We start from the raw sequence: 230686 nt of genomic DNA, 5'->3' as shown, positions 1-230686 counted from the left end.
GTCTGGCGGTCTTTATCAGGTAGATAATGGTCCGTTCATCACGGTGTTTAATCCGGCTGCTTACAGTTCAGGAAGCCACGTGGTTACCTACCTGTATCAGGATGAGTTTGGTTGTGGTGGTTCGGCAACCGGCAGCATTTACATTAATTTGCCTTCTATTCCAACTTCATTCAGTGTAACAGAATGTGATAGCTATATCTTGCCTTGGGGTGGTACAGTTACTTCGTCCGGTGCATATGTACATACTTACACGAATGCGACAGGTTGTGACAGCGTAGTAACTGCGAATGTTACCATCAACAGTTGTTCAGTTGCCTTTGATGTGCACGTGTTCATACAAGGTTACATGGATGAGTTTAATCCAGGATTTATGAAGTCGGTGTTACAGACTGAACTTGGAAGTTCAGATCCGTCTGAAGTTGACACCGTGTCCATCATACTGAATGATGCCTCGACCTATGAACCGGTTGATACCTTCAGAGGACTTCTGCATACTGATGGACTGATCAGTTGTACATTCGATGATGCTTCAGGAAGTGCCTCTTATTACATCTCAGTAATTTATAAGAATACACTTGAAACCTGGAGTGCAGCGGCTGTACCGATGTCTGATGGTGATTACGACTTCAGTTCTGATCTTACTCAGGCCTACCCTGATCTGTTCAACCCGAATCCTCAGATGGTATTTGTTGACGGAGTATGGACAATTTATAGTGGCGATGTCGATCAGAGTGGTTCAATAAACGGTGACGATTTCAACGTTATGGAACCGGATGTTACCTTCCCGAACTTCGGATACAATGTAACTGATCTTACAGGTGATGGCATACCTTCAGGGCTTGATTACAATTTGCTGGAACCGAATGTGAGCTATGGATTATTCTTAGCCCGGCCGTTTTAAATGATGATTTAAAGATAATATGCGGGGTTCTTTGCAAACCCCGCATATCATAAAAAATAAATACATTCACACCCATTATATGAAAAAACTTTTAACCTCAAATCCGACAAACATGAATGCTACCAGGACCCAGTATTTCAAAGTTTTACTGCTTGTAATGATGATATTCATTGCAGGCCGCAGCTATTCCCAGTTGCCAAACTACAATGTGTACATCACCAATGATTCAGCGATTGGTTGTAATCAATACAAATTTGATATCTGGCTGCAACGCACAGGGGCAACTCCTTTGCAAATTGCCAACATCGCATTTGGGATTAATTTCAACCCTACATCAAAGGGTACCGGATATGTGGTTATAGATTATGTTCCTGGAAGTTCAGGATTCCTTCCTTCAGAGGTACCCGTTCTCAGCAATACGCAATTTAATAACACTTCCAATTGCATAAACTTTACCGCGAGGACGCCACCGGGTTGCGGTGCGGGAACATTTATAGGAAACAATACAGATCCTTGTGGTAAGGGAGGAACTCGTTTTGGATCGTTTATAATGACCAATGTGAATAAGGGTACGGGTAATATAGTGGTTAGTAGTGGATTGAACACGGTAACTGGCACAGGTACTGCTTTTTCAACTCAATTGTCAGCAGGCAATAATCTTTACAGTTCTTCCGGACAATTGATTGGAACAATATTAAGTATTGAGAGTGCAACGGGTCTTACGCTTGCTGCACCTGCTGCAGTTGGACAGACATCAGGCATTTTTGGTTATTCGGGATCTTCGGCTGTTTGCTTCACATCCGGGCAGGCACCACTTGTGGATTATAACTTTGTAAATTCATCAGGAAAAACAGCTACTTTAATTTCTTATTATCCTTCAATCAGTTGCTCTGGTGGTGTAAGTGGCAATGCTGGCGGAAGTTTTTTTGACATTACCAGTACTGTTAACATTACAGGTAATACAGCTTTATCTACAACTATTAGCGGCATTGCCAGCACGGTGGGTCTTTCCCCTGGTATGACTATTACTGGGTCTGGAATACAGCCAGGAACTACCATTACAAGCATTATTTCTGCAACTCAAATTCAAATAAGTCAGGCTGCTACAATAGTTGCAACAGGCGTTGCCTTGGTTTGCGGCAGTAATAACGGTTGTACTAATAATCCAACCCTTGGTACTCCAATTGTATGTTCGGGTACTGCTGTATCTACGCCTGTAACCTGCTTTAATGGCAACGATGGTAAGGCAACGGTGACGATGAATTTTGCAGGTGGAGCTGGATTTCCATTTTCAACTTTTACCGTTGATGGTATTCCACAAACAGCGCCTGTAGCTTCACCATTTAACGTTACAGGATTATCAGTTGGCTCGCATCTGATTGCCTGGACAACTTCAAGCGGATGTTCGAATAGTGTTAGCACAAATGTCGGAAATGCGCTGCCACTTTCATCATCCTTCAGCACTTCAGCCTGTGACGTTTACGCATTGCCATGGGGCGGATCAGCTACTACTTCTGGCGCTTATACACATACTTATACGTCTTCGAAAGGATGTGACAGTGTGGTAACCGCAAATATTACAATCAACAATTCAAGCTTGCCTACTTCTTATTCGGCATCGGCTTGTGATAGTTATACCTTGCCTTGGGGCGGATCAGTAAATACATCAGGCAACTATGTACATACTTACCAGAATGCAGCAGGCTGCGACAGTGTTGTAACAGCTATGGTAACTATCAATCAAGCTTCTACACCAACATTTTATAATGCTACCTCCTGCGATAGTTACACCCTGCCATGGGGCGCATCAGTTACTGTAAGTGGTGTATATGGTCATACTTACACGAATGCAGCAGGTTGCGATAGTCTGATTACAGCCAACGTGACTATCAATCACAGTAGCGCACCATCATCTTACACAGCAACAGCTTGTGAAAGTTACGCATTGCCATGGGGCGGATCAGCCACAACATCTGGTGCTTACACACATACTTACTTGAATGCAGCAGGTTGCGACAGTGTAGTAACCGCAAATGTTACGATCAACCATGCAAGTGCACCTTCCTCTTACAGTGCAACAGCTTGCGACAGTTATGAACTGCCATGGGGCGGATCAGCCACTACATCTGGTGCTTACACGCATACCTACACGAATGCAGCAGGATGTGACAGTGTAGTAACAGCAAATGTTACGATCAATAATGCAAGTTCACCTTCCTCTTACAATGCAACAGCTTGCGATAGTTATGCATTGCCATGGGGCGGATCAGCAACTACGTCTGGTGCTTACACGCATACTTACACGAATGCAGCAGGATGTGACAGTGTTGTAACCGCAAATGTTACGATCAACCATTCAAGTGCACCTTCCTCTTACAGTGCAACAGCTTGTGAAAGCTATGCATTGCCATGGGGCGGATCAGCCACTACTTCTGGTGCTTACACGCATACTTACACGAATGCAGCAGGATGTGACAGCGTAGTAACCGCAAATGTTACGATCAATAATGCAAGTTCACCTTCATCTTACAGTGCAACAGCTTGCGACAGTTATGAACTGCCATGGGGCGGATCAGCAACTACTTCTGGTGCTTACACGCACACTTACACGAATGCAGCAGGATGTGACAGCGTAGTAACGGCAAATGTTACGATCAACCATTCAAGTGCACCTTCTTCCTACAATGCAACAGCTTGCGATAGTTATGCATTGCCATGGGGCGGATCAGCAACTACCAGTGGTGCTTACACGCATACTTACACAAATGCAGCAGGATGTGACAGTGTTGTAACAGCAAATGTTACCATCAACCATTCAAGCGCTCCTTCTTCTTACAATGCATCAGCTTGTGAAAGTTATGCATTGCCATGGGGCGGATCAGCAACTACCAGTGGTGCTTACACACATACTTACACGAATGCTGCGGGTTGCGACAGCATTGTAACTGCAAATGTTACCATCAATCATGCAAGCACACCTACTTCATTTAGCGCAGCGGCTTGCAGCAGTTATACATTACCATGGGGAGGTTCAGTTACTACAAGCGGAGCGTACGTTCACACTTACGCTAACGCAGCAGGCTGTGATAGCGTGGTAACAGCAAATGTTACGATCAATAGCAGCAGCATTTCTACTTCCTATAATGCATCAGCTTGTGAAAGCTATGAATTGCCATGGGGCGGATCAGCAACAACGAGTGGTGCTTACACGCATACTTATGCCAATGGTACAGGTTGCGACAGTGTGGTAACAGCAAATGTCACCATCAATCATGCAAGTGCTCCTTCTTCTTACAGTGCAACAGCTTGTGAAAGCTATGCATTGCCATGGGGCGGATCAGCAACAACATCTGGTGCTTACACGCATACTTACTTGAATGCAGCAGGTTGCGACAGTATAGTAACAGCAAATGTTACGATCAACCATGCAAGTGCACCTTCCTCTTACAGTGCAACAGCTTGCGACAGTTATGAACTGCCATGGGGCGGATCAGCAACAACGTCTGGTGCGTACACGCATACTTACACGAATGCAGCAGGATGTGACAGCGTGGTAACAGCAAATGTTACGATCAATCATTCAAGTGCACCTTCCTCTTACAGTGCAACAGCTTGCGACAGTTATGAACTGCCATGGGGCGGATCAGCAACAACGTCTGGTGCTTACACGCATACTTACACGAATGCAGCAGGATGTGACAGTGTTGTAACAGCAAATGTTACGATCAATCATTCAAGTGCACCTTCTTCCTACAATGCAACAGCTTGTGAAAGTTACGCATTGCCATGGGGCGGATCAGCAACAACGTCTGGTGCTTACACGCATACTTACACGAATGCAGCAGGTTGCGACAGTGTTGTAACAGCAAATGTTACGATCAATCATGCAAGTGCTCCTTCTTCTTACAGTGCAACAGCTTGTGAAAGCTATGAATTGCCATGGGGCGGATCAGCCACTACATCTGGTGCTTACACGCATACTTACACGAATGCAGCAGGTTGCGACAGTGTTGTAACAGCAAATGTTACGATCAACCATGCAAGTGCACCTTCTTCCTACAATGCAACAGCTTGCGATAGTTATGCATTGCCATGGGGCGGATCAGCAACTACGTCTGGTGCTTACACGCATACTTACACGAATGCAGCAGGATGTGACAGTGTAGTAACAGCAAATGTTACGATCAATCATTCGAATGCTTCTTCATACAATGTAGCTGCTTGCGGAACCTACACATTGCCATGGGGCGGTGATGTAACAAGTAGTGGAGCATACAATCATACTTACACGAATGCATCAGGTTGTGACAGTGTGGTAACAGCTAATGTGACCATTAATTCATTCCCTGTTGCAACTGCAAGTCCTGCTAACCCAGCACCTGTATGTAAAGATGTTACGGTACTGCTTTCCGCTAATGTAGGTGCAGGCCTTACTTACCAGTGGTACTCCTTTGGAAATATCCTGGCCGGAGAGACCAATTCCACTTACACGGTTGGTGCTTACGTGAACAAGAAGTTTAAAGTAGTAGTTACGAATGGCGCTGGTTGTTCCACTACGTCTAACGTAGTAGATATAAATCGCCTTGCTACTCCAAATGCAAATATCCTGATTGTGAGTCCAAGCGACAATCCTGACTTGTGTATCAATGGAAAGGTAAAACTTCGTGGTAACGGTTCTGATGATGTATCACTTGGTTACCAGTGGTATTACAATGGCAACCTGATTCCGGGTGAAACCAATAGAAACTACAATGCCTTTGCAGCAGGATCTTACCAGGTGAAGGTTACCAATCTTACTACCGGTTGTATGACCCTCTCTGCAGCGGTTGCGGTGATCAATACCTGTAAAGAATCCGGCATCGATTTGCAGGATGCAACATTTGAAATGTATCCTAACCCATCTAACGGACTCTTCATTGTGCACTTGAACCTGACCAGTCAGGCAGATGGTGATGCAGTAGTTCAGGTTTACAATGCACTCGGTCAGTCAGTGCTTGGCGAAACGGTTCCTGTAGCGAATGGTGAGTTGTTGAAAGAAGTGCGGTTACAGGAAGGTGATGCAGCAGGCATGTACATGGTTCGCGTGATCTTCGAAGGCGTGGTGTACAGCGGACAGATTGTATATCAGCATTAATTCTGAATAGATTTTAATTCAAAAGCTCCTCCGGAAACGGGGGAGCTTTTTTTTGGGAAGTAAGCCAATGTTTAACATTTCAATGGCTGAATGAAAGGTTTGAGCAGGTAATGCCCTTCGATGAACAATTCATTTGCGTAGGAAAATTGTTAAAAAAGATCAGGAGGGAAGAGGGCAGTTTGAACGGATATTCATTGGTAGTGAATTGTGCAGGAATTTTTCCGTTCCACAGGACCGATCATGCTATGGTCATCATATATTTTCTATTTCCATGAGTACATGATCACTTTATGATCACTCAAAGAGGTGCAATAATGTTGCGTTACATTCAATCGTATTATTCCTGTAGTTAAGTATCGCCGTGGTGGTATTTTTCATTCCTGATAATGGTGAAAGCGCGGTACAATTGTTCGGCAAGCAAAACTTTTGCAAGCTGATGTGGCAGGGTGAGTTTTGAAAGAGAGATCATTGTATTGCTTCGTTCATATAACGAGTTGTCAAATCCATAGGCACCGCCAATTACAAAGACCAGTGATTTGATGGACGCGTTCATTTTTGATGCAATAAATTCCGAAAGTTGAACGGAGTTTAATTCTTTTCCTTTTTCATCCAACAGGATTACAGCGTCTCCTTCATTTATTTTTTTCAGAAGCAATGCGGCGTCTTTCTTTTTTTGTTCCACAGCTGATGTTGCTTTATCAGGTTTGATGTTTACATATTCAAATGAAGTGTAGTGTACAATTCGCTTCGCATACATCTGAAAAAGCGCATTCACATTTTTGTCATCTTCCTTAGCAATGGTGATTAACTTGATTTTCATTGCGGTGAAGATAAAAAAGAGCGGATGCTTTTTTTACCACCTGTTAAAACCGGAGGCGATGGATAAACAAGGTGCAATTCCGTTGTGCCTGCATTTATTCCGCATTATATTTCATAACTTAATTTCTCTTTGATGCTTCCTTTCAACAATCGGCAATTGAAAGCGGAATTGATATTCGGTAATAGTCCACATTCCGTGTTATATTTGACCTGATTAAAAATAATAGCAATGAGTTGGTGGTTGGTGATTTTGATTTTGTTTGTAGGATGGCTGCTGGTGTTCCTGGAGGTTTTTTTTATTCCCGGAATCACACTTTTTGCAGCAATCGGGACGATGACGATGATTGCCGGCGTAGTGTTTTCGTATTCTAATTTCGGAGTGGTAGCCGGAACACTTACCTTGGTGGGTACTGCCATTTTTACTTTTCTTTCCATTGTGGTTGGATATAAAACAGGCGTGTTCAATGGTCTTACGCTGAAGGATACTGTAAAAGGAAAGATGAATGAGATTGACACCTCATCCATAAAAGTAGGAGATACCGGTATCGCGTTATCCAAAATAAGTTTTATCGGCAAAGGATTGTTTAATGATGCCACTTATGAAGTGCAATCCATGGGTGAATATATTGACGAAGGAAAAGCGATAGAAGTGATTAAGATTTCAATGAATAAAATTTTCATCAAACTAAAAACATAAACAATGGATCCGGTCTTTTTAGGAATAGTAGCGGTATTGGTCATCATCCTGATTTTTTTATTTCTGTACATCGTGCCGCTTAATTTATGGATCAGGGCATTGGTGGCAGGCGCTCCGATTGGCATCGGACAACTGGTCGCAATGCGCATCAGGAAAGTGCCGGCAGCATTGGTGGTTGACGCGTTGATCAATTCAACCAAGGCGGGCTTGCATGTTTCGTCCAATGAAATTGAAACGCATTTCCTTGCAGGTGGAAATGTTAACCAGGTGATCCGCGCAATCATCTCTGCCGATAAGGCCAATATTCCCCTGGATTGGAAAATGGCAACTGCTATCAATCTCGCAGGTCGTGATGTTTTTGAAGCGGTACAAATGAGCGTGCAACCAAAAGTGATTGACACACCGCCGGTGACTGCAGTTGCAAAAAATGGTATTCAATTGATATCGAAAGCGCGGGTTACTGTGCGAACCAACATAAATAAACTGGTAGGTGGTGCCGGAGAAGAAACCGTGTTGGCAAGAGTAGGTGAGGGCATTGTGAGTTGTATCGGTTCAGCTTCTTCTCACAAGGATGTGTTGGAAAATCCTGACTCTATTTCAAAAGTGGTGTTGGCAAAAGGATTGGATGCAGGCACAGCCTTTGAAATTCTGTCTATTGATATTGCGGACATTGATGTGGGAAAAAATATTGGCGCGCAATTGCAAATGGACCAGGCCAATGCCGATAAAAATATTGCACAGGCGAAAGCAGAGGAACGTCGGGCGATGGCTGTTGCAACAGAACAGGAAATGAAAGCGCGTGGTGCAGAGATGCGGGCCAAAGTGATAGAAGCAGAAGCATTGATTCCACAGGCCATGGCGGATGCTTTCCGAAGTGGCAATATGGGAATTATGGATTACTATAAGATGAAGAATATTCAGGCGGATACCACGATGAGAGAATCATTGGGTGGACCGCAGGAGGTGAAGAAGGAGTGAGGGGAGTAGTGAGTAGTGAGTAGTGAGTCATTAGTCATTGGTCATTGCGTCTCATGGTCAACTTTTTTCACTATTCACCATTCACTAATAAAGCTTAATCAACGCCTCTTATCCTTCGGATCAACGAATTAAAGGCTTCACCCGTCGACGCTTCAAACCTGCCCTGGTTGATGTTCACATAATTCCCAGGTTCTTTGGTGATGTAATAAGAAAATACGAAGTCAGCATTCGGATTATCCCATCCTCCGATCTGTCCGAAGCGCATGTCGTGGAAATTGATCCCTGAAGAATCATGCTTTGTGATGCAATAATAATCCTGTGAAAAGCGAATGAGTTTTTGAACACCCTTGTCTGATCGCAGATCACCGAGCATAGAATCATTTTGCGGAACAAAGGTCAGCTGCATGGCAGGTTGCTTGTCAAATATTGACCTGTACCCGATGTAGAATCCGTCTTTCGTTTTTGCAAGGTCGTACCATAATAAATTATTTAAAGGCGTTGGAGTGGTAATGAAGGAAGTGACGATCACTTTTTTTTCCGCCAACGACTTTTTGAAAATGCGGTCGATGGAAAGCTTATTGACAAATGTGAAAAGCAAGTAACAGCTACTGATGATCAGTCCGCCGTATAAAAAATATTTCCTGGATGGAGCATTGTATCTCATGATTAACAAAACAAAGAATGCAATCAGCAATGAGATAGTAAAGAAAGGATCTAATACAAAAATGGTATTGAAGGAGACGCGATAATGACTGAAAGGCTCAAACCAACCTGTTCCATAGTTGGTAAACGAATCGAGTGTGATGTGCGCGAAAAAGCCTGTTGCAAAAATGATATACCATGTTCGGAAGCTGTAATCTTTTTTCCGAAAGAGCCGCTGAAAGAGCCATGCAAGAAGCGGAGGCACCAGCAATGCGAACAGAATGGAGTGCGTAAACCCACGATGTGAGAGGAGTGAATCAGGAACCGTTTGAAAAATTCCGGGAAAGACATCAAGGTCAGGTGCGTTGTTGGCAAGCGCTCCCCAAAGCATTGCCTGCTTTCCCATTTTCTTTCCTGCAAGCGCTTCGCCTAAAGCAGCCCCAAAAACAACATGTGTGATGGTATCCAAGATGTTTCCGTTTTGGATAAAGATAAACTACTTGGGGAATTCATAAATTGCTAATTGCTTAAATTGTTGCGTCGAAGCCGGAGTACAGCTACCCATCGTATTGACTTTTAGCATCCCCATACAATGCCAGAAAGAAAAGTTCAATAATGAAAATGAATTATCTGGCATTGTCGGGGGAAAAGCAAATGGATAAATTACCACGCGGCTAAATGTTTAGTGAAGGCCTGGATTACTTAGGGATCTTTATTTCGTGAAAGAATTGCATCTGAGGAGTGAATTGGTTTCTATACAGAATTTATCCCGATTAATATTCAGCGCATTTCTTCAGCATAGATTGTCTTTATTGTTGATTTTCAACTAGTTAGTTGACTAAAGGTTCATTTTTTATTTAATTAGCTGATTCATAACCGCTTGATTTTTTGGCAGATTTCTTTTACACAGCTTTTTGCGGTTTGTTGTTTAAAACTATTTTTTTCCCCCGCTCATCTTTTTGAGGCTTTTCCCATTACTTTTGTCGCGGGCAAGGCTTATACGACCAGCTCCTATTGAACTCCCCCAGGGTCGGAAGGCAGCAAGGGTAGATGGTTGTAGCGGTGCGATGTAAGTATCTTGCCCACTTTTTCTCCACTTAAAAGAAGACTATATCCAGCATGAAGTTTTTTATCGACACGGCCAATATTAGTCAGATAGAGGAAGCGCATGACCTTGGCATTCTGGATGGCGTAACCACCAATCCATCGCTTATGGCGAAGGAAGGAATTAAAGGAGAACAGAATATACTCAATCACTACATTAAGATTTGTGAGCTGGTAGGTAAGAATGTAAGCGCTGAAGTTATTTCGACTGATTTCAAGGGCATGTTGGAGGAAGGTAAACGCCTGGCAGCACTTCATCCGGCTATAGTAGTGAAAGTGCCTATGATAAAAGATGGGATAAAGGCGCTTAAATGGTTTTCAGATAATGGTATTAAGACAAACTGCACGCTGGTATTTTCAGCAGGTCAGGCTTTGTTAGCAGCCAAGGCAGGGGCAAACTTTGTATCACCTTTTATAGGAAGAATTGATGATGCCAGTTGGGATGGTGTTCAACTTATTGAACAAATTGTGCATATTTATGGGAACTATGGATATAAGACAGAAGTTTTAGCAGCGTCCATCAGGAATCCATTGCACATTGTAAGATGCGCAGAAGCCGGAGCCGATGTTTGTACTTGTCCATTGGAGTCCATACTTGGTTTGCTTAAACATCCACTTACAGATATAGGCCTGGAAAAGTTTCTGGCCGATTACAAGAAAGGCCAACAATAAAAAGCCGAAACTAGTAGCCATAGTTAGGACTTTTTCTCCCCTTCGATTCTTCGGAGGGGAGTTTTTTTTTGGCGCACGGTGGTTGTTGAAAATGTTTATATTGTATTGCCACTGACTCACGGATGAGCACCGGGTATATTTTGAAAACTTAAGTGTTGGGAGTTCCTTTTGAAGCAACCAATACTGCATGGTCAGGCATTCAAAATTGATTTTTAATCAATGTCTCAATTTTGCAAGTATCTTGACGGCAATTCTATTTCATTGACTAACCCATCAAAGGATCAATCACTCGTTCGTGGTCTTGGTTTGATGCAGGCTACTGCCATCAACATGATTGATATGGTAGGTATTGGTCCGTTTGTAACCATTCCGTTTATTATCGGTGCGATGAACGGTCCACAGTGCATTCTTGCCTGGATACTTGGGGCATTTCTTGCGCTGATGGATGGATTTGTATGGAGTGAATTAGGGGCAGCATTACCCATGGCAGGAGGGAGTTACCAGTTTCTCCGGAAAATTTATGGTGAAAAAAAATGGGGATCGCTCATGTCTTTTCTATATATCTGGCAAACCGTGATACAGGCACCGTTGGTGATTGCTTCAGGTGCCATAGGTTTCTCCATGTATTTACAATATGTGGTTCCCCTTTCAGCTATAGAACAGAAACTTGCATCAGGCGCTGTCATCATTTTTATTTTCGTATTGCTTAACAGGAATATTATTTCCATTGGAAAGTTGTCTGTGTTTTTATGGGTAGGTGTAATAGTCACCATTGGCTGGCTGATTGTCGGAGGACTCACGCATTTTGATACATCATTGGCTTTCTCGTATCCGGAAAACGCGTTTGATTTCAGTTCCTTATTTTTTCTTGGATTGGGAAATGCTTCCATCAAAACTGTTTATTCCTATCTCGGCTATTACAATGTTTGCCATTTGGGTGGAGAAATAAAAAATCCGGAAATGAATATTCCGCGCAGCATTTTTATATCCATTGCCGGAATTGCACTGCTTTACCTCCTGATGCAAATTTGCATACTTGGTGTAATACCCTGGCAGCAGGCAAAAGATTCTGAGTTTATTGTGTCCACATTTTTCGAAGCTATTTATGGAAAAGCCGCAGCTACCATTGCAACCATCATGATTCTCTGGATTGCAATTTCTTCTTTATTTGCTGTGATGTTGGGTTACTCAAGAGTGCCTTATGCCGCGGCAGTGGATGGAAATTTCTTTAACATTTTTGCAAGAGTGCATCCTGTTAAAAAGATACCTCATGTTTCGTTGATGATTCTGGCTGCCACAGCTTTTGTATTCAGTCTGTTGTTTAAGCTGAAGGAGGTGATTACTGCCATCATTGTAATGCGGATTCTTATTCAGTTTGTTGGACAGTCTGTCGGCGTAATCTATTTGCGAAACAAAAAAGACAGTTTCTTTTTGCCATACAAAATGTGGTTGTATCCGTTGCCTGCCGTGTTTGGAATCATGATCTGGTTATTCATCTTCTTTTCTTCAGGCTGGGAATATATTATAGGGGCATTGAGCATTATCCTGGCAGGAGTTTTTGTTTTCCTGATAAGAGCTAAAACTTTGCAGCAATGGCCTTTCCAATCATCGGATTCTTTACTGGAAACAGGTATAATGTCTGATAATGACAAAGAATCAAAGTAGGGTGGAAGGCTGGTTACTCAAAAATAAAAGCCTGTTTTATTTTCTGAAAATAAACTCATAACAAGCAGCTATTATTAATACACCAGTGCCGAAGACAATCATTGTCCATGCTATGCTATGACTGTTATCGTAACAAGTTACGCCTACGAGCAGAATCATGCTTCCCAATACCAGCAGCTCGTCAGCTTTTCTATTCCGGCGTTTGAAATTAAGCTGATGTACAGAAGCCATATCGTCAGTAATGAGTGATAGCAAGCGTGGATAATCGTCGATCAACAGCACAATGTTTTGGATTAAAAAGAAACACACCACATAAGGAGTGCCTCTCCACTGCAACGATATCGTGATGGCAAGTATGTTGAGCAACATGGGAAACAACACGAGGGCGCCTAACAATTGAAACCTCCCCGTAAGCAACAATATGCCGGTTATGAGCTGAATATACGCTATGAAACGGGCAAACAATTCCAATCCATATTTAGCAAGTTCACTTTCCAGCCAAACAGGGCCCATCAGATTTGGGAAGGGAATCAGTTTCGATAATCCGCCGGTAAAAAACAGTAGTCCAAGGAAAATCCTGGAACTCACGACTATTAATTTCCAATACCTGTTTGACAAAATTTTTTGCATAACACAAAATAGTACTTCAGGATATGATGCATTAATCTTTTATGTATGCAGTTTCCTTTTTTCAGGTACATCGTCCGTAACTTTCCTCTCGTGGCAGCTGATGTTTAGGTGCAATAGCTATTTGCTTATCTCGCATTTCGTTCGTTCCTTTGTGAGCCTTCGAAATAAGGTAATAAACCCTTCCGGTGATGATACTTTTGCAGGCTACTACGCAAACAGCAAATTCAACTTCTATCAGTTATTTTCCGATAGTGATTCAATTTATTTTTGCTGCAGGGTTTGTCGGAACCACGATGATTGTAACTCACCTGTTAGGACCAAAACTTCGAACCAGGAAAAAGCTGCAGGCATTTGAAAGCGGCATAAAATCAGTAGGAAATGCAAGGCAGCCTTTTGCCATTAAGTATTTCCTGACTGCCATTCTCTTTGTTTTGTTTGATGTGGAAATTGTGTTCCTCTATCCCTGGGCGGTGAACTTTAGCGAATTGGGTTGGAATGGTTTATTGACCATGGGATTGTTCATTGGATTGCTCTTGGCAGGATTTATTTACATCGTAAGATCAGGTGCACTCGATTGGGAATAACCGTGATATAGATAGAAAATAAAAACGCAAAGTTTAATACAGAACCAGAATGGGAATGAAGTTGTTTGATGTAAGTTTTAAGAGGAAATTCATTTTAAGCTGGAAATTAACCTTTGAAATCAACTCATGTATAAAGCACTGATAAGAACGGACTATGGATACGGTGATTGATGCAAATAGAAAGATATCAGTAGCGGAAGCTCCTGAAGGAATAACCGGTGCCGGTTTTTTTGCCACCAGCCTGGAAAAAGTGGTGGGGCTTGCAAGAAAGAATTCCATCTGGCCATTGCCATTTGCCACTTCTTGTTGCGGTATTGAGTTTATGTCCACCATGGCTTCACATTACGACTTTGCAAGATTTGGTGCAGAGCGGGTAAGCTTTTCTCCGCGACAGGCAGATTTGCTGATGGTGATGGGAACCATCGCAAAAAAAATGGGACCTATTTTGAAACAGGTGTATGAACAAATGGCTGAACCGCGATGGGTGATTTCAGTAGGTGCCTGTGCATGCAGTGGCGGCATTTTCGATACTTATTCTGTACTACAGGGCATTGATCAGATTATCCCTGTTGATGTGTATGTACCAGGTTGTCCTCCACGACCTGAACAGATCATCGATGGGTTGATGAGAATTCAGGACCTCGTTCAAAATGAATCATTAGGAAGAAGAAATTCTCCGGAGTACCAGGCGCTGTTGAAGTCGTATGGGATTGAAGTGGTGGGGAAGTGAGTAGTGAGTAGTGAGTAGTTAGTCGTTAGTCTTTAGTCGTTAGTAAATGAAAGGCGATTAATTCCTAATTCTTAAGTCTTAATTTTTAATTCCCATGTCGAATATTGATGCTGGTTTGATCATTCAAAAGTTAACAACGCAGTTTGGTGATGCTGTTACAGCGCCGGATGAACCCTATGGTTTGTTGACCATGAATTGTTCCTGTGATAAAATTATTCCTGTATTGGAATTTTTGCACAATGATGAAACACTGGCTTTCACTTTTCTTACGGATCTCTGTGGTGTGCATTATCCGCATCGTTCGGCAAAGTTTGAAGTAGTGTATCACCTGCACAGTTTTACTAATAATATCCGGTTGAGAATTAAAGTGGCGATTACCGGCGATCCTCCGCACATTCCTTCCGCAACTGCTGTATTTGAATCAGCCAACTGGATGGAGCGGGAGACGTATGATTTTTATGGGATTTTGTTTGACGGGCATCCGAATCTGAAAAGGATACTGAACGTAGATGAAATGACGATTTTCCCTATGAGAAAAGAATATCCATTGGAAGACAATACAAGAAGGGATAAGAATGATGAAATGTTTGGAAGGGATCCGAAATTAATTTTAAATGACAACTAAGTGATCACATTTTTTACTTCAGATGGAAGTGATCAGTAATTAAAACATGCGTTCCTTATTTTTTCAACATAAAAGATAAATGCTCACCAACAACCAACATATAAAACTTGCTGATCAGGAATTGGAGAAGGAGACGATGACGCTCAATCTCGGCCCGACCCATCCTGCTACGCATGGCGTTTTTCAAAATATTGTAGAGATCGACGGAGAGCGGATTGTTAGCGGAGTATCAACCATCGGTTACATCCACCGTGCATTTGAAAAAATTGCGGAGCACCGTCCGTTTTACCAGATCACACCGCTTACAGACCGTTTGAATTATTGTTCATCACCGATCAACAACATGGGTTGGCATCTTACGGTGGAAAAATTGCTGGGTGTCAAAATTCCAAAACGCGTTGATTACCTGCGCGTGATCATTATGGAGCTGGCGCGCATTGCCGACCACCTTATTTGCAATTCCATCCTGGTGGTTGATACAGGAGCTTATACCGGTTTTCTGTATTGCATGCAGCAGCGGGAAAAAATTTATGAGATATGGGAGGAAGTTTGCGGCAGCAGGTTAACCACTAACATCGGGCGGGTAGGTGGCCTCGAACGCGACTTCAATGATATCGCATTTCGCAAGCTGGAAAAATTTGTTGCAGAGTTTCCAAAGGTGTTGAAGGAATTCGAAAACATGGTGATGCGCAACAGAATTTTTATTGAGCGCACTGTTGGCGCCGGACCTATTACCGCCGAACGTGCGATGAACTATGGATTTACAGGTCCGAATCTGCGGGCAGCAGGAGTTGATTATGATGTGCGTGCTTTGGATCCTTATTCTTCTTATGAAGATTTCGATTTTATCATTCCTGTAGGAACAAAAGGTGATACGCATGATCGTTTCCTGGTAAGAGAAGAAGAAATGTGGCAATCATTGAGCATTGTAAAACAAGCGATGCAAAAGCTGGATCAACTGGCAGACAAAACATCTTTTCATGCCGATGTACCTGCGTACTATCTTCCTCCGAAAGATGAAGTGTACAACAATATGGAAGCGTTGATTTATCATTTCAAAATTGTGATGGGAGAGATTGATGCGCCCAAAGGAGAAGTGTACCAGGCAGTGGAAGGAGGAAATGGTGAATTGGGATTTTACCTGATCAGTGACGGAGGACGGGCGCCTTACCGTTTGCACTTTCGCAGGCCGTGTTTCATTTACTATCAGGCGTATACTGAAATGGTGAAAGGTTCTTTGATTTCAGACGCTATCGTTACTTTGAGCAGTCTGAATGTGATTGCCGGTGAACTGGATGCCTGATACTTGATGCATTTCAAATTTTTTTGAAAATAATTTTTCAGGAACGATACAATTTATGCTTGCTATTCGAACAGGACAAAAGGTTGAATTTTCTGAGGCCACTTTGCAAAAGGTAACTGAAATCATTAACCGTTATCCCGAAGGAAAACAAAAGTCCGCATTGCTTCCATTACTTCACCTTGCGCAGGATGAGTTTGGCGGCTGGCTGAGTGTGGAAGCAATGGATTATGTGGGACGGCTTCTTCATATACAACCGATTGAAGTTTATGAGGTGGCCACATTTTATTCGATGTATAACATGAAGCCGGTTGGAAGATTTCTGCTTGAAGTTTGCCAGACCGGACCTTGCATGATTCGCGGTGCTGAAAAATTAGTGAGCCAATTGGAACAAAAGCTGAATATCAAAAAAGGAGAAACAACTTCTGACGGATTGTTTACACTGAAGACGGTGGAATGTTTAGCTGCATGCGGTTACGCACCCATGCTGCAATGTGGCGAACACTATCATGAGTTTTTGGACACAGAGGAAAAGGTTGATCAGTTGTTGGGTGAGTTGAGGAAGCGGGCGCAGGTGAATAATTAGTAGTGAGTAGTGAGTAGTGAGAAAAAAGTAAATGAAGGTTCGGATGAATTTGAAGAGATAATTTGGGAAACAGGAATAAAAATTAGAAAAAAGTAAGCGCAGGAAATGAGTCGGAAATTATTATTAGACAAATTAGAAATCGCCGGTATCGAAACATTTGCGGTGTATCGTGCCAATGGTGGTTATGCTTCCGTAGAAAAGGCGCTGAAAATGGCACCGAATGATGTGGTGGAAGAAGTAAAGAAATCAGGATTGCGTGGAAGAGGTGGAGCAGGATTTCCAACAGGATTGAAGTGGAGTTTCATTGATAAGAAATCTGGTCGCCCGCGATACCTTGTTGTAAATGCTGATGAAAGTGAACCGGGAACTTTCAAGGACAGGTTCCTGATGGAAAAGCTTCCGCACTTGCTAATTGAAGGGATCGTGACTTCCAGTTTTGCGCTTGAAGCAAATCTTTCCTTCATCTATATTCGTGGTGAGTTCAGATGGATCATTAAAATTTTAGAAAAAGCGATTGCTGAAGCAAAAGCAGCCGGACTGGTCGGCAGGAATATTTTAGGAACCGGTTACAATTTAGAAATCGTGGTGCAAACCGGGGCAGGCGCCTATATCTGCGGTGAAGAGACCGCATTGATTGAATCGTTGGAAGGCAAGCGCGGTAACCCCAGGATCAAACCACCCTTTCCGGCTGTAAGTGGTTTGTATAATAATCCAACAGTTGTTAATAATGTAGAAAGCATTGCAACTGTTCCATGGATCATTAATAACAGTGGTGATGAATATGCTAAAATAGGAACACCAAAAAGTGCAGGAACAAAACTAATTTCTGCCTGTGGCAATATTAATAATCCGGGTGTTTTTGAAATTGAACTCGGCTTGCCGGTGGAAGAATTTATTTTTTCTCCAACTTTTTGCGGAGGTATAAAAGACGGCAAGAGAATGAAAGCTGTGGTGGCCGGTGGTTCATCGGTTCCGATTCTTCCTTCCGGATTAATATTAAAAACTACCAATGGAGAACCACGGCTCATGAGTTATGAGTCGTTGTCTGATGGTGGTTTTCTCACGGGTACGATGTTAGGTTCCGGTGGTTTTATTGTGTATGATGAAGATCAGTGCATCGTTCGCAACACCTGGAACTTCACGCGATTTTATCATCATGAGAGTTGCGGACAATGTTCACCTTGCAGAGAAGGAACAGGTTGGATGGAACGCATTCTTCACAACATAGAAAACGGCCATGGTAAGATGACGGATATTGATTTGCTGTGGGATGTACAGAGAAAGATTGAAGGCAATACAATTTGCCCTTTAGGTGATGCGGCAGCGTGGCCGGTAGCTGCTGCCATTCGTCATTTCAGGGATGAGTTTGAATGGCATGTGAGGGAACCGAAAGAGTGTTTGGTGAGAAATTATGGGCTGGCAGAATCAGCTGTTGCTTCCAGTTCGTTGCAGGATTAGAATGGAGCTGATCGCAGGAGCGGTTGGAAAAAAATTGAACCATTAAAGTAATCAGTTATGATACATCAAGTGGTGAGAATTATTGAGGTTGATCCATTCAAAGTAACTCTTGAATTCAATACTGGTGAAGTAAGGATTTTTAATTTTGAAGTGTTTTTCAAAAAGCATGAAAAAAATCCAAATTCTGTTGTGCATCAACTAAAGGATAAGGATATTTTCAGGAAGGTGAAATTGAGTGAGGAATACGGAACGATTTATTGGGAGGGCGCTGGAGGATCTGTTCCTTCTTTGCAAGAAAGAATCATTGATTGAGAAAAAAATATAATGATCAAAGTAACGATAGACAACATAGAAATCGAAGTAGAAGAAGGAACCACCATCATGAATGCGGCGCGCAAGATTGGTGGTGAGGTGGTTCCTCCTGCAATGTGTTATTATACTTCGCTTAAAGGCAGCGGTGGAAAATGCCGTGCTTGTTTGGTGAAAGTGGCGCAAGGTTCAACCAAAGATCCACGACCGATGCCGAAACTGGTAGCTTCCTGCTGTACAGCCGTGCAGGATGGAATGGTGGTATTGAATTCAACTTCACCGGAAGTGCTGGAAACAAGACGTGGCATTGTAGAATTTCTGTTGGTGAATCATCCGCTTGATTGTCCGATTTGTGACCAGGCAGGTGAATGTGAACTGCAGAACTTTGCCTTTGAACATGGCTTGCAAAAAACACGCAGTGAATTTCATCGCAGGGAATTTGATCCGATTGATATCGGTCCGCATATCAAATTGCACATGACGCGTTGCATCCTGTGTTACCGTTGCACGCAGGTAGCTGATCAGTTGACTGAACAAAGAGTGCATGGTGTCTTATGGCGTGGCGAAGCTTCTGAAATTTCAACTTACATTCAGAAGGCTGTTGAAAATGATTTTTCAGGAAATATGATTGATGTTTGTCCGGTGGGTGCATTAACTGACCGTCATTTCCGTTTCCGGAACCGTGTTTGGTTTTTAAATCCAATGGATGCTCACCGTGATTGCCCGAAATGTTCCGGTAAAGTAGTATTGTGGATGCGTGGCGAAGAAGTATATCGCGTAACTGCAAGAAAGGATCAATACGATGAAGTGAAAGAATTCATTTGCAATGAATGCAGATGGGATCATTTTGAGGTGAAGGATTGGGTAGTGGAAGGTCCGCGGGCAGTGGAGAAATGGTCTGTGATAACAGCGAATAAATATTCAAAAGAAACAGTGGAGCTGCCGGAGCAGTTGTACTCCAAATTAGATAATGCTAAATGGGATTCGTTTGAGGGAGTGACTTAGATCAGATGAGTATAACTCATATGTTATGAACTGCAGGTGAAGAATTGGATATTAAAAATAATGGATTGAATGGCACAGGTGAATTTGATAAGTTAAATTTTACGGATGACGTTACTTGGTTTACTTCCTACATTGATTTTGATTCTTGCATTGTTTGCGGTTACGATGTTGGTTGCATTGTATTCCACTTTTGCGGAACGCAAGGTGGCGGCATTTATGCAGGATCGTATTGGTCCGAACAGGGCAGGGCCAGGCGGAATTTTTCAACCGCTTGCTGATGGATTGAAATTTTTCATGAAGGAAGAGGTGATTCCTGTTGCTTCCAACAAATTCCTTTTTGTTCTCGGTCCTTGTATTGCGATCATGTGTGCATTGATGACAGGAATTGTTGTTCCCTGGGGAGCTACACTCACCGTTTTTGGAACAGACGTTCAGTTGCAGATCGTTGACCTGGACATTGGAATTTTATATGTGTTTGCAGTTGTATCAGTTGGCGTGTATGGAATCATGATTGGTGGCTGGGCTTCCAATAATAAATTTTCATTGATGGGAGCCATTCGGGCTTCTTCACAAATTATCAGCTATGAATTAAGCATGGGACTTTCCATTGTCGCGCTGCTGCTTGTTTCCGGTACCATGAGTCTGCGTGATATTGTAACACAGCAGCATGGAATGCATTGGAATATTATTTATCAGCCGTTGGGATTTTTAATTTTCCTGATCTGTGCTTTTGCCGAAACTAATCGTACACCATTTGATTTACCGGAATGCGAAACAGAATTGGTAGGAGGATATCATACGGAATACAGTTCCATGAAACTGGGGTTCTACTTATTTTCTGAATACATCAACATGTTCATTTCCGGTGCTATCATGGCTACGTTGTATTTCGGAGGTTACAATTTTCCTTTTATGGATAATTTGCTGCAGGCAACGGGTTCCCAGAATTTGGTCACTATTATCGGGCTTGCTTTCTTCTTCGCGAAAATATTTTTCTTCATTTTCTTTTTCATGTGGGTTCGCTGGACCATTCCGCGGTTCCGTTATGATCAGTTGATGAATCTTGGCTGGAAGGGATTGATTCCCCTGGCAATTTTTAATGTGCTGGCAACAGCAGTCGGACTACTGCTTTTCAGGAATTAATTTTGAAATATACTTCAGGTCCAAAATGAGCACAGGAATTCTAATTGAAAAAATGAACCATGCAAGCAGTTAGTAATAGAAGAAAAATTCTGGAACAGAAGAAAATGACGATGGTGGAAAGGATGTACCTGCCTGCTATTTTCCAGGGCATGGGCATTACACTGCGACATTTTTTCAAGCGAAAGGCAACTATACAATATCCTGAGACCAAACGTGCAGTGCCCGCAGTATTCCGCGGACTGCATGTATTGCGGCGTGATGAAAATGGTGCTGAGCGATGCACTGCCTGTGGTTTATGCGCAGTGGCTTGCCCCGCGGAAGCGATTACTATGGAGGCGGGCGAGCGGAAAGCCGGTGAGGAGCGTTTGTACCGGGAAGAAAAGTATGCAGTGAAATATGAGATCAACATGCTGCGCTGTATCTTCTGCGGATTTTGTGAAGATGCTTGTCCTAAAGAAGCCATTTTTTTAGAAACCACTTTTGCGCCTGCAAGCTTTAACCGCAATGATTTCATTTATGCAAAAGACAGGTTGGTAGAAGGCTTTAAAAGAAATGAAATTGTGCCACCGATAACCACTTTAAAGGACGCATAGCCTGAATTGAAAATCCGGTAAGCGGTAATTCTTCAAACAGTAACAATAGTTTGCAATGCTCACTTCAGCTTTTTATTTCATAGCATTTGTCACCATCTTTTTTGCCATCATGGTGGTGGTTTCAAAGAATCCGATACACAGTGTGTTGTACCTGGTGCTCACTTTTTTTTGCATTTCGGCCAATTACATTTTCATGCTGGATGCCACTTTCGTGGGAATGGTAAATGTGATTGTGTACGCAGGTGCCATTATGGTATTGTTTCTCTATGTGTTGATGATGATGAATCTCGATAGCATCGCAGAGCAGAAGCGCTCGGCTATGTTTAAGATCAGTGCAGGTGTTACCGGTGGCCTCTTATTACTGTTGCTTGTTGCAGCATTAAAAGATGCCAGTCTGCAGGTGCAACAGGAAGCAGCTATTGCAGATCAACGCATTGGTTCCATAAAAGTGCTTGGCTTCATCCTGTATTCCAAGTATCAAATGCCATTTGAAGTTGCTTCTATTTTGTTTTTAGTGGCAATGACCGGCGCAGTGGTGCTGGGGAAAAAGGATGCCAGTGACCGTTCGATAGGACTGGAAGCGATAAAGTGAGATAAGAATAGCAGCTAATGACGATTAACCTACACATTGCATAATCAGAACAACATGATGCCGCAGATTTTTCAGACAGTTCCTATTGAGCACTTCGTTTACCTGAGTGCTGTTTTGTTTGTGATTGGAGTAGTTGGTGTACTCACACGCAGCAATGCAATCATCATCTTTATGAGTGTGGAGTTGATGCTGAATTCAGTCAATCTTTTACTGGTTGCCTTTTCGGCTTATCACCAGGATCCTGCCGGACAGATTTTTGTTTTCTTTATTATGGCGGTGGCTGCGGCTGAAGTGGCTGTTGGTCTTGCTATCATTACCATGATTTATCGAAATACGCATTCGGTGAATATTAATGATATGAGCAGGATGAAGAATTAGGAATTAGGACATACAAGATAGGATTTTCTAACAGGACTAAAGACTAAAGACTAAGGACTAAGGACTAAGGACTCATTTTAAACCCTTCATGCAAAACAGAACTGTCATCATCACCGGTGCGAATGGTAATTTAGGAATGGCTGTGGTGGAAAAATTTCTGCAAAGCGGACACAAAGTGATAGGAACCGCGCGACAGCAAAGTATGCTTGATGCTTTCCCAAAAAATGAAAATCTGGAAGTACGTATTGTAGATCTTGCGAATGAAAATGATACTTCAGCTTTTGTCGCATCCATCATTTCAAAATATAAAAAAGTGGATGCTGCGCTTATGCTTGCCGGCGGATTTGCTTCAGGTGATATCGCGAAAGCAAATGATGAGGAGCTTTTAAAAATGTATAACCTGAATTTTATGACTGCTTACCATATTGCACGTCCACTATTTGCACATATGAAAGAAAACGCATTTGGCAGGTTGATTTTTGTTGGAGCACGACCGGCGCTCGATGCTGCTGCAGGTAAAAGCAATATGGCTTATGCGCTATCCAAATCATTGGTGATTAAGCTTGCCGAATTATTAAACACCGATGCAAAAGGAACAAATGTAACGGCGACCGTTTTTGTGCCAAGCACCATTGATACGCCTCCCAACAGAAAGAGCATGCCCAATGCAAATTTTGATGATTGGGTAAAAGCAGAACAAATTGCCGATCTGATGGAAATGGCTTGTTCTGAAACAGGAAATCCGCTGAGGGAAACTGTTTTGAAAGTGTATGCTAATGCTTGAGGAGGAATTTAAGAAAGCAATGTTTTATAATAGCCCAATTTGGTAAGCACCACCTAAAACCTTTGCACGATAAAATATCTAAAAGTTATTGATGTAGCATTTAGTGCGCTACCGGGAAAAATTGTCGTTCAGTTCTGCTGCCATCATTTAATTCAATGCTATAAAGTCCGTTGGAATAATTGCTGAGCGGAATTTTTGCAGCGCCTGGTTGTAAAATTCCCGTATTCATTAATTGCCCAAACGAATTGCAGATGCTGAATCGAAACTCCCGGTTCAGTTTAGTTTGAACGTTGAGTTCATACGAGGCAGGATTTGGAAAGATGAAAAGTCCGAACTGATTTTTGTTTTCATTTATACCGTTGGTAAGAAGATAGTCGCATGGATAGGTGTTGAAATTGAATGAGATTTCACTGTCATTATAGCATCTCATCGGTCCATCCCATTCGGGGAAAATGGCATGCGGCTGATGCAACATTAAAAAAGGACAACCAAGTTTCTCAATATAACCTCCCTGGAATGAATATGCATCCAGATTGGGTTCAGTTGTCCAAATCCATTCAAGGGTATCATTGTCTACAACAAAATTTGTAACTGAGTCAATAATGGATTGCCACAACGTGTCGGCAGGATTGGAAGGAATGATGGGTGAATGAAAAACCAACGTGTCACCTTGCGAAACGTTGAAAATATAAAGCGGAAAATATTTTGAGTAAAGGATATTGTAATAGAAAACTGTATCGTTTTCCTGGTAAGTAAAGATGGATGGAGGATGAGTTACCGCGCCGGAATATTGATAATAAGTAACGGAGATTTTTTTACACGCATGACCGCCAACCATTGTATCAAGTTGCGATTCGTAGAGATAATATTCTGAATGGCCAGGTGCAGCACCGTTCGCACTAGCTGAGTAATGCCAGGTTGCACCTATAGGAGCAAAGGATTGCCCATCACAGATTGCAGTGCAGAGAAGAATGATGGGTATAAAGAACAGTTGCTTGATCGTATTAATTTTTTATGTGAGTGATCATAATCAGGGTAGCAAAAAATCTTCCTTAATTATTGCAGAATCGTTATTGTTTCTGATGTCACAGTGTTACTCCAATGTCCCGCCCTGTCCTTTAATTGAACCGTAAACGTAGCTGTTTCAGAAACGGATGATTGATCCTTCAGCATGATATGTTCAAGCAGCACTTTTAATTCTCCGGTAATGACAAGGGAAGTTCCCTGCGGAGCCAGCGGAATGATGTGAAATTTTTCGGTGAGTGGAAAACGGTTATCAGTTATCCAAAGCGATAATGAATCTGCTTCATAATCTCCAAGATCTCCATCACCATCAACGTAACCCACGATAAATAAAAGGGAATCCGAAAGGTTGTGTACAGCAGTTGGTGAAACGGAAAGCAATGTAATTTCAGGAATTTTGCTGATAGTAGGATTTGCCGGGGAGTCATCTTTCTTACAAGAGAAAAGAAACAACAGCATCAACAATATGCATCCATTTTTCAAATTGCTGTTAGTCAGATATTTCATTGAACGACAAAGGAACAATAAGTTTGGATGTAAAGCTGCGAACCGTTTTCGGGTAATTCGGTTGGCGAAGTATGATCTTCATCTTCTACATAGGCGCGCAAGTAAACAATATCATTTAATTCAAATGCGGAAGTATTGATGGTGCAGTACAGATAGAAAGGCAGCGTTGCACCAAACAGCGTTTCCATGTGCGGAAATAATTGTGATTGCAATGGTACTTCTATCGCATCGTCCCAGTTAAACGCGTCAGTTGAAAATTTTACCTTGTTAAAAGTGAATTGAAAGGGCGGAGTGATATCGTCATAGATTCCGATCCAGATTTTCACATTTGTATTTTGCGTTACCATAAACGGATTGGTAAGTATTTCTCCGCGTAAAGTATCCACTCTAAAATTATTCTGATCAGGCAGATAAGCAACTAATCCATAGAAAGCAGGCTGATAAGTAGGATTTGCCGGTGAGTTGCCGAAAAGATCTGGAGCACCCGCCATAATCCATTGACTGATTTTTCCACGTTGCGCAGGATATAACGTATCATACAACGGCATTCTGCCCAATGTTACATCATTGGTAGTTAACCGATACCACAACCATGAAAGCGCAGTGTCGCCCGGAACAACACGATAAGTATAAAAAGAATCTGCAGTATTCTTGAGAACATGCGCAAGCACCAATGTATTGTAAGCGCTTTGAACAGTGCGGTAGTCAGGCTCGAATGATCCGTCATGACAACCTTTCACTCCACATTTCACTGAAAGAATATATTGATGGATGCCGGCAAACGTTGCGGAGTCAGGAGGAACTGCCGGAACAATACTTTGATTATAACTGATGGTATCAAACGGATTGAATGGAAGCTCAGGCGTTTCAGTGCTGATATTTTTTTCGCAGGAAAAAAATAATAACGCAAGCACGACGTACAATAAAAAGTAATACCGTTTTGCGGTTAGTTGATGAACATTCCATTTTCTATTTTTAAGCGTATGCATGATTTTGCTGTTCAATTGAATTTGGATGTTATACAAATGCTTCTTCTAAAATTCTGCCCGGTAATAATCCTCCGGGAATGTATTCATGAAATCCGAGGATGTGCGCAACGGTGGGAACAAGATCAATTGTTTCACCGACAGGATTAATTAAATCACCAACCACCTGATCCTGTTTTACCCTGGCTGCCGGTCCAACAATCAATGCAAACAATCTTCTTGAATTTTCATCACTGGTATGATCGAATGCGCGCAAGCCATTTGCATCATAAACGCTGTTGGGCAATTCATTACGTCCATGATCCGGCATGCAAATCAGTATGGTGTCATTGGCGAGTACAGGATCGTGTTGAATTTTGTCCCACAACCAGCCCACCCCATAATCTGCTTTGTGCATATAGCTTAAGTAATCAGTGAAATTGAAATGACAGGCGTCTAAATCAAAACTATTGATCACCAGTAACTCCGGCGCAAAGTTCTGCAGCACCTGCCATGCATAAGCCATATTCACTAAATCGCCGGTGAGTTCCGCAGTGCTGATACCCGGAGGCAATGGCCATTCAATCTGGTTGGTTGAAGTTTTATTTAGTGTTTGATAGATGAAGCTTTTTATTTTTTCACGATCTTCAGGTGTATTGATGATGCCTGGATAATCAGCCGCTGTTTTATCAAAATTTTTATCCAGGAAACTTTTCATGGAATTAATTTTAACAACATCGTCCGGCTGAAAAGTGATTGCATCAGACAAATAATCGAGTCCATAGCTTCCGAAGGTGGTTGCAGGCCGGAGGTAATTCGCGCCATACATCGGACCATACATTCCGTTTCTGCTGTAATTCAAAGCAGGATAAGGACCGAGACCTTCACTCATCCACCAGGAGTTGATGGCGCTTCTGGCAGGATCAGTATGCTTGCGGTAGTATTCAAAAACGGTTGGAAAATCAGGATTTAAATTCAGGTTAAGCGAGACGTCTGTATAGTTACCGGTGATGGCAGCAGTATGCCCGTTAAAGTGTCCGGTGGGACCTGTTGCATAGCGCATTTCTTTAAACAAGGTGCCTTGTTTAACAAGCGGACTGGAAAGAATCGGTTGCCAGGGTGAATAAACCAGATTGGTGGAAGGTGCATTTCCAACCAGCATATTTTGCAATAAATTTCCGGTAGTGGCAAATCCCTGTGCAGACAAATAAGATTGATCAATGGATTCCTGATGCCGAACCCCTCCTGCAAACAGCACCACCACCACATGATTTGCAAGCCGGTCGCCAGTACCTGCAAATAATCTTCCGGATGGAAGCAGATACGGAGCCGCTAACATGCCTGCGGTTGCTATTCCTGCTTTTTTTATAAATGTTCTTCTCTTCATGAATTTGTTTTCATTGATTAATAGAAGAGGTACTCATTGGATTGTGCAAACGCAACATACACCATTTCACTGGTGAGGGATGCGTCTTTATTGATCAGGTCTTTAAAGAAATATTTTTCGTAGGGCGTAGGATTGCGAAGAAAGAACCTGAGATAGGTCTCGTTTACAAATGCTTCAATGTTGCTTCGCATTTCTTCATTGGTGGGAATTTTGATGTCAGGTTCTCCCAGCATATTTTCGAGCAGCACACGGTTCATCAATTCTTTATCGCCAAATGAAAGCGCGAGTTCTGCAAGGTTGTTCAGATCATCTCCGGGAATAGATTTATTGGTAAGATTGGAATAGAGGACGGAAATAAATTGTTCGGAACTTTTCTGTTTTACCTTCTCTGCATTGTTTGCATACACGCTCACAGGATTCACTTCATAAATTACATTGTCATAAAGAACCTGTTGAGAAATATCTTTTTTACAGCCTGAAAAAAGAATGCTTAAAAGGAGTAAAGCTGACAGTGATTTAAAATATTTCATTTTTCTAAGAACGTGTTTTGAAACAGATTGAAGTTTATGCTATTCATGCACCCTTCGGCTCCGCTCAGGGTGCGCTCCTTCGTAGCGGGAACTCTGAGTACTAATTGTTTCATCAATTCATAATTGAAAAAGTAAACTAACATTTGAAAACAGAAACTTAAATTAGAAACTGATTAAAATCCAGCGTATTCTGCCGTCTTCATTAACTCTTTTTGAAAAGCAGGATAATCTTTACTCACCTGCATGGCAATGGTTCCTGCGGTGAGTTCCTGTGAGGTGGCATCACGCAACAGCAATTGATTGTATGCTTTGATCACAAGTCCTTCATAGAATTCATCATTCGTGGTAACAATGGTAACAAAGTCTCCTTTACTGTCACCGTCGGTCTGAAACAAAAAGGCAGGATTATTATCAACCATGGTAACTCCATTGAATAATTCTGATTGAGTAGGACTGCGTAGTAACAAATCGCCGAAGGCAGCTTTAACAAAATTTTCTGTACCCATATTTAACTGATCATAAAAGTAATTGTCGAGGAATGCGGCGAAATATTCATTAACTGAAATGCTTCCATTCATAAAAGCATCGGTAACATCCTGCAGCTTTTGCAATCTGTAGAGTTCATATTGGTAGAAAATTAAAATCGCAGTGTTGCCGGCCAGTGAATCGTAGTGATAAATGAGTTTGATTACAGCTATCTGGTAAGCAATCAGCGCACTGTCGCTTCCATTGATGAAGTCTGCGCTGGTAAGACTGAACAATACATTGAAATAGCTTCTTGTACTTATTAATTGTTGTATAAGCGTATCCTTTGCCGCTGCGCTTAAATCATGACTTATCAGGTAATCGTGTGCAGTTAAGATTTCATCCTGAGAGGGAGCTCTTCCAATCAAATCAATATACATTCTGTTGATATAATTATTGATCTGGACTTCTGATACTCCAAAGTAGGGTGGAGGATCATTATTTGTGATGGTGGTATCCATGTGAATTGTTTCCACAGCATCCTTCGTGCAGCCCAGCCAACATGCAGAGAGCAACAGTAGCGTGAAAAACAACAGCAGTGAAAATCGCATGGGAACAAATTACAATTAATCTGAGAAAACGGATGGACTGGTTCGATAGTGCTTAATCTTTATTCTTTAATCACTCAGTCTTAAGCCTTAAGCCTTTTCGTCTTAAGTCAGTAGTCATTAGTCATTAGTCATTGGACTTTGCACATTGTTTCATCGTCACATCAATTCTTAGTCGGTAAACATTCCCTCAATGTTACAGCATTCACAATCTTTCTTTCATTATAAAAATCCATCGGTTGAGCGGCTTCGTAATTACCCTGATTTACTTCACCTAAAAAACTCTTTATGAAACAAAAGCTTAACACCCTATTCAAGGTTGCTTTGTTGTCACTGGTAGTAGGAGGCCTCCTCTACGTTGGTAGCAATCGCGACTTGTTGGTAGCTTCCAGTCATCGCGAAGCACCACTGATTTCAGATGATCCGTTAGCAGACAACACGGATCTCTATTGCTTCCGCTCGCCGGAAGATCCTGATCGTATCATCATCATGGCCAACTACATTCCCCTGGAGTTGCCTATGGGTGGTCCGAATTACAGCACTTTTGGTCAGGATATCAATTATGAAATCCATATCAAAAATGATGCGTCCACAGCAGGTGATGATATCACCTACCGTTTCAAATTTTCTGCGACAAATGAAGATCCTACTACATTCTTCAACATTCGTCTCGGATTACAAAACATTAAGACTACCTACAAATGCCTGAAGAGTGTTGATGGCAGTCCATTTGAAAAGATTGCCGAAGGTCCGGTACCACCCAACAACATTGGACCTCGTTCCATTGAAGATCCTGTTGTGGGTTTGGGCACCAACTACGATCAACTGATCAGTGATGCGATCACTACGGCGGATGATGGTTCAACTATTTATTGCGGACCTGCTGACGATCCATTCTTCGTTGACCTCGGAGGCATTTTTGATCTCGGCCAGACACGCAATGGCGGAACCGGAGCTGATGCTCCCCGTGATGGTATTGCAGGCCGTAATGTGCATGTGATTGCCATGAGCATTCCAATTAACAAACTACAGAAAGATGGCAAAAGCGTTCAACAAGCTGCCAACATTCTTGACGGTGATTTCGTGATTGGTGTATGGGCTTCAGCGAGCCGCAAAAAAGTGAAAACACTTGATGGTACCGGCGGTGCAGTAAGTACAGGAAAATATGTACAGGTTTCCAGATTGGGCATGCCATTGACCAATGAAGCCATTATCCCGATAGGTAAAAAAGATTTGTGGAACTGGACGACACCTTACAATGATGCACAGTTTGAACAATACTTTACCAATCCTGAATTGGCTCTTTACATGGATGATGCTTTGTTCGGAACAGCCGTGCCTGCATTGTCACAACTCCGGATTCAAAAAGCTTCACAAACTGTGTTAGGCAATGTGAACTTTGGAAACGGCAATGATGGATTGTTTGTGCTTTATGGAAATGCCGCTACTACCGGAACCGCTTTGGATCCTGCCATTTTCGGCGGCTATTTATTGCGCGATAATGAACCACGTTCAGTAGATATTCTCCCGATCTTTTATACAGGTGTTCCGAATCTTGCACCTTATCAATTAGCAGTTGGCAAACCTGATGGCAATCCTTTAGCCGCTGGTAAACCATTCGTAAATAATTTTCTTCCAACATTCGGCGACATGCTTCGGTTGAATATGGCAGTGCCTGTTACCCCACGGGATGATCCGAAGTTCAGTTCTGAAGGGTTGATTCAGGCAGCAGTGCTTGGCTTGACTGACCCTGCTTACAATGGAACAACGGATCTGCAATTCATTCCTAACATGGATGGATTCCCGAATGGAAGACGTTTGGAAGATGATGTTACACGTATTGAATTACAAGCTGTGGGTGGTGTTGCACTTGCTGCTATCGGACTCTGGTACGATGACCACACAATTGGTATCGGTCAGAGCCCTGTAACGCAGGATTTATTGGATGTGCTCACTTACTCTACAGGTGTTGAATCCAATGATGCGCCTTTCAAAACATCCTTCCCGTTCGCTGCCAGTCCCTGGAGCGGATACGACTACCATTATAACTACACCTACTAATCACTTTTGTCAACCACAACTAAATAATAACACATGAAATCAATTATAAAAATTTCAGCGAAAGTGGTGCTTGTGGCAGGTGTCATTGGGGCTTTACTGTATTTCTCTTCGAAGCATACAGACCTTGAAGCATCCAGCCACCGCGAAGCACCCATGATTGCCAATGATCCATTGGCAGATAATACTGACCTGTATGCATTCAGAAGTCCTGATGATCCGAATTACATCACGATCATCGCAGGATATGTTCCTCTTGAATTACCACAGGGCGGTCCTAATTACTATTCATTCGGAACAGATGTTTCGTATGAAATTCACATCAAGAATGATGCAGCTACTGCAGGTGATGATATCAAGTACCAATTCCGTTTCAGGAAGGAGAATGAAGATCCTTCAACGTTCTTTAACATCCGTTTGGGTGCACAAAACCTGAAGACCACGTATTCATGCTGGAAAACGGAGAATGGTATTTCCAAAGGAATAGTATCCAACGGCGTTGTACCACCTCCGAATATTGGCCCGCGTTCTATTGAAGATCCTACTCTTGGTTTAGGAAGCACCTATGAAGCATTGTATACTTCTGCTGTTACACAAGCTTCAGGTCCGGGTGGTGAAATTGTTTACTGCGGTCCTGCCGATGATCCTTTCTTTGTTGATCTTGGTGGTGTGTTTGATCTTGGTCAGACACGCGCTGGTGGAACAGGAGTTAATGCTCCTGTGGATGCAGTAGCTTGTCACAATGTGCATGTGATCGCGATGAAAATTCCGATTGCAACTTTGCAAAAAGATGGTAAGAATGTTCAGCAGGCAGCGAATATCCTGGATGGAGATTATGTAATTGGTGTGTGGGCGTCAGCCAGTCGTAAAAAAGTGACTACGCTGAAATCAAATGGCACCACAGTGGTGGTATCAGGTCAATCACCGTTGGTGCAGGTGTCCCGTTTGGGAATGCCGCTTACCAATGAAGCAGTGATTCCGATTGGTGATAAGGATTATTGGAATTCAACTACACCATACAATGATGCATCATTCGAACCCTATTTCTGTAATCCTGAATTAGGTCTTTACATGGATGATGACCTTTTTGGTGGCGCGGTTCCGGGATTAGCTCCATTGCGCATACAAAAGGCATCACAAACAGTATTGGGTAATGTTGACTTTACCAATGGTGCTGATGGTCTGTTTGCGATTTATGGAAATCCAGCGACCATTGGAACAGCGCTTGACCCGAATATTTTTGGCGGTTACCTGCTTCGCAAAAGCCAGCCAAGATCAGTTGATCTGTTGCCGATATTTTACACAGGTGTTCCGAATCTTGCACCTTATCAGCTTGCGGTTGGAAAACCGGATGGTAATCCACTTGCTCCCGGAAAACCTTTCGTGAATAATTTTCTGCCAACGTTTGGTGATATGCTTCGTCTGAACATGGCCGTTCCGCCAACACCTCGCAATGATCCTAAATTCAGCTCAGAAGGTTTGATTCAGGCAGCAGTGCTTGGCTTAACTGATCCGGCTTACAATACAACTACTGCATTGCAGTTTATTCCAAACATGGATGGATTTCCGAATGGAAGAAGACTGGAAGATGATGTAACACGCATTGAATTACAAGCGGTGGGTGGTGTTGCACTTGCAGCGATCGGGTTGTGGTACGATGATCATACCATTGGCATCGGACAAAGTCCGGTTACAACTGATCTGTTGGATGTGCTTGGTTATACCACCGGTATTGAAGCAAATGATACTGCTTTCCGTGCAGCATTTCCTTATGTGCAAGTGCCCTGGAGTGGTTATGGCAAATGCAGCGGACCGGCAGGCATTTACATGTCGGGCATGAGAGCAGGAGGTTTGGATATCGGAGCACCTGAAATAGTAGCGGTGCAGAATTATCCGAATCCGTTTACAGATGTAACCAACTTCAAATATCATCTGACTGCAGATTCAAGAGTTACGATCCGCGTCGTTGATCTTACCGGTAAATTCATTGCAACCGTAGAGGATCAACCGAAGAAAGTTGGTAGTTATGTAGTGAGTTGGAATGCTCCTGCAAATCTTGCAACAGGTGTTTACATTGCAACAGTAGCTTACAATGGAATAGTAACAGCGACCATGAAAATCAATCATGTAAAATAATTAAACGTGGCGTTTAATAGAGAGCCGGATGTGCTGATCACTCAGCCATCCGGTTTTTTTTATTTTTCTATATCAGCAATCGTTAATCTGTATTCGTGAGGCAAGCGAAATCCCGCAAAATGTTCTTCGCCACCGATGAGGGCAATGAGGGATTAAAAATCCCTAAACTCAGTAGACACGGATTACAAATCAGAGCCAACGGGGGAGTGTTCCTTTTTCTATAAATGTGAAATGCCTCCGGCATTGAAAGTTCCTTAGCTTAATGACATTATTTGCGCGAGCATGATTAAAAGGGTTTTTCTTCTCCATATGGTTTATCCGAACAAATACAAGAAGCTTAACGAATTGAAATAATTTCGAACCGTTCTGTAATAGTCACTGACGCTTGCGCTAAATGAGAACTTTATGTGGCATTCATTCCAAATAACACCACAGCAGAAAAATTAATCAGCGACCATTTTGAATTTGCTGATGATCTTCGAATCTTTTTTAAGAATGGCCAGGTACATTCCCGGTGAAGTAATGCCGGTATTTATCATTGCCTGCCTGCCGGATATCTCTTTATGCAATACCATTTCACCAAGCGCATTGTAGAGTTCCAGGGTTAAATATTCTTCATTGCCCTGTAATTCAAGCTGGAATGTTTGATGAAAAGGATTGGGAAATACACTTGTATAGGATGGAGGATTTTCAATACCTGTGACCACTGCACCCTTTTCGTATTTGAAAACATCGACCTTAAAGAAATCCAGACTGGCATCGTCCTCGGTGTAACCTGTAACAATCACATTTCCATAACTGTCAAAACCTGCCAACTGTAGTTTGTCTTCCGAATTGGTATCATAGGAGTTATCATAATCTGCATACCACTGCAACACACCGGAAGGAGAATATTTGACGGTTGTATAGTTGTAATTTTCCCAATAATCTCCTGTTTCAGAAGCGCCCAGCATTAGGATATTATCAAATTGATCAATAGCCATACTGAGGGGCCATACATCTATGCCGCTCAATGCAGTGAAGTCGGTGCTCCAAAGTTCGATGCCTGAATTATCATATTTGGTAACGAACATGGTAAGATCCCTTTCTCCAAATACGATAACGTTGTTGCCTGCATCAAGTGCTATATCATATGGAAGCATATAATCTGCGCTATCGATCCTGGTCCACTGTACAACACCTGCAGAAGAAAATTTAATGGTTACGGATTTGTCTTTGTTAGAGCCACGAGCATAACCTGTAATATAAGTGTTGTTAAAATCGTCTGCAGCAATGGCCATCGCTATAGATATATAACTATCATAACCCGCTTCCATGAGTCCAGCCAATGCTTCCATCGCTGTTTATTTTTAAGGTATAGAAAATGTTATTCTGACCGTCATGCTGTATATCGCCTGTGATATAAAGACCACCCTGGTTGTCCGGAAGCATAGCATGGCATTCTTCCTCGCTGATATTGCCCGGGACCGGATACGCTGTCCATAATAAATTGCCTGATGAATCTATTTTCATAGCGGCAATGTGCTTGTGGGACCCATCATTAAAATAGGAAGCAACAACATAGGAGCTTCCTGCATCGTCTACCACCATGTTATAGCTGCTGAAGGGGAGCGTCACATGCCACCTTTCACTGCCGTTCGCATCGAAGGAATAGATTTTATTCACCAAAGGGGACAGGAAATAGCTGTTTAATTTTTTTATCAAGGTAAATGGAAGTTAATGGATTACCGGCTATAGTTTCATCCCCAACCAGGTTACCTGAGCTATCTATTGCCAGCAAGTGCGCAGATGCATTGCCAAATACCTTCTGTACCAACACATGATAAACATCATTCGAATCCACAAAGCCTCCATGTGGACTCGCGGCATACGAATATTCATACTGCCATTCGGCAGATACTGCCTGAGAGAAAGATGGAGTAGTAAGGAAAGAACAGGAAATAAAAACCAGGGAGTAAGCAAATAACGGGAACAAATTCTTTTTAAAGAGCGGAGAGCATCTCATAGGTATACGTTTTTCCAAATTTATAACAAAAAAATTATAGGAATAATTGAGCAAAAGGGATTAAACAAAAACTTAACGGAGACTAACATTCATTTTTTTCTTTGGAGCATCTGTGAATGTTGCATAACATTAAATCAGAAGTCATCGGATGACTTCAAACAAACTAATTAAAGACACTAGCGTTGTTGTAGTCATTCGAAACTAATTTGGAAATGAAGACAGTACCTTGCGCCAAACAGGGGAACAATCTCCGGATAGGAGATCAATGATTGCTTCGTGACTTTGTGTCTTCGTATCATTTTTCAATGCTTGCCTGCAAACGGGCGAGTGAGGGTACTTATTAAACGTTGCGGAAAAATTCTATTCCATCGTATTATTCGATTACCACTTTTCCTGCAATGCGTTGTCCAGCTGAATAAATATGTAAGAGATAAAATCCTGGTGGAATATTATGCAGTAGGAGCTCCAGGTTTTGATTGGTAGTGCTTCTGTTTTCTGACAACACCTTTTTCCATACGTATCTATTAATTCAATTCGAACATTTTTAAATGAGTATATCTTGCTCAATTTTACATAGAGATACTCATGGGCAGGATTGGGAAAAATCTGAATATCTGGTAAGGCATCGTTTTCTTTAGTTCCGGTAGGCAGTATACAATTGGTGCTGAACATCCAGGGCTCGTTGTTCGCATCATCCGGTTCATCACTTAATCCAATCAATACGAGACTGTCATCCTGGAACTCTAAATACGGGCGAAAAAGTTTATTTGGGATGAGATCAATTCCTGTCATCGTAATTCCGTCTGTATACCACATATCAGCACTGTTGGCACTTTCCTTTTGTGTAAAATAGATGGCATCGCAAGTGACCATATGGTCATAAAATCTTTCACAGTCGTTGCACCAATCATAGGAGATCAGGGTATCGGTGCCTGCTGCCGTGCCATCGGTTTTCCATAAGCTGTGTCTTAGCGGTCCGTAGGCGGTTTCGTCTTCTTCGATTTCATAGACTGAATGATTATTGACACTTCCCCAGAAAATGCAGTCTACATTTCCGGGCGATGATGGATCTGCATATTTTTGGAGTAGTGTTCCCCCTGATAATGTACCGTCTGATGCCCAAACTTCGATGGTATCTAAAGTTCCTGTTTTCCTGACGAGGAAATAGTTTTCAGCAACACCTAGCATCGCTGTGAACATGGCAGTATTGGGATTCCAGATCGGTATTTCCATGGTACCTGAAGCAGAACCATCCGTTGAGTACCATTTGTTATTAGCAGCGAATAGCAGTTTGTCGTTGAATTTTGTAAAGCCTGAACCAAATAAGCTATTTGTCACACCGGGCGAAATATCCTTTATCATGTAAGTTCCAGCAACGGTTCCATCTGATCTCCATAATTCAGACCCATGATCAGGATCGGTTGCGACGAAAAACAACAGGTCATTGAAAAGAGTAAGATTATAACCCCCTGAAGCAGGTGAAGGGATCAGGGAATACGTTCCAGCCACAGTTCCATCACTTCTCACCACGTTATTGACACCATTCATTTCCATATAGCCATAAAAAATACCATTCCAGATGCTGTAATAGGATAAATAGGTATTTGCATGCTGCACCAGCGGTATGGTTCCACTGAAGGTGCCATCAGTCACCCAAAAATCCATGTAAATGTTGTTGATATCACTCTTGCCAAGAAAAAAAGCTTTTCCATTGATGCCAGGAGTAAGTAGTTGAATTAAAGGTGAAGCATACCCGGGTATGATGTCCTTTATTAAAGTTGTACCTGCTTCAGTTCCATCCGTTACATTTAATTCATATCCATTTATGGGATCCTGTAAAACAAGCACCCATTTATTATTGGCAACGGCCACTACACTGTACTCTCCACCTGTCCATCCATTTCCACTTCCCGGATCAACATCTTTCAAGAGATAAGTACCGGCTTCCGTTAAGTCGCTGATCCAGGGTTCACGGCCATGAGTACCGTCATCAGCTCCAAAAATATACAGGTGGTCATTGAGCTTACTTACGGAAGAAAAATAGGATGCTCCATTGGGGTTAATGTCTGCAACCTGTGTAACCGATTGTGCGGAGGTGAAATTGCAAAGCAGTATTGCACCCAGTAAATTCAAAATCGTATTGCTGAAAATAGATTCGGGGATAAAGTTTTTCATGTTTGATATTAGTATTAATCTACCGGTTGCAAATTTCCTTCTCCGAAAGTTACTGATTTAAATTTTACACCGCCGCCGTGTCAAATCAAAAATCGTTAATCGATATTCGGGAGGCAAGCGAAATCCCGCAAAATGTTATTCGCCACCGATGAGGGCAATGAGGGATTAAAAATCCCTAAACTCAGCAGACATGGATTACAAATCCGCGCCAACGGGGGCAGAACCTCACTCATAAATTAACTTTGAAACACTCCGCAGTTCCTGGTTGCTGATAGTAAGAACATAAAGTCCTTTCGAAAATCCAGAGATATCAATTGCACCGCTTCCATTCCCGATTTTCTCTTCATAAACTTTTCTGCCTGAGATGTCACTCAACTCCAATAGCGCAGGATTCTTTAACTCCGGGACATTGAATTGAAAAACTCCCGATGAAGACGGGTTTGGAAAAACGTTAAGCAAAGAGGAATTGGATACATGATTTTGGATTCCCGTGTTGCCTGCAGCTTCGTATTTCCAAAGCTCAGTGCCTGTAGCTTCATCATTCAAGCCCAGAAACATAAGGTTTCCATCCGTTAAGAGAATCTGACCGGACACCTCTGTTGACAATTCGCTTACAACAGCAGGAAAGAAGTCAAGCTGATATGTTCCGGAAGTTGTTCCATTGCTTTGCCAAAGATGACCAACAGGAAAAAAATTATCTGTATTCATCACTGTAAAATACAGCTCATTGTTTACCTCGTGGAGGTTACTGATTTCTCCCGCCATCTCGTAGACACTCTCCGTTTTTGTTTCTGCGTCATTGAGCGTAGCGAGCATACTGTGACCAATGACAAAATAAAGACGGCCATTATATTCGGTAAATTCTGAAAGACTATAACCATCATATCCATCAATCCCATCCAGGATTATCGTGGTATTGGTGCCATCCGTTTTCCATAGCTGTTTTGTGTATAAAACATCGGCTGCAGAGAAATAAACGAAATCACCGATGGCAGTAAATTTACCGGGATCTGAATCATTGATTCCAGCCAGTGCATCTTTCAGGAGCACAGTTCCGTCCGGAGTGCCGTCAGAGATCCATGGTTCAAGGCCCACATCGTTTGTCTCCGCAGCGAAGTAGAGCTTCCCATTGGCGGAAGCAATATTATCAGGATACGCACTACCAGTTCCCTCCTTAATGTCTTTAAACATCATTGTTCCCGCCGCAGTACCATCGCTGGTCCAAAGCTCAAAGCCATAGCTATCTGTTCCGGCAGAAAAGAACAGGTGATTGTAATAAAGAACAAGGTTATCTGCTGCGGAATAATCAAGCTCACTTACGGGATAGGTTCCTGCTTCAGTACCATCTGTACGCCATAGTTGGTGATATTGTGAGGTTAAATCATTTCCAATAAAGTACAATAGATTATTAAGGATCACTGTTCCACCGTCGAAATAAGGTTCCATATTTTTCACCTTTACAGTACCCTGTACGGTTCCGTCAGTTTTCCATAGTTCAGGAAAATAGGCACTATCCAGGCTCACAAAAAATGCAGTTCCGTTTAATGCTTCCGGTGCGATTAAAATCTCATCCTTCTTGGCATTTGTAAAAATCTTTTCACTGCCAGCCGTAGTGCCATCTGTGAACCACATTTGACTTAATGAATCATCATCCCAAATGGAAAAAATATATTTCGAAGGGCCAAGGCTTACCATTGCAGCAGGCATCGAAGACGCATTTTGTGCAATGGGAATTTCAAACTGCTGCGTGCCTGTAACGGTACCATCAGTAACCCACAATTCAGCGCGCTGATAAACGAGATCATTGATGTAGTATATCTTCCCACCAAAAGATGCGATAAAATAGAGTGTGCTTGGAAATGGTGTTTCAGAAAGAAAAGAAGTGCCTGCTGCCGTTCCATCTGTAATAAATAAATCATTATCTAATCCTCCCATACGCGCAGAGAACAAAATTTTGTCACCCAAAGCAACAAAGCTGAATGGATCAGAACTGCCGCCGTTTGGTTTCAGGTCTGTAATCCGCTGCGTGCCTGCAGCGGTTCCATCGCTGCACCAGGGTTCATTTCCTTTCATTCCATCGTTCGCTCCGAAATAAACTTTGTCGTTAATGGGATATAAGCCATAGGAACCATCCCAGAGTCCATCTTCAGTTCCGGGCCGGATGTCTGCAACCATTTTAGTTCCCTCCGATGTACCATCGCTTACCCAAAGTTCCTTACCAAAATCTTCTGTTTCTGCCATAAAAAATAATTGGTTACCGGCAACTACCAGGTCCGCTACATCTCCATAAAAAGTGAGTGAGGTTTCAATGCCCTTTACCAATACGGTTCCTGAAACCGTTCCATCCGTTTTCCAAAGGCTCGCATTACTTAAATCATCGCGAATAATAAAATAGACAGCACCCTGAAAATTCACCATACAGTCGTAAAAAAGATATCCTTCCTGATCCGAATTCTGTTGCAGGGGGAATGTGCCTGCCGTTGTTCCATCTGTCACGTATAATAGACCGTAATCAGCGTTAAAAATAATTTTATTGCCAAGAATAGCTGCGGGGGATAACGGATCAGAACTGTTTGCACCTGCAACGATATCTTTAAAGAGGTAGGTTCCTGCTGGTGTACCATCGGTCCTCCATATTTCATTTCCATGTGCTGCATCGGTGGCTGAAAAATAGATAATACCGGAGAGGTCAATCAGGTTATTACAATTTAATCCACCGAGCAACTGACTGCCACCGGGTGTTCCGTCTGTTTTCCATAGTTGATTGGCACCCACATCGGTTGCCCCTGCGCAGTAGTAAAGAAAACCATCCGAGACTGTACACCTGGAATTAAGCGGGCCGTCTGCTGAATAATTGATTCCCGGTTTCAGGTCTCTCGTTGTTCCGGCCATAGTTCCGTCAGTGCTACATAGATAAGGCCCTGCATTGTCGACTGCTGAAAAATAGAGGCGATCGTTATAGACAAGCAATCCTGATTCATAGATGATCAGCGACAGCGGATCTGTATTGATATCTACCACCAGGGAAGGATTTTGTGCGGATAGGTACTCCCAAAACGGAACCTGTAATAAGAGGAGGAATAAGAACTTTGTCTTCATAGCTGTGTAATTAGTCAGTCATTATATTAAGAAGCAACTCATTCTTTTTATTATGGTTGTTAAAGCGCATTTATACATTGGAAAGATACCATTTTTTCCTATCTGCCTTCTTACCGGTATGCACTCCTGCACTCCTTTTGGCGCAAGCGTCCTTGTGATTGTTTGCGCAATAGTAAATCAGCAGTCATCGGATGACTTCAAACAAACTAATTAAATACACTAGCTTAGTTGTAGTCATCTAATGCCTCCATGCAATTGATCACACAATATACTGCGGAAACAAAAATGATGATCGTTGCGAAATGAGCTGAACTATAAATTACTACAAACAGACTTGCTAATTTCTTTTAAGCAATTTGGTTATAATTTCACTTGAATCCTTCACTAAAACTATGAATCACCTGAAAAATAATTTCAATTTTATAAATCGAAGCGGCACTTGATTTCGTAAGTGGAGCTGTTAAACCAGAATAACAAGATTTCCCACCTTCAAAAAAACGCCACATGAAGTTTATCAAAAAGAACTTTTACCTCCTTTCCATCCTCATTCTCATTGTATTTGTCGGATTAATCGTTGCTTTTCGGCAAGAAGAGCCCGATGTGCTTCCACTTAAGAACAGGATAGGAGGTACTTCCATGGGCAAAGAATGGGTGAACACCAAAGCAGCCATTGAAGGATTGCTTGAAAAAGTGCGCAAGAACCCGGAAGATGCGAAATCTAAAATACAACTGGCGCAGGCCTACATACAGGAAGCGCGTGTTACCGGCGATTATAACTATTATGATGCTGCCTGCATCAAGCTGTTGAATAGCGTGATTAAAAAAGAGGCCAATAACTATGAAGCATTGGCAACATTAGCCACTGTTTATCTTTCTCAGCATCATTTTCAGCAAGGGCTTGATATTGGGAAAGAAGCGCAGCGGATCAACCCGCATGCTGCATTTGTCTACGGCGTGCTGACGGATGGATATGTTGAGCTTGGAAAATACGACAGCGCCGTTTACATGGCCGACTCCATGTGTGGCATTCGTCCCGATCTGCGGTCTTATTCACGCGTATCTTATCTGCGCGAAATCTATGGCGATATTCCCGGCGCCATTGAAGTGATGAAAATGGCTGTGGATGCAGGTTTGCCCGGCATGGAACAAACTGAATGGGTGCGGTTGTATTTAGGCAGGCTTTACGAGATTACCGGAAAGATTGATACCGCTGAAATGTATTACAAAGCCGCAAACAGTTTACGGCCTAATTATGCCTATGGTCTTGCAGCCCTTGGAAGAATTGAACAGGCAAAGAAAAATTACCCGCAGGCCATTACCTATTTTGAACAGGCAGCATCACTTGTAAAAGATTATTCTTTTGGCGATGAACTCATGGATCTTTATCGCTTAACCGGACAGACTGCGAAGGCCGATTCAATGGGAGAGGAAGTGATCAAGCTGCTAAGCCTCCATGCGAATTCAAATGATGAAGAAGGCGATGCCGGACATTACGCGGATAAAGAACTTGCGTATGTTTATTTAAAAACCGGTGATAATGATGCTGCGCTAAAACATGCGCAGGCAGAATATAAACGCAGACCCGATAATATTGAAGTGAATGAGATGATGGCCTGGGTATATTATCAACGCGGCGAGTTTAAAGAGTGTGTTCCTTTCATTGAAAAAGCGATGCGTACCGGCTCAAAGAATCCTGTGTTGCTTTGCAGGGCCGGATTGATCTATTGTAAAAACAATCAGGCGGAAAAAGGAACGGCATTGATTCAACTGGCATTAGCCACTAATCCATATCTCACGGAAGACCTCGCACAGCAGGCAAAAATGATTATCGATTCACAACCTGCGAAGCTCGCAATTTCAAAATCATAATTAATTTCATCTTCTTTTTGAAGCCATTTCAAAAAGCGACAATCACCTCATAAAGCCAGATGAAAGAATCACGATTCATGCTTTTGAAAAGAGTATCAGTGCTCACGATCCTGGTTTTGATTGCAGGCACGGTTGTATCATTTGCGCATACATTGAATTATGATTTCAGCAAGATGTCGCGCGGCGACATCGGGCTTGCCTATCTGAAGCTTGGTTTCCGGCACATCATTCCTTATGGTACAGATCACATGCTGTTCATACTCAGTATTTTTTTACTGAGCTCCAATCTTAAAAATGTGATCTGGCAGGCGACGGCATTCACCATTGCACATTCCATCACACTCGGACTTGCCATGTATGGTGTGATCACTCCTCCTTCAGAAATTATTGAACCGGTGATTGCGCTTTCGATTGTGCTGGTGGCGCTTGAAAATATTATCACTTCAGAATTGCATCCGTGGCGCATCCTCATTATTTTTCTGTTCGGATTGGTTCATGGAATGGGATTCGCCAGCGTATTGATCGGACTGGGACTTCCTCAAAAAGAATTTCTCACAGGCCTCATCACTTTTAATGTCGGAGTTGAATTGGGACAAATTACTATTATCCTTCTTGCATATTTCTTATTCGGAAAATGGTTTGGTCAACGTTCCTGGTACAGGAAGAGAATTGTTATTCCTCTTTCACTTTGTATTGCCATCATCGCCATGTATTGGACGGTGGAAAGATTTGCAGGTACTTTGGGTTGGATGTGATCCATATTAAATGAACGCGCTTCGGCTACGCCAAACGTCCGGTTTTTTTGCTCCCTGAGCGCAGCCGAAGGGCGCAAAAAAACGTGTCCGGCATCTATGCAGACTTTTCCGCAGCCGAATGGTGAAAACAAATGATACGGCATCACTGTAAGCTTTTCCCGCAGCCGACTGGTGAAAACAAATGATACGGCATCTATGCCGACTTTTCCCGCAGCCGAATGGTGAAAACAAATGATACGGCATTATCTGCGTTTCCAATTGCTTTCCTCAGTTCCAAATGCGCCATCTTGAAATGTGCAAGCAATAACATCATGAATAATTCGTATGAAATTTATTTGGTAATTTTCCCAGATACGTTTTATGCTATGAAACACCTGCTGTTCACGGTTTTTACTTTCTTTCTTTTCATCCAGGCTTTATCAGCGCAGTTTGTGTACGTTGCTCCTGTGCCCGGTTCAAAATATCATCATCCTGACCGCACGATTATTCTTAGAGCAGCCAGTAAGCTGAAGCCCGATTCATATGGCGGAGACAATTGGTACGTTGTAACCGGATCTCTGAGTGGACAGCATCTTATGAATGTAAGTATTGCAGATGATCAGAAAACATTACTGTTAAAACCCATCAAATTATTTTCACAAGGAGAAAGTGTTAACGTTACCATAAATAATTCGCTGATAACTATGGAAGGAACACACTTGGAAGGTTACCAGTTTTCATTCGTTATACAACCGCATTATTCAATAAAGGAAAGCATGCAACTGGAAGCTGCGGCAAAAAAAGTAATGAGTGATGACTTTGGCACCACGCGAAATAATCCTGCCATTGTGCGGGATTCAGAAACCTTTCCAAAATTTACTATTGATGTGAATAAAGAACCTTCACCAGGTGATATTTTCTACTACACTTTCAATTTCCAGGGTTCCCCTAATAAATTTATTTCTATCATGACGAGTGACGGCGATTCCGTATTTGCGCAACAAACAATTGCTAAAGGCAGCACTTTTGATATTAATAAGAACGGTTATCTGACTGTCTTCAATTATGATTCAGCTTATTTCGAAGTTTGGGATTCCTCCTATAATGTTATTAATACATACACTGCCGCGAATGGTTATGCAACAGATCCGCATGATTTTATTCTGCTTCCCAATGGACATTCATTTATAATTGCTGATGATCCGCAGATTGTTGATATGACGGTGTACAGTCCCAACTATCATTCCGATGCCAGCGTTATTGGTGCCATTTTACAGGAGTTGGATTCAAATAAGAATCTTGTTTTTGAGTGGAGAAGCTGGGATCACATTGATATTATGGATGCAAAACACATCTATTTTTCAACACAAATTATTGACTACGTGCATCCAAACTCCATTGAAGTGGATGATGATGGAAACATTCTTATGTCATGTCGCATGCTTGACCAAATATTGAAAATTAATTCTTCAACCGGTGACCTGATCTGGAGAATGGGAGGTGGTAAGAATGAATTCGCTTTTACAAATGATCCTGTGCAATTTAATTTTCAGCATGATTGCCGTCGCTTGAAGAATGGTCACCTTACTGTTTTTGATAACGGTTGTTATCATTCTCCGCCTGTCGCAACGTTTAAAGAATATGAAGTGGATGAAATCAATAAAACGGCGAAACTGGTATTTTCCTATCAACATCCGCTTATAAATGGCAAGAACCTGCAGAGTTGGGCAATGGGTAATGCGCAACGGCTTTCAAACGGAAATACCTTTATTAACTGGGGTTATATTATTCCCGGCACAGGTTCACCGAACATGACGGAAATAGACAGCATCGGCAACATTGTATGGGAAATGCATTTTAACGATACTATAGATTTTGTAACCTATCGCGCACATCGCTATGAATGGACTCCCTGCATTCTGATAGCTCCTGATTCACTTACGGTTTCACAGGTTTCAGAAACCGCTGCTGATATTCATTGGAAGGAAGTGAAAAATGCAGGATCTTATCTGTTACTGTTTCATGAATCAGGATACACTCAATGGGATACCGTGAAGATGCCATCAGGTACTTCTTCTTATTCATTTGAAAACTTAAAGTCAGGTGCTTCCTATGATTGGCGAATTCAAACAGTTTGCACTGGAAATAGCAAAGCATCTTCACTTTCTGATTTGCAAACATTCATTACGCTGAATGAAATTACCGGTTTGGGTGTAGTAATTTCTGTATTTCCTAATCCTGCCCATGAGCATCTTAATGTTTCTCTCAAGCAAACAGGATCAGTGAGTGTTCAACTACTGTTATCTGATCTTCTGGGAAAAGAGATATATTCAACACCGTTCCATGTTGTGCAAGGCAATACAACCTTTTTAATACCATTGCATTCGTTTGCAAACGGTATTTATTTTCTCAGGATGCGTGTAAACGATGTTTCTGTGATTCAAAAAGTGATGATAGAATAGTACTGGCGGATTGTTTTGAAAGTATCAATTGTATACTTTTAACTCAAATCCCGGATATGAAGAAAGTAATTCTCCTGCATCTTTTATTGATTGTATTTTTTTATACTGCCATCGCGCAATTTAGTTATGTGTCTCCCAAACCCGGATCAATACTTCAGCAAACGAGCAGGAATATTATCCTGAGAGACGGAAGATTGATTGATCCTGCTTCTATACAGCAACAAAATATTTTCAGGATATACGGATCAAAAAGCGGTGAACACATAGTAAGCAGTCTGTTGTCAGACGATGGCAAAACTATATTGCTTACTCCTTTAGTGGCATTCGAATTTGATGAAGAAGTATCCGTAGCTGTGCGTAAAGGAATCTTAACGATTACCGGCGAAATACTGCAAGGATTTAATTTCCATTTTCATACACGACCGGCTCCATCGAATGAATCAGCCAAACAATTTGAAATGTTCAGGAAACAAATGTTGCGTGAAGATTTTGGTGTAGTTGAAGAAGAAGGTTTTGACAACACCTCATTGACACCGCCGCCATTCAAAATTAATGTGAATACAGATCCCGCGCAGGGCGATATATTTTATCATACGATAAGCCTGTTGGGAGCGCCAATTGAACAAGTCGCAATTATGACAAGCGATGGTCAATTTCCATACAGAAAGAAATCGCAGGTGAAAGGACTTAATTTCGACATCAACAGAAATGGGTATATCACATTTTACGATGAAACCACGCAGAGTTACCAGATGCAGGACTCTTCATTCAACATGATCAATAGTTATAAAGTTGGAAACGGCTATATAACAGATGTGCATGATTTCATTGCCTGTCCTGATGGTCATTCATTTATGATTGGTCTCGATTATCAAACCATTGACATGACTGTCTACGATCCTGATTACAGCGATCAGGCAACAGTGATAGGAGCTATTGTACAAGAGCTTGATACAGCAAAGAATGTAATATTTGAATGGAGAAGCTGGGACTACATTGACATTCCGGAAGCCTTGCACGAAGCCTTATTTTTCAGTATTATAGATTATGTGCATGCTAATTCTATTGATCTGGATACTGATGGTAATATTTTACTGTCCTGCCGTAAACTTGACCAGGCGATAAAAATTAACAGGGAAACCGGTGAGATGATGTGGCGGTTAGGAGGCGTTAAGAATGAATTTGTTTTTCTGAATGATACACTTGGTTTCAACTATCAGCACGATGTGCGGCGGATTGCCAATGGCAATATAACGATGTATGATAATGGAAACTATCATCCTGTCAAGATATCTTTTGCAAAAGAATACAAACTTGATGAAGTGAATAAAACTGCTTCGTTGATCTGGTCTTACGCGCATCCCTACATCGATGGAGAATCCGTGCAAGGATATGCGATGGGAAATGTACAACGACTTTTTGACGGTCATACACTTATTAACTGGGGATCTATTTATGCAGGCAGTGAATTGGGCGAGGGATCTCCGAATATTACAGAAGTGGATAGCCTGGGTAATATTGTGTGGGAAATGACTTTGAATGAAAGTAAGAAAGGAGTGATCTATCGTGCTCACCGTTACGAATGGACGCCCTGTGCCAGACCAACAGAAAAAACATTAAAGACAAAAAATATTACTCAAACGAGTGCAAAGTTAACCTGGGGAAATGCTACCAATGCAACAGGATATAAAGTTTTTTATAAGTCCGCTTACGATTCAAGCTGGAGTTCAGTAAATGCATCCGGCAACAGCAAGGTGTTGAATGATCTTTCAATAAACACTCCTTATCAATGGTACATTCAATCCAAGTGCGATACCAACGTAATACTGATATCTGCCAACAGTGAAATCAAAAAATTCACCACACTTCCTTTAAAAATTTTTCTTGTTGATTTTTCTGAAAGAGCACTGAAAGTATTTCCGAATCCAACCGCGGACGTTTTGAACCTGGAGGGCTTACCTGCGGGAATTATTCATGCCGAGCTGATTGATTTAACAGGCCTTCTGCTTCCTGTTAAGATTCAATATGAAAACGATAAGGCCACTGCTGATCTTTCTAATGTGGCCCCTGGTAGTTACCTGTTAAAAGTTGAATGCGAAAATTGGCAGCAAACAATGAAAATAGTTGTCTGCAAAGATTGACACGTTTGGTTTGCTGTAGCTGCAGGTGAATGAAATGAAAATTGATCTGCATACGGTGGCCGTTTAGTTGTACATAAAAAAGTGCCGGGTAAACAATTTACCTGATTCTTTGTTTATCCCATCATTTATAAGAGTCTGTTGCACTGCAATCACCACTGTTTTGGCGCTGGCTAATTTATAAATCATCATCTTTCGAAAAGTTTTTCAAGTGAATGGATATTGCATAGAGGCCTCTGTTGAATGTTAAGTGAAAAGAAAATTGTTTAAATAAAAGCGTGAATGGCAAACTATCACATCAAACAATTTGAAGCGCTGTCCGGTGTTAAAGCACATACGATCCGTATCTGGGAACAACGGTATGGACTGCTGAAGCCAACACGTTCTGACACAAACATCAGGCAGTACAATGATGATGAGCTCACATTGCTGCTGAATATATCGTTGTTAAACAGGAACGGATTTAAAATTTCGCAGGTTGCGAAAATGAAGCAGGCTGAAATTGAAGATAAAGTGCGTTCCATTACCTCCACTAATTTTGAATTTCCTAACCAGGTGGATGCGCTCACCCTTGCAATGGTAGAACTTGACGAATCTGAATTTGAGAGAGTGATCAGCATCAACATCGCCCATTTAGGTTTTGAAGCTGCGATGGAGCAAATTGTATTTCCTTTTTTGCGGAACATTGGCATCCTGTGGCAAACCGGTTCAGTTAATCCTGCGCAGGAGCATTTTATATCCAACCTCATCCGTCAAAAGTTGATTGTCGCAATTGACCGCTTGGAAGTGGTCAGGAGCAGTGCAGTAAGCAAAACATTGCTCTATTTACCGGAAGGAGAGTTACATGAGTTGGGGTTGCTGTATCTCAATTATTTGCTCAGGAAAAAGCAGCACCATATCATGTACCTCGGACAAAATGTTCCGCTGCGCGATGTTGAAAAGGTGAGTAGTGTATTTAAACCAAATCAGGTGTACAGTATTTTCACCAGTTTTCCGGCACCTGTTGAACTTTCAGGGTATGTTTCAAAGCTTGCTAAATTATTTCCGAAATGCAAGATCTTTTTATCCGGCTATATTATTTGCACAAATACAATTAAAGCTCCTCGTAATGTGCAATTGATTAATGCAATCAGTGACTTAAAGGGAATTATTGATAATCAGTAGGCAGGAGTGGTGGGTTGCAGGCACATCGCCGGTTTCATTATTGAACCTATAATGTTCTGCCGCTCTTTCATTTCGACTTTCACCCATAAGCATCAGTTTAAGAATTGAAATTTTGAAGCCTCATTTGCCTCCGCAGGCATGTAATACCAATAGCTTATTATTTGGGCAGGTGTATCATCCTGAAATGGGCGAATCATCGTTACACATCTAAATACCAGCGTTCCTTCCATATATTATTGCTTTCCAATATCATCCGGATTGTTTCGTAATGCTATTTAAGCAACCCTTTAAAACCATTTGCGGTGCCAGTTTGAGGACTCATTTGCTGTATAATTAAAGCATCAGAATGTTAAACAAATGCTTTAACGTCGTTTTAACGGGATTTCTCGTTTTTTTAGGAAGGTTGTAAAAACGTCGTTTTTTTAGTGATTCGCATAGTATGAAAATGTACCAGCCTCTTCGGCTATTTGTGTAATTGGAAGCGTCAAAATATAATGTTTAACGAAAAAGCATAAAAGTTAAACAAAATGTTTTATCTTTGCTTCTCATTAGTGATTAAAACATACAACTCTTCAACATGTCAACTTTAGAATTTGATACACAGGTGGAACAAGCAGCCGAGTCGCTTTATTCGTTCGCTTATAACCTGACAAAGGATATTGAAGATGCAAAGGACCTTATTCAGGAAACTTTGTATCGCGCTCTTCTCAATAGAGATAAGTTCAGGATGGATACCAATCTGAAAGCATGGTTGTACACGATCATGAAGAATAGCTTCATCAACAACTATCGTCGCCAGGCCAAACGCCAGACTGTAACGGATGAAACTGAAAATCAGTTTTACATCAACACACTCGCTAAAACAACTGTTAATGACGGTGAGGTGAAGCTTGGAATGACAGAGATTGAACGTGCTTTAGCTGATATTGATGAAAGCATTCGTGTTCCCTTCCTAATGTACTTCGAAGGCTACAGATACCACGAAATTGCCTTTCACCTTTCCATTCCATTGGGAACTGTTAAAAGCAGAATATTCTTTGCACGCAAAGAGCTGCAACGTCGCTTGAGACGCTTTTGATAAATTGACATCCTCTGAAGTTGAACAAATAAAGGAATGCCGGAAATATTTCCGGCATTTTTTACTGGCGGAATTAGCGTCAAATCCATCTGGTTGATTTTTATTATCCCTTTATTCTGTTTAAATTTTCACAAATTAATTTATGATCCCGTACCTGACACTGGGAATGGCAATCGCGCCGGGACTTGCCATTGCAATATTTGTTTATTGGAAAGATAAATTTGACAGTGAGCCGAGAAGATTGCTGATATTCTCATTTATCCTTGGCATGATTGCCATTTTACCCGCCATTTTATTAGAAGATATCGGTAGCTCTAAGTTGCCGGTAATGAATGCAACACTCAGAACTTTCTTATTCACCTTTGTGGTGGTAGGTGGGAGCGAGGAATTTTCAAAGTTCTTTATGCTCCGGATCTATGCTTTCAGGAAAAGAGATTTTAACGAACCATTTGACGGCATTACTTATTCCGTAATGGTGGCAATGGGCTTCGCCACACTCGAAAATATTTTCTATGTGAGTCAGTATGGAATGGGAAACGCAGTGCTCCGGATGTTTACGGCTGTTCCTGCTCACGCCACCTTCGGAGTGATAATGGGTTATTATGTCGGACTTGCAAAGTTTAAAAACAATGCTATTTTTCTTCAGCTGCAGGGTTTATTGTTTGCTGTGATACTCCATGGTGCCTATGATTTCTGCATCATGGCGGAGAACATTCCGCTGATAGCAGGCGGCGCTTTTATTTCATTGTTGTTAGGCATCCGTTATTCGTTGAAAGCCATTCGCATTCATCAGCAGATGTCCCCATTTAGAACGGCCCCCTGAAATTTTCTGAATTCTGATAGCGATAATCGCTGACAAAGAATTAAAAACATACGCAAAAAGCAAGACCTGTTATCTTAGCAACGATCAAAGTATGAGCATGAAAGGCGAGATTTCCATAGCCAGGGCAGCAAACACAGCAATTGAAAGCCAGTGGTTGACCGGACAGCAACTGCGCACAAAAAGTGATCTGCTCAAAACCATTGAGCACCTTGGCTATGTACAGATTGATACTTTATCAGTTGTTGAAAGAGCGCACCACCATGTGCTTTGGTCGCGCATACCGGAATTTAAAAGTAGCTGGCTGAGTGAATTGCTCAGTGAAAAGAAACTTTTTGAATACTGGGGACATGCGGCTTCTTTTCTGCCAATGAAAGACTATCGTTTTTCATTGATCAGGAAGCGGGCATATGCGAAGGGAAAATCGCATTGGTTTGAGCAGGACAAAAAGGTAAAGCGGCACGTATTGAGCAGAATAAAACGGGAAGGACCTTTGCAGTCGAAGGATTTTGAAACTACGGAAGCAAGCCGGCAAAGCTGGTATTACTGGAAGCCGGCGAAACGCGCGCTCGAACAATTGTTTATGGAAGGAAAACTGATGGTCAGTCACAGGCAAGGTTTTCAGAAAGTATATGACCTTGCTGAAAACATTCTGCCTTCCGATGTCAATACTCGTTTCCCAACCAAAATGGAATATGCAATGCATCTGGTGGAAACATCCGTGCGTGCACATGGCATTCTTACGGAAAAAGAAATGCACTACCAGCGTGGTGGCTGGAGTGATTACATAAACAAAGCAGTGCGTAAAATGCTGAAGGAAGGACAAGTGATCGAATGGAAACTGGAAGGTCATGAGCAAACGAAATTTTATGGACCGGCAAAAACAGCTATTAAATCTCTCGAAGCAACAAATGAAAAAGAAGTGCATATTCTTTCTCCCTTTGACAATCTTTTGATACAACGTTTACGCATGAAGCGGCTATTCAATTTTGATTATACTATTGAATGTTATCTGCCGGAACATAAAAGAAAATTCGGCTACTTCACGCTTCCCGTGTTGTTCGGCGACCATTTTATCGCACGTATGGATCCCAAAGCGGACAGGGCAGAAAAGATTTTTTATGTAAGAAACCTCGTGTTTGAAACTGGCATTCACCAGGACGATGAAATGCTGACTGCTTTTGCCGCAAAGCTGAAATCATTTGCAACTTTCAACGGATGCAGAGAAATAATTTTTGAAAAAACCAATCAGAAAAAATTGCAACAACAATTGGAAAAATTAATAACGTAATACAGCATATGAGGTAATGTCACTGCAATTATATTTTCTTCTCGAAAATAATCTCCGGCTTTGCCGCAACAATTAAACAATTAAACAATTAAACAATTAAACAATTAAACAATTAAACAATTAAACAATTAAACAATTGCCCCATCACCACTTAAATTTCTCCTTCTTCAAAAAAGCACCAACGCCTTTCCTGCAATCATCACTGCTCCGTGTTTTGGCATTCATTTCAGCGGCATAGTTCAATGCATCATCAAGTTCCATCGTCGTTACCTTTTGCATCATTTCTTTTGTCGCTGCCAATGATTGGGAAGATGCTTCTTCAGAAAGTTTAATAGCGAAAGATTTTACAGTGATCCCGATATCCTCTTTGGGAATTATTTCATTGATCAGGCCATAGGACAGTGCTTCAGCAGCAGTAACCAACTTCCCGGTAAACAATAACTCCCTTGCTTTTGCGCCATTGATTTTTCTTAACAGAAATACCATTACCAATGCAGGTATAAATCCAATCTTTACCTCTGTATAACCAAATTTAGCATCAGGCACTGAGAAACAAAAATCACAGACAGCCGCAAGTCCGCAACCACCGGCGATAGCATGACCTTCCACCTGCGCAATCACGATTTTGGGATGCGTATAGATTTTGAGCAGCAGTGTTTTCAGTAAGGTGGAATCTGCCAGGTTTTCTTCGTAAGAAAAATTTTGCAGGCGTTGCAGGTATTCAAGATCTGCTCCTGCACTGAATACATCACCTTCCGCTTTCAGAATAATAATTTTTACCTCATCATCGTCTGTGGCAAGTTGTAATGCGTGGGTCAATTCTTTGACAACGGTATCATTCAATGCATTCTTTTTCTCAGGCCTTGCAAGAATAATATAAAACAGTCTGTCCTGTTTTTCGGTTTTTACGAATAAAAAGTTCATGGGGTGGCTTGTTTCGCAAATGTAATACTTCGGTTAGAACCTCGTCGATTTCGTAAGGTTCATGTTTTATTAAAGCATTGTTAAATTGTTTAATGGTCAGGATGACTTTCCGAATCTGCAAACACTTTAAAATGTAGGATTGTAGCAATTTAACAATGTAACAGTTCGCCCGGTGAGTCAAAGATTTTTGAAGTAGGTGATCAGTCAAATATGCTGCACAAATGCACCTTCTGTTGCAACATCATGTATTGCAAATCCAAGTTGGCTGGCTTCTTCCTTCCATTTGTTTACGTGATATGGACTGTTGCTCGTATCAAAAATAATGTGGGCAGTTTCAAAATACGGTAACACGTCTTTAAGATGTAGCGAAGGATTCCCTGAAATCAGCAAAGCGTTTACTTTTATTTTTTTTGTTTTTGGCTGAACCTGAAACGGACTGTTTACAATGGCTAACCTGTAATTGTAAAATTGAACGAATGAACAACAGTTTGAGAATTGTGGATGGAGTTTCTTTTTGAAATCCTTTTTTTGGTCAGCATTGACTATCGGAACAATATTGCTTAACCGCCAATGCTGTTCCAGGTAAGCTGAGTCCTGAGTAGAAATAATTCCTGCGCATTTATACAATTCAGCCGAATTGCCCGACCTGAACTCGAGGACTCCGGCTTTCCTGAAATCATATACGGTGAATGTTTTTTGTTGCAGGAGCTCGCAAACATTTACGCAATGAAAGGTGATAAATAGCAATGTGCAGATCATGCCTGCGAAGAATAATTTTTTTGCACCCGTAATGAAGAACCTGCTGATAAGTATGATAACAGCACCGAACAGCAGTAACTGTAAGAGACTTATTTCAGGAAGGTGGATAGAGGCTGCGGGCAACTTTTGAATATGTTCAATAAATTCATTCATAAGGTACGTTATCAAGTTGATGGCTTTGCCAAGAAGGGTTGCCAATGGACTTATAAATTGAAGAGCAATCAATGTAATGCCGAGATAGAGTAAGATGCCGGCAATGGGAATTACAACAATGTTTGCAAACAGAAAGTAAGCGGGAAACTGGTGAAAGTAATAGGTGGTGAGAGGAAGTGTTGCAATCTGCGCGGCAAGCGACATTGCCACCATCTTCCACAGATAATCCACTATTTTATTTTCCCTTGGCAGCCACCGATCTATATAATTATTGAGTGTGCCAATGCCAAGCACAGCGAGATAGGAGAGTTGGAAACCGACATCCATTACGAGCAACGGATCAATCAATAAAATCACCATAGCAGAGCATGCAAGAATATTGAACAGGTTCACAGGTCGTTTCATGTTTTTTCCGATCGTGATAAATGAAAACATAGTGGAAGCCCGAACCACCGATCCCGACAGGCCTGTTACCATGGTAAATATCCAGATAGCAGCCAGGATGATGATTGCTTGAATAAGCTTGCCGTGTTTTTTCCTGTTAAGGAAAAATAATAACTGATGAAGAAGTGCAAAAACAATGGCCACATGCAGTCCTGAGACTGCCAGCACATGCACCACGCCGGCAGCGGTGTATGATTGTGTTGTTTCCATTGACATGTGATCGCGGAATCCGATGACCAATGCTTCGGCCACTGCTGCTTCCCGTTCTGAGGGAATATAATTTTGAAGCGCTTTGATGGAAAAATCGCGTAACAAAAATGTAAATTGAAATAACGGATTTACAGACTTGCCGGTTAATAAATGCCAATCTTCCCGGTTCAAAAAAGCGGTTGCATAAATTTCCCTGTACCATAAATATTTTTTGTAATCAAACTGATCAGGGTTTGATGGCTGCGCTACGGATTGAAAGTTGTTTCTCACCATTAACAGATCGCCATAATGAAGATGCGCCGAGGCACTGTCTTTTTTCAGATATAAGATTGACCTGCCAAATGTTGGTGTTGCAGATACTGAGTCCACAGCTTGTGAAACGGAAACCAATATCTTATAAGTTTTTTCTTTTTCGATGGGTGGCTCTGTGATCTTTACCACGAAGAATCCTGCTTTAGGACTTTTATAAACAAATTGATCTGAATCATGTTGGTCAATCTTGTGATGGGTAAGCACATTGCCAAATACAAATGCAGTCAACTGGAAAATGCATCCAATAAAGGCTGCATATTTATACAGTCGTATGGTCTTGCTTCGCGAAGAAATATGAATGAACAGAACCAGTAAAACCATCACAGGTAAAAGCCAGTCGGGGAAGTGAACTGGTGAAAAGATGCAGGTAAGCAGTCCGGCAAGAAATGCAAATAGAATACGGACAAACGGATATTCGCTCCAGTGATTCATAGATAGGATATAAAATGATACAGGCGAAATAGCTTCGCGGGAACTAAAGTAAAAATTATTGCTGATAATTGAAAGTGGTTACGTTGAAAAGTGAAATGGTTAGATGGTTAAATGGCTACATGGCTAAATGGTTAAATTGTTAAATGGTTAAATGGTTGCGGCGAAGCCGGAGTGAAGCTGGCTCTTTATTTAGTTTGTATTCAGTTTGAATAAATTGTTTTATGTCCCGTAAGGACATTCTTTTGGTAGAAATTTTATGCGTGCGCATTTTGTCCCGATAGGGACATTCATATGATTTTAGATGGAGGAAATTTCCATTATACAATCATTTAATTTTAAAATCTAATCAAATCTTTTCAAGAATAATTTAATGATGGAGCGAATTACTCAAAACATATCGAACCCATTTTCGGCCTTGTGAGAAGCTTTCAGGAAATTCAGCTTTGATCCTTCTCAAACTATCTTGCTTATGTCTTAATCGAAGTGCTATATTTGCCAAAACTTATCACAGCTTGCAGCCGCGGATTATCCTTGATAGCAAACGATTCCTTCTAACGCTTAACCGGCTTTGTTTTCAGCTCATAGAAACTCAGAAAGATTTCTCCAATACTGCTATCATTGGGGTGCAGCCACGTGGCATCTATCTTTCCGATCGCATTCACAGACGGCTCACAGAGATTACCGGCAATGAAATTCTCTATGGCATTATTGACCCTACTTTTTATCGCGATGATTATCGTACCGCGGAGAAGCAACTGATTCCCAAAGCTACCAGCATTAAATTTTCTACCGAAAATAAAAACGTGGTACTCATTGATGATGTATTGTTTTCAGGAAGAACCATCCGGTCTGCAATGGATGCTTTACTTGATTTCGGAAGACCTGCAAAAGTGGAATTGCTTGTGCTGGTGGACAGGAGATTTACACGGCAGCTTCCCATTCAACCTGATTACATTGGCATCACGATAGATTCGCTCACTTCTGAAAGAGTAAAAGTGGATTGGGAAAAAAGTGAAGGCGCTGACCGTATCTGGATTGTACCGGCAAAACCCAACGAATCATGAATGCACTGAGTGTAAAACATTTGCTGGGCATCAAATACCTCACGCGTGAGGACATTGAAACTATTTTCGAATCGGCAGATGAATTCAAAGAAGTGCTCAACCGTCCGATCAAGAAAGTGCCTTCTTTACGTGATACAACTATCGTCAATCTTTTCTACGAAAATTCAACACGAACCCGAATTTCTTTTGAACTGGCGGAAAAAAGATTATCAGCAGACACTATTAATTTTTCTTCTTCAGGTTCTTCAGTAAAAAAAGGAGAAACACTTATTGATACCGTCAATAATATTCTCGCCATGAAAGTGGATATGGTGGTGATGAGGCATCCAAGCGCGGGGGCACCTGTTTTTCTGTCGCAGCACATCAACGCGAGCATTATCAATGCCGGCGACGGCACACATGAACACCCGACACAGGCATTGCTCGATGCGTTTTCGATAAGAGAAAAACTGGGCACCGTGGAAGGGAAGAAGATTGCCATCATCGGCGACATTCGTCATTCTCGTGTTGCACTTTCAAATATTTTCTGCCTTAAAAAATTGGGAGCTGAGGTGATGGTAGCTGGTCCGCCTACATTAATTCCGATGTATATTGAATCCTTAGGAGTGAAGGTGGAATATGATGTTCGTAAGGCACTTGAATGGTGTGACGTGGCCAATATTCTGCGCATTCAACTGGAAAGACAGGAGATTCAATACTTCGCGTCACTTCGTGAATATGCACTCTACTTCGGCGTGAATAAAAAACTATTGGATGAAGTGGGAAAAGATATCGTAATCATGCATCCCGGACCAATAAACCGTGGCGTTGAAATTACAAGTGACGTTGCAGATTCCAAACACTCTATCATCTTAGACCAGGTGGAAAACGGTGTCGCCATTCGTATGGCGGTGTTGTATTTGCTGAGTGGGAGGAAGGAGGAGGGGAGAAGAGTTTGAAGGGTTTGAAGGGTTTGAAGGGTTTGTAGGGTTTGAAGGGTTTATATTGTTTATGTTGTTTATGTTATTCATGTTGTAATGCTGCTTAAATCTTTTCCAGTCAATCACTCCAATAATGTAGAGATCTGTTTAATCAAATCTCACCATTCAGCAATAAAATCATATGCAGCACTACGTATTTTTTTACTGTCTCAGACCATGATTTTGTACACTATACCATCTTCTTAGTTCATGCTACACACAAACTTTATTTGTTTAGGATGAACGAATCAGTAAATTTAGACCCATAACCCATAAACAATTTTACATGAAAAGATTCCTTACTCCCGCATTCCTGACATTCGCATGCATTTTTTCATTCTCCGCTTTTGCGCAGCAGGCCAATAAACACTATACAGGATCAGCGGCCACCCCTTTTTATAAAGGAGCTTCTCAGGTTTTTGTAAACGAAAAAAGAAACACTATTTCATTTATTCGTTTGAATGAAAACGAATTTATTCCTCTTGCAACTGCAAAGGACTGGTTGAAAAACCAGGTATTAAAATTACCAGCTGCCAACGATCTGGTGCAGTACCAGCAATTCAGTGATAAGTCTGGGTTCACCCATACCCGCTACCGTGAGCATTATAAAGGAGTGCCAGTCGAGTATGGAGTGTATTACATTCACGCAAAAGGCGACCGTGTAAAGTCTGCCAATGGAGAATGGTATAATGGCATATCCATTTCCACCACACCTGCTATCACCGCAGCACAAGCTTATCAATCTGCGTGCAATTCAATGAATGCGAAAGCATGGTGGCATGAGCGGGAGGAAACGGATAATAATAAGCTGATGATCCTTCCGATGGATGGAAGTTATCACCTGGTATATAAGTGTGATGTTTATTCAAAGGATCCATGGAAACGTGAATGGATTTATGTAGACGCTCAGAATGGTTCAATTGTTAAAACAGAATCACGCATTCATGAAACGGATGTTCCGGGAACGGCTGTAACAGCTTATTGCGGTACACAACCAATTGTTTCTGACAGTTTTGCTACCAATAATTTCAGACTGCGTGAATATACACGGGGAGCAGGAATCGAAACCTTTAATGCTTTTGAAGGCAATGATTTCACAGGCTCCAGCAAGAACTGGAACTACAATGGTGGCTTTGATATTTATGCGCTTGATGCACATTTTGGTGCAGAAGCTACCTACGATTACTATAATAACAATTACAACTGGAAATCGGTGGACGGAGCGGGCAATCAAAAACTGAAAAGCCTGGTGCATGCCGGTGGTGGCATCAATGCATTCTGGGATGGAACTTATATGAGTTATCTGGATGGTGATGCAGGTATGGGCGTAACACCGCTCACATCGCTTGAAGTTTGCGGCCATGAGTTAACACATGGTGTAACGGAAAATTCGTCAGGACTTGTTTATTCCTGCGAGCCTGGTGGCATCAATGAATCAATGTCTGATATTTTTGGAGTTACGATCCGTTTTCTCAATATCCCGAACTCAAGCTGGTACCTGGGCGATCAGTTCAATTACCTTATCAGGAACATGGCCAACCCGAATGAATTCAGCAATCCGGATTGTTATGGTGGTTTGTACTGGTCTAATTGTCCGGAGGTACATTCAGGAAGTGGCGTGGGCAATTTCTGGTATTACCTGCTTACCGAAGGAGGAGAAGGAGTGAATGATGTAGGTAACTCTTATTTTGTGGAAGGTTTAGGGCTTATTGATGCCGGTGCCATTGCTTTTCGTGCAAACACAGTTTACCTGACACCCAATTCGCAATATGCTGATTTACGGGATCTTTCTTTACAAGCTGCGCAGGATCTTTTTGGAGATTGCTCGAACCAGGCCGTTCAAACGGTAAATGCCTGGTATGGTGTAAATGTGGGCGGTCCGTTTAATGATGCGGTGACTGCGATTTTTTCAGCGCCTCAAACTTCTTTCTGCACGGCTACTGTTCCTGTTTCCTTTGTAAACAATAGTTTAAACGGAATCAGTTATTTATGGGATTTCGGCGATGGAAATACTTCTACCGAAATGAGTCCGTCACATACTTATGGTGCCGTTGGCGTATACACAGTAACATTAATCGTAAATGGATTAGCATTGTGCAATACCTCAGATACACTGGTAAAAGTTGATTACATCACCATTGATAATGTAGGTCAGCCAACTGCTGCATCATGTACTCCTGTAACCACGCAGCCATCAACCGGTTTTGGCATCTTTAAAGTGAAGATGAATGAGATTGATAATATCAGTGTTGGCAGTAGCCCGGAAGGATATCAGGATTTCTCCTGTTCTGATTTTACACACCTTGTTGCAGGTGATCCTGTTCAACTAACAATCAATACCGGACCCGGTAAAAGTGAGGACCTTCGCGTCTGGCTTGATTACAACGGTGATGGTGTTTTTAATGAAACCAATGAGCTGATCTATCAGGACAATGCCGTAATTGATATTCATGGCGGCATCATTTATACACCAACAAGTGCTGTATTAAATGTGCCTTTGCGGATGCGGATTACGGACGATAAAAACGTGAACACTATTTCCGGCTCCTGTTATTCATCGCAATTCGGTCAAACGGAAGACTACTCTGTAATTTTTGAGCCGTCCAGTGTAGCACCTGTTGCTGATTTTACTTCCGACGTTACTAATGTTAATTTCGGTGGTGTTGTTAATTATTTTGATCTCAGCGTGAATGTTCCAACATCCTGGGAATGGCAGTTTGAAGGTGGAATTCCGGCAACTTCCACAGCGCAAAATCCTACAGGCATTGTATACAACGAGGTGGGAACGTTTGATGTAACACTGAAAGTCACCAATGCTTTTGGAACGCACACCATTGTGAAACCTGATTATATTACTGTTGATCCTGAGTTTAATGTATGCGATCTTCCAACAGTGTCACTTACGAGCGGAACTTTTTACGATACCGGTGGACCATTGGGAAACTATCAGAACAATGAGAATTGCACCATGCTGATTTCACCACCCTGCGCGGGAAGCATCACACTTAATTTTTCTGCATTTGCTTCTCAGGCCAACAGCGATTTCCTGAAAGTATATGATGGAGTAGATGCATCCGCACCATTGCTGCTAAGTGTATCCGGTTTTCCATTCCCATATCCTTCTGTAACCGGTACCTCCGGAAAGCTGTTCATTACCTGGACCTCTAACAGCTCACAAACAAACAGCGGTTATGCAGCATCCTATACTTCAGTGATTGGTGGCACTGTTACACCAGTTGCAGACTTTACCCTCAGCAGCAGCAATCCGGCTTATGGTGCACCAGTAAATTTTGCAGATAATTCCACCAACAATCCTATCGATTTCGCCTGGGATTTTGGTGATGGCGGCACTTCAGTTTCACCCAATCCTACGCACACTTTTGCCAGCACTGGCAGTTATTCAGTTCAATTGATTTCTTCCAATTGCGGAGGATCAGATACTGTAATTAAAACAGTTATTGTACAAGCCGCGCCTATTATAAAGGTGAATCCGAGTAACCTGACCTTTAACCTCAACTGCAACACCTCAACGGCAACATTGCCTTTTACCATCACCAACAGCGGAGCCGGTGATTTAACATATGATGTGCAGGAACATGAATATAATTTTCAGGGTGACAAGCCAAATATCCTTGCAATAACCTATGGAGTGGAGACTTTTGAAACTTATTTTAATACTATCAGCGCGATCAACACTTATTATCCGGGAGCAACCAGTATTCAGGAAATAAATACTACCAATGCTGAAGATCTGGCGGCCGCACTTGTGGGTAAGAATGTGTGCCTGATGGCGAAAGCTGTTGGTACACCAAGTGATTACCTGAATTTTTCAATACCGCTTCAAAGCTTTATTAATAATGGTGGCACTGTGATCTTGTGCGGAACCAGCTCTTCAAAAGTAAGCTGCTTGTTTAACACAGGATTGCTTTCAGGTACTTATGGTGCTGTTGCCACTAACCAGACTTTACAAGTGGTAAATACAACACATCCGATAACACAATCGCTCGGGAGTGAAATAGCGGACGGACCAAAAAATTCGCATTCTCTCAATCTTACTTCCCCCATAAATGATCTGATCACTTATTTAGGAGAAACTGTTGTGGGATATGAAAGTATCGGTTATGGTCATCTGGTTTATCTTGGATTTGATTATAAGACGATAGATAATAACTCCGGCACAACAATGGGCAACACCATGTCCTGGATCAATTCAATGCTGGTAAATGATTGGGTTTCTCTGAATCCAACAGGAAACGGAACATTGAGTCCAGGTACCTCCCAGGAAATTAATGTGACGGTAAACAGTGAAGGCCTTCCGGATGGCACCTACACCGAATACGTTGTGGTTACCAGCAATGATCCCAATAATCCTGTAGATACCGTTTGGCTTACAGTAAATGTTGATCAGGATAACTGTTCTTCATTCAATGCAGCATATCAGTGTGAAGGACAGGTTTGCTTTAATGATTCTGTACCTGCAACCGCTACTTCGGTCTCCTGGTCTTTTGGAGACGGCAACACTTCCTCACAAAATGATCCTTGTCATACTTATACAGCTACTGGTAATTATGAAGTGCAGTTGATTGCCTGCGGAACAGACGGTTGCGACACTGTGAATCAAACAGTGACCGTGACAATTCTTGCTGCGGCAATCAATTATTCACCGGTGATTGTTTATGAAAATGATATTGTTTCCTTTAACAGTAACTCTTCAGGCGCAACCTCCTGGAGTTGGACATTCGGAGATGGTGGAACTTCTACGCAGCAGAATCCGACTCATTTATATGCAGCTGGTGGAACTTACACGGTCACACTTATTGCAACAGATGCTTCAGGTTGTACGATTACCACCACGGAAATCATCACGATTCTGAACGTTGGTATCAATGATCTGCAATACAATTTTGATGTGAATATCTATCCTAATCCGTTTAGCAGCCAGGCAGTAATTGAATACACTTTGCCGAAAGCTGCATCTGTAAATATTGAATTGTGGAATTCACTCGGACAGAAGATCGTAACCCTACTTGATGGCAAAAATCAGCAAGCCGGCACTTATACTTATCCGGTTACAGTTGTGGAAGCTGGAGTGTATATGGTAAGATTCTCTGTTGGAGATACATTGCTTTGGAAGAAATTAGTACGTGTGAATTAAAATTGATTTTTTGCCGGAATATGAAACTGCCTCTGTGTATCACGGAGGCAGTTTTATTTTATGATCTTATTTTCACGGATTTCACTCATAATCAGATCCTGTTTAAAAACGATTTTAGTAAGCAACGTTACAGGGTGGTTGTCAATATTTATAGTAGTTCAATTGGAAGGGTTACCTATTTATAATTCATACGGAAAAAACGCATCCTCAATGTGAAATATCTCCGGCTGATCATTCTTAAAAGTGATGGAAATCACATCAAATCTCACATCCATATCCAGGTTATTCCTTTCCAAATATTCCTCCGTTGCAATAGCAAGGTTTCGTTGTTTGTCAATACCCACTGCCTGTTCAGGAAAGCCAAAATGGTTACCGGTGCGGGTTTTTACCTCTACAATTACCAGTGTCTGCTGATAGCGGGCAATGATATCAATTTCTGTTTTTTCAAAACGCCAGTTGATTTCCAGCATGGTGTACCCTTTTTTTTCAAGAAATTCGAGTGCTAAAATTTCACCTTTTACACCCAATTCATTATGTTTACTCATTGAATTGAAATTGTAACTAAAATTAATAAAATTATGATGGATAATCTGATAGCGAATTTTACAAAACAGATGGCAGAAGCCATAGAAATCGGAAAAAATGTGAAGCTGTCACCACGGCACAAGGAAATCAGGAATGTGGTGGTGGCGGGTTTAGGTGGTTCCGGTATCGGGGCGAATCTTGTAGCTGAATTGATTTCTGAAAAGATGAAATTGCCTTTTGTTGTTTGTAAGGATTACATGCTTCCTGAATTTGCTGATGAACACACATTGCTGATCGCATCTTCCTATTCCGGCAATACAGAAGAAACATTGCATGCGATGGAAGACGGCATCAAAAGAAATTGTAAAATCGTTTGTGTTACCTCAGGTGGTTCCATGCTCTCGATTGCAAAAACCGCCGGCCTCGATTACATCATTATTCCCGGAGGCATGCCACCGCGTTCGTGCCTGGCCTATTCATTTATGCAGCAATTATTTATCCTGGCGTATTACAATCTCATCGACAATGGATTTATTGTGGGCATTGAAGAGGCTATTTCACATCTCGATAAAGAGCAGAAACGCATCCTGAAATTAGCCAAGTCGATTGCTAAAAAGTTAAATAAGAAAATGACTGTGATCTACAGTGCTGCCAATATGGAAGCTGTGGCCATGCGCTGGCGCCAGCAACTGAACGAAAATTCAAAAGTACTCTGCTGGCACCATGTGATTCCTGAAATGAATCATAATGAACTGGTAGGATGGAGAGCTCCAGGAAAGTATGCTGTTGTGTTGCTAAGAAATGATACGGACTATCCAAGAATTCAGCAACGGATGAATATCGCAAAGAACATTATCTCTCAATACACACCTAACATTATTGAAGTGTATTCAAAGGGCGACAGCATCATTGAAAAATCGTTGTACCTGATTCACCTCGGAGACTGGGTTTCCTACTTTCTCGCAGAAATCAGAAAAGTAGATCCCGTAGAAGTGAATGTGATTGAATACCTGAAAACAGAATTGGCGAATTAAAATTGGTTTTTAATTTGGTTACTTCCCCGCTTGTAGGATGAAAACAGGCGGGGATGTTTTTTTAAGCAAGCTGTAACCCTTTAATTAAATGTTAGTGGGTTCTAAACCAGTTTCTATAAATTCGTGTTAACGCCGAAACCTAATTTCCAATGGAAAGTAAAGAAGCAGTAATGGATGCCATAAAAACTGAAACAGCCGCGAAGCAGGTTATTCAGTTTCGCGATCTGGGCCGCATTGAATACCAGGCAGCCTGGGACTACCAGGAAAATTTGTTTTCCGGCATTATCAACCGGAAAATTGAACAACGCAAAAATCCGGATGCAAGCTACCAACCCAAACATTACCTTCTTTTTTGCGAGCATCCGCATGTATTTACACTTGGGAAAAGCGGTTCCATGAAAAATCTTCTTATCAATGAGGAAGGATTGCGCGAACGGAATATTTCATTTTTCAAAATCAATCGCGGTGGTGATATCACGTATCATGGTCCCGGGCAAATTGTCGGCTACCCTATTATTGACCTCGATTATTTTTTTACAGACATCGGAAAATACCTGCGGCTATTGGAAGAATCTGTTATACTCACTTTGAGAACCTATGGCATTGAAGCCGGACGCTCAAAAGGTGAAACAGGCGTGTGGCTGGAGCCGGAAAGTCCGTCAAGGGCGCGAAAGATTTGCGCCATTGGTGTTCGTTGCAGTCGTTGGGTTACCATGCATGGATTTGCATTTAATGTTAACACGGATCTGAGTCTGTTCAATTACATTATTCCTTGCGGCATTACCGATAAGAGTGTTACTTCCATGCAGAAAGAATTGGGTAGACCACTGGATATGGAAGAAGTTAAAAGCAATTTGAAAGCAAATTTTGCAACATTGTTCAACGCTCATTTATTTAATGAAGACGAATGAAGAAGTGGAAATGGATTATTATTTCTTTGGTGGCGTTGGAAGCGATTGTTTTTTGCATCACTACTATAACAGGAAATAATTATCTCTACAAAGCAATTCTGTACAATTATGTAGATATCGACGATTACAAGTTATTTTCTAACCGTACAGTTAAAGCAGGTATGCCGCAACCATGGCCGCTGTCCAGGAATTATAATACGATAAAGCCTTCTAAAGCACTTCAACGGGAACTGGATTCGATTAAGAGTGTTGCTTTTGTTGTTATAAGAAATGATTCGATCTGCTTTGAAGAATATTGGGAAGGTTATAATGATCATTCATTATCGAATTCATTTTCCTGCTCTAAATCTATCATCGGTATTTTAACGGGTATTGCATTGGATGATGGCAGCATTAAATCACTGGATGATCCGATCGGGAATTATATCAAAGATTTTAAGGATCCCAAAATGAATGTTATCACTATTCGTGAACTGCTTATGATGAGCAGCAATTCCGATTGGGATGAAAGTTATTCAGGATTGATGTCGCAAACTACAAAGGGTTATTACGGAACTGACCTTTATGGACAAGTAACATCATTGAAGTTGAAGGGAAGTCCGGGCAAAGATTATAGGTATAGGAGTGGTGATACGCAATTATTATCATTGGTATTAAAAGCTGCTACCGGGAAATCAATGAGTGAATATGCGTCTGAAAAATTATGGAAACCGATGGGTGCTGAACACGATGCGCTCTGGTCGCTTGATCACGAAGGTGGAATTGAAAAGGCGTATTGCTGCTTTAATACCAATGCACGTGATTTTGCACGCATTGGTGATTTGTATTTACATGAGGGTAACTGGCGTGGTAAGCAGTTGGTTCCTGCTGCCTATGTTAAACAATCTTTGCTGCCTGTCGGGTTGCCGGATGAAACCGGAGCAGCAACCAATTATTATGGCTATCAATGGTGGCTGATGCCTGAACGTGGCAATATTTTTTACGCCCGCGGACTCAACGGACAATGGATTATTTGTATTCCTGATAAGCACATGGTAATTGTAAGGCTGGGACACCAGCGCGGACCAAAAATGCTGAATGCTTACCAGGAAGTGTATGACATGGTAGATTGGGCAGTGGCAGATTTGTAATGCATTTTACAAACCGTATCCGGAACTGTTCTGAAAATGGAAATGTAATTTTGTTGCCAGAATCTAAAACTATGATAAAAGATATTCAGATTGAGAGAGTGCAGGATGTTGCAGTTGCGGTAGTTCCTGAAATAAACGAAACGGGAATGGAAGAATGGAATGTTTACCTGCTCAACATGAAAGCGCAACAGATTGATGGTGTGCTGATCAGTTCACAGGGTTATGGCAGTCTGGATGGAAAAAACATTAAGACCAGCACCTTACGGCAGTTTTTCGAAAAGATCAGTGCTAATGAATATGTTAAAGTTGAATGGATCGATAAACGCCTCTTTGGCATCACCAATGAATTTTGGGTTAGCTTCTGGTATGAAGGAACACTCTTCGACAAGCGTTATGTTTTTGTAACAGAAAGTATTGTTGAAAATAATTTTACGGAGATTCCGATGATGGGGAAGAGGGGAGTGATGATTAAGTAGTGAGTAGTGAGTAAAAAGTCGATAGAAGTTAGTCCTTAGTAAAAGTCGCTAGTGGAGAGTCAATATTCGATTGTAACTGGCGGAATTGGTGAGCATGTCGTTAAGTTGATTTATCTGAGGATCATTTCATTTCTTCATTATCACTTCACACATTTCGCTTCCATTTTATCAGAACATCATCCTATCAACTCCATCGGCATATCGGCACATCAATTTAATCGGCACATCCGCACTTCATCCTTCAAACTCCGCTACCGTCGCCCTTATAATCTCCACGCACTCCATCAATTGCTCTTCAGTAATTACCAACGGCGGAGCAAATCTTATCTTATCTCCATGAGTGGGTTTGGCAAGCAATCCGTTTTCCTTTAGTGCGAGGCAGAGGTCCCATGCTTCTTTCCCTTCTTTGGGTTGTACTACAATGGCATTCAGCAATCCTTTTCCGCGCACAAGTTTTATTACACCTGAATCTATATTATTAAGTTCTTTTCTAAGAAGGTTCCCAAGGATAAATGCATTCTCCGCTAACTCTTCTTCTTTCAAAACATCCAATGCTGCAATAGCCACTTTGCACGCCAATGGATTTCCACCATAGGTAGAACCATGCTCTCCGGGTTTGATGGTCAGCATAATTTCATCATCAGCTAATACCGCGGAAACGGGCAAAACGCCACCTGAAAGCGCTTTGCCTAAAATTAAAATATCAGGTCGAACGGCTTCGTATTCACAGCAAAGCATTCTGCCTGTGCGTGCGAGTCCTGTTTGAATTTCATCTCCGAGAAACAGCACATTTTTTTCTTTGCACAAATTGAAAGCATTCGCTAAATATCCGTCGTCAGGCACATGAACACCGGCTTCTCCCTGAATAGGTTCCACTAAAAAACCAGCTACAGCAGGATCTTCCAGTGCTTCCTTTAATGCGGGAAGATTATTGTATTCAACGGTAATAAAGCCCTGCAGCAACGGACCGAATCCATCTTTAGAAGGTCCATCACTCGAGAAGGAAATAATTCCGATTGTTCTGCCATGAAAGTTTTCAGAACAGACAATGATTTTCGCTGTTCCTTCAGGAATGCCTTTTACTTTATGTCCCCACTTGCGACAAAGTTTGAGTGCGGTTTCTACTGCTTCAGCACCGGAATTTACAGGCATCACCTTGTCGTAGCCAAACATAGTAGTAATGTATTGTTCATATTCACCCAGCGCATTATTATAAAATGCCCTGGAGGTAAGTGTGAGTTGTTGTGCCTGTTCTGTCAGTGCTTCAATAATGCGCGGATGGCAATGTCCCTGGTTGACTGCTGAATAAGCGGAAAGAAAATCGAAGTACCGTTTACCATCGGTATCCCACACGAATACACCTTTTCCTTTTGCAAGCACAACAGGCAATGGATGATAATTGTGCGCGCCGTATTTTTCTTCGAGTTCAATGTGGTTGATTTTTGCTGTTCCAATCATATAAATGGTTATTGAATGTGTTAAAAAAATGGAACAAAGCAAAAGCTTCGTTTCACTAAAATGAATGCTGATGTTGAAATTTTCAGCTCAGGTTGAATACCGGCAAAGTTACCTGAAGAAAGTGGTAATTAAAACCCTGATTCCAAAATTGAATTGACCCATAAGAAATGCATTACAATACTCAAAATGTAATAATTCATTTTCGTGCAAAAATTTCACACCAGGCATTACCCTTTTCAATTTTATTTATCGAATGGAATTCATCATTTGACTTAACCGCATCATAATAACTCTCTACAAGAGGATAATTGCAGAAGATGTAAAAGTCAGCATCATCAATCAGGGTATCACGGAATACATTTGAAAAGGCAGGTCCTTGAAGTGCAGAAAGTTCAGGGTGCGTTAACAAAAAATAGAGTGTATAGTTTGTGCAAATAGTTTCTGACTTTGGCGCGCTGTTTTCCATAAAATGGATTGCAGATTGTTGCACTAAAATGTTGTCTGCATAGTTTATGGAAACATCATCAATCCATGAAGGTTCGTTTGTAAAATCATGAAACAAAGCAAGTCCGATTGAAACCAACATCAGAAAACCTATTAAACGATATCCGACTTTAGAAAGCTGATATCCCCAGACCGTCAGCAGGAAAATAAATATGGCAATGAGCGGCATCAGGTAGCGCAAGGAGATGTAATTGATAGCAGAGAATAGTGTGTAGCAACTGAATACAATTAATAACATCGCAGTCAGTTTCCAAATAGTATTGTTGAATTTCTTTCTCTGATACAAAGCGGACAGCAATGCGAGAAAGCACATTATTACCAGCATTACAAAAAGGTTCTTCCTTCCGTAACCCCAAAAAACAAATTGCCAAATGACCATCAAATGATTTGTAATTGCTTCCTGGCTGAAGCTTGCCATCTGAACATGTAACGGAAAAAGGAACCATCCGAAAGTGGCTTTCTGGATCGCATAAAAGGTAAGACCTGTTATTATCGGAAGGAATAAAAGCAGGCTGCCTTTTATCAATTTTGAAAATGTATGATGCTTTATTAAGTATTGCCTGATCAGATGTGAAAAATAAATCAGGCTGGCAGAAGCTGCGACAACGAGACCTGATTCTTTCGTCAAAACCAGCATGGTTGCGGAAACGATATACCACAAAATATGATCTGTGATCAGGAAATAAATGGTCGTCATCACCAGTAACGAAATGAAAATTTCCGGTAGCATAAGTGATGATTGCGCAATGAATGCTTCCTGCGTCATTATGAGCAGAGAACCAAGGAGCGCGAATGTGGGATTTGTGAATCGCAGTAACATTAAAAAAAATACAATGAGAAAAACGGTAGCTATCAGTAATGAAAATAAATGCATCACTGAAGGAGAAAAGCCAAAAGTCTTTGCTACCAGCGCATTGATGAAATAATACATTAACGGATGTCCACGCGATAATTCAGGCGGAAGAGAAGCTGGCAGCAAACTGGGTATGCGTTCAGACATTTTGTAAATCGCGACACCGTAGGACCAACCTTCATCCCAGAAATAAGTGATTCCCAGGACAGGAATTTTATATAGCCATAACAAAATAATACTCACACAAAGAATAGCGGAAGCATACATTAATTCTTTGCGTGGCTCAATATTGCGCATAAAAAGCGTCGAGGTTGTCTTTCAAGCCAATTTTACCGGTATACATTATTTACTTATGGATTCAGATCATCCCTTCCGAAAGAAAAGGGCAATAATCTTTTTGCCGAATTGATCCAGAGAATTTTACCGGATTCGCCTTGCAGGATTATCTGAATGTTTTTCTCAAAACGTTCTTCATATTCAGCGATCGTTTGGCGGCAAATGCCACACGGCGCAACAGGAGCTGTAAGTGTGTAGTTCGATGGCTTTGCAGATATGGCAATCGCAACAATGGCAACATTCGGATGGGACGCAGAAACTGCAGACAGCGTAACTCTTTCAGCACAAATTCCTACAGGTGAAGAAGCATTTTCCTGGTTGCTGCCTTTAACAACCACTCCGTTTTCAAGCAATGCTGCTGCGCCAACCCGAAAATTGGAATATGGTGCATATGCATCATCAATAGCTTCTTTGGCTTTCATTAATAATTGTTGGAATTCAACCGGCAACTCGTTGATATCTTCCAGTTCTTTATAGGGAACAATCAGATCAAGTTCTTTCATATTCATGATATCCTTGCGTAATTGAAAAAATCATTTTCTGGTGATTGTTAAAACGTCAACCTGGCGTTGATTACTTTTGCAAGTTAATTTTTTTTAGTGATGAACAGAATCCTGTTGTTAGGTGCCGGACGCTCCGCCACTGTTTTAATACATTACCTGCTTGAGCATGCGCTGGAATGGAATGCTTCCGTTACAGTGGGTGATCAGTCAGTTTCATCAGCATCTGCAAAGGTGGGAAGCCATACCGCTGGCCGTGCGATTGCTTTTGATGCAACAGACGAAACAATGAGAAGAACAGAAATTGAAGCACATGATATTATCATCTCCATGCTGCCTCCGCATCTTCATATTTTAGTGGCCAAAGATTGTCTTGCATTTAAAAAGCACCTCGTAACAGCATCTTATGTTACGCCCGAATTGCAACAGTTGAATGAAGATGTGAAAAGAGCCGGTTTATTGTTTATGTGCGAAATGGGTCTTGATCCGGGTATTGATCACATGAGCGCCATGAAAATGATTCATGCGATTCAGGAAAAGGGCGGCAGGATCACTTCTTTTAAATCAGGAACAGGAGGATTGGTGGCGCCTGAATCAGATGATAATCCGTGGCATTACAAAGTGACATGGAATCCCAGAAACGTGGTGCTGGCAGGACAAAGCACGGCGCAGTATCTCGAAAACGGCGTGCAGAAATTTGTTCCTTATCACCGCATGTTCACCACTACAGAAGCATTTAAAATCAGTGGTTATGGAAAATTTGAATCTTATCCCAATCGTGATTCAATGGCTTATATTTCAAAATATGGATTGGAAGGAGTGCAAACAATTTTGCGTTCCACTTTGCGAAAGGAAGGGTATTGTGATGCATGGAATGCATTGGTGCAGCTTGGTTTGACTGACGACAGTTATACATTAAATAACTCTCAAGCGATGTCGTATGCGGACTGGGTGAATTGCTATCTTCCTGAAAAGGAAAAATGGACTGGCAAAAGTGCAAAATCAAAAACAGCAAAATTTCTCGGACTGAAAAACAGCGTGCTGAACCGGCTGGAATGGTTAGGAATTTTCAGTGATGAAAAAATTCCGTTGGATCACGGAACGCCCGCGCAGATTCTGCAAAATCTGCTGGAGCGAAAATGGATGATGCAACCTTCCGACAACGATATGATTGTAATGCGTCATGAAGTGCGCTATGAAATGGAAGGTAAAAAGAAACAGCAGTTGAGCACTATGATTTTGAAAGGTGATGATGTGCTGAATACAGCCATGGCAAAAACAGTTGGACTGCCATTGGGAATAATGGTGCGACTGTTATTGCAATCTGAAATTTTCCTTACCGGTGTTCATATTCCTGTGATGTCGCAGGTTTATCTGCCGGTGTTGCAGGAGCTGGATTTGTTGGGAGTTGGATTTGTGGAAGAGGAGAGAGGAGAGAGTAGTGAGTAGTCCTTAGTCGTTAGTCCTTAGTCCTTAGTCCTTAGTCGTTAGTCTTCAGTTTATAAGTTTAAGTCATTGGTCGTTAATCATTGGGTCATTAGTTCATTTAGCTCATTCACTATTCACCATTCACCATTCCATGTCAAACAGAGAAGTTTATTATTGCGAAGCAGGGCAGCATGAAGTAAAGCATGGTCTTTTTCTTACGTCAGGCACTCGTATTATAAGATATCGATGCGAAACATGTGGGATGATTTCCTGCCCGAAGCATATTGTAAAGAAATTTTTTTCCCGTCCGCAATGTAAAAAATGCAACAGCAAGCAATTGATCAGGGAAAAAATTTCAGATGGCGTTTGGCGTAACGATTTTTAAAGAAATGAGCATCGATGATTTTAGATGCATTGTGTATATTATTGATTGACTATAAATTGTCATAATAATTTTCTTCAACCATAATCTAACGCTTGTCCCGTAGGGGCAAAATTTTGGTAGTTCATTCCGAATAGTCTCTCTTGCGCGCAGTATTGGCAGATAAGGAAAAGTGACTTCGTTTTTCACGCCTTTCAACAGTTGAATATTGAGCCCCATTCTCAGAAAGGATAAAAATTTTGATTATTCACAGTTAAACTTTTTACTTTGCGGCGAAGTGAGGATGAAGATTTTTTGTAATAGTTACTTATCGGCAGTTGCATGGCAAAGAAGAAAACTAAAGAAGGCGGAAAGCATTTGATGATCGTGGAGAGTCCTGCGAAAGCTAAAACGCTGGAAAAATTTCTTGATGATAATTATATTGTTAAATCAAGTTATGGACACATCCGTGATTTACCAAAGTCGGATAAGGCTATTAATGTAGCAAACCGTTACGAACCGACTTATGAAATAAGTGCTGAGAAAAAGGATGTTGTTAAGGAATTGAAACGACTTGCCAAAGATGCCGCTGAAGTTTGGCTTGCAACGGATGAAGACCGCGAAGGTGAAGCGATATCATGGCACTTGTGTGAGGCATTGGGATTGGATGTGAAGGCAACCAAGCGAATTGTATTTCATGAAATTACCAAACCCGCTATTCTTGAAGCAGTCAGCCATCCACGCTTTATCGACCTGAATATGGTGAATGCGCAACAGGCGCGCAGGATACTTGATCGCCTGGTGGGCTTTGAGCTGTCGCCCATTTTGTGGCGAAAAATTTCTAATTCAAAATCATTGTCTGCCGGTCGCGTGCAGTCGGTGGCGGTTCGTTTGATTGTGGAACGCGAGAGAGAGATCAACAATTTCGCATCTGAATCAAGTTATAAGATCATCGCTTTATTTAAAGCAAAAGATAAGTTCGGTAATGCAGTAACGTTTAAAGCGGAACTTCCGAAAAATAAATCGAAAGAAAAGGATGCGGAAGCATTTCTAAATGCTTGTATCGGTTCTGATTATACTGTAAAGGATGTGCAGGTGAAACCCGGGAAAAAATCCCCTTCTGCACCGTTTACGACTTCTACCCTTCAGCAGGAAGCCAGCAGAAAGCTTGGTTACTCGGTTGCAAAAACCATGTTGGTGGCACAACGATTATATGAATCCGGTAAGATTACTTACATGCGTACTGATTCAACCAATCTTTCCGAAACCGCTTTAAAATCCATTCATGATGAAATTGTAAAATCATACGGGAAGAATTATTCGCAGCAAAGAAAATATGCAACAAAGACTGCCAATGCACAGGAAGCACATGAAGCCATTCGTCCTTCTTACATTGAAAACAAAGAAATAGAAGGAGAGTATGATGAGCAACGTTTATACAGCCTGATTTGGAAACGGGCAATTGCTTCACAGATGAGTGATGCACAATTAGAAAAAACAACGGCGAAAATTTCCATTTCTAAAGTAAAAGAAGAAGAACTGGTGGCCAGTGGCGAAGTGCTGATGTTTGATGGATTTCTGAAAGTATATATGGAATCGGTGGATGATGACGAGAAGGTGGAAACTACAGTTGCTGCCACTGAAGAATCTACTACGCTGCCACCGCTTACGGTTGGCCAGGTGCTTGATTTTGTGGAGATGAATGCAACAGAAAGATTCACCCGTCCTGCTGCGCGTTATACGGAAGCATCATTGGTAAAGAAACTGGAAGAGCTTGGAATCGGACGACCTTCAACTTATGCACCGACTATCAGCACCATTCAAAAAAGAGGTTATGTAGAGAAGAAGGATAAAGAAGGTTTGCGTCGTGAGTACCGTATGCTGAAGTTGAAGAATGATACAGTTACGAAAGTGGTTGACACAGAAACATTCGGAACAGAGAAATCAAAAATGTTTCCAACGGACATTGGCATGCTGGTGAATGATTTCCTGATGCAGCATTTTCAAACGGTGATGGATTATGGTTTTACTGCAGAGATAGAACGTGAGTTTGATGATATTTCCAACGGAATGAAAAAGTGGGATGAAATGATTGATGACTTTTATAAACCCTTTCATAAAAACGTGGAAAATACTTTAGAGAATGCAGAACGCGTATCAGGAGAACGCGAACTGGGAGTTGATCCAAAAACCGGACGTAAAGTTATTGCGAGAATGGGACGTTATGGTCCGATGGTGCAGGTGGGTGCAACCGAAGATGAAGAAAAACCGAAATATGCGAAGCTTCGCAGCGGGATGAATCTGGAAACCATCACATTCGAAGATGCGATGGAACTTTTCAAATTGCCACGCATTGCAGGCACGTATGAAAACCTGGATGTAACGGTGAGCGAAGGTCGGTTTGGACCTTATGTGTTGCATGATAAAAAATTCTATTCATTGAAGAAGGACCAGGATCCGATGACGATAACGCTGGATGAATCCATTGAATTGATAAAAGCAAAAGCATCCAGTGTTATAAAAGAATTTAAAGAGAATGGTATTTCCATATTGGAAGGCAAATGGGGACCTTATGTGAAAAGTGGAAAACTTAATGCGAAGATTCCTCCCGGAAAAGAACCGAAGGATTTATCTTTGGACGACTGCATGGAGCTGCTGGAAAAAGCAAAAGATGCTCCTAAGAAAGCATTCGGCCGATTTAAACGCAAAGGAAGCTAAACCTGTTCTGACACACATTTGAAAGCGCATCTGAAAGAAAATGAGTTAAGTGCCCTTATCAACCTGTTAGATGATCCTGATGAGGAAGTTTACAGGCATGTAACAGATCGTCTGATAACACTGGGAACGGCCATTATCCCTTCACTCGAAGAGGCGTGGGAAAAAACTTTCGATCCAAACCTTCACTATCGCCTTGAAGAACTGATTCACCTCATTCAGTTTGAAACTTTATTGAAAGACCTGAAACGGTGGGCAAAGAAAAGGCAGGATAATTTGCTCGAAGCCGCAATCCTCATCGCCCGTTATCAATATCCCGATTTAAGTGTATCGAAGATCAATGCACAGATCGATAAGCTCAGTAAAGAAATCTGGCTGGAGATGAATTACAACCTGACGCCATTGGAGCAGGTGAATGTATTTAACCACGTAATGTATCAGCTCAACGGATTTACAGGAAATACCACGAACATCCACGATCCGCAGAATGCTTATCTGAATATTATGCTTGAATCGAAAAAGGGAAATCCCGTTTCCCTCTCAGTATTGTATTTGATTCTTGCTGATAAAATCAAAATGCCCGTTTATGGTATTAATCTTCCGCAGCATTTTGTATTGTCTTTTCACAAAGACCTGATTGACCCTGATGAATCAGAACAGAAAATAAAAAGCAGCCTGTTATTTTATATCAACCCGTTTAATAAGGGTATTATTTTTTCGCGTGACGATATCACGTTGTTTCTGAAAAAGCAGCATGTAACGCCCAAATCTTCTCATTATTTACCTTGTACCAATCGTGAGATTATTCTTGCATTGATCAATTCGCTGATTCACTCTTATGAGTTGGCAGGGCTTGGCGATAAAGTATTGGAGCTCACTAAGATGAAGGAAGTGGTGGCGGAAGCCTAGCAGGTATATTGAAGAATTCCTCAAAAAATTTTCCTTGTCTTTTCCAGTGCTCCTGAGTTCTGCTGCACCAATTGAAAACTTGTTGGTCGCTGTTTCCTTTTAAAAACTTATATTTCGAATAAATAATTACCTATGAAAGCATTGTACTGCACAGGAATAGTATTGCTGCTTTTTCTATCCGCGTGTAAACAAAATACACCTGTCGCTACTGAGAATATTACAACGGATAACTGCAGCTATCTTGATGTGACTGATTCAGGGGTGCAGACGGCAGGCATCAAAATGATTACAATAGACGGGAAGTATAAAGTATGGACCAAGCGTTTTGGAAATGGAGCCATCAAAGTATTGCTGCTGCATGGCGGACCTGCCATGACCCATGAATACATGGAATGCTTTGAGAGCTTTTTTCCAAAAGCAAACATCGAATTTTATGAATACGATCAGTTGGGTTCTTATTACAGCGATCAACCGGACGACAGCAGCTTATGGACAACTGAACGGTTTGTGGAAGAAGTGGAACAGGTTAGAAAAGCATTGGGATTAAACAAGGATAATTTTTACCTGCTTGGAAATTCCTGGGGTGGCATACTTGCCATGGAATATGCATTGAAGTACCAGGAGAATCTGAAAGGACTGATTGTTTCGAATATGGTGGCCAGCATTCCGCGCTACGAACAATACAATAATAAACTCAGAAGCGAAATGCGGAAATCATTGGTTGATTCACTTGAAGTTTTTGAAAAGAAAGGGGATTTCCAGAATCCTGTTTATCTTGAACTGGTTCAGAAAGAATACTATGATAAGCACATCTGCCGTATCGTTCCCAATCCTGATCCTCTAATGCGAAGTTTCAAGCACGTTAATCCAACCATTTATGTGATGATGCAAGGACCCAGTGAATTTAAAACCGGCGGACGGTTACTGCATTGGGATCGTTGGAATGATTTGCAAAACATTCATGTACCCACTTTAATGGTTGGTGCAAAGTACGATACCATGAATCCTGAAGAAATGGAAGAAATGAGTAAGCTGGTGAAGCATGGAAGATATTTATATTGCCCTGATGGCAGTCACCTTGCGATGTGGGATGACCAGCAACATTATTATCCGGGTGTGATTCAGTTTTTGAAAGATGTGCAGGAGGGAAGGTTCTGAATAAATGTTAGGATGTCGTCTTTTTCTTTAACGAGAGATAATCCAGGTAATAAATCAGCTTGACAGATATGCCATTGCTTTGTGGCGTTTGAAAAGTCTTCGTGCAATTGGCGAAGTAATCATCCATTCCGAGATCGTCGTATTGCTGAATGTTGTTTTTCCAGATCACATTCAGATAACTTCCGGGTGCAAACTCCCAGGCATATACCGCATCAATATTGAATACATTGAAGTTGATATCATTGTTGCCTGTGTAATCTGTTTCACCCAGCGTTCCGTCTTCATTAAGCAGTTGATAATCCACCCAGTTAACTTTGCTCCAATAATATCTTCCGCGGAAAGAAACGTTCATCTTCGGGTTGAAGGTATAACGCAACCGCAGGTTATTGGAAACCGTGTAAGTAGTGCGCGTTCCGAATATAATATTGTCAGCAGCATCAATAGTTACAAAGCTTTCTGTGCCATGATCACTGCTCGCATATAAATCATATCCGATTGAAAAGTGATCATTCACAGTGTAGAGCGGAGCGATGGATGCTTCATAAAACGGATTGCCGGATCCGGGCGCATCACCATAACCTATGGAAGCGCTCGCTGAAAATTTCTTCCGGTAATCTGAATTGATCCACGCACTGCCGTAGCCGAAAGGATAATGGTAATATTTTCTTCCTTCCACCCTTGGCTCATAATAATCGTAGTACCATACAGGTTTTGAATAAAAATTAATGCCTGCACTCCAGAAATTTTTAAAGGTGCCATTGAACCCTCCATTGGTTTCCCATTCTTCATACACCAATGGTTTTACAAGTGTCTTATAATTGAGACTGTACCAGAAGTTGATATTGTAGAAAGGTCCTGTTTTTAATTCCTGGTTGTTGTAACTGAGTCCGGCACCGTTGGTCATCTGGTTGTTGTAAAATAGAATGCCGAAATCGTTCTGATCGTAGTCCGGTGTGATGAGTTCATGCCAGAACCAGGGCGTGAATTTCCCTTTCGTATCATTCAGATTAACCTGGTAATAGCCGCCCGTGATGGGTTGGTTTCCGTTTTCAAATAGCATACTCACGTTTCCAAATCCTACCGCTTCCAATGAGTTTGATTTGTTCCTGAGATCATAATGTACTGAGGAAACATTGGCATCGCGTGCATTGCCGCTTCGCATTACATTGGTGTTTTCAAAACTTATTTTTGAATTGTATTTGAGTGACTGATCAAATACCAGCACGTTGTAATTAGAAAGGGGATTGGTTTCCACTTCACGTACTTCACCGGTTTCTTCATTTTTTATTTCAGCATACGTAGCCCTTGTTACCGCGTTAAGAATGCCTAAACCAAAACCATGATTGGTTCTTCCTGAAAATTTTGTGGCATTGTACAGTTTGGTTTCTGACGGATTCCTGATAAGTATTTCTCCCTCTTTTACTTCACTTTGAACATCATAATAATGAATGGGCAATCCGCCAATCCGCCTTGAATAAAATAATTGTGAGGAGCTGCCTCCATTGTCCTGATTAAACAACTCTGTTCCCTCGGTAAAGAAAGGCCGCTTCTCATCAAACTTGGTTTCAAATGGAGAAATGTTCAATACAAGATTATCGGATTGCACCTGTCCGAAATCCGGAATCAAAGTAGCATCCAGCGTAAAACTTTCATTCACGCCATACTTTACATCCATGCCACCGCTCAGTAATTTATCAGTTGCATATTCAACAGGATCGTTGCTGATGGGTGTAACCTGGTAACCTGCGGTGAGGTAAGGTGAAAAGGAGAGCCGCAACGGAGGCTTAATGTTTTCAAGACCTTTAAGCGTTCCCCATTGATTGATGATGCCGGCCACTTTAGGATCTACCGGGCTCCATAAATCGAGTTCGCCATTGCGTATGATGTTGCGTCCGAATTGCATGCCCCAATCCTGAACAGGCGATGATGGAAAACGGATAGCGGAATAGGGAATCTTCATTTCACAAACCCAACCATCGTTTTTTATAGCAGCAGCGCTTTGCCATACTGCATCCCAACTTACATCATGTGCATTGGAAGGTGAACCCTTTTCATCAAATTGAACACCTGCCGCTGTTACCAGGAAACGATAACCATTCAAACCGTCATTGTAGGTATCAAAGCCTACAATAAAATTATCTGCCAGCGCATCGGTTGCATCACGTTGAGATAATTGATGTTTGATTTTTTTCGGATCAGTATCGTAGAGATATGCACCAATGTAGATGGCCTGATCGTCATAAGTAACTTTCACTTCACTTCGCTGACTTTCCGGTTTACCATAATCAGGGGCAAGCGTTATGAAATTGGTGGCAGCAGGAATATTTTGCCAGCAGGCGTCACTCAGTTCGCCATCAATCTTAGGAGCGGTTACTGTACGGATGGCAGGTAAAGAAACTTTATCAGCCAGAACGGATGAAGTGATTAATGTAAATCCAAACAGCAGTGTATGCGATTTTAGCATGGCTGTTGTATGGTCTGTTTTATGATCTGATTCATCTATTGTGAAATGGACCGAAGGAATGTTAGCAGCAGGCGTCTTTTCAATTAAAGATTAAAGCAGCATTAATTTGTGCAGCGCAGAAAATTTTTTAGACCAAGGAGAATATTGCATAGACAAATTGGTTTCCATATGCTATTGGAATTTTTTTGGGAGATGCAATGCATTGCTGATTTTATTGGTCAGCTATTTTTATGGATTCAGCCAGGCATTGCGAATAGTCAATTGCGATGGCGTTGGATTTTCTGAAAATCCGAGTAGGTTATAAACTGAAACTTCTGTCTTCGTGACTTTGGTTTTTAAGGTTACTTTTTTGAATTTCCCATTTGATTTTTGGCGGCTCACTACGACAGTAATCGGATCACCTTCTTTCACGGTAGTTAACCATTCGTTTCTGAATTGAACATAATTGTAGACATAAATTTCCTTTCCGTTGATGGAAATTATTTCATCGTTAGTGCGATAACCAATCATTCTTCCAAAATCATTCATGCCTGAAATATCGTTCACTACAACACGGCCATTTGAAGTGTCCACAGAAAGACCCGCTCTTCCAAGACTGAAATCCTGCTGTTTTTCAACCGCTGTATAATTTACACCCACCATCTGGAAGGTTTCTTCAAAAGGCAACGGACTGCTTCCTCCGACATATTTTTTCAGAAAGTCAGTTATAGATGGATAAGTAAGCGCGCCAATCTTATCAAAAAGCTCATCATCTTTAAACGGATGATCTTTTCCATATTCTTTACTAAGGTCCTTCATCAGGTTCTGAATGCCGTAGCTTCCATTGGACAACGATCGCAGCCTGATATCAAGACACATGGCGATGAGTGCGCCTTTCTGGTAAACATTTCCGTACTGATCTTTATAACGGTCAAGACAACCTTTACTCAATTCAGTGAAAGGTAAAGTGTCGTTGTAGCTGAATGCAGCGCCGCTCATCTTGTCGCTTATCACATCAAGAAATGCTTCCGGCGTTATCAGCTTATATTTTTCCTGCACAAGTTGTGCATGGTATTCAGTGGTGCCTTCATAAAGCCAAAGATGTGCTGACATTTTTGGATGATTGAAGTCGAAATACTGAATTTCTTCAGACTGAATATTTAAAGGCGTGATGATGTGAAAAAATTCATGTGCAGCATAATCTGTAAAGTAAGCCACGAATGTTTCTTTTGGAAGTTCAGGCATATAATACATCGAACAATAAGAATGTTCCAATGCACCTTGCGCCCCGGAAATACCTTCATCGTGATCGAGGTAGATGATAAATGCATATTTATTTACAGGTAAAGAACCACCAAGGTATTTTCCCTGTGCCTGCAACAGTGTATCCAATTTTCCGGCAACGTAAGCTGCGGGCACAATGCCGGAAGGAGAATAGACAGAGATCAGCACATCGCAATTTCCAACTCTCACTGTAGCAGTATCAGGCACATTGTACATGATGGGATTATCCGCAAGTTCATGATAATTTGGTTTTGTAAACCGGTCGGCAGTTGATGCGGCATCTTCATCAATCATGGCTGTGCTTCCATATACATCAGGCCGGTGAAGTACGGTTACTTCATACGGCAGGTTCTCATGATTTTCAAAATAGCCGGCAAAAGCAAATGTGTTGAGCACGAAGTTGGAATCTTTCTGAATGTTGCTGCCGGCAGGTTCAAAGATGGGATTGTCTTTGTCGTACGCGTCATAAGAATCATTTACGCTGTACGTAATTTTAGAAAGTTTTGATGCATTGCTAATGGTCCAGGTATTTTCATCATCGTGCTTTACTTCTAATTGTTTTCCCTCGCGGTCTTTAGCGGAAAAATTATCAATGAATCTTCCGTAATCGTAAATGGAATAGGTGCCGGGAACAATCTTTGGCAGTTCATATCGCACTGTGTCATCTTTTAATTGCGGACATTTCAATTCCACATTCACCTCATCATTCGAAACGTTTACAAGATCAATGGTGAATTGGTAATTATTCTGAGCCTGAGATTCGAAAGCAGAAAGGTTTATTAGTGTGACGGTGAAAAACACAAGAATAAATAAGAATGAAAAACGCATACACACTTTTTGGTTTTATGAATGGAAGCTTATGATGCAGTATTATTTGATTTCAGTATTCTGGCAGCATTGACAATTTAAAGAAGGTGTAAAGGATAATATGGCTCTTGCGGCAACGACTAAACAAACCTTCAGTAATACTCTGATTCATTATCATGGATGTTCGAAACCATGAACTACTGAATTTATGCGGATGAATAATTGTCTGTCGCCGCGAAATGCAAAAAAATTGTTATTCAGAGCGGAGTCGAAGAAGGACAATTTTTTTAGGAAGGCTCCAACAAAAACAATGTCGCGGTTCGACTACGCTCACCGTGACATTGTTTTTGTTCGACTACGCTCACCGTGACATTGTTTTTGTTCGACTACACTCATCGTGACATTGTTTTTGTTCGACTACGCTCACCGTGACATTGTTTTTGTTCGACTACGCTCACCGTGACATTGTTTTTGTTCGACTACACTCATCGTGACATTGTTTTGTTCCGCTCTCATGCCTGTTCATCCGCGTAAATCAACAACCTGATCTGCTTTTAAATTTTCAGCAAACCTGAAAGCCACCAAGGTTTCGAACACTTATCATTACTAATTCTCAATTCCTCATTCTTAATTCCTCATTGCATTTCCATCCATTTATTCATCTTCGCCTCCAGCACAGCAATCGGCAGGCAACCATCTTTCAACAATTCGTCGTGAAATTTTGCCAATGAAAATTTATCACCTAACTTTTGTTGTGCTTTCTGGCGTAACTCAATAATTTTCAACTGACCAACTTTATAGCTTAATGCTTGTCCGGGAATGGCCATGTAACGTTCGATTTCTGCAGTGATGTCTGCTTCAGACTCTGCTTCATTCTCCAGTGAAAACTGAATAGCTTGTTCTCTCGTCCATCCTTTTGTATGAATGCCGGCATCAACCACCAACCGTATTGCGCGGTGCATTTCTTCGCTCAGCATACCGAAGTATTGATAAGGATCTTTATAAAGTCCGAGTTCTTTTCCAAGAGATTCGCAGTATAAAGCCCAGCCTTCCCCATAAGCGCCGTACCAAATAAAGCGACGGAAGTCAGGAAGGTTTTTGTTTTCCTGCTGTAGAGAAGTTTGATAGTGATGGCCGGGAATGGCTTCATGCAGAAAGAGATCTTCCATAGAAATGTTATTGAATTTGGCGGGATCAACTATTGGAACATAAAAAATGCCGGGCCTTGATCCATCTGGTGTTCCCTGGTTGTATTCAGCGCTGGCACTCGCTTCGCGGAAGGCTTCTGTTTCACGCACTTCAAAAGCAGTCTTCGGAAAAACGGTGAACAGGTTTTTCAGAAATGGTTTTTCACGGTCTTCAATCGCACGGTAAGCATCCAGTACTTCTTCTTTTGTTTTGTAAGGAAGAAATTGTTTGTCGGTATGCAGGTAATGAAAGAATTGTTTGAGATCTCCTTTAAAGCCCACTTCCTGCATTACTTTTTCCATTTCACCTCTTATGCGTTTCACTTCGCTTTGTCCGAGTGCGAATACCTGGTCTGCATTCATATCTGTTGTGGTCCAGTATTTAATTAAGAATTGATAATAAGCGGCTCCACCGGGAATAGCAGAGATGCCTGCGCTGGATCTGGATTTCGGAATGTATTCATTCCTGATAAAGTCATACAATTTCTGATAGGAGGGAACAACCTGTTCGCTGATGGCTTTGGTGTAGAGTGCTGTCAGCCGTTTATTATCTTCATCAGAGAAATTTAATTCCGGCAAGTTTAAAATAGGTTGATAGAAAAGATTCTTTGTTACATCTTTTGTAACGATACTTTGCATTTGCGGCAACACACGTTCCATCAGTATTTTCGGATACACTATTCCCTGATCCATTCCTTTGCGCATATTTCCGATAGCTGAATCGCACCAGGTTGTGAATCCATTGATACGTCCTAACCAGTTCTCATAATCTTTTACTGTTTTGAATGGTTGATTGCCGCTGCCGGCACCGAGCTGTCCCATGGTAAGCGGCAGACTCCAGAATTGATTGATGGGCATGAGATCTTCAGGATATTGAAGTCTTTCCATTGAGATTGCAAGTTCCCATTTCAATACATCATAGCTCATCTGATCATTTGCATTCAGTTTTGCACGATCATACTTTTCAAGAGAGTCGAGATATTGTCCGAGCATCAATTTTTCCCTGCTACGGAATTCTGCTGACATATCATTTGGCAACTGATCATTAAAACGGTTGTCACCGCTCTGCGTGGCTTCCAGTGGAAACAGCTTCAAATGGTCATCATAATATTGTGCAAGTAATGGTTGAAGCGAAAGTTGTGGGTCAGTTGATTCTGACACCTTCTTTTCATCAGAAGAACAGGATGTAATCAATAAAGAAAGTGCTAACAGTGCGTTGGTCGGTTTAATCATGAATTGCATGGAAGAAAGAGTTTGGTATAAGTCATTAATGTTCTGTGCTGTAAACTTTTGCAGGGTTTGATTCAGCAAAATCGATGGTGGCTGTTACTTTGAAACCTTGACAAAGTTGCGCAAATTTAAGAATGTCGCAACACTACTTAATTTATAATAGGAGGCAATAATTCATGAAGCAATCTCCTTCAATCGTTTTTGTTTAATACTCTTCGGAATAATCAGTAACAGGTTTCTTAAACCCAAACTACCCGACCAGGCGGCTTACGGGAGTTTGCCGCCGGCCAGGTAGTTTTCCAAACCAACCATGAGTACTTGGTTTTGAAGAATTAATGAAATGGAAAATGCAATTTCTAAACTGAATACAAAGAAGGGGAGACAGCAGCGATGAAAAAAATAATTTAGACAAACTCATCATTTAAACAGACCAACAAAAATGATTTTCACTGCTGGTAAAACTTAGGTTTCCTGCCATTTGCTTTGGTCGATGGAATGAAAGAATTTGTCTATAAATTTATCTCTTTCCTGCAGGGAAAGCTACCTTACACGCTTCATGAAAAATACCCGATCTGTTTATCTTCAGCAATTGAATAACTGGTTGCAGCAGCCAACGGTATTACGTGTATTGATGCATGTCGGGTTTTGGTTATTCTGGCTGTTCCGCACTTTTTACGACATCGTTTCATTGTATGGCTGGGGCGCAGGGGAATTATTATTTATGCTGGTGTATGCGGCTACACAGATTCCGATGATGTATTTTCATCTGTACCTGTTGGTTCCGCAGTTGCTCAATAAGCGCAGGTATGTGATTTATGCGGCGGCAACCATTGCTTTGGTGTTTGCCTATTCCTATGTGAATTTTCAGTTGTTAACCCTGATACCTGTTTCCATTTCCAGTGTAGGATTACATGATTATATCACGCAGTTAAATTCGCAATACGATATTATTGAAGGATTTTTTACGCTGGTGATCACTTATTCCATAAAGTATGCAGGGCAAGTACGTTCTACACAAACACGGTTGCTGCAGTTACAACGTGATAATCTTACCCTGGAGCTGAATGCCCTGAAGGCACAGATCAATCCGCATTTTCTATTCAATACCCTCAATAATATTTATTCACTTGCCTTACGTAAATCCGATAAAACGGCTGACATGGTCTTGCGCTTAAGTGATATGATGCGCTATGTGTTGTATGAATGCAATTCCGGCGCTGTGGAATTGGAACGTGAGGTGGAGTTTGTAAGTAATTATATTGAGCTGGAAAGGATCCGTCATGGGAATCATGTATCTATCAGTTATGTGCAGACAGGTGATGTGGGAGACAGGAGCATTGAACCTTTGCTGCTGATTCCCATTGTAGAGAACAGCTTTAAGCACGGCATCAATGCCCAAATGATAAACGGTTTTGTGGAGATACATCTCGATGTGTTGAATAATAGTTTAAAGCTGTCTGTTGAAAACAGCATCCCGAAAAACGGATCAGCAGGGAAGGAGAGCGGCGGAATCGGACTGGAGAATGTGAGGAAGCGTCTTGAACTGATTTATCCTGACCATCATACGCTGGTGATAGAATCTCACAGCGATCGTTATAAAGTAAATCTTCAATTAAATTTTTCTTAATCATGCTAAAGTGTATCATAGTAGATGATGAGCCGCTTGCACAGGAAGTGCTCGAAAATTATGTGCAAAGGGTAGGAGGTGAATTGAACCTCGTTAAAAAATGCAGTAATGCGTTGGATGCTTTTCAATCGCTGCACAACGAAAAGATAGACCTGCTCTTCCTCGATATACAGATGCCGGTGATCGATGGCTTGTCGTTTTTAAAATCGTTGAAGAATCCGCCTGCGGTCATTCTTACCACGGCGTATCCAAATCACGCGATTGAAGGTTTTGATCTTGATGTGGTTGATTATTTGTTGAAGCCGATTTCATTTGAACGTTTTCTGAAAGCGGTAAACAAAGTGATTGAAATGCGCAAAGCGATGAGCAATCCGGAAGGTAATACTGATTACATGTTTGTAAAAGTGGATAGCAAGCTCGTAAAGATTAACTATGCTGATATTATTTATATTGAAGGCATGAAAGACTATTTGAAAATATTTGTGAAAGAACGTCCGCTGGTTGTGCATCAGACGATGAAGAAGATTGAAGACTTATTGCCCAGGAATAAGTTTATCCGTGTTCATAAATCATACATCGTTGCTATCAGTGCAGTGAACTCCATTGTTGGGAATTTTATTGAAATCAATGGAAAGGAAATCCCGATTGGTGCCAATTATAAAGAGCACCTGATAAAGCTGGTATTTAAACTGAATACATGAGAGTAGTGAGTAGTGAGTATTGAATAAAGGTCGTTAGTCTTTAGTTGGTTATTGGTTATATTCATTTCTTAATCCGCTCCTCCAGTCTTTCCATCAGCCACTTTCTTTCAGCGAGGTGAAGGCTCCTGGTCAGTTCCTGTTTCAGTTTATGCAGGCGCTTTTGCTCATGCGACTTTGCATTCATCAGCTTGTAGAGAAAATTGATGAAGTTCTGATTGTTCTTTTTATGAACAGCTGATATTTCTGAATTCCGGTGAATGAATACCCTGAACGCATTCATCGCAGAATCGAGTGAATCCCATTCTTTCAATTCATAAAAAACTTCAATCAATAATTTTTTACTGTCGATCTTGTAGAAGACATTGTGATATTCCACTTGCTGCAACAGCAACAATACATCATCATATTCCTGTTTATGAAAATGAAGCAGTGCCATTGAATAATTATACGCATCAACGCGTATTTCAAAGGGAGTTATACAATCTTTCTTTTCCTCAATAAAATTTTGTGCAATTGCTGATTTGCCCATTCGAAGGCAAAGTGTCATGAAAGTTTTTACCTCACCTGAAGTAATTTCATTTGCCTGTGGAAGACGTCTTTCAAGCAGGAGATACAGCATTTCATAATATGTTTCATGACCGGTATTAATTTGCCTGATGCAATGATTCTCCAGGATCTTGCTGAAGGTGCTGAGTTCATGCGGACCCAGTTGCTTTTCGTGCTCATTCAAAAGCTGATACAATTTGTTGAACTGAATTTGTGGTTCTTCATCATTCAGCAAGAGCACACTGTAACTGTAACCCAGGATAATCTGGTTGTCAGGAAAAGTCTTTTTTGCAAGACTGTCGCGGATTTCCGACAGAAAAAAATTTTCCGCCTCATTCCTGTAAATGAAATTGTTACTGAGCCGGACGCAGGTCATTTTCAGCTTATTCAAAAAATAGAATGACTCCAGGTTTTTGAAAAGATGATTAAGTGTATAATCTTTTGAGCGTTTTGCATGAAAATTACTCTTCAACTGCTCAATCCGGAAACGGAGGTGGAAATAATGTTCATTATGAAAAGGAATCGCAGCCACTTTCTTTTCCAACTCCCCGATACGTTTTAAGGTGTAATCATTGTTCTCTGTTTTCATAAAATGTTCGAGCTGTAACATTTCAGACTCATAAGGAACAGCGAAAACAACCCTGGCTCCGATAAAATGATTCACCAATTTCAGAATATCACTTTGCAGCAATCTTATTTTTGAATCATTAAATGGTTGTCTCAGGAACAATTGCTTAAAAGCAACTTCTTTCTTTAGCCGTGGGGAACCAAAATCCGGCTGGCAGGCAAGAATATATTCAAGCAATTCCATCCCCTTCTCACTTACCGGTACCAGTCCGGATTGTGCAAAGCGGGCTAAATCAACCAGCTCTTTACGCTGGAGGGTGCGCAGGGTTTTTATCAGCTTAGTTTCATGCACTATTCTTCGATGGAAATAGTAAAAAGTTGAGGTACTTAAAACCGCTTTTTAGGTACAATTAAGAAAAAAAGTAATTAAAAAGGCTTGAAAATAATAGCAACTTACCTTTTAATTCACGAAATTGACACAAAACTATTCAACCAATCCAGAAGCCAAATGAAAAACATAAACCTACCCAACGTTCTTTCGTTTTTGATCGCTGCGCTGTTGCTGATCTCCTCAAGTGCGGCTGATGCGCAAAATTGTATTCCTCCGTTGAAGCAGGTTGTATTGTATGATCAGTCCGGTAACTTTTATGTGTATTGGAAACCTGCAACAACGGGCACTTCCGTAAACTATAAAGTGCAGGTAAAGTGTGTGGACTTGCCGGCGTGTTTCTATACAGTAACTGTAACAAATGCGAATGTGCTGCATATGAATGGAGGATACCTCGGCGTTAAAATCCCCGCGTTACCAATGTTGTCCTCCACGGTAAAACTCAGCATTTTCGCACCCAATTGTCCTGATCAGTTTACGCTGGCGTTTGTACTTACACTGGATATCATAACCGATAACCTTGATATTGCCATTGCTTCCTGTGATAGTGATACCTGTAAGCTGGTAGTAAGCAAATGGACCAAGCTGAAGAATCTTTCTGATTATGCAACATCAAAATGTGGTGGAGGCGCTGCTGTAGCTGCATCAACTGTAAGCGCGATTGACGCACCAATAGATATTTTGCTCCGTAAAACAGCGGCCGGTAAATGGCAAATGAAGAGCCTCGACACTTTAAATTGTGATTCCTGTTATGTCTTTAACTTCCAGATTTCCTGTCCAAGTGGCAGTATTTATTATGTGCAGGATACTATTTGTTTCAATTATACGGGACCTGACATCGGATGCAGAGAATCCGGTATTTTGGCTGCATTAAATCCGCTGACCATCTATCCGAATCCTGCTACTGATTATTGCACCATCAGGATTGATCTGAAAGAAGCAGCAGATGTTTCAGTGGCGCTTTACAATTCAATTGGTCAACAATTGAACATGGAAGATTTGGCAGGTTCACTGGATGAAGGAATGAATGAATTGGAATTTTCTGTAGCTGATCTTTCTCCCGGATTATATATTGTTGAACTACGTATAAATAATGATGTAAAAAGATTGAAGCTGCTGAAATTTTAAAAATTAGCTGTTGCTAAAATCGAATGCCTCCGAAAACGGGGGCATTCTTTTTTTCAGCCCTGCTGAAAAGCTACATACCAAACATATTGTAATTGCATCAGGAGTTGTGGTCAAGCTATTTTTGGTTCATCATTACGGCGGATGCTGAAAAGCCGGAACAGAGTAGGCACTCATTCTAAATCAAATTAGTCATGAAAAAATTAACTACGAACATGGTACTGCTGTTTGTTTGCCTTGCAGTATTCAACGTAACAGCACTTCGTGCACAAACATTTCAGAATACTATGCTTCCGGCAGGCTCTGACAATTATGTTGCAGGCGTAGCAGTAAGCAGTGATTATTGGGTAATTGGAAACACCAACAGCTTTGCGCCTTCACTGGGTACGGAACACATCCTGTTCTCCCGCTATACAGGTGCTACCGGTGCCTCGGCATGGGACCGTAAATACTATGACGGAGCAAATCCAACCATTTCTTATACCGCTACTGATATTCAGGCAGGATACGGCAACTTCACCGCATCACCTTCAACAAGTCAGTTGCCTTGCAGTTTTTCGGTGTGCCCGGTTTTTGCACCCGCAGTAAATGCAGTGGCGGTGCCGAAATCAAAAAACTATTTTTATGTAAGTGGTTATTACAAAGATCCTGCGCTTGGTGTTCGCCGGCCGGTGATGATCAAATTTGATAATAATGGCAATATACTGTGGGTACGTACCAATATTTTTGCTGCAGGAGCCATTTATGATGAAACAGGTATTTCTATTGAGTCGTGCCCTAATGGTGATGCGATCATGGTTTCATCTGTTACCAATCCTGCAACAGGAATAACTTTTCCGGCTATCACACGTGTGGATATTAACGGCGTGTTGCTTTGGAGGTTTTTTTATAACCCACCTACTTTCCAGATTCCTGCCAACTTCATTCCACACCAATCATGTGTTTACCGTGAGTTCTTAAACGGCAATGTAAATGATCCCATTGGAATTACCATTACCGGTGAACGGAATGTGCCCGGCGTTGCAGGCTCTACTCATTTTGTTATGCGTGTTCGATATGATGGAATGATGCTTTGGAAAGTAGATTATCCATTTACTACACCAAGCGGTGTTTTACCAAAGGATCAGGGATGGGATATTATGTTTGAAGATGAGACCGTTGGCGTTGCCGGTACAGTGGACAATTTTGTAATTACAGGATTATCAAATGGAGTAGGAGTTGGGAACACTCCTGGTTGCCTCGGCTTTCTTTCAAGGGTAAACGTAAATACAGGCGCATTTGTAAATGCACATCGTTTCGGCGTACCCGGAACGACTGCGGCACCGAAGCCAATTACTTATGGACAGGGAATTTATCAGGCCAGGCTGATCGCGAAAGACGTAGTAATTACAGGTGGAGTAGATGATCCGAATACCGGTATTTTTTCAGACACCTATCTGCTCGAAATGGATATTACAAATGGTACAATAGTCAGGGCACATCACTACGCGCTTACCACACCCAATTTCCCTCGTACAGAAAGTGTAGTTTCAGTGAGCGGAGGTTATCCGACTCCCGGTTATTTCATCAGCACGAATTCACTGAATACCTATGGTGGAGCTACACTTACCGATGCGCATGTGATTAAAACAGATGGAATTGGTATGGTAAATCCAACTACTTGTCATTCAGACACCTTGAAATTAATAGTGGACACTGTAAAATCTACGCCCAATCAATATTGCACGGATCAGCTTTGTGATAATTTTATACAGCATCAGTTAGTCATGAAGAAAAAGACGCCCGCGCATGTGCTTTGTTTCTCTCCGCTTAAATTGGCCGATGATATTACAGCATCACTTGAACTTGGAGAAAATGAAATCGGTGTGTATCCGAATCCTGTAAATAGTAGTGTAACTATGCAACTGTACTTTACCGCCAATAATGCAGGTGATTACAACATTAAAGTGGTGGACATTAACGGAAGAGTGGTAAGTAATATCAGTCAACATTTTGAATCAGGAGATCAACAACTCGAAATTGAAACGGCGGTTCTTTCAGATGGTATGTACTTTATTTCAGTTTCTGACGGATTACATTCAGCTTCCACTAAATTTATCAAGATCAAATAACAGTAGTAAAATTTTAACTTATCAGGAAACCGCCCCGGAGATATGGGGCGGTTTTTTTCATTCGTAGTAAGCGAAATGCACTATAAAATTCATTTTGGAACCTCCATTATGAAGCGGCCATAGTTTAAGGCGAAATAGTATCTTGTCAACAGGTTTAATCACCTTAATTGAATAGTATGCCGTTTAAAGTGAAACCGGCACTTTATTAAATAAGAAAAAAACAACCATGAAAAAACTAAAAGCGTTGCTTATAATAACTGTGTTGCTGTTTACCTGTAGTCCCGCAGCACATTCACAAGTACTCATCACTTTGCTGTTGGGCGATAAATTAAATTCAGATAAACTTGAGTTCGGACTCGATGGAGGCGTGAATTTTTTAAACATGAGTAATACAGTCAATGCCAAGATACTTCCAGACTGGAATCTTGGTTTTTATTTTGATTTTAAACTGAAAGAAAAACTTTTTCTGCATACCGGCGTGCGCGTGAAAGCAAAAATGGGAACGAAAGGACTTGATCCATATACCCTGAATAGCATCTATCTTGACAGTGTTTTTGCTACAGGTTCTGTAGAAAGGAAAATTAATTACTTTAATGTTCCGGTATTGATGCGTTACCGCATTGTTGATTATTTTCATGCAGAAGGTGGTATTCAGTTGGGATTACGTTATACCGCCTTCGACAATTTCAAAAATACGGTAGTTGACAAAGATGATCTTGTATTTGCCAATAGTATTAAGGATAGTCTTAGCAGGTTAGATGCAGGGATACAATTTGGTTTGGGGTATAAACTTAAGCAAGGAAAGGGAATGACCATTTGTGCAGATTACTATTTTGGATTTGTTGATGTAAATAATTTTATCGCGGGCAGTCAGAAAAATTCAGCCATTTATTTAAATGTGAGTGTGCCTATTGGTAAAGGTAAAGCCGAGAAAAAGGCGTCAGAGAAAGCCGCTGAAGAAACGGAGGAGGTTAAATAATCGACATCCTTGTTGCTTATTACAGGTAGCTGCGTGCTGTTAAACAGCCATAATAGAACGCAGATCATTTTGATTGTTTAGATAAAACAGGATCAGCGCAATCATAAAAATGATACAGAACAGTATGCTATCAAACTTCAGTCTAACTTCTCCAATTCCCATTTCATCTCTTTTCCAGCTAATTAGTCGCATATAAATATCTATTTCAGCCATAATTTCCGATTTAAAGGCAAATGCCAGCATGGCGGGATATTTGACAATTGCGCGCGTTTGCAGTCTTCGTTTAAGTAGTTGAAAATTTTAGAATTACTTTGCAACTGAGCGCTGATAATTGAACCTAACAATTGCTGAAAACTAAATGAAAATTATGAATGACTTGAACCTGAGATTTGATATGCAGGGTATGGAAGAAGACATTGAGTTTATGCCTTTGATTACATTGGAAGAGGAGGGAGACGGAAAGAAGGATGTATTTGCAGATGTTATTCCTGTGCTTCCATTGCGCAATACCGTTTTGTTTCCCGGTGTTGTAATACCCATCACCGTTGGTCGCGATAAATCGATTAAAGCCGTAAGAGATGCTTATGCAGCAGATCGCTTTATCGGTGTTATTGCCCAGGTGGATGCGAATATGGAAGAGCCTGAGTTCAAGGATCTTCACAAAGTGGGAACGATGGCCAAGATTCTGAAAATGCTGAAGATGCCTGATGGCAGCACTACGGCAATCATTCAGGGAAAAATCAGGTTCTCTATCCGCGAATTCGTTTCTGCTGATCCTTATTTCAAAGCATCTATTGATGTGTTGAATGATATTCCTTATCCGGATGATAAACAGTTTGAGGCGATGGTTTCTTCGCTGAAGGAAATGGCGGGAAACATCATCAAGCTGTCTCCTAATATTCCTACGGAAGCCAGCATCATGCTTCGCAATATCGATTCTCCATCTTTCCTCATCAACTTTATCGCAAACAATCTTTCTATTGAATTGAAAGAAAAGCAGAAAGTGCTTGAGTTGAGCGATCTCAAAGAACGGGCGCAGGCTGTGCTGGTGCAGTTAGAATCAGAAATTCAAGTGCTGGAGCTAAAGAATAAAATTCAGAGTAAAGTACGATCAGATATTGAGAAACAGCAGAAGGATTATTTCCTGCAACAGCAGTTAAAAACAATTCAGGAAGAATTAGGAAGCTCTGATTCTATCGAGAAAGAAATTCAGAACCTGCGTGATCGTGCCGCTAAAAAGAAATGGGCGAAACCTGTTGCTGATCATTTTGAAAAGGAGGTGGGTAAACTGCAACGGATGAATCCTGCCGCGGCTGAACATTCCGTGATTTTGAATTATGTGGAATTGCTCCTTGATCTTCCGTGGAATGTTTTCACAAAAGATAAATTTGATTTAAGGCGTGCGAAAAAAATTCTTGAACAGGATCACTATGGATTGGAAAAAGTAAAGGATCGTATCCTTGAATATCTTGCTGTATTAAAACTGAAAGGCGATCTTAAATCTCCTATACTTTGCTTTGTCGGTCCTCCGGGAGTTGGTAAAACTTCTCTGGGCAAATCAATCGGGAAAGCATTGAACCGCAAATATGTGCGTATGTCATTGGGCGGATTACATGATGAAGCGGAGATTCGTGGTCATCGCAAAACATATATCGGTGCAATGCCCGGCCGCATCATTCAATCTTTAAAAAAAGCACAAACCTCCAATCCTGTTTTTGTGCTGGATGAAATTGATAAAGTAGGCGCAGACTTCCGAGGCGATCCGTCTTCCGCATTGTTGGAAGTTTTAGATCCTGAACAGAATAATTCTTTTTACGATCAGTATGTAGAGATTGAATACGACCTCTCAAAAGTTTTATTCATCGCTACCGCGAATTCTTTGCAAACCATTCAGCCTGCTTTGCGCGACAGAATGGAAATCATTGACATCAGTGGCTACAGTGTGGAAGAGAAAATTGAAATAGCAGAACGTCATTTGATTCCGAAGCAGTTAGAAGCACACGGATTGAAGAACAAGCATGTGCATTTTTCAAAACCCGTTATTCAAAAGATCATTGAAGATTACACCCGTGAATCCGGCGTGCGTGAACTCGATCGCAAACTTGCCGGTGTAATGCGATCTGTTGCAAAAGATGTTGCATTGGGTGAAAAGAGAAATGCGGAATTAACGGTGGAAGATATAAAACGCATCCTCGGCATCAAACGATTTGATGCCGAAATGTACCAGGAAGAAAATCCGCCTGGTGTTGCTATTGGTTTGGCATGGACCTATGTCGGCGGTGAAATTCTGTATGTAGAAACAGCCTTGAGTAAAGGCAAAGGCAATCTGAAGCTGACAGGAAATCTTGGTGATGTAATGAAGGAATCTGCATCAACAGCACTTACATATATTAAATCGCATGCTGAAAAAATAGGCATCCGGCAAGAAGATTTCGATAAGAAAGACATTCATATTCATGTACCGGAAGGAGCGATTCCTAAAGACGGACCTTCAGCAGGTGTTACGATGTTGAGCGCGATTGCATCTGCCTACAGCGGAAGAAAAGTGAAGAAATATCTTGCAATGACCGGTGAAATAACCTTGCGTGGAAAAGTGTTGCCTGTAGGTGGTATTAAAGAAAAAATACTGGCTGCCAAGCGAGCAGGAATGAAGGAGATCATGCTCTGCAAGATGAATGAAAAGGATATTTCAGAGATCAATCCTGAATTCATCAAAGGCATTACTTTTCATTATGTAGATGATATGATGCAGGTGCTGGAAATTGCTTTGGTGAAATAAATCTTGTATCCACTAAACTTTGGCAGGGCTGTCTTACAGCCTCTATATTAGTTATCTGATTCGATCCCTGCCAAAGTTGCTCAAAACAACCAACGTTATCGTGTGTCTTCCTGTTTATATTTCAGGAAAAGCTCCTTATTGAAGGGCATGTTTAATTGCAACCACACTACCCGGGAATATCGAAAGAATATTGGAAAGCCCACCACCAGCAACACAGCATTTCCTACAACTAGCACGGTTAAATTCCAGTCGGAAAGCAATCCCAACACAACAACACTTATTGCCGAAAATACCACGGTAATTACGTACGACATATACATAGAACCCCAGTAAAAACCTGTTTCAGGAAAAAAGGAAATGCCGCAGACAGGACATTTTTCCGGCATGTTGGAGATATCATTCAACGCATACGGATTTTTGTTCACGAACATATCACCATGGTGACAATGCGGACATTTTGCATGCGTGAATGCGTACCAGTGGCTTTCTTTATGTTGCGACATGCTGAAGTTTTAAAGGTGAATACTGTATGGCTGCAAAGCAACGAAAATTGATTGGGAATGAGTAGTGAGTAGTGAGTAGTGAGTAGTGAGTAGTAAGTAGTGATTCGTCAGTCTTATAGTCTTATAGTCTTACAGTCTTACAGTCTTATAGTCTTACAGTCTTCAGTCAATTAGTAATTGGTCATTTGTCATTGAGTCGCCTGCTCATACCCATCAATTGCAACTTGTAAATTGTTAAACCCATCGAATCGTTTATTTTTGACGCCAGATTATCCGCTTATGAAAATTCTTGCCATCGTTTTTTCTTTCGCAGTGATTGCTTCCTGCAACAATGTACCTATTGAACCAAAGTTCTATGGTCAGACTTTTGACACCACGCAAGTGATCACGGTCGCTGATTTGGTTGGGAAAATGGAAGGCCAGGCAAAGGTTGAAGCGGTGATAACAGGCCAAATTACGGAATCGTGCCAGGCAGAAGGCTGCTGGTTAAACTTGAAAAATGAAAAAGGCAATGATGTCTTTGTCGATTGGGACCGGCAGTTCAATACTCCAAAAAATATTTCAGGAAGACATGCGATGGCAAAAGGATATGCATACATTGATTCCACCAAAACAGAACGCGTGATTGCGTTTAAAGCAAGCGGTGTTTTTTTATAACCTGACTTTTAATTTTTTTTATTAATCTCAAAACTTCCGGGTAATACCATGAAAGAACTGCTATTGCTTATATCACTTTGTTTGTTTTCGACTAGTGCTTTTTGTCAACAAAATCCTGCTGCGACCGGTGAAATGAAAACATATTATCTCGTATTCCTGAAGAAGGGAACTAACCGTTCACAGGATTCTACAACGGCTGCTGCGATTCAGGAAGGTCATATGGCGCACTTAAATAAAATGGCGGCATCAGGGAAAATGGATTTAGCAGGACCACTGATGGAAGATGGTGACATTCGTGGAATTTGCGTTTATAATACGGCTAATCTGGAAGAAGCTAAGAAGCTGGCCGAAGAAGATCCTGCGGTAAAGTCAGGGAGATTGATGGTTGAAATACATCCCTGGTATTCTATGAAGGGTGCTTGTCTGAAATAAGTTTGTGATGAATATTATACCATCACAGGATTATCAAACCACGCATACAAATTATTTACATTCAATGTAATCTTCTGGTCGGAAAAAATATCCTGAATAATTTTTCCCTGTTGCATCATGATTAAACGGTTACCGTATTTAACAGCATGCTGCATATTATGGGTTACGAGGATGGCACTAAGTTGCAATTCATGAATCACTTTGTCCGCAATGAGCATGATCTTTTCTGATGATTTAGGATCCAGAGCCGCTGTAGGTTCATCGAGCAGCAATATTTTTGAATGATCTATAACAGACATCAATAAAGTTAAAGCTTGTCTTTGACCGCCTGAAAGTTTTCCCACCATGGTTTCCAGCTTGTTTTCAAGTCCAAGATTTAGAATGGATAATCGCTCCTGCACTTTTGATTTGAATGCAGCATTAACACCGGTTTTGAATGTTTTAGATTGGGTACGTAATGCTGCGAGTCGAAAGTTATCGATAATAGTAAGGTCTGGTGCTGTGCCTGCCATCGGATCCTGAAATACACGCGCAATATATTTACTCCGTTTAAAATCTCTTTGCGAGGTAACATTCTTTTCATCAATGAAAATAGTTCCCTTATCAGGAAAATAGGTGCCTGCAATAAGGTTGAGCAAAGTGGATTTTCCGGAGCCATTTGATCCGATAATGACAACAAATTCGCCATCCTTAACCTGTAATGTACAATCGTCAAGTGCCGGCACTTCGTTCGGAGTGCTTTTGTTGAAATGTTTTGTAACGTGATTGAGTTGGAGCATTTCTTTTTTTATTCAATGCATTTGATTGCTTTGTTTTTGCTGTTATGCAATTCAACTGCTTTTTTTGGTTTTTAAATTTGGCAACCCAACAACGATTAAAACTATCACGGCGGTCACTAATTTCAACCAGTTCGGATTGATGCCCAGCGTAAGTGCAAGTCCGATGATAATTCTGAAAAGAACACAACCGGCTATTACACCGATCAAACGAACAGGAATGGATTGCACATTGAGGAATCCGAGTAGTGATTCACCCATCATTACGGCTCCCAATCCAAAAATTACAATACCGATGCCCATATTGATATCAGAGAACTGCTGAAACTGACACACCAGAAATCCGCTGAGTGCTGTGAGTGCATTCGCAATCATGAGTCCAATTACTTTCATGTTTGGTGTATTTACGCCTAATGCACGAATCATTGTTTCGCTGTTGCCAGTCGCACGCATAGCTAATCCGAAATCAGTTCTCAGCAACCAGGAAATCAGCAGCCATAAACAAATCGCGAACAGTGTCATCACCGCAAGCCAGTTGTATTGTTCATTCGTTGACCAATGGAAGTATTGAATGACGTTTGTAGTATTTATTAAAGGAATATTCGATCGTCCCATCACTGATAAATTGACTGAATACAAAGCTGTCATCACCAAAATACCGGCGAGTAGCGGATTGATTTTTAAGCGTGTATGGATCATTCCGGTTGCAAATCCTGCCATCGCGCCTGACGCAATCGTAAGCAGAAGAATGAAAGGCAATGCAATATGTTGCGTAAGCAAGGCGGCTGTTATAGCAGCACCTAAAGTATAACTGCCATCGGTGGTGATATCCGGAATATTGAAAATACGAAGCGTGATGTAAATGCCCAGGCCCATTCCACAATAAGCGAGTCCAAGCAGGAGGGCGGAGAGATAAAAGTCCATTTACTGCAATGGCTCAAAAGGTGACGTGAAAGTGATGTTGAATTGTTGGGCAACTGCAGGATTGTAAATTCTCTTTCTCACTTTCAATAATTCAGGGTGAAGGTTATTAAGATTCCCTTGCTTTAAAAATTGGGATGCCTGTTCACCTGCCTGGTATCCCCACTGATAAATATCTGCACCATAAGCAGCCACTGCACCACGCTTTACAAGTCCTGCTTCCGAAGTGAAGATGGGAATATTTTTATCGTCGCAGCTTTTGGCGATGATTTCAAACGATGCGAAAATAGTATTGTCAGGCATTGCAAAAAAGGCATCAATATTTTTATTGAGCAGGGAACTTAACACTAATTGTGTTTCGGAGGAATTGTTTACGGGTAAAGCGATCAATGTCAATCCAAGCAGCTTGCACTGATTGGTGATTTCTTGCAGCGCAGCCTGCGATTGAGGCTCCGCCTGGTTAAACACTGTTCCGATAGTTTTAGCATTGGGTAAAACCTGTTTGATTACGCTGACAGAAGTATCAATATAGGCAAGTGTTTCATAGACACCGAATAAATTTTCCGGAGCCTTGCCGGCGCTATCAGTAAGTCCGGCCATTTTTGGAGCAGGAGCCACCATCATACATACCGGAATGTTTTTGGTTTTTTGCGCTGCAGTAATGGTTGCCAGCGTTGCATTGGTAGCAATGAGGTTTACTTTTTCGGAAATGAAATAATCTACAGATTGTGTAAGAGCAGGAATATCACCTTGTGCATTTCTGTAAATCACTTTGATCGTTCCGCTGTCTTCGCTGAAACCGTTTTTATTCAGTGCAGCAAAAAATCCTTGTTTTGCCTGATCAATGGTTTCATCCTGGAAGGCATCAAGAAAAGCAACCACCGGAACGGCGGTTTTATCCTTTTCAGGATTGGAAGTGCAGGAGGAAGCACAAACCATCAGAAAGAGCCACAAAGATTTTTTCATAAGATTAAAATTGGAGGTTGACAAATATACCTATTCATGTAGAGACGCGAAGCATGGCGTCTCCAATCAAAATTGTCAAATTTTGATTTCAATGATCTAAAAAACCTCATCACTGTTTGTGCTGTCGCAATATTGCATTCATTGAAAGACGCCAGGCATGGCGTCTCTACGTATTGCATTATTGATTCAATAATTCTCTGTGGATAGACAACACCTGCGGAATAATCAATTGTTCTTCATCATTGTGAATGATGAATCTTGCACGTTTTATTTTTTTTTCTTCAGGCCATTGATTTTTCATGCGCGAACGAATTGCTGATTCGTTGCTATGATCACGTTGTGAAACACGTTCAATTCGAAGCCATTCCGGTGATGCAACAACAATTACTGCATCCAAAAATGCATCAGCACCTGCTTCAAAAATAAGCGCTGCTTCTTTGATTATATACGGGACATTTTTCTGTTGAGTAGCCCAGGATTCAAATTTCCGGAAGACAGCAGGATGGGTAATTGAGTTTAACGCGGCTAGTTTTTCAGGATTGTTAAAAACGATTGCTGCTAATGCTTTTTTATCTAACTTCTTTTCGTGGTAAATATCTTCACCAAAAACATTTTTGATTGAATGCGCTATTTCCTCATCTTCCTCCAGCATTTTCTTCGATTCATCATCGGCATAGAAAACAGGGATGCCCAGCGTTTCAAAAATGTGGCATACAGTAGTTTTGCCGGTGCCAATACCGCCTGTGATACCGATTTTTAACATCTGTGAAAACTGTTTTCAATAGAAAAAGTAAAGCACTCAGTTGCCTGAATCCAGCCGGAATTTATTGAGCTGTTCAGCACCCTTCAAAAAATTATTTCTGTGCTGTTGCGGGTGATTGCAGTGTCTTGGTATATTCCATGGAGATACCACTACGCTCCATCACCACTTTGGTATTGGTATCAATTTCCACTTCGAGCGTTCCGCTTTCATTCACTTTTGAAATTCTGCCATGGATTCCGGCTACGGTAATTATTTTATCTCCTTTCTGCAGGTTCTCCAGGAAAGTGCGCTGGTCTTTTGCTTTCTTAGACTGCGGGCGGATCATAAAAAAATACATTACTGCAAAAACTCCAACGAGCAATACTAAATTCATATAGCCTGCTCCGCTGCTGGAGCCGGAAGGAGTGGTCATGAGGAAGATGTTGAGTAGGGTCATTTCTTAAAATTGTTTAACTGTTTAATGGTTGCGCAAACTTGTTGCTATTATTAATGAATAAAAGACGTTGTAGGAATTGAGTTATTTGAAAACAACGCCGGAAATTTTAATGGTCTGCGTGTTAGGATATGTATTGGCAGTAATAACAATGCCTTTATTGAACTCACCTTCACGTCCTTTACTATTGTATTGCACCTTTATTTTATCAGATGCTCCAGGCTGTATGAGTTCTTTGGGCCATTCCGGTGTAGTGCAACCGCAGGAAGCTTTGACCGCAGAAATCAATAGGGGGACATCGCCGGTATTGGTAAACCTGAAGTCATAAGTTACTTTATCACCTTCCTTTATTTTCCCGAAGTCATGCTCCGTGGTTTCGAATACTATTTCGGCAACCTTTTGATTGGTGGTGTCGCCGGAAATGGTGGCCGGGTTCTGAACCAGGTTACCATCCACTTTTTCATCAGTTTTTTTATTGCCTGATTGCTGGCAACCAAAAAATGCTACGGCAAAAACAAGAGCAAGAAAAGAAAGCTTATTCACTGTAAGTAAAAATTTAGGGTGCAAAGTTATGAAATGAAGACAGTATAAAAAACTGAAGGCTGAATATCATCGATAGTAGGTTCATCATAACAAATCAGGCCTTCTTACGCGTGTTCTTTCCAACGCGAGTTCATGCCGCCAATCATCGATTTTTTTTTGGTTTCCTGATAGGAGAATGTCAGGAACCTTCCAATTATTGTATTCCTCAGGGCGTGTATAAACGGGTGGTGCAAGCAGGTTATCCTGAAAAGAATCGAAGAGTGCGGATGATTCATCATTCAACACGCCGGGTATCAGTCTTCCAATGGCATCCACCACCACTGCGGCAGCCAATTCTCCTCCACTTAAAACATAATCACCTATTGAAATTTCTTTCGTAATTAAATGATCACGGATACGCTGATCAATGCCCTTATAATGGCCACAAAGAATGATAAGATTTTCATGCAGCGACAAGCGATTAGCCATTTGCTGGTTGAAAAGTAAACCATCAGGCGACATGTAAATCACTTCATCGTAATTACGCGCTGATTTAAGATGATCAAGGCAGCGAACAACAGGTTCTATCATCAGCACCATTCCTGCGCCGCCACCATACTGATAATCGTCAACCTGTTTATGTTTGAATGGAGTATAGTCGCGAAGGTTGTGCAACTCCACTTCCAATAGTCGTTTATCGCTTGCTCTCTTGAGTATCGAATGTTCAAATGGCCCCTTCAGCAATTCCGGCAACAATGTGATGATGTCAATGCGCATGCAGATTATTTCACTGGTAAAAATAGTTTATAATTGGAAGGTTGGGTTAACTTGAGTGCAGGAAGAGCATGAAGTCTGTCTGGAAACAAATCATGGAGTTATGCTGATCGATCATCCGACATTCGGAAAATATTTTCAAGAAGAAGTTATTTTCACAGTGCACATAATCTGTTCATCAATGGCTTCGCAGGTCCCCTTTCCCTCCTGGTTAATGTTGTTTTTAACTCTTGGTTGTCTCGCTGTAATTTTTTCAGGACTTCATGCCGTACTAAAAAGATCGGGAATGGAGAAAAGCAGGCAAAGAAAATATTTCCTGATGAGTTTATTGGTTGTTGATCTGTGGATATTATTGCTTGGCCTGCTTTCATGGAATGGATTCTTTACTGATTTTTCTGTATTGCCTCCACGTCCGTTACTTGCGGTGCTCCTTCCTTTGCCTGTCATGTTGATGATTGCTTTTTCGAAGCAAGGTACATTGCTTTTAAAGCTTACACCGCCGCATTGGTTGATTTTCATACAAACGTTCAGAATAGCGGTCGAGCTTGTTTTGTGGATGGCATTTTTTCAGCAACTGCTTCCGGTGCAGATGACATTTGAAGGAAGAAATTTTGATGTGTTGAGCGGTTTACTTGCATTCCCGGTAGGCTATTTTTGTTTTGTTAAGAAAAATCAGCCTGTCAGATTTGTATTATTCTATAATATTTTAGGATTGCTTTTGCTATTCAATATTTTGATGATTGCGGCGCTATCCATGCCAACACCGTTCAGGTATTTCATGAATGAACCTGCAAATACCATCGTTGCAACTTTTCCATTTATTTACCTGCCGGGAATTTTAGTACCCATTGCATACAGCTTCCATATATTTTCACTGCGTCAACTTTGGCTAAGCAAAAACTTCCGTTGAAATGGTTTGTCTTCTAAATGTGAATTGGAACATATGCAAAATGCTTATTCGTAGATTTGCGGCAGGGTACCAGGAAAATTTTTAAGAAATTCAGGAATGGAATCAACTTATATTATTGACGGCATAAGAACACCTATCGGAAATTTTGGTGGTGCACTATCTGTAATTCGTACAGATGATCTTGCCGCGATGGTGATTAAGGAATTAATGGTTAGAATTAAAAGTATTCCTGCTGAAGTAATTGATGATGTGATATTCGGATGTGCCAATCAGGCAGGTGAAGACAACCGGAATGTAGCCCGTATGGCTTTACTGCTTGCAGGATTACCTTATACTATTCCGGGAGAAACAGTAAACAGGTTGTGTGCTTCCGGCATGAGTGCAGTGGTGCATGCACACCGCGCGATTAAAAGTGGTGATGGTGAAATCTTTATTGCCGGCGGCGTGGAGAATATGTCGCGTGGACCATGGGTGATTTCAAAAACCAGCAAGCCATTTGGAAACGATGCTGAAATGTTTGACAGTAGTTTCGGCTGGCGCTTTGTTAATCCGAAAATGAAAGTGCAATATGGAGTCGATGCAATGGGTGTAACGGCTGAAAACCTGGCTGAATTATACAACATCTCCCGGCATGATCAGGATCAGTTTGCCGTCTGGTCGCAACAAAAAGCAGCTACTGCTCAACGAAATGGAAGATGGAATGATGAATTGATGGAGGTTGAAATTCCGCAGCGCAAAGGAAATTCCTTCATTTTTAATAGTGATGAATTCATGAAGCCTTCATCAACGGTAGAAGCATTAGCGAAATTAAAACCGGTTTTCAAAGCAGAAAACGGCTCTGTGACGGCCGGCAATTCATCCGGATTGAATGATGGAGCCGCAGCCATCCTGATTGCATCAGCATCAGCAATAGAAAAATATAAACTGATTCCGAAAGCAAAAATTATAAGCAGTGCAGTGGTAGGAGTGGAGCCGCGCATTATGGGAATCGGACCTGTGCAAGCCACAAAGAATGCACTTGCAAAAGCAGGTATCACATTAAAAGATATAGACGTGATTGAAATGAATGAAGCCTTTGCTGCTCAATGCCTCGCCTGTATCCGTGAGCTGGGTTTGAAAGATGATGATAACCGTATAAATATTAATGGCGGAGCTATTTCATTGGGACATCCGTTGGGAATGAGTGGCGCCAGGATTGTATATACAGCAGCGCTGGAATTGCAACGTCAGCAGAAGCGCTATGCATTGGCAACGATGTGTATTGGTGTTGGACAGGGATATGCCGTTTTGCTGGAAAAAGCATAACTGATTTATGAGCACTTTACCATCATCATTGAAATTGAATGATTGGGCAAAGGGTGGCTTATTTTTTACCCAATAAGAACACCGCAGGTATTGCTAATCTTTTTCGCCATGCATTTTCAGAATGATCTTCGCCCGGAAACTCTTTAGAAATCCAATTGGCTGAAGTGTAGCCATGATTTTTTATTACTTCATCTGCCATTGCCTGGAACGGAGCATATAAACTGTCAAGTGTTTTTGTTCCATGGTCAAAGTATAATTTATGATTGTCGGGCGAAGGCAGGTGTGTTTTTAAATAATCTACAATAGCGCCGGGAACCGGATTATTATTTGCCCTGAAAATACCTGTCCAGTGTGTTGATAAGCAGGCGGCACCATGAAACACTTCCGGATATTCGCAGATGGCATACATAGAAATCAAACCGCCCATGCTCGAGCCTGCGATAAAAGTATTTTCCTGTTCGGGTCTGGTTGAAAAGGTACTGTCGATATAAGGTTTTAATTCTGTGACAATGAATTTAAGATAGTTATCTGCCAATGGTCCGTTGGGGAATGTTTGATTAAGATATGCGAAATTTTTTATTGTTGGACTGTCCAACGCTCTCTGCGGAAAGTATTCCGCATGTCGTTGTGCGCCATTGTTCCAGATGCCAACTACAATGCAATTCCTGATTTTCTTTTCTTTCATCAGTTTGCCGAGCGTTTCATCCACTCCCCATTCCTGATGATTCCAGGAAGTGGTGGAGTCGAAGAGCATTTGACCATCGTGCATATAGAGCACGGCATACTTTTTTTTCGGAGCATATTTTTCCGGCAACCAAACATCCACATTTCGTGCATCCACAAACTTAGAAGGAAAGTTATTCAATCGTTTTATGGTACCTGAATTTACATGTGGAAGTTGTGCCTTTGAAAATAAGGTTGATAGTATGAATAAAGTAAGCGGAAATATTTTTCTCATCGAAATCATTTTGATCTCATGCGGTTATTTTTTGGATTGTGCTCAACTTCTGCAAGTCCGAGCAATTCCATTAATGGTGGGATGTACATGCCGAATCTGCCACGCAAACCTTTTTTCAAACCATACCAGCCACCAACAGGATTTTTTGGAGAACGTCCCCATGCTTCAACCGTTCCGTCTGCCGCGGTTTTCTGTTCATCAGCGCTTCCTAATGGCATCCAGTCATTATGTTTTTTCAGCATCGCATGCAGATCATTGAGACAGCGGTAATCGTAGTGAAGAATAGTTTTACCAACCACACAAACAATGATTTCCTTTCCGTCTTTCTCATCTTTATACATTTCGTAACCGGAAGTTCCCGATGGAGTTTTCAACTTCCATGGATTTTCTTTTGTTCCCTGAAGTGCGGCCATATGTTGTAAGTGTGTTTAGGTGGAAAAATTAGTTGTTATCATGCATTTGATTAATAGACAATTTCAATTGATGCCCGATCAAAATAATGTAAAACAAGGTTTTAATCGGGAACCGGTTTTTATTTCAGTTAATGGCTTTCAGAATAATTGAAAAAATAAGGTTTGAATTAGGAGGAATACTACCTGACCCGGCGCTGCCATAAGCAAGACTGGGTGGAAGATAAAGTGTGATGCTGCCGCCATTACCTATCAATGGAATACCTTCCTGCCAGCCAATAATGAGTTGTGATAGATTAAAGGTTGCATTGGTGCCTTCATCAAAAGTGACTCCATTGGTAAATGTGCCTGTATAATTTACAGTTACTCCGGAACACGAACTTGGCTTATCGCTGGCACCTGGTTCAACAATCGTGTAAAAAAAACCACGTGGATCTTCAGTGGCTGTGATACCTGCAGCATCAAGATATGATTTGAGTGTGACCACTTCTGCAGCCGGCGCCGTGGTGGTAACATCAGGACAATTGCCATCATTTTTTCCACAACTCAGCATGCTGGTGAGTGCAATTAAACAGCAGATGATTTTCTTAGCCATTTCTTTTTATTGATTACGGTGCAAATGTATTGAGTTAAGTGATTTGGAAGAACATTTTAAAAAGAATCCGAATGATCGTTGATATATATCGCGAACAACTTACTAAAGTTAGGTTTGCTAAAAGAATATTCTTCGGCTTTGCCGCAACAATTAAACAATTAAACCCTGCAACTCCACTCACTTCCAAAACACCATTTTCAAACCCAACAGTATAATGATGATCCCAAATGCTTTCTTGATCTGATCGGCTGACAATGATATCGCGATTTTACTTCCGAAAAAACTACCTATCACAAAACTAATACAAAGGATAGCAGCGACTTTGAAATCAACCTGCCCTGCTTTGTAATAATTGTATACTGCTATTGCACCAATCGGTGGTAGCATCATGGCAAGTGAAGTTCCCTGTGCGGCGTGTTGTTCCATGCTAAGAAAATAAACAAGGCAGGGAACAACAATTAAACCGCCACCGATACCAATAAATCCACTGAAGATACCTGCAAAAATGCCGATGATGAGAATGAGAACAACTGTTTCCATAGGAGATTTTTTGTGGGGTAGTGCTGTAATTGTTTGCATGATGCGAAATAGAAATTTTGTCGTTTGCGTTAACAGTCTGAGAATGAATTCTTTTTCAAAATGAGATCATGATCAATATTTGGTGGATTTTAATGTATCACCACCAGCTTTTTAACTTTTGATTCCTTGTTTACGAAGCAATTCAGAAAGTAAACACCAGGCAAAAGTTTAGCTGCATCAAATTCGAATTTATTTTCTCCTTTTGTCACCACGAATAGTGAATGGCCGACAAGGCTTCCGGCACAATCGAGCAAGGTGATTTCTGCGCTATCATGTTTTGCTGCAAGTATCCTTACAGAATAGATTTCAGAGACAGGATTCGGATAAATGAAAAAATTCATAGCTGTCTGTGTTGCTGCACCAAGATCCGTGGCTATAAATGTAATTTCTGCAGTGGCTTCTCCGCAACCTTTATTGCTCGTTACGGACACACTGTAATTTCCATTCTGCGAAGCAACGTAATAATAATCCGTTGCACCAGTGATAATAGTGCCTTCATAATACCATTGATAAGTTAGATAGCCTCCTGTTGAAAACAACGTATCTCCATTTTGAAAAAGTATTGGCGGAATGGTAGGAGGGCTTGCAGTTATAAAGTTGGTTAATGTTAAGGTGTCGCTTATGGTGCCATTAGAAGCAATAAGTGTGACGTCGTAAGATCCAGTTTGATTGTAACAGACAGATGGTGGATTTTCATCGGTGGTTGTTGATGGCGTTGCACCCGGAAACAACCATTCCCATGAGGTTGCATTGGTACTCAGGTTAGAAAAGCTGATACAGTCTCCTGTGCATATAGAGGAATCGCTCGGTTGGAAGAATGATGACAAAAGCAATGCACATCCGTTAACCGGTGCATTGCTGTAGTCGAATGCAATGGCTACACATTCATTTTGTGTAGGAATACCGCCGGCAATAAAAAGATCAGCCGCAACCTCGTAATAGATAAAGTGTATACCTCCATTCATATAAAATTTAGCACCACTCTTTACATAAATAGTGTCAATGCCACCTGAAGTCCACATCACAGCGCCGGATTCCAGAAAAATAGTATGAAAGCCACCATCAGAATATAAGGTGTCGCCACTGCAAACCCACACAGGGTCAAATCCTCCATTGATTGTTTGAGTTGTGTTTACAACAACAGCATTGGAAGGTATGGCAGGAATACACTGGGCTATTGTATTGGATGCCAATAAAGCAAGCAGTACAAGAAGTAGTAGCGATGTTTTCATGAAGGATAAGGTTGAGAATTTTATAAAGATAATCGTAATCAATAAGTCATCTTTACCAATCCGCTCACAAATCTTTTCCAAAGCTTTCATCATCATTACTTTTTGACGAGATACATCAACTGTCCTAAATGATAACTCTGATGATTGGTTCTGTTAAGTATGATGTTTAATTTATTCCGGTGAGGTTCCTTAATAAAATCTTCTTCAGATACAGCATTATGCCTGGTGAACCAGTCATCTGCGGATAAATCTTTCATGCGATCCGTCAGTTCTGCATTTACCTTTTTCCAACACTCTTTCAGAATTGGCAGCGATGGCATGGGCTGATTTGATTTGTCAGGATTCTTGATAAAGGCAACATCCAGTTCTGGAAACATCCGTTCACCAAAACCGAGCAATGGTAAGAGAGCGTCATTTACTGCCGTGAGATGGCCAAGTAAATAAATACCGGTATTTCGTCCGGCTGCGGTTTCTAAGTGAAGTTGTGCATCGGAAAGCTGTTCCAATAATTTATTCACCCTTTCATTGTGTGATTCCCATGCGCTGAGTGCCATTTTTACAAACAATTCCTGATGATTCATAAATTGTATTTGAGTTTGGTAGTTAGTTAATTATTCTTGCAAAGATCTGATAACTGCCGGCAGAAAGAAATAGTTGCAAATGTTATAAAGTTAATGTCCTCGTCCTAAGTTTGCAAAATTAGTTAAATGGCTACATGGCTAAATGGTTGTATGGTTGCCATTTAGCCATATGGCCATTTAACCACCTGGCAATTCAACAATTCAACAATTCAACAATTTAACAATTCATCCCACAAGCATAAGACGACCAGCTCCATTAAACTCACATCCTCACCGTCACCTGTGCCGTATAACTCCTTGGAGCTTCCATCAATGCCGGACGGATAGCGTATTCACGGTTAAAGGAATTCTTAGTGATAAACGATACTCTGATTTTATCGGTGATATTGTATGATAGCCGCAAGTCCACCACGCAATCTCCATGGTGATGGTTTTCACGCCATGATTTCACGCCGGGAATAAACTCGACTGGCTCACCAAACAGGTAAAGAATCAACGGATCATTTCCTTCGAAAAATGGATCAATGTTAATCATGAAACTGTTATAGCGTGCTTCAATTCCCCAACTGAATTTTTTATACGATTGATCCAGGTTGAACTTTATCGTGGTTTTAAAACGGTAATTAAGAATCGTGGTTTGTTCGAGAGAATCAATCGTTTCCGGCAGGAGTGTCTGGTCATTGCTGATAACACTGTCAACATAGATTTTCTGATCAACGTTAATCGGATTGATGTAAGTGATTCCTGCCAGCACATTGGTATTCACACCAAAAAATGATCCTTGTCCCACCATTGAAAATTCAAGACCTGTGATGCGTGCATTTTCGATATTCACCGATTCAAAACCCAGATAATTCAAATCGTATTCACCCATAACCGGATTTGGATGGTAATAACCAAATTTGAATTCGATCAGATTATAATAACGTTGCATGAAGCCGGCCAGGTCTAAATATCCCAGCCAGTTATTGATTTTGAAAGATTGTTTGATGCCAAGCTCTGAGCTCCAACCATGTTCGGGCTGCACATCAGGATTTGGAAATACTTTTAATGCCCCGACCGAAGTATTCACAAATTTTTCTGCAATAGACGGGAAGCGATAACCCTGACCGAAAGAGGCGCGCAGAAAAGTGGTCTTCGACAATTCATAATTCAAACCGGCCCGAAATACCGGATTTGAATTTCCCTTTGCAGTGTCCACACGAAAAGTTTCAAACCGCACTCCGGCAACAACGATCAGCTTACCGAAAGTTTTATCCAATTGCGCAAACAACGCAGTGTTAGTCGCAGAATGATCGCCATACAACTCGGCATTTACGCCTGAATAACTTGCAGATGTGCCGGCCACTAAGTTCATGTCGAAAGTAAAATGTTTATGATATTGGTATTCGCCGTAGTAATAGTTAGAAATTGATCCCTGATCTGTGTTGTTATTGTTTTTAGTATAGAAATAACGAAACTTCAAATCATGCTGATCGCCTTTTTTTGAAAAGTAGGTAACAAAAGGATCAATAGTCATCCGTGTATTTTTTCCTTCGGAAACTGTAGTAGTTGCTGAATCCAAACCACCTAATGCGCGATAAGCGCCGGTAGTATCATCGGCCCATAAAAAATAGGTGCCGGAATGATAGTACATGTAATTGATGTTTAGTCCTGTGGAAAGCCCGTCAATTTTTTTGAAACGGTAACGGGTGTTTGCATTCACACGGCCACGGAGATTATATTGGCCTTCATGAAAACTCTGATCATTGTTGATATTGCCTCCCAACACCAGGTCGAACTGACCGAACTTTCGGCTGTGCATAAAGTTGCCGCCGCCGAAATAAGGTTGCTGATTGCCCCACCATACTTTGCCTTTGTCCTTAGGATTTTGATATAATCCCTGAAAAGCAGTGATGTGTGTTTCAGGTTCAGCGGTCGGATAACGGGTACGCAGATTTATAACACCGTTGAGTGCGGAAGAGCCATAAAGCACAGAAGAAGCACCTTTAATAATTTCCACCTGTTCCACAATTTCTATTGGAAGAAATTCCCATTTCACATCACCGGCATCGCCTGTTAACTCCGGAATTCCATCTACCAAAACCAGCACGCGGCTTCCTGCGCCATAGGAGAAACCACTGCCACCACGCACGTTTGCCTGGTTGTCAATCACAGTCATTCCGGGAACTTTCTGAATCGCTTCGTCCAAATCAATCGTATTAGAGTTGGTAAGAAATCCGGGCTTCAGCACTTCCATTGACACTGTTTCTTTAGTGATGTCTTTTTCATATTTGCTGGCCGTAACTACCACTAAATTCAGTTCGTTGCTGATCTGGTTAAGTTCAATATTCAGCGTTAAAGGGGCGCCGGATTTTAAATTCAAATGACGGTTTTGCTTTTCGTAACCCAGGTAAGAAAACTCAATCGTGTATTCACCTGCATCCATGCTGATATCGTATTTCCCGTCTTCATCAGTAACCGTTCCATTGTTGTTTCCGAAACTGACGGTTACACCATTTAATGTTTCATGTGTTGCAGCGTCTTTCACTGTTCCACTCACCGTTGACTGTTGCGCTATGGAAACGGAGCAGCAACCAAATGCTATCAACAAGGTGGTCAGTATGTTTTTCAGTTGCATGCTAATGGTTGAAAGTGGTTGTTTGCAGATGTCTTTTTTAAAAGGAAAGGATTGGTTGTCTTGATTGTGCGATGTGCAACAATTCTGATCAAGGTAAAATATTTTTGAGAATAGGAGGATGCCGGAGTATCGAAAGTGTAATGGTTTCTGATGAGCCACCAGTTCCCTTATCTTTTACTTTATAGATTTGCCATTGAACACTTTACCCATCGATCAAAAGAACAGATGGTTTTTTCCTTTTCACCCTATTAATGCACTCAAGTGAAACTGTAATGTGTTATTGAAGAAAATTTGCAACATCTTTAAGCAATCAATGAAATGATAAATCATTTAAAACAATAAATTTTTCAGCATCAAATTTCCTTCATGAAAGTCTTCCTGGTTCTTTTTTTTCTGATCTCTACATCAGCGTTTGCAAAATATCAATATGTTTCTCCCATGCCGGGATCAACACTTAATGCTCCCGAAAGTCAGATTATCATTCGGGAAGGAAGTTATCTCGATCCTTCTTCGATTAATGCGGAGCGATTTATTCTCGAAGGAACTAAAAGCGGTTACCACAATTTCCGGGTCGCTTTTTCAGATGATCAGAAAACAATTGTGTTATATCCTTCAAAACCTTTTGGCTTTGACGAAAAGGTAACCGTCTCCATTATGCAGGGATTGAAAACTTTACAAGGATACCTGATTGACTCTTTTACTTTTAGTTTCATTACAGACCGTGCGTATACAATGGCTGAGCAGAAACAATTTCAGCAACTTGCTGCGATGAGCAGGGAAGAAAGACCTTTAGACGATGCAATTGACTTCAGTTATAATAAAGTTGAAAAGAATCCATTTAATCCAACGGAGCGCCAATTATCCGGAAGCTTTACTATTGTAAACAATTCAAATCCATCGCCCGGTGATATATTTTATGATGCCTGGAATGGAAATTTCGGAAGTGCGCTCTACGACGGATACAATATTATCACTACGGACGGAGACTCTGTCTATGCAAGTGACAAAGCATCCATCTGTTTTGATTTTAAACTCAATCCCAACGGTTACCTCTCCGTTTTTAATGATGCGATGAGCTGTTTCGATGTGTTTGATTCAAATTATGTATTGATTGATTCTTACTATCCGGCTAACGGTCGCGCTATTGATCCGCATGAATTCACGATTTATGCGGATGGCCATGCTTTCATGACCGCTTCTGAAACTCATATTGTTAATATGCAAGTGTATGACCCTGATTATTTTCAAAGCGCAAGCGTAACTACATCTGTTATTCAGGAATTTGATGAGAGCAAAAATTTAATTTTTGAGTGGCGTGCTCTCGACCATATAGTGGTTACGGAATCCAATCAGAACCTTGCGTTTGGATTTATAGATGCCATTCATACCAATTCCATTGATATAGATGTTGATGGAAATATTGTTGCTTCTCACCGCCACCTTAACCAGGTGAATAAAATTGATCGCAACACAGGTGAATTTATCTGGCGGCTCGGCGGAGTGATGAATGAATTTACATTCATCAATGAACCCGAACCATTTTCTTTTCAACATGATGCGCGATGTTTGGACAATGGGAACATTACCTTATGGGACAATGGAAATGGTCATGTGCCGCCCCATTCTTCCGCTAAAGAGTATGCGTTAGATTTGGTGAATAAGACAGCCACGCTAATCTGGAATTATAATCCTCAGACCTATGCTAACACTGATGTTTATTTTTATGGCATGGGCAGCACCCGCAGACTGCTAAACGGAAACACATTGATATGCGGTGGCTGGGACTATTCATCTGACCAATCCAATATGTGGGAAGTTACACCTGATAAGCAAGTGGTTTGGGAACTGGCACTGAACAATGCAAAATCACTCGTAGGATACAGGGCAGTAAAATATAACTGGAGACCTTGCGCACCGGTGTCTGATAATGCAATAAAGCTGAAGAATATAACTGATCATTCTGTGAAAATAATTTGGCCGGATGTCAGTAATGCGATGCTGTATGATATCCGGATCAGGAAAGAAGGTAAGATTAATTGGAAAGCAAAAGTTACTGCAGAGCCGCGAAAGATAGTGAGCAATCTTAATCCTGCTACCAGCTATGAATATCAGTTGCGTGCCAACTGCCAGAATGGTTTTGCTTCGGACTGGTCGCCGATAAAAGCATTTACTACGTTGCCGCTTCGTATTTCACAACCTGTTGAAATCGTCAGCGCTTTAAAGATGCATCCAAATCCTACGAGCGGCATAATAAATTTTGAACTGGAAACTAATGCTGAATGCGTTGCCTCCATTTCTGTTTTTGATATTTCCGGCAGATTATTTTTTACCGCTGAGCGTGAAGTTATCGCGGGAGAACAATCTCTGGCATTTGATTTTACGAATTTTCCCGCAGGAATTTATGTTGCGCGGTTTACTACCTTATCAGGAAGTCAAACGTTGAAGTTTGTGAAGGAATAAGCGGCCATGTGTTTTAAAATGGCTGCGGATTTTTGCTTAAACCTTCGAAAGGCTCAGGGAACGATCCGGGTTTGCGAGCATATGAAGGGCGAATGAATACTATCCTTTTTTCAAAGTTTAATTTCAAACATTTATTCATCCAAAATTTATTTACCACATTCAATAATCCAAACTGAGTTCATGTTGCACGATATACTAATTATCGGTAAAGGATTAATTGGTTCCGCCATAGCCAAACATTTGAGTTTGTCGCAGAAGAACATCGCGATTATTGGTCCTGATGAACCGGAAGATGTAAGCAATGCTGTCGTTTACGCCAGCCATTATGATAGTGGGAGAGTGCAGCGATTAATCGGCCAGACCGATGCAATGACGGAGTTGAATATTGCATCGGTGAAACATTATCCATGGCTGGAAAAAGTAAGCGGAATTCATTTTCATAAAAAATCCGGTTGTTTGTATGTCAATCCTTTGGGAAGCGATGAATATTTGGAAAAGGTAAGCGAGCGTGCTGAAAAATTTAGCATCGAAGCAATCATTTATAATTCCAATAAAGAACTGGCGAAAGCATTTCCTGAATTTCACTTTCCGGAAAAATCGCAAGGTATGTTTGAGCCTTCACCTTCAGGTCATATCAGTCCTCCATTGCTGATTAAAGCACAACTAAAAGTATTTGAGCAAAATGGCGGAACGATTTTCAGAGATACAGTGAATGGCCTTGCATTCAAAAATGATTTTGTTGAAATCAGTACGTATGAAGGAAATGTTTATCACGCTACAAAAGTGGTGCTCGCTGCTGGTGCTTTCAGTAACTTTTCGAACCTGTTAAGCCGGGAGTTGGATTTAGTAATTAAAAGTGAAACGGTGTTATTGGCGCGTGTCAGTAAAGAAGAAGCAACACGGCTTGTAACATTGCCTTCATTGCTTTATGAAATTGATAACGGTGAGGTGGAAGGGATTTATTCCACGCAACCCATTCAATATCCTGATGGACATTTTTATTTGAAAATGGGTTGTAATCTACCGCACGATATTTTCTTTGGGAATGACCTGAGTGAAATTCAGCAGTGGTTCAGAAATGGTGACAGCAAAGCTTCTGAGTTGAAAATGCTGAAGGTATTGCAGTCGATCATACCAGATCTTAAAATAGAAGGCTGCACAACAAAACGATGTATTCTTCCGAGGACACAACGGCATAAAAATCCTTACATCGGAAAAATTCACGATAGATTATATATTACAGCAGGTAACGGCTGGTCGGCAATGTGTTCGGATGGCGTTGGCTTCGTTATGTCGCATCTGGTAATCAATAATAAGTTTCCGGAAGGCTATGAAGCAGCTGACTTTGAACCTTTCTTCAAGTGAATATCATTTGTGTTGCAACTGGAAATAAATAATCAATTCACAACTATTTCCTTTCTCCGGATTCCGTCAGCGGATTTTATTTGCAACCCATAAATTCCGGGAGTAATATCAGCAACGGAAAATGAAAGTGCCTGATGTCCCGCAATTGTAATTTCCCTTGAAATTGATTTTCTCAGTTTTCCCTCCAGGTCAAATAAGTCGAGTTGGATTTCACCTTTTTTTTGCGCATCAAAATGAACAACGCAGACAGCATCCATCGGATTAGGATACACATCGATAGAAAATGAATTGTTAATTGATTGCACAACAGTCGGAATTCCTGCGCTAATCTTTCCAAGAACAGAAGCAAAGCCTTCATCAGTATTTACGATGATGTTGCCAAAGATCGCTTCATCAATGATGGAAGCGGAGAAATAACATTTACCTGATGTTGTCGCATCGAGCGAATAGGCCTGGTTAAAATCAGACGATCCTCCATTCATCGACCACAATGCATTTCCTGAAGTATCAAAAGAAAGCACAGAAAGCGATCCGAATGAAAGGGCGCCAAGGCCACTCATCACATTATTTCCCCAATCCAAAGTTCCCCTGGTGATTCCGGTTAAGTATAGATTGCCTGCTCCATCAACAGCTATAAAATTTTTTCCTCCTCTTGAGAAATCACCTGTAATGCCTCCTGTATTTTGCGGTGCCTGCACACCCCATTTAAAATTTCCATATTTATCTACCCGTGTTATAAATACATCGTACAACCATTGAGGGTCAATAAATGAAACGGTACCGAACGAAGTACCTAGAAACAAAGATCCACTTACATAAGCATTGCCCCACGGATCCGCTTGCACCTGCGGTGTTTGGAAAGTGACATCCGATGCCAGCCTGATCCATTGAGTAACCCCACTTGCATTGATGTAGGGAACATACATCATGTAGGTTTCGGAAACAGGCACAGAAAGATTACCGATTGTTAAAAAAGGCGTGCTTGTGGCACCTGAGAGAAAGAGATTGCCGTCAGCATCAAAACTCATTCCGCCGAGTGTTTTCGCGTTGGTGAGTTCATAGGACAATAGTTCATTTCCTGATGCATCAAGTTTGAATACTTCCGCACTTAAGAAATCACTTGCACCATACCAAATCTGATCTTGCTGATCAACTGTGATGGCAGCAATGTTGGTGTAGGAGTCATGTTGCAGGGAAATATTTCTTTTCCAAACCAACATCCCGTTTGTATTGAAGCAAAGAAGGAAAGCATTCGTATTAAAATTATTGCCGGTGTTCACCAGTGAATCAACTCCATTAATGGACATGGTTTCCATGAAAGAACCGCCGACATAAACATTTTCATTCACGTCAGCCATTATTTCACTTACCACTACTTTATTTCCAAGCTGTATACTCCACTGCAAGTCGCCAGCATCACTGTAACAATCGACGCTTGTTTCGCCGAAGATATCATTCCCGTATATAATCACACTGCTGTCCGGATGGGCGAAATAAACCTGGCCGGATTCAGAAACGCTAACAGTATTGACAGGCAGGGAAGGATTGAGGTTGAAGCTTAAGGTATTGGAATGTATCCATTGATATTGCTGAGAAAAGAGTGTTTGCGCAAAAAATAAGAGTAAGGATAAAAGTGTAGCTATAGATTTCATGGTAATTAATTTTGAAAAACGGTTGGTTGAAAAGTGATTTAAAAATACGTTGTTTTAAGATGAAGGAAATACGGTACCTTGATTTTTTTCCAACAAGGATTCTTTTTAAAAGCAATAACTTTAAAGAATCATAAATCTCCTACTGCTTATGAAATGGATCATTACATGGTTATGTGTGTTTACCTTTCAGTTATCGATGCAAGCCCAGGTTCCGGACTTTATTGATCAGATAAAAAGCATTGCTGCTATGGAAAGCAAGTCGAATGCTGTGTTTTCCGGTCAGCATACTACAAGAACTGCAAATAATTATGATGTGAAATACCATCGTTGCGAATGGAAGATCAATCCAAGCGTTTATTATATCTCTGGAAAAGTCACCACTTATTTTGAACCTACTGAAGACGGTTTTTCTGCGATAGATTTTGATTTTAATGCGAACATGATTACCGATTCGGTAAAGTATCATGGCAGTGCAGCCACTTTTACGCAGCAAGCAGACAACCTGCTCACGATTGATCTTCCTGCAGAAGTTCCTGTTGGCAATATTGATTCAATATCTGTTTATTACCAGGGCACGCCTATTGGTTCGGGCTTCGGTTCCTTCATTCAGTCTTCCCACAACGGAACGCCAATTCTATGGACGCTCAGTGAACCTTTTGGTGCAAAAGACTGGTGGCCGTGCAAGCAAAGTCTGAATGATAAAATAGATTCAATTGATATTCTTGTAACCTGTCCGCAGACTTACCGCGACGGCAGTAACGGAGTATTGATTGCTGAAACGCAAACTGGAAATTCAAAAACCTATCATTGGAAGAGTCATTATCCGATTGCTGCCTACTTAGTTGCTGTAGCTGTTACGAATTATTCAACGTACAGCGATTACGCAACGCTTACAAATGGAGAGCAGTTAGAGATTCTTAACTATGTCTATCCGGAAGATCTGGCAACAGCTCAAAGTCTGACGCCTGCTATCGTTCCTGTTATAGAATTGTACAGCATGCTCACGATAGATTATCCTTTTGCCAATGAAAAATACGGTCATTGCCAGTTCGGATGGGGTGGAGGAATGGAACATCAGACCATGACTTATTGTGTGGCATTTGATGAATGGCTGATTGCACATGAATGCGCGCATCAATGGTTCGGCGACAAAGTGACTTGCGGAAGTTGGGAAGATATCTGGCTCAATGAAGGATTTGCCACTTTCTTCGAAGGATTAACACAACAATATTTATATCCCGGAAACTGGGAAGGTTGGAAACACAGTCACCGCGATTATATAGTGAGCGAACCGGATGGTTCTGTATTGTGCACGGATACAACAGATGTGGGCCGGATTTTCGACGGACGGCTCTCTTATTCAAAAGGTGCTTTTGTGTTGCACATGCTTCGCTGGCAATTGGGCGATTCGATTTTTTTTGAAGGAATCAAACAATACCTGCTGGATCCTGATCTTGCCTATAATTATGCGAAAACACCTGATCTGAAAGCGCATATGGAAGCAGTGAGTGGACTTGATCTCACTGTTTTTTTCGATCAGTGGTATTATAAGGAAGGTTATCCCACTTATAATCTTTCATGGTATCCGTTTGGAAACTCAGTAAGTGTTACTGTTAATCAATCGCAATCTGATCCTTCTGTTTCATTTTTTCAAATGCCATTACCTGTTGAATTTAAAGATGCCACACATGATACCATACTGGTGTTGAACAATACTTTTGCAGGGCAGACTTTTTCGGTTGATCCCGGTTTTACACCTGATGAAGTGATCTTCGATCCGGAACTTTGGATTCTCTCAGGGAATGATGTGGTGACTGAAGTGGATGCGCCCGTCAGGGATAATTTAATGTTTTCCATTTTCCCTAATCCCGTTGCTGATGAAATGTCGGTGACGTATTCTATCACGAATACTTTATCGGATAAGTTGGTGATTACAGACGTATCTGGACGTGTTGTTAAAATAGTTACGAATGATAAACAATTGTTTCAAAATACTTTCGAAATCAACATCAGTGATTTGCCTGTAGGAGTTTATTTCCTGAGAACAACAGAAGGAAATAAGGTGGTGGTGAAGAAGTTTGTGAAGAGTTGATCAGCATCATGACGATCACTATTGGTTCATTTATTACAAAGGCTATTTGTCAACAGTTGATAAGCACTGGCAGCGGCAGGAATAATTGCAAAAGAGGCAGCACAGATGTATCATTGCAGTTTTTTACAGGGAATTTTTGCCCGTGCCAATTAAATGAATGATGCTATGCGAAATTTTTTTTTCAATTACTGTTCCTCTGTTTCATTTCTTTTTTTATTTGTCATTGTTCCTGTAAAGGTTTTTTCACTGGATTGTACGCTGCCGAAACCTTCAAATGTAGTGGCGGTTAATATTTCGGAATGTGCGACAAAGCTCACCTGGAATGCAGTGCCGGGAACTGCTTATTATTCGGTGAAATTTAAAAAGCAGAATTCCTCTGTATGGTCGCCTGTCACAAATGTGGGTTTGAATACATCCTATATTTTTTCCGGTCTTGATTCAAAAGTAAAATACAATTTCGCGGTAGCAAGTTATTGCAGTAACAATATGGGTTCGGGTTTCCAGATTGTGAAGGCAACATCAGCAGATTGTGTTCCGCCGGTTATTACCAATATCACCACTGTTCCTCCTGATGCGGCCACCATTACATGGAATGGCGGAAATTGCACATCAGCGTTCAACCAAATCCGTTACCGGAAATCTGCTAACGCGAACTGGAAGTATGTATTTACAGCAAGCAGTACAATGGTTACGCTGCACAATCTTATTGCCGGCGCTTTGTATACCTGCCAGGTGACGGATTGTGCGGATACAACCGGAAGCTGGTCATCGCCTTCCACTTTTCAATTACCTGCACGGCCTAATATTTTGATGATCATTTTAGATGATGCGAGATATGACAGCTATAGCTGTAACGGCGGACCTGCTTTTTTTCAAAGTCCGAATATTGACCGCATCGCGAACGAAGGCGTGAATTTTAAATACAGCTTTTGTGTGCAGTCGTATTGCATACCCAGCCGTGGAAGTATTGTTACAGGTCTGTATCCGCACAAGCATGGCGCCACCAACAATTCAGAAAATATTTATGAATCACTTCCAACTACCGCAAAAATTCTCGACAGTGCAGGATACTATACAGGCATGATTGGAAAATACCACATGGCAGTCAAGCCGCAACCCGGTTATGATTATTGGTTTGCCACAAAAGTGAACAGCGGAACAGATGAATACAACAATCTGAAGTACAATCTCAATGGAACATTGGCCACTGTGAATGGTCATGATACGGATATCGTAACGGATACAACACTTGCATTCCTGGATAGAAATGCGGACAAGAGTTTTTTTGTCACGATAGGTTACCACGCGCCACACAATCCATTTCTTCCGCAGTCATCTTATGCTGGCCTGTATGATGGAGAAGAGATGCCTGTTCCTGAAAACACGGTGCATTACAAATCGAATATCCCTTCTTTTTTATACAACCTTGGCGATTCTTATTATATCAAGCCGGCAGAAATTCCAGGACAGTATCAGCCTTACTATGAAATGATGGCAGGCCTGGATGATGCAATTGGCAAGATTCTTCAGAAGCTTACAGATTTATCAATCCTCGATAATACCATCGTTATTTTTACCAGCGACAATGGTGCTATGTTTGGTGAACATGGATTATTTCTTAAGCGGTTTGCTTATGATCCTTCTTCCAGGGTGCCATTATTTATCCGTTATCCGGCGTGGTTTAATAATGAAACGGTGATTGATGATCAGCTTACCCTGAATGTTGATCTTGCGCCCACATTGCTTGATGCGGCAGGTATCAATGGTGGTTATACGTTTGATGGAATGTCGCTTAAAAAAATGGCTGATGGAACAGCAGACAGATCTTCCATGTATTTTGAATCTGTTTATGATCCGTATACTGAAAAACTGCCTTCACTGCGTTCTGTTAGAACATTCGATGCAAAGTATGTTGCTTATGGTTGCACGCATGAAACTGATGAGTTTTTTGATCTTGCGGCTGACCCTCAGGAAAATACCAATCAGATCAATAATCCTTTGTATGCCGCTTCCATAGAAAGTTTTAAAAGCCAGTTGAGTGACTTCAAATCGCAGCTCGTTGATACAGGAAATGAAAAGATACTCAACTGCTATCTAAAACCCGGCGTACAAAAAAGCACGCAACAGGAAACATGGGATCCTGAGGATCTTCCCTTCCTTGAAGACAATGTGCTGATCTATCCTGCTCCGGCAAAGGAAAGCGTGACACTGGCCTTTTTATCTTCGATGGAAGATGAGCATGCTGTCATCATTATCCGGAATGAGTTGGGACAAATAGTGTTGCAGGAATCAATCATGGTGAATCTAAATCAAAATGCGTTTTCGTTGAATGTCGAAAGGTTGCCTGCGGGATTTTATATGGTCACTACTTCCGTGAAAAATAACAGCATTGCGAAGCCATTGATTATTGTTGATTAACCAGACTTGAAGGAGTTGAGGATTTAATTATTGCAGCGCGATGGCTAATTGGAAACCCATGTTTTGATTTGTATCGATAGGATTAATTTTGAAGCTCCAATATTTCAGTAGTGTCCCGTGATGTTGTAGTCTGATTTTCATAGTTATAATTCCAGGATTAAGATGTTTAGGATTTGATGATTTTAGGATTGTTTTTGATGTAGTCTTTATTGTCGGGGTGATTGACGTTATACACCCTCTTAAATTCAAGACTTTTCGCTCCAAAATTTATCAGTAATCCTATTGGTAAATTATATGCCTGGCAGTAATTCATTGCTTGTGCCAAATGAACTTCTTCCAATTTTATCAATGCCTTTAGTTCTACCATTATTTTTTCTTCAACAAAAAAATCAACCCTTCGGGTGCCAATATCAATACCTTCATAATAAATGAACATTTCCATTTCACGCTGAAAGCCCAAGCCTTGTTTTTTCATTTCAATTGCCATTGCCCGCTGGTAAATAACTTCCCGAAATCCGTTTCCTAAAGTGCTATGAACTTTCATAGCACAGCCAATAATTTTATGGGTTACTTCTTCGTGCTTCATACCTTTTCTTTTTTATCTGGATTTTGATTTTTAGGGTTGCTTTTGATGTAGTCTTTATTGTCGGAGTGATTGACGTTGCCCGTTTTGAAATCCACTGACTAAAGTGCTATTATTCATAGCACAGCCAGAAATGTTATGAGTTAATTCTTCATGGTTCATACTTTTTCTTTTTTTGGCTGTATTGAGTTTTTTAGGGATTTGATGATTTTAGGATTTCTTTTTCGACTTAATCCTATCATCGTTAAATCCATCAAATCCTAATTCAGACAATTTGACCGTAAAACATTTCAGGATGACCGGAATACGTTATTGAAATTTTTCAAGCTTTCATAAAATGCCTTAAAAGTGATAAGTAAGTCATCTAATAATTAGAAGCCTCAAAGTTGGTGACGTTAAAATATTTTGCAATACTCAAAAAGGATGATTTTATAACATAGAAGAAGTACCAATATTATTAAGGCTTAGTAAAAGAATGATTAGACTGTACTTGCTCCATCACTCAAAAGAAGGGAGAGGCACTCGCTTCGATATAATTAAATACTCAATAGCGCCAATCTCTTATTTACACCGAAGGAAGGTCTTCATCTAAAGTTGTGGAGCGGAGGTGTCGGGACATGACCGGAATTCAAATCCAATCATCAATTCATTTTTTCATCGCTATACAATATCACTCAGGAAGGAAAAAATGGTGTGAGGAGAATTTGCTGACGATCCATCATTAACATAAAATCAATAATTATCCGGAAGGCAATATGAGTTATCTTCCATATTCTTTCTCCCAGAAATCAGCATCACGAATCTCCAGTGCAGTGGGATTGAAAACAGGATCTTTGCCTGCTTTCTTTTGGAGTTCATAATCTTTAAATGCTTTGAGCGCCGGTTTTTGTAAGATGATTATGGCCAGCACATTCAGCCAGGCCATAATGCCAACACCCATGTCGCCAAGATCCCATGCAATAGTTGCTGCTCTTATACAGCCCAGGAATACCGAACCCATGATCGCTATTTTCAACACGAGCATCAACAATGGTCCGCCGCGTTTTTGAGTCAGGTAAGCTACATTCGTTTCTGCGATATAATAATAAGCCAGCAGTGTAGTGAAAGCAAAAAAGAACAAAGCCACCGCTACAAAATAACTGCCGGTGCCAACAAAATCCGGATGAAAAGTTTCTTGTCCCTGGCTAAATGCTTTATCAATCGCTGCCTGTGTATAGGTCGGACTTCCATCCATATGCTTAACGCCATTTTGTTCGTAGTAAATGCCATTGTCAACGATCAGTGCATCGCCCGGGCCCTTTACATTGTAGGTGCCTGTAATCAGGATCATGAAAGCAGTGGCGGAACAGACAAACAACGTATCGATATAAACCGAAAAGGCCTGCACCAAACCTTGCTTCGCAGGATGTGTAACCTCGGCAGCAGCGGCAGGATGAGCACCTGTGCCTTGTCCTGCTTCATTGCTATATACGCCACGTTTTACGCCAATGGTGATCATGGAACCAACAATGCCGCCGAAAGTTGCCTGGAGTCCAAAAGCACTTGAAAAGATCAAAGCAAAAACTCCCGGAATTTTATGGTAGTTCATTACCAGTATTATAATTGCCACACCGATATAAGTGATGGCCATGAATGGAACAACGAATTGTGCTACGTTGGCGATCATTTTTATGCCGCCAAAGATGATGAGTCCTAACAACATGGCCAGCAAAATGCCGGTGTATATATATTCAATACCGAAAGCACTGTTCATAGCTGCGGCAATGCTGTTCGATTGCACACCCGGCAGCAGGAAGCCACAGGCAAGTATGGTTGAAACAGCAAACACGATGGCATAAATTTTACCGAGTGGTTTATTCCTGAAACCACTTTCAATGTAGTACGCCGGCCCTCCGCGGTATTCATTGTTTTCTTTTCGCTTATAAATTTGTCCGAGCGTGGACTCAACAAATGCGGAGCCCGAACCCAGGAATGCGACGGCCCACATCCAGAATACTGCACCCGGACCACCAATGAAGATCGCTGTTGCCACGCCGGCAATATTACCCGTTCCAACACGACCGGACAGTGAGACAGACAGCGCCTGAAAAGAGGAAATGCCGGCAGCAGAGGCATTGCCCTGGAACATCAGCTTTACCATTTCTTTCAACATGCGCACCTGAAAAAACCGCATCCTGATTGAAAAATAAATGCCGGTGAGGAGTAATAAATAAATCAGGGCGTTGCTCCAGATTACTGCATTAATGGAATGTACAATTTCCTCAAAATTAACCATGCTGGATATGCTTTGATGGTCAATATAGGAATATATTACATAGTGTCGCGTGAACCAACATCTGACATTCTTTTATTTATAGATTGTTCGGAAGAAATGCGGGATTTGTTTTCTTCGCCTTGAAAACGACTTGATAAATCATAATTCATGGTAAGGTATCTCCATCATTTTTTACGCTGAAGCATATTGTGTTTTCAGATTTTTGAAGAGTGGTAGTTGTTCTCAGCAAAATTCAAAACTAATTCCTCCAATCAATGTAATCAACAGTATGCAGTAGATTGCTGTGAGCATTCTGTATGTTTTTCCTGGTGATGTTTTTTGATTTCGTAAAGTCATTATGATCAATTGGAATTTTTTTTGCAAAAGTAGTTTCAGGAATTTAACGTTTCGAAAGCAGAGGGATCATCGGTAGTAATAAAATGTTATGTTTATGAGGAGCCGTTTATTAATGTTAACGCAAGGAATAGCTATGTAAAAATGTAATTACACAATGATAAAAGTAAAACCGGGAAGCTAAATACAATCTCTTCAATCAGTCTTCTGGATAATTAATTGCAGTTATCCAAATTGAGCAACCATTTCCCCAATGGGTGGTTTCCCGGCATTCTTATAATTTTTTTTAACTGGAAAATTTAATAGCTTGAAAATGGACCAGGAAAACCAAACGGCCAGCGACGAGGTTGCATAATGATAAGTGATGGATGACTAATTTTTTTATCTACAAAACAGACAGGATCACAACGTGAAGAGTACAGCCATTCAGGATTTCTTTTCGCAGATACGGATTTCTTTTCTTGGAGAAAACCTCATGAAAAAATATGCAAATGAGAAATCTCCTTTGCGTGCTGAATTATTCAGCACTGAACAGATGGACCAATATGCTAAATCGCTGGCTGAGGGACATACGCTTAGCAGCGGGTCATCGCCGGAGCAACTGCTCAAACGACTCGCAGAGAATGAAGACATGCTGCTCGAAGTTCATAATCTGCTCACCGCATCTGCAAAGGAAAATAGTCTTATTGAACCTGCCGGTGAATGGCTGCTGGATAATTTTTATCTTATTGAGGAACAGGTTTACACGGGTAAAAAACATTTACCCAAAGGTTATAGCGAGACCCTGCCACGACTTTCAAAAGGACCTTCTGCAGATTTTCCCCGCGTTTATGACATCGCCCTGGAAATTATATCGCACAGTGATGGACGCGTCGATTTAAAAAGCTTGCTGAGTTTTGTCTTGGCATATCAAACCGTAACTTCTTTAAAGCTGGGAGAATTGTGGGCCATCCCGATCATGCTTCGTCTTGCACTGATCGAAAATCTTCGTCGTCTTGCAGCGCAGTTAGCGATGGACAGAATCCATAAAAACCTGGCTGATTATTGGGCTGACCTGATGACGGAAACTGCTGAAAAGGATCCGAAAAGCCTGATCGTGATTACTGCGGACATGGCGCGATCAGAACCTCCCATGGCCAGTTCGTTTGTTGCAGAGCTAACCCGCCGTTTATTGGGCAAAGGTCCTGCGCTAACGCTTCCGCTTACCTGGATCGAACAACGCCTTGCAGAGAATGGTAACACCAGCAATGAATTGGTTCACCTTGAAAATCAGAAGCAGGCAGCCGACCAGGTTTCTATGAGTAACAGCATCGGCAGCCTGCGATTTCTGAATAGCACCGATTGGCGTGAATTCGTAGAAACCACGAGTGTAGTAGAACAGAAGCTCCGTGAAGATCCGCAAGGTATTTATTCAAAAATGGATTTTCACACACGTGACCATTATCGACACATAGTAGAGAAGATTTCCAAATACAGCAATTTCTCTGAGCAGCAAGTGGCAGCTACTGCTATTCAGCTTGCTGCAGAAAATGCGCAGCAAAATGGAATGGACCAGGTGGCCAGCCATGTGGGCTATTATCTTGTCGGTAAAGGTGTAGCGCAGTTAGAAAAAATGGCTGGCGCGAAATGGCCCCGCATCGAAAACTTCAGAAAGTTTGTAGGGAAATTTCCACTCTTATTATATAGCGGCAGCAGCATTCTTATTACATTGATGCTAACCATTGCATTGACTGCAAAAGGATATGGTGAAGGATTTAATATTCCATGGCTGATTGCTATTGCATGCGTATCACTGATAGCGACGAGTCACCTGGCTGTTACATTTATAAACTGGCTGGTAACATTACTGATCCATCCGCATTTTCTTTCCCGCATGGATTATTCTTCGGGAATAGATCCTGAATCCCGCACGCTGGTGGCTGTTCCTTCCATGTTAACCAGTGTTGCTGATGTAGAGAATCTGATTGAAACGATGGAAGTAAGATTCCTTGCCAACAGGGATGAAAATCTTCATTTCGCTTTACTTACTGATTTTGCTGATGCAAAAACGGAATCACTTCCTGAGGATAAGCCCTTGCTCGAACTGGCGGAGCAAAAAATAATAGCGCTTAATAAAAAATATCAACGGGAGAAGAATGATACATTTTTTCTCTTTCACCGTCCGCGTCGTTGGAACGCTATCGAAAAAAAGTGGATGGGTTATGAACGCAAGCGTGGAAAACTGAGTGAGCTGAATGGATTGTTGCGCGGCAGGGGACGGGAATCTTTTTTACTCATAGTAGGAGAATCGGAAATATTCCCTAAAATAAAATATGTTATTACGCTCGATTCGGATACTCAGTTGCCACGTGAAACTGCATGGAAAATCATTGCCACCATTTCTCATCCGCTGAATCAGGCTATATACAATCCTGCTAAAGGAAGAGTAACTGATGGCTATGGTATTCTTCAGCCAAGGTTAGCAACCAGCTTGCCACGTGCACACAGTTCATTATTTGCAAAGATGCATGGCAATGAGCCGGGCATTGATCCATACACAAGAGCGGTTTCCAATGTATACCAGGATTTATTGCAGGAAGGGTCTTTTATTGGAAAAGGAATTTACGAGGTTGACATTTTTGAAGAAGCACTGAACAACCGCTTTCCTGAAAATCGCATACTAAGTCATGATTTACTGGAAGGATGTTATACGCGGTCGGGATTAATCAGTGATGTGCAGTTGTATGAAGAATATCCTTCCGGTTACCTCGCAGACATGAAACGCCGTCACCGCTGGGTTCGTGGTGACTGGCAGATTGCACGATGGCTTTTTCGCCGTGTTCCGGGTATTGGCAAGCGCACTCAGAAAAATCCGCTCTCTTCATTATCGCGCTGGAAAATTTTCGATAATCTTCGCAGAAGCCTGGTTGCGCCCGCTTTATTTTTTCTGCTCTTGTTTGGATGGATGATTTCTGATGCACCGTGGTTCTGGACCATCAGCATAATCGGAATTATTATTACTACTACTTTGCTCATGTTCATCTGGAGCATCTATAAAAAACCGGTGGATGTGCTTTTGCGGCAGCATGTCACAAATACAATCCGGAATGTGATCAATGATTTTATACAGCATGTGTTTATGTTTATATGCCTGCCTTACGAGGCATATATAAGTCTCCACGCTATTCTGCTGACTGCCTGGCGAATGATTTTCACCCGTAGAAAATTATTGGAGTGGAATCCATCTGCAAACGTAGCAATCAATAACCAATGGCTGCTGTCATCTTATTTTACTATGTGGTTTGCTCCGGTAATCAGTGCAGGCGTATTTGTTTATTTGTCTGCATATGCTCCACTCTCATTAGTGATTGCGGGTCCTGTGTTGCTTTTGTGGATCGCATCTCCGTTTGTAGCATGGTGGATCAGTCGTTCACGCGACGAACGAAAAGAAAATTTAACGGCGCATCAAACCATCTTCCTTCAAAGGATGGCCAGAAAAACATGGGCGTTTTTTGAAAATTTTGTTGGACAGGAAGACAACTGGCTGCCACCTGATAATTACCAGGAGCATCTTATTTCGCGGATTGCGCATCGTACTTCTCCCACCAATATGGGACTTTCACTGTTGGCTAATCTTTCTGCATACGACTTCGGTTATCTCACTTCCGAACAATTAATTCACCGCACTAACAATGCAATCACTACCATGCAGCATCTTGAACGTTATCATGGTCATTTTTTTAATTGGTATGATACACGCACACTAATGCCCTTACCGCCGAAATATGTTTCGACGGTGGATAGCGGAAACCTCGCGGGAATGCTGCTGACATTGAAGCAGGGAATTCTTTCTTTAGCCAATCAAAAAATATGCAGCGAAAGATTATTCGAAGGTCTTCGGGATACTGCCGGTGTTCTTGCAGAAAAAGTAAAAGATAACGAACTGCTGAAAGAACTGCAGGAAGAAATAGAAACCTTATGCCTATTTCCTCCTTCAACACTGGAAGCGGCTAAGATTTCAATAGATCACTTTTCAAAACTCACAGTGGAAATAGTGCAAACATTCGGCGCTTCTTCGCTGAGTGAAATACAATGGTGGGTTAATGCGCTCGATGCTCAATGTCAAAGTGCCTTGCAGGAATTTGTGACGCTGGCTCCATGGTTGGTACTTCAACCTGCTCCTCTAAAATTCACTGCACTGTATAGCGAAATCCCTGCAAACCCTACGTTGTCTGAAGTAGCACAGATGAGCATCAACCTGACTCCCAAAATCAACTTGGTGCAAGAGGGAGAAAATACAACTGAAGAAAAGGAATGGCTGGAGACACTCGCGAAACAGATCGTTGTTGCTGCCGGAAGGGCAAAGGAAAGATTAATGATAATAGAAAGACTCAGTCAGGAATGTGATGAGCTTTCAGATATGGAGTATGATTTCCTGTTTGATAAAACGAAGCATTTACTTTCCATCGGTTATAATGCGGATGAACACCGGCGCGATGCGGGGTTCTACGATTTGCTGGGTTCTGAATCGCGCATAGGAGTTTTTGTGGCTATTGCGCAGGGTAAGATTCCACAGGAAGGCTGGTTTGCATTGGGCAGACAACTCTCTAATCCCGGAACAGACCCTGTGTTAATGTCGTGGAGTGGTTCCATGTTCGAATACCTGATGCCAATGCTGATTATGCCGAATTATGAAAACACGTTGCTGGATCAAACGTGCAGAGCTGTTGTGCAGCGGCAAATTGAATACGGTAAAAAAAGAGAATCCGTATGGGGAATTTCTGAATCAGGCTACAACATGGTGGATGCGCACCTGAATTATCAGTATCGTGCATTTGGTGTTCCCGGTCTTGGCCTTAAGCGTGGACTGGGTGAAGACTTCGTGATAGCACCTTATGCTACAGTGATGGCGCTCATGATTGCACCACAGGCCGCGTGCAAAAATCTTGAAGAACTTGTTGAGCAGGGCTTCGAAGGAAGATATGGTTTTTTTGAAGCGATAGATTATACACCTGCACGATTACCAAGAGGTCAATCTTTTGCAGTGATCAGATCTTACATGGCGCATCACGAAGGAATGAGCTTATTAGCATTAGCGTATTACCTGCTCAACCAACCGATGCAAAAAAGATTTGAGTCAGAGCCGCAGCTTCAGTCTACATTATTGTTGCTGCAGGAAAGAGTTCCGCAGGTTACGAGTTTCTACCTGCCAGCAGTGGCAGTTGCTGATATAGCGCCCGTTTCAGCAACCGATACAGAAATGCGCGTGATCAATACGCCCCATACACCAATTCCCGAAATACAATTATTATCGAATGGTAATTATCATGTGATGATTACAAATTCCGGAGGTGGTTACAGCCGTTGGAAAGATGTTGCGTTGACGCGTTGGCGCGAAGATACTACCTGCGACAATTGGGGAACCTTTTGTTTCATCCGTGACCTGGAGAGCGGTGTATTTTGGTCGTCTGCACATCAGCCTGCATTGAAACCTGCAGATCATTATGAAGTTATTTTTTCTCAGGGTCGTGCAGAATTCCGACGACGTGATAACAACCTGGAAACGCACACTGAAATTGTAGTATCTCCGGAAGATGACGTGGAAATACGGCGTGTACATATTACCAATCATTCCCGGAAAAGCAGGTCAATAGAAATTACGAGCTATGCAGAAGTGGTGCTGAATACTGCAATGGCAGATGCGATACATCCTGCATTCAATAACCTGTTTGTTCAAACTGAGATCATTGATTCCCGGCAAGCCATTTTGTGTACGCGTCGTCCGCGTTCCATTCATGAACAACCTCCCTGGATATTTCACCTCATGAAAGTTCATGAAGGAAAAGTGCAGAACGTTTCGTATGAAACCAACAGAGATCAATTTATCGGTCGTGGAAATACTATTTCTGATCCCAGGGTAATGCACCATTCAGATCCGCTTACAGCAAGCCAGGGCTCTGTGCTTGATCCTATTGTATCTATTCAATACAGGATTACGCTGAATCCGTTGGAATCGGTTGCTATGGATATGGTGTATGGTATCGGTGCAACACGCGAAGTGTGTTCAGGCCTGATAGATAAATACCAGGACCGTCACCTGATAGACCGCGCCTTTGAATTGGCGTGGACACATAGCCAGGTGGTGTTGCGGCAGATTAATGCTACCGAATCCGATTCACAATTGTATGGCAGACTTGCAAGTTCTGTGATTTTTGTAAATCCTTCGGTCAGAACAGATGTGGCCACCATTATGAGAAATCAACGTGGTCAGTCAGGGTTGTGGAGTTATGCTGTTTCCGGCGACTTACCCATTGTTTTGTTACAGATTGAAGACAGTGCCAACATTGGATTGGTGAAACAGTTGGTGCAGGCGCATGCTTACTGGCGATTCAAAGGGTTAGTAGTTGATCTCGTTATCTGGAATGAAGACCATGGTGGTTACCGTCAGACCTTGCAAAATCAAATGCTGGCCCTAATTAATCCGGGCATTGCGAATGATCTCCAGGATAAGCCCGGTGGTATTTTTATCAGGTCATCAGATCAGATTTCCAATGAAGACCGTATTTTATTTCAAACAGTAGCGCGTGTTGTAATTGCAGATAAATGGGGCACGCTGGAAGGGCAAATGAATCGCAGGAGTCCATTGAAAGGAATGGTGCCTGCGTTTACTCCACTTAAGTTTTATCCAAGCGTGGATAAATCCATTCCACTACCTGATGATTTGAATTTCTTCAATGGAACAGGCGGTTTTTCTCCGGAAGGAAAAGAATATGTGATCATCACCGACCAGGCAAAAAGGACACCTGCTCCATGGGTAAATGTTATTGCCAATCAAAATTTCGGAACGGTAATTTCAGAAAGCGGTCAGTCTTATACATGGATTGAAAATGCACATGAGCTTCGGCTCACTCCGTGGAATAACGATCCTGTTACTGATGCATCAGGTGAAGCATTTTATTTACGTGATGAAGAAAGCGCGCGTTACTGGTCGCCGGCGCCACTTCCTTCGAGAGGAAAATCAGCTTACATCACCCGACATGGTTTTGGATACAGTCTGTTTGAGCATATCGAAGATGGAATTCATTCCGAGATGTGTGTTTACGTTGACCTGAAAGACGCAGTAAAATTCACAGTCATAAAAACGCGCAATCTTTCAGGCAGGCCACGCCGGCTTTCACTTACTGGTTATGTGGAATGGGTGCTTGGTGACATGCGACCAAAAACCAACATGTTTATTATTACTGAACTGGATTTAACCAGTGGTGCCATTTTCGCCAGGAATTCTTACAATACAGAATTCGGTAATCGTGTGGCCTTCTTTGATACGAATGAAACCGTAAAAACTATTACTACCGATCGTACTGAATTTATCGGTCGCAACGGCAAGCTGAAAAATCCTGATGCAATGAACCGCGCACGGCTTTCAGGAAAAACAGGCGCTGCGCTTGATGCATGCGCTGCCATACAGGTTAGTTTCGATCTTGCAAATGATGAGCAACGCGAAAGTGTTTTTCTTTTAGGAACTGGTCATAATACGAATGCAGCGAGTAACCTCGTCCGGCAATTTCGTGGAAGAGTTGCAGCCCGCGAAGCATTGGATCGTGTTAAGAAATATTGGGCGAAAGCTTTGACAACTATACAGGTTGAAACTCCGGACGCAGCTTTAAATTACCTCACCAATGGTTGGCTCAATTACCAAACACTTGCCTGTCGTCTTTGGGCACGCAGCGGATTTTATCAGTCAGGAGGTGCATTCGGTTTCCGCGATCAACTGCAGGATGTATTATCTGTGATGCATACCGAACCTCTGCTTGCCCGTGATCAGATATTGTTGTGCGCTTCACGCCAGTTTAAAGAAGGCGATGTACAACATTGGTGGCATCCTCCAACAGGCAGAGGCGTACGCACACGATGTTCGGATGATTATCTGTGGCTGCCTTTTGTAACGAGCCGTTATGTAATCACCACGGGAGATGCTGCTGTGTTGAATGAACAGGTGAATTTTCTTGATGGACGAATACTGAATGCCGGTGAAGAATCTTATTATGATCTTCCATTGCGTCATGACCAGTCATCAAACTTATATGAGCATTGTGTGAAGGCAATAGAATACGGTCTGCGATTCGGAACGCACGGTTTGCCGCTGATGGGCTCAGGCGACTGGAATGACGGAATGGATAAAATAGGTGAGGAGGGTAAAGGCGAAAGTATTTGGCTGGGCTTTTTTCTGTATGATGTGCTGAAACGATTTGCAGAGATTGCGGTAATGCGCGGAGATCTAAGCTTTGCGGAGCATTGTAAGATTCGGGAAGAAGAGTTGAAGAAAAATATAGAGGCGCATGGCTGGGATGGCTCCTGGTATCGGCGAGCTTATTTCGATGACGGAACTCCACTTGGTTCTTCTGAAAATGCGGAGTGCCAGATTGATTCTATTGTTCAAAGCTGGTCAGTGCTTTCGGGAGCGGGAGAACTTGCACGTTCAAAAATGGGCATGGACGAAGCCGATAAGCGGTTGGTGAGAAAGGAAGATAAAATCATTCAGTTGTTTGATCCACCTTTTGACAAGTCAGATTTAAATCCGGGATATATAAAAGGGTATGTGCCCGGTGTTCGTGAAAATGGAGGACAGTACACGCATGCTGCCGTTTGGATGATCATGGCTTTTGCAGCATTAGGCGACAAGAAAAAAACATGGGAATTATTAAAGATGATCAACCCCGTCAATCATGGAAGCACGCCTCATGAAATTGAAATTTATAAAACCGAGCCTTATGTTATTGCTGCAGATGTGTATGCTGTTTCGCAACATACAGGTCGTGGTGGTTGGACGTGGTACACAGGATCCGCAGGATGGATGTATCAGCTTATTATAGAATCATTTTTCGGAATCAGACGTGAGGGAACTTCCTTGAAATTTAATCCTTGCCTTCCACCGGATTGGGAAGATGTGAAAGTGAATTACAGATACATGGATACGCTTTATGTAATTCATTTCTCGAATGATCCGATGCAAAATGAAAAAATAAATATTTCGGAAGATGGTGTGGAGTTAAAAGGTGATTCGATTTCGCTGGTAAATGATGAGAAGCAACATGAAGTAAGTGTAATAACCGGAAATGATATTCCTCAATAAAAAAACATACATAGAATTTAGAATCAGTTTTGAAATCAATTATTTTTTTTACAATGCTCTTTGGAACGCCCTTCGGCTGCGCTCAGGGTTCGGCTTTGCCAGAAGCGCACCCTGAGCGCAGCCGAAGGGTAAGCGATGTAACAATTAAATTGATTGATTTCAAAACAACTTCTTAGAACTCTGCAGTTTGATTGCATCATTTTAAAAATTCTATGCCTTATAAGTCAGATTATAAAGCCGGGCTAAAGAGTGGAGATTCTGAGAAGCATGCAATATTGATAGCTAAAAATCTTGCTTTGTTAACGGCGGTAATACTCCTGACCACAAAACTCCGATGTTCAATTTCCGCAATTACAGTCCTTAGCATATTGATAGTTATTATGAACTTTTAGTTTATTGTCCGTCTTTGGATAATCCTTGTCTACGGAGGAGATCGTCAATTTATTTTGAATGAGATCGTAGGTCGCTATTTTTATTTTATTGTCCTGTATTTCATCCTCATTAACAATTGCAAAATATTTTTGGTCTTCGAAATACCAGTCACCAAGATAAGGTTCAATCGTGTCAGAAAACAGAATAAGTTTTTTATTTAAGTCATAAATGGTCAGTCCGGAAAGGTCAGAGTCGTAGCTTGAAAACAGATAATGGTTGTCCTTAGAAACATAAAAAATGCCACCCATTTTTTCTGTTACCTTACCTGTTGTGTCAATGATGAAGATTCTGCCGTCATAATCCCCGAATTTTGAAATAATAAAACAGTCTTTGCTTGGCTGAGTGTCCGAAATGAATAATCCTGAACAACCACCAACGGATTCAATTGATTTAAAAAACTGTTCAGTTATGATTTTGTCGCCTTGTTTTACGGTCAACCAACCACGACAATAAAAATCTGAAGGAGAGTTTGTCTTGTTGTTAAGGAGTTTTGCTTGCCGGATTTCAATTTTAAATTTAGAAAATTTCGAAGTGTCAAGTTTGATTTGATATTTGTCTGTCGCATAGTCAGAACTCTTAAATGGCTCATAATTATCCGGCGTCTGTCCAAAGCAAGATGTTGCTGTCAGAAAACTTATAAGTAAAATGGTCGCATTTTTCAAGTCTTATTGCTCTATTTTGTTATCGGTTCATTAAGAAACTTATTAATCATTGAAACGGTAGCAGCAATTAAAGTGCTGTCCTGTGATGTTGTTAGTTCTCCGATATACTCACCATGCATGCCAGGAATAATAGCAACCCGTGAGTTTGGAAGTAAACGGTGCATTTCACCTGCATGTTCAATAGTTGAAACATCTCTGTCGCCCATGATGATGAAGGCGGGTGCTTTGATGGCTTTCATTTGCTCTTCTGAAATGTCAGAAAAAGATTGCATCCTTGTCACATCCCGCTCATACATCCGGTGCAGCGCATCCGTGTCAGGATTTATTTTCAGAAAGGCATCCTTGTAAGGTTGAGGCATGCCTTCAAAAGTTGGATTAGACATCATTTCCCAGAACCAGTCCGGAGCACCTGCTTTCTTATAAAATGTGGATGCTATAATAATCTTGTTTGTCATTTCAGGATGACGGATGGCAAACTGAAGTGTTGTACTGGCTCCGTTGCTAAAACCAAAAATGTCGGCCTTGTCAATCTTGAGTTGCTTTAATAATTCAGCAATGTCGTCGGCATCCTGCACAAAGCTCAATGGTCTGTCAATATCTGCAGTGTGTCCATGCGCCTGCATCTCGACAGCAATTACTTTATGATTTTTCGCGAAGGCGTGTAACACTCTTCCGAATGTTGTGTAAATTGTAGAACCTCCGCCATGAATTAAAACCAACGGTGTGCCTGTTCCGTGAATTTCATAATACATTTTCAGGCCGTTCACCGAAGCGTAGCCGATTGTGCTGTCTGATTTAGTTTCGTGGCTGGTTAAAATTGGATTCATTGTTTTATTGCCGGCGTCTTTACAGCTTGAAATTATTAAAGCTATCAGCACTATTAGAGTGATTGCCCTTGTCATTTGTTAAAGTTATGTTTTTGCAGAAGTCCGTACAAAAAATGCCCAATGTGATTTGAACATAACGGTTAATGCATCATAACACTATCTACAATGTTTGTTGCCACAACTGCCTGAAAAATGACCGTTTAATAATCCAAATCTACCGTTTGGAAATCGCAATTGCATAACAGCTTCCAGTGCCCCTATCTTTGTTCTTATAATGGCTTTCAGCTTTCCTGGTTTAATTTTTTGATCAGTACGCTGAATTCAATTCCCGATAAGTTTTTTTCCTTTTAAATTTTTTTTATCACGCAAATGTAACCGGCTGGTATTGTTGATTCCTGAAACTGTTTAAAGAGTTCAAAGAATCTATACTCGCCTTTTTATTCAACTCATCTAAAAATCAAAAAAGCACATGAAAAAAGCAATCTACTTTTTTTTACTGTTAGCAGCAGGATTAACAGTAAGCATCACAAAGACATACGCTGTACCGAATGTGAAACTCACCACTTCTTCCGTGGCAGTGGCTGATTGGAACCAGGGCACTTCCAATGTAATTGTATACCCAGTTCTAATGGAAGTTACCAACGATCCTGTAACGGTGAACAACATCACCTTCACCATGACCGGAACACACGACAACAATGACCTTACTACTGCAGCCATTTACTTTAATGCAACTGCACCTAACCTGACTGGTGCTTCATTCTTAAATTCTACCTCGGCAGCTTTTGCTGCACCGCACACTTATTCCGTTTCCATCAATCGTACCTTATCAGCCGCAACGCAGGGGTATTTTATTGTTGTTGCATCCATTAGTTCTACCGGTACCGATAACCATACCGTACAAATCGATGGTGCTATTAATCCTGTCACATTTGGATATACAGTTGTTCCAATTATCGACAACCAGCAATCCAATAAAGCAAAGGCGCAGAAGATACAGGCAGCCGATATTGTTTTGACTTCTTCAACGGTTGCAATAGCTGATTGGAACCAGGGAACTTCCAACGTGATCGTCTATCCGGTTTTAATGGCTGTTTCCACTGAGCCGCTAACGGTGAATAACATCACTTTCACGATGAGTGGAACACACGACAACAATGATCTTACAACCGCAGCCATTTATTTCAATGCTACTGCACCTAATCTTTCCGGTGCTTCATTTTTAAATTCTACTTCTGCTGCTTTTGCTGCGCCGCATACCTATTCTGTTTCCATCAACCGTACAATATCTGCAGGAACACAGGGCTACTTTATTATCGTCGCATCGATCAGCAGCACAGGATCGGATAACAAAACCTTTCGAATAAACGGAGATACTGACCCCGTGATTTTTGGATATACCACCGCGCCAAACATAGATGATCAGCAATCCAATAAAGCTAAAGCACAGAAGATACAGGCAGCCGATATCGTCTTGACGTCTTCTGCGGTGCCAATAGCAGGATGGAATCAGGGAACGTCCAATGTGATTATCTATCCGGTTTTAATGGCTGTCACCACTGAACCTGTAACGGTGAACAACATCAATTTCACAATGACCGGAACTCACGACAACAATGATCTTACCACTGCCGCCATTTATTTCAATGCTACCGCACCTAATCTTTCCGGCGCTTCATTTTTAAATTCTACTTCTGCCGCTTTTGCTGCACCGCATACTTATTCTGTGTCTGTTAACCGCACCATATCTGCAGGAACTCAGGGGTACTTTATTATCGTCGCATCCATCAGCAGCACAGCAACAGATAACAATACCGTGCAGATCAACGGCAATCTCAACCCTGTTACATTCGGATTCACCACTGCACCCAATGTAGTTAACCAGCAATCCAATGAAGCAAAAGAGCAGAAGATACAGGCAGCCGATATTGATTTGACTTCTTCTTCCGTGGCAATAGCTGATTGGAACCAGGGGACTTCCAATGTGATCATTTATCCTGTTTTAATGGCTGTTTCCACTGAACCTGTAACGGTGAACAATATCACTTTCACCATGACAGGAACACACGACAATAATGATCTTACGACTGCAGCCATTTATTTCAATGCTACCGCACCTAATCTTTCCGGTGCTTCATTTTTAAATTCTACTTCTGCCGCTTTTGCTGCGCCGCATACTTATTCTGTTTCTATCAACCGCACTATATCTGAAGGAACACAGGGTTACTTCATTATTGTCGCATCCATCAGCAGCACAGGAACAGATAACAATACCGTGCAGATCAATGGCAATCTCAACCCTGTTACTTTTGGATTCACCACTGCACCCAATGTAGATGACCAGCAATCCAATGAAGCAAAAGCGCAAAAGATACAGGCAGCCGATATTGTTCTGACATCTTCTACAGTGGCAGTGGCTGATTGGAACCAGGGAACTTCTAACGTGATCATCTATCCTGTTTTAATGGCCGTTTCCACGGAGCCGCTAACGGTGAACAACATCACTTTCACCATGACCGGAACACACGACAATAATGATCTTACCACTGCCGCCATTTATTTCAACGCTACCGCACCTAATCTTTCCGGCGCTTCATTTTTAAATTCTACCTCTGCTGCTTTTGCTGCTCCACATACTTATTCTGTCTCTATCAATCGCACCTTATCAGCAGGAACACAAGGCTACTTTATTATCGTCGCATCGATCAGCAGCACCGGAACCGATAACAAAACCATTCAAATTAATGGCGATACTGATCCTGTGACTTTTGGATATACCACTGCACCTAATATAGATGATCAACAATCTAACCAGGCAAAAGCTCAGAAAATCCAGGCCGCTGATTTAGTTTTAACTACGTCGTCTGTTGCTGCAGGAAATATTTTACAAGGAAGTTCGAACAACATTATTTATCCGGTTTTGATGGCAGCGTCCACCGAACCCGTGACGGTAAATAATATCCAGTTCACATTTACCGGTACGCATGATAACAATGATCTTACTACTGCGGCTATTTATTTTAATGCAACGGCACCGAATCTTACAGGCGCTTCATTTTTAAATTCTACTTCAGCCGCTTTCGCTGCGCCGCATCTTTATTCAGTGTCTGTTAACCGGACGATTGCTGCCGGAGACCAGGGTTATTTTATTGTGGTAGTAAGCGTAAATGCGACTGCTACTTTGAATAACACGGTTACAATAGACGGAGCAGTCAATCCGGTGACCTTTGGTTATACCACTGCACCTAACATTACCAATAATCAAACTAATGCCGCAGGAATCAAAACCATCAAGTTGGGCTTTGCAAAAGAAGTGAATGCTGCTGGTTTTACTTTGAATGAAATTTATCCAAATCCTGCAACCGCTTCATTTAATTATTCCTTATCAGGAGAAGAAGGTCAAAGCGTGCTGGTGCGTCTGATCGATCATAGCGGTAAACTGGTGATGAGTGAAAGGATGCAGATCCATTCGGGTGAAAACAGTTTCCAGATGAATGTTTCTCACTTAGCGAATGGCGCTTACTTCCTGGTTGCTTCGGATGATCAGCAAGGCATTCGGTTAAGTAAACAAATCGTGGTACAACATTAAGGTTGACATCATGTAATTATCAAGCTGCTGTTTCACTTTGAGACAGCAGCTTTTTTATTTAGGAAGGAAGTAATCTGATCTTTGTATTACTATGCATTTCATGATTAGTGATCGTGCAATAATGTAGTGGATTTTGAAATTTCAGGAGACGTGGGCAGAGGAAATAGCAACTCAATCCTTCACCACTTTCCTCCACTCATTAAAATTGTCTCCAGTAATTTTTATAAAATAAATTCCGGCAGCGAAATCAGCAACCTGAACAACTGTTGTCTCCATCATGTCGCCATAGAATACAACCTGGCCTGTTGTAGTAAGAATTTCAAAAAACAGTTTTTCCTTGTTTGTTTTATTTTCAATGATCAATTCATCCGCAACAGGATTGGGATAAATGATGAACTGCTGTAATTGTAAATCAGGAACTGCGCTTGGGATAATTAATGTGCAGTCAGAAGTATCGCTGCAGAAACCATCAGAAACATGAACAGCATAACTGCCGGGTGTGGCAGTGTAGCTCTGCGCAGTTGCACCTGGAATAATGGCAAAATTATTATTACAGTCAAGCCACTGGTAGGATGCACCGTTTAAATTGGAAGTAATAACATTATCGTCAACAGTCACCGAGACCGGACCTCCGGTAAAGTTTGAGGAAGAGCCATTCATAGCAAGGTTAACAGTCGTGATGGTGCAGATACCTTTACCTCCGGCAAAAGAGGTAATGGTTGTATTATTTCCATTTGGTATTCCATTGTTGAAATGAAAATATTCAAGCAAGCCGTTTTCAGAGCCTGAAACTTCGGGAACGACCCTGTTATTAATTTCTGCTGCAGTAAGCGGATAATTCCATACACACCATTCACCGAATTGCCCGTTGAGAAATTGCAATTGCGTTGATGGTCCATTGTGTTCACATCCTAAAACAAGATTGGCAGCAGGGGAGGTGGTATAAGAAATGAGATCGATGGTTCCATTGTAGGTTAATGTTTGTAATACGCCGTTGATATACAATTTCAAACGGGTGTCGTTGGAAAGTCCGTTCCCATCATACACGATTGCTAGGTGATAAATATTTGTAAGGCATGGAATAAATGAACAAGTACCCCAATTGCCATTTGACAAAAACAAGTAAAAAGCTCCGGCCCATCTTTGAAGCACAATGGTTCTGTTGTTGTCGGCATTTCGCTGACCGATTAACGTGAAGTCTCCTGAGTTGCTGTCAAAATGAACTCTCATTTCCACGGTAAACTGAGATTTACCAGCCAGGATGTTATCAGTTCCGAAATCTAAAAAATCATTACTGCCGTCGAGATCAATCCAGGTTTTATCGCTTTGTGCTTCGGCAAGTGATGTGATTAAAATCAGGAATCCCAAAAGTAGTAGTAGCTTTTTCATGATTCATTTGTTGTTGTCATCGGTATTTATTCGTGCTGATTTGTCAGTTTACACAAGGTAGTGAAAAGTATATTGCTTTTTTGAACCGGTATGCCTTGTTACAATACTCTGAAAAAATGTGTTCGAAAGATTAAAAGAGCGAGGACGATTTATTCATAACTGAAAATGCAATTGGATAAATACATTTCCTTACGTATAGCTTAATTACTTAGGGGATTCAAAACTTACATTTACATCATATAATTTAATATCTTTCATAAAATTCGATCAAATGAAAAAGCCAACTGCAACCAACCAGAAAAGTGAAAAGGCCATGAAGCTGATTTCACTCAATAACCCTGTAGTACGTGATTTAAACGTCGATGTTGATTTGCCGAAGAAATATACATCAGTGCAATTAAAACAGATGATTGATGCGGCCGGAGGCACATATAAATTTGTTCAAACCTATCTTACATTGTCCGCAGCAAAAACAATAGATGTGAATAAAGGATATCTTACTGCCGTCGGCTGCAATAGTTTTTTCCCAACTGAACCAGTTATTGATTTTCCATTTGGAAGTAGCGACTTCAGCGGTAAAGTGGAAGTGTGGCTTACGAATGTAAAGAACGGAGATTCCTTCACGGTACAGTTCCGGGTAAGTGTCGGGTTTGCTCCCGGTAAATCCGGTGAGTGGAGGATAGGTAGCAGCGATACCCAGTCGCACTTTGTTGCTATGGTGCCGGTTTACCAGAGTATCGATTTTTATATTCCCCCTATTACGAGCGGAATGAATATGAGTCTGATTACGCTCGAATCAAAATTCAATTCAGATGGCATGTGGACTTTTAAGGATGTGATTGTCACCAAACTCCAGTGACAAGCAAGTTTGCGCGAATGCAGTCATGTCATTCGCGCAAATCATGTGTTTATCCGGCACACTTTAAATTTCATACTTTCCTCTAAAACCGGAATAGGTTAGTTACAAATCCTAATGCTGAACAATAAACTTACTACTGGCAGAGACTGAACCACATCGGATGAGGCAAATATATAAGCCCGGCGCAAGATCTTCCGTATTCAATTCAATCTTCATGAGCCCGGCTTGGCTTTCCATCAGATCCTGTTTTTCCATTCTCACCTTACCGGTAACATCCATCACAGCAAATGAAACCGGAAGGCCTTCCGCATTCCAATATTCCACCGTTGCACTTGCATTAACCGGATTTGGATATACGTTTATAGTTGTTGATGTAATCGCAACGTCAGGTGTGTCACCGAGGCGGCAGTTCTGTGTTTTCTTTTTCTTGGTTGCCCACGGTGTTTTGACATTCGTCAAATCGCAAACAGCGCGCACCGAGAAGCTGTATTGGATGTTGGGTTGAAGGCCGCTAAACAGGTAACTGTTTACATGTCCCTGGTTACCCAGTGTGGTCCACGAGGGTGCGGTAGTAATTTTATAGCGTACCTCATAGGTGCTGAACAGGTTTCCTTCCCATTTCAGGTTGGCGCTGTTGGGTGAACAGGAGGTGGTTACGCTAAGTCCGGTTGGTTCGTCTATGGCGCATTGTGCAGGAATCTTCTTTGCATAGGCCTGAGATGAATTGGCTTCGAAGAAAAGAAGCGTTTCGAAATTATCCAGCGGAAGCATCGAACCATTGTTGAATAAGTAATTGATAGGCGCTGTAATTGTCAATCCGGTTGCGCCTGCTTCAAGCGTTCCCGTTGCACTGATCAACTGAAACTGACCATATAACGCGTTATTCGAAAAAACAGATAATCCCACTTTTACTCCTCCATTTACACCCGGAGCCAGATCATGCGTGTATGCGTTGTGGGTCGACACTTTTACACCCTGTGGCGTCCATTGTTTTACGCCACTGCCATTCAGCCGCTGCGCATAAATGTAGCCGTAACCGTCCATCGTTCTTGCGTCGAGCCAACTCATAAAACATCCTCCTGCTCCATCAGTAATAAGAGCAGGTGCGCTTTGGGTACCCACCGTATCGCAGACAATCAGTTCATTGCTGCCCCATTGCTTACTGCCGTTTTTATTAAATTTTTGAGCGGCCACGCCATCACCACTTCCATAACTGAACGCCCAGGATGCGATAAAACTGCTGTTGCCATCGCTGATGAGGCGAATTGTTCCGGACAACGCATTAACAGGATTCAGTACAATACCGGCGGTATCCAGTTGCCGGACTCCACTTGCATTGAGCCGTTGCATTCTTGCCCTGTGCTGAAGCCAGTCGTGCCAGCAAATGATGTATCCATTGTTCCCATCGCTTACCGCTACCGGCGCCCGGTGGTCAGAATAAAAATTTCTCACAATGCTTCCTGCCGCTCCCCATTGCTTGCTGCCGTTATAGCTGATCTTTTGTGCCCTGATACCTTCTGAACCTCCGCTCACAACACAACCAGCCGTTATAAAAACGCCGCTACCTGTATTCAACATACAAACTTCCGTCTGGCCAATGGACTGATCATAAGTAAAAGGTTGCACGCTGCCATTCCAAAGTGCCGCGCCGGTGGAATCAAAATGCTGGATCAGTACGTTGTAACCGCTGCCTCCGTCCTGAACGGCTACATAACAGCCACCTGATCCGTCTTCACATATTCCCATCGGATATTGCGCGGCAGAAACATTGTACGCTACTGCAATACCTGAACTGCCCCACTTTACCTGGCCGTTCTTATCAGTCCGGTTTATATAGGTATGGTTTTGACCGGTGGAATTTTCAATCTGAATCCAGGAATAAATTGCACCGTTCTTCCCATCCTTACAAAAGTAGAAACCATTGTTCCAATTTGGATTCGGGTACGCATTAATGGCATTGTCAACCGCAGGAATGGTGGACCATTGTGCATGTAAATAATTGCCGGAGGTTGAAAAACCTAACAGGGCAAGAAGGGTATAAAGTCTGTGTTTCATTTTTAAAAGTTGTTTTTAATGAAGTGATGTAATGAAGTTTTTAACTGGTCGATTGAAATTCATTTCACGCTTATTATTTATAAATCAGGAAAGAAATCGAATCGCATGTTAAAAATAACGTGGCGATAACAGTTCCGCAATTGCAATTGGTAAACGGCCATGTTGGGTTAGTAAACGGTTATTAAATGGGGCAACAGGTAAGAACATAGAAGAAAACACACCCTGTTTGTGTGCATATCCAACAGAAAAATCATTTTTATACTTCCGTTCTTTGCTTGAACAATTTGAGGGAAGGTCGCGCAATACACGTTACAAAAATATCCGGGAACGACACAAAGCTAGATTACCTTTTTTCCTTTCCGATCTTTGCGAGCGAATTTTTTTTAAAACATTTTTGGTAATGAATTCGGTACTGTAAACAGAAGCAAACACTGACGATCCTTTGTATTTTGCAAATCGTTCAGACAGCCTGCATTTATTTTTATAGTTTGTCGTACAACGAGCAGCAAAAGTTGGAGCTTCATCCTGTAACAGTTCTTATCTTCACCTGATGAAAAGTAAACAGGTTTCGATAAAAGTTTCTTCAGAGATCGGTTCTGTTTCGGGAGCATATCTCATTCCTGAAAAAAATTTTGGTGTAATGACGCTTGCACATGGTGCAGGTGCCGGCATGAACCATCCTTTCATTACCACCCTGGCAGCATCACTTGCTGAGAAAGGCATTACGACGCTGCGTTTTAATTTTCCCTTTACAGAAAATAAAAAAGGAAGGCCTGATGTTCCTGCGGTCGCGCATAAAACAATCGAAGCTGCGATCAGAAATGCAGAAAAACAATTTCCGAAGTTGCCATTGTTTATCTCCGGTAAATCGTTCGGTGGAAGAATGAGCTCACAATATCTGGCAACTCATAACAATGCTAAAGTGAAAGGAATTATTTTTTACGGCTTCCCGCTTCACGCGCCCGGCAAACCCTCGATGGAAAGAGGTGATCATTTAAAAGAAGTAAAGCAACCCATGCTTTTTTTATCCGGCACCCGCGACGAATTCGCTACGCTGGTTCTTCTCGAAAAAGTTTGCTCATCTCTCCAAAATGCAACTTTACTAAAAATCGAAGGAGCGAATCATGCTTTCAAAGCCGGTAAGCTGAACTCGGTGGAAATACTTGCTAACGCAACAAAGGACTGGATGGCTAAGATGATTTGATGAGGATCGGATTTTAAAATAGGATGCTCAACTATACAGGTTTTACGAGTGTTCGAAACTTTTGAATTTCTTTTCTGGATCTATGGAGAAAGATTTTTTCCTGAATTATAGTGAACTTTCATCGATATTGAAAGTGACTGAAGTATTTTTCTCTCAGCAAAAAATCAGGATCTGTAACCAGGGGAAAACATTCACATCAGCGCAAACATTTACAAGAGTGCTTCGTAATGTTTGTGCAACAGGAACAACTATGACGTAAGTGAAACATACATTTAAACCATAAAAACATAAGCTGAAAAAAAGGAGTGACGTCCACTAATCAATGTCGGTTGAGCCAACTAAAAATAGAGTAGATAAAATAAGTATTTTTGCATCCAAATTAACATAGAATGAAAAAGAACTTTTTATACAGTTTTATCGCGGTGTTAACCATTAGCTTGTTATCTCATCCTGCCTTTTCTCAAAAAGAAAATGCTGCAGCAACGGATTCCACATTGTTAGGTTTGCCGGGAGACAACCTGGATTTGTATGCTGTATTGGATCTTTTTCAAAATTCCAAGACTATTGAGGAATTTGAAAAATCATTAAACCTGGAAAAAACAGGAATTAATAACCTTGATTTGAATCTGGATAAAAAGGTTGATTTCATAAAGGTAATTTCAAAGAAAGATGGTGACGACTTCACCTTTGTACTTCAGGTGGATGTGACTGAAAGTGAAAAACAGGATGTGGCGGTAATATTAGTTTCTAAAGACAAGGACAAAAAAGTTACGGTGCAGGCTGTAGGCGATAAAGATCTGTATGGCAAAGATTATATTGTTGAACTGACGGAATCGAAAACCGCCGCCGTTACTTCCAATCCCGGATATAAAGGCACTGACACTGTTATTGTAAGTGCTCCCGCAACAACTACCACTGTAGTAGTTCAATCTGCGCCGATCGTTCAGTATGTGTATTCACCGGCGTATGTCCCTTATGCTCCGCCTTACTATTACGGATATTATCCACCTTATTTTGCAGCATTTTCAGTAATGGCTATTGGTATCTATGCCAGCAATCATTATCACTATCATGGTTACGGTGGCTATGGTTATCATGGCAATACAACAGTCATTCACAACACCAATAATTACAATAATTACAATAGTAACAGAAATACCTCCAGTACTGTGGACCGTAATAATTCGAATGGTAATTACAGGAATAATAATGGAGCCGCGGCAACACGTCCGTCAAATGGATCTTCGACAGGAAGTCGCCCTGGAGCATCTACCGGTGGCGGTTCGGTAGGAAGTCGTCCGGGTGCCTCTTCCGGTACTGGCACATCGGGCGGTTCAGTTGGAAGTCGTCCGGGATCTTCATCGGGATCTTCGGCTGCAACTCGTCCTTCATCCGGTTCATCAAGTGGAACACGTCCTTCAACCGGGTCATCAACCGGTACTCGTCCTTCAACGGGTTCATCAAGTGGTACACGTCCTTCAACGGGTGCATCAAGTGGAACACGTCCTTCAACCGGAACTTCTCAATCCAGGCCCAGTTCAAATGGAGCATCCCGTTATAGTACTGGTGGAGGTGGCTCACGTCCTTCGGGCGGGAGTTCGATGAGTGGATCTCGGCCTTCCGGAGGCGGTGGTTCCATGGGAGGAGGAGGAGGCCGGTCAATGGGAGGCGGTGGTGGAAGAGGTGGTGGCGGTGGAAGAAGATGATTAATTATTTCCTGTTTCAGACCTTAGATTAACCCATTAAAAATAATTTTTATCCCTGATAGCATTTGATGTTATCAGGGATTTTTTATGATCATACCGGCTTCAACGCGTAAAAGTAAATTTAGACAACTTACAATCTGTTTTGAAATCAATTAATTTTTTTACAATGCTCTTTGGAACACCCTTCGGCTGCGCTCAGGGTTCGGCTTTGCCAGAAGCGCACCCTGAGCGCAGCCGAAGGGTAAGCGATGTAACAATTATATTGATTGATTTCAAAACAACTTCTTAGAAGCTACTATGATTATTTTTTTTTGTTACACCGCTTAACCTTTGACTTCACGAAGGGTGTCAATAATTCAATACTGTAAAACCAAATTTGCATTTCAAAACAAGTTCTTACAATATAACAAACAAAAAAGGCCGTCCGAAAATACATTTCGGACAGCCTCGAAAAATATGGAGTCTGCTATTATTCCAGCGGAATATCAGAGGCACTCATTTCTCTTACGCTAACATATTTTCCGTTTCTTTTCTCAAATAAAACCATGTAATTACCTGAGTTAATCAGCGCATCAGAAGAGTCAACCAGTGTGTAATAGCCAAGTTCAAGAACTTGATTTCCATCATTGGAAGGAAAAACTTCATTGGTTACAAATGAAATCTTATTGCCAAAGGAAGAGGAGTCAATCCCTGCCTTTATATATTCTACAATCGCGGCTTTGCCAACTAAGGGTGCTCTGTTTTGCGAAAAGGAAATTGCATCATCTGCATAGTAGCCAATGTTTTTCGCTACTCCTGAATTATAGGTAGCAGCAAATTCATTCTCCTTATCTTGAATTTCTTTTTTTACTTGTTCTTTATCAATTACAGGTGCCGGTTTCTGGGGATTACAAGCCATAAATGAAATCACAGCAATTACTGATAGTCCTTTAATTAAATTTTCGTTTCTCATAAAAAAGTTGGTTTAACAAATACCTGCTGATGAATTTGATCAGCCGGATTTCGGGCGACAAGTTAAAAACAAATTAGCGGATATTCCCTGCCTAACCTCGCTATCGTTGTTCCTCATAAAAGTTTTGGGAACGCAAGCTGAATAAAGCCGCTATGATTAAACCATAAATTAATTAAACAATTTAGTAATTCAACCATTTTAATATTGCGTTAGAAGGTCGCGCAGTTTTGTTCGCTCAAATAATTCCCCGGTGGTGGAAACAAAACCTGCCACTGAAACGATTCGTTCCCCTGATATAGAATCTCCTGCAGAGACACAAGTTGTGAATCAAGATACAAGAGTGCATGTTTCTCCTAATCCTTCTAATGGAAATTTTGTTGTCCGGTTTATTGCGCCTGAAAGCGGAAAAGCAGGCATCACTATCAAAGACAGTAAAGACAATGGTGTCCTCAGCATTGAAACAGCTACCACTGCGGGTAAAAACGCAGTTCCTATAAATATCACAGGATACGCACCTGGCATTTATTCAGTTACCGTTTCGGGAGCAGGAGCCTACGGTACTGTTTCAGTGACAGTAGAGTAATAAATAATAAATAGTAATGCGTAAAGAAGACTGCTTCAAATGAGGCAGTCTTTTTTATTAGATAAGTTCTGATTGTATAGAGCATCCATTTTGCTAAATGGCTTGTGTCCATTTATACCTTGGTATGAATTTCGACTTGCGGATGGCATGAATAATTCTGAAAAGTTACTCAAAGACTATAACGACCTTGAAAAAGGCGCTTATTTAGGAGCAATTGCTTCCATTGCAACAGCAGATCATTCCGCTACGGAGGAGGAAATAGAATTCCTCCGCGCGTTGGCGGAATCAGCAGATCTTTCAGAGGAGCAGGAAGAAAGTATTGTGCGGGCTGCGAAAGAGCTTTCCACTGATGAACTGGAGCGCTGCCTTGACATTCTTAAACAAAGTGACCTGCGGTTTTCACTGCTTACCGATATCATCAGCTTCGCAAAGAGTGATGGAAAATATTCCCCTGAAGAGCAAAAAAATGTTGAGGAAATTGCTCAGCGTCTTGACATTAACCGGCAGCAGTTTTCTCTTCTTGATCAGTTTGTAGATAATGCGAGAGAAAAAGGAAAAAGTGAAGATGAAGTTGCACGTCCGGGAATTTTAGAATCTCTTGGTCTTAGTGATAAATTCAGGCAAGCAGGAATCAACACTCCGAACTTTACGAAAGGATTGCTTGGAATTGTCGGCCCGATGCTCATCGCAAAACTGCTGAGCGGTGGCATGCAGGGAAGAAGAAATTACAACAGTGGCATGCTTCGCAACCAATTGGGTCGTAGAAATTTGAATACAAACGCGATGGGAGGAATAGGATCACTTATTTCTTTATTGAGTAGTGGACGAGGTTATAATAGCATGGGAAATGTGCTGTCAAAATTAACGGGACAACAAAACAGGCCGCGATCTTTTTAAATTAAAAAAAATTATATCTATGGGACTAATGGATTTTTTCCAAAAAGGAAAGGAGAAACCGGTTGAAAAGAAAACCGTTGCACCACCGCCGGTGATGAGCGTTCCTCCTGCAGCACATGCTCAGCGGGAGTATGAAGTGAAGGCGGGAGATTCGCTATCAAAAATCGCACAGGCTCACTACGGTGATGCGAATGAGTGGAGGAGAATATTTGAAGCTAATAAGGAGGTCATTAAGAATCCGGATCTCATTCATCCCGGTCAAAAAATTATAATTCCATAATTCATAAAAAACAGAAACTTATGAAAATCTCAATCTTTGTAATGGCGATGCTGTTTGTTGTTGGATTTACTGCGTGTAAAAATGATGTTAAACATAACGATGCCGACAATAATCCTTCTCAAATGATATCAGGCGCTTCTCAAAAAACATGGCATGCCACGCGTGAAACGGATGCTGAAGGAGACAAGGATAAAATAACGCGCGATGAACAAAAAGAAACGATCACTTTTTACAGCAATGGAAAAGTTTCTATGAGCAGTCCGATGGAAACACGGGAGGGTACCTGGAGTTATGATGGAACCATGTTATCGTGGCAATATGAAGGGGCCAGTGTTTCTGAAAACTTCACGGTGAAAGAGTTGACAGATAATACCATGAAGATAACTGCGGGCGATGGTTCTGAGATGACTTTAAAAGCTGATTGAAGTGAATTTTCTGCTCGAACTGCTTATTAATGCAGGTTTACTTTTCTTATTGGCTTACCTGCTGCCATCCGTTGATATCAAAAGTTTTGGAACAGCCATAGCAGTTGCATTGGTGATAGGCATTCTGAATGCTACGGTGGGATTTCTGCTGAGATTACCAATGAATATTGTTACGTTAGGTCTTCTCTCATTTTTTGTCAGGTTGCTGGTGACTGCAATTGTCATCATACTCACTGATAAGTTGTTTAAGGGATTCACAGTGAAAACATTTTCTGCTGCTGTAATTATTGCCTGCACGATGGCTGTTGCAGGCACTTTGGTTTCCTATTTATTCTGGCCATCGGCAACTTCTTACTGATTCTTCACCAATTCTTTTTTGCCTTCTGTTAGGTAAATAAAAGGTAAAAGAAGATCATAACACTTCTGGAGAATTATTAAAATGGTCGTATTGAATGCTGTATGGTTAGCAAAGAAAACCAAGCCGGCTTTTCAAATCTCTTCTTACCAGGAAAGTTAATGCTATTGACAAACGAAGGCCTCTTCAACAGGTTGTAAATATATTTATAGCGCTGTATTTTGTTAGGAACAGAAACAGAAGCAGGCTCTCCTGAAGCCGTTTTTTCAAAATCCGGAAGCAGCCACCTGACTTATTACCTGACACTCTTATAAATGAGAAATATCATCCATTTACATGATTACCGTCATGGATCCAAAAGCAAGATGAATTCAACTTTGTTTGTCACTGAAAGCAAGACGTGGTATGTCAACATCTCTGAGCGAAAAAGTTAGTTTACAAAGTTCGCCACCAGATTTTATCAATCCATCCTTCCGTATTCTTATTTCTAACCTTTTACAAAATCAATGCTCATATGAAAAATCTAATCACACTTTCAATCACTGTTCTTTGTTTCACATATTCAATTGTAACCGCACAAATAACAGCGCCTGAAATTCAATGGCAAAATACTATTGGCGGGAGTTCATATGATAACCTGTCATGCATGATTCAAACTACTGATGGAGGATCCTTGCTTGGTGGCACTTCACAATCGGGTATTTCAGGGGATAAAACCGAACCAAGCCAATGGAGTGAAGGTACAGATTACCATCAGGATTATTGGGTAGTAAAACTGGATGCTTCCGGTAATATTCAATGGCAAAATACTATTGGAGGCGATGACCTGGATCAATTAACTGCTGTTATTCAAACTACTGACGGCGGTTACCTGCTTGGTGGAGGATCAAGATCAGATATTTCAGGTGACAAGACCGAAATGCACTATGGGGGCAGTAATGATGATTTCTGGGTGGTGAAACTAGATAGCTTGGGAAATATTCTATGGCAAAATGATATTGGTGGCACCGGCCATGAAGAATTGGGATCTGTTATTCAAACTACGGATGGAGGTTATCTGCTTGGCGGCAGTTCCTTTTCGGGTATTTCAGGAGATAAAACGGAAGCGAACCAAGGTTCTGACTATTGGGTGGTGAAACTGGATGGTTCCGGTAACATTTTATGGCAAAACACTATTGGCGGGAATAACGATGATCAATTGAATGATGTGATTCAAACCACTGATGACGGTTATCTGCTTGGTGGTTTTTCGTCTTCCGGAATTTCGGGAGATAAAGCCGAAGCGAGCAAGGGTGAGAGTGACTATTGGGTGGTGAAACTGGATGGTTCAGGCAGCATTCAGTGGCAAAATACTATTGGAGGGAGTGGAAATGATTTTCTGATTTCTGTTATTCAAACCAATGGTGGAGGATACCTTCTGGGCGGAACTTCATGGTCAAACATTTCAGGAGATAAAACCGAAGAGAGCCAGGGAATTTCGGGATATACTGACTATTGGGTGGTGAAGCTGGACGGCTCCGGCAATATTCAGTGGCAAAATACAATTGGCGGGAATTCAGATGATGGTGTGTTTTCTGTTATTCAAGCCAATGACAGTGGTTATCTGATCGGAGGCACTTCGTACTCCGGTATTTCAGGAGATAAAACTGAAGTGAGTCAGGGTCAGCATGACTATTGGGTGGTAAAATTAAATGATAATGGCAATATTGAATGGCAAAATACCATTGGCGGCAATTATGATGATAATCTCTATTCCGTTAGTCTGACGGTGGATGGTAATTACATATTGGCAGGTGAATCAAGATCGGACATTGGGGGAGATAAAACAGAAGCCAACCAGGGCCCATTTGGTACTTTTGATTATTGGGTGGTGAAACTTATATGCAATGGTTTCACGCTTTTTGCTGATGTGGATGGCGATACCTACGGCGATGCTGCCAACAGCAACTTCAATGCAAATTGTTCTGTGCCGTATGGTTATGTGTTTAACAACCTGGATTGCAATGACAGCAACTCAGCAATTAATCCTTCAAAAATAGAGGTATGCAGTAATGGAATGGATGATGACTGCAACACGTTGATTGATGACAATTGTCCTGCAGAAGGCACTCCGGAAATTCAATGGCAAAATACTATTGGCGGGAATTCAATTGATGAACTGTCATGCGTAATTCAAACAACTGATGGTGGCTACCTTATAGGGGGCGGTTCAGAATCCGGTATTTCAGGCGATAAAACAGAAGTTTGTCAGATTTTTAGTGATTATTGGATAGTCAAGCTCAATAATACTGGCACAATCCAGTGGCAGAATACCATCGGCGGTACTGGAGCAGATTACGTACGATCTATTGTTCAAACTGATGGTGGTTACCTGATTGGAGGCATTTCCTTTTCTAATATTTCAGAAGATAAAACAGAGAATTCTCAGGGTGACTATGACTATTGGATTTTGAAACTTGATGTTGCAGGCAATATAGTTTGGCAAAATACAATCGGTGGTAATAAGCTGGATGAACTAAAGAATCTTGTTCAAACAACCGACGGTGGTTACTTGCTTGGAGGTTATTCACATTCCGGAATTTCAGGAGATAAAAATCAACCAAGCAAAGGTTATGCTGATTATTGGGTCGTGAAGCTGGACGCTTTAGGCAATATTCAGTGGCAGAATACAATTGGTGGTAATAGTCAGGATTTTTTAGGTTCTGCTATTCAAACCACTGATGGCGGATACCTGCTTGGTGGTTCTTCTTATTCCGGCATTTCAGGAGATAAAACCGAAGCGAGCCAAGGATCTGCTGACTATTGGGTGGTGAAGCTGGACGGTTCAGGCAACATCAAATGGCAGAATACTATTGGCGGCACTGGCAGTAATTCTCTGGCTTCAGTAATACAAACCATTGATGGGGGTTATCTCCTTGGCGGTAGTTCTGATTCCGGCATTTCAGGGGATAAAACAGAAGCGTGCAAAGGCTATGAGGATTATTGGATAGTGAAGCTTGATAATTCAGGCAATATTCAATGGCAGAATACAATTGGAGGTGACTCACATGATTATCTGAACTCCGTAATTCAAAACAGTGATGGGGGGTTCGTGCTTGGTGGGTCTTCATTCTCAGGAATCTCAGGAGATAAAAATCAAACAAGTAAAGGTGATTATGATTATTGGATGGTGAAAGTGGATGATTCAGGCAACATCGAGTGGCAGTATACCAGTGGCGGCAGCAGCGTTGATTACCTGCGTTCAAACATTCAAACATCCGATGAAGGTTACCTGATCGGTGGCACTTCACAATCCGGTATTTCTGGCTCTAAAGATGAAGAGAGCCAGGGTTCTGATGATTATTGGGTGGTAAAATTTTCTTCAGCGCCATGTATTGGCCTTACTGTTTTTGCAGATGTGGATGGTGATAACCATGGTGATCCCTTCAGTAGCTTTTTTGCAGCGGATTGCATAGTGCCTGCCGGTTATGTATTAAGTGGTGGAGATTGCGACGACGGCAATGCATCCATCAATCCTTCAACAGCTGAAGTATGCGGTAATGGAATCGATGATAATTGCAATGCATTGATTGATGACAATTGTGAAGACTGCACTGGATATGCTGACAACGACAATGATAGTTATGGAAATGACAATGATACGATCATCGCACAATACTGCATTATGCCGGCCGGTTATGTTTTAGACAATACTGATTGTAATGATTCAGATGCATCTGTGCATCCCGGGGCCATCGAATTACTTAATAACATCGATGACAACTGCGATGGTCAGTTTGACGAAGGATTTTGTATAAGTCCGCTGAACCTCTCAGCAAGCAACATCACTCCTGTTTCCATCCTGCTATCATGGAATTCCAACTCTGATGCTAACAGCTATAAATTAAGATACAAAGTAAAAAAAACTGATACTTGGGTCATCTTGGATAAGATCCCCGATGAAGTCAAATTTATCAATGAACTTTCTACAGGCACAGAATACGCGTGGCAGGTAAAAGGAGTGTGCAACAGGCATCCATCAGTAACTTCTGATTGGTCAGATAAAGCATTCTTTACCACTGCTCCAATGAAAGCCCGCGGTGTTATGCCATTGCAATCAGGCTTTGAAATTTACCCTAATCCTTCCTCCGCAACCACCACCATTCATTTCATCCTCACATACTCATCGCAAGTGACGTTGAAAATTTTTGATGTGAATGGAAAGGAAGTATCCAACCTGGTAAATGAATCAATGGAAGCAGGGGATCATTCCTTATCAATCAACACCGTTCAATTTTCAAAAGGAATGTATTTCGTACAAATGATTTCGGAAGAAGGCATTCGAATGGAAAAGCTGATGGTGCAGTAATTTTTTCAACGAGAAAAAAATGTCAAAAGTCAGTTCACCCTCTAACTCCAAATTGCGCACGGGTTAAGGTTTTAATATCAACTGTTAGCCATTTTATGAGAAGCCGTTTCACCAACCTGAAGCGGCTTCATTTATTTTGCAACAATTGCACGATTTAGCATTATCCATAAAAAACCTTAGAAATAGTTTCAAATTGCGTGAAGTTTTTTTTTGAAGGAGCCTAAGTGTAACATTCCGATTTTGCTTTCTTTAATAAAATGTCAGATATAAATGATTGCACAAAAAAATATTTATGAATGATTTTTAAATAGTACGTGGTTGTAAGAAAAGTGAACTCTTGCCGTAAATGCGGCTGGCTTTTTTTAGAAATTATTATATTACATGAAGTAATCAGACATTCAGAAAAACAAAAAAATGAAACGTTTATCATCACCATTTTCCATCCTATGGGTGTTGCTTTTTTGTTGCGGCAGTACCACCTATACTTTTTCACAACCGCCTTTATTCAGTTATGAAATGTATACCTCTGCAAAAGGAGATACCTTAAAATACAGGATGCTAAGTCCGGATTATGACACTATGCGCAAGTATCCGCTGGTGATTTTTTTACATGGATCCGGCGAGCGGGGCAGTGATAACAATGCCCAGCTAAAATGGGGCGTCTTGAATTTTTCCACAGATCAGAATATGAAATTGCATCCTGCTATTGTGGTGGCACCGCAATGTCCTGACAATAGCAGTTGGGCTAATTTCGCTGATCGAAACAGCAGTGTCAAGTTTAATCCTTCACCAGCTAAACCCATGGTGCTTTTGAGGGAACTTATTCAGCAGCTTATCACACAATACCGCGTTGATACGAACCGTATTTATATAACCGGACTTTCGATGGGTGGGTTTGGCACGTTTGACGCACTGGCAAGGTATCCTGATTTATTTGCAGCAGCGGTACCGGTTTGCGGCGGAGGTGACGCATCAAAAGCTTCCCTGATCTCGCATATTCCAATTTGGATTTTTACCGGTGCTGAAGATCCTGCCGTAAGTCCTGAACTGTCGTTTGAAATGGCAGGAGCTTTAAATAAGGCTGGCGCTCATCCGGGCTATACACAATATCCCGAAGTTGGCCATTTCTCCTGGATAGCAGCTTACAGCGATCCGATGATGATGGAATGGTTGTTCAGACAAAACAAGAAGGACAGGTGACATTCAGAGACGAAAAGTTGAATGGTAGCACTACCATGCCACAATATTCCTTACTGTTGGTAGGATGCAATGCAATTCTGTGTGAAGTTATTTTTTTCTGACCCATCCATCGCTCATCACAACTCCGCAAAATACATATCAATCACTCCCTTATTTTTCGCCTCAATTTTCCCCCTGTGCACACATTTAAATCGTTCTTTTACCAATTCATAGGTGCTGCCGCTGATGTTTACTTTACCTACTTCACTGTTTTGTTCCATGCGGGCAGCAGTATTTACGGTGTCGCCCCAGATGTCATAAGCGTATTTTTTCAGGCCTACGATACCGGCCACCACAGGTCCGGTATGAATTCCTATCCGCAACTCAAAAGGGATTTCTTCTTTGGCCTCTTTCTCTTTTTTTCGGATAAACATAAAGTCGCGTATTTCAATTGCAGCCCTTACCATATCGACGGCATGTGTATAGCTTGAAACAGGCAAACCGCTTGCACAGAGATAGGCATCACCTATAGTTTTTATTTTTTCTATTTTGTATTTCTGAATGATGTTGTCGAAGGCGCTGAAGCAATAATGTATTTCATCGACCAATAATTCGGCGCTTACCTTTTCACTGACACGTGTGAAATCTTTGAAATCGGTGAACATAACGGTCACCATCGTAAACGCTTTGGCTTTAGCTCTTCCGGTAGTTTTCAGTTCATCTGCTACTTCGGCCGGAAGAATATTGAGCAGTAATTCTTCGCTGCGTTGTTTTTCTGCATCGCTCTTTTTTTTCTCTTTGCCAATCCTGTTGCGCTGACGATAAACTACTGCTAAAAAAATAAGCGCACCGGCAAGCCCTGCCGCTATTGAATTGCGGATATTGCGTTGTCGTATGTAGCTTTTTTCCTGCTGTGCTTTTGCGGCTGCTTCCTTTTTATCGAATTCATATTGCATGGCGGTTTCGGTCAGCTTCTTATTCTTCTCGATATTAAATACAGAATCTTTGATGGTGGCATAGTTCTTAAAACTTTCCAGTGCGCCTTTTTGATCTCCAAGCAATGACTGTATCTCACTCAACTTTTCATAATTGCTGAACAATGTATTTAACTCCCCGATTTCCCTCAGTATAACTATTGCACTATCTGTGTAAGCCCTGGCCTGTTGCAATGCCCTCGCCTCACTGCCGGCAAATAGTTTATTGAGCTCCTCTTTTTTGCTGTCTTTTGCGATAGCTAAATAGGTTCCTCCAATATCGCCGAGGTTTGTTGCCATTCCGATTTTAAGGCCCAACTCTTTACTGATCTTTAATGCTTTAAAATAATACTCCAATGCTTTGAGGTAATTCCTTTGATTGTTATAAACAGCTCCGATATTTCCGAGGTTTCTGGCGATACCGTTTTTATCTCCCAGTTCTTCACATAACTTCAGCGCTTTTGTTTCATATTCCAATGCTTTTGGATAATCTGAAAGGCTTCTGTATATCTCGCCGATGTTGCCAAGATTGGAAGCTATTCCGCTGGTATTTCCTTGTTCTTCATCTATCTTATTTGCCTTAAGCATATACTCCAACGCTTTAGGAAAATCTTCCTGGCTGTTATACACAATACCGATATTGCCAAGTGTACGTGCCACTCCGCTCTTGTCACCCAGTTCATCATCTATCTTTAATGCGTTAAAATAATATTCCAGTGCTTTGGGAAAATCGGATTGGTACCAGTAAACAACTCCAAGATTACTGAGCACCCTTGCCATGCCTGACCTGTCTTTCATTTCCTCCACCTGGTCCAATGCTTTTAAAAAATAATCCAGGCTTTTTGAATATTCGGATTTTCCAAAGCAGTAGTTGATACCTATCGTTCTGTTTGCATTGGCAATTCCTTTTTTCCAATTGAGTTTTTCCGCAAGTTGCAATCCCTGATTTCCATATTTTAAAGCCATATCAGGATCTGTTAGGGTGTAGTTATAGCTAAGATTAATCAGGAGGTTCACCTTGCCCGTATCTTCGGTTGCCGTTTGCAATTCGGAAAGGAGGGAGTCAATAAGTGCTTGCCCCTGCTTTTGGGCAAAAGAAAAAACCGGAAGTAACAGGATCAGTAAAAAAAGTAAATAGGATTTTTTTCTTTGCTAAATATTACCGTTCGGCAGGTTTAAAATTGATAATGATAGTTGCGAAATTTTTTCTCCGGTACCGTGAAGGTCTGTATGATTGCTCATCATTGCAGTCATTTTTTAAATTTTTCTCAACGGGTTCGTACGCTAATTTTTTTGCAATTTATAAACCCTGAAGTAATTGTAAAAAATTAATCTGAAAGTTATTGGATCATGGATTTGATTCAGTTCGATATGCATCTATAAACAGCTGGAAAATATTATATTCCCTTAGAATCTCCTATGAAATCAATTAATTTTTTTACAATGCTCTTTGGTTCGGCTTTGCCAGAAGCGCACCCTGAGCGCAGCCGAAGGGTAAGCGATGTAACAATTATATTGATTGATTTCAAACAACTTCTTACAGCGGATGAAAAATTCAGGAAATGAATCAGGATAGTATCAGGAACTTATAGGCAGCTATAGAATTTTGTATGAAGCACCTTTAAACGAAAATGTTGAAGTACTTACCGTAGTTCATGGTGCACGTCTCCTGCAGAATAAATTGAGATTGAAATTAGGATTGCACAATCGCCATTTAGCGCAAGCGTGGATTATTTTATTCAAATCTCCGCTTGATTGGAATTCTAAAACAAGATCAATGAAATTTTTATGCCGTCGACGATTGACTCCGCGTCAAGGTTTTGAGTGGGGCAATTGTACATGGCGAATATTGATGGATTGCAAATCCGCCATGCCTGGCATCTCCACCTCACACATATTTTTCTTTAAGTATATTGTGTTGCACCTGTATTCCATTTTTTCATGCCTCTCCTGATTTTACTGCTTTCATTTTTACTGCTCTCCTTCCAACCCGGAATGGCGCAGGAAAAAGTTATTGCGTTAAAGCACCTTACCTCGCAAGATGGCCTTTCCGATAACCGTATCACCTGCATGCTGCGCGACAAGCAGGGATTCATGTGGTTCGGTACGAAAGATGGACTCAACCGTTATGATGGCCGCGATTTTTATGTCTTCCGGAATCGTGTGAATGATTCCACCTCGCTTTGCAGCAACAACATAACCTGCATTGCTTATGATGATGACTCCTTACTATGGATCGGTACTTCTACCTCAGGATTTTGCTCTTATGATTTCAGAATACAAAAATTCAAGACGTACAATAGAAGTAGCTCAGGGCTTTTCACAAATAGTATTAACGTCATTCGTTTTGATTCCGGGAGAAATGCACTTTGGCTTGGGCTGAACAATGGAGGCCTGCAACTTTTTAGCCTGGAAACAAAACGTCTCCTGCCACTGGAAACAAATGGCCTTTTAGAATTTGAAAACCTTCCCGGATTAAGAAGTGCGTATGACGTTCTAATAAAGGACTCAACAGTATTTATTGCCCTCTTAACCCAATCATTAAAAAAGTTAGGTGACCTTCCTGTACCGAAGCCAAGGGATTTACCGATTACAGGTGCTTTAACAATTAATGCAGCATTGGTGGCAAGCGACGGGTATATCTGGTGTGGTGCCTGGGACAATGGCCTTCATCAATTCGATGAGAATGCGGAACTGGTAGCGAGCTATATTTTTGACGGGACCGAAAAGCTGAACTTTTCGAGTGATGAAATCATCAGCATTGCGGAAGATGCCAACAAAGTCCTGTGGTGCGGCACCAAGGCGTCAGGGCTTCATTTCTTCGATTTAAAAAAGAAAACATTCCTCACTGATCAACATGCTCCTGAAATAGTCACCTCGAGAATTTACTGCATTTACCGTGATGACTTTAACCGGATGTGGGTTGGAACGGATCAGGGCTTGTATGTTTACGATCCGCTTCAGAATCAGTTCGAGGTAACACTGCTTCCCGTTCCTGATGAAAAAATCAGTTGCAGGGTATTCGATCGTGTTATTACAAAAGCCGGAACTGAATACATCGCGTCTGCATGTGGTTTGTTTTACCGCAACAAAGCAGAAAAGCGATACCACTTTAAATCTTTTGACTACAGGCAGGAAAGGTTACAACTTACCAGCATTCACTTAAGCATTGATGGTAACATTTTCATCGGAACGAATAAAACGATTTTTATTCTCGACACCTCTTCGGTCGAATTGAAGATGATCCCGTCTAATCCCAAAATTGATGACAAGGGTTTCTATTCGATTTACTCTTCACGCATCAACTCCATCACAGACCTCCGGATTGGTGAAAGGAATTTAATGTGTGGGTTAACCTATGGCCATACTGCTGTGCTGGCTGACCTGGAACGTAAGAATTTATTCAGGCTTCTGCAAGGTCGCGGCGACACGGTGATCATTGAAAACCTTTTCCGCAAAGTATTTATGGATTCAAAAAACCGAATATGGATTTGTGGCGCATCACAGGGAATCACCCAGTTTATACTGCCTCCGGAATTTGATCCTGGCCTGATTCCTTTCGCGGATACCATCACGCATGATCTCCTGCTTTTTGAACGCGAGTGGAAAAACAGGAAGGTGAATGAAGTAATGTATGTGAATGATGTCTATGATCTTGCGGAGAATAACGACGGGAGCTTTTGGCTGACCTCAGAGGTTTCAGGGCTGATCAGGTTTTATCCGGAAAATGATACTGCTCCGTTTTCTTTCGTAAAAGGTGAATATAAATCACTGCAGGGTTTGGCAAAGCAGGATGATAATCATCTTTGGATCATTACTTCCAAAGGTCTGCTGAGCTACGACGTAACGAAAGAAGCGTATAAGCTATTCGATTCGAAACAAGGTATACCACAAGGCATTGCTGGACATTTTTTCAACGACAATGATTCAACACTTTCTGCAGGTTTTGAAGGAGGTTTTCTTTCATTCAATCCGCACCAGATTCAAAGAGATGAAGAAAAGCCCCGCGTACAGCTCACCAGGTTATGGGTGATGGATGAAGCGGTTGATTCTCTTTTATTAAACAAACTGGTGCTGCGATATGACAGGAACTTTCTCCGGTTCTATCTTTCCTCGAATTGTTTTTCAAATAATGACCAGGTCACTTACATCTATCAATTAACAGGCATTGACCATGAATGGAGAAACAATGAGAACAATCCATTTATCACCTACACCAATTTACCTCCGGGAAATTATGAGCTTAAGTTTAAAGCCATCAACAGTGATGGTGCAGAGAGTGAAGTATATTTAATTCCAATTTTAATAACGCCGCCGTTTTATAACACCGTTTGGTTTTATTTGATAGTGATATTGTCAGTAATAGCTGGCGTGTATGCATTGTATCGTTACAGGATCAGGCAGATTTTAAAAATCCAGGAGGTCAGAAATAAGATTGCGCGTGATCTGCATGATGATATCGGTTCCACATTGGGCAGCATCAGTTTATTCAGCCAGGTGGCCAGCGTAAAGCTGATGCAGGAAAAACCTGAAGAGACAATGACCATTCTTGACAAAATAAAAATCTCTTCGCGTGAAATAGTTGATAAAACCAGTGATGCGGTTTGGGCGGTGAAAGCAACAAATGATACGCTGAAGAATTTAGTGATCAGGATGGAAAGCTATGCTGCGACACTATTAGGCGCAGCAGGAATTCAGTTTAACATTGAATATGACCAAAGCATCGGTGAAGCTAAACTGGAAATGACCAAGCGAAAAAACCTCTTCTATATTTATAAAGAAGCGCTTCACAACATTATAAAATATGCAGATTGCACAGAGGTAATAATCATCATTAAGAAGGACGGAAACAAATTAGCGATGACCATCATGGATAATGGAAGAGGTTTTAAACTTCATGATAATAAAGACCAGGCAACTCTTGATAATTCCATATTAGAGGAAGGAAGATTGTATAATGGCAACGGCATTAAAAATATGCAAACGCGTTCTGACGAGATTGGTGGAAAATTACGAATAGATTCAGCGCCTGGAAAAGGAACCAGTATTCAGATTGAATTGAAGATTTCACCATAAATGGTGATTGATAGTCATTACGTCAATATTCACTTTTGTACAATGTCAATTTCAGAGAATAAGATTTTACGAATCATCATCTTTGATGATCACAAAGATGTGCGTGATTCCGTGGAAGTGCTTTTATCTACTACGCTCCATCTGGAATTCACTGCAGGTTTTGAATCCTGCAATCACCTCATTAAAGAGATCGAAGTAACAAGGCCTGATGTGGTGCTGATGGATATTGATATGCCTTTTATGAATGGAATAGATGCCGTCAAATTGCTTCGAACAAAGTTTCCCGATCTGCCTGTGCTGATGCTTACCGGCTTTGAGGATGATGAAAAAGTTTTCGACTCCATTTGTGCAGGTGCCAATGGTTATGTGCTGAAGAATGCCAACATGGAATCACTTCTTCAATATATAAATGAAGTCTATTCAGGAGGCGCGCCGATGACGCCTGTTATCGCGCGAAAAGTGCTTGACCAGTTTTCAAAACTTCGTCCGTCGAAAGCCGAGCACGATGAATTCAATAGCCTGAGCTCCCGCGAAAAAGTGGTGCTGAATCTTTTGGTAAAAGGAAAATCCTACAAGATGATTGCTAATGAGCTCTTCGTCAGTTTTGAAACGGTACACTCACATGTCAGCAGGATATACAGGAAGCTGCATGTAAACTCTGTTGCAGGTGCGGTGTCGAAAACGATATCGAAGGGTTATTGAAGTGACCCACAGCGTAAACTAAGCGGTTTTCCATTACTGAGCAATTTCACCATAATTGGTGATAGGAGAGATTCCCCACTGAGTGCATGTTTGTATCAAAATTCTCTTATCTGACCATCTGATTTACCTGAACCACTTAAAAACCCCACACCACATGAAACAGCAGCTACTCCTGATCGCAGCATTTACCCTGGCGGCATTCGCATTTCTGAGCCTCCAATTGAGCGCTCAGCCACTTTTTACAAGAACAACGTTCAACGATACCTACACAGCCATTACGATTGGCGGCGGAGCAACCTCCTCCATAGCAACAGGTGATAATGTAAATGAAACCGGTATTCCTATCGGTTTTGATTTTGTTTATAACGGTATTACCTACACAACGCTTGGATTAAGCACCAACGGTGTCGTTTGGTTTGATGCTGTTGCACCTGCTACTACAGCAGGAAATGTGAATATGGTAACAACCACCGGCCCAAATCAAAGTCTTGCTCCGTGGTTTAATAATTTGATTGATGATGCGTCATCAGATATTTTATACCAGACACAAGGCGCGCCCGGGAGCAGAACGTTTACCATTCAATATTCCAACTATCCAACATATACTGGCACAACAGGTAGTAATGTGAGAATGAACTGCCAGGTGATACTGTATGAAACCACCAATGTTATTGAATTCCGATATGGAACATTAAATGTTATCGGAGGACAAACCACCAGCGGTGGAGCTATGATAGGTCTTGAGTGGGGTGCAGGAGGCTCTAACAATTTTATTGATGCCGTTACCGGTTCTTCTATCGTAAATAACCGTATGTTAAGTCCATTGGGTGATTGGCCATCGTATAACTTTCGTTTTACACCAGGCACACCAACCACAATTGCTGCTGGAACATACAGCGTTGGTGTTGGTCAAACATACAATAGCTTAACGCAAGCTGTTGCCGATGTGAATCATCGCGGAATCACAGGTGCAGTTACATTAGACCTTACCGATGCACAGTATGATACTACTGCTGCAAATGGCAGTAACATATTCCCGATATTTGTTGCCACACCTAATGGAAGTGCCACTAATTTACTTACCATTTCAAAAACCGGTGCAGCGGCAACACTTGCATACAGAGGCAGTAGCATTGCAGCGTCAGGGGCAGGTTACGGAACAGGTGTAAACACTACAGCCTTAGGGCATACCGCAGTACCCCTTCTTGGAGTGTGTGCCTCTTATACCACCATCAGCAATCTTAATCTCATCACTCACGGTACTTCACCCCAACAAGTGGAGATAGGTTTAGCTGTTTTTGAATTATTTGGCACCCAGGGAGCGCAGCATAATATGTTTGATAAAATATCAGTTGACCTTGACCGCAACCAGGGTGGCTCATATGGTATTTCATCGTTCAGCACCACATCACCCGGAGGGGCTGCGGGTTCAAACTCTTACAATACCTATCGTGATATTAGTATTAAAGATTGCAACTATGGTATTAGCTTAAATGCTCCTAACAATGCCACCGGTCCGGCTGATGTAGGCAATCAAATTATAACCTCTTCCTGCAACAACTTTAATTACATAGGAGACCCGAATGTGCCGGATGATATTATTAGTAGTGACCCTGAGGGAATATTTATTGGCGGGCAGAATAATTTTATCATCCGCAATTGTATCATTCAAAATATAACAGCCACAAGCTGGTATAGTACAAGCGGTATTTTTGTTACAAATTCTTATGGTAGTAATGAGATAAGCAACAACATTATCCGTACAATCAGACGAAGCGCTTCTACAGGGCTTTTTTCGAACCATTGGATTGCGGGTATCAGAATCAATTGGCCGAACCAAACCATGAGTTTTAAAATTTTTAATAATAGTATCAGTAATCTTTTAGCAGCTTATACGGGAGCTCCTACTACAATCTCTGCCATAGTTGGAATTTTTTATTGAATCCAATACGGGTACAATAACAACGGAATTATATAACAACAGCGTAAGTTTAAACGGAAGCACATCGCCTAATGCCAGTTCGATATGTATTGCAATGAACAGTGTTAGTAAAACTTCACTAATAAAGAATAATGTTTTTGCAAATTTTACTCCCGCACAAACAGGTGTTGCATATCATGCTTGTTTCTATACTAACGCAGCCAGTCAATATGGAAGCGCTTCATCCTTGTCAGACAATAATAATTTTTATATAGCAGATACATCAAATGGATATTTATTCAAAGCAATAACATCCAATTATAAAACGCTCGCAGCATGGCAGGCAGCCATGACTTTAAACCCGGGAACTGATGCCAACTCACAGGTTGCCAATCCTTATTTTGTAAACAACGTTACAGATCTGCATGGTACTTCCTTATCAGTATCATTGGATGGAACAGGAACTACGCCTCCAGAATATTTTACTACCGACATTGATTGCCAGGCAAGAACGGCTCCGCATGATATCGGATTCGATGATTTTGCAAGTTGTGTTGCCAATGGCGGAATTGCTTCACCTGCAGCAGCAACGATTTGTGCAGGTAAAACCTTTGTTATGTCAGCAACAGGTGTTTCAGAAAATCCATTTGTTACGTATCAGTGGATGGTTGCGGAAACTGAGGGAGGTCCCTATGCAGATGTAATTGATGGCAGCGGTGCAACAACCACTACCTACACTACGGCCAAAACAAAGAAGGGAACTTTTTATTATGTATTGAAAGCTACCTGTCCATCAGGAGGATCAGCATTTTCTAATGAAGTGGTGTTGGAAGTAAATCCATTGCCCACTGCAACAGTTACACCGGAAGGTCCCGTTGCATTCTGCAATGGGGATGAAATATTGCTCACCGCTTCCGATGGTAACAACCGGGCATACCAGTGGTTTGATAAAGAGGTGCTTATTGATGGAGAAACAAACATTACCTACCTCGCAAGTGTAAAGGGAAACTATAAAGTGAGAATCACCAATACTTTGACGGGCTGTGTTAAAACTTCAGATCCTGTTAAGGTTACCGTGTATAAAAAACCGGAAGCCATTATCACACCACAGGGACCAACAACTTTTTGTATAGGGGAAAGTGTAGTGTTGCAGGCGAACACAGGATCCGGCTATACTTACAAATGGAAGAAAGGAAGCGACTTTATTTCCGGAGCTACGGAATCTTCCTATACAGCCACTGAACAAAGCAACTATAAAGTTGAAGTTAGTAATGCCAATGGATGCTCGAAGCTTTCTGATAATACAGCAGTCACAGTGAATTGCAAACTGGATGGAGAAATGCAAACAGATGTTACGTTTGCTGTATTTCCCAATCCTGCAACTGACCGCGTGAATATTTTGCTTGCAACAACAACAGATTTTGAAGTGGAACTGACCAACTTAACCGGCGACAGGATAGTACTGATGCAAAATGAGAACACGATCGATGTTTCCAATCTTGCAGCAGGAGTTTACTTTATTAAAATTTCTACTGCTGAGCAGTCTGTTGTGAAGAAACTGGTGAAGGAGTAATGAGTAGTGAGTAGTGAGTAGGCAAATGTTAATAGGAGAGGGCTTTAAGTAGTCGCAACTTTTGAAACCCTGATGAGTTTGCTCATCAGGGTTTTTTGCATATAATGACGTGATCGATCAGAAGATTTTGATTGATTAATAAATCCAATTGGAATGAATAGCACCGGATTACAAATCCGATCCAACGGATGTAAACTCCTTACTGAATGCTTTCCAGTTTTTTCTGAAGCTTATTAATTATGTCTTTTTGCTTTGTAACATCTTCCTGCTTCACCTGCGTTGCTCCGTCATTATCCGAAGACTTCCTTTTATAATCGCGGATGTTTTCTTCGCTGGCGGTAATGTCATTGTGATAACCGTCTTCCTGTTTGGCAAATTTGGACAGGTCACTTTCAAATCCATTAAGTTTTTTTTGCTCATCCTTCTCGAGCTGCGCGTTCTTGCTCGACTTTGCCTGGTCTACCTTCACTTTTTGATCCTGAATGAGTTTCCCCACGCGTTCCTGATCTTGTTCACTGGTAGCAATCTTTGCCTGGTTCTCTCAATATTCTGATTTTCCGCATCAATATTTTTTTCAGCTTATCCTGCTCAGTGTTTAAGTCGTCTAATTGTGATTGAAGAGTTTTCAGCTTGGTATTCTCAAGGTCAATCCGTTCCTGAACGGCACCCTGTAAGCTTTCACTGCAAAATCCCGGGTGTATTTTCTTGCTGAAAGATATTCCGTTTCATTTTTTTCTTTCGAGAGGAAGGTACTGTCTTGTTCATAGAAAAAGAGTAACTCAACATGATCTTCATACTCATTCACAATACCATAAACATTAAGCGGCCTGGGCGAAATGTTCTGTATGGTTGTTCCACGAACGATGTATTCATTATTCACCTGTTGCAGGAGGGCTTTGTTTTCAGACTTCATAGCCTTGGCAAGCGCATCCACAGTACCTTTCTTTTTAACCTGCGGAATGTCAATCCTGAAACCGGGTTGCGTGCCTTTGCTCATGGCTTTGGTGATGTCTTCAATCACAATTGGTTTTGCGACAGTGATCGAATCTGATTGTGCAGTAACCCGGCCAACCAGGATAGAGAAAAATAAAATAAGGAGAGGTAATTTCATGGTTGGAGATTTTCTGTTAAAAAAAAACAACTCTAAAAATCTGTTTTGAAATCAATTAATTCGGTTCGCTTTGCCAAGCGCACCCCGAGCGCAGCCGAAGGGGCGGAACAAGCAAACGCTACTGAAAAAAACGCTCATAGTATTTATGGTAAGATGATAATCATCAATCGTTTTTTATTGGTATCAGCCTATTAAATCACAACAGGTAATAAGGGCATAACCGGAAATTTTCTCTTAGCTGCTTCTCTCAGGTTGGTAGTGCGTGTAAACTCATTGTCGAATACACCTGACGAATTAAGCATGATATAGGTTTTCAGCCATTCATCGAATTTGGGATAAAATTCACTCAGCATGCTTTCATCAAATCCAAACTTGAAATTTAATCCCCAATGCGGGCGTCCTTCATTATTTTCAGCATGGTCTGCAAATATTCGAAAAGTTCGAGCTCGCGTTTATCATCGTCTGCATCAGACTGTTCACCCGCAAATTTCGATGTAACACCATTCCTTTACGGGTTGTCCGAGATGTGTTGCATAGTTAGGTGCGAGATATACTTTCGATGGTCTTACAAAACGCAGTGCAATGGGTGAATTCAGGAAGAACCCTCGTCCTTTCGGTCCTTCATGTTGGAGGATGCTGGTGATCGTATCTATAACCTCGGGAATCTGTTGCACACGAAATGCAAATTCAATTCCGCTGCCGATTGTTTTTAATTTCCCCGATCCGAATTCCATACTTTATAGCAGGCATCGGTAAATCCACCGCCATGTTGTTTGTTATCATTTTGATTTTTTAACGCGGCTTCAATCAACTGCAACCTTGGCAGATTACTATTGTTTGAAATGTTGCGTATAAATTTCACTGACAGCTTCGAGTTGGCAAAAACCTGTGGCCATAGTTTTCTGCGGGTATCTTTTTTACCTGATGCTGCATCTTTGGTTGTAATGGTTTCTTTCAACATGATGGAAAGCGTCTTGCCTGACTTTATCTTATATGGGTTCAACTGAATGTAAATAAATTTCTCTTCTTCCATGTTTGATGGCAGCATACCCTGTTTAATGCGGTTCTTTATTTCGGTAAGCCATCCTCCTTTTTATATGAAGCATCCTCATGAAGCAAAGTAAAAGGCATCACTTCAATAATGCACGAGTAAATAATCCCAAAACAACCCATGCTCACCACTGCGGAATAAAAAAGACGTCGTCATCCTGAATCAATTGAATAGGTTCTGCAGTGGGATGTTGCTGAAAATATTCTTTATGCAAGGCCACATCCGTAATTCCATTGGTTGGTTCAATTCTGAAAACCCGTCCTCCGGAAGCAACGAGTACGAGCGACCTGACGGTATCGTGATAGGTGCTGTAAATTCCACCTGACCCATGAGTGCCTGTTGAGAAAGCGCCTGCAAAAGCCTGCACATCACCGCCGCCCATGTTGAATAAGCGACGGTTTCCTTTCACGCTTGCAGTACCGAACTGAAGGATGTGATTAACAGATTCGATTTTCAGGCCTGCGGGAATATTTACATATTGATCTTTATCAATCGAACTCTTCAGAAGGATCAAAGGATGCTGATCAATATCTCCCTTTAAAATTTTCAGTGTCATATCCGGTGCATTCTTTCATGCTTACGTAACAATCATCAGTCTGCGCTACCGTTGAAAAAGAATGACAAGAACCGATGGCACGTATTTTCTGATTTTTTGCTCCGCCCATTTTACTACGTTCACCGTGCCGGTGAGTGATTGAGGTGAAATAATACGCACATCATGAACGAAGTGCCAGGTGCAACATGGGTTATTCAATTTGATAGCGGCGCTGAGCTTGAATTCTGGTTTGCGAATACCGCACCGGATGCAATACTTACTTCAGCATGTATGAAGCTATCATCAAGCACTTCAAAATCTTCCGTTTCATTGTCTATGAGACTGGAAAGTTCATCAAGTTGTTTGTCTGCATTTGACATCTTAACGATATCACTGAGTTTGGATTCGAGGCTCATTTTTTTGTCGATGGAAAAAGTTTATAAATACCAGTGCTTTCTTTCGTGTTCAGGATTACTGATAATAAGAAAAGACAGGATATCTGAATACGTAAAGCTGTGGTTGTATTACAAAGCTAATATTTATGATGAAAGATGTCAGAATGTATTTATACGTGTTTTCAGAAGTTAGTTTGAAACGATTTTGGTGCACATGAATTTTATTTAAAAGAACGTTGTGCCTCCGGATTCAACTTTGTCGCAATAATTGGCGGTCGATTAAAATCAACAGCAATAGATAACGCAATAGCGCAGTGCATTAGTTATTATTGATTTTAGCTGGTAATATGTATCCAACAGGGCGTGCGCATCCATCCGATGCGCCTAGTTGCTTCCAATGCATCAGATGGAATGCATCGCCAGAAGTCATCCATTGAATGAGAGCGAGTGGGAGGTAAGTAGAATTTTTCAGAACGCTTTAAAAAAGCCGTCTAAACATAGAGACGGCTTTTCCATTGTTATGTCACTTACTGATTTTTTAGCGAGGTATGTTGATCAGTTAAATAACGAATCTGCTTAAATTATTTTGAACTCAACTTTGGTTGGTAAATCAGTAATTCAGACCAGCGGCTTTGCACTGCAACGGCATAATCATTCAACCAGGTAGCAAATGCACCGGCACCATATGCTTCATTGTACCTGTCTGCAAACGGTTTCCGATAATCGCTGGCTAATTCCTTTAAACCACCTGTTAAACGGGTTACTGTAATATAACCGGCCTCCTGAAAAGGATGCGGAATAAACAGCTACAGATTCTTTACCCGCTTCCCATACCTTTTTTGTCTCTTAATAAGGTCTTCAACATTAACGATCCTCCCCGGATTTGCTGTCATGTGATTGATAACAATTTTATCAGAATAATCAGTAAGCTGTACTGTACTTAAATCAGCTTTGAAATCATAATAACCGCTTTGTCCCCCTGGCCTGTAGTAAGTGGAGAACATTTTTTCCCAATCCGCAGTGTGTTCTGCACTTATGTCGCCACGGGCATCCAAAATAGCCCAGCTACTGGGACCTTCCGTTACCATATATCCACCAGCATCAGGCCCGGATTGAATGCTCCATACCCGCCAGGTTACATCGCCGGTGTGATATTTTGGGCATGGTTTGCAAGCGCTGCTTCGAATTCCTGGACTTTGTCATTCCTCGCGAATAAACGGTTGGAAGTAAGAACCGTTTTTGTTTGACATATTCCTATTGCGGGAATAAGTAACAACATTAAAAGATACTTTTTCTCATTGGGGTTTGGGTTTTGGTGATGAAAAAATGTAGTGTTCTTCAGATAAGGAAGAGATGTAATGTAAGCGATATTTCTAATAAATATTAGTTCCACATTTTCAGTTAAGAAATGTATGTCCTTTGGAAGATCAACCTTCAGATGCAGGCACACTCGATCAATTCGAAGCAATTCCTGTGCAACTGTCGCGTCATCAAAAAATGGGATGAAGGGTAAATATTTGGTGTTTGAAAATGTAATTCCCGGTGATAAATAAATTGCATCTTCATTCGTAGAATTATTCTGCGCTTCTACTAAGAGGATTCACCAAAGGAAAGGACCAAGCAAAGAGAAGTGAGAACTTTTAATGATAGTGAAGATTATCCGAATTTCTGCATTTACCTGGCTCCACAGGTAATATTCTCCAAAGCGGGCACCCCAATAAACTTCATTGTGCTCTCCTTCTTCGTGTAGATCCAGATAGATTTTGTAGTGGGGATATTGTGCAAGGAGCTCTGTGATTTGCCGGATGAGCTCCAACATTTTTTTCGTCTTCCTGTTTTGCACCATAAAAATATAAATGTTGCGGATACTCCGGATGCTGACCTGCCACCAGTTTCATCTCATCCAACAGATCAGGCACAAAGCCAGAAAGCAGGGGAGAAGATACCAGCGCCACCAAAAGTTTCCGGAAAATACATCGCACCATAAAAGTGATGAGTCCACCCATGGAACTGCCGGCAATAAAAGTGTGCTCCCTGTCAGGCAGGGTACGGTACTTTTCATCAATGAAAGGTTTCAACGTTTGCACGATGAAGTCCAGGTATTTTTTCCTTCACCATCACCGTGCTCGGTATGGTCCCTCACATTATATTCTGTTAAGCGCTTTTCCTCACCATTATCGATTCCAACGATGATGCATTGAGCATTCATTACAGTTAATATTTCATCGAGATACCATTCCTCTGCTAAAGCAGTATCGTTATCGAATAGATTTTGTCCATCGTGCATGTAAAAAACAGGATACCTGATTTTGGAAGTAGTATAACCTTCGGGGAGATATATCCACACTCTGCGGTAACGGTCAAGTTGAGGAATGTAAAAAGATTCATCTAAAACAAGTACTGAGGCGGCTTGTCCTTCACTGACGTTTTGCTCTGTTGAATTATCATTGCTCTGTGACATGAAATGATTTTTGAAAGCCGCATTTATCAAATAGTTTGCCTAAGAAAGAGTGGATCGGAACAAATGAATATCTTCATCTTACATCCTTTTGCAAAGGAGAAGGAGCCGTTTTGGCAACCCGTGCTAATTAATTTCAGGATTAAAATAAAAACTGTCAACTTATTTTAGGACGATTTATTGAAATTTTAATCTTAGCTTATTACAAGGAAAATGGTCTTAGTAACTATTGTTTATTTTTTAGTCTCCTAACTTGTTAATGAATTCCTGCAATAATGTGTCAAAACCCATTAGTGAACTGTAAGCGTAAAGGGCGTGTTGGCGAACACAACCATTTGAAAGAATTTACACTCCCTATTAAAAAAAGATCTTTAATTTGACTGAAGAGAGTGAAGATATATTGATTACAGGGTGCATAAACTGGGATCGTCAGGCTCAGAACCGACTTTATGAGAAGTATCAGTCGAAAATGTTTGCCGTTTGTTATCAATATTCGAAAAGCAGGGAAGAAGCAGAAGATACTTTTCATGAAGGCTTTATGAAAGTATTTGACAACATAGCCAGTTTTGCGAAGAAAGGCACGCTCGAGGGTTGGATCAGGACAATAATGGTGAATACGGCTATTGAAAAGTACAGGAAGGGAAAGCATCTTTCCTTTATTGTAAATATGGAAGATACTTCGGAGGTGTCCCATCACTATTTTAGTGATGACATCCTCGACAAGATTGAAGCGGCTGAATTGATAACCCTGATACAAAAATTACCGCCTGCATACCAAATGGTTTTCAATCTTTATGTGATGGAGGGATGAAACACAAAGAAATTGCAGCCGGTCTTGGTATCTCTGAAGGTACTTCAAAATCCAACCTTTATGAAGCAAAGTCGATTCTGCGGAAACTGATAAATAAAAACAATAACCGCCTGCAAGCAGTGGGCAGTGAATATGGAAGAAAACAGAGATATTGAAAAGGTAACGCGTACTATCCTGAAGGATTTCAGGTTGGAAGCAGGTGAACATACCTGGAGCCGCTTGGATGCTGAACTGGATAAGAAGCAGGCAGCTTTGTACAAGCAACGGGCAACCCGCTATAAGCTGTTGTCTGCCTGCCTTGCCCTTTTTCTTTGCTCTTTCATTACCTGCCATTATATATCCCGTTCAACTCTCGATGCACCATCATCTGTAGCAGCAATTGAAAAAACAAATATTCATGGTAATGCAACTGAAACGTCTGCTAATAAAAATGATATAGTGAAATCAACCCGCGCTGTTGAAAATATACCCATAGCGAAAGATAAAGGGAATGAGGATGCGATTGCTAATCAGGTATCAGGCACAAACAATCCGAATAATCGAGAGTTGCTCTTATCAGCGAATGAACAAAGCCTTGCGGAAAATTTAAAACACAATCCTGTTCCAACTGGCGTGATGTCAGTTACAACTGAAGTGGACAAACCTGTTACAAAAAATGAGCTGATCCAAAGCGAATCGATTATACATCCTTTGAATAATAATGAATGGGGAAGTCGTCAAAATGATTCTGCACTCGAAACGGAAACAAATCAACTTGTTTTCGCAGTAGTTGACAAGGATAGTCTGGATTCCGCAAATGCAACGACTGCTGTTGTACCTTCCATGTCAGCAGAATCAGATAGCACTCCGGCTGTCTGGGGCAAGAAAGTAAGCAGGCTTTCCATTGCAGCCTTCTATGCACCCTCACTTTCCTTCCAGAATTTAAAAGATAATACTGCCGACGGTTTTGATGATGCCGCGATGTACAACAATCGCGAAAAAGAGCAATATTCTTTTTTTAGCGGCTTTCTACTGGATTATAAAATTTCAACACGATGGAGTGTTGCTTCAGGCATTCACTATTCAATTACAAATTATGCAATCACACTTCCAGTGATGCACACCGGATACAATGAAAGTAAGGAAATGCATTATTTGTATCCTACGTCAAGTGGCGTAATACAAATGCCGCTGGAAAAAAATCAGCCACTAAACGAAGAGGATAGTCTGGAGATGACTTCTGTTTGCAACCAATCACTTAAGTATCTTGAAGTGCCGCTGCTGCTCCGGTTTCAGACTACGAAAAATAAGTTCACCTTTTATGCCAATACAGGATTGTCGGTAAATTTCCTGTTGCAGGAAAAAGCCACCATGCGTATTAATGATGAGGAAGTAACGATCATCAATAATATTGATGGACTAAAACAAATAAATTACAGTTTGCTCGTAGGTGCAGGAATTGAATATAAAGTTTACCGCGATGCAGGAATTTTTCTTGAGCCCGTCTTTAAAACTGCCATCACTTCCATCAACCATGACATGGCTGTTAACTCTTATCCATATACTATTGGATTAAAAATAGGAGCCACTCTTCGTTTTTAGTATCTCAAAAATCAAGATTGTTTTTTACAAATTATGATGGTGAGATAAATTTTTTTCACACAGAAACACAACCATTGTTTTCTGTTTCCCGACAATGTTAGTAGAAGTTCATTCAAATAGAATGTGACTTCTTATACCGGTGATTTACTGAACCGGTTGAAAGCTTTGTTACCAAATTATTTCACTCACAACTAAATCAAAAAAAAATGCAGAAGAAAAATCTTTTTGCCGTTTTGCTTTTCGCAGCAACGGCCATCACATTTACGGCATGTCAAAAGAATCTTGATTCCGTAATTCCATCGACCTCACCCGTGTCGTCAAACAGTGACCTGATTTCTGAAAAGGGGCTGAATCCTGATGAGCAGATATTTAACCTGGATCAAAGTTCAAAACTTGGTCCGGACGGAGGTTACGTTTATACCGAAAGCAACGATTCATTGCAGAATGAAATTCTCATTTTTATGCAAGCGCCTTCCGGCTTACTTACACCGATGGGAACTGTAGCTTCAGGTGGAACAGGAACCGGAGCAGGTCTGGGTTCACAAGGAGCTGTAATTTTGGACAATACTCATAAATGGCTCTTTGCAGTTAATGCAGGAAGCAATTCCATTTCTTCTTTCAAGGTGGAAGCTGACGGATCCTTAATGTTGGCTCACACCGCCGCCTCTGAAGGTGAAAGTCCAATCAGCCTGAGTGTAAATGCAAATGTATTGTACGTGGTGAATGCAGGTAGCGATAACATTGCCGGTTTTTACATTAGTGCAGAAGGAATGCTGACGTATATTGATGGATCCCACCAACAACTCAGTACTTCTGGAGCCGGTGCTGCTCAGGTATCCTTTTCTCCCAACGGAAATTATTTGTATGTAACTGAGAAAGCTACCAACATGATCACCACTTTTGCAGTGGATGGCAATGGAGTTGCTTCACCTGGCTCTTCATCACCATCAGTTGGTGCAACTCCATTTGGATTTGAATTTGTGCGCGATCAGATTATGGTTGTATCAAATGCTGCAGGTGGCGCACCTGGTGCAGGTTCAGCTACAGCTTATTCAGGAGTTAATTCCGGAAACCTTTCTGACATTAATGGTGCTGTTGCAAACAATGAGGGAGCACCCTGCTGGGTTGCTACATCCCAATACGGCCGTTTTGTATACATAACTAACACAGCGAGCAATTCAATTTCTTCTTATTACATAGGTACCAGCGGGTCGTTGCATCTGGCGGTGTCTGCAGTTGGAACCGGTGGTGGTCCAATTGATATTGTTGTTTCAGACAATAACTATTATGTCTATAGCCTCAATTCCGTTGATCATACTATAGGTCAGTACAAACGCACACCACTTGGTGGCCTTGCTTGGATTGGAACACAGAGCAATCTTCCGGTGGCTGCTGCTGGATTAGCAGCATTTTAAATTAATTAAATAAGTCACGGTTCTTCTTATAACATTTCCCTGCCGGTACATCTTAGTACCGGTGGGGAATTTTTTTAGACTTGCGTGTGCGTGCGGTTAATAATGCAGAGCTGTTTCAATATGGAGAAAGTTTGTGAGAGAGGCCTCATGGGATAAATTTTTCAAACGCTTTACCGTTAAATTTATAAGCGCCTTTTTCCTGTGTGCCTAACCAAAGGTTGTCTTGATGGTCTTTGTAAATCGAAACTATTTTAATAGGCTCTGTTCCATCCATAACTGCGAAGTGACTCATGTTTTTCCCATCAAATTGCCAAACGCCATCAGTATAAGTACTCATCCACAAGTTTCGTTTATTGTCCTTGATGATATACTGGAAATAAATCGGGTCTTCTTTACCATGTGCTTCAATACCGGTTTCCCTTGGTAATTAACGAAACTGTATCCCTCACTTATGGAATCGGTGGGATAAATTTCATAGCGATACCTGGTATTACAGATCCAAAATTTTTCCTCTTTATCTTCAATTATGGAACGAATTCCAAAAGAGCCACCATTTGGTGCGATTGTCAAATGATCTTCATACAGCCAGCTTAAAGTTTTTCCATCAAAGCGGCATGCGCCAAAACAAGATGTTCCAAACCAGATGTTGCCTCTTTTGTCTTTGTAAATGGTATAAATTCCATATGGACTAAAGGAAGATTTCGGATTGACTTTATAAAATTCATCTTCCATATAGTGTTTTGGAAATTTGAAATGATACAGCAACTTACCATCATACCGGTAAGGTCCGTTTTGATCATAGTTCCCTTTAAACCACAAATCGGTGGGTGCTGATTTCCATTCAGTGGATTCAATTGGAATCAACGTGGTAAATTTTTGTCCGTCAAATTTGCTGATTCCATCCAGTGTGCCGATGAAAATATTGCCTGATGGGTCCTCCAATATTTCCCTCACGCGATTGTTACACAAGCCATCTTTACTGCTAAAATGGATGATTGTTTTACCATCATAACGATACACACCTTGACCATCACTTCCAAACCAGTAGTTGTTATTCGTATCCTGAAAAACAATCCAAATACTTTTATCAAGCTCTGAAACAGTTTCACCAATGCTTCCGGTTACAACCGGAATCGATGCAGGATCATCAGTAATTTTAGCAGTATTTTGTCCATTGCACGCAGTGATGCATATTAAAGCATATAGTGACAAGTAAATGTTCATTTTATAAAATGTATTAGTCATGTCGCCGATTTTAATTTTGTTATTGGTCATTTCCTGAGCCATGTATAATGTCACACATGTCTTCAACTGTTGCGATTAAAACCAACTTGTGTTCAATAGAAAATTTTTTCTCCGATAGTTTCAATCGTATCACCAACAGTAATCCATTTTCCAACCTCAGTGTCAGGAACATAGCAGTTGACTGTTAAATGATAATGATGACCGTATTCTTTTAACTTTGAAAATTCAGGTAATGATTCAGCCCGATGTCTTGCAAAAATTTTTGGAAAGGCATGAATGATTTCTCCGGTCTCGGGGTTTCTGGAAGGCACTATACATCTTGCCCTGGGACTCATTCCAAATAAAGTTACTTCACCTGCTTTGTATTCAATGGCTCTTCCCGGAGAAGAAAACAAATGATCTTCCCAGAAGGCGGGAACTCCCTCTATTTCCAAAGTTGCCCGAAAGCGTTTTCTTGCTTCTTCTAAAGTCATACCATCATACCATCCGGAAATTGCCTGCAGACTTTCCGTAGATAGAATAGTTAAGCCACTCACATCGGGAATGTCCAGAAATCGTCCCGAATTATTTTGAAGAAAGTTAACAGCAGTATGAAAATGCACTGATAAATAATCTTCTATTGCTGATTTATCTTTTACCAAATGGAAAATTTGCCAGGTGTTTTCCCCCTGTTGACGAAAGGAGACTACTTGATTTTCAAAATCAACTGTTGAACGTAAACTATGAACCAGTGCATTCGATTTGCCGGTAATAAATTGGCCTTCCGCATCACAAATAGCGTATTCCCTGTCATGTAAAAGACAACCTCCTTCAGTTATTTGAGCATTTTGCAATGGAAGGCCATCCAATGATTTTATTGGATAGATGGTTATACGGCTAATGGTAGCGCTAACTTTTTTCATACGTTGTATGCACACATATTTACTGACACTTTATGCCTGTGAAAGGAGGAGTGTTTCCGGTAAAATTTCATTTTGTTGTTTTGCTACCCATTTGAATACCGAGTTTTTCATATTCAATGTCGTTGGGTTCCCATAGTTGGATTTTGTTTCCTTCTATATCCATGATGTGAGCAAACTTTCCGTAATCAACAGCTTCTATTGTATCAAGAACTGTTACTCCTTCTTTTTTCAGTTCTTCAAGAAGTGCTTCCAGGTTTTCTACCCTGTAATTTATCATGAAGTCCTTTGTTGAGGGCTCAAAGTATTTAGTAGTTTCTTTAAAAGGATTCCAATTGGTATATCCTTTTTTAGTGGAATCACCGGCTTGCCGCCATTCAAATACGGTTCCGTATTGGTTAGTGTTAAAGCCGAGGTGTGTGTTATACCATTCGTTCATTTTTTTTGGGTCGTTGCATTTAAAGAAGATTCCGCCAATGCTTGTAACTCTTTTCATTTTAGAGTGGTCGTTTGGTTTGTGAGCACTTAAATGACTGAAAGCGAAACCAAGTCCGAATGATGCTGCAAGTGCAAGTGTGATAAGCAGGGATTTTTAATGTTGTAAACAAATTAATGGTTAAGACTTAAATCAGTATTGTTCGTGCTGATTTTGTCACTCCGTCTGCAGTTAAATTATCTCCATAAGAAATTGTTCTTCCTTGGCAGCACAATATTGCTAGAAGTTGTGCATTCAATTGTCAATGCACTGCTGTTACGCTTACTTTTTCAATTCCTTCAAGATGCAACTCAATGTGTCTGTCATGTGCCTTGTTGCTGTATTCACTTATTATTTCTAAAATATCGTAGTCAATGAAATTACATTCACTGCCGTCAATCGTCAACACGCTGTATTCCGGAATTTGGTCCAATGCTTTTCGAAGGTTTACTTTATTTAAGAAGGTGACATTGCTGTTGAGTTTAATCACATTCACTTCAGTTTCGTGTCGTTGAGTAGTGGTGATTTTATATTCTGCTTTAAAATTATTCCGAACTATGTAATAAACAGAAATTAATAGGCCGATGCTTACGCCAATAAGCAGGTCGGTTGAAAGAATAGCTATGATCGTAATTGAAAAGGGAAGAAACTGTTTCCAGCCTAAAGAAAAAATATTCCGGTAGAGTTTGGGTTTTGTCAGGTTGTAACCGGTGATAAGAAGAATTGCTGAGAGGGAAGCATAAGGAATTTTATTTAGCAGATGAGGAACAAGTAGAACGGCAAGCAAAAGAAAAAGTCCGTGCGTGAATGCGGAAAGCTTTGTTCTTGCACCCGCATCAACATTTGCTGAACCTCTAACCACCACTGCTGTCATTGGAATTGCTCCTAAAAGTCCACAAGTCATATTACCGATACCTTGTGCAATCAGTTCACGATTTACAGGTGTGATGCGGTTGTGTCTGTCTAATTTGTCAACTGCCTCCACGCAAAGCAATGTTTCTAAAGTTGCCAGCAGGCCAATAACAACACCATCTTTCCAAATCTCCGTTGATGAAAATATTTTGGAAATGTCGGGTAAGGAAATGCTTGCAAAAACATTGGTTGGAATATTTACAAGTTGCGTCTGCCTGAGGGAGAAACCTGATGCGGCGTTTGTAAAAAGCATGTTTGTGATGATTCCGATTACTACCACTAATAAAGGTGCGGGGATTACTTTCAGTTTTTTTGCAGACGGAAGTTGCAAAACAATAAGAACAAATAAGGAAAGCAACGTGATAAGAATTGCTCCGCGTGTGATGTGGTGATTGAAGTTTTCAAAATTTCCTAAAAAGTTTTGCGCTGAAAATAATTTTGAAAAGCCACTCGACCAGAAATCCGGTTGGTCATAACCTACTGCCAGCGGAATTTGTTTAGAAATAAGAATGATTCCTATAGCTGCCAGCATTCCTTTAATAACTGACGAAGGAAAATAATTTGCGACTACGCCAAGTTTCAGAATTCCCAGTAGGAGTTGAAACAGGCCGGCAACAATTACTGCAAGTAAAAAAAAGTTTGTAATCGCCCAATGAAATGATAGAGGCTGCAACAATAGTTGTTAAACCTGCAGCAGGTCCGGACACTGCAAGTTGTGAACCGCTGATAATGGATACTACAAGTCCGCCAATGATGCCAGAGAGGAGTCCTGCGTAAAGAGGCGCACCTGATGCAAGTGCGATTCCCAGACAAAGTGGAAGCGCGACAAGAAAAACTGAAAGTCCTGCCGGTAAGTCGTGTTTAAGCCAAAGTCTCCGGTAATATCTGATTTTCCTTCTCATCAAACTTTCAAGAAATGTTTCCTAAAGGTAGAAAGTTTGATGGTTGTAATATGCCATAAGATTGCAGCGTAGGCCTTGCGTTTCAAACTATTTTACTCCGGATTGATTCCGTGAGTTTGTTATTTGTTTTCAGAGTGGGACAGGTGAAGGATTTATAAGTAAATCAACATATTAAAAAGGTATCACAAACTAGAGGACGAATTAATTGGCTTATCCGCAAATTTCCATGCTTTGTCGAACCTTATTTTAATTTCTGCCGCATCGGAATTTTTGTTTTGCATCTCAAATGAGTTATACAGTCCTATTAAAGCCCATCCGTTTTCCCGCCATGTTGAAAGGTCTTCCAGGTATATTTTTTCGGCTTCCGGAAATTTTCCGGCTTTAAGTAAAACGGCTCCCAAATGATGACGGATGGAGAAAAACCAATCAGGTGGTTCATTGTAATTCAATTGGTCTTCAAGTGCAACAGCTTCATTTAATAACTGGATTGATTTTGTATAATTTTTCTGTTGCTGATATATTTCTGCAGATAAAACTTTAACAGCAATTTGCATCAACTCGTAAGTTGTATTTATATCCCAAATGGTAATTGTCTTCAGAACGGAATCCTCCGATAGTTTTTCCAGGATTGCCAATTCTTTCTGAGCCTGAGGTATGTTTTTCTTTCCAAGATAAGCCATTCCTCTTGCATAGTGCAAAACAGCACGCGGATAAATTAATTGCTCTTCCGGCAACGGAATATTCAATATCGTATCCCACATTCCGAATTTTATCGCTACATAGTAAGGAATGGTGTAGTAATGTTGCAATGTTCCCCAGCCGGGTTGTGACATAATATCTGCGGCTGTATTGAGCTGAACTTCTTTCGCTGCACTCCATGCAAGTTTTGAATTTCCTTCTAAGGTTGCTGTTGCGGCCAGGAAATGATAGTTGTGCGGAAAGTAGGCTAATGGATACGCGCCCTGTGCGTGGCAAGTGGTAAAATAGTTGCTATCTACTTTTATGGCATTGATATTTGCCAGCGAAGCGAGGTGGTAATTTCCGGTGTTGATATAAATGTGTGAAGGCATGTGAACCAGGTGTCCTGAACCGGGCACCTGTGTTTCAAAAAACTTTGCACTCGGAAGTCCTTTTTCAGGAGTTGCAGAAGCCTCTACTGCATGTATATAAAAATGATGGGCACCGGGATGAGACGGATTTATTTCCATCAGATGTTCTAATACGGAAAGCAGTTCCGGAGTCCATGCTTTTGGTTTCTTGGTTTTCTTTTCATATAAATCCCAGGGATGCAAATCCATCAGCGATTCAGCGTAGAGCGCACCAACATCGGGGTCAGAAGAAAATCTATCATATACCTTCTTCATCGCGGTGTTATAAGCAATGTCAAGTGGTTTACGGTCTTCTGGAGGTTTTTCTGAATAACGAAACGCCAATGCGTCAATCAGGTACTTTTCCTTTTCTGTACAATCGGCGGAAAGAGTCAATGCTTTTTGTGCTGCAACGAATGCCCGTTCAAAATTATCCTCTTCCATGCCTCCATTGTAGTTTGGACCTAACACATAAGCATATCCCCAAAAACACATGGCGCATGTGGAATCAATTCTAGTTGCTTCATAAAAGGAACGTGCTGCTTCGGCATGATTGAATCCATATGAAAGCATCATGCCCTGATTGAAATACTCCTGTGCTTCTTTGTAGTTTGTGGTGATGACAAAGTTGATACCGTCCAGGCCCGTGAATTTGGGTGCTTTTTTTCGGGAAGCATACCAATCTTTGTCGGTAGTTTTTGAGGTGCAGCATCCTGAATATTTATTTGATGTTGCATCCGCAGGTTTAACTGATGCGTTTCGTTCAGTTTGTTTTTCAGATTGTTTACAACTGAAAGTGAAAGAAATAAGCAGGACGACGTAAAACCAATTTTTCATTTCAGTTCGGCGTAATTGCCAATTGGTTTCTGGTAACGCTTGCGTCATAAATGAAGTTTTAGAATGAAAGGGTAATCTCCGGAAAAAATCACCCTCTTAAAACTACACAAATAGTTATTATGAATACTGTAGTCAACAATTATTCATAGCATTTCATAATGAATATAGTACCAATGGGTTATTTTATACTCTGAAGAAATAGCAAAATCACTTGCGAAGAGAATGTACAACTGAACTCTTGGGGAAAATGCCCGTGTGCATGATTATCATCCGTATTCAAAGAAAACCATAACGGTTTACCTGGCATAAGAGCGCAATTACTAAATGCTATTTTGTGAGCGATTCCTTCATTTATTTCATTTTCTCAGCAAGGTTGTCCAAATACTGCGTCCACGCACCTGCGCAATTATTGTAGCATTCAAATTTTGGAACTAGTCCGTGGTGCATAAAGGTGATTTTATTTTTGTCCCCATGTTTCGAAATTTCAAAGCTGATTTTCGTACTGGTCCACTCATCCGTTTTTTTCGCGAAGGAAAGATTGCTTTCTGTCACCTGCCAAACAATCTTCTTGTCAGGTTCCATTTCAATTAATCGCTGTTTGGAATAATGCACTCCATCACCTGCATTGAATGTAAACTCGTCGTTGAGATTCACGCTGCTCCCTTTGATATCTTCTCCATACAAACCTATCCACCATTTGCGGGGATTCAGTAAGGTTTTAAAAATGGTTTGTGGCGTTTCAGCAGATACAAATTCGTATGCGTAATTTTTAGTTTCTTTTTCCATTTTCCATTTTATTTTAATTGTTGTTTACTAAACGTTTCAAAGCCATAATGCTGCCTGTATGATACCCATCATGATAAAGTAAAAACGCTAATGCGTCATCAATGGTGTTTAAGTTTATTTTATACCATTTAAATACGTTTGGAGATGGCGTGTAATTATTGAAAATACCTTTGTCCAGGTCGGTTTGTAAAATATCTATGGTAGCAATCAAATAACTCTTGATATCCTCAATTTCTTTTGCGCTCAAAAATTGCAAAGGCTTTGTATTTGTTAAGTAAGGAGACACGTATTTATCATGGATAGCAAGTGGTAAATCAGCTCTTATGTAACACAATGACTGCATGGAAGCAACTAAATGAGCCAGGTTCCAAATAATGTTGTTATTGAAGCCTTCTGGAATTTTGTTAAGCTGCTCAACAGTTAGCTGTTCAATTTCTTTCAACAGGAAAAGGCGGATTTGTTTTATTTTATCAAGGTTAGGATTCATCCTGAATGATTTAACTGATGACAAAAGTAATATCGCATTATGGTAACGGAAGGGTGCAATATTGACAATATAGAGGGTTGATTTGGACAATAACAGATACTTTGTGAATGTTAATTTTCCAGGAGACCGACACGGTTATGAGTTCAAAATCGAATCACCATAATACAAGAGATTGGAAAGGAAGCAAAGCTTCGGTATGCAGGATGGTGAAGCAATAGGATAAAGAGATTTAAATATTAATTCCGGTAACTGAACAGGAGCAAGGTCGGTTTCTGATCCTGACCCTCATTTGTAATCAGCATATCACCATTGCTGAAGAATGTAATTCCTTCCGCTTTATTAAATATTTCAGGATTCAATTGTTCTATGTGTTCTAATTTGCCTTGCATGTCAAAAATGAATAGCATGTATCCGGCAGCCGAAAGTAAATAGAGTTTTTTTGAGAATGGATGTATGGCTATGGCTGATGGCGAAAATTTAAGAACAGCATCAGTCCCATTCGTTTTGTTTTGTTCCGGAAGGTTTAATTTCTTTTCCTGCGCAAATTGTTTAATAGTTACAAGATCGAAGGTGAAAACCGGTTCGCTGATCAATTTTTTTGTGCTTAAATCAAATCCGTAAATCACCCTTTTATCTTTATACGCTGCACCTTTTTCCAGTTTACTCTTGCATGCAATCAGTAAACGGTTGTTATCCGCATCATAACATAAACCTTCATTGTCGGCTGGAATGCCGGTGTTATAAGTTACTAATGCAAAATTCGCTGTTTCATAATCTGATATTTCAAAAAGGGTTCCATCACTTCGCAAAATATAAATTGTTTTTCCTACGCGTGCTATTCCTTCATAATCGCCATCAACATGAAAGTTATACTGACGCTTAATGTTGTTATGCAATACATCGTATATGAACAGGATACCATTTTCATCCTGGATACAGGCAATGGTTGTGTTGTTGATTTCAGTAGCTCCTGAGACTTCGCGCAGCGTATCAGGCAAAATCATGATTTTGGCAGGTGCCATTAAATCATAATCCCTAAGTTTTGAGTCAGAACTGAAAGAAGAATCAGTACAAGCGGAAAAATGGAAGAGAAAAGGAAGCAAAGTATATAATAGGAACATTGTCGAAAGTCTTTCAATTGTTGATTGGTTAAGATGAAGATTTTGTTTCATCGAAACGTAAGAAAAGTAAACGCTATAGATATTGCTTAATCCATTCTTTAGCTGTTGTATCATCTGTAAAGCTTTTCATCGGGATGGGTGAAGGTTTCAACATGAACAATATATTCATTATAAATTTTGCCAGTCCTGGTTTTGAAACCATTGCCATTGCTGAGTAAATAACTGCTACCTGTTCTGCTGCAAACTTTCGAGTCTCTTTGTCTGGAACCGGGGAATTCGACAAGTAAATTAATAACGGTACTCGCTTGTTATTTGTGATTTGTTTTATCAAAGCAACATTATTTGTTATATTTTCTACTGTACGCTTAGGATTCTTAGAAAGAGAAATCAGAATTCCATCATCAAACCAATAAGTTGCTATTTCACCTTCAAAAATTTGCTTGTCTTTTGGGTGGGTCATGAGGAATGCATTGTATTGTTGTTAAAATATAATCTTCGGTTTGAAGTCTGCCAAGAGATCATGCTTGCAAGCAGGGAGATTTTTTAACAAATTAGTTTCAGCGAATCATTGATGAGACGATTATTTTTCTCATAAAAATCCACCTCCTTTTATCATTTATTTTTTAAAAAGACTTTAGAAATTGATTTTGTTGCTATACAAATCTCGCAAAGAAAAATCATACTGTTGTTAGTTTGACATGACAATTTAGAAATCGATAGCCCGGCATAAATAGCTTGCGTTTCCCTTATAATAATAAGCGCTCATGCATGCGAAGGATTGGATTATCTAAAAAGATGATCGGTGCAATTTTTCCGCAATTGAGGAAGTGTCAACAGTTTCAAAATTACTTGACATAGTTTGGTGAAACACAGTTTTGCCAATACTCAACTATTATTTTTATCAGGCTTTTTAAATCCTGAAAATTTGAGGGTTTCACAAAGAATCCTTGAATGGATTTTGAGTAAGCAGCAACCACGTCTTCCTGTGCAGCACTTGTGGTAAAGAAAAGGTATGGGATAGTTTTTAAGCGGATATCTTCATTTTCGTGGATTTGCATCCTTAGCTCCATACCATTCAACTTTGGCATATTAATGTCTGAAAAAACAATGAAAGGCTCTGTGCTTTTTGCTGTTAAAAAGGTAAGTGCTTCTTGTCCGTCGTTAAAGAAAACAATTTGATTCTTATAGTTGAGCTCTTTAAATACTGCTGTAAACATTTCCTGGTCATCTGTGTCATCTTCAACAACAATTATTGCTCCGTTCTTATTCATCCTGTTTTTTTAAAAGCTTAATGTGTAAATGTGTTATTCCATTCCAGGACAATGTAACCAAAGTTATCAGATAATCTGTTTGTGGAACACAATGGTAATCAGCGAAGGAGCTTTATAATATATTCACCAACCTGGTTTTTAATATTCAGTTAATCATATAGTACCTGGCAATTAGTACAGATAAAGCTCCTTCGCTTTTTTAAGCCGGTGTATTTTTTAATAATTGGATAATTGCATCTCACGCATTTTTTTTTGGCATACACCAGCCAGTGTTTCTTTAATTCATATTTTTTTTTCCATTCTAAAAATTGAAAGCTATAAATGCTGACTTCATCAAGTAATTTTTTAAGCTTGTAAGCAGGAAGTTTATTTACAATGGATTCAGGATGTACCCGGACACGGTATAAAACTTCATTTTTAATTATGTTGCCTACTCCTGCAAAAATATCCTGTTCCAGGAGGGCATCACAAACAAGTAGCTCAGCTTGATTTTTTAGTTTGCCTTTCGCTTTTTTAGGATCCCAGTTTGGGTTCATAACATCTGAGCTCCAATCATAGTGTGTGTTCACATCGCCTTCTAAATATTTTATGGCGCAGGAATAGAAATTTATTTCACCCTTCTTAAAAGTTAAATTTAAACGTACAGGTTTACCAGGCTTCTTTTCATTGAGCTGGTAACTTCCAAACATTAATAGATGAATGCGTACTGAAAACGTTTTGAAACATATCAGGAAATGTTTTCCCCAGCTTTTGAAAGCGATTATTTTTTGGTCTATTAAACGAGACTGTTCAATACGGCTGTTGCCGGTTGCTGCAATAACTTTCTTGCCGGTGAATGACTGCACTGCTTCTTTTAGAATTACAATGGATGGACCTTCTGGCATTGCATGGCTATTTTTGAATTTTTATTATTCTTAGCAGTAAATAAATCTTCATGCATTGTTGAAGAGGAGGGAACGTTTTTTACTTAGTAATTTATGCTTTTCGCCCTTCCTTTTTTATTGCATTCTTATCAGGTGGTATATAACCATCATTTAGTTCTGCATAAGCATGTGTAAATTCTGCACCGTAAAAAACAATCATGGATGAATAGGAAACCCACAATAAAATTAATATGATAGTGCCGGCAGCGCCATATTCACCACCAGGGTCAGCTTTCGCGAAATAAATGGAAAGCATATACATGCCCAATAGAAATAATAGAGCGGTAACGACAGAACCCAGCCATACATGTCGCCATTTTATTTTTGCGTCCGGAAAAAATTTAAACATTAATGCAAAAAGCAGCGCGATGATGAGACGTGAAACGATAAAATTTATAATTTGAATGATTACAAGAAAGGAATCAGAGAAGTGTCCGGAAATCCAATCACCCATAGCTATTAAAAGAGTGGTGATCATGAGTGAAACCATCAGTATAAATGCAATGGCCAGTATCAATCCAAATGAAAATATTCGAACTCTCACTAAACTCCATATTCCTGATTTGGATGGATCGGTTTTTACTTCCCAGATGATATTTAATGATTTTTGAAATTGTGCAAACACACCGGTTGCGCCGATTAAAATGGTGATGACTCCAATTGCAGTTGCCCAAACTGTATTTTTTGATTCGCGGGCAGCACTGATCATATCAAGAATTTGTTGCGCACTGTCAGCACCAAAAACAGCACTGAGCTGTGTACTCATCTGTTTGTTGATTGCTTCGGCACCGAAAAAATATCCTGCGATGGTCACGATCACTACCAGTAAACCGGGCAATGAAAAAATTGCATAGTAGGCAATGACCGCACTTTCTTTGAAAGGGTCTTTTGCCCACCATTTTTTGAAAGCAGTTTTTAATACTATTCCAAAGCGCTTAAGTTTTGATTTCATTTTTTCCGTTTTACCTTTTTGGGCAGTTTCAATCCTTTACTTTCTTTATCCCATTCTTTAACATCCACGCCTTGTTTTTCTAATTTGTTTTTGTTCGCATGGAAATATTTGCGCTGTGATTCGCTTTAGTAGGGCATGATATTTTTTATTTAAATTTTTTAATCACTTTTTCCAGATTAATGCCTTTCCCTAAAACAGGTTTGAAAATATCACCTTCATTTTTTATTCTGTCGAGAGCATTGTGAATGGTAAAGTCAATCATTTTCAAGCCTTTCTTAACTTCTTCCCAATGTAAAGGCATTGATACGGTGGCACCGGGTTTAGGCCGCAAAGAATATGGAGCAGCAATAGTGGCCTGCGGACGATTCTGTAAAAAATCTATATACATTTTACCTTTTCTTGCTTTTACCATCCGCTCAATGCTGCTGTATTTTGGAATTTCACGTTGCACTAATGTTGCAATTACACGTGCAAATTCTTTTGACTGTTCATAGGTATATTTTGCGCCAAGAGGAATATAAATATGGATGCCGGTGGAACCACTGGTTTTGGGATAGGCGGTTACGCCCATATCTTTTAAAATAGCGTTCGTGATATTTGCGGCTTCAATTACCTGATTAAAAGTATTCTCTGCAGGATCCAGATCAATAATGCACCAATCAGGATAATCTTCTGCTTCAATTCTGCTGTGCCAGGGATTCATTTCTATACAACCTAAAGTGGCCATATAAAGCAGACTGGCCTCATCTTTAGCAACCAGGTAATTTCTTACTCTGTTGTCTGCATCACTTTTATATTGAAAAGTCTCAATCCATTCAGGCGCCGTACCTGTTACATCCTTGAAATAAAAACTTTCACCCGTGATGCCATTTGGATGGCGGTTCATAGATTGCGGCCTGTCTTTTAAATAAGGTAATATGAATGGGGCCACCTGGTAATAGTAATTCAGCATATCACGTTTGGTGATTTTTTCTTTGGGCCAGTAGATCTTATTGAGGTTAGTGAATTTTATTTCGTGGCCATTTATTTCACGAACCTGTGTTTCATCCGTTGGGTTTAAGAATGTTTTCCTTTCCTTTTTTCCTGTAGGGCTCAATATTTTTGTTGACTTGCTTTTTTTATTCGGAACAATATCTTTTGTAGCTGCTGCTGATTCACGCGTTACATCGCTGGCCTTTTTATCAATGCGCATTGCTTCAAAAGAAGGATGTCTCATAATTCCATCAGTAGTCATTTCAGTATAGCTCACTTCGCACACTAATCCGGGTTTCATCCAGACAGCAATAGCATGCGGCGGGTTGGGACGAAAGCGTGAAGGTTTGTTGATGTCGGGTAATTCTGTAAATGGAGGTGATTTGGTAATAAAGGGCTTAAATTGTTTAAGCATTTCTTTTTGCTGCTTATCATTAAAGCCAGTGCCTACTTTGCCGGTATAAATTAATTTCCCTTTCTCAAAAACTCCCAGCAGAAGTGAGCTGAATGATTTTGAAGTAGCATCATTTATGGTGTAACCGCCAATAACCATTTCCTGCCTTTTATTGGCTTTGATTTTCAGCCATTCTCTGGAGCGAATGCCCGGGCTATATTTGCTATCGGATTTTTTAGCAATAATGCCTTCAAGCCCCATTTTTTTTGTGGTTTCAAAAAATTCGATGCCACCAACTTCAAAGTTTTCACTCAGTCTTATAATATTATTTTGGGGAATTATTTGTCTTAGAAGATCCCTGCGCTCTGACAATGGAATTTGTAGCAGGCTTTTTCCATCTAACCATAAAATGTCAAACACATAAAAATAAATGGCTCCGTCAGCTTCGCTTCGCCAATTTTGCAAGGCTCCGAAATTGGATTTGCCATTTTCATCCAACACCACCACTTCACCATCGAGCACAGCATTTATATTCCAATCCTGTACTGCCTTATAAACCGGGTAAAATTTTTCGTCGAACGACTTGTCGTTGCGGGATTTCAATGCTACTTTATTTTTATTGCAGAAGGCAATTGTTCTGTATCCGTCCCACTTCACTTCAAACTGCCAAGCTTCATCGTCAAACGGTTTGTCAACAAGCGTGGCAAGCATAGGAGAAAGCGTGACAGGAAATTTGGCAGTAGTACCCTTCGTTATTATTTTTGATTCAGCATTTTTTTTCCCCTTTTCCAGGCGGTTTCTTTTAGAGGCAGCTTTAACATCCTCTCGTTTATTCAGCTCTTTTTCTTTCTTGCTTTTGGAAGTTGTTTCTTTCACCCTTTTAGCACCATAAAAATTACTGGAGGTTTTCTCAACCTGTGCCAGTGTTTTTTTGGAGATTACGGATTTGTCCTTAAGCGTGATGTCTTCCTTGGAAACAAATTGATCTTTTACTTTAAAAAGAAGCCAGGAATTTTCACCTCTCCCATGTGTTTTAACAAGTGCATATTCACCTTTTAACTTTTTCCCATGTAAAACGAAATGGAGCTTGCCGGAATAAATTCCTTTCCTTAATTCTTTGTCCTGTGTTTTTTTATCTTTTCCATCGGCATCGGCAGGTTCATAAAACCCTTCATCCCAAACTATTACCGTACCTGCGCCATAACCGCTTGGAATAATGCCTTCAAAGTTTCTGTAATCATAAGGATGATCTTCCACCATCATGGCCAGTCGTTTCACAGCAGGGTCTGTGGACGGACCTTTAGGCACAGCCCAGCTTTTCAATACGCCTTCCATCTCTAACCTGAAATCGTAGTGTAAATTTGTAGCATCATGCTTTTGAACAACAAAGCGTAATTTATTGCTGTCAGGTTTTCCTCCAACGGGTTCCGGACTTTCTTTAAAATTTCTTTTCTGTTTATATTTTGCTAGTGCCATAGGTTTATTTTATAATCTCCTTTTCATTTTGATGAAAACTATTGATCGTTTTTAAATTGTTTAAAGCATCTCCGATCGTATTATTAAAATACATAAACACAGTTTTTCCTTCTTCCAGCCATTCATCAACATAGGCGGTGTATTCGCGCAAAAAATCTTCGGAATAACTGTCTCGGTAATTCCCGGTGGGACCATGAAATCTGATGTATATAAAATCAGTTTCAATATTAGTCATTGGCGTTGCTGATTTGGGAATGTCGTGTATAACCAAGGCCGCATTAAAAATGCTTAATAGATTATAAGTTGCTTCATTGTACCATGATTTATTTCTAAACTCTACCGCAATTTTCCAATCAAGCTCTTTTATTTCCTGAATATCACTTAACAGGTTATTCAATTTAGAGAAAAATTCTTTTCCAGCACTTGGGGGAAACTGAATAAGCAGGCAGCCACATTTTTCTTTAACGGCGTTGATAGATTCAAAAAACCGGACAAGCAATTCTTTATTATAATTTAATTCCTTGTTGTGGGTAATCTCCTTGTATAATTTAAAAGTAAACCTGAAATCGTCATTAACAGAAGTAGCCCATTTCAATACAGTTGCTTGTTGCGGAATTTTATAAAAGGAACTGTTTATTTCAATACTGTTGAAGAGCGAAGCGTAATAGGTGAGCCTGCTGACATTCTGAAACGGCTCGGGATATAAATATTTAGGAATATTTAATTGCAAGCCGCTAAGCCCTGAGTAAAAGGATGCAGTTGTGGAGGTAAGCATACAATTTCCATTAATTAAAATATCCGCCTGAATAATTGCAGCATAGGTTTCAAATAATTTCCGGCACCTGCTTATTTATTTGTATCGAAAATATTCTTTGGATTAAGCGGCAGAATTACAAGGCTGAGCTTTTTTATTTCTTAATTAAGTCCCGTTATTCCGGAATATCATGCCGTTAATTGTAGACTATAATGGAGAGCAGATGGGGTGAACTACAAACTCTAAGAATAACTATTCAAGGTATTGTAACGCTTAGCAAAACAAAAGCAGATCGACAGGGTTTGTTTTCTTTTTACAGGATTGATTGCGAGAAAAACCATGGGACGGAAATGTAATACACGGAGCAGATGAGTATTGGATTCCCCAAATTGTAAAAAAATTGGGACTGCCTTTTTTGTGGTAATTATGAATAAGAGCGTTAGGCGGTACTAACTTTATTAAGTTGCTCTCAAGATGATTTTTAAAATGATCAGCGTTTGATTATCAGCTCCCGGAGCTACATAGTAATAGAGTTAGCGGAACAATGGAGATCTTAAGCTGAAGTGTTATTAAAAGAAAAGAGTCGTTAGAATGCCTTCCGCATTAATGTGTTGCCCTGGAATATTTCTGATGGTTGATTCAGCCAACGGTAAAGAAGGAAGAAAAGTGATCGTATCCAAAATGCGTCTTAAATAGTCAGTGAAATCGCATTGCATTAAGGTATCACAATCTTCATCCGGATCTCATTGCTGGTGAATTCCAAATTGGTTCCACCATCATCCCAGGCCCAGATGCCCAGGTAATACAGCTTGTTGAACTCGAGCAACTCAGGAGCGGAATCATAATCAATCACGCCATTGTGTACACTTCTGCCATCACCAAAACGCACAGTACCGACTTTTCCATCCTGCTTCATGCCGGTGTGCCAGGTCCATACCATGTCTTCGCTGTTTCCTATTGAATTACCATTTGCAAAGCTGCCGGCAATAGGATGGGTAAAAACTCCAACGGCCTGGTATTTTACTTTTGGATCCTTCCATTGTATTTCGAATAGCTGCGAAAAGTCTTCATAAAATTTTTCAGGCGGGCAACCATCATCACAGGCAGGAGGGAGGAAAGTGAAAACCTTAGTGTCGCCGAAGATTTCTATTTTATCAGAGCTGGAATCATTTTCTATATAGTAGTAATAGTATTGCGGAACTTCTATCAGGTAGGTATTATGAATGAAATTGCCTGCTCCCAATTGATTGTCCGCATTTTCATCTGCTTTGCCACAGCTGTATAAAAACAACACCATCAGGAAAATAGCATACTTCTTCATGGATAAATTATTTTGGAATAAAAAAGAGTAATTGTATCTGTGCATATACTTTCCAGGCATGATCAGGAGATGTCTCTGTGTGTGCATCGCCGAAGTAATCAAATGTCTGCACATAATTGTAATGGTTGTACGCCAGTCTTAAACTACCATCAATGGCAATCAATGGAGTAACATTCCAGATCACGCCGCCACCTAAAGATGGCTGCCAAAGCAAAACGGAAGGTGCAAGCTGAAAGGCGAGTTCGCAGTATGGATTTACCCTCGATCGTAAATTGTATGGATACCAGAAATACCTGCCGCGAATTCCGAACAGCACGGATGTAAAAGTATCTGTCCGCGTTGCTTCCAGTGAACCATCAAGAACAGGATACTCTTTCACCTTCCTGCGCAGCAATGCTACTCCGGCATTTGCACCAAATGCAAACCGGTTTTTCAACCACCCGGGATGAAAATAATATCCTGCTGTAAAAAAATATTCCTGTGGCCAGAACAATGCTCCTACAGAAATGGTATGTGGTCCGCGTGCGGTGAAAAACTCGTTCCAGGTAAGTGTAACAGGTATGATTCCTTCCGTAGTTGCAGGTTGAAAGGTTGCGTTTTGGCTGTTGAGTTCGTACGCTGAAAAAAGCAGTTGGTAGCTGTCTGTGCTTCGATCCAAAGTGTCGATGGTAAATGTAAATTTCCCATCAGAATCTGTTTCGAGTTGTTGCAAGAGTTGATCCTTCCACATCACGGAATAACTGATCGTGCTTTTATATCCCGCAGGAATTTCCACCTTTCCAGATATGGTATCAAGCGTACTTTTTTTCTGCATTACTGCATTCACAGGATAGTCAAATATTTTTTTGTCTAATGTTACGGTCTTTACTTTGTCGAAGTACCTGCCACTGGAAAATGAAACTCTTACAGAAGAATAACCTGCAGGCAGCGCACTCAGCGGTATTTTCAATTTGTAATAACCAAATGCATCAGAGGTGGCAGTGATGGATGATTTTTCCGAAAGAAAAACAGTGACATCTTTCAGGAACGTTGAATCTGTTGATTGCACCAGTCCCCTGATGTAAATTGTGTTTTTCGCAGTAAGTACAGTAGCAGGTGTAAGTTGAATGGGTATGATGTTGTCCTCGTTACGTGTTCTTACCGGAAACTTATCCATGGAAGGATAAGAAAGGTATTTGCTTTTATCAGTTTTACTGGTCGGCGTGATGGTGAGATCATACAGGAAATCATTGGGAACAATTTCATATTCGCTGAGATTGGCTTCTTTGTGATCAGCATTAAAGGAAAGCTGGAAGGGTTTCGATTTGCATTTGAAAGTGACTTCCACCGGTATTATTTTTTTTGTATTCTCATCCTGCACAATCACAGTCAGCGTCGTTTGCGCGCTAACGTTGCTGCACATGATTAAAAGACAGATGGTAAAAACAATTTTCATGGATGATCACGTCTTAGGGTGACGGAAATATTGTTGTTCGGAAAATTCAGCGGCAGCGTAGAAGAATGGTAATGTTCTTTACTGAAATTTACTGAAAGAGTGCTTTCCTTGGAAAATGATTCCAGCTTGAAATAACCGCCATCATCCGTAACTGCAGTAACTCCTTCAGCGGTAACTTTCACTCCCGAAATTCCCCTTCCTTGTTCATCCCAGACATAACCTGCAAATGTCTGCGGCTTAAGTTTGGCAATAAGCAGGATGTCGATATTCCTGTTCAGTACTTCACTGGTCTTAAAACTCAACACGGTATCAATGGGCTGTAGAGAATTTTCCCGGGAATATTGAATGCGCAACTTTAAAGAATCCGGTCTGTTCTTTTTAGAAATGATGAATTGAGCAAAAGCACCGATAGTGTTTGTTTTTTTTCCTTGTTGATCACCACCGATAAGATCCACCTGCGCTTCACTGACGGGTTTACCGCCTACAAAAATATTTCCGGCAAAGTAGTCCTGTATGTCAGGGCAGGTTTCCACACCAAATAACTTAGGTGGATTGATCACATAGATGAGTACGCCAAAGGCAATGGCTCCTGATGCTTTCACAAATGTGTTTTCAATTTTTATGGTTGGCCCAATGAGCGTCAGGATTCCTGTAGCTCCGATTGCCAGCAGCACACGCAGCACATAAATAACCACTTCAGAGGGACACTTCACGAAGACGGTGATGGCAACAGCAATAAGTATGAATAAGAAACTTATTCCTACTACGAGGTAGTTAGGTTTTTTCTCAGCGCTTTTTACCGCCATTGTAATATTTTGAAAGTGGAAGAATGATGTTGTTCTGTAATTTTGAAAACAAGTAATCCCGCTGATGATTCCGGGAAAGGAACAAGATACTTACCGTTCCCGATTGAAAATGATTCCGCATCGTTTTGCATGATCACTCTTCCTGTCAGGTCAACGAACTGAAAAAGAGTGCCGGGCGCGTTTACTGATAATGACGAAACGAAAAGTGCCCGCGAATTATAGTCAGCGGCTACCAGCCAATTACTTTTATCCGGAATAGCTTCTGTAATTCCTACCGGGAAATTGCTGTAACTGATATACCGGCTCGAAAAGGTGCTGGTGCCATCATCAAAATTAAAATCATGAAAAAGCAGCAGGAGATTGCCATCATTGGAATCCCTGAAAAAGAAATAGTTGTCATATACGGAAGTATAGGCAGCAAGAAAGGTGCTTCCAAGAAATGCAGAATCAACATATGTTTCCACTTCATGCATGCGGATCACATTCACTCCAAAAGAAAAAGGTGGAGTAAACAATATGCCATAACCATCGTAGTGCGTAGCAATCTTAGCTGCGCGGCGCGTTTCTATTCCACCATTGGTATAAATAACATTTGAAGTATTCAGAATGCTTTCATCACAATTCATAGGATAAGTAAAAATCGGAAGTGGTTGCGGATAATGCAGCACATAATCCTCTGACGCATAACCGACAATTGCCCAATGACTGCTGTTGCATTGGTAGAAGGCATACACATCGTCCTTTTTGATGGCAACAGTTGCTTCAGGGAATTGTGCAGCGTATTGATACGTTGAATCAAGTGGTAAAAAGTTGTCGCTGTAACTGGCAGAATCCTGTAGTTCAGTGAAAGAATAATTATTGTAGTTGCATCCGGCATCACCCTGATAAATACCAATCGTATCTGCATACGTGAAATAATTTGCATCTCCCGGATGTGGGTTAATTATTTCAGTAAGCGGAGTTAAGCAGACATTTACATCAATCAGTAACACTGATGTTGCTCCAGTCCCGCATTCATTTATTGCATGGAAACTTATCTTGCCTGATGCGGTTCCGAATGTGACTTGTATAGTAGTGTCATTGATGGTTTGAAATACAGCTCCGGGTGGCACAGTCCAAACGTAAGATGCTGCTCCATCAATGGTGTTGGAAGAATAAATTTGCATGGAACCGGTACAAGCGACAGAAGGACCATTGATAAAAGCAGCAGGTGCAGGTTTTTTACATAGTTTATAAATCTGTCCTTCTCCATTTCCGAAGAAGCCCATATACGGTTTTGGAAAGAAAAGGGAAGTGATGTTACAGCAACCCACAAAGACTGAATCCCAGGTTAAAGCATTGTCGGGAGTCGAGTAAATTCCCGATAGATTATTTGCCATATAAGCTTCGTGGTCGGAAGCGGCATAACCGCATAAGAAGAGCGGAGAACCGGATGTTCCGATAGGATCCTGGATGACTGTATTCCAGTTCACTCCTCCATCAACAGAGGAGATGATGGTGCGATAGCTTCCCGCAGCAACAATTACATCCTTGTTTGGAAATGCAAGTCCCAACAGCCCCACAGGTTCATTGAAATACACAACTGACCAGGTATTCCAGCCGTCTGTTGTTTTAATGACGTAACCTGAAGTGTAATTTCCAGAAGCAGTAACAGCAAAACTAACCTGATCGCCAATGAAGCTGATCCTATGGATGTCGGATGTGTTGGTAGAAATAGTATCCCATGTAACACCTCCGTTAATGGTCCGGTAAATTATGCCACTGGATGCGCCAATGAATCCCTTGTTCTCATCGAGGAAGTAAATGCAGTAGAGATCTCCATTAAAATTCAAACTGATATCATCCCAGGTGTTTCCCCCATCATGAGTAGATAACAATTTTCCATTGTTGCCGCACACATATCCGTCCTGATCGTTAAGAAAGAAAATATCGTAGAGCGTTACTTCAGTTAAACTCTGTTGAATATTCCAGCTAACACCACCATCTGTTGTTATTGCGATTTTTCCGGAGGAGCTTACAGCATAACCCGTGTCGGTATTGATGAAAAATAATCCACTGACGCCTGTATCGCTGAAAGGCTGACCCACCAAATTCCATTGCTGGGCAAAAACGGGACAACTATCGAGTCCGCATAGCATCCCGATTATTAAACAGCATTTTTTCAATGGGTTAAAAAAAACAATTATAAAAAGCCGGAGTTTCAAAACAGCATCTGAAATTACCTGAAACATCTTCTACGTATTATTTTGAGAAAGATACGCAAATAAGAAATCGTTGATCCGCTTTGTCCCCTTAATATGGGACGGGAATATTTTTACTTAATAATCAACCCATGATTTTTTGACAATTCATTTGCAGTAACCTTACTTCCCAGGCTACATACCGGCAGAAGATTTTGCCTGTCATTCTGAATTGCTGCCGTTGTATCTTTGTCGGCTAATAGCATTAAAAAATTCCCCCCGATGCAAAATTTTCATGAACAATCAAGAGTCTGGATTTACCTGGGCAACCGTGCTTTTACCGATGTGGAAGCGAGTGATATCAGCATCGCGATAAAACATTTTTGCAAAGAATGGTCTGCCCATGGCAACAATCTGAAAGCAGCAGGGGAGGTTCGTTACAACCGGTTTATTGTATTGATGGTGGATGAAACGGAAGCAGGAGCGAGCGGTTGTTCCATTGATAAATCTGTGCATTTTATCCAGGCAATAGAAAAGGAATACAGCGTGCAACTCTTTAACCGCTTACTCATTGCGTGGAAAAAAGCCGATGAAATTCACGTTGCTTCCATGCAAAACCTTCAACAGCTCTTTGATGAAGGCACCATCCAACCGGAAACTATCGTGTTCAACAATGCGGTTACTTCTAAAAAAGATCTCGATGATAAGTGGGAAGTGGCGTTTGAGCAGAGTTGGATGTTTGGACGGATAAATCGGGAATTGAGAATTGAGAATTGAGAATTGAGAATTGAGAATTGAGAATTGAGAATTATTGACGAAACAAGATAAGTATTCTCCCTACGAAGAAGGTGACAAACAACCTAAACCATATAAACAACCTATACATTTCAAACCCTCAAACCCTCAAAAATGCCCAACTATCGATTAAGGACTATCAACTAATGACTTTTAAAGCTACATTTGCCCTCTTTATACCCTCTTGATTGGACCCGAAGCACGCTCACAATAAGCTCTCAGTAGCAGGCTTATTAATCACTTTAGGAATTATTTACGGTGATATAGGAACTTCCCCGTTGTATGTAATGACAGCCATTATGGGTCATGATTCCATTGACAAATTCCTGGTGCTGGGCGGCGTTTCCTGCGTGTTCTGGACACTTACGATTCAGACTACACTGAAATATATCGTACTCACTATTCAGGCGGATAACAAGGGGGAAGGTGGAATTTTTTCATTGTATGCCTTGGTTCGGAAACGCGCTAAATGGTTGATCTATCCAGCCATCATAGGTGGTTGTACGCTACTTGCGGATGGAATTATTACGCCTGCCATTACTGTTTCTGCTGCAGTGGAAGGACTTCGGATCTATAACAGAGACATCAACACCATTCCGATTATTATCGCCATCATCACCTTCCTGTTTCTTTTTCAACGGGCGGGAACACGTTTGGTAGGCAGCTCATTCGGACCCATTATGTTCATCTGGTTTTCGATGCTGGGCGTACTTGGTCTTCATAAGATACTGGAGCATCCTTCAATTCTGCAAGCTGTGAATCCTGTGTATGCTTTTGACTTGCTTACACAACACCCAAATGGATTCTGGCTATTGGGAGCCGTTTTCCTTTGTACAACCGGAGCCGAAGCGCTTTATTCTGATCTCGGCCATTGCGGAAGAAAAAACATACGTGTGAGTTGGGTATTCGTGAAAAGTTGTCTGTTGTTGAATTATTTCGGACAGGGTGCATGGCTCATGCGCCACCAGGGTTTGGTTTTGGAAGGAAATCCGTTTTATGGAATCATGCCGCCGTGGTTTGTGATTTTTGGAATTATAATCGCGACGGCTGCATCTGTAATTGCAAGCCAGGCGCTCATCTCCGGTTCTTATACATTGATCAGTGAAGCGATGCGGCTGAATATTTGGCCTAAAGTGCGAACGATATTTCCAACAGTGCAGCGCGGACAGGTTTATATTCCAAGTGTGAACTGGTTTTTGTTTATGGGTTGTGTGATGATTGTTTTTTATTTCAGAGAATCCAAGAATATGGAAGCCGCATATGGATTGGCCATTACGATTACGATGATGATGACCACTATTTTATTCAGCACCTATTGGTATGTGAAGCATGGTTCATGGATAACAACCGCACTCATTGGCGGAACTTTCTTTTCTGTTGAAATCAGTTTCTTCATCGCCAATCTCAGCAAATTTCCTCATGGCGGTTATGTCACTTTGTTTATTGCATTCATGTTGTTCTCCATCATGTTCACGTGGTTCAAAGCGAGAAAAATCAAGAACAGGTACCTTGAATTTATTCCTGTCAGTGAATACCTCCCTTCACTGAAAGAACTGAGTGAAGACCAAAGTATTCCTAAATATGCTTCACACCTGATCTATCTCACCAGTGCAGATTATAAAACGCAGGTTGAAGACAAGGTGGTTTATTCCATTTTTAACAAGCAGCCTAAACGCGCTGATGTTTATTGGCTGATACATGTGGATGTGGTGGATGAACCTTATGCAATGGATTATTCTGTTGATATTCTTGTTCCGAATAAAGTAATCCGCATTGAATACAAATTGGGCTTTCGCGTGGCTCCGCGACTGAATCTTTTTTTCAAGAAAGTAGTGGAGAATTTAGTGAATGAGAAGAGAGTTGATATTGTCAGTCAGTATGAATCGCTTCGACGTAAAAATATTGCAGGAGATTTCCGGTTTGTGGTGATGGAAAAATATCTTTCTAATGAAAATGAATTGTCATTTACAGAGAAGATCATCATGGATTTTTATTTCTATCTGAAACATATTTCCATGACGGAAGAAGCTGCCTTCGGATTAGATACCAGCAATGTGACGATCGAAAAATTCCCGTTAATCCTGGCACCGCCTTCTCATATTAATTTGAAGGAAGTGCCTTCGGATGGTTAGCATTCAGATAGAGGCGGGGTTTGGAATAGGAGAAGGCGAGGAGGGCGATGTAACAAAAATTCAAAACTCGTTCTTGCCTTACAAATGTTGTACACTATCAGCAATCTGCCTCATTCTTTTCTGATAAGAGTTATTTACCTTCGGTTCCATCTACAACACTTGCAATAATGGCACACAGACTCAAACCTTCTGCTAAAGAGGATAACGATACGGGTCTCAGTACGAAAGTACAGGCAAGGAATCAGCGTGCAATTAAAAATGATGGCTCTTTCAATATCGAATACCGGGGATTAAATTGGTTTCGTCCGAGTGATATTTACCTGGAACTGATTACCATGCCTTTGATGAAATTTAACATCATTGTTTTTATTGCATTCATTACTGCAAATTCAATTTTTGCCTTCGTTTATTTTCTGATTGGGGTTCAACATCTCACCGCCTATGAAGGACATACCAAACTGGACGAGTTTTTACATGCCTTCTTTTTCAGTGCGCAATCACTAACCACTGTTGGATATGGTCGCATCGCACCGGTCGGTACCTTCATCAGTTTTGTGGCAACGTTTGAATCCATGATGGGCATTCTCACCTTCGCACTGGCGACAGGATTATTGTATGGCCGTTTTTCAAAACCCAATGCCAAGCTTGTGCACAGCAAAAATATGCTGATGTCGCCTTATAAGGAGGGAATGGGATTGATGTTCAGGATCGCTAACGGAAGAAAAACACAACTGGCGGAAGTGGAAGTGCAGGTGACGTTATCAAAAATTATCGTTGAAAAAGGGAAGGATGTACGAAGGTTTTATCCGCTTGATCTCGAACGCAGTAAAGTGGGAATGTTCCCCTTGTCATGGACTGTCGTACATCCCGTTACACAGGATAGTTTGCTTTTCGGACATACCAAAGAAATGATGGAGGATGAAGATGTGGAACTGATGGTTTTTTTCAAAGCATACGATGAAACGTTTTCGCAAAATGTTCATTACAGAATTTCATATCGGGCATCGGACCTTATCTGGGGCGCTAAATTCATCATCAATTTCGAATCGCAACAGGATGGTCCAACCATCCATTATCTCGATCGCATCAGTGATTTTGAAATGGTGGAATTGCCGCAGGAAAGGAGTGTGTCGCTGGGTCAGCAGGCGGTGAGTGATGAGTAGCAAGTAGCAAGTAGCAAGTAGTGAGTAGTGAGTAGTGAATAGTGAATAGTGAGTTGTTAGTCATTGGTCATTGGTGCATTTGGTCATTGGCACATCGGCACATTAATTTCAGCGGCACATCCTGCCTGAATACGAGCTCATCTTTTGACTGTGCGTAAAGTGAACAGCTACGATGAACATGATCCGAAAAAAAATGTACTTTTCCGCCCGTTCATTGAGTTTATAGTCGATAGTCCATAGTCCATAGTCGTTAGTCAGTGCTCCGTAATTCCTAATTCTTAATTCTTAATTATTAATTCCTAATTCCCATGACCAAACTCTTTACCCTCTTCCTCCTGCTTGCCGGTTTATCGATAACAGCCCGGGCCACAACAAAAGGCGATCCTTACAACCGCAGCTACATTCAAAACAATAAAGAACAACTGAATTACCAGCGACAGCAACAATTGCATCAAAGCAAGCAATGGTTGCAGTTCAGCAGCAAGCACCAGGGCTGGAAGGTGATATTTGATGAAAGAACAAGCATGCCGCACCGTGCTTATGGGTCGGGCATCACACTTTCAGGAAGCGGAGATGCTGCTTCAAAAGCATTTCAGTTTATTAAGACGGAAATGGCTTCATTCAACATAAACACAGATCAGTTGAAGCTTCGCAGTTCGCATGCCTCACCTAAATATAATTATGTCGATTACTATCAGACTTACCAGGGCATTGAAGTGCTGAACAGCCGGGTAACAGTTCGCTCTACAAAAGATGATCGTGTTGTATTGTTTGGTGCCGATGTGTTTAACGATATTCAGTTAAATATAAGTCCTTCACTTTCTGCTGATATCATCTCCTCTTACGCTATTGATGGAATGGGATATGAAATCACCGGCATCGCAGTAAATCCTGATGTTAAAGTGTTGCCAATTCCTGTGGGAGATTTATATGCTTACCGTTTGGTGTATGAAGTAACAGTTTCCTGTAAAAATTTTGAAGGTTATCCTGCACGCTATTACACGCAGGTAGATGCCAACAACGGAGAAGTGCTTTACCGCAGTAATCAGATCTGCAATTTTGATGATGAATTGATTGTAAATGCCACAGTGGCTGATCCTAATCCATGGGAGCCCAACGTAATCCGCGGCCTGCCTGATCTGAAAGTGACTATTGCCGGAACGGATTATTATACTGATTCAACCGGCACTTTGTTATTGGGCACTATTGCACTACCGGTAAATTCAACTATCAACCTCGTGGGAAAATGGTCAACAGTAGTGTCTGGAAATACAAGTGTAGCAACAACCAGTTTCACGAATAATCTCATAGCCGGTCTCAACCTTGTTTCTTTTGACACACATGCAACCATTGAAAAACGCAGTGCCTATTACCATGTGAATGTCGTGCATAATTTCCTGAAATTCCATTTACCGGAATATGAGGAAATGGATGAATCACTGATCACACGGGTCGAACGCACTGATGGCAGTTGCAACGCTTTTTATGACGGTTCATCCATCAATTTTTATCAGCAGGGTGGTGGTTGTTATGATCTTGCTTTGGCTGGGGATGTGGTCTATCATGAATATGGACACGGCATCGACATGCGTTTTTATGATTTTTATAGTAATGGCCTTGACAATGGTGCCATGAATGAAGGTTACTCTGATGTGTGGGGAATAGGAATTACAGATAATCCGATTTTGGGTCTTGGCTTCTCCGATACAAATCCTGAGGGATATGTTCGTCGTTACGACATCAATAAAAAAGTATACCCCCAGGATATTCAAGGTGAAGTGCATGCTGACGGTGAAATAATTGCCGGTTGCTGGTACGATACACGTTTAAATATTGGTAACAAAGACACGATGTTCAACCTGTTTGCTGAAACCCTTTTCGGACTTGCCGACGGACCTCAGGGACAGGAAGGCACTGTGTACAGAGATGTGCTGCTCGATGCTTTAGCCGCCGATGATAATGATGGAAACCTGAACAACGGAACGCCTCATGATCTCGCTATTCTGAGTGCGTTTGCTTTGCATGGCATATCGTTGATTGGAGATCTGAATCTCATTCATGCTGAACCGTTGGTAACGTTTTCAGCCACGCCTATCACTATTAAGGCCACCATCAACACTGATTTCCCGATTTACTTAGGCGATGCATTTTTACATTATAAATTGAACACCGCAACAGATTATCAAACCGTTCCAATGACGTTGCTCTCAGGTTCAAATTATGAGGGCTTAGTGCCTGCGCAGCCGCAAGGATCCATTCTGGATTATTATTTCACGGTAACGGATATATATGGAAGTGTCGCGTTAACACAACCGTCAAAAATTTTACAAGCCGATCCAAACCTGCCATATAAGTTGCTGATTGGGTATGATCAGTTGATTAAAGAAGATTTCGAAATATATTTTGGTGACTGGATCGCTTTAGATCCTTCAGATGATGCCGCTACCGGTGCCTGGACTTTTGATGAACCGGTGGGATCTTTCCTGGTACCAGGTGATCCTAATTCTATGGTGCAAACGGATAAAGACCATACGGATGACAATACGTTTAATTTCTGTGCATTCACAGGTAATGCAAGTGCCGGATCAGGTGCAGGTACGAATGATTGTGATGCAGGAAAGAATACATTGTACGGGCCGAAGTATGACGTGACTTCCTATCAGAATCCGGCTATTTCTTATTATCGCTGGTATTCAAATGATCAGGGTGCGAATCCAGGAAATGATTTGTGGAAAGTTCATATCACCAATGGCAACGGCGTTTGGGTGCCTGTTGAATTAACTTATACTGCAGACCATCAATGGAGAGGCAATGCATTCCGCATCAAGGATTATGTGGAGCTGACAGATAAAGTGCAATTGCGTTTTGTAGCATCCGATAGTATTATTGCCGGAGCGGATCTTGAAGGAGGCAGTCTTGTAGAAGCAGCAGTTGATGATGTAATCCTCTGGGAATTGGGTGAACCTACCATCGGTATACATGAATTAGAAAATATTGCGATCACTGTTGCACCGAATCCCGTGTCTGATGTGGTGATGTTAAAATGGAATGCTGTAACATCAGGTGTTACCAAAGTAGAAATGCTGAATACACTTGGCCGTTCCGTTTATCAGCATACTATCAATGGTTCTGTAAATCAACTGTCAGTTCCTGTTGATCAGTTTCCGGCAGGAATTTATACGTTGCATATTAATTCGGATAAATTTACAGGAAGTAAAAAAATAGTGGTGCAGTAGTTTAGTTAGAAAATATTCTATACCAAATTTCAAAGACCCTTGACGCATTTGTCAGGGGTCTTTTCTTTGCTTGAAATTTAATATTGCCTGGCTGGAATTTTAGAGTAGATTTTTTCATGCTTCGATTAATACTGTCGCCCTACGGGACTTAGTAATTCAACAATTCAACAATTCCACTTTAGCCCACCTTACAAATTCTCCCTTCCGAATTGCTTATCATTGCCAATTCAATAATCTTTATCGTATCTCTTGCTTGTTCCGGAGTAACTATCAAAGGCTCATTAGATAGAATAGCACCATATACATTTTCAAAAAATGCAGCATAATCACCTCGTTCACTTTCAACTTTTCCCTGTTGGTGATTCCCATTCACATCCGTATTAATCATTCCCCAAATTGATTCCGGTTCTACGCCCCAATCCGAGCTGTTGAAAGGTGTGTGTCCTTCTTTTAAGGCTGCTTCCTGCACATCCATCCCATACTTCACAAACGATCCTTGTGTTCCTGATAAGATGAAATGTGGCAACGGCTCTCTTACCAGCATGCCCGCCTTCAGCGTTACTTTCAACCCGGAATAAAACAACAGCAATTCAAATTGATCAATTGATTTTCCTCCCGGACGTTGTACCTGCATATTCGCAAATAGCTCTTCCGGCATTCCGAATAAACAAAGTGCCTGATCAATTAAATGTGATCCAAGATCATACAGAATTCCGGAGCCGGGCAGTTCCGTTTCACGCCATGAATTTTCTTTCAGCACATTTCTGAACCGGTCGAAATGCGCTTCGTACTCCACCAGCGTTCCCAAAAGTTTTCCATCAACTATTTTTTTTATGGTTTGAAAATCACTGTCCCACCTCCGGTTATGATGCACGGTGATTATTTTTTGTTGTTGCCTTGCAAGTGCTATTAATTCATCTGCTTCCGCAACCGTAAGCGTAAATGGTTTTTCAACAATCACATGCTTGCCGGCCAGCAATGCCTTTTTTGCAAGTGGGAGATGTGAAGTATTTGGAGTAGCGATGATGACCAGCTCAATAAACTCATCCGTAAAAATTGCATCTGCTGTTTCTACAATTTCTGTGTTGGGATATTGTGACTGAGCAATTAAGACAGCAGCCGCATTGGTAGTGTTAATTTTTTTCAGTGTGAATTTATCTGAACCCACAATAAAAGGTGCATGAAAAATCCGTCCACCTGTGCCGAAGCCGATCAGACCTGTTTCAATTTTGTTCATCTCACGAAAATAGAATGTAATTCAGACACTCAATGCGCATCTACCACAATACTACCTCCCTTTGGTCTGAGTGGTTGCAGAAACAACAAAGGAATACAGAACAAAAAGAAGATGCCCACAAAATAAAATCCATCAAGATAGGAGAGCAGGTACGTTTGTTTCACTACCGCACCTTCAATAGCTTTATAAGCAGCTTGCTGCGCATCTATCATTGAAAAACCCCTCACTGTAAAGCTGTGAACAAGGTTATTAAAACGTTCTGTGAAGGCAGGATCATACGCGTTTACATTCTCCAATAGAATATTGCGATGATAACCCTGGCGCAGATGCAGCATGGTGGTGATGATGGCAATGCCGAATGAACCTCCAAGTTGGCGCATCATGTTATTCAGTCCTGTTCCCTGCGCAATATCTTTTCCCTGCAAACCGGAAAGCGCAAGTGTGGTAAGTGGCACAAATAATAAGCTCAACCCCATTCCACGAATAATCAAGGGAATAATAAAATCATTCCAGCCTGAAGCCAGCGTAGATTGTCGTAACAATTCGGTAAACACAAAAAATAATACAAATCCTATCGTTGCCATGATTTGCGGAGGCACACCTTTTCGTAAAAAAACACCTACCATCGGCATCATAAATATGGTGGCCAATCCACCGGGAATAAGCATTTCTCCAGTTTGCTGCGCACTGAATCCTAAAAGGTTTTGCGCAAATATTGGAAAGATGAAGACGGAACCGAACAGTCCAAAACCAAGTATAAAAGTTAACAAAATACCAATGGAAAAACTCCTGTTTTTTAGAATCCTGATGTCTACTACGGGATTTGGCATGCTGAGTTCCTGCCACACAAAAGACACCAATCCGATAACTGCTGTTATGGCCAGCACTGAAATGTAAGGCGTCTCAAACCAATCCTCGCTTTCACCACGTTCTAAAACTATTTGCAACGATCCAACACTTACGGTCAACAGAAATATGCCAAGCCAGTCAATGCGTTGATTGGACATCGACTTATCCCGTTTACCCCTGATATATTCCAGCGTAAACATAGTGGCAATAATTCCCAATGGAATATTGATATAAAAAATCCACGGCCATGAAAAATGGTCGGTGATATAACCGCCCAGTGTTGGTCCGAGTGTTGGACCTACAACCACACCTAATCCAAACATCGCTGTTGCCATTCCCAATTGTTCTTTTGGCCATGTTTCAATCAATATGGCTTGCGCTGTGGATAGCAATCCGCCACCGCCTAATCCCTGTATGAACCGGAAAGCAATGAGTTCCCAGATGTTGTGGGCATTGCCACAAAAGAAAGACGCGACAGTAAAAAGTATGATGGAGAAAATGAAATAATTCCTTCTCCCGAATTTCAGGGAAAGCCAACCCGACATCGGAAGAATTATCACATTCGCCACGGCATATGCTGTAACCACCCAACCCACATCTTCGAGTGTTGCACCAAGGTTACCCATGATTTGCGGAAGCGAAACATTTACCACCGTAGTATCAATGAGTTCAAGCAATGATGCGAGAATCACAGTTAGTGTAATGATCCATTTCCGGAAGCCTGCTTCAGCCATTGTAAATAATTAAATCGTTTTCCTGAAAGGTTAATCAATGTTTGCTTATAAGTCAACCGTCACTTTCACACTCATTCCCGGTCTCAAAGCCTGCAACTGTTCTTTCGAAGTTGTTAATTTTATTTTTACCGGAATACGTTGTATCACTTTCACAAAATTGCCGGTTGCATTATCTGGTGGAAGCAATGAAAATTTGGCACCTGTAGCAGGAGAGAATGAATAGACTGATCCATCAATAGTAGTTTTTGGAAATGCATCCACTTTCAAGGTAACATGCTGTCCCTCCTTCATGTCATCCAATTGTGTTTCTTTAAAATTGGCAACCACATACACATTGGAATCTGATACTACCGTGAAAAGTGTCTGACCCGATTGCACAAGTTGTCCGGGCTGCACACTTTTTTTCGATGCAATGCCTGTTGCGGGAGCAGTAATTGTGGCATAGGACAATTGCAACAGCGCATAATCAAGATCCGCTTGCCTGGCAGTTACGTTAGATTGGGCGACGGTAATTTGTTGTGCTGTTGCATTGGTTTGTACCGTTCCGGTTGTAAGCTGCTTTTGCGCAAGTTGCAATCGCGATTCAGCAGATTCTTTTTCTGCTTTTACAGCATCATATTGTTGCTGGGTGACAGATTTATCCGCAAGCAAATTTTGATAACGGACGAAATCCTGCGTCGCTTTCCACACGTTTATTTTTGCATTTTCAATATTCGCCATTGCTGCATCATTGCTGGCATGCGTGGTGGAAACGTTTGCTTTAGCAACCAAAACATTTGCATTCGCATTGTCTAACGCGGCTTGTGCCTGTTCTACTTTAATGCGAAGATCGCGGTCATCAAGTCTGATTAGTACCTGGCCCTTTTTTACGTGTTGATTTTCCTCGAAAAGAATACTGTCTACATAACCGGTCACCCTGCTCACCACCGGACTGATATCGCTGTCAATTTGTGCGTCGTCAGTGTATTCATGATGCAGTGAATAAATGTATTCATTGATGCCATATCCGATACCGCCAATCGCGATGATTCCAAGTATTACCGGTAGCACTATTTTTCTTGATTTTTTTGCTTCTGACATGAAAATTTGAATTTATAAACTTTGATTATTGAATGGTTCCTGTTGCTTTCAGCAATTTGTAATAAGCTACCTGACCATCTGCTTTGCCGATGGAATAATTAATTTGCGCCAGCAGCAGGTACGATTGAGCATCAATCAAATCGCTGAAGAGCGCGACACTGTTGGTGTATCTTGAATTCTGGAGATTGTAATTTTCAGTCGCCTGAACCAATGCTTTTTCTAATGTAGTAAGCTTATCCGTTGATTCTGTATAACCAAGGTAGCTGGAATAGACTTCTGATTTCACCACATCACTGAGTTGATCATATGCGGTTTTTCCCTGTAAAACAATTGCTTTGCTTTCTGCTACCTGGTGTTTATTGGTAAAGAGTGTAGTAAGATTCCAATTGAGGTTAGCGCCAATATCCCACGTTAAATTAAACTGATCTACAGGTGGAATGTAACGAACATTAGGATTTCCGTAATAAATATTTCCGCCTACAAATATGGTCGGCCAGTAGTCTTTTTGTTCTACAATTAAACTGTTCATCGCAGCGAGGTTGCGTGTTTTCTGCGACTCAAGATCAGACCGGGTGGCGGCAGCAACCTGCAGATATTGATCAAGCGTCTGCAGCGTTGGTGTTTGAAAAACGCTGCTTGTATCAATCTTTGTTGGTGTTTCGGGAGGTGAAATACCAATCAGAAGGTTGAAATCGTAAATCGCTGTCTTTAATGAATTGGTTGCATCAATGGCTGCCAGCTCGAAATTTGTTTGTTGCAATTGCGCTCTTACTACATCATTGTGCAACGTTATGCCTTCTCTCTCGCCATCCTGCAATTCTTTGATCTGTTGCTTTACCAGGGCAAGGTTTTGATCGATGATCACCACACCTTTCGTCAGCTTGTAAATATTGAAATAGGCATTCACAATATTAAATGCCACTTCATCTTTGTCTTTATCTACATCCATGGCGGCAGCCTGGTTAAGATAATCTGCTGATGACTTACCGTATTTCAACTTGAGTCCGGCAAATACCAATTCATTCACTGAAAGTCTTGTTTGATAATTGTTCAGGTATACCGGAAATAATTCATGAGCTTCCGTTTCACCCGGAAACTGAATCAAATAAGCCGGTACATCGCTCAACCGGGAGTATCCGGCCGTAAGGTTAGCCATCGGATAAGCAAGGTCATACGTCTGTTTGTTTTTTGCGTCTGCTGCTACGGCTTTTGCCTGTGTTATTTGCAGTTGCTTGCTGTTTTCTAAACCCATTATCACAGCTTCCTGCAAAGAAAGTACAGGTAATGTTTGCGCAAATGAAGTAGTGGAAACAAGATACGCGATGTAGAAAAAAATCATCAGCCGGATTCTCTTGTTTACACGCAGTTTATTGCTAAGCATGGATAAGTGTGATTTATTCATGGTGTCAGATTTTAATTAATGATCAGGTAGGAACGTACAATGTCTTTCAGATAATTTTTCAATCTTTTTTTGGGCCGTGAATCAAAGATTGAGCCGTTACCCAGTTTTAATAATTTACCGGTCATCGTTTTTGACATGCTGCATTGATTGATGGTTCCAACAATGGAAACAACCAGCAGGTCAGCATCCACTTTACGGAATAGTCCCTGTTTTTGTCCGGCATAGATTAGCTTTTTCATCTCCTGTGAGTTTCTTATCAGGATGTCGGCTATTGCATCGTGCATTTTATTTCTTTGCTTCAGCATTAACTCATGGTGAAGTATTTTATGAAAATGCGGGAAGGTGGAAATCCTGTCGACATACAGATCAATGGCCATTTCAATTTTTGAAAAAGGATCCAGCACCGCATCGCGGTTAAGGGTTTCCAGTTTTTCGCGGATGAAACGGGTGCGGAATTCAACCAATGATTCAAAAAGCTTTTCTTTTGATCCGAAGTAATACGAGATCATTGCGATATTGATGCCTGCCTTTTTTGAAAGCTCACGAACGGAAGTGGCTTCAAATCCTTTCTCTGCGAATAACTCTTCGGCAGCTATCAGTATCTGGGTTCGTTTATCGTTCATAGGTAGGAAACCGGGCGCAAATTTAAACAATTGTTTAACTTAAACAACTGTTTAAGTATTTCAACTATCAGAAGGAGTTGACGTAACAGCTTAAAAAATATTTTGTAATCCTGATAGATTAGTAACTGACGGTTGCAATATTGGTTTTCAGACATTGGATTGCTATGCACAATTGAAGCAACATCCTCCGTGCCTCCGTGGCAATTAAAAAAAATCAGTGAAGCAACCTGGAAATTGCCTTGGTTCCTGCGCTACGTTTCGCCTGGAGATCATGAGAAAATTAGTAGCTTCGCAACACTTTCTTCCATTGCATTGTTTTACTTCCCATCAAATTTTTCTCATGAAAAAAACAATTACACTCTTTAGCTTTTTATTGGTTATCGGTCGTTTAAGTGCTCAAACTCCAACCTGGAGCGATAAAGTCGCTGCGATCATTTATGATAACTGCAGCAGTTGTCACCATGAAGGAGGCATCGGACCATTTTCGCTGATGTCGTATGATGATGCACTAACCAATGGTTATGGCATTTCAACACAGGTTGCTGCGAAGCTGATGCCGCCCTGGAAAGCAAATCCTGATTATGTTCATTTTCAGGATGAACGATTTCTTAGTGCAGAAGAAATGAACACCATTGCCGAATGGGTGAATGGTGGATTACCTTCCGGTAATCTCGCCGATGCGCCTGCCGCTCCTGTATTCAGTTCAAACTCACAGATGAATGAAATAAACCAGACGCTTGAATTACCCTCCTGGACGGTAAATACGGATATTGATCAATACCGGAGTTTTGTAATTCCGGCAGGAGCAAGTGCGGGAAAATACCTGAATCAGATTGAATATCAACCCGGCAACAATGCCATTGTGCATCATATTGTGATCTGGGCTGATCCTACCAATATTTCACAAAGCCTTGATGATCTTGATCCGTTACCAGGTTTCGAAAGCAATGGAACCATGCCTGCCAGTTTTTTCTCTTCACTGATAGGCGCCTGGGCACCGGGAACAGGATTGTTCAAGCTACCGGAAAACATGGGCATCAAGATTCAATCAAACTTTGATTATGTGGTGGAGATACATTATGCGCCGGGAAGTTTGGATCAAAGTGACGCGACGAAGATCAATCTGAAGTTTACAGATTATCCTGCCATTCGGGAAGTGTTCGTTGATGCCGTGTTGGAATATTTTTTCGGCATGACAGACGGACCATTATTTGTTCCCGCCAACACGGTCAAAACATTTCATGAAGCCTATGACCTCAACGGATATAATGTTTCATTGATTGGCATATTTCCACACATGCACCGCGTAGGAACATCGTTTAAATCATGGGCTGAAAGCAGCACCGGTGCCATCACGCCACTGATAGATATTCCGCAGTGGAGTTTTCATTGGCAGGGCTTTTATAACTATCAAAAACTTGTGCCGGTATTTAGCGGATCCACATTCTGGGGCGAAGCTACCTACGACAATACCACCAATAATGCTGATAACCCGAATAATCCGCCAATGGATATATCAGCAGGAGAACACACCACCGACGAAATGATGATTGGATTTTTCGCTTACACGGAATATCAGCCGGGCGATGAAGACGTGGTGCTTGATAGTACATTAGTATCAGGCGAAAGTAATGTACAACTCAATGAATCTTCCCTCAGTATTTTTCCAAATCCGGTTTGCGATCAACTCAAAGTGGAAGTTTCGCTGATTAAATCCGGTTTCGCGGTCTTTGAGTTGTATAATGTGAATGGCTCATTGATAAGGTCGTTGCCAATAAATTCATTGAGTGCAGGAAAGCATACAACCACTATTCCCGTCAGTGACCTTTCCAATGGCATGTATTTACTGAAAGTGCAAACTGCAAATGGCGTCACTACACAAAAATTTGTGAAAGAATAAATCAATTGAATCAATTCTTTTCAGGCAGCAATTGAAAATTTCAATGGCTGCTTTTTTTTGAATGGCTGTTTAATTTAAATGCTTTCACTCAATATCCAAATGGAGTATTACCCGACAAAATTTTACCATTATCATTTTCCGTGATTTCCGTACCAGGTGCCAAATATTTCAGGAATTGAAACACCACTCAGCCTGAATTCTTGTCACGGATCCCTCCCAAATTACTATCTTTGGCCTTCATTTTTTTAGCAAACAGATGCCTGTCACATTAGATGTTGCTGCGGAGATACACGATGAAAACCGTCAGGGTGAAGCCCTTGCGGTAAAGCATCCCGCTTCTGTTTCTTCCATCCGGCGAAGCTTTTATATCGAAAGCTATGGCTGTGCCATGAACTTCAGCGACTCGGAGATCATCGCTTCTATTTTAATGAAAGATGGATTTGCTGTTACAGAAAATTTCATGGAAGCTGATCTTGTGTTGATCAACACCTGTTCCATTCGCGAAAATGCAGAACAACGTGTACGCCAACGCCTGACTGAATTTAAGAAAGCAAAGCAAAATAATCCTGATACGCTAATTGGCGTGTTGGGTTGCATGGCTGAACGTTTAAAATCAAAATTTCTTGAAGAAGAGAAAATAGTGGATATCGTAATCGGACCAGACGCCTACCGTGATTTGCCCTTATTGGTTGCTAAAGCGGAAGACGGTCATAAAGGTGTGAATGTATTATTGTCGCGTGAAGAGACATATGCTGATATTAATCCCGTGAGGCTGAACAGCAATGGTATCACCGCATTTATTTCTATCATGCGCGGTTGCAATAACATGTGTTCTTTTTGCGTGGTGCCTTTTACACGCGGTAGAGAACGCAGTCGTGATCCGCAATCAATAATTGATGAAGCAACTGCATTGTTTGTGCAAGGCTACCGTGAAGTAACATTGCTCGGACAAAATGTCGATTCTTACTTCTGGAAAAACCCCGCAAGCGGTGACACTTTGAATTTTGCACAATTGCTTGAGCAGGTGGCGAAGGTGCATCCATTACTTCGGGTAAGGTTTTCTACTTCTCATCCAAAGGATATTACAGACGAAGTAGTGCATACCATGTCAGCTTACCATAACATCTGTAAGCACATTCACCTGCCTGTTCAATCAGGCAGTTCTGAAGTGTTGAAACGGATGAACAGAACGTATGATCGTGACTGGTATCTCGAACGTATTAATACGATCAGGAGCATTCTTCCGGGCTGTGGAATATCAACCGATATTATCACAGGGTTCTGTGGCGAAACCGAAAAGGATCATGCTGAAACTCTGAGCATGATGGAATATGTAAAATACAATCTCGCTTACATGTTCAGTTACTCCGAGCGACCCGGAACACCTGCGGAGAAGAATTTTACAGATGATGTTTCTGCTGAAACAAAAAGCCGGCGGTTGTCGGAAATTGTGGCGTTACAACATCAGCATCAGCAACAAATTCATGCAGGCGAAGTTGGCAATGAATATGAAGTGCTCGCGGAAGGAATTTCAAAACGTTCCAAAGATCAGTTGTTCGGCAGAACTACACATAATAAGGTCATCATCTTTCCCAAAAACAATATTTGTATTGGCGACTACGTAACAGTGAGAGTGGATGCTTTTACTTCGGCAACGTTGATGGGAGAAGTGGTGAGTAGTGAGTAGTGAGTAAAAGTCGTTAGTAGTTAGTCCTGAGTCGTTAGTAATTGGTCATTAGACATTAGTTCTTTAGTCAGTCGCAGGAGAAATAGTGAATGGTGAATAGTAAATAGTAAATGGTGAGTTAGATAACAGACAACAGACAACAGACAACAGACAACAGACAACAGACAACAGGAACAGTCAATAAAACATTATCTCAAATTTACAAAGCAATGCATCGGCACATCGGGGCATCAAAACATCGGCACATCAATTCATCCGCACATCAATAAATCCAGTGGAAATACAATCAATCAAACAGCGCTTCGCAATCATCGGCAATTCTCCTGGACTTAACCAGGCCTTGAGTGTTGCGATTTTGGTGGCGCCAACGGATCTCAGTACCTTAATTACAGGTGAAAGTGGAGTTGGTAAGGAAGTTTTCTCACAGATCATTCATCAACTCAGTCCGCGAAAACACAATCCCTTTATAGCGGTGAATTGTGGTGCCATTCCCGAAGGCACTATCGACTCTGAATTATTTGGACACGAGAAAGGATCATTCACAGGTGCGCACGAAGGAAGAAAGGGTTATTTTGAAACGGTGAATGGTGGTACCATTTTTCTCGATGAAATCGGAGAATTGCCCCTCGGCACTCAAGCCCGTTTATTACGCGTCCTTGAATCGCAGGAGTTCATCAGAGTAGGTTCTTCAAAAGTTCAAAAAACGGATGTCCGTGTAATTGCGGCTACCAATGTAAACTTGTTGGAGCGTGTGCACATGGGTCGCTTTCGTGAGGATTTGTATTATCGGCTCAACACAGTTCCCATTACGGTTTCACCATTGAGAGAACGAAAAGAAGATATCCCAGTGCTCTTTCGTAAGTTTTGTATTGACTTTGCAGAAAAATACAAACGTTCACCCATTCAATTAGATGAGCAGGCAAAGAATTTATTGACTAATTATTCCTGGCCGGGAAATGTTCGCGAATTGAAAAATATGGCGGAACAGGTTTCTGTACTTTCGAAAGAGAAATTTGTAACTGCCCACGAATTGCATGCTTTTATTCCTAATGCACCCCAAAGTAATTTGCCAATGCTTGCATCTTCTGGAAGCCATAATGCTGACTTCTCAGAACGTGAACTTCTTTACAAAGTGTTGTTTGATATGCGCAATGATATCAACGACCTGAAGAAAGTAGTGTACGGACTTATGCCGGCCGACCAACATCACCATGATGATGTTGCTTTAAAGAATGCTGAAATGTTTGCTGATGCCAAACCACATTCTGATAAAGCTATCGTGATAGATGCCATCCATGAGAAACCAATTGAGGTGGAAGAATCATTGTCGCTGATGGAGAAGGAAAAAGAAATGATTCAGCGGGCGCTGAAAAAGCACCGTCAAAAACGCAGAGATGCGGCTCGCGACCTCGGAATCAGCGAAAGAACATTGTACAGGAAAATCAAGGAATACAAAATTGCAGAGTAACACGTTTTCATTTCAGCAACAAACAGATAATACGATCATCCTCTTGTTTAAAAAATTGAATTACTTACTGCCTTGTATTTTCCTGCTCGCCTGTTCAGGTTGCGGCATCTATTCTTTTACAGGAGCCTCTATTGATCCCAATGTAAAAACCTATACCGTTCATCCATTTGCTAATCAGGCACAAATTGTTGTGGCTTCCCTTGCTAATTCGATGACGGAAGCATTGCGGTTTAAATTTATTACGAGCACGAATCTGAAGCAGGTGGAAAGTGATGGTGACCTTGAATTCCAGGCTGTGATAATGTCTTATCAGGTGTTGCCGGTGGCTCCCCAGGCCAATGAAATTGCAGCGGTGAACCGGTTAACCATAACTGTTAGTGTGGAGTATTTCAATCATCAGGATGAGAAGCAATCATGGACAAGCTCCTTCTCACGTTATGCGGATTATGACAGCAATAAGGATCTGGCAATTGTACAGGATGATCTCATAAAAGATATCAATGAACAATTGGTGGATGACATTTTTAATAAAGCAGTAGTAAATTGGTGACATGGATGTAAATCAAATTCAGCGCTTACTATTAAAAGAGGAAGCTTTGCAGAATGCTGATTACACTGCAATAGAACAACTGGTACGTGACTATCCGTATTTTCAAACGGGCTGGTTGTTGCTGACGCGAAAATCATTCTTGCAGCGTGATCCCGGGTTCGAAATAAAACTGAATCTTGCCGCAGCACATGTCATTGACAGAGTAAAATTGTATGGTTTTTTGCATCCATCGTCAACGGTAGCACTGCCTGTTTTAGTCCGTGATGATCTGAACAATGAAAAGAAGATTCCTTTTGTAAGTACCGTTTCAGACAATAATGAACTGGATGATTTGCTTCGGTCCATTCATGATCGGAAGCAGCAGATTCTGGGAACCCATGAAGGAGAGAAGATCGCAAAGGAAAATAGCAGTGATCTTTATTCGCAACTTATTTTAGAAGATTTGAAAAGTGCCGGTTCGGAATTTTCTTCTACAAAAATTGATTCCGCCGGGTCAGCAACCATCGATCCGGGAATTGATGATTCAGAACTTAAAGTGATAAAGGAACTGGAGCATGAAATGGAGGAACAGGTAGCAAAGGAACGCAATCAGGAATTTTTGATATTAAATGAGACTGCCGGCGATGGTGAATTTGCGCCACTTCATGAACCACTCAATGAAGAGGAAGACGAAATTGCTTTTGTAGAGGAGCCGGATCCTGAAGTGGAATCCATATCATTGATTGAAGAAGAATTTATTTTACGCGATCTCGACCAGGATCTGAAAGTGTATGAGCTGGGAAATATTTCAGAAGCAGAAATCAATTTGCAAATTGAGCCTGAAGGTTCCGGCAGTGAAGAAATAGCCGGCGATCATGAATTGGAAGGATGGAAGGAAATGGAACTGCTGGTGATAGAGCAGGAAGAAGTAAACAGACGAAATGAATTAGACCTGATCAACAGCAGGGCAGGCGGAGGCGCTGAATTTTCGCCAATGTATATTGAGGAGGAATCAGATGAGCCCGAAGCAATTGAATTAAATCCGGAGTTGGAATCCATCCTGCAAATGGAAAGCATTCCTGATAGTACAACTCCTGAGGTGACGGTGATGAGCGAAAAGCATTTAAAAGAAGAAACTTCTGAGTTACGTTTCAGCGAACATGTTCCATCACCCGGCGAATTCCTTCCTGGTAAGTCTCATTCTTTTCTCGATTGGTTGCAATTCTTTAAACCGGAGAAGCAGGCAGGATCGACCAATCAGGTTGAAAAGAAAGTGGAACCGAAAACGGATCTTTTATCCGAAGAAATAAAATCAGTGGAGGATATCGGACCCACAGGAACGGTGATGCTGGATGAACTCAATACCATTGATCGTATCGTTTCAACTATTCGTCATGAACCGCTTGAAAAGACAGCGTTGATAGTTTCCCCCGCGGAGTTGGCCAGGAAAAGTATTGAAATGAATGATGAAATAGTTACTGAAACTCTGGCATCCATATATGAGTCGCAAGGCCTTATTGACAAGGCCATTCGCATGTATGCCCGCCTTAGTTTGAAATTTCCCGAAAAAAGCCTTTTCTTTGCCGCTCGAATTAAAGAGTTAAAAAGCAAAAAATAACCATGTATTCCTTCATCATCGTATTGATCATCATTGCCTGCATCATGTTGATGTTGGTTGTTTTGATTCAAAATCCTAAAGGCGGCGGGCTAAGTTCATCATTCGGGGGCATTTCCAATCAGATTCTGGGTGTAAAACGAACCACAGATTTCCTGGAACGGGCAACGTGGACCCTGATAGTTGCGGTCGGATTGCTTAGTTTATCAACCCTTTTTTTTGTTGGAACTCCTTCATCAACGCCAACAGGCCCTAAATCAGAATTGGAAAATATTGATCTCGGCAGCGGAGCCGCGGTTCCAAATCTTCCTCCTGCACCTGCCGCTACACCTGATACTTCAGCGCAAGGACAATAATTGATTGTTTATTTTTTTTGAAAGATAAACGGATGTTGTGCAGGGCTAAAGCTTTGCCTGATACAGATATCTTACGAGCGATCGTTTTGCAACCGGCAGTAAGGTCTCCTGGAGCGGGTAGTCAGCTTTTGATTCTACAACATATACGGCTGGATTTGGCAAGTGTTTGAATTCTTTGATCAGTTGAAATTTTATTTCTTCAAAGGTATTTGAAAAGCTACGCGAGTAATTCCCAATAAATTCAGTCTTAATACCTCTGAATTTTTCATTTGCATTTTCAAATATGGTGATGAGATAACTGTAAACACCAGTATCTGATGTTCTGTTTTTTGAAAGCATCATATAGCCTGCTTCCGGATTTAAGGAAACAATACCTACCGGGAATATTCTGAGGTTATCTTCCACTTGTTGGTAAATTTCCTTGCCTTCCTCCAAATGTCGCTGCATGAGTGGTATTGAAAAATCTATGATTGCTTCCACTTCTTCCATATATTCTTCATCTGCCATCAGCCGTTCAAATGCTATCCTGAAATTTTCCAGATCCAACTTACTGACTTGTTTGGGGAAAAAATTGGATACATAGGTTTTGTTTTTTTTAATGGTGTGCAGATTGTTGTAATGCATCACAAGATCAGACAGCAACGGATAGAGTTTTTTCTCAACAAATTCAAAGCTTACCTGCTGTAAATAAGCCATCAGGATGTATTTCTTGTATTCAAAATCCACCCAACCTTCCGTTAGCCAGTTTGGATTAAGTTCTTTCATGGTTGCGAAATTTTGATGGTACTATGTTACAAAAAAAATACCCGGAATCAAGCACTTGTTCATCGTTTGGCAATTCTGATGCTATGAACTGCTGTATCATTTGGGGATGGTATACTATAAAAATAACGGTTCAGGCTACATTAACCATTAGCAAAATGAAAAGACAGATCGCCAGGGTTTATTTTCTGTTTACAGGACTGAAATCAATACCAAAATGTTTTAAAAAATATCGCTCGCAAAAGGCAAAGGCCGTAAAGGAAATAAGTGGATTTAACTTTGAACACTTTACACCGTTGCGGGAAAAACCAAATAACGGAAATGTCTTGCCCCTTTTCATTTGTGTAACCCGATGAATCCAACCGCTTTCAATACCTTTGTATTTTATACTACTATGTCAACAGAAAACAAAAGCACATCCAAACACGCCCGTGCCGAACATGCGCTGGTGAATTATTTTTTACAGGAACAAGGACGATATGTATCGTTTAAACAGTTGAAAAAAAAATTTTCGACCCGCTTTCATAAGGATGACCTCTATAAGTCGGTTCAGTCATTAATGGAGTCCGGCTTTTTGCAACAGCGTGGAAGCCAGTTTCGGCATGCACATGCTGCAACATCTGCTGCAAACGCTGATTCCGATAAACTGATGGAAGGCGTAATAGAAATAACATCAGCCGGTCACGGATACGTGGTGTCACCAGGCAGCGAGCAGGATATCTGGGTAAACCGCGACAACCTGAATACCGCGTTTAATGGCGACAAAGTGAAAGTTTCGTTGATGAAGCGGAATCGAAAAAAACCTGAAGGTCGGGTGGTTGAAATAATGGAACGTGCTAGAGATTCTTTTATAGGTGTTGTGGAACAGATAGGAGAGCGATTGTTTTTTATTCCTGAGCTGAAGAATACTGATGTCGATTTCATTATTCCTAAAGATAAATCTGCTGCCGCCAAAAAAGGTGAAAAGGTGTTGGTAAAAATGACATCCTGGGAAGCAGGTACGCCGCATCCATTGGGAGAAGTGATCAAAGTACTGGGAAAAGTCGGGGAGAATGAAACGGAAATGCAGTCCATCCTGATTGAAAGTGGATTCCGGCTCGAATTTCCTGATGATGTACTGAAAGAATCAGAAAATTATCCTGATATAATCCCGGAAGATGAAATTCAACGCAGAAAGGATTTCAGGGATGTAATCACTTTTACAATTGACCCGGAGGATGCCAAAGATTTTGATGATGCAATTTCTTATCGGGAACTGGAGGAGGGATTATTTGAGGTGGGAGTTCATATTGCCGACGTTACACATTATGTAAAACCAGGATCTGCGCTTGATCATGAAGCGCAGTTGCGGACTACTTCTGTTTATCTCGTAGACCGTTGTGTACCTATGTTGCCTGAAAAATTATCGAATGGTATTTGTTCTCTCACGCCTGAAAATGACAAGCTGTGTTTTGCTGCTGTATTTGTGATGGATGATAAGGGAGATGTAAAAAGTGAATGGTTTGGAAAAACAGTGATTCATTCGAAGCGGAGGTTTTCCTATGAAGCAGCACAGGAAATATTGGAAGGAAAGGAAGATGATCTTTTAGGTGCGCTCATGAATCTGAATGCTATTGCGAAACAATTACGTGCAAGGCGATTTAAAAATGGCGCTATTAATTTTGATACTATCGAGGTAAAATTCCGGTTGGATGATGCAGCGAATCCGGTTGAAGTATTTGTAAAGGAGCGTAAGGATGCACACTTGCTGATTGAAGATTTTATGTTGCTGGCCAACAGGAAAGTGGCGGAATTTGTAGGCAATAGAAAAGGAAAGGAGATTCCGTTTGTTTACCGCGTTCATGATCTTCCTGACGATGAAAAACTGAAAAACTTTGCTGAGTTTGCGCAGCTTTTCGGATATAAATTAAATTTCAGCACTCCTAAACATACCGCTCATTCTTTCAATAAAATGATGGAAAAGCTGAAAGGAAAACCTGAACAGTATATGCTGGAAACATTGGCCATCAGAACGATGGCAAAGGCAATTTATACGACAAAAAATATAGGCCATTACGGATTAGCATTTGAATTCTATACGCATTTTACTTCACCAATTCGACGGTATCCTGATATGATGTCGCATAGAATTCTGGAGCAGGTGTTGAATGGTCAAAAAGTTTCAGGGCAGCAAATGGAACAAATATGTAATCACTGCTCTGAAATGGAACGCAATGCAGCAGATGCGGAACGAACGTCTGTCAAGTTAAAGCAGGTTGAATTCATGGACAAAAGAATAGGAGAGGTCTTTGACGGGTTTATTTCAGGCGTTACTGAGTGGGGCATTTTTGTGATGACCGAAGGTTCATATTGTGAAGGCCTGGTTAGAATGGATTCAATCAAAAGCGATTTTTTTGTGTACGATCAGAAGAAGCACTGCGCTAAGGGAACACGTTATGGAAAGAAGTTGCAACTGGGCGATAAGGTGCATGTGAAGTTGCTCAAAACAAACCTTGCAAAGAGAATGATTGATTTTTTATTGGTGGAAAGCGACAACTGATATTTATCAGGTTTATAACAGATATTGAAATTGTTTTTTTGAAAAGATGATGATACTCTCCTTGAAAGGAATGAAAAGCATTAATGAATTGCAGGATTTATTTAACCACGAGCTGGCTGCGCAATCTTTCAGCGGCGAGCCGGAGGAACTTTATAAGCCCTTCGGCTATATGATGAGTCTTGGCGGCAAGCGCATACGTCCGGTTATGCTGTTGCATGCATGCGAAATGTTTGGAACCGATGCGAGTCAAGCCATGCAACAGGCGCTCGCAATTGAATTGTTCCACAATTTCACCCTCATACATGATGATATCATGGACAATGCACCGTTGCGCAGGGGATTGCCAAGTGTGCATGAGAAATTTGGCAATACTGTTGCCATATTATCCGGTGATGCCATGCTGGTGACGGCGTATAAATATTTGTTGCACACAAATCCCCAAAAGCTACCCACGCTCTTAAATTTGTTTAATGAAGCAGCCATCAAAGTTTGTGAAGGTCAGCAGTTAGATATGAATTTCGAAAGGCTGCAAGAGCTAAAAGTTTCCGATTATCTGAATATGATTGAATTGAAGACTGCTTCGTTAATAGCAGCTTCTTTGAAAATGGGTGCCATAGTAGGTGGTGCATCTGCTGAAGATGCAGAACATCTCTATAATTTTGGAAAGCAGCTTGGCATTTCCTTTCAACTAAAAGACGATTGGCTCGATAGTTTTGGCAGTACTGAAAAAACAGGCAAGCAGCCTGGCGGCGACATTCTTCAAAATAAGAAAACGTTCCTTTTAATTGAAGCGATGAATAGCGCAGATGAAAAAGTTAAACAGGAATTGCAAGACTGGTATAGTGTGGCACATTTTAATCCTGCAGAGAAAATTGATGCAGTTTTAAAACTATTCGAGAAGATAGGGATCAGTGAATTGGCGCAGAAAGAAACAGCAAAACATTATCAACAGGCATTGTCATATCTTGATCAGGTATCTGTTCACGAGACGAATAAAAGCAGCTTACGGAAATTATCAGAAAACTTATTGCACAGAGATAAATAGTAGTTGCTAAGTCCGCTCTGGAGTAGTTTATGATGGTTAAATTTATCTTCTCAGGCTTTTCGAACCGTACTACGCCTTCCGCCTTTCTTTGAATGAAGGCGCTCTAAAATAGTTTGCCAGATAGCCTCATATGGTACTATTTCCATGGTTTCGTTTTCAGATTGAATTTGGGCATCCGCTCCGCTGAGCTTTTTCAAAGGAATAGCAGCCTTCATTTTGATGCGTTCAGGATCATAATGGCAGTTGACGAGCTGTCGAAGCATTTTAATAAATATTTTCGTGCGCTCTGATTTCTTACCTGATAAATAACGCGAAGAAAAGATGCGCAACGATTCAATGAGCTTTTCGATGTTGTCTTCCTCGCCACGGTCAATCAAATACAACAATTGCGCAATAAGAATAGCTGGATAAAGACCTCCTTTATCCTTAGAATAAATGGGGACTTCATTTATAAATTTCAGTATTTTGAAATCCTTTCCTTTTATAATTCCCGGAAGCACATAATTTAAATAGGCCTCAAATATTTTCCATGCCTCCGCCTTCTCATCAGTGAGATATTGAAATCGCTGATGGCCGGTCGCCAGCTCAAAGATTTCTGCAGCTTGCTTATATTTTGCAGCATGCATGGCCAGTAAAAAATAGTTTTCTAAAACTACAAACCAGTTGTTACTTCCTTTGGTATAAAACTTCAGGGCTTCTTCAGCATTCAGTTTTCCGTTTCTGAAATCGTTCAGGTAAAGACAGCAAACCATTTTTAAAAGTGCAATCTCGCCTTCGCGGGACGCCAATCGGTATTGATTATATTTCTTCAAAAAATCCTGTAAGCGGTTGCAGAGATTGAGTGTGAGTTTGTAGTTTCGTATAACCTGATAGTACAATAATCCGATTCTGTAATGAAGGAGGCGCAGGTGAAAGCTATCTTGATATTTTGAGAGTTCCTTGCTTTGATTGAAATACTCTTTTGCGGTTGCAGCCAATTCCGGTTTATAGGCCTTGCTCCTTGCCACCTGTGTCAAAAGAGCTTCATACATCAATTCAGCACGGTTCTCCGATTTTAAAAGCTTTAATGAATGATCTGCCAACTGATCATATAGCTCGAACTCATGCTTTAAACCTATCATGGCAAAATGGTGGCGGAGCATGCGGGCGCAAAGCATCACAATTTCATTGAGATCAAATTGTCGGGCAACAACAAGGGTATTTTTTGCCATTGCAATTGCACTCGTCCTGGCCCCATGGGTTAGCAAAATCTTGGCGCAGAAATAGTTTTTATTGCATTGGTAAACGGCTTTTTGGTAGGGAGAATCCTGTATTTGTTTGTGATTGAGAAAGAAAAGGGTACTGATGAGCCGGTCTTTTAAACGGCTTTTCAACATCAGGTATTTCTTGTCCTTGGACGACGACTGATACAAATCCATTGCGGCCTCGTCATCATTTTTATAGGAGTTTTCTGCAATTCCTCTGAATAACTTCAGGTATAAATTATCCTTGACGTTGGTTGCCCTTTCGTCAATTAACTCAAGGTTAATGAGTCGTTGCTTTGTTACCAATGCAACCATTTCTTTAAATATTTTCATTGCCAGCTCGGTCTGAAACGCCCAAATGTATTGGATTTCAGTCGTAATTTATTATTTATCCCCGTTTAATATGTTGAGAAAAGCGATGTTACCCAAACCCATTAATTGTACGAACGTTGTGAGTTTTCATAAACTACCTTAGTGTCCTGAAATTGGAATTAAAACAACTTAAAGGTTATATCGCAGGCACATTCTGATTGTGTGAATGATCATTTGAAAACAGTTTGCTCTACCAATTATGTAATAAAAAACTGATTTATCCACAAGAACCTTACGAATGGAAACCGCTAATGTTACTATAATTGAATTTTTTAGCTAATCTTCATTAATAAGTATAATATATTCCTGAAACTATTGCTGAATAAGGATTTCAGCTACATTCTCGTTTTATTAAATTGTTATTCTGATGGGTTTATTTACCTTAGATGCTCTCCCTATGTACAGATCGTGCCTATCTGTAACACGCTACAGATAAGGGTTCCAGAAACTATTTGAATCTCGGATGTGATAATTGGTTACACATTAAATGTGAAACATTTTGTTGCCTCTGGCAGTTGGATGGATATGATGCAGATCATGTAATCCTCGCTGGAAGCGATTTCCATGATGATCATAGGATTGCTCACCGGCCATCCCAGGATATTGATGTTACCATTACCTTAATATTGCACAATTAACTTGACAGGATGTAGGGTAAATTTGGTGCGTTAACAAGTTTAAGAAAACCAAAAACAAACGCCATGTCAGGAATCATCTACCAAATCACCCTCGTACTGAACTTAATGTTCGGTGGTAATAATCATCAGCAACAAGCTCAGCAAATTTATTCCCAAAATGATTACAAGATCGTTTGCGGTGTAGTGATTATTGATACTGATGAGCTGTAGAATCAAAAAAGTAACAACCAATTTACAGGATACATTTTTTTCAAAAACTAAAGCGGCTTTCTATGATGGACATGAAGATTAAATTATCAGAACAGGTGTGGCAAAAGGCAACCAGCGCTCCGGATTTGGATCCTGAATATTTTCGGCTTGATGAAGAAGGTTCTGTGATTAAGAAGACGGATTTCAATAATGAATCTTCAATTTATGGATGGTGTTTTTTTCACCTGCAGCCTGTTTGGGACGGGGGAAATGATGAATTGGGAAACCTTAAGCCGCTTAATGTGATCAATAAGATATTGTTTATGGCGGGAAATTTTAACAGAGTTGCGACTGAATTGGAATTCTGGGACTAATGTTACCCGATTTTAATTGCTATCATATTTATTTATAGTAATAGTAGATGCTTTTTAATCTACCTGTCTGGTTTTAAAAGGTTGACGTAATTTCCAGGATGCTCCTGCCTTTTCGTCAAATGCTCCTGAAAACCTGCTTACCAATAAGCGTACAAGCCAACCGCGAAGCCTGAAATAACTTTTAAAATAAACAGGCTTGCCACCCAACATAGCCTTTGCCTCCCGGGCAGTTCTTCCAAGTTCTAAAGCCCTTTTACCAGCATCAATGGCCATTTCAACACCATCATACATTATATTGTAATAGAGCTGGTGTATTTCATTTTTGGAATAGTCCATCCCGATATAATGCAGCTCCCATAATTCGGAATAAATGATGTGTGAACTGAAGGCAATCATTTGTTCATTTTCAAAGTATCCGACCACTTTGAATGCCGGACCGTAAGCCTTCTTCATTTCAAAAAAATACCGTTCTGTGGCTATTACGAGCCTGATAACTTGTTTTTTTACAACGTTACAATAGAGTGTTTCCAGTTCTTTTCCATATTTCTCAATGTCTTCCAATTGCAATTCTTTTCTCGTAATGGAGGAACATCTGCTCCGGATTTTTCTTACACGTTGAGCATATTTATGCTTTAGCGAAGTAACATAGTCTGAAAAGGTAATCCATTTGTGTTCCAGATCAAGTTTCATCGTCAGGTCACCGGGCCAGGGCTGATAACCGTAATTGACAAGATCATCATTCATATTTTCTGATTGCCAATCTTTCATCAGAACAGCATGCGGTTTGGGCCGGCTTTGTTTGAAGAACTCCTGCATTGATTGGAATATTTCCGGAACGGTTGTTCTGTCTTGCCGAACATAGAATCCTGGAAAATCAACACGAAAGAGGTTTCCACAAACCAAAATGTGAAAACCTTTATTCATGAGCAGCTTTTCAATCGGACGAATTAAGAAATTACCGATAAGTGGAAACTGATAGTGCCTCATTTTAAAATGAACGTTTTGGAAATAAGCAATAGCTACAGCTTCTTTTCCTTCGTGTTCATAAAAAAAAAGGTAAGTGAAAGTAACGTCGATCATCCCGGATTTTTCCAATGAGAGTAAATGTTTGGATAGTAACGGGTAATTTGCCGGCAGGAGTTGATCCCATTCACCTGCGTGTTCAACTAACGAAGTATATGCCTTAAATATCAATGGAGGTAAATGTTTGAAGTTTCATTTGGGACGTTGCAAGGTGATAAATATTTTCTGCAGTCCGCAATACCTGGCTTACCGGTAATTATTGTAGCATCCATATTTGAATCTTAGTGACGATGCAAGGTTGCCTGTGATTTGTTATTGCGTCTTAAATATTTATGTTTGGAACGGGTAGTTGCCTGCATGTTAGTAAATGACTGGTTCCTGTAGACGGAAGGCTTGTATTGCTAAATGAATACCATAGCTTTCAGTATCTTTCAATAAATTTAAAACTATGAAATTGTTTTACCCGTCACTTTACACTCTTTGTGTTATTACTACTTTATCATGCTTTTGGCTAAGCACTGCTGAGGCGCAATCTTTTTGTTACCCGTCAGGCAATGTCATCATTTATTCGAATTATGATGGAGGATATCTGAATATTGATGTTGATCAGGATATTCCTGATCTGAAGATTGGCATTACGACCTATGAGAAATGTGCAATAACTATCAGTGGTCTTTATGCAGGCAATGTAACGGAAGTAATTTATGCCGGATTCAATGGCGACAATGATCATTGTAATCCAACCCTGCCTACCACCAGCATCAGTGGTGTGCCGGCTTCCAATACCAGCATTCTGCTGTATCCTCCGGTAACATGGCCCAATTCAAACGGGTACTACTATGTAATCTGTAATTATTCCTGTGATTCCGCTACCAGTCAGGGTGGCTGCAATACACCTGACCAGGTTGTGCACTATTATCTCACACAATTCGGTGGTTCTTTGTATTACCACTATACTCAGTATGGATGCTGGAGTGGAACGCATCATGTTTCCGATGGTGGCAATTGTTGTATCGGCGCCTCCATCCTTGATCCGCAATTTTCGATCAGCGCTTCATTCAGTGTGCCAAATGACACTATGTGCGCGAAGGTCGCCTTACCATTCTCTAATACTTCCTTTAACACATTCCCGGGAGCAACTACCTATAGCTGGAATTTCGGTGATGGCACACCTTTAAGCAGTGTTGAAAACCCAACACACATTTATGGTGTAGAAGGAAATTATACTGTAACACTGATTGCCACTAATGAAGCAGGAACAATGAGTGATACCACAGAAATGTCACTGGTGCTCGTGAACTGTTTTACGGGCATAGCACCTGTAAATTCTACTGTGAGTGTCCACCTTTCACCCAACCCTGCAACTGATAAGTTCTGTTTTATGTTTTCAGAAAAAACAATGGACGGTTACGATCTGAAATTATTCGATCCTCTGGGGAATCTGGTTCTTAATCACAGACTTCCTCCTGGAATTCAGGAATGGTGCATAGACAATGCTATCGAAGGAATTACCCCCGGCATCTACCTCGCCGCAATAAGGATGAACGGCGAAAACTGTATTCTTAAAGTAATATTACAGGAATAGTTAAAGGCAAAACACAAAAAAATAACCACAAAGTATTTAACTCTCGTGGTTATTTTTTTATTATGAATGCTACTTGCTGATTGGAAGGTAACTGAGTTGCACCAAAGAACCGGAGCTATAGTCAAACTGATATAATCCGTCTGTAGAAATAAGGAGTAATAAATTACCCAGCGGAATTACATCGCGGGTTGCACCGGCTGTTATGGTTTCTGAAAGCGTAATTGCAAGTGGATCTGTAGCATCAAGGCTTTTTAGTCCGGATGCATCATCGCAGATGAAAAGATGCTCTTGATCAATTCCCAGCCCGAACGGATGATTAAATGGCACCGTTGTTTTTAAAACAGGGTTGTAAATATTACTGATATCAATCACATCCAGTTCATTTGAAAATCCCTGACAGCTATTGCCATCACGTAATGTGGCATAAGCATAGTTCCCCTGCACTACTACAGGGTCACAACTGCTTACATGCGATAGCTGGGAAACAAATGATGGTGAAGACGGATTGGCATTGTCGTAAATTGATACACCCGTGGTGGAACCGATAAAAAGATAATGATCATAGGGAAAGATGGTCTCAATATTCCATGGCATCGTTACTGTAGACCCACTTACAGGTTTCGCTGCAGTACTAATGTCGAACATTTTCATAGCTGCATAATCAAGGCAATAGAGATATTGATCGTAAATCGCAAATCTTGCCATTGATCCGGCGATTCCATTGCCCGGGCTAACTGCAGTGTTACTGGTTGCGCCTCCGCCCGAAGTTGTACTGGCAACAAAAACATCTTCGAAAGCCTTTATTGGATAATATTGCCCGCAATTCTGTTCTACTGTGGTATCTGTTTCAGTCCATCCGGTTATTACTCCATTCGCCGGATCAAATGACCAACCATTTGTGTAAGTTCGGTTGGGAAATACATTCATAGTGCGGGATACCTCTTTCACATTTAATGGATCTTTGATATCTATAGCCACAAGATCAATATAACTGTCAGCATACAAAATGTTATCCTTCACCGCAATATCAATACAGCCCGGAATATTGATAAAGCTGATATTCTGTGGCGATGCAGGGTCAGTATTATCAATGATGTGTATGCCTTTGTCAACTTCACTGATAAAAATATAAGGTGCTTTGTAATAGATTTTGCCCGTGGATTTCAAATCCTCCGCAGGTAAGGATTTTACCGCACTGCGTAATACGTCAAAACCCATATAGATAGGTTTATACAATTTGTAAGAATAGACATTGGTACATGTATCTTTCAGGCATCCTGAAAAAAGCATGATGGTAACACTTAAAATGGCAAGTGCCTGCAACGATCGGGAGTATGTTGTTGTCATAAGTTTCAAGGATTTAAAGAAAGACACCTTCATTTCATTAAATGTTGCATTCAAGAAAATAAACATGGTAAAAAAAACAGGTTTTGTCTTAATGGTTTTAATGGCCGTTATCACCAGGTCTTCAGCTCAGAGTGACTTGCAGGATGTTGTCTATCTTAAGGATGGGAGTATTCTGCGAGGGAACATTGTTGCTCAATTCCTTGATAGTCTTGTAAAAATTGAAATAAGCGGCGGAAGTGTTTTCGCAGTTAAGATGGAGCAGCTTCAATATATTGAATACAAAGTTAAGCCACCAAAATCTGAAGTGCCTGTAACTGTTGATACTCCTTTCGAGCGAAAAGAACATGGTTATTTCAACATAACCGATATCGGTGTGCTTCCCGGAACTAACTATACCTATGATTATTATTATGGCAGCAATTATGCAACAACATCAATTGGATTTACGATTCAAACCATTCATGGTTATCGATTTAATCCTCATTTTTTGGCAGGTGCAGGACTCGCTATTGATATCATTCAATATCCGATGGGACAGCTCTTTGCCGATGGACGATGGGAAATTCTTAACAGGAAAGCAACACCATTTGTATTTATTGATGCAGGCTATGGCATTCCACTTAATAAAGATCAGGATGATGCCAATGGCCAGGTATATTACAGTGGAGGTTTTACGGCAGGTGGAGGAGTAGGTATGCGCGTGAATTTTCACAATGAAGGTGCCTTTGTAATGGAGGTTGGATATAAAATGGAAAAACGCTCAGAACATATTGTTTATGAGATCTGGGGTACCGATCAGACCAATAGTTACACCTATAACAGGCTGGCCATTCGTTTTGGGTTGGCTTTTTGATGCCGTTTATTTTTCATCAGCCCCGGTGGCAAGTTCTTTCAGCGAGTGATTGTTAACCATTACATCTGTAACTACAGCAGTTCCATTTTTAATATACACTATTGCATAGGTAATGCTGTTTGTATCTATTGCTGCTTTAAAAACAATTTCCTCTGCTTTAGGTGCTTTCGATTCTTCCATATAAAACCTGGCAAAAGGATAGTCAATCATAATTTTTGGAATCGAGTCATAAGTTACATAACTAACCTTAGCTTTTACAAAATCGGATATCCCATCGGGCAACGTTTTTGATACACCTGCAATCTCACTGAATCCCGATTCATCATGTGTGAGTTGTAAAAATACCTCTTCGTTATTGTCCCATTCATCCGGGTTGATGACATTTACGCTCGACGCTTCAAAATTTAAAAGGATGTAACGTCCTCTGAACGGGTCGGACGGATCAATGGGAGCAGTTTTAAATTTATGTACTGTTCCATTGCGGACAATTGTTTCATTATCCACGACCATCTTTGCAGGAACATATAATTGGACTAATGCAACAGCAAGTAACAAATACAGGGAATTGATTTTAGTCATGGCTGTCGGTCTTAAATTGATTTTTCCTTTTACGAAGCTGAGAGTAATTGGCAGCGAAAAAAAGCAGACCTGCGCCTACAAACAAAAATCCTCTTATTATAAAACTCAGATAATCATCAAAAAACCTGCAGCATGTGAGGATTAAAATAATCATCAGGCCATAGTTAAGTATGCCGAAATGATCCTGTTTAGCTCCTGATCTTATCCAATAGATACCACAGTAAAGAATCAACAGGTTCATGATGATCATAGCGAAAAGAGATGAAGAAGGGCTGACAAAAAAGTAGGTGAACAAAAAAATCAGGAAGGTAAACTCAACCGGATTAATATCACCGTCCCGTTTTTTCAAGTAAGAAAGCAATAGTAAAACTCCGGCAGCCAACGATAATAGCAGGGTCGCAATAAATTCCGGTGTCTGCCAGATTTCATGCTGCCAATCATCGTTGTTTAGATCGTCCCAGAACCAATGAAAGCTGAATACCATCATCAGGCATATGGTTGCAGTGGATCCGATTAATTTATACGGATTGGTAAAAAGCTTTCTTTCCTGCGAGAAGAAAATATCACCGGTCAGATAAAAAAACGCGAATAAACTCATATAGGCTGGAAACAGCAATTGTTCTGCATCATTCGCGATTGTTCCCAGCGAAATAATCAGGCTCGCTGAAATGATCCAGTTGTTAATTATTGTAAAATTGCTTCCGGGTTTATTTTTCAGCAACAGAAAAATATGCGGTATGATCAACAATAATAATAGCCAATACCAATAGGAATTATTATCTGAATATTGAAAATATCCGCTTTCAACTGCATAATAGGTGATACCTGATATATATAACAACGATGCCATAGAAGACTTCATGACATATACTAATGGTAAACCAAGTAACATCCAGGTAAATAAAAAGCCGCTCAGGGTTCCCTCTATATTATAAATCTGGCTCACCATTGAAATAGAAGCACCAATTGCAAGGAAAAGAAAAGTGGCACTGCCTTCGCTCCAGGCGGGCTGATCTTTTTTTCTCAGCAATGTGTAAGCGCATGCAAGCTGTCCTGATATAAGAGGAAGAAAGGCAATAGTTGTTTTAATACCTCTGCTCAGATGATCCCAGTTGTGCGCGATCACTAAAATAATGCCCAGTCCAACCAGCGCTGCTCCTATAATGCTGAAAACAATTGTAATAATGTTAGCAGAACTGCTTTTCCGCGATTGATAATAAGCCTGAATACGCTGTGCGGTTTCGGCCGGAATCACACCGGCATCAACCAGTTCACCAAGGGATTTCTGTAATTTGTTATTCATGGTGAATAGGAATTGGTACGTCGGGAGTCATTAGACATTACACTATGGTCAGTGGTAATTGTATCAACCTAATTCCTAATTCTTAATTCTCAGTTTGCTTTTACTTCAGTAACCAGTTTCTGCAATGATGCTTTTGCATCGCCAAACAACATGCGTGTTTTGGGTGCATAGAAGAGTTCATTTTCAATACCTGCGTATCCTGCATTCATGCTTCTTTTCATCACAATTACATTGGCAGCATTTTCAACTTCCAGTATCGGCATTCCATAAATAGGAGAGGATACATCATTTTTTGCGGCAGGATTTACAACATCATTTGCACCAATCACAATTACAACATCTGTTGTGTTAAATTCGGAATTGGCATCCTCCATCTCTAATAATTTATCGTAAGGCACATCTGCTTCAGCAAGCAACACATTCATATGGCCCGGCATGCGGCCTGCAACCGGATGAATGGCATATTTCACTTCCACACCTTTTTCTTCCAGTAATTTTTCAAGTTCATGAACGGTATGTTGCGCCTGTGCCACCGCAAGACCATAACCCGGAACGATGAGTACCTTTTTTGAATAGCTTAATAAGACGGCGGTATCGGAGAGGGAAATTTCTTTTATGTTGCCTCTTTCTTTTCCATCTGCTCCAATTGATTTTGCGGCAGCGCCTCCAAAATTGCCGATGATCACATTCAATAAAGAACGGTTCATGGCATTGCACATCAGGATGGTGAGTATTGTGCCCGCCGATCCAACCAAAATACCACCGGTTAACATTACCTGGTTGCCATAAATAAAACCTGTGCAGGCTGCGGCAACGCCGGTAAATGAATTAAGCAATGAAATCACTACCGGCATATCAGCACCGCCAATAGGCATTACAAACAGAATTCCGA

Annotated in this window: 179 protein-coding genes, 1 other RNA gene and 1 pseudogene (2 of these 181 cut by a window edge); 91 read left to right on the top strand and 90 right to left on the bottom strand. The window is 41.1% G+C overall.

Annotation, left to right across the window (positions count from 1 at the left end; translation table 11 throughout):
• Both IPO83_19320 and IPO83_19315 read left to right on the top strand, forming a co-directional pair.
• Positions 1 to 901 carry the final stretch of a hypothetical protein gene (locus tag IPO83_19320; protein ID MBK9733409.1) on the top strand. 10244 nt of this gene lie to the left of the window's left edge, so only the last 901 of its 11145 coding nucleotides appear in the window; the start codon falls outside the window, past its left edge; its stop codon occupies positions 899 to 901.
• 112 nt (positions 902 to 1013) lie between these two features.
• Complete coding sequence (locus IPO83_19315; GenBank protein MBK9733408.1) at positions 1014 to 6035, top strand: T9SS type A sorting domain-containing protein; 5022 nt, start codon at positions 1014 to 1016, stop codon at positions 6033 to 6035.
• A gap of 349 nt (positions 6036 to 6384) precedes the next feature.
• Here IPO83_19315 and IPO83_19310 read toward each other — a convergent pair whose 3' ends face one another.
• Positions 6385 to 6855: a 23S rRNA (pseudouridine(1915)-N(3))-methyltransferase RlmH gene (locus IPO83_19310; GenBank protein MBK9733407.1), complete on the bottom strand. Its 471-nt coding sequence runs from the start codon at positions 6853 to 6855 to the stop codon at positions 6385 to 6387.
• 228 nt (positions 6856 to 7083) lie between these two features.
• Here IPO83_19310 and IPO83_19305 point away from each other — a divergent pair, with 228 nt between their 5' ends.
• Complete coding sequence (locus IPO83_19305) at positions 7084 to 7551, top strand: hypothetical protein (protein ID MBK9733406.1); 468 nt, start codon at positions 7084 to 7086, stop codon at positions 7549 to 7551.
• Between the two features lie 3 nt (positions 7552 to 7554).
• Entirely contained in the window at positions 7555 to 8529 is a 975-nt protein-coding gene (gene floA, locus IPO83_19300; protein MBK9733405.1) for a flotillin-like protein FloA, read from the top strand.
• 94 nt (positions 8530 to 8623) lie between these two features.
• Here the strand turns inward: floA and IPO83_19295 are convergent, their stop codons facing one another.
• Positions 8624 to 9640 carry a metal-dependent hydrolase gene (locus IPO83_19295; protein ID MBK9733404.1) on the bottom strand — a complete coding sequence of 339 codons (1017 nt, stop codon included), beginning with the start codon at positions 9638 to 9640 and terminating at the stop codon, positions 8624 to 8626.
• 518 nt (positions 9641 to 10158) lie between these two features.
• Here IPO83_19295 and ffs point away from each other — a divergent pair.
• From ffs to IPO83_19280, 3 genes are all read left to right on the top strand, one after another.
• An RNA gene (gene ffs, locus IPO83_19290) (signal recognition particle sRNA small type) lies at positions 10159 to 10258 on the top strand.
• Positions 10259 to 10290: 32 nt separating this feature from the next.
• A complete protein-coding gene (gene fsa / locus IPO83_19285; protein MBK9733403.1) occupies positions 10291 to 10947 on the top strand; it encodes a fructose-6-phosphate aldolase in 657 nt (218 codons plus the stop codon).
• A 309-nt stretch (positions 10948 to 11256) separates the two neighbouring features.
• A complete protein-coding gene (locus IPO83_19280; protein ID MBK9733402.1) occupies positions 11257 to 12612 on the top strand; it encodes an amino acid permease in 1356 nt (451 codons plus the stop codon).
• Between the two features lie 36 nt (positions 12613 to 12648).
• Here the strand turns inward: IPO83_19280 and IPO83_19275 are convergent, their stop codons facing one another.
• A complete protein-coding gene (locus tag IPO83_19275) occupies positions 12649 to 13200 on the bottom strand; it encodes a DoxX family protein (protein ID MBK9733401.1) in 552 nt (183 codons plus the stop codon).
• Positions 13201 to 13430: 230 nt separating this feature from the next.
• On the opposite strand from IPO83_19275, the gene ndhC reads away from it, so the two are divergent.
• The 13 genes from ndhC to IPO83_19210 all read left to right on the top strand — a co-directional run bounded on the left by ndhC (position 13431) and on the right by IPO83_19210 (position 23329).
• On the top strand, positions 13431 to 13826 hold the full coding sequence (ndhC, locus tag IPO83_19270) for an NADH-quinone oxidoreductase subunit A (GenBank protein MBK9733400.1): 396 nt from the start codon (positions 13431 to 13433) through the stop codon (positions 13824 to 13826).
• Between the two features lie 154 nt (positions 13827 to 13980).
• Positions 13981 to 14556 (top strand): NADH-quinone oxidoreductase subunit B, encoded by a 576-nt coding sequence (locus tag IPO83_19265; protein MBK9733399.1) that lies wholly within the window; start codon positions 13981 to 13983, stop codon positions 14554 to 14556.
• Positions 14557 to 14650: 94 nt separating this feature from the next.
• On the top strand, positions 14651 to 15181 hold the full coding sequence (locus IPO83_19260; GenBank protein ID MBK9733398.1) for an NADH-quinone oxidoreductase subunit C: 531 nt from the start codon (positions 14651 to 14653) through the stop codon (positions 15179 to 15181).
• A 79-nt stretch (positions 15182 to 15260) separates the two neighbouring features.
• Positions 15261 to 16484: an NADH-quinone oxidoreductase subunit D gene (locus tag IPO83_19255; GenBank protein MBK9733397.1), complete on the top strand. Its 1224-nt coding sequence runs from the start codon at positions 15261 to 15263 to the stop codon at positions 16482 to 16484.
• 55 nt (positions 16485 to 16539) lie between these two features.
• Positions 16540 to 17067, top strand: a complete 528-nt coding sequence (locus tag IPO83_19250; GenBank protein MBK9733396.1) for an NAD(P)H-dependent oxidoreductase subunit E — start codon at positions 16540 to 16542, stop codon at positions 17065 to 17067.
• 105 nt (positions 17068 to 17172) lie between these two features.
• Positions 17173 to 18525, top strand: coding sequence for an NADH-quinone oxidoreductase subunit NuoF (gene nuoF / locus IPO83_19245; GenBank protein ID MBK9733395.1), 1353 nt, complete (start codon positions 17173 to 17175; stop codon positions 18523 to 18525).
• A gap of 57 nt (positions 18526 to 18582) precedes the next feature.
• The gene (locus IPO83_19240) at positions 18583 to 18837 is read left to right on the top strand and encodes a DUF2442 domain-containing protein (GenBank protein MBK9733394.1); all 255 of its coding nucleotides are present in this window, start codon (positions 18583 to 18585) and stop codon (positions 18835 to 18837) included.
• Positions 18838 to 18849: 12 nt separating this feature from the next.
• The gene (locus tag IPO83_19235; protein ID MBK9733393.1) at positions 18850 to 19839 is read left to right on the top strand and encodes a (2Fe-2S)-binding protein; all 990 of its coding nucleotides are present in this window, start codon (positions 18850 to 18852) and stop codon (positions 19837 to 19839) included.
• Between the two features lie 105 nt (positions 19840 to 19944).
• Entirely contained in the window at positions 19945 to 20982 is a 1038-nt protein-coding gene (gene nuoH / locus IPO83_19230; GenBank protein ID MBK9733392.1) for an NADH-quinone oxidoreductase subunit NuoH, read from the top strand.
• Positions 20983 to 21041: 59 nt separating this feature from the next.
• The gene (gene nuoI / locus IPO83_19225) at positions 21042 to 21575 is read left to right on the top strand and encodes an NADH-quinone oxidoreductase subunit NuoI (GenBank protein ID MBK9733391.1); all 534 of its coding nucleotides are present in this window, start codon (positions 21042 to 21044) and stop codon (positions 21573 to 21575) included.
• A 55-nt stretch (positions 21576 to 21630) separates the two neighbouring features.
• The gene (locus tag IPO83_19220; GenBank protein ID MBK9733390.1) at positions 21631 to 22167 is read left to right on the top strand and encodes an NADH-quinone oxidoreductase subunit J; all 537 of its coding nucleotides are present in this window, start codon (positions 21631 to 21633) and stop codon (positions 22165 to 22167) included.
• Positions 22168 to 22221: 54 nt separating this feature from the next.
• Positions 22222 to 22545 carry an NADH-quinone oxidoreductase subunit NuoK gene (gene nuoK / locus IPO83_19215; GenBank protein MBK9733389.1) on the top strand — a complete coding sequence of 108 codons (324 nt, stop codon included), beginning with the start codon at positions 22222 to 22224 and terminating at the stop codon, positions 22543 to 22545.
• A gap of 88 nt (positions 22546 to 22633) precedes the next feature.
• Positions 22634 to 23329 (top strand): SDR family NAD(P)-dependent oxidoreductase, encoded by a 696-nt coding sequence (locus tag IPO83_19210; GenBank protein ID MBK9733388.1) that lies wholly within the window; start codon positions 22634 to 22636, stop codon positions 23327 to 23329.
• 100 nt (positions 23330 to 23429) lie between these two features.
• Here the strand turns inward: IPO83_19210 and IPO83_19205 are convergent, their stop codons facing one another.
• From IPO83_19205 to IPO83_19180, 6 genes are all read right to left on the bottom strand, one after another.
• Positions 23430 to 24167 carry a T9SS type A sorting domain-containing protein gene (locus tag IPO83_19205; GenBank protein ID MBK9733387.1) on the bottom strand — a complete coding sequence of 246 codons (738 nt, stop codon included), beginning with the start codon at positions 24165 to 24167 and terminating at the stop codon, positions 23430 to 23432.
• Positions 24168 to 24385: 218 nt separating this feature from the next.
• Complete coding sequence (locus IPO83_19200) at positions 24386 to 24859, bottom strand: hypothetical protein (GenBank protein MBK9733386.1); 474 nt, start codon at positions 24857 to 24859, stop codon at positions 24386 to 24388.
• On the bottom strand, positions 24856 to 25848 hold the full coding sequence (locus IPO83_19195; protein MBK9733385.1) for a hypothetical protein: 993 nt from the start codon (positions 25846 to 25848) through the stop codon (positions 24856 to 24858). Before IPO83_19195 ends, IPO83_19200 begins: the two co-directional genes overlap by 4 nt.
• A 28-nt stretch (positions 25849 to 25876) precedes the next feature.
• Positions 25877 to 27211 (bottom strand): hypothetical protein, encoded by a 1335-nt coding sequence (locus IPO83_19190; GenBank protein MBK9733384.1) that lies wholly within the window; start codon positions 27209 to 27211, stop codon positions 25877 to 25879.
• A gap of 17 nt (positions 27212 to 27228) precedes the next feature.
• Positions 27229 to 27741: a hypothetical protein gene (locus IPO83_19185; protein ID MBK9733383.1), complete on the bottom strand. Its 513-nt coding sequence runs from the start codon at positions 27739 to 27741 to the stop codon at positions 27229 to 27231.
• A gap of 173 nt (positions 27742 to 27914) precedes the next feature.
• Entirely contained in the window at positions 27915 to 28817 is a 903-nt protein-coding gene (locus IPO83_19180) for a hypothetical protein (protein MBK9733382.1), read from the bottom strand.
• 285 nt (positions 28818 to 29102) lie between these two features.
• On the opposite strand from IPO83_19180, the gene IPO83_19175 reads away from it, so the two are divergent.
• Positions 29103 to 30875 carry a DUF4331 domain-containing protein gene (locus IPO83_19175; protein ID MBK9733381.1) on the top strand — a complete coding sequence of 591 codons (1773 nt, stop codon included), beginning with the start codon at positions 29103 to 29105 and terminating at the stop codon, positions 30873 to 30875.
• Between the two features lie 33 nt (positions 30876 to 30908).
• Positions 30909 to 33008, top strand: coding sequence for a DUF4331 family protein (locus tag IPO83_19170; GenBank protein MBK9733380.1), 2100 nt, complete (start codon positions 30909 to 30911; stop codon positions 33006 to 33008).
• Positions 33009 to 33451: 443 nt separating this feature from the next.
• Here IPO83_19170 and IPO83_19165 read toward each other — a convergent pair whose 3' ends face one another.
• The 5 genes from IPO83_19165 to IPO83_19145 form a co-directional block, all read right to left on the bottom strand.
• The gene (locus IPO83_19165; GenBank protein MBK9733379.1) at positions 33452 to 34345 is read right to left on the bottom strand and encodes a T9SS type A sorting domain-containing protein; all 894 of its coding nucleotides are present in this window, start codon (positions 34343 to 34345) and stop codon (positions 33452 to 33454) included.
• Positions 34308 to 34712, bottom strand: a complete 405-nt coding sequence (locus IPO83_19160) for a hypothetical protein (protein ID MBK9733378.1) — start codon at positions 34710 to 34712, stop codon at positions 34308 to 34310. The genes IPO83_19165 and IPO83_19160 overlap by 38 nt, the downstream gene beginning before the upstream one ends.
• Positions 34666 to 35013, bottom strand: coding sequence for a hypothetical protein (locus IPO83_19155; protein ID MBK9733377.1), 348 nt, complete (start codon positions 35011 to 35013; stop codon positions 34666 to 34668). The genes IPO83_19160 and IPO83_19155 overlap by 47 nt, the downstream gene beginning before the upstream one ends.
• 381 nt (positions 35014 to 35394) lie before the next feature.
• On the bottom strand, positions 35395 to 37188 hold the full coding sequence (locus tag IPO83_19150; GenBank protein MBK9733376.1) for a hypothetical protein: 1794 nt from the start codon (positions 37186 to 37188) through the stop codon (positions 35395 to 35397).
• A 225-nt stretch (positions 37189 to 37413) separates the two neighbouring features.
• A complete protein-coding gene (locus tag IPO83_19145; GenBank protein ID MBK9733375.1) occupies positions 37414 to 40287 on the bottom strand; it encodes a T9SS type A sorting domain-containing protein in 2874 nt (957 codons plus the stop codon).
• 504 nt (positions 40288 to 40791) lie between these two features.
• Between IPO83_19145 and IPO83_19140 the strand changes: the two genes are divergently transcribed.
• The 8 genes from IPO83_19140 to IPO83_19105 all read left to right on the top strand — a co-directional run bounded on the left by IPO83_19140 (position 40792) and on the right by IPO83_19105 (position 51843).
• Positions 40792 to 42156 carry a transposase gene (locus IPO83_19140; protein MBK9733374.1) on the top strand — a complete coding sequence of 455 codons (1365 nt, stop codon included), beginning with the start codon at positions 40792 to 40794 and terminating at the stop codon, positions 42154 to 42156.
• Positions 42157 to 42254: 98 nt separating this feature from the next.
• Positions 42255 to 42911, top strand: coding sequence for a HupE/UreJ family protein (locus IPO83_19135; GenBank protein MBK9733373.1), 657 nt, complete (start codon positions 42255 to 42257; stop codon positions 42909 to 42911).
• Positions 42912 to 43276: 365 nt separating this feature from the next.
• On the top strand, positions 43277 to 45352 hold the full coding sequence (locus IPO83_19130; protein ID MBK9733372.1) for an aryl-sulfate sulfotransferase: 2076 nt from the start codon (positions 43277 to 43279) through the stop codon (positions 45350 to 45352).
• A 56-nt stretch (positions 45353 to 45408) separates the two neighbouring features.
• Positions 45409 to 47493, top strand: a complete 2085-nt coding sequence (locus tag IPO83_19125) for an aryl-sulfate sulfotransferase (protein MBK9733371.1) — start codon at positions 45409 to 45411, stop codon at positions 47491 to 47493.
• 279 nt (positions 47494 to 47772) lie between these two features.
• Positions 47773 to 48654 (top strand): MerR family transcriptional regulator, encoded by an 882-nt coding sequence (locus IPO83_19120; GenBank protein MBK9733370.1) that lies wholly within the window; start codon positions 47773 to 47775, stop codon positions 48652 to 48654.
• Between the two features lie 577 nt (positions 48655 to 49231).
• Positions 49232 to 49732, top strand: a complete 501-nt coding sequence (locus IPO83_19115) for an RNA polymerase sigma factor (GenBank protein MBK9733369.1) — start codon at positions 49232 to 49234, stop codon at positions 49730 to 49732.
• Positions 49733 to 49898: 166 nt separating this feature from the next.
• On the top strand, positions 49899 to 50555 hold the full coding sequence (locus IPO83_19110) for a PrsW family intramembrane metalloprotease (protein MBK9733368.1): 657 nt from the start codon (positions 49899 to 49901) through the stop codon (positions 50553 to 50555).
• A gap of 97 nt (positions 50556 to 50652) precedes the next feature.
• A complete protein-coding gene (locus IPO83_19105; protein ID MBK9733367.1) occupies positions 50653 to 51843 on the top strand; it encodes a YcaQ family DNA glycosylase in 1191 nt (396 codons plus the stop codon).
• 144 nt (positions 51844 to 51987) lie between these two features.
• On the opposite strand, the gene IPO83_19100 is transcribed toward IPO83_19105, so the two are convergent.
• Both IPO83_19100 and IPO83_19095 read right to left on the bottom strand, forming a co-directional pair.
• Positions 51988 to 52767, bottom strand: coding sequence for an enoyl-CoA hydratase/isomerase family protein (locus IPO83_19100; GenBank protein ID MBK9733366.1), 780 nt, complete (start codon positions 52765 to 52767; stop codon positions 51988 to 51990).
• Between the two features lie 204 nt (positions 52768 to 52971).
• Positions 52972 to 55077: a ComEC family competence protein gene (locus tag IPO83_19095; GenBank protein ID MBK9733365.1), complete on the bottom strand. Its 2106-nt coding sequence runs from the start codon at positions 55075 to 55077 to the stop codon at positions 52972 to 52974.
• A gap of 512 nt (positions 55078 to 55589) precedes the next feature.
• On the opposite strand from IPO83_19095, the gene pyrR reads away from it, so the two are divergent.
• From pyrR to IPO83_19080, 3 genes are all read left to right on the top strand, one after another.
• On the top strand, positions 55590 to 56141 hold the full coding sequence (pyrR, locus tag IPO83_19090) for a bifunctional pyr operon transcriptional regulator/uracil phosphoribosyltransferase PyrR (protein ID MBK9733364.1): 552 nt from the start codon (positions 55590 to 55592) through the stop codon (positions 56139 to 56141).
• Entirely contained in the window at positions 56138 to 57079 is a 942-nt protein-coding gene (locus IPO83_19085; protein MBK9733363.1) for an aspartate carbamoyltransferase catalytic subunit, read from the top strand. Before pyrR ends, IPO83_19085 begins: the two co-directional genes overlap by 4 nt.
• A 307-nt stretch (positions 57080 to 57386) precedes the next feature.
• Complete coding sequence (locus IPO83_19080; GenBank protein MBK9733362.1) at positions 57387 to 62255, top strand: PKD domain-containing protein; 4869 nt, start codon at positions 57387 to 57389, stop codon at positions 62253 to 62255.
• Positions 62256 to 62434: 179 nt separating this feature from the next.
• Here IPO83_19080 and IPO83_19075 read toward each other — a convergent pair whose 3' ends face one another.
• The gene (locus tag IPO83_19075) at positions 62435 to 62800 is read right to left on the bottom strand and encodes a YraN family protein (protein ID MBK9733361.1); all 366 of its coding nucleotides are present in this window, start codon (positions 62798 to 62800) and stop codon (positions 62435 to 62437) included.
• A gap of 33 nt (positions 62801 to 62833) precedes the next feature.
• Here IPO83_19075 and IPO83_19070 point away from each other — a divergent pair, with 33 nt between their 5' ends.
• From IPO83_19070 to IPO83_19055, 4 genes are all read left to right on the top strand, one after another.
• On the top strand, positions 62834 to 63814 hold the full coding sequence (locus IPO83_19070; GenBank protein ID MBK9733360.1) for a bifunctional phosphoglucose/phosphomannose isomerase: 981 nt from the start codon (positions 62834 to 62836) through the stop codon (positions 63812 to 63814).
• Between the two features lie 149 nt (positions 63815 to 63963).
• Positions 63964 to 64725, top strand: coding sequence for a lipoyl(octanoyl) transferase LipB (lipB, locus tag IPO83_19065; GenBank protein ID MBK9733359.1), 762 nt, complete (start codon positions 63964 to 63966; stop codon positions 64723 to 64725).
• Positions 64722 to 65855: a serine hydrolase gene (locus IPO83_19060; protein MBK9733358.1), complete on the top strand. Its 1134-nt coding sequence runs from the start codon at positions 64722 to 64724 to the stop codon at positions 65853 to 65855. Before lipB ends, IPO83_19060 begins: the two co-directional genes overlap by 4 nt.
• 71 nt (positions 65856 to 65926) lie before the next feature.
• Positions 65927 to 66331, top strand: coding sequence for a hypothetical protein (locus IPO83_19055; GenBank protein ID MBK9733357.1), 405 nt, complete (start codon positions 65927 to 65929; stop codon positions 66329 to 66331).
• Positions 66332 to 66565: 234 nt separating this feature from the next.
• Here the strand turns inward: IPO83_19055 and rocD are convergent, their stop codons facing one another.
• The 3 genes from rocD to IPO83_19040 form a co-directional block, all read right to left on the bottom strand.
• Positions 66566 to 67789 carry an ornithine--oxo-acid transaminase gene (rocD, locus tag IPO83_19050; protein ID MBK9733356.1) on the bottom strand — a complete coding sequence of 408 codons (1224 nt, stop codon included), beginning with the start codon at positions 67787 to 67789 and terminating at the stop codon, positions 66566 to 66568.
• 196 nt (positions 67790 to 67985) lie between these two features.
• On the bottom strand, positions 67986 to 69443 hold the full coding sequence (locus IPO83_19045; GenBank protein MBK9733355.1) for a glycosyltransferase family 39 protein: 1458 nt from the start codon (positions 69441 to 69443) through the stop codon (positions 67986 to 67988).
• 53 nt (positions 69444 to 69496) lie between these two features.
• A complete protein-coding gene (locus IPO83_19040) occupies positions 69497 to 69985 on the bottom strand; it encodes a cytidine deaminase (protein MBK9733354.1) in 489 nt (162 codons plus the stop codon).
• A 99-nt stretch (positions 69986 to 70084) separates the two neighbouring features.
• Here IPO83_19040 and IPO83_19035 point away from each other — a divergent pair, with 99 nt between their 5' ends.
• From IPO83_19035 to IPO83_19020, 4 genes are all read left to right on the top strand, one after another.
• On the top strand, positions 70085 to 71431 hold the full coding sequence (locus IPO83_19035) for a saccharopine dehydrogenase NADP-binding domain-containing protein (GenBank protein MBK9733353.1): 1347 nt from the start codon (positions 70085 to 70087) through the stop codon (positions 71429 to 71431).
• Between the two features lie 682 nt (positions 71432 to 72113).
• Positions 72114 to 74489: a type I DNA topoisomerase gene (gene topA, locus IPO83_19030; GenBank protein ID MBK9733352.1), complete on the top strand. Its 2376-nt coding sequence runs from the start codon at positions 72114 to 72116 to the stop codon at positions 74487 to 74489.
• A gap of 18 nt (positions 74490 to 74507) precedes the next feature.
• Complete coding sequence (locus IPO83_19025; GenBank protein MBK9733351.1) at positions 74508 to 75395, top strand: transglutaminase family protein; 888 nt, start codon at positions 74508 to 74510, stop codon at positions 75393 to 75395.
• A 132-nt stretch (positions 75396 to 75527) separates the two neighbouring features.
• The gene (locus IPO83_19020) at positions 75528 to 76553 is read left to right on the top strand and encodes a proline iminopeptidase-family hydrolase (protein ID MBK9733350.1); all 1026 of its coding nucleotides are present in this window, start codon (positions 75528 to 75530) and stop codon (positions 76551 to 76553) included.
• A 7-nt stretch (positions 76554 to 76560) separates the two neighbouring features.
• Here IPO83_19020 and IPO83_19015 read toward each other — a convergent pair whose 3' ends face one another.
• From IPO83_19015 to IPO83_19005, 3 genes are all read right to left on the bottom strand, one after another.
• Complete coding sequence (locus IPO83_19015) at positions 76561 to 79017, bottom strand: carbohydrate binding family 9 domain-containing protein (GenBank protein ID MBK9733349.1); 2457 nt, start codon at positions 79015 to 79017, stop codon at positions 76561 to 76563.
• A gap of 228 nt (positions 79018 to 79245) precedes the next feature.
• A complete protein-coding gene (locus IPO83_19010; protein ID MBK9733348.1) occupies positions 79246 to 81108 on the bottom strand; it encodes a peptidase M61 in 1863 nt (620 codons plus the stop codon).
• Between the two features lie 614 nt (positions 81109 to 81722).
• Complete coding sequence (locus IPO83_19005; protein MBK9733347.1) at positions 81723 to 83516, bottom strand: DUF885 domain-containing protein; 1794 nt, start codon at positions 83514 to 83516, stop codon at positions 81723 to 81725.
• A 544-nt stretch (positions 83517 to 84060) separates the two neighbouring features.
• On the opposite strand from IPO83_19005, the gene IPO83_19000 reads away from it, so the two are divergent.
• The gene (locus tag IPO83_19000) at positions 84061 to 85131 is read left to right on the top strand and encodes a histidine kinase (protein MBK9733346.1); all 1071 of its coding nucleotides are present in this window, start codon (positions 84061 to 84063) and stop codon (positions 85129 to 85131) included.
• A 2-nt stretch (positions 85132 to 85133) separates the two neighbouring features.
• Positions 85134 to 85832, top strand: a complete 699-nt coding sequence (locus IPO83_18995) for a response regulator transcription factor (GenBank protein MBK9733345.1) — start codon at positions 85134 to 85136, stop codon at positions 85830 to 85832.
• Positions 85833 to 85893: 61 nt separating this feature from the next.
• Here IPO83_18995 and IPO83_18990 read toward each other — a convergent pair whose 3' ends face one another.
• Positions 85894 to 87297 carry a hypothetical protein gene (locus IPO83_18990; GenBank protein MBK9733344.1) on the bottom strand — a complete coding sequence of 468 codons (1404 nt, stop codon included), beginning with the start codon at positions 87295 to 87297 and terminating at the stop codon, positions 85894 to 85896.
• A gap of 156 nt (positions 87298 to 87453) precedes the next feature.
• Between IPO83_18990 and IPO83_18985 the strand changes: the two genes are divergently transcribed.
• From IPO83_18985 to IPO83_18975, 3 genes are all read left to right on the top strand, one after another.
• Positions 87454 to 88461 (top strand): T9SS type A sorting domain-containing protein, encoded by a 1008-nt coding sequence (locus IPO83_18985; protein MBK9733343.1) that lies wholly within the window; start codon positions 87454 to 87456, stop codon positions 88459 to 88461.
• Between the two features lie 191 nt (positions 88462 to 88652).
• Complete coding sequence (locus IPO83_18980; protein MBK9733342.1) at positions 88653 to 90569, top strand: T9SS type A sorting domain-containing protein; 1917 nt, start codon at positions 88653 to 88655, stop codon at positions 90567 to 90569.
• A 226-nt stretch (positions 90570 to 90795) separates the two neighbouring features.
• Positions 90796 to 91548 (top strand): PorT family protein, encoded by a 753-nt coding sequence (locus tag IPO83_18975; GenBank protein ID MBK9733341.1) that lies wholly within the window; start codon positions 90796 to 90798, stop codon positions 91546 to 91548.
• A gap of 39 nt (positions 91549 to 91587) precedes the next feature.
• Here IPO83_18975 and IPO83_18970 read toward each other — a convergent pair whose 3' ends face one another.
• Positions 91588 to 91791 (bottom strand): hypothetical protein, encoded by a 204-nt coding sequence (locus IPO83_18970; protein ID MBK9733340.1) that lies wholly within the window; start codon positions 91789 to 91791, stop codon positions 91588 to 91590.
• Positions 91792 to 91915: 124 nt separating this feature from the next.
• Between IPO83_18970 and lon the strand changes: the two genes are divergently transcribed.
• Complete coding sequence (lon, locus tag IPO83_18965; GenBank protein ID MBK9733339.1) at positions 91916 to 94327, top strand: endopeptidase La; 2412 nt, start codon at positions 91916 to 91918, stop codon at positions 94325 to 94327.
• Positions 94328 to 94422: 95 nt separating this feature from the next.
• On the opposite strand, the gene IPO83_18960 is transcribed toward lon, so the two are convergent.
• Positions 94423 to 94830 (bottom strand): DUF983 domain-containing protein, encoded by a 408-nt coding sequence (locus tag IPO83_18960; protein MBK9733338.1) that lies wholly within the window; start codon positions 94828 to 94830, stop codon positions 94423 to 94425.
• A gap of 279 nt (positions 94831 to 95109) precedes the next feature.
• Between IPO83_18960 and IPO83_18955 the strand changes: the two genes are divergently transcribed.
• Positions 95110 to 95487: a DUF4920 domain-containing protein gene (locus IPO83_18955; GenBank protein MBK9733337.1), complete on the top strand. Its 378-nt coding sequence runs from the start codon at positions 95110 to 95112 to the stop codon at positions 95485 to 95487.
• Between the two features lie 48 nt (positions 95488 to 95535).
• On the top strand, positions 95536 to 95919 hold the full coding sequence (locus tag IPO83_18950; protein MBK9733336.1) for a hypothetical protein: 384 nt from the start codon (positions 95536 to 95538) through the stop codon (positions 95917 to 95919).
• A gap of 14 nt (positions 95920 to 95933) precedes the next feature.
• On the opposite strand, the gene IPO83_18945 is transcribed toward IPO83_18950, so the two are convergent.
• The 7 genes from IPO83_18945 to trmD all read right to left on the bottom strand — a co-directional run bounded on the left by IPO83_18945 (position 95934) and on the right by trmD (position 101077).
• Entirely contained in the window at positions 95934 to 96698 is a 765-nt protein-coding gene (locus tag IPO83_18945) for an ATP-binding cassette domain-containing protein (protein ID MBK9733335.1), read from the bottom strand.
• Positions 96699 to 96749: 51 nt separating this feature from the next.
• Complete coding sequence (locus IPO83_18940) at positions 96750 to 97619, bottom strand: ABC transporter permease (protein ID MBK9733334.1); 870 nt, start codon at positions 97617 to 97619, stop codon at positions 96750 to 96752.
• Positions 97620 to 98582 (bottom strand): ABC transporter substrate-binding protein, encoded by a 963-nt coding sequence (locus IPO83_18935; protein MBK9733333.1) that lies wholly within the window; start codon positions 98580 to 98582, stop codon positions 97620 to 97622.
• A 178-nt stretch (positions 98583 to 98760) separates the two neighbouring features.
• Positions 98761 to 99345 (bottom strand): dephospho-CoA kinase, encoded by a 585-nt coding sequence (locus IPO83_18930; protein ID MBK9733332.1) that lies wholly within the window; start codon positions 99343 to 99345, stop codon positions 98761 to 98763.
• Between the two features lie 91 nt (positions 99346 to 99436).
• Positions 99437 to 99757, bottom strand: a complete 321-nt coding sequence (yajC, locus tag IPO83_18925; GenBank protein MBK9733331.1) for a preprotein translocase subunit YajC — start codon at positions 99755 to 99757, stop codon at positions 99437 to 99439.
• Between the two features lie 105 nt (positions 99758 to 99862).
• The gene (locus IPO83_18920) at positions 99863 to 100321 is read right to left on the bottom strand and encodes a DUF1573 domain-containing protein (GenBank protein MBK9733330.1); all 459 of its coding nucleotides are present in this window, start codon (positions 100319 to 100321) and stop codon (positions 99863 to 99865) included.
• Positions 100322 to 100405: 84 nt separating this feature from the next.
• Complete coding sequence (trmD, locus tag IPO83_18915) at positions 100406 to 101077, bottom strand: tRNA (guanosine(37)-N1)-methyltransferase TrmD (GenBank protein MBK9733329.1); 672 nt, start codon at positions 101075 to 101077, stop codon at positions 100406 to 100408.
• Positions 101078 to 101360: 283 nt separating this feature from the next.
• Between trmD and IPO83_18910 the strand changes: the two genes are divergently transcribed.
• The gene (locus IPO83_18910) at positions 101361 to 101984 is read left to right on the top strand and encodes a hypothetical protein (protein MBK9733328.1); all 624 of its coding nucleotides are present in this window, start codon (positions 101361 to 101363) and stop codon (positions 101982 to 101984) included.
• A gap of 96 nt (positions 101985 to 102080) precedes the next feature.
• A complete protein-coding gene (gene pcaF, locus IPO83_18905) occupies positions 102081 to 103289 on the top strand; it encodes a 3-oxoadipyl-CoA thiolase (GenBank protein MBK9733327.1) in 1209 nt (402 codons plus the stop codon).
• 58 nt (positions 103290 to 103347) lie between these two features.
• On the opposite strand, the gene IPO83_18900 is transcribed toward pcaF, so the two are convergent.
• The 7 genes from IPO83_18900 to IPO83_18870 form a co-directional block, all read right to left on the bottom strand.
• Positions 103348 to 104247 carry an alpha/beta hydrolase gene (locus tag IPO83_18900; protein MBK9733326.1) on the bottom strand — a complete coding sequence of 300 codons (900 nt, stop codon included), beginning with the start codon at positions 104245 to 104247 and terminating at the stop codon, positions 103348 to 103350.
• A gap of 5 nt (positions 104248 to 104252) precedes the next feature.
• Positions 104253 to 104660, bottom strand: a complete 408-nt coding sequence (locus tag IPO83_18895) for a hypothetical protein (GenBank protein MBK9733325.1) — start codon at positions 104658 to 104660, stop codon at positions 104253 to 104255.
• A 124-nt stretch (positions 104661 to 104784) separates the two neighbouring features.
• Complete coding sequence (locus IPO83_18890) at positions 104785 to 105252, bottom strand: FKBP-type peptidyl-prolyl cis-trans isomerase (GenBank protein ID MBK9733324.1); 468 nt, start codon at positions 105250 to 105252, stop codon at positions 104785 to 104787.
• Between the two features lie 177 nt (positions 105253 to 105429).
• Positions 105430 to 105792: a sulfite exporter TauE/SafE family protein gene (locus tag IPO83_18885; protein MBK9733323.1), complete on the bottom strand. Its 363-nt coding sequence runs from the start codon at positions 105790 to 105792 to the stop codon at positions 105430 to 105432.
• A 128-nt stretch (positions 105793 to 105920) separates the two neighbouring features.
• The gene (locus IPO83_18880) at positions 105921 to 107063 is read right to left on the bottom strand and encodes a T9SS type A sorting domain-containing protein (protein ID MBK9733322.1); all 1143 of its coding nucleotides are present in this window, start codon (positions 107061 to 107063) and stop codon (positions 105921 to 105923) included.
• A gap of 95 nt (positions 107064 to 107158) precedes the next feature.
• Positions 107159 to 107644 (bottom strand): DinB family protein, encoded by a 486-nt coding sequence (locus IPO83_18875; protein ID MBK9733321.1) that lies wholly within the window; start codon positions 107642 to 107644, stop codon positions 107159 to 107161.
• 262 nt (positions 107645 to 107906) lie between these two features.
• The gene (locus tag IPO83_18870) at positions 107907 to 110264 is read right to left on the bottom strand and encodes a TonB-dependent receptor (GenBank protein ID MBK9733320.1); all 2358 of its coding nucleotides are present in this window, start codon (positions 110262 to 110264) and stop codon (positions 107907 to 107909) included.
• 366 nt (positions 110265 to 110630) lie between these two features.
• On the opposite strand from IPO83_18870, the gene IPO83_18865 reads away from it, so the two are divergent.
• A complete protein-coding gene (locus IPO83_18865; GenBank protein ID MBK9733319.1) occupies positions 110631 to 112724 on the top strand; it encodes an aryl-sulfate sulfotransferase in 2094 nt (697 codons plus the stop codon).
• Between the two features lie 180 nt (positions 112725 to 112904).
• Positions 112905 to 114089: an FAD-binding oxidoreductase gene (locus IPO83_18860; GenBank protein MBK9733318.1), complete on the top strand. Its 1185-nt coding sequence runs from the start codon at positions 112905 to 112907 to the stop codon at positions 114087 to 114089.
• 32 nt (positions 114090 to 114121) lie between these two features.
• On the opposite strand, the gene IPO83_18855 is transcribed toward IPO83_18860, so the two are convergent.
• The gene (locus IPO83_18855) at positions 114122 to 115741 is read right to left on the bottom strand and encodes a T9SS type A sorting domain-containing protein (GenBank protein ID MBK9733317.1); all 1620 of its coding nucleotides are present in this window, start codon (positions 115739 to 115741) and stop codon (positions 114122 to 114124) included.
• A 148-nt stretch (positions 115742 to 115889) separates the two neighbouring features.
• On the opposite strand from IPO83_18855, the gene IPO83_18850 reads away from it, so the two are divergent.
• On the top strand, positions 115890 to 117833 hold the full coding sequence (locus IPO83_18850) for a T9SS type A sorting domain-containing protein (protein MBK9733316.1): 1944 nt from the start codon (positions 115890 to 115892) through the stop codon (positions 117831 to 117833).
• Between the two features lie 165 nt (positions 117834 to 117998).
• Positions 117999 to 120251, top strand: coding sequence for a sulfatase-like hydrolase/transferase (locus IPO83_18845; GenBank protein MBK9733315.1), 2253 nt, complete (start codon positions 117999 to 118001; stop codon positions 120249 to 120251).
• Between the two features lie 166 nt (positions 120252 to 120417).
• Here IPO83_18845 and IPO83_18840 read toward each other — a convergent pair whose 3' ends face one another.
• Both IPO83_18840 and IPO83_18835 read right to left on the bottom strand, forming a co-directional pair.
• Positions 120418 to 120837, bottom strand: coding sequence for a GxxExxY protein (locus IPO83_18840; protein ID MBK9733314.1), 420 nt, complete (start codon positions 120835 to 120837; stop codon positions 120418 to 120420).
• Between the two features lie 757 nt (positions 120838 to 121594).
• Positions 121595 to 123109 (bottom strand): alanine:cation symporter family protein, encoded by a 1515-nt coding sequence (locus IPO83_18835; GenBank protein MBK9733313.1) that lies wholly within the window; start codon positions 123107 to 123109, stop codon positions 121595 to 121597.
• Positions 123110 to 123917: 808 nt separating this feature from the next.
• Between IPO83_18835 and IPO83_18830 the strand changes: the two genes are divergently transcribed.
• A complete protein-coding gene (locus tag IPO83_18830) occupies positions 123918 to 132554 on the top strand; it encodes a cyclic beta 1-2 glucan synthetase (GenBank protein ID MBK9733312.1) in 8637 nt (2878 codons plus the stop codon).
• Between the two features lie 338 nt (positions 132555 to 132892).
• Here IPO83_18830 and IPO83_18825 read toward each other — a convergent pair whose 3' ends face one another.
• The gene (locus tag IPO83_18825) at positions 132893 to 133648 is read right to left on the bottom strand and encodes a hypothetical protein (GenBank protein ID MBK9733311.1); all 756 of its coding nucleotides are present in this window, start codon (positions 133646 to 133648) and stop codon (positions 132893 to 132895) included.
• Between the two features lie 11 nt (positions 133649 to 133659).
• Positions 133660 to 134550, bottom strand: coding sequence for an alpha/beta hydrolase (locus tag IPO83_18820; protein ID MBK9733310.1), 891 nt, complete (start codon positions 134548 to 134550; stop codon positions 133660 to 133662).
• Between the two features lie 394 nt (positions 134551 to 134944).
• Here IPO83_18820 and IPO83_18815 point away from each other — a divergent pair, with 394 nt between their 5' ends.
• Complete coding sequence (locus tag IPO83_18815) at positions 134945 to 138064, top strand: T9SS type A sorting domain-containing protein (GenBank protein MBK9733309.1); 3120 nt, start codon at positions 134945 to 134947, stop codon at positions 138062 to 138064.
• A 171-nt stretch (positions 138065 to 138235) separates the two neighbouring features.
• On the opposite strand, the gene IPO83_18810 is transcribed toward IPO83_18815, so the two are convergent.
• The gene (locus IPO83_18810; GenBank protein ID MBK9733308.1) at positions 138236 to 139453 is read right to left on the bottom strand and encodes a T9SS type A sorting domain-containing protein; all 1218 of its coding nucleotides are present in this window, start codon (positions 139451 to 139453) and stop codon (positions 138236 to 138238) included.
• 271 nt (positions 139454 to 139724) lie between these two features.
• Here IPO83_18810 and IPO83_18805 point away from each other — a divergent pair, with 271 nt between their 5' ends.
• Entirely contained in the window at positions 139725 to 140312 is a 588-nt protein-coding gene (locus IPO83_18805; GenBank protein MBK9733307.1) for a hypothetical protein, read from the top strand.
• 111 nt (positions 140313 to 140423) lie between these two features.
• Here the strand turns inward: IPO83_18805 and IPO83_18800 are convergent, their stop codons facing one another.
• A complete protein-coding gene (locus IPO83_18800) occupies positions 140424 to 142367 on the bottom strand; it encodes a fibronectin type III domain-containing protein (GenBank protein MBK9733306.1) in 1944 nt (647 codons plus the stop codon).
• A gap of 550 nt (positions 142368 to 142917) precedes the next feature.
• On the opposite strand from IPO83_18800, the gene IPO83_18795 reads away from it, so the two are divergent.
• The 3 genes from IPO83_18795 (at position 142918) to IPO83_18785 (ending at position 145277) form a co-directional block, all read left to right on the top strand.
• Positions 142918 to 143571, top strand: a complete 654-nt coding sequence (locus IPO83_18795; GenBank protein ID MBK9733305.1) for a dienelactone hydrolase family protein — start codon at positions 142918 to 142920, stop codon at positions 143569 to 143571.
• Positions 143572 to 143653: 82 nt separating this feature from the next.
• Complete coding sequence (locus IPO83_18790) at positions 143654 to 143830, top strand: hypothetical protein (protein ID MBK9733304.1); 177 nt, start codon at positions 143654 to 143656, stop codon at positions 143828 to 143830.
• Between the two features lie 130 nt (positions 143831 to 143960).
• Positions 143961 to 145277 (top strand): hypothetical protein, encoded by a 1317-nt coding sequence (locus IPO83_18785; protein ID MBK9733303.1) that lies wholly within the window; start codon positions 143961 to 143963, stop codon positions 145275 to 145277.
• A 469-nt stretch (positions 145278 to 145746) separates the two neighbouring features.
• On the opposite strand, the gene IPO83_18780 is transcribed toward IPO83_18785, so the two are convergent.
• Positions 145747 to 146229, bottom strand: coding sequence for a nuclear transport factor 2 family protein (locus IPO83_18780; GenBank protein MBK9733302.1), 483 nt, complete (start codon positions 146227 to 146229; stop codon positions 145747 to 145749).
• Between the two features lie 253 nt (positions 146230 to 146482).
• On the opposite strand from IPO83_18780, the gene IPO83_18775 reads away from it, so the two are divergent.
• The 7 genes from IPO83_18775 (at position 146483) to IPO83_18745 (ending at position 154317) form a co-directional block, all read left to right on the top strand.
• Positions 146483 to 146812 (top strand): hypothetical protein, encoded by a 330-nt coding sequence (locus IPO83_18775; protein ID MBK9733301.1) that lies wholly within the window; start codon positions 146483 to 146485, stop codon positions 146810 to 146812.
• Between the two features lie 147 nt (positions 146813 to 146959).
• The gene (locus tag IPO83_18770) at positions 146960 to 147709 is read left to right on the top strand and encodes a TerB family tellurite resistance protein (GenBank protein ID MBK9733300.1); all 750 of its coding nucleotides are present in this window, start codon (positions 146960 to 146962) and stop codon (positions 147707 to 147709) included.
• A gap of 19 nt (positions 147710 to 147728) precedes the next feature.
• Positions 147729 to 147989, top strand: coding sequence for a LysM peptidoglycan-binding domain-containing protein (locus tag IPO83_18765; GenBank protein MBK9733299.1), 261 nt, complete (start codon positions 147729 to 147731; stop codon positions 147987 to 147989).
• Between the two features lie 20 nt (positions 147990 to 148009).
• On the top strand, positions 148010 to 148414 hold the full coding sequence (locus IPO83_18760) for a lipocalin family protein (protein MBK9733298.1): 405 nt from the start codon (positions 148010 to 148012) through the stop codon (positions 148412 to 148414).
• A 1-nt stretch (position 148415) separates the two neighbouring features.
• Positions 148416 to 148772 (top strand): phage holin family protein, encoded by a 357-nt coding sequence (locus IPO83_18755; protein MBK9733297.1) that lies wholly within the window; start codon positions 148416 to 148418, stop codon positions 148770 to 148772.
• A 511-nt stretch (positions 148773 to 149283) separates the two neighbouring features.
• Positions 149284 to 153117, top strand: a complete 3834-nt coding sequence (locus tag IPO83_18750) for a T9SS type A sorting domain-containing protein (protein ID MBK9733296.1) — start codon at positions 149284 to 149286, stop codon at positions 153115 to 153117.
• Between the two features lie 414 nt (positions 153118 to 153531).
• Positions 153532 to 154317 carry a prolyl oligopeptidase family serine peptidase gene (locus tag IPO83_18745; GenBank protein ID MBK9733295.1) on the top strand — a complete coding sequence of 262 codons (786 nt, stop codon included), beginning with the start codon at positions 153532 to 153534 and terminating at the stop codon, positions 154315 to 154317.
• 116 nt (positions 154318 to 154433) lie between these two features.
• Here the strand turns inward: IPO83_18745 and IPO83_18740 are convergent, their stop codons facing one another.
• Complete coding sequence (locus IPO83_18740) at positions 154434 to 156317, bottom strand: tetratricopeptide repeat protein (protein MBK9733294.1); 1884 nt, start codon at positions 156315 to 156317, stop codon at positions 154434 to 154436.
• Between the two features lie 894 nt (positions 156318 to 157211).
• On the opposite strand from IPO83_18740, the gene IPO83_18735 reads away from it, so the two are divergent.
• The 4 genes from IPO83_18735 (at position 157212) to IPO83_18720 (ending at position 164542) form a co-directional block, all read left to right on the top strand.
• Complete coding sequence (locus IPO83_18735) at positions 157212 to 160346, top strand: hypothetical protein (GenBank protein MBK9733293.1); 3135 nt, start codon at positions 157212 to 157214, stop codon at positions 160344 to 160346.
• A 42-nt stretch (positions 160347 to 160388) separates the two neighbouring features.
• Positions 160389 to 161048, top strand: coding sequence for a response regulator transcription factor (locus IPO83_18730; protein ID MBK9733292.1), 660 nt, complete (start codon positions 160389 to 160391; stop codon positions 161046 to 161048).
• 154 nt (positions 161049 to 161202) lie between these two features.
• Positions 161203 to 162990 carry a hypothetical protein gene (locus IPO83_18725; GenBank protein ID MBK9733291.1) on the top strand — a complete coding sequence of 596 codons (1788 nt, stop codon included), beginning with the start codon at positions 161203 to 161205 and terminating at the stop codon, positions 162988 to 162990.
• Positions 162974 to 164542 (top strand): T9SS type A sorting domain-containing protein, encoded by a 1569-nt coding sequence (locus IPO83_18720; protein ID MBK9733290.1) that lies wholly within the window; start codon positions 162974 to 162976, stop codon positions 164540 to 164542. The genes IPO83_18725 and IPO83_18720 overlap by 17 nt, the downstream gene beginning before the upstream one ends.
• Before the next feature lie 199 nt (positions 164543 to 164741).
• Here the strand turns inward: IPO83_18720 and IPO83_18715 are convergent, their stop codons facing one another.
• From IPO83_18715 to IPO83_18675, 9 genes are all read right to left on the bottom strand, one after another.
• On the bottom strand, positions 164742 to 165038 hold the full coding sequence (locus tag IPO83_18715; GenBank protein ID MBK9733289.1) for a hypothetical protein: 297 nt from the start codon (positions 165036 to 165038) through the stop codon (positions 164742 to 164744).
• 129 nt (positions 165039 to 165167) lie between these two features.
• Positions 165168 to 165653 carry a hypothetical protein gene (locus IPO83_18710; protein MBK9733288.1) on the bottom strand — a complete coding sequence of 162 codons (486 nt, stop codon included), beginning with the start codon at positions 165651 to 165653 and terminating at the stop codon, positions 165168 to 165170.
• 191 nt (positions 165654 to 165844) lie between these two features.
• Positions 165845 to 166084 (bottom strand): hypothetical protein, encoded by a 240-nt coding sequence (locus tag IPO83_18705; GenBank protein MBK9733287.1) that lies wholly within the window; start codon positions 166082 to 166084, stop codon positions 165845 to 165847.
• 45 nt (positions 166085 to 166129) lie between these two features.
• Positions 166130 to 166387 (bottom strand): hypothetical protein, encoded by a 258-nt coding sequence (locus IPO83_18700; protein ID MBK9733286.1) that lies wholly within the window; start codon positions 166385 to 166387, stop codon positions 166130 to 166132.
• A complete protein-coding gene (locus IPO83_18695) occupies positions 166363 to 166701 on the bottom strand; it encodes a hypothetical protein (GenBank protein MBK9733285.1) in 339 nt (112 codons plus the stop codon). The genes IPO83_18700 and IPO83_18695 overlap by 25 nt, the downstream gene beginning before the upstream one ends.
• Positions 166702 to 166828: 127 nt before the next feature.
• Positions 166829 to 167260: a hypothetical protein gene (locus tag IPO83_18690; GenBank protein ID MBK9733284.1), complete on the bottom strand. Its 432-nt coding sequence runs from the start codon at positions 167258 to 167260 to the stop codon at positions 166829 to 166831.
• Between the two features lie 194 nt (positions 167261 to 167454).
• A complete protein-coding gene (locus IPO83_18685) occupies positions 167455 to 167655 on the bottom strand; it encodes a hypothetical protein (GenBank protein ID MBK9733283.1) in 201 nt (66 codons plus the stop codon).
• Between the two features lie 1703 nt (positions 167656 to 169358).
• Positions 169359 to 169721, bottom strand: coding sequence for a hypothetical protein (locus tag IPO83_18680; protein MBK9733282.1), 363 nt, complete (start codon positions 169719 to 169721; stop codon positions 169359 to 169361).
• Complete coding sequence (locus IPO83_18675) at positions 169709 to 170095, bottom strand: hypothetical protein (protein ID MBK9733281.1); 387 nt, start codon at positions 170093 to 170095, stop codon at positions 169709 to 169711. Before IPO83_18675 ends, IPO83_18680 begins: the two co-directional genes overlap by 13 nt.
• A 466-nt stretch (positions 170096 to 170561) precedes the next feature.
• Here IPO83_18675 and IPO83_18670 point away from each other — a divergent pair.
• The 3 genes and pseudogenes from IPO83_18670 to IPO83_18660 all read left to right on the top strand — a co-directional run bounded on the left by IPO83_18670 (position 170562) and on the right by IPO83_18660 (position 173899).
• Positions 170562 to 171058: pseudogene (locus IPO83_18670) on the top strand (RNA polymerase sigma factor).
• Positions 171036 to 172484 carry a PorT family protein gene (locus IPO83_18665; GenBank protein MBK9733280.1) on the top strand — a complete coding sequence of 483 codons (1449 nt, stop codon included), beginning with the start codon at positions 171036 to 171038 and terminating at the stop codon, positions 172482 to 172484. Before IPO83_18670 ends, IPO83_18665 begins: the two are co-directional and overlap by 23 nt.
• 206 nt (positions 172485 to 172690) lie before the next feature.
• Positions 172691 to 173899, top strand: a complete 1209-nt coding sequence (locus IPO83_18660) for a beta-propeller fold lactonase family protein (protein MBK9733279.1) — start codon at positions 172691 to 172693, stop codon at positions 173897 to 173899.
• Between the two features lie 145 nt (positions 173900 to 174044).
• Here IPO83_18660 and IPO83_18655 read toward each other — a convergent pair whose 3' ends face one another.
• From IPO83_18655 to IPO83_18560, 20 genes are all read right to left on the bottom strand, one after another.
• Positions 174045 to 174236 (bottom strand): hypothetical protein, encoded by a 192-nt coding sequence (locus IPO83_18655; GenBank protein MBK9733278.1) that lies wholly within the window; start codon positions 174234 to 174236, stop codon positions 174045 to 174047.
• Complete coding sequence (locus tag IPO83_18650; GenBank protein ID MBK9733277.1) at positions 174233 to 175144, bottom strand: hypothetical protein; 912 nt, start codon at positions 175142 to 175144, stop codon at positions 174233 to 174235. Before IPO83_18650 ends, IPO83_18655 begins: the two co-directional genes overlap by 4 nt.
• A 92-nt stretch (positions 175145 to 175236) precedes the next feature.
• Positions 175237 to 176046: an MOSC N-terminal beta barrel domain-containing protein gene (locus tag IPO83_18645; GenBank protein MBK9733276.1), complete on the bottom strand. Its 810-nt coding sequence runs from the start codon at positions 176044 to 176046 to the stop codon at positions 175237 to 175239.
• A 67-nt stretch (positions 176047 to 176113) separates the two neighbouring features.
• The gene (locus IPO83_18640; GenBank protein ID MBK9733275.1) at positions 176114 to 176539 is read right to left on the bottom strand and encodes a VOC family protein; all 426 of its coding nucleotides are present in this window, start codon (positions 176537 to 176539) and stop codon (positions 176114 to 176116) included.
• Between the two features lie 241 nt (positions 176540 to 176780).
• A complete protein-coding gene (locus IPO83_18635) occupies positions 176781 to 177962 on the bottom strand; it encodes a SulP family inorganic anion transporter (GenBank protein ID MBK9733274.1) in 1182 nt (393 codons plus the stop codon).
• A gap of 4 nt (positions 177963 to 177966) precedes the next feature.
• Positions 177967 to 178332 carry a SulP family inorganic anion transporter gene (locus tag IPO83_18630; GenBank protein MBK9733273.1) on the bottom strand — a complete coding sequence of 122 codons (366 nt, stop codon included), beginning with the start codon at positions 178330 to 178332 and terminating at the stop codon, positions 177967 to 177969.
• 182 nt (positions 178333 to 178514) lie between these two features.
• Positions 178515 to 180257 carry a tetratricopeptide repeat protein gene (locus IPO83_18625; GenBank protein MBK9733272.1) on the bottom strand — a complete coding sequence of 581 codons (1743 nt, stop codon included), beginning with the start codon at positions 180255 to 180257 and terminating at the stop codon, positions 178515 to 178517.
• A 351-nt stretch (positions 180258 to 180608) separates the two neighbouring features.
• Positions 180609 to 181043, bottom strand: coding sequence for an SRPBCC domain-containing protein (locus tag IPO83_18620; GenBank protein MBK9733271.1), 435 nt, complete (start codon positions 181041 to 181043; stop codon positions 180609 to 180611).
• 13 nt (positions 181044 to 181056) lie between these two features.
• Positions 181057 to 181530, bottom strand: coding sequence for a DinB family protein (locus tag IPO83_18615; GenBank protein MBK9733270.1), 474 nt, complete (start codon positions 181528 to 181530; stop codon positions 181057 to 181059).
• A 236-nt stretch (positions 181531 to 181766) separates the two neighbouring features.
• Entirely contained in the window at positions 181767 to 182765 is a 999-nt protein-coding gene (locus IPO83_18610) for a hypothetical protein (protein ID MBK9733269.1), read from the bottom strand.
• Positions 182725 to 183111: an STAS/SEC14 domain-containing protein gene (locus tag IPO83_18605; GenBank protein ID MBK9733268.1), complete on the bottom strand. Its 387-nt coding sequence runs from the start codon at positions 183109 to 183111 to the stop codon at positions 182725 to 182727. Before IPO83_18605 ends, IPO83_18610 begins: the two co-directional genes overlap by 41 nt.
• Before the next feature lie 385 nt (positions 183112 to 183496).
• The gene (locus IPO83_18600) at positions 183497 to 183922 is read right to left on the bottom strand and encodes a response regulator (GenBank protein MBK9733267.1); all 426 of its coding nucleotides are present in this window, start codon (positions 183920 to 183922) and stop codon (positions 183497 to 183499) included.
• Positions 183923 to 184071: 149 nt separating this feature from the next.
• Positions 184072 to 184806 carry an endonuclease gene (locus tag IPO83_18595; protein MBK9733266.1) on the bottom strand — a complete coding sequence of 245 codons (735 nt, stop codon included), beginning with the start codon at positions 184804 to 184806 and terminating at the stop codon, positions 184072 to 184074.
• Positions 184807 to 184897: 91 nt separating this feature from the next.
• Positions 184898 to 185797, bottom strand: a complete 900-nt coding sequence (locus tag IPO83_18590) for a YihY/virulence factor BrkB family protein (protein ID MBK9733265.1) — start codon at positions 185795 to 185797, stop codon at positions 184898 to 184900.
• Between the two features lie 145 nt (positions 185798 to 185942).
• Entirely contained in the window at positions 185943 to 188639 is a 2697-nt protein-coding gene (gene ligD / locus IPO83_18585) for a DNA ligase D (protein MBK9733264.1), read from the bottom strand.
• 4 nt (positions 188640 to 188643) lie between these two features.
• Positions 188644 to 189414, bottom strand: coding sequence for a DUF72 domain-containing protein (locus IPO83_18580; protein MBK9733263.1), 771 nt, complete (start codon positions 189412 to 189414; stop codon positions 188644 to 188646).
• A gap of 694 nt (positions 189415 to 190108) precedes the next feature.
• Entirely contained in the window at positions 190109 to 190714 is a 606-nt protein-coding gene (locus tag IPO83_18575; protein MBK9733262.1) for a hypothetical protein, read from the bottom strand.
• Positions 190715 to 190721: 7 nt separating this feature from the next.
• Positions 190722 to 192116, bottom strand: a complete 1395-nt coding sequence (locus IPO83_18570; GenBank protein MBK9733261.1) for a hypothetical protein — start codon at positions 192114 to 192116, stop codon at positions 190722 to 190724.
• Positions 192117 to 192145: 29 nt separating this feature from the next.
• Positions 192146 to 192955: a hypothetical protein gene (locus tag IPO83_18565; protein ID MBK9733260.1), complete on the bottom strand. Its 810-nt coding sequence runs from the start codon at positions 192953 to 192955 to the stop codon at positions 192146 to 192148.
• Positions 192946 to 195186: a hypothetical protein gene (locus tag IPO83_18560; protein MBK9733259.1), complete on the bottom strand. Its 2241-nt coding sequence runs from the start codon at positions 195184 to 195186 to the stop codon at positions 192946 to 192948. The genes IPO83_18565 and IPO83_18560 overlap by 10 nt, the downstream gene beginning before the upstream one ends.
• A gap of 231 nt (positions 195187 to 195417) precedes the next feature.
• Here IPO83_18560 and IPO83_18555 point away from each other — a divergent pair, with 231 nt between their 5' ends.
• From IPO83_18555 to IPO83_18540, 4 genes are all read left to right on the top strand, one after another.
• Positions 195418 to 195912 (top strand): ABC transporter ATPase, encoded by a 495-nt coding sequence (locus IPO83_18555; protein MBK9733258.1) that lies wholly within the window; start codon positions 195418 to 195420, stop codon positions 195910 to 195912.
• A 206-nt stretch (positions 195913 to 196118) separates the two neighbouring features.
• Positions 196119 to 198062 (top strand): KUP/HAK/KT family potassium transporter, encoded by a 1944-nt coding sequence (locus tag IPO83_18550; GenBank protein ID MBK9733257.1) that lies wholly within the window; start codon positions 196119 to 196121, stop codon positions 198060 to 198062.
• Between the two features lie 167 nt (positions 198063 to 198229).
• Positions 198230 to 199225: a hypothetical protein gene (locus IPO83_18545; protein MBK9733256.1), complete on the top strand. Its 996-nt coding sequence runs from the start codon at positions 198230 to 198232 to the stop codon at positions 199223 to 199225.
• 308 nt (positions 199226 to 199533) lie between these two features.
• On the top strand, positions 199534 to 202461 hold the full coding sequence (locus IPO83_18540) for a T9SS type A sorting domain-containing protein (GenBank protein MBK9733255.1): 2928 nt from the start codon (positions 199534 to 199536) through the stop codon (positions 202459 to 202461).
• A gap of 178 nt (positions 202462 to 202639) precedes the next feature.
• Here IPO83_18540 and IPO83_18535 read toward each other — a convergent pair whose 3' ends face one another.
• Genes IPO83_18535 through IPO83_18515 form a run of 5 tightly spaced genes read right to left on the bottom strand, consistent with a single transcriptional unit; the run spans position 202640 to position 208386 of the window.
• Entirely contained in the window at positions 202640 to 203698 is a 1059-nt protein-coding gene (locus IPO83_18535; GenBank protein ID MBK9733254.1) for a Gfo/Idh/MocA family oxidoreductase, read from the bottom strand.
• A 29-nt stretch (positions 203699 to 203727) separates the two neighbouring features.
• On the bottom strand, positions 203728 to 205281 hold the full coding sequence (locus tag IPO83_18530; protein MBK9733253.1) for a DHA2 family efflux MFS transporter permease subunit: 1554 nt from the start codon (positions 205279 to 205281) through the stop codon (positions 203728 to 203730).
• Positions 205282 to 205326: 45 nt separating this feature from the next.
• On the bottom strand, positions 205327 to 206361 hold the full coding sequence (locus tag IPO83_18525; protein ID MBK9733252.1) for an HlyD family secretion protein: 1035 nt from the start codon (positions 206359 to 206361) through the stop codon (positions 205327 to 205329).
• 25 nt (positions 206362 to 206386) lie between these two features.
• Entirely contained in the window at positions 206387 to 207763 is a 1377-nt protein-coding gene (locus tag IPO83_18520) for a TolC family protein (GenBank protein ID MBK9733251.1), read from the bottom strand.
• A gap of 11 nt (positions 207764 to 207774) precedes the next feature.
• Positions 207775 to 208386, bottom strand: coding sequence for a TetR/AcrR family transcriptional regulator (locus tag IPO83_18515; GenBank protein ID MBK9733250.1), 612 nt, complete (start codon positions 208384 to 208386; stop codon positions 207775 to 207777).
• 340 nt (positions 208387 to 208726) lie between these two features.
• On the opposite strand from IPO83_18515, the gene IPO83_18510 reads away from it, so the two are divergent.
• From IPO83_18510 to secG, 6 genes are all read left to right on the top strand, one after another.
• On the top strand, positions 208727 to 210286 hold the full coding sequence (locus tag IPO83_18510) for a T9SS type A sorting domain-containing protein (protein MBK9733249.1): 1560 nt from the start codon (positions 208727 to 208729) through the stop codon (positions 210284 to 210286).
• 256 nt (positions 210287 to 210542) lie between these two features.
• Entirely contained in the window at positions 210543 to 211973 is a 1431-nt protein-coding gene (miaB, locus tag IPO83_18505) for a tRNA (N6-isopentenyl adenosine(37)-C2)-methylthiotransferase MiaB (GenBank protein ID MBK9733248.1), read from the top strand.
• A 274-nt stretch (positions 211974 to 212247) separates the two neighbouring features.
• Positions 212248 to 213441 (top strand): sigma-54-dependent Fis family transcriptional regulator, encoded by a 1194-nt coding sequence (locus tag IPO83_18500; protein MBK9733247.1) that lies wholly within the window; start codon positions 212248 to 212250, stop codon positions 213439 to 213441.
• Entirely contained in the window at positions 213431 to 213991 is a 561-nt protein-coding gene (locus tag IPO83_18495) for an LptE family protein (protein MBK9733246.1), read from the top strand. The genes IPO83_18500 and IPO83_18495 overlap by 11 nt, the downstream gene beginning before the upstream one ends.
• A 1-nt stretch (position 213992) precedes the next feature.
• Positions 213993 to 215588 carry a hypothetical protein gene (locus IPO83_18490; protein MBK9733245.1) on the top strand — a complete coding sequence of 532 codons (1596 nt, stop codon included), beginning with the start codon at positions 213993 to 213995 and terminating at the stop codon, positions 215586 to 215588.
• A gap of 2 nt (positions 215589 to 215590) precedes the next feature.
• The gene (secG, locus tag IPO83_18485; GenBank protein MBK9733244.1) at positions 215591 to 215941 is read left to right on the top strand and encodes a preprotein translocase subunit SecG; all 351 of its coding nucleotides are present in this window, start codon (positions 215591 to 215593) and stop codon (positions 215939 to 215941) included.
• A gap of 45 nt (positions 215942 to 215986) precedes the next feature.
• On the opposite strand, the gene IPO83_18480 is transcribed toward secG, so the two are convergent.
• Positions 215987 to 216706 (bottom strand): hypothetical protein, encoded by a 720-nt coding sequence (locus IPO83_18480; GenBank protein MBK9733243.1) that lies wholly within the window; start codon positions 216704 to 216706, stop codon positions 215987 to 215989.
• 349 nt (positions 216707 to 217055) lie between these two features.
• Here IPO83_18480 and rnr point away from each other — a divergent pair, with 349 nt between their 5' ends.
• A complete protein-coding gene (gene rnr, locus IPO83_18475; protein MBK9733242.1) occupies positions 217056 to 219242 on the top strand; it encodes a ribonuclease R in 2187 nt (728 codons plus the stop codon).
• 70 nt (positions 219243 to 219312) lie between these two features.
• Positions 219313 to 220287, top strand: a complete 975-nt coding sequence (locus IPO83_18470; protein MBK9733241.1) for a polyprenyl synthetase family protein — start codon at positions 219313 to 219315, stop codon at positions 220285 to 220287.
• Between the two features lie 50 nt (positions 220288 to 220337).
• Here IPO83_18470 and IPO83_18465 read toward each other — a convergent pair whose 3' ends face one another.
• A complete protein-coding gene (locus IPO83_18465) occupies positions 220338 to 221864 on the bottom strand; it encodes a hypothetical protein (GenBank protein MBK9733240.1) in 1527 nt (508 codons plus the stop codon).
• Positions 221865 to 222604: 740 nt separating this feature from the next.
• Here IPO83_18465 and IPO83_18460 point away from each other — a divergent pair.
• Together IPO83_18460 and IPO83_18455 are read left to right on the top strand one after the other, a co-directional pair.
• Positions 222605 to 222751, top strand: a complete 147-nt coding sequence (locus IPO83_18460; GenBank protein MBK9733239.1) for a hypothetical protein — start codon at positions 222605 to 222607, stop codon at positions 222749 to 222751.
• A gap of 62 nt (positions 222752 to 222813) precedes the next feature.
• Positions 222814 to 223104, top strand: coding sequence for a hypothetical protein (locus tag IPO83_18455; protein ID MBK9733238.1), 291 nt, complete (start codon positions 222814 to 222816; stop codon positions 223102 to 223104).
• 54 nt (positions 223105 to 223158) lie between these two features.
• On the opposite strand, the gene IPO83_18450 is transcribed toward IPO83_18455, so the two are convergent.
• Positions 223159 to 224184: a hypothetical protein gene (locus IPO83_18450; GenBank protein ID MBK9733237.1), complete on the bottom strand. Its 1026-nt coding sequence runs from the start codon at positions 224182 to 224184 to the stop codon at positions 223159 to 223161.
• 391 nt (positions 224185 to 224575) lie between these two features.
• On the opposite strand from IPO83_18450, the gene IPO83_18445 reads away from it, so the two are divergent.
• Positions 224576 to 225712: a PKD domain-containing protein gene (locus IPO83_18445; GenBank protein MBK9733236.1), complete on the top strand. Its 1137-nt coding sequence runs from the start codon at positions 224576 to 224578 to the stop codon at positions 225710 to 225712.
• Between the two features lie 69 nt (positions 225713 to 225781).
• On the opposite strand, the gene IPO83_18440 is transcribed toward IPO83_18445, so the two are convergent.
• Positions 225782 to 227059, bottom strand: a complete 1278-nt coding sequence (locus tag IPO83_18440) for a hypothetical protein (GenBank protein ID MBK9733235.1) — start codon at positions 227057 to 227059, stop codon at positions 225782 to 225784.
• Between the two features lie 64 nt (positions 227060 to 227123).
• Here IPO83_18440 and IPO83_18435 point away from each other — a divergent pair, with 64 nt between their 5' ends.
• Complete coding sequence (locus IPO83_18435) at positions 227124 to 227912, top strand: hypothetical protein (protein MBK9733234.1); 789 nt, start codon at positions 227124 to 227126, stop codon at positions 227910 to 227912.
• A gap of 6 nt (positions 227913 to 227918) precedes the next feature.
• On the opposite strand, the gene IPO83_18430 is transcribed toward IPO83_18435, so the two are convergent.
• The 3 genes from IPO83_18430 to IPO83_18420 form a co-directional block, all read right to left on the bottom strand.
• Positions 227919 to 228491 carry a GDYXXLXY domain-containing protein gene (locus tag IPO83_18430; GenBank protein ID MBK9733233.1) on the bottom strand — a complete coding sequence of 191 codons (573 nt, stop codon included), beginning with the start codon at positions 228489 to 228491 and terminating at the stop codon, positions 227919 to 227921.
• Positions 228484 to 229794, bottom strand: coding sequence for a DUF2157 domain-containing protein (locus tag IPO83_18425; GenBank protein MBK9733232.1), 1311 nt, complete (start codon positions 229792 to 229794; stop codon positions 228484 to 228486). Before IPO83_18425 ends, IPO83_18430 begins: the two co-directional genes overlap by 8 nt.
• A gap of 89 nt (positions 229795 to 229883) precedes the next feature.
• A protein-coding gene (locus IPO83_18420) for an NAD(P)(+) transhydrogenase (Re/Si-specific) subunit beta (protein MBK9733231.1) crosses the window boundary here: on the bottom strand, positions 229884 to 230686 show its 3' portion. The gene runs 598 nt beyond the window's last position; the window shows 803 of its 1401 coding nt (coding positions 599-1401); the start codon falls outside the window, past its right edge; it ends in the stop codon at positions 229884 to 229886.

The organism is Chitinophagaceae bacterium (assembly GCA_016717285.1).
GTDB lineage: Bacteria > Bacteroidota > Bacteroidia > Chitinophagales > UBA10324 > JACCZZ01.
Note: the sequence above shows the minus strand (reverse complement) of the source record. Positions and strands in the feature narration are given on the sequence as shown.

Bases quoted from the DNA above. Each gene is read 5' to 3' on its own strand.
- IPO83_19315 (MBK9733408.1), top strand. From the start codon at position 1,014: ATGAATGCTACCAGGACCCAGTATTTCAAAGTTTTACTGCTTGTAATG.
- IPO83_19310 (MBK9733407.1), bottom strand. From the start codon at position 6,855: ATGAAAATCAAGTTAATCACCATTGCTAAGGAAGATGACAAAAATGTG.
- IPO83_19305 (MBK9733406.1), top strand. From the start codon at position 7,084: ATGAGTTGGTGGTTGGTGATTTTGATTTTGTTTGTAGGATGGCTGCTG.
- floA (MBK9733405.1), top strand. From the start codon at position 7,555: ATGGATCCGGTCTTTTTAGGAATAGTAGCGGTATTGGTCATCATCCTG.
- fsa (MBK9733403.1), top strand. From the start codon at position 10,291: ATGAAGTTTTTTATCGACACGGCCAATATTAGTCAGATAGAGGAAGCG.
- IPO83_19280 (MBK9733402.1), top strand. From the start codon at position 11,257: ATGCAGGCTACTGCCATCAACATGATTGATATGGTAGGTATTGGTCCG.
- ndhC (MBK9733400.1), top strand. From the start codon at position 13,431: ATGATACTTTTGCAGGCTACTACGCAAACAGCAAATTCAACTTCTATC.
- IPO83_19265 (MBK9733399.1), top strand. From the start codon at position 13,981: ATGGATACGGTGATTGATGCAAATAGAAAGATATCAGTAGCGGAAGCT.
- IPO83_19260 (MBK9733398.1), top strand. From the start codon at position 14,651: ATGTCGAATATTGATGCTGGTTTGATCATTCAAAAGTTAACAACGCAG.
- IPO83_19255 (MBK9733397.1), top strand. From the start codon at position 15,261: ATGCTCACCAACAACCAACATATAAAACTTGCTGATCAGGAATTGGAG.
- IPO83_19250 (MBK9733396.1), top strand. From the start codon at position 16,540: ATGCTTGCTATTCGAACAGGACAAAAGGTTGAATTTTCTGAGGCCACT.
- nuoF (MBK9733395.1), top strand. From the start codon at position 17,173: ATGAGTCGGAAATTATTATTAGACAAATTAGAAATCGCCGGTATCGAA.
- IPO83_19240 (MBK9733394.1), top strand. From the start codon at position 18,583: ATGATACATCAAGTGGTGAGAATTATTGAGGTTGATCCATTCAAAGTA.
- IPO83_19235 (MBK9733393.1), top strand. From the start codon at position 18,850: ATGATCAAAGTAACGATAGACAACATAGAAATCGAAGTAGAAGAAGGA.
- nuoH (MBK9733392.1), top strand. From the start codon at position 19,945: ATGACGTTACTTGGTTTACTTCCTACATTGATTTTGATTCTTGCATTG.
- nuoI (MBK9733391.1), top strand. From the start codon at position 21,042: ATGCAAGCAGTTAGTAATAGAAGAAAAATTCTGGAACAGAAGAAAATG.
- IPO83_19220 (MBK9733390.1), top strand. From the start codon at position 21,631: ATGCTCACTTCAGCTTTTTATTTCATAGCATTTGTCACCATCTTTTTT.
- nuoK (MBK9733389.1), top strand. From the start codon at position 22,222: ATGATGCCGCAGATTTTTCAGACAGTTCCTATTGAGCACTTCGTTTAC.
- IPO83_19210 (MBK9733388.1), top strand. From the start codon at position 22,634: ATGCAAAACAGAACTGTCATCATCACCGGTGCGAATGGTAATTTAGGA.
- IPO83_19205 (MBK9733387.1), bottom strand. From the start codon at position 24,167: ATGGTTGGCGGTCATGCGTGTAAAAAAATCTCCGTTACTTATTATCAA.
- IPO83_19200 (MBK9733386.1), bottom strand. From the start codon at position 24,859: ATGAAATATCTGACTAACAGCAATTTGAAAAATGGATGCATATTGTTG.
- IPO83_19195 (MBK9733385.1), bottom strand. From the start codon at position 25,848: ATGCATACGCTTAAAAATAGAAAATGGAATGTTCATCAACTAACCGCA.
- IPO83_19190 (MBK9733384.1), bottom strand. From the start codon at position 27,211: ATGAAGAGAAGAACATTTATAAAAAAAGCAGGAATAGCAACCGCAGGC.
- IPO83_19185 (MBK9733383.1), bottom strand. From the start codon at position 27,741: ATGAAATATTTTAAATCACTGTCAGCTTTACTCCTTTTAAGCATTCTT.
- IPO83_19180 (MBK9733382.1), bottom strand. From the start codon at position 28,817: ATGCGATTTTCACTGCTGTTGTTTTTCACGCTACTGTTGCTCTCTGCA.
- IPO83_19175 (MBK9733381.1), top strand. From the start codon at position 29,103: ATGAAACAAAAGCTTAACACCCTATTCAAGGTTGCTTTGTTGTCACTG.
- IPO83_19170 (MBK9733380.1), top strand. From the start codon at position 30,909: ATGAAATCAATTATAAAAATTTCAGCGAAAGTGGTGCTTGTGGCAGGT.
- IPO83_19165 (MBK9733379.1), bottom strand. From the start codon at position 34,345: ATGGAAGCATTGGCTGGACTCATGGAAGCGGGTTATGATAGTTATATA.
- IPO83_19155 (MBK9733377.1), bottom strand. From the start codon at position 35,013: ATGAGATGCTCTCCGCTCTTTAAAAAGAATTTGTTCCCGTTATTTGCT.
- IPO83_19150 (MBK9733376.1), bottom strand. From the start codon at position 37,188: ATGAAAAACTTTATCCCCGAATCTATTTTCAGCAATACGATTTTGAAT.
- IPO83_19145 (MBK9733375.1), bottom strand. From the start codon at position 40,287: ATGAAGACAAAGTTCTTATTCCTCCTCTTATTACAGGTTCCGTTTTGG.
- IPO83_19140 (MBK9733374.1), top strand. From the start codon at position 40,792: ATGAAGTTTATCAAAAAGAACTTTTACCTCCTTTCCATCCTCATTCTC.
- IPO83_19130 (MBK9733372.1), top strand. From the start codon at position 43,277: ATGAAACACCTGCTGTTCACGGTTTTTACTTTCTTTCTTTTCATCCAG.
- IPO83_19125 (MBK9733371.1), top strand. From the start codon at position 45,409: ATGAAGAAAGTAATTCTCCTGCATCTTTTATTGATTGTATTTTTTTAT.
- IPO83_19120 (MBK9733370.1), top strand. From the start codon at position 47,773: ATGGCAAACTATCACATCAAACAATTTGAAGCGCTGTCCGGTGTTAAA.
- IPO83_19115 (MBK9733369.1), top strand. From the start codon at position 49,232: ATGTCAACTTTAGAATTTGATACACAGGTGGAACAAGCAGCCGAGTCG.
- IPO83_19110 (MBK9733368.1), top strand. From the start codon at position 49,899: ATGGCAATCGCGCCGGGACTTGCCATTGCAATATTTGTTTATTGGAAA.
- IPO83_19105 (MBK9733367.1), top strand. From the start codon at position 50,653: ATGAAAGGCGAGATTTCCATAGCCAGGGCAGCAAACACAGCAATTGAA.
- IPO83_19100 (MBK9733366.1), bottom strand. From the start codon at position 52,767: ATGAACTTTTTATTCGTAAAAACCGAAAAACAGGACAGACTGTTTTAT.
- IPO83_19095 (MBK9733365.1), bottom strand. From the start codon at position 55,077: ATGAATCACTGGAGCGAATATCCGTTTGTCCGTATTCTATTTGCATTT.
- IPO83_19085 (MBK9733363.1), top strand. From the start codon at position 56,138: ATGAATGCACTGAGTGTAAAACATTTGCTGGGCATCAAATACCTCACG.
- IPO83_19080 (MBK9733362.1), top strand. From the start codon at position 57,387: ATGAAAAGATTCCTTACTCCCGCATTCCTGACATTCGCATGCATTTTT.
- IPO83_19075 (MBK9733361.1), bottom strand. From the start codon at position 62,800: ATGAGTAAACATAATGAATTGGGTGTAAAAGGTGAAATTTTAGCACTC.
- IPO83_19070 (MBK9733360.1), top strand. From the start codon at position 62,834: ATGATGGATAATCTGATAGCGAATTTTACAAAACAGATGGCAGAAGCC.
- lipB (MBK9733359.1), top strand. From the start codon at position 63,964: ATGGAAAGTAAAGAAGCAGTAATGGATGCCATAAAAACTGAAACAGCC.
- IPO83_19060 (MBK9733358.1), top strand. From the start codon at position 64,722: ATGAAGAAGTGGAAATGGATTATTATTTCTTTGGTGGCGTTGGAAGCG.
- IPO83_19055 (MBK9733357.1), top strand. From the start codon at position 65,927: ATGATAAAAGATATTCAGATTGAGAGAGTGCAGGATGTTGCAGTTGCG.
- rocD (MBK9733356.1), bottom strand. From the start codon at position 67,789: ATGATTGGAACAGCAAAAATCAACCACATTGAACTCGAAGAAAAATAC.
- IPO83_19045 (MBK9733355.1), bottom strand. From the start codon at position 69,443: ATGCGCAATATTGAGCCACGCAAAGAATTAATGTATGCTTCCGCTATT.
- IPO83_19040 (MBK9733354.1), bottom strand. From the start codon at position 69,985: ATGAAAGAACTTGATCTGATTGTTCCCTATAAAGAACTGGAAGATATC.
- IPO83_19035 (MBK9733353.1), top strand. From the start codon at position 70,085: ATGAACAGAATCCTGTTGTTAGGTGCCGGACGCTCCGCCACTGTTTTA.
- topA (MBK9733352.1), top strand. From the start codon at position 72,114: ATGGCAAAGAAGAAAACTAAAGAAGGCGGAAAGCATTTGATGATCGTG.
- IPO83_19020 (MBK9733350.1), top strand. From the start codon at position 75,528: ATGAAAGCATTGTACTGCACAGGAATAGTATTGCTGCTTTTTCTATCC.
- IPO83_19015 (MBK9733349.1), bottom strand. From the start codon at position 79,017: ATGCTAAAATCGCATACACTGCTGTTTGGATTTACATTAATCACTTCA.
- IPO83_19010 (MBK9733348.1), bottom strand. From the start codon at position 81,108: ATGCGTTTTTCATTCTTATTTATTCTTGTGTTTTTCACCGTCACACTA.
- IPO83_19005 (MBK9733347.1), bottom strand. From the start codon at position 83,516: ATGCAATTCATGATTAAACCGACCAACGCACTGTTAGCACTTTCTTTA.
- IPO83_19000 (MBK9733346.1), top strand. From the start codon at position 84,061: ATGAAAAATACCCGATCTGTTTATCTTCAGCAATTGAATAACTGGTTG.
- IPO83_18995 (MBK9733345.1), top strand. From the start codon at position 85,134: ATGCTAAAGTGTATCATAGTAGATGATGAGCCGCTTGCACAGGAAGTG.
- IPO83_18985 (MBK9733343.1), top strand. From the start codon at position 87,454: ATGAAAAACATAAACCTACCCAACGTTCTTTCGTTTTTGATCGCTGCG.
- IPO83_18980 (MBK9733342.1), top strand. From the start codon at position 88,653: ATGAAAAAATTAACTACGAACATGGTACTGCTGTTTGTTTGCCTTGCA.
- IPO83_18975 (MBK9733341.1), top strand. From the start codon at position 90,796: ATGAAAAAACTAAAAGCGTTGCTTATAATAACTGTGTTGCTGTTTACC.
- IPO83_18970 (MBK9733340.1), bottom strand. From the start codon at position 91,791: ATGCTGGCATTTGCCTTTAAATCGGAAATTATGGCTGAAATAGATATT.
- lon (MBK9733339.1), top strand. From the start codon at position 91,916: ATGAATGACTTGAACCTGAGATTTGATATGCAGGGTATGGAAGAAGAC.
- IPO83_18960 (MBK9733338.1), bottom strand. From the start codon at position 94,830: ATGTCGCAACATAAAGAAAGCCACTGGTACGCATTCACGCATGCAAAA.
- IPO83_18955 (MBK9733337.1), top strand. From the start codon at position 95,110: ATGAAAATTCTTGCCATCGTTTTTTCTTTCGCAGTGATTGCTTCCTGC.
- IPO83_18950 (MBK9733336.1), top strand. From the start codon at position 95,536: ATGAAAGAACTGCTATTGCTTATATCACTTTGTTTGTTTTCGACTAGT.
- IPO83_18945 (MBK9733335.1), bottom strand. From the start codon at position 96,698: ATGCTCCAACTCAATCACGTTACAAAACATTTCAACAAAAGCACTCCG.
- IPO83_18940 (MBK9733334.1), bottom strand. From the start codon at position 97,619: ATGGACTTTTATCTCTCCGCCCTCCTGCTTGGACTCGCTTATTGTGGA.
- IPO83_18935 (MBK9733333.1), bottom strand. From the start codon at position 98,582: ATGAAAAAATCTTTGTGGCTCTTTCTGATGGTTTGTGCTTCCTCCTGC.
- IPO83_18930 (MBK9733332.1), bottom strand. From the start codon at position 99,345: ATGTTAAAAATCGGTATCACAGGCGGTATTGGCACCGGCAAAACTACT.
- yajC (MBK9733331.1), bottom strand. From the start codon at position 99,757: ATGACCACTCCTTCCGGCTCCAGCAGCGGAGCAGGCTATATGAATTTA.
- trmD (MBK9733329.1), bottom strand. From the start codon at position 101,077: ATGCGCATTGACATCATCACATTGTTGCCGGAATTGCTGAAGGGGCCA.
- IPO83_18910 (MBK9733328.1), top strand. From the start codon at position 101,361: ATGGAGAAAAGCAGGCAAAGAAAATATTTCCTGATGAGTTTATTGGTT.
- pcaF (MBK9733327.1), top strand. From the start codon at position 102,081: ATGGAATCAACTTATATTATTGACGGCATAAGAACACCTATCGGAAAT.
- IPO83_18900 (MBK9733326.1), bottom strand. From the start codon at position 104,247: ATGAGAAAAATATTTCCGCTTACTTTATTCATACTATCAACCTTATTT.
- IPO83_18895 (MBK9733325.1), bottom strand. From the start codon at position 104,660: ATGGCCGCACTTCAGGGAACAAAAGAAAATCCATGGAAGTTGAAAACT.
- IPO83_18890 (MBK9733324.1), bottom strand. From the start codon at position 105,252: ATGGCTAAGAAAATCATCTGCTGTTTAATTGCACTCACCAGCATGCTG.
- IPO83_18885 (MBK9733323.1), bottom strand. From the start codon at position 105,792: ATGGAAACAGTTGTTCTCATTCTCATCATCGGCATTTTTGCAGGTATC.
- IPO83_18880 (MBK9733322.1), bottom strand. From the start codon at position 107,063: ATGAAAACATCGCTACTACTTCTTGTACTGCTTGCTTTATTGGCATCC.
- IPO83_18875 (MBK9733321.1), bottom strand. From the start codon at position 107,644: ATGAATCATCAGGAATTGTTTGTAAAAATGGCACTCAGCGCATGGGAA.
- IPO83_18870 (MBK9733320.1), bottom strand. From the start codon at position 110,264: ATGCAACTGAAAAACATACTGACCACCTTGTTGATAGCATTTGGTTGC.
- IPO83_18865 (MBK9733319.1), top strand. From the start codon at position 110,631: ATGAAAGTCTTCCTGGTTCTTTTTTTTCTGATCTCTACATCAGCGTTT.
- IPO83_18860 (MBK9733318.1), top strand. From the start codon at position 112,905: ATGTTGCACGATATACTAATTATCGGTAAAGGATTAATTGGTTCCGCC.
- IPO83_18855 (MBK9733317.1), bottom strand. From the start codon at position 115,741: ATGAAATCTATAGCTACACTTTTATCCTTACTCTTATTTTTTGCGCAA.
- IPO83_18850 (MBK9733316.1), top strand. From the start codon at position 115,890: ATGAAATGGATCATTACATGGTTATGTGTGTTTACCTTTCAGTTATCG.
- IPO83_18845 (MBK9733315.1), top strand. From the start codon at position 117,999: ATGCGAAATTTTTTTTTCAATTACTGTTCCTCTGTTTCATTTCTTTTT.
- IPO83_18840 (MBK9733314.1), bottom strand. From the start codon at position 120,837: ATGAAGCACGAAGAAGTAACCCATAAAATTATTGGCTGTGCTATGAAA.
- IPO83_18835 (MBK9733313.1), bottom strand. From the start codon at position 123,109: ATGGTTAATTTTGAGGAAATTGTACATTCCATTAATGCAGTAATCTGG.
- IPO83_18830 (MBK9733312.1), top strand. From the start codon at position 123,918: ATGAAAAAATATGCAAATGAGAAATCTCCTTTGCGTGCTGAATTATTC.
- IPO83_18820 (MBK9733310.1), bottom strand. From the start codon at position 134,550: ATGACAAGGGCAATCACTCTAATAGTGCTGATAGCTTTAATAATTTCA.
- IPO83_18815 (MBK9733309.1), top strand. From the start codon at position 134,945: ATGAAAAAAGCAATCTACTTTTTTTTACTGTTAGCAGCAGGATTAACA.
- IPO83_18810 (MBK9733308.1), bottom strand. From the start codon at position 139,453: ATGAAAAAGCTACTACTACTTTTGGGATTCCTGATTTTAATCACATCA.
- IPO83_18805 (MBK9733307.1), top strand. From the start codon at position 139,725: ATGAAAAAGCCAACTGCAACCAACCAGAAAAGTGAAAAGGCCATGAAG.
- IPO83_18800 (MBK9733306.1), bottom strand. From the start codon at position 142,367: ATGAAACACAGACTTTATACCCTTCTTGCCCTGTTAGGTTTTTCAACC.
- IPO83_18795 (MBK9733305.1), top strand. From the start codon at position 142,918: ATGAAAAGTAAACAGGTTTCGATAAAAGTTTCTTCAGAGATCGGTTCT.
- IPO83_18790 (MBK9733304.1), top strand. From the start codon at position 143,654: ATGGAGAAAGATTTTTTCCTGAATTATAGTGAACTTTCATCGATATTG.
- IPO83_18785 (MBK9733303.1), top strand. From the start codon at position 143,961: ATGAAAAAGAACTTTTTATACAGTTTTATCGCGGTGTTAACCATTAGC.
- IPO83_18780 (MBK9733302.1), bottom strand. From the start codon at position 146,229: ATGAGAAACGAAAATTTAATTAAAGGACTATCAGTAATTGCTGTGATT.
- IPO83_18770 (MBK9733300.1), top strand. From the start codon at position 146,960: ATGAATAATTCTGAAAAGTTACTCAAAGACTATAACGACCTTGAAAAA.
- IPO83_18765 (MBK9733299.1), top strand. From the start codon at position 147,729: ATGGGACTAATGGATTTTTTCCAAAAAGGAAAGGAGAAACCGGTTGAA.
- IPO83_18760 (MBK9733298.1), top strand. From the start codon at position 148,010: ATGAAAATCTCAATCTTTGTAATGGCGATGCTGTTTGTTGTTGGATTT.
- IPO83_18750 (MBK9733296.1), top strand. From the start codon at position 149,284: ATGAAAAATCTAATCACACTTTCAATCACTGTTCTTTGTTTCACATAT.
- IPO83_18745 (MBK9733295.1), top strand. From the start codon at position 153,532: ATGAAACGTTTATCATCACCATTTTCCATCCTATGGGTGTTGCTTTTT.
- IPO83_18735 (MBK9733293.1), top strand. From the start codon at position 157,212: ATGCCTCTCCTGATTTTACTGCTTTCATTTTTACTGCTCTCCTTCCAA.
- IPO83_18730 (MBK9733292.1), top strand. From the start codon at position 160,389: ATGTCAATTTCAGAGAATAAGATTTTACGAATCATCATCTTTGATGAT.
- IPO83_18725 (MBK9733291.1), top strand. From the start codon at position 161,203: ATGAAACAGCAGCTACTCCTGATCGCAGCATTTACCCTGGCGGCATTC.
- IPO83_18710 (MBK9733288.1), bottom strand. From the start codon at position 165,653: ATGAAATTACCTCTCCTTATTTTATTTTTCTCTATCCTGGTTGGCCGG.
- IPO83_18700 (MBK9733286.1), bottom strand. From the start codon at position 166,387: ATGGAATTCGGATCGGGGAAATTAAAAACAATCGGCAGCGGAATTGAA.
- IPO83_18695 (MBK9733285.1), bottom strand. From the start codon at position 166,701: ATGCTGCCATCAAACATGGAAGAAGAGAAATTTATTTACATTCAGTTG.
- IPO83_18690 (MBK9733284.1), bottom strand. From the start codon at position 167,260: ATGACACTGAAAATTTTAAAGGGAGATATTGATCAGCATCCTTTGATC.
- IPO83_18685 (MBK9733283.1), bottom strand. From the start codon at position 167,655: ATGAGCCTCGAATCCAAACTCAGTGATATCGTTAAGATGTCAAATGCA.
- IPO83_18675 (MBK9733281.1), bottom strand. From the start codon at position 170,095: ATGTCACAGAGCAATGATAATTCAACAGAGCAAAACGTCAGTGAAGGA.
- IPO83_18665 (MBK9733280.1), top strand. From the start codon at position 171,036: ATGGAAGAAAACAGAGATATTGAAAAGGTAACGCGTACTATCCTGAAG.
- IPO83_18660 (MBK9733279.1), top strand. From the start codon at position 172,691: ATGCAGAAGAAAAATCTTTTTGCCGTTTTGCTTTTCGCAGCAACGGCC.
- IPO83_18655 (MBK9733278.1), bottom strand. From the start codon at position 174,236: ATGAGTACTTATACTGATGGCGTTTGGCAATTTGATGGGAAAAACATG.
- IPO83_18650 (MBK9733277.1), bottom strand. From the start codon at position 175,144: ATGACTAATACATTTTATAAAATGAACATTTACTTGTCACTATATGCT.
- IPO83_18645 (MBK9733276.1), bottom strand. From the start codon at position 176,046: ATGAAAAAAGTTAGCGCTACCATTAGCCGTATAACCATCTATCCAATA.
- IPO83_18640 (MBK9733275.1), bottom strand. From the start codon at position 176,539: ATGAAAAGAGTTACAAGCATTGGCGGAATCTTCTTTAAATGCAACGAC.
- IPO83_18635 (MBK9733274.1), bottom strand. From the start codon at position 177,962: ATGCTGGCAGCTATAGGAATCATTCTTATTTCTAAACAAATTCCGCTG.
- IPO83_18630 (MBK9733273.1), bottom strand. From the start codon at position 178,332: ATGAGAAGGAAAATCAGATATTACCGGAGACTTTGGCTTAAACACGAC.
- IPO83_18625 (MBK9733272.1), bottom strand. From the start codon at position 180,257: ATGAAAAATTGGTTTTACGTCGTCCTGCTTATTTCTTTCACTTTCAGT.
- IPO83_18620 (MBK9733271.1), bottom strand. From the start codon at position 181,043: ATGGAAAAAGAAACTAAAAATTACGCATACGAATTTGTATCTGCTGAA.
- IPO83_18615 (MBK9733270.1), bottom strand. From the start codon at position 181,530: ATGAATCCTAACCTTGATAAAATAAAACAAATCCGCCTTTTCCTGTTG.
- IPO83_18610 (MBK9733269.1), bottom strand. From the start codon at position 182,765: ATGATACAACAGCTAAAGAATGGATTAAGCAATATCTATAGCGTTTAC.
- IPO83_18605 (MBK9733268.1), bottom strand. From the start codon at position 183,111: ATGACCCACCCAAAAGACAAGCAAATTTTTGAAGGTGAAATAGCAACT.
- IPO83_18600 (MBK9733267.1), bottom strand. From the start codon at position 183,922: ATGAATAAGAACGGAGCAATAATTGTTGTTGAAGATGACACAGATGAC.
- IPO83_18595 (MBK9733266.1), bottom strand. From the start codon at position 184,806: ATGCCAGAAGGTCCATCCATTGTAATTCTAAAAGAAGCAGTGCAGTCA.
- IPO83_18590 (MBK9733265.1), bottom strand. From the start codon at position 185,797: ATGAAATCAAAACTTAAGCGCTTTGGAATAGTATTAAAAACTGCTTTC.
- ligD (MBK9733264.1), bottom strand. From the start codon at position 188,639: ATGGCACTAGCAAAATATAAACAGAAAAGAAATTTTAAAGAAAGTCCG.
- IPO83_18580 (MBK9733263.1), bottom strand. From the start codon at position 189,414: ATGCTTACCTCCACAACTGCATCCTTTTACTCAGGGCTTAGCGGCTTG.
- IPO83_18575 (MBK9733262.1), bottom strand. From the start codon at position 190,714: ATGAAGAAGTATGCTATTTTCCTGATGGTGTTGTTTTTATACAGCTGT.
- IPO83_18570 (MBK9733261.1), bottom strand. From the start codon at position 192,116: ATGTGCAGCAACGTTAGCGCGCAAACGACGCTGACTGTGATTGTGCAG.
- IPO83_18565 (MBK9733260.1), bottom strand. From the start codon at position 192,955: ATGGCGGTAAAAAGCGCTGAGAAAAAACCTAACTACCTCGTAGTAGGA.
- IPO83_18560 (MBK9733259.1), bottom strand. From the start codon at position 195,186: ATGTTTCAGGTAATTTCAGATGCTGTTTTGAAACTCCGGCTTTTTATA.
- IPO83_18555 (MBK9733258.1), top strand. From the start codon at position 195,418: ATGCAAAATTTTCATGAACAATCAAGAGTCTGGATTTACCTGGGCAAC.
- IPO83_18545 (MBK9733256.1), top strand. From the start codon at position 198,230: ATGGCACACAGACTCAAACCTTCTGCTAAAGAGGATAACGATACGGGT.
- IPO83_18540 (MBK9733255.1), top strand. From the start codon at position 199,534: ATGACCAAACTCTTTACCCTCTTCCTCCTGCTTGCCGGTTTATCGATA.
- IPO83_18535 (MBK9733254.1), bottom strand. From the start codon at position 203,698: ATGAACAAAATTGAAACAGGTCTGATCGGCTTCGGCACAGGTGGACGG.
- IPO83_18530 (MBK9733253.1), bottom strand. From the start codon at position 205,281: ATGGCTGAAGCAGGCTTCCGGAAATGGATCATTACACTAACTGTGATT.
- IPO83_18525 (MBK9733252.1), bottom strand. From the start codon at position 206,361: ATGTCAGAAGCAAAAAAATCAAGAAAAATAGTGCTACCGGTAATACTT.
- IPO83_18520 (MBK9733251.1), bottom strand. From the start codon at position 207,763: ATGAATAAATCACACTTATCCATGCTTAGCAATAAACTGCGTGTAAAC.
- IPO83_18515 (MBK9733250.1), bottom strand. From the start codon at position 208,386: ATGAACGATAAACGAACCCAGATACTGATAGCTGCCGAAGAGTTATTC.
- IPO83_18510 (MBK9733249.1), top strand. From the start codon at position 208,727: ATGAAAAAAACAATTACACTCTTTAGCTTTTTATTGGTTATCGGTCGT.
- miaB (MBK9733248.1), top strand. From the start codon at position 210,543: ATGCCTGTCACATTAGATGTTGCTGCGGAGATACACGATGAAAACCGT.
- IPO83_18490 (MBK9733245.1), top strand. From the start codon at position 213,993: ATGGATGTAAATCAAATTCAGCGCTTACTATTAAAAGAGGAAGCTTTG.
- secG (MBK9733244.1), top strand. From the start codon at position 215,591: ATGTATTCCTTCATCATCGTATTGATCATCATTGCCTGCATCATGTTG.
- IPO83_18480 (MBK9733243.1), bottom strand. From the start codon at position 216,706: ATGAAAGAACTTAATCCAAACTGGCTAACGGAAGGTTGGGTGGATTTT.
- rnr (MBK9733242.1), top strand. From the start codon at position 217,056: ATGAATCCAACCGCTTTCAATACCTTTGTATTTTATACTACTATGTCA.
- IPO83_18470 (MBK9733241.1), top strand. From the start codon at position 219,313: ATGAAAAGCATTAATGAATTGCAGGATTTATTTAACCACGAGCTGGCT.
- IPO83_18465 (MBK9733240.1), bottom strand. From the start codon at position 221,864: ATGAAAATATTTAAAGAAATGGTTGCATTGGTAACAAAGCAACGACTC.
- IPO83_18460 (MBK9733239.1), top strand. From the start codon at position 222,605: ATGTCAGGAATCATCTACCAAATCACCCTCGTACTGAACTTAATGTTC.
- IPO83_18455 (MBK9733238.1), top strand. From the start codon at position 222,814: ATGATGGACATGAAGATTAAATTATCAGAACAGGTGTGGCAAAAGGCA.
- IPO83_18450 (MBK9733237.1), bottom strand. From the start codon at position 224,184: ATGATCGACGTTACTTTCACTTACCTTTTTTTTTATGAACACGAAGGA.
- IPO83_18445 (MBK9733236.1), top strand. From the start codon at position 224,576: ATGAAATTGTTTTACCCGTCACTTTACACTCTTTGTGTTATTACTACT.
- IPO83_18440 (MBK9733235.1), bottom strand. From the start codon at position 227,059: ATGACAACAACATACTCCCGATCGTTGCAGGCACTTGCCATTTTAAGT.
- IPO83_18435 (MBK9733234.1), top strand. From the start codon at position 227,124: ATGGTAAAAAAAACAGGTTTTGTCTTAATGGTTTTAATGGCCGTTATC.
- IPO83_18430 (MBK9733233.1), bottom strand. From the start codon at position 228,491: ATGACTAAAATCAATTCCCTGTATTTGTTACTTGCTGTTGCATTAGTC.
- IPO83_18425 (MBK9733232.1), bottom strand. From the start codon at position 229,794: ATGAATAACAAATTACAGAAATCCCTTGGTGAACTGGTTGATGCCGGT.